Below are 228,460 nucleotides of genomic sequence, written 5' to 3'. Positions count from 1 at the left end.
GCAGATGGAATTACGCAACACTTACGAAGTCACGCCAATCGGTCTCTTCACGCTCGATACCGACGGCCGCTTCGTGCGCGCCAATCCGGCGCTGCGCTCGATGCTCGACCTGCAGAAAGCGGAATACAAAGTCCGCCACTGGAACGATTACTTCGAGCCCGGCGCGTGGGGCGCGCTGCAGGCGCTGGCATCGAAAGGCAGTGACGGTGAGCTCGAAATGGGCGGTTCCGCCGCGCGCGGCACGGGCGAGCGGCGCTATCTATTGAAGGCTATCCGCTCGAACGGTTGGATCGAAGGCTCGCTGCAGGACACGACCGAACGTTCGCGCGCCGTCGAGCGTCTGCGCTTCCTCGCGGAGCATGATCCGCTGACGGGCTCGCTGAACCGGCGCGGTATCGAGAAAGCTATTTCCGCCCAAAGCGATGAAATGTTGCCGTGGGCGCTTGCCTATGTCGACCTCGACCGCTTCAAGCTCGTGAACGACCTCTTCGGCCACCGCAGTGGCGACGAAGTCTTGCGACAGGTCGCGGCACGCACGCGGGCGCACTTCGCGCGCAATTACGCAGTGGGGCGAATCGGTGGCGACGAGTTCGTCTGCGTCATGCACGACACGTCGATTGAAGACGCCATCGCGCAATGCCGCGAACTCATTTCCATTCTTTCTGACGCGCCCTATCAGGTCGGAAATCGCGCGTTTCAGGTGAAAGCTTCGATCGGTCTCGTCGAATGCTCGCAGGGCGTGCGCGTGCAGGACGCGCTGTCGCATGCGGATCGCGCGTGCCGCGAAGCGAAGAAGGTCGCGCATACTCACCTCGTCACGTACCGCAAGGGCGCGGCGGCGTTCGAGGAGCGCGCGGAAGAATTGAAACTCGTCGAGACGCTCGGCCGAAATCGTCTGCCGCCGGGCCTTTTTCTCGTGATGCAGCCGATCATGTCGTTATCGGCGCCAACGGAATCGCTTAATTTCGAAGTACTTCTGCGCATGCGCGCGCCGGACGGCACGACGCTGCCTGCGGGCAAGGTGATCGTCGCGGCGGAAGAGTCCGGCAATATTGCTGCAATCGACCGCTGGGTCATTACCACGTTGCTCGAATGGATCGAGGCGCATCGCCATGAATTGAAGAACACGCAATTCATTTGCGTGAACCTTTCGGGCGGTTCGCTCAACGACGAGCAATTCATGGAGGATATCTTCGCGTTGTTCGCGCGGCATCAGTCAGTGGTGCATTACCTTTGCCTCGAAATCACCGAAAGCGTGGCGCTGCACGATTTGGAGAACACGCAGCGCTTTATTGCGCGCGTCCATGACATGGGCGGCAAAATCGCGCTCGACGACTTTGGCGCGGGTTATTCCTCGTTCAAATATTTGAAGGCACTTTCCGCCGATGCGCTGAAAATCGACGGCGAATTCGTGCGCTCCATGTGTGCGCATCCGGCGGATATCGCCATTGTCGAAGCTATCGTCGCGCTTGCGCGCAATCTCGGCATGCGCAGCGTGGCGGAATGGGTCGAAGACATCGATACCCTGCGCGCATTGCAGGAAATCGGCGTCGATTATGTGCAGGGTTTTTTAGTCGCGAAACCGCAAGACAGCGTCGCCATTCTTTCGGCGACTTCCGCTGCGAGTTTCGTAAAAGATCCGGAAGTGGTGAGTTTTGTCGAGTGCCTGTCCGCGCCGGCGCAGGCGCTCGCATTCGACTATGAATGGCGCGCCCGCGCCGCGGGCACCCATTAACTTCTATTTTCGAACCCGTTCAGGCGGGTTTCGATTCACTCAAAATCTTGTTCGCCGCGATGGGAATGCGCGTGTCGTCCCATTGCGCGAGCCATTGAATCTCCTTTTGCGTGAAATAGCCGGGATGATTGCGCAGCGCGAACTGCAGGGAATCGACGATGTGATCGCGAATGATCTGCGGGGCGTTGTCGTCGTTGACAATCGCGTGAAGGGCTTCGAGTGTGCTCATGTTGCGTGGCCTGGCCGGTGAATAGGGAACGTCGGCGTCACCATAACCCGATAAAAATCGCGAAACATATTGCAGCGCGAAACTTTCCACGCGGCCGTTTCCTTACAGGAGCTTGCTAGAATCGGCGCGAATGCCTCAACTCGATCAACGCGCCGGACTTGAAGCGGGAGCCGCTTATGAACGACCTGGAGCGCGCTTCGCCTGGCGCGTGTTTGCGCTGCGAAGAGGGCGCGCATGCCTGATCGATCCTCGCGCCAAGCGTCTGTTCATTCGGTCGGCTCGAATCAGCTCGGCATGCGCCAATTCAACGAGCGCATCGTGCTGCAGGCCATTCGTCTGCACGGCGCGCTGCCGAAGGCGGACATCGCGCGCCTCACGCGCCTTTCCATGCAAACGGCGTCGATGATCGTCGATCACCTTATCGACGACGGCCTGCTCGTGAAGGAAGCGCGAACGCGTGTGCCGGGGCGCCTCGGGCAGCCATCGGTGCCGATTGCGCTGCGAGCGGACGGCGCGTTTTCCATCGGCGTGAAAGTGGGGCGACGCAGCCTCGACGTGCTGTCGATGGACTTCACCGGCGCCATTCGCACGCGCGACACGCTCGACTATCCCTATCCCGATCCCGCCACGCTTTTCACGGAACTTGCCGCACGGCTCACGCGCGCCATCGACGCGCTCGGCGACGACGCGCGCAAGATCGCGGGCATCGGCGTGGCGGCGCCGTTGTGGCTCGGCGGCTGGCGCGATTTCTTCGATACGCCGCCCGACGTGCTCGCCGCATGGAACGAGATCGATATCCGCGGGCGCATTCAGGCGCTCACGGCGTTGCCCGTCGAGTTTGCAAAGGACACCACGGCCGCCTGCGCCGCCGAACTCGTGATGGGGCAGGGGCGCGGGTTGCGCAACTTTCTGTACGTGTTCATCGGGACGTTCATCGGCGGCGGGCTGGTCATCGACGGCCGCTTGCACGCGGGGCCGGGCGGCAACGCGGGCGCAATCGGCTCGCTGCCGCTGCAAAAGCGCGACGGTGCGGCGCAGTTGCTCAACACCGCGTCGGTCTATGTGCTCGAAAAGGCGTTCGCGGCGGCCGGCGCGCCCGCCGCCGCCGCTCACGACGAACGCGCATGGTCGGCTTCGCTGCGGCCGCTGTCCGAGGCGTGGCTCGACGACGCGTGCCCGGCGATCGCGTTGAGCATCGCGTCGTCGGCGGCTTTACTGGATCTCGAGGCGGTCGTGATCGACGGCGAAATCGATCGCGGCTTGTTGCGCGAGATCATCCGGCGTACGGATGAAGCGCTCGGCCATTTCGACTGGCAAGGCATGACGCGTCCACGTTTGGTGGAAGGACAGATCGGCACCGATGCACGCGCGATGGGCGGCGCCATTCTGCCGCTTTACGCGCACTTCGCGCCGAAGCATGAATTGTTTTTGAAGCCGCTGGAGACTTGACACGGGCGGTTTGCATTGTCTATACAACGCTCTGGCAAACACGACAAATCGGCGTCGGGAAATCCCTAATACAATGAAAGTTGTATATACAAGAACATGAAATCGAATTCGGACCTGCGAGAAATCCGCGTCCGTTCGCTCAATCTTCCGACGCGCAGGAGCCTGCCTCGTGACCTCATCTTCTCGTCATCGCGACACTGAAATTCGCGCCCCGCGCGGCACACGACTCAATGCCAAAAGCTGGCTGACCGAGGCACCGCTGCGCATGCTGATGAACAATCTCGACCCGGAAGTCGCCGAGAATCCGCGCGAACTGGTGGTCTATGGCGGAATTGGCCGCGCGGCGCGTGACTGGCCGAGCTTCGACAAGATCGTCGAAACGCTCAAGCGGCTCGAAGCGGATGAAACCCTGCTGATTCAATCGGGCAAGCCGGTTGGCGTCTTCAAGACGCATGAGAACGCGCCGCGCGTGCTCATCGCCAATTCGAATCTCGTGCCGCACTGGGCGAACTGGGAGCATTTCAACGAACTCGACGCCAAGGGTCTCGCCATGTACGGTCAGATGACGGCGGGAAGCTGGATCTACATTGGCAGCCAGGGAATCGTGCAGGGCACGTATGAAACCTTCGTCGAAGCCGGTCGGCAGCATTACGGCGGCGATCTCAAGGGACGCTGGGTGCTGACCGCCGGACTTGGCGGCATGGGTGGCGCGCAGCCGCTCGCCGCGACGCTCGCGGGCGCGTGTTCGCTCAATATCGAATGCCAGCAGAGCCGGATCGATTTCCGTCTGAAGACACGTTATGTCGATGAACAAGCCACCGATCTCGACGATGCCCTTGCCCGCATGCAGCAATACACGTCCGAAGGACGCGCGGTGTCAGTCGCACTCTGCGGGAACGCCGCCGATGTTCTGCCCGAACTCGTGCGCCGTGGCGTGCGCCCGGACCTCGTGACCGATCAGACGAGCGCGCACGATCCGCTCAACGGCTATCTGCCGAACGGCTGGACATGGGCGCAGTATCGCGACCGCGCGCAAAGCGATCCGCAGGGCACGGTGAAGGCGGCGAAGCAATCGATGGCCGAACACGTGCGGGCAATGCTCGCCTTCCGCGAACAAGGCGTGCCGGTGTTCGATTACGGCAACAACATCCGCCAGATGGCCAAGGACGAAGGCGTCACGAATGCGTTCGATTTCCCGGGCTTCGTGCCCGCCTATATCCGGCCGCTGTTTTGCCGGGGCGTCGGACCGTTCCGTTGGGCCGCGCTTTCTGGCGATCCGCAGGACATCTACAAGACCGACGCGAAGGTGAAGGAGCTGATCGCGGACGACGCGCATCTGCATCGCTGGCTCGACATGGCGCGCGAACGCATCAGCTTCCAGGGCTTGCCGGCGCGCATCTGCTGGGTCGGCCTCGGGCAACGCGCGAAGCTCGGCCTCGCGTTCAACGAGATGGTGCGCAACGGCGAGCTGTCCGCGCCGGTGGTGATCGGCCGCGATCATCTCGATTCCGGTTCGGTCGCGAGCCCCAACCGCGAGACCGAGTCGATGCGGGACGGCTCGGACGCCGTCTCCGACTGGCCGCTTCTCAACGCGCTGCTCAACACGGCGAGCGGCGCAACTTGGGTATCGATCCATCACGGCGGCGGCGTCGGCATGGGCTTTTCGCAGCACGCGGGCGTCGTGATCGTCTGCGATGGCAGCGTCGAAGCCGACGCGCGTATCGCCCGCGTGCTGCATAACGATCCGGCCACCGGCGTCATGCGTCATGCCGATGCGGGCTACGACATCGCCGTCGACTGCGCGCGCGAGCAAGGCCTCGACTTGCCGATGATCGACGGAGCGAACGGCAAGCGATGAACAAGCTCTGGCAGCATTGCCACATCGCAACCATGACGGGCGGCAAGTATTCGATCATCGAAGATGCCGCGATCCTGACGCATGGCGGGCGTATCGAATGGATCGGGCCGCGCGTCGCCGCGCCGAAGCGCGATTGCGAGCGTATCGATCTCGAAGGCGCGTGGGTTACGCCGGGTCTAATCGATTGCCATACGCATCTCGTCTTCGGCGGCGACCGCAGCGGCGAATTCGAGGCCCGTCTGGAAGGCGCGAGCTACGCGGAGATCGCGGCGCGCGGCGGCGGTATTGCAAGCACGGTACGCGCGACGCGTGAAGCCAGCGAGGACGCGCTGTTCGAAAGTGCCCGCGCGCGCGCCTTCGGCCTGCTGCGCGACGGCGTGACCGTGCTCGAAGTCAAATCCGGCTACGGGCTCGATCTCGCGAACGAACGCAAGATGCTGAAAGTCGCGCGGCGCCTTGGCGAAACGCTGCCCTTGACCGTGCGCGCGACCTGTCTCGCAGCTCACGCATTGCCGCCCGAGTATGCGAATCGCGCGGACGATTACATCGCATTCGTCTGCGATGAAATGTTGCCGGAGCTCATCGATGAAGGCCTGGTCGATGCCGTCGATGCCTTTTGCGAGCATCTCGCGTTTTCGCCGCAACAAGTCGAGCGAGTGTTTCTCGCCGCGCAAAAACACGGCGTGCCGGTGAAGCTGCACGCCGAACAGTTGTCGTCGCTGCATGGTTCGACGCTCGCGGCGCGCTATCAGGCGCTTTCCGCCGATCATCTCGAATACATGACGGACGAGGATGCCGCGGCGATGGCAAGCGCGGGCTCCGTCGCCGTGCTGCTGCCTGGCGCGTTCTACATGCTGCGCGAAAAGCAGCTACCGCCCGTCGATGCCTTGCGACGCCACGGCGTTCCAGTTGCACTCGCCAGCGATCTGAATCCCGGCACATCGCCCGCGCTTTCGTTGCGGATGATGCTCAACCTCGGCTGCACGCTCTTTCGTCTGACGCCGGAAGAAGCGCTCGCTGGCGTCACCCTTCATGCGGCGCGCGCACTTGGCCTGCACGGCTCGCATGGATCGCTGGAAGCGGGAAAGGCGGCGGACTTCGTCGCGTGGAAAATCGGTCGGCCGGCCGAGCTGGCTTATTGGTTGGGCGGTTCATTGCCCAATTGCGTGGTGCGAAACGGCGAAGTAGTGACGACTTCTGTCTGGCAATACGGCCTTACGGCGTTAAGGTAATAAAAAAACGCCTCGTCCAAAAGCACGAGGCGTTTTTCGACAACCGATAAGAATCACACGCTGCGCTTGCGGATCATGCCCCACACGACGAGCAAGATGATTGCGCCGATCACGGAGGCGATCCATCCGGCGGGCTGCCCGGGCTGATACCAGCCGAGCGCGCGTCCCACATAGCCCGCCACCAGCGAACCGACGACCCCCAGCACGATGGTCATGATCCAGCCCATGCTGTCATCGCCTGGTTTGACGGCGCGCGCAATGAGCCCGATAACCAGTCCGACGATCAAAGTCCCGATGAATGCAAACATGCGGTAGCTCCTTCTGAATTGCTGCTCGTTGGCTGAGATTGCTCCGGACGCATTCCGGCACGTCCAAAGTAGCACGCGACAATGCGTTTGGATATGACACGCCGCGCGACTTGGCCGGGATTGGCCATTCGGCCAGTCTCCTTAGCACGTGGGATGCCACGTCATCTCGCGCGGTAAAATCCGTGTTCTGCATCACTTTGCCTGCACGGCGCCGCCATGACCGATTCCGATTTCCCCGCAACCGACGACCCGATTCACGAAGACCGCCTCTGGCGCGACGACGGCTGGACCGCTCGCGTCATGAAGAACGAAGACGACGATGGCTGGGCCGTCGCGATGATCCAGGCGGGCGAGGCCGAGCCCGCGCTCGTCGGCCCGTGGACCATGGGCCGCGACAAGAAGAACCCGAAGCCGCTGGACGCGAACGCTTTTCGCACGCTGGTCAAGACGGCGTCGGAGGTATTGCGCCGTCACGAGCAGCAGCGGCATGCCATGCTGCACAAGAACGTTTCCATCGACGTACGTGGCGAAGACGTTACCGTCACGCTGGAAATCGTCCCCGACGATGACGACCCCTACGCCAACCTGAAGGCCTTCGATGCATTTGGCACGCAGCTCGCGCACGTGCGCGTGTCGCCTGCGTTCAAGCTGAGCAAGACAAGCGCCGAACGCTGGGCCGAGAACGACTACGCGGCGCCGCATTGAGCGGCGCTCGAAAAGCGTCAGCGCAATAAAAAAGCCGTCGCATTTGCGACGGCTTGCAGACAACGAGCAGCGAGTCACCGACCCGCAGCTTATTTCACGACGAACTCGATACGACGGTTGGCGAAACGACCGCTTGCGGTGGCGTTATCGGCGATAGGGTTTGCGTCGCCGTAGCCGTTCGACGTGAGGGAATTCGAAGGCACGCCGGCTTTCATCAAATAGCCGCGCACGGCTTGAGCGCGTTCCCTCGACATTTCCAGTTTGGCTGTCGGAACGCCTGTTGCGTCCGAGTATCCCGCGACTTCGAGTTTGACCATCGAACCCTTGGCCGCGCAGTCTTTTAGCAACGCGGCAGTCTGATCCAGCGTGGCATACGCGTCTTGCGGCACGGTTGCGCTGGAGCGTCCGAAGTTGACGACCTGCAGATCGAGCACCTTCGAGAGCTTGTCGCCGGAACAGGAATCTTCCGCGGCGAGCAGTGTCTTCATGGCGCTGCGGAACGATTGCGTGGCATTGGCGACCGCGCTGTCCACGTTGAACGAGGTGACCTGAAACATGTCGCCGAAGGTGGTTTTCAAGCGATCCATCCAGCCGAATTTCGCTTCGGCGGCCGTGCCGCTCAGTTCAACCTTCGAACCCGCGATTTTCGCTTCCGCGCCCGGCACGGCCATTAGCGGCAAGAGATCCGTCACGTGCGAAAGCCACGTGGCGGGACGCGCTTGTGCATCGACGGAAACGTTGGCGCTGTAGTTCTTGCCAAAGTGCTGTTCGAGTGCATCGATCAGACGTTGCTTCTCGGCGTCCGTGGCAACGGTTGCCTCGATCGAAGGAACGCCGGCAGAACTCACGTGGAACAGCATGCTGGCGTCTTTCGACTTCGCCGGTGCTGCATCGGGTACGGAAGCCGCCGCGATGCCGCTTGCGGCATCGACCGAGGAAGCTATCGCCGTTGCGGATGCCGTGTCCGTGCGCAGCGTGTCTGAACCATTGACTTGTGTATCGACCGAAGATGCAGCCGGTGTGACCTGCGTGACGGGTGATGCAGCGGTCGACGCTCTCAGGTCGAACTTGTCGCCGTTCGTAAAGCCACGGTAGTACACCGCCGCGAGAATCGCGGCGAGCATGGCAAACAGGAGCCAAATCCATTTGTGCGATTTTTTCGGCGCGGGCTTGCGCACGGGTGCTCGCATTTGGGTCGTTGCGGCCGCGAAAGCGGGGGCGGGAGTGGAAGCAGGCGCAGGCGTGGGCGTGGGCGTGGGTGCGGGTGCGGGTGCGGGTGCGGGTGCGATAGGCGCAATAGCTCGCGGCGCCGGTGGGGCTGTCGTCGCAATGGCCGCCGTTGCCGGAATGGTTGCAATAGCGGGCTCAAGTGCCGGTTCCAGCGTCGAACCGACGGCATCCAGACGGCCCGCGATATTGCTGGCAAAACCTTCCGTGTTGCCACGACCAATGGCGGCCGCGATTCCGTTCGAAAGCGTTGCGCGGATTTCGGCTACCTGATCGCGCAACAGCGCGGGCAACGCATGCACCGAAACCTGCGAGAGCAGGAAGTAATGCTTCAGCACACCGAACAACACGGCGGAGAGCATGCCCGAGAGGGCCGATGTCGCTTGTGCCGGCACGCCGGTCTCAATGGAAGCCGCATCTGTCAGAGCGTCGATGCGTTGTCCCGTCGCGCGCGCGGCCATCAAATGTCCGCTTGCTTCGAGGTGTTTGAGGCCACTCGTCGTGGTTATCACGTTGCTCAACTGATCCGCTATAAAAGCGTTCGCGTCCGGCGACATGACGACCGTGTACAGCGCGTTCGCGCCATCAGCAAAAGCCGAACGTTCCATGAGAGATGCAACGAGACCAGGCACTGCGCGTGCGGTCAGCTGCTGAACGATTTGCGCAGGGATACCGAATTTCTGCGATAGCTGTTCCGCGATTTGGTCCGTAATCGCGGACCTGACTGCCTGGACCAGATTGATGCTCATCGACTGTCTATCCTATATGCTGTAGCGCCAGATGAAGGCGCATTGACGCGACGCATTTTATATGCGCAGCTATCCTAAAATATTTTCGAGATACTTATTTACAGAAACCGTTACGTTCGTGTCACGGTTGAGCGGGCATGAGCTCGAATCAGCGTGCCCGAAGGGAAGAATCCGAGAAAAAGCGGGCCACGCGTTTGGCGGCGATTCCGAGCCATGATGCTTCGGATGGCATGGGTTCGTGCTGATGCACGTTCGATGCGAGGATGGCGTAGACCGGGTTCGAATGGACGAACGCGCGATACGATGCATCGAGAGGTGAGGTCCACACGCAAGCACGGCATTCGTGCTTCGAGCAGCTACTGCAGGGAGGTTGATCGCGCTTCATGACGGGTCCTTGACTTAACCTGTCGATGATGTTTGATCCTTGCGGGGAACGCGATCGGACGCTTCTGATTGGAGTCTTAAAATAACTCCGAAAGCATGCAAAATAGGATACTTCGCACGTTCACAATCACATCGAGGAGACAGACGATGCATTACCTGATGATCTACGAACTCAGCGCCGACTATCTCGAGCGGCGCGCGGAATTTCGCGATGCGCATCTGAAGCTCGCCTGGCAGGCAGCCGAGCGCGGCGAGATCGTGCTGGCCGGTGCGCTCGATGCGCCCGCCGATCGCGCCATATTGCTGTTTCAGGGCGACTCGCCCGCGGCCGCCGAGGCGTTCGCACGTAACGATCCTTACGTGGTGAACGGTCTCGTCGAACGCTGGCAAGTGCGCAAGTGGAACACTGTGGTGGGCGAGGACGCGGCCACGCCCGTTCGTTAGACGTCGGCGGTTTCTTCCGAGGGCCGGTCGCGGCGTGCGGGCGCGTTGCGGCGCGCGGCGCGATAAAGGCTCGTGAGCGTATCGTCCATTTGCTGCGTGCGCTCGAAGAGGTCCGCGAGCCAGTCGACGAATACCGAGACGCGCGGCGTCGCCTGCCGGCTCTTCAAGAACGCCACCGAGACCCGCAGCGGCGGCGACTTCCATTGCGGCAGCACTTCCACCAGTTGCCCCGAGCGCAGATACGGCTGCGCGGCGATCCGCAACGGCTGTATCAGTCCGAGCCCTTCTATGCCGCACGCGAGATACGCGTGTTCATCGGCGACCTGGACGAAGCCGCGCATCTTCATGGTGACGGCTTCACCGTCCACGTCGAAATCGAAATCGGCGGGGCGGCCATTCTTGCTCGACACGCAGTTCACCGCGACGTGCTGCGCGAGTGAATCGACCGATGCGGGCGTGCCGTGCTTTTCCAGATACGCGGGACTCGCGCAAGTCACTTGTTCGAGCACGCCAAGCCGCCGCGCGATGAGCCCCGAGTCAGGCAATTCGCCAAGCTGCACGCTGCAATCGACGCCTTCGCCGACCAGATCGACATTACGCATGCCGATGCCGATCGACAGTTCGATCTGCGGATAACGCGCATGAAACTCCGGCAACGCAGGCACGACGATGGACGTCGCGACGGTGTCCGGCATCTCCACGCGCAACCGTCCGCGCAGACGTTCCTCGCCCGCGCCGAAGCCGGATTCGAGTTCGTCGATATCCGCGAGAATCTGCGCGCAACGTTCGTAATAAGCGGCGCCGTCGACCGTGAGGTTCAGGCGGCGCGTGGTGCGGGCGAGCAATTGCACGCCGATCAATGCTTCGAGTTGTTGCACAGTCGTCGAGACGCTTGCACGCGGCATGCCGAGCGATTCGGCAGCGCGCGTGAAGCTGTTCGTATCGACGACACGCGTAAAGACACGCATGGCATGGACGCGATCGATCACGTTGAGTTTTCCTTATTCCGACGATGGAAAGGCGATGCGCGCCACTACACACCGCCGCTTGACCGGGCAGGCGAAGCGGCGGGAAACAAGGCACATCGGCGATGATCACATCGTAAGGATTCGAAACCCTTGCGTGAATACACAAAACTGGACGATTCTTGCCCGATTCTTCCCGCGCCCGTGTGAAGGCGTAATCAAAGCGTCGGCATTTCGCCGCGCAGACGGCCCGAGAGTCCCGACATATCCGCGCCCGACGGCGCTTGGTAGAGCCGCAATCCCATCTCCGGAAGAATGGACAGCAGATGGTCGAAGACATCGCCCTGAATGCGCTCGTACTGCGTCCAGGCGGTCGTCGCGGTGAAGCAGTAGACCTCCACCGGAATGCCCTGCGATTCGGGCTCCATCATGCGCACCATGATCGTCATGTCCTGCCGGATCTCGGGGTGCCGCTGCAAGTAAGCCAGCGCGTAGGCGCGAAACGTGCCGATGTTCGTGAGCCTGCGCCGGTTCGCGGGTTCGTTGGCGAGTTCGCCGAGATTGCGGTTGGCCTGTTCGACTTCCGTTTGTTTTTGCTGCAGATAATCGTGCAGCAGGCGAAAGCGCATGAGACGGTCGGTTTCGTCGTCGCTTAAAAAGCGCACGCATTGCGCGTCGATACGCATGGTCCGCTTGATGCGCCGCCCGCCCGATTCGAACATGTGCCGATAATTGCGATAGCTCTCCGAAAAGAGCTTGTAGGTCGGCACCGTGGTGACCGTGTTGTCCCAGTTCTGCACCTTGACCGTATGCAACGCGATGTCCTTCACGAAGCCATCGGCGGATGCTTGCGGCATCTCGATCCAGTCGCCTATGCGCAGCATGTCGTTCGACGTGAGCTGCGTGCTCGCGACGAGCGACAGCAGCGTGTCCTTGAACACGAGCAGCAGCACCGCGGACAACGCGCCGAGACCCGAGAGCATCCAGAGCGGCGAACGGTCGATGAGAATGGACAGCACGAGCACGCTGCACACCAGCGCGAGCGCGAGCTTGCCGATCTGGACATAGCCCTTGATGGAGCGCGTCTGCGCTTCCTTGCTCGACGCATAAACGTCCTGCCACGCCGATAACGCGCTGCCCGTCGCGAGGAACACGCACACCCACGCGCCGCTGTGCGCCACGCGCTCGATGACCGTCGCCCAGCGGCCGATATGCGGCACGTCGTCGATACCGAGCGCAATGGTCGCAAACGGCACCGCGTACCACAACCGGTGATAGGCGCGCCGGCGGATGAACGCCTGATCCCACGCGGTGTGTCCGGCCAGCACGAGCAGCCGGTGCGCGATCACAAGCACGATGCGCGCGACCACCCACTGCACGAAGAGCGCGACGAGCGCCAGCATGACGATGCCGAAGACCAGCTGCGCCCACGGATGCGTGGGCAAATGCTGTTGCAACTGGTCGGGCAGAAAATCGAGATTCATGGCTTCCACGAAAGGGCGAATGCAAGGCGCCCCGTATTGTGCATGAACGCGCACCATTTCCGCGCGCACGGTTTGCTCGTTGACCGTCTTATCGAAAACCCGCGTTCGATGAAAATGAATTTTTTTCCGCGATTGTTTTGGGTAAATATACTTTCATTGCATTTGCTTACAGCGGGAGTTGTTCCAGCGCCCATGTCACGCTCACCAGCGGTCCTTCCGTCGACGGATGCCGACGATCTGATCTCCGCGCGCATCGCGGCGGCCATGCCGGGCCTGACGCCGATCCATCAGCGCATGGGCGCGTTCGTGCTCGCCAACCTGTTTCGCTCGGCCACCATGCGGATCGACGAACTGGCGGAAGCGGTCGGGGCATCGGTTGCCACGGCGAACCGCTTTGCGCGCGCGCTCGGTTTTTCCGGCTATCCCGCGTTTCGCGAGGCGCTGGTGCGCGGCTTCGAAGCCACCATCGCGCCGGTCGAACGATTGCGCTCCGCGCTGGAATCGCCCGCGAGCGGCGCGGATGTCTTCGATGCCTCGCTCGCGCAGGCCTCGGCGAATCTGCGTCTTGCCCAGACTTCCGTCGATGCCGCGAAGGCCGTCGCCGTCGTCGAAGCCATTCTCGCGGCGCGCCAGGTCTTCGTGCTCGGTTACGGCGCGAGCGCGTTCCTCGCCGGTCTCATGGAGCATGGCCTCACGCCTTATTGCGCGAACGTGCAGTCGCTCGCGCTGACGGGCGGGCCATCGCATGCGGCGCGGCGTCTGTTCACGGCATCGCGCGAGGATTTGCTCGTTGCCATCGCCTTCCCGCGCTATGTCGACGACACCATCACGCTAGCGCGGCAAGCGCGCGACCATGGCGTGCGCGTGGTTGCGCTCACCGACAGCATCGCGTCGCCGCTCGCGCGTATCGCGGATCTCGTGCTGACCATCGGCGCGGAACGGCGGCTCGCCGCGAATTGCGACACCGCCGTGCTTGCCGTCATCGAAGCCTTGTGCGACGCCGTTGCGCATCGCGCGAAGCGTTCGGTCGAGGCGGCATCCGGATTGACCGAATTCGTGCTGCCGTGGCTCGTCGCACCTTCTATCCTCAAGAGTGCGTCCGGCGTGCAAACACCGCGCCGCCGGCAGACTCGACATCCCCACACGGAGCCGCGCGAATCATGAACGCCATTCCGGTCATTGCCATTCACGGCGGCGCCGGCACGATCGTACGCGCCGCGCTCAAGAGCGACGCCGAAGCGCGCTATCACACGGCGCTCGCGGAGATTCTGCGCGCGGTTGAACGCCTGCTCGCCGATGGCGGCAGCGCACTCGACGCCGTTACCGAAGCCGTGCGTCTGCTCGAAAATTGTCCGCTTTTCAATGCAGGTCACGGCGCGGTCTTCACGTCCGCGGGCACGCACGAACTCGATGCATCCATCATGGACGGCGCGACGCTCGAAGCGGGCGCCGTCTCTTGCGTGACGCGCTTGAAGAACCCGGTGCTCGCCGCGCGCCGCGTGCTCGACGTGAGCGAACACGTGATGTTCACGGCGGCCGGCGCGGAAGCGTTCGCGGCGGCGCAAGGCCTCGAATTCGTCGAGCCGTCGTACTTTCATACCGATGCGCGCTACGAGCAATGGCAGAAGGCGCGTGGCGCATCCGGCACAATGCTCGATCACGACGCGGCGACGCTCGCCGCGGGCGAAGACGATCCGCTCGATCCTGCGAAGAAGTTCGGCACGGTCGGCGCGGTGGCGCTCGACGCGCACGGTCATCTCGCGGCCGCGACATCGACGGGCGGCATGACCAACAAGCAGATCGGCCGCGTCGGCGATGCTCCGTTGATCGGCGCGGGCTGCTACGCGAACGATGCGACCTGTGCGGTCTCGACCACGGGCACGGGCGAGATGTTCATGCGCATGCTGGCTGCCTACGACGTGGCGGCGCAGATGGAATATCGCGGGCTGCCGCTCGAAGTCGCCGCGCGCGATGTCGTGATGAACAAGCTGCCGCGTATCGATGGACGCGGCGGACTCATCGCCGTCGATGCAAAGGGCAATGTCACGCTGCCGTTCAATACCGAAGGGATGTATCGCGGATTCGCGCGCGTGGGCGAGCAACCCTTCACGGCGATCTACCGCACATGACGACGTTACCCGACGCACGCGTCATCGACGTACGCGATCTCTCCGTCACTTTCCGCTCGCGCTCGCGCACGGTCGAAGCGGTGCGCAACATGTCTTTTGCCGTCGATCGTGGCGAGACGCTCGCCATTGTCGGCGAATCGGGATCGGGCAAGTCGGTGACGTCGCTTGCGCTCATGCGTCTCGTCGAACACGGCGGCGGCGCGGTGACGGCAGGCAGCATGGCATTCCGGCGACGCAGCGGGCAAGTGCTCGATCTGGCGCAAGCCTCGTCCGCCACGATGCGCGGCGTGCGCGGCGCCGATATCGCGATGATCTTCCAGGAGCCGATGACCTCGCTCAATCCAGTGTTCACGGTGGGCGATCAAATCGCGGAAGCCATCGCGCTGCATCAGGGCAAGAGCCGCGCGGAGGCGAAGAACGAAGTGCTGCGTCTGCTCGATCTCGTGCGCATTCCCGAGGCGCGCCGCGTGTTCGGGCGCTATCCGCATCAGTTGTCGGGCGGTATGCGGCAGCGCGTGATGATCGCCATGGCGCTTTCGTGCCGGCCCGCGCTGCTCATTGCCGACGAACCGACCACCGCGCTCGACGTGACCATTCAGGCGCAGATCCTGCAACTCGTGCGCGGCCTGCAGGACGAGATGAACATGGCCGTGATCTTCATCACGCACGACATGGGCGTGGTCGCGGAAGTGGCGGATCGCGTGCTGGTGATGTATCGCGGCGAGAAGGTGGAGGAAGCCGAATCCGACGCGCTGTTCGCGCGTCCGCGGCATCCGTACACGAAGGCGCTGCTCGCCGCCGTGCCGACGCTCGGCGCGATGCAGGGCACCGATCGCCCCGCCAAGTTTCCGATTCTCGAAGTGGAGCCTGCCGAACTCGCCCCCGACGATGCCAGCGCGCTGCGGCCATCCGCGGCGGTCGAAAGAGAGACGCAGCCCGCCATCGACGAAACCGCGCGGCCAATTTTGCGCGTGCGCGATCTGGTCACGCGCTTTCCGGTGAAGACCGGCATCTTCGGACGCACGACGGCGGCGGTGCATGCGGTCGAGCGCGTGAGTTTCGATCTGCGTCCGGGCGAGACGCTTGCGCTCGTCGGCGAATCGGGCTGCGGCAAGTCGACCACGGGGCGCTCGCTCTTGCGGCTCGTCGAAAGCCAGAGCGGTTCCATCGAATTCGACGGACGCGACATCAGCGCGCTGAAAGGCCCCGAACTTCAGGCGCTGCGCCGCAATATCCAGTTCATCTTTCAGGACCCGTTCGCCTCGCTGAATCCACGTTTGACCGTGGGCTTTTCCGTGATGGAACCGCTCCTCGTTCACAACGTCGCAAGCGGACGGGAAGCGCAACAACGCGTGGATTGGCTGCTCGAAAAAGTCGGCTTGCCGCCCGAAGCCGCGCAGCGTTATCCGCATGAATTCTCGGGCGGGCAACGTCAACGGATCGCCATTGCCCGTGCGCTTGCATTGAACCCGAAAGTCGTGATCGCCGATGAATCCGTCTCCGCGCTCGATGTCTCCGTGCGCGCGCAGATCGTCAATCTCATGCTCGATCTGCAGCGCGAACTCGGCGTCGCGTATCTCTTCATCTCGCACGACATGGCGGTGGTCGAGCGCGTGAGTCATCGCGTGGCGGTGATGTATCTCGGGCAGATCGTCGAGATCGGGCCGCGCGCGGCGGTGTTCGAAGCGCCGCGTCATCCGTACACGAGAAAGCTGATGAGCGCGGTGCCGGTGGCCGATCCCGCGCGCCGTCACGCCAAACGCATGCTCGCCGCCGACGAAATACCGAGCCCCATTCGCAAACTCGGCGACGAACCGGTGGTGGCGAAACTCGTTGCGGTCGGCCCGGACCATTATGTCGCCGAGCATCATGTCGGCGGCGCTTATTAAGCGTTAGTCAAGATCAGTCAAGTCAAAGGAGTCTAACGATGCCGTCAACGAAATCCAGCTCCATGCGCGCGCTTTTAGCCGCGAGCGCATGCGTATTCAGCGCGCTTGCCGCCGCGCCCGCGTTCGCCCAGAGCACCGCCGTGATGGCGGTGGCCTCGACCTTCACGACGATGAACCCCTACGATGCCAACGACACGCTCTCGCAAGCGGTCGCCAAGTCGTTCTATCAAGGGCTCTTCGGCTTCGACAAGGACATGAAGATTCAGCCCGTGCTCGCGACGAGCTACGAAGCGAGTCCGGACGCGAAGGTCTACACGGTCAAGCTGCGGCAGGGCGTGAAGTTTCAGGACGGCACCGATTTCAACGCCGAAGCCGTGAAGACGACCTTCGATTGGGTCACGGACCCGAACAACAAGCTCAAGCGCTACGGTCTTTTCAACAAGATAGAGAAGACCGAAGTGATCGATCCGTACACGGTGAAGATCACGCTCAAGATGCCGTTTTCCGCGTTCATCAACGTGCTCGCGCATCCGGCGGGCGTGATGATTTCGCCCACCGCGTTGAAGCAATACGGCAAGGACATCGCGTTTCATCCGGTCGGCACGGGACCGTTCGAGTTCGTCGAATGGAAGCAGACCGACGACCTGAAGGTGAAGAAGTTCGCGGGCTACTGGAAGAAGGGCTATCCGAAGATCGACATGATCGACTGGAAGCCGGTGGTCGATAACAACACGCGCGCCGCGCTCATGCAAACGGGCGAAGCGGACTTCGCGTTTTCGATTCCGTTCGAGCAGGCCGCGACGCTCAAGGCGAGCCCGAAGGTCGATCTGATCGCGGCGCCTTCCATCATTCAGCGCTACGTGAGCATGAACACGTCGCAGAAGCCTTTCGATAATCCGAAGGTGCGTCAGGCGCTCAACTATGCGATCAACAAGGACGCGCTCGTGAAGGTCGCGTTTGCCGGTTACGCGGTGCCGTCCGAAGGCGTGGCGCCGCCGGGCGTGGACTTCTCCACCAAGCTCGGGCCGTGGAAATACGATCCGGCCAAGGCGCGCGAGCTGCTGAAGGAAGCGGGTTATCCGAACGGTTTCGAGACCGTGTTGTGGTCGGGCTATAACCACACGACGGCGCAGAAGATCATCCAGTTCGTGCAGCAGCAGCTGGCGCAAGTGGGCGTGAAGACCACGATCGAAGCGCTCGAAGCCGGCCAGCGCGTGCAGCGCGTGGAAAGCGCGCCGGAGCCGGCCACCGCGCCGGTGCGCATGTACTACGTCGGCTGGTCGTCGTCGACGGGCGAAGCGGACTGGGCCATCTCGCCCTTGCTCGCGAGTTCGTCGTTTCCGCCGAAACTCTTCAACACGGCCTATTACAAGAACGATACCGTCGATTCCGATCTGCAAAAGGCGCTCACCACGACCGACCGCAAGGAGAAGACGCAGCTTTACGCCGACGCGCAAAAGCGCATCTGGGACGACGCCCCGTGGATCTTCCTCGTCACGGAGAAAGTGGTGTATGCGCGCAGCAAGCGTCTGACGGGCGCTTACGTCATGCCCGACGGCTCGTTCAATTTCGACGACATCGCGATCAAGTAAAGCGCCTCGACGATGCTTACCTTCCTCGCCAAACGCCTCTTCGGGCTCTTGCCGACGCTCTTCATCGTCGCGGTGCTGGTGTTCCTGTTCGTGCACATGTTGCCGGGCGATCCCGCGCGTCTGGCCGCCGGGCCCGAAGCGGATCAGGCGACGGTTGCGCTCGTGCGGGCCGATCTCGGTCTCGACAAGCCCTTGCCGCAGCAATTCGCGAGCTTCTTCGGCAAGATCGTGCATTTCGACTTCGGCATGTCCACGCGCAGCAAGCGGCCGGTGAGCACGGAGATCGGCGAGCGCTTCATGCCGACGCTCTGGCTCACGCTCGCGAGCATGGCGTGGGCCGTGGCGTTCGGCATGGCGATAGGCATCGTCTCTGCGGTCTGGCGCAACCAGTGGCCGGACCGGCTCGGCATGACCATCGCGGTATCGGGCATCTCGTTTCCCGCCTTCGCGCTCGGCATGTTGCTGATGGAAATCTTCTCGGTGAAGCTCGGCTGGCTGCCTATCGTCGGCGATGGTTCGTGGCAGAGCTACGTGCTGCCGTCGCTCACGCTCGGCGCGGCCGTGGCCGCCGTGATGGCGCGCTTCACGCGCGCGTCGTTCGTCGAAGTGCTCGGCGAGGACTTCGTGCGGACCGCGCGCGCGAAGGGCGTGCACGAGCCGATGGTCATCGTCAAACACTGCCTGCGTAACGCGATGATCCCCGTCGTCACCATGATGGGCCTTCAGTTCGGCTTCCTGCTGGGCGGCTCGATCGTGGTCGAGAAAGTGTTCAACTGGCCGGGGCTCGGGCGCCTGCTCGTCGATGCCGTCGAGATGCGCGACTATCCCGTGATCCAGGCCGAAGTGCTGCTGTTTTCGCTGGAATTCATCGTCATCAATCTGGTGGTCGATGTCCTCTACGCGGTCATCAACCCGACCATTCGTTTCAAGTGAGGACCGCATGAGTGTGACAGCCACAGAGGCGAAGGTCGCGGTCGCGCCGCAACAGGAGATCCGCACGCCGTGGACGGAGTTCTGGCGCAAGCTCAAGCGTCAGCCCGTGGCGCTCGCGGCGGCCGTGTTCGTCGTGCTTCTGATCCTGATCGCGGTGATCGCGCCGTATATCGCGCCTTACGACGCGGAAAATTATTTCGATTACGACGCGCTCAACGCGGGGCCTTCGGCAGCGCACTGGTTCGGTGTCGACTCGCTCGGCCGCGACATTTTGAGCCGCATTCTCGTCGGCAGCCGCATTTCGCTCTCGGCGGGCTTGCTGTCGGTCGTGATCGGCGCGGTGATCGGCACGTTCTTCGGGCTGCTCGCGGGCTACTACGAAGGCTGGTGGGACCGCATCGTCATGCGTATTTCGGACGTGCTGTTCGCGTTCCCCGGCATTCTGCTCGCCATCGGCGTGGTGGCCATTCTCGGTAACGGCATGATCAACGTGATCTGCGCGGTGGCTATCTTCAGCATTCCCGCGTTCGCGCGGCTCGTGCGCGGCAACACGCTCGCGCTCAAGCACCTGACGTATATCGAGGCGGCGCGCAGCATAGGCGCGTCGGACTGGACCATCATCATGCGGCACATTCTGCCGGGGACCATTTCCTCGGTCGTCGTGTATTTCACCATGCGTATCGGCACGTCGATCATCACGGCGGCGAGTCTCTCGTTTCTCGGCCTTGGCGCGCAGCCGCCGACGCCCGAGTGGGGTGCGATGCTAAACGAAGCCCGCGCCGACATGGCGATGGCACCGCATGTCGCCATCTTCCCGAGCCTCGCCATCTTTCTGACGGTGCTTGCGTTCAATTTGCTCGGCGACGGTCTGCGCGACGCGCTCGATCCCAAGCTCGACCGGCCGTGAAGCCGCCGCATATCGGCGTGCTCGACGCGGGCGCGCGCAACAGTATCGCGGACGTGACGGGCGTGAGCGTTGGCCATTACACCCTCGCCGATGGCGCGATTCAAACCGGCGTGACGGTGGTGCGCGCGCATGACGGCGATGCGTATCGCAACAAGACGCCAGCAGCGGCATGCGTCATCAACGGCTTCGGCAAGAGCGTTGGGCTCGTGCAGATCGATGAACTCGGCGTGATCGAAACGCCTGTCGCGCTCACCAACACCTTCGCGGCCGGCACGGTGGCGAACGCGCAGATCCGCGCGGCGCTCGAAGGCAATCCGCGCATTGGCCGCGACTGGCCGAGCGTCAATCCGCTAGTGCTCGAATGCAACGACGGCTTTCTGAACGACATGCAGGCGTTCGCCGTCGAAGAAGCGCATTACCGGCATGCGCTCGCTTCGTGTTCGCCGGACTTCGCGCGCGGCGCCGTGGGCGCGGGACGCGGCATGTCGTGCTTCGACTTGAAGGGCGGGATTGGCACGGCCTCGCGTGTCGTCGATATCGGCGATGAACGCTACACCACGGGCGCGCTCGTGCTCGCCAACTTCGGACGCTTGCCGCAACTCACGATTGCCGGCGATGCCATTGGACGCACGCTGCAAGCGCAGGCGCCACAACGCGAGCAAGGTTCGATCATCATGCTGATCGCCACCGATGCACCGCTCGATGCGCGGCAGCTTCGCCGTCTCGCCATGCGCGCCGCAGCCGGGCTCGCGCGCACCGGTTCGGTCTTCGGTCATGGTAGCGGCGACATTGCGCTGGCGTTTTCGACGGCGTACACCGTGCCTCACGACGCCGAGTTCATCGACTTGCCGCGCTTGCTGCCGGACGCGCGTCTCGACCCGCTCTTTCAATGCGTGGCGGACGCCACCGAACAGGCCATTCTCGACGCGCTCTTCAGCGCCGAAAGCGTCACGGGCCGCGACGGGCATCGTCGCGAGTCGCTCAACGAAGTGTGGAAAAGCCAATGAAAGTGTTGATTTCGGTGGATATCGAAGGCGTCGCGGGCGTGTTTCATCCGGAGCAAACGCGCGCGGGCAACGGCGAATACGAGCAGGCGCGCCGCTTCATGACGAACGAAGCGAACGCCGCCGTGCTCGGTGCATTCGATGGCGGCGCGACCGAAGTCTGGGTCAACGATTCTCACGGCGGCTTTCGTAATCTATTGCCGAACGCGTTCGATCCGCGCGCGCGTCTCGTGCTCGGCAAGCCGCGCACGCTCGGCATGATGGCGGGACTGGAGGCATCGCCGGAACTGGTGTTCATGGTCGGCTATCACGCGCGGGCGCAGAGTCGCGGAATTCTCGCGCATACCATCAACAGCGCTGCATTTGCGCGCGTGATGCTCGACGGAGAAGAGGTTGGCGAGGCCGCGCTCTATGGGCAGCTTGCCGAGGCGCGCGGCGCACGCGTCGCGCTCATCACGGGCGACGACGTGTTCGGCGCGGAGACCTTGCCCGTGTTCCCGGACGCGAACTTCGTTTGCGTGAAGACGGCGCACGGCTATTCGAGCGGCGTTACGGATACGCCAGAAGCCGCGTGCGCATCGATCAGGCGCGCGGCGAAGGAGACTGTCGAGGCCTCGCGTCATTCAAGCTCACGCGCACACCATGCACCGGACTCACGCCGTTGCGAACTGCGCACGCAAAGCCCCGCTTACGCCGATCTCTTCTGTCAGTGGCCGACGCTCGAACGGCTCGATGCCGTCACGCTCGCCTTCGATGCGCCCGGCATCGAACAGGTCGTACGCACACTCAATTGCCTTTCGGCAATGTCCTTCATGTTACGGTGAACGGAGGAACTATCGTTAGAATGGAGGTCTTGGCTGATCGGTCATCGGCACGGTACTTTCTTCAACGATTTTTTGCAGGCGCTTTCATGCACGACGTGAAGCTCGAACACAACGACGATGTGACGCTCGATCCCGCCGCTCCGCAACTCGTCATGCGCGGCTCGCTGTTCATCGACGGCCACGAAGCCGGTTGCTGGGAAGAGCGGCGCGATGGCGCATGGGCGGCGCGGCTGCGGCACACCGAACAGTGGATCGTCGAGACGAGCCGCGCGGCGCTAATCGAGCGGCTTGCCACTGACGCCTGAGCGCATCCCGAGTGCGGACAACCTTTCAATCACATCGATTTTATTTATGTATTTGTCGATCATCGCGGTGGGAATCGGCGGCGGGCTGGGATCGCTGCTTCGTTGGGCGCTCGGTTTGCGCCTCAATGGAATCTTTCCAAACCTGCCGCTCGGCACCTTTGCATCGAATGTGATTGCCGGATACATCATCGGCGTGGCGGTCGCGACCTTTGCGCGCTTGCCGGACATCTCCGTTGAATGGCGTCTCTTCGTCACGACCGGTCTGATGGGCGGCTTGTCCACGTTCTCCACGTTCTCGGCCGAAGTGGTCGCGCATCTTCAGCAAGGGCGGCCAGGCTGGGCGCTCGCGGAGATCGCGCTGCACGTCGGCGCGTCGCTCGCAATGACCGCGCTCGGTATTGCGACGGTGGCCTGGGTCAGCTGATCCACGCACGTTGCCGCAGCGCCGCGTTCCGCATGAACTCCTACTTTTTTCCCGCGTGTCTTCACGCTCTTTCGCCGCTGCTTCGCGCACGCGGCTTGTTTCTTTTGACTGCAATACGAAGGTGATGAGATGGTCGAGTTCGAGTTCGAGTCCCAGTTCCCGAGAGTTGACATCAGACCGTACCAGGCGAGTGACCTCGACGGCGTGATCGATCTGTTCGTGCGCGCCGTCCGTGAAAGCGCGTCCGAGTACTACAGCCCGGCACAAATCGATGCCTGGGCGCAAACCGACCGCGAGGAGTGGCATGCCGCCCGCCTCAGCCGGCCAACCTGGGTGGCATTCACGGACGACGAGCTCGCCGGTTTCGCCGATGTCCACGAAAACGGGCTCATCGACATGATGTTCGTCGAGCCGAGGCATCAGCGCAAAGGCGTGGCCACCGCGCTGCTCGCGTCCATCGAGGAGCATGCCGAGAAAAACGGCATGCGCGTGCTGCACACGTATGCGAGCTTGGGCTCGCAGCCGTTCTTCGAGTATTGCGGCTTCACCATGCTGCTTGCGCGGGCTGTCGAGGTGCGGGGGCAGCGCTTTGCGCAACTCGTGATGGAGAAAGTGCTGTAGCTGTATAGACAAGTCAAGCGCTATGTTCGGGATTGCCTCGGTGTAATCCCGGATAGCCCCTTGTTTCGTCCTTTCTGCCCGTTTAGACTTGTGCCTAACTTGTATAGACAGGAAGAAACATGATTACGCTCACGCCTGGCAAGCTCACGCTGCCGCAATTGCGCCGCATCGCGCGCGGATCGGATTCGCTGAATCTCGATCCCGCGAGCTTCGCCGCCATCGACGCGAGCGCGCGCGCCGTCGCCGCGATCGCCGCCAAGGGTGATCCGGCCTACGGCATCAATACGGGCTTTGGGCGGCTCGCCAACACTCACATCCCCGCCGATCAGCTAGAACTTCTACAGCGCAACCTGGTGCTGTCGCACGCGGTCGGCGTCGGCGAACCGATGTCGCGACCGGTCGTGCGTCTTTTGATGGCCCTCAAGCTGTCGAGTCTCGGGCGCGGCCATTCGGGCATTCGCCGCGAAGTGATCGACGCCCTCGTCACGCTTTTCAATGCCGATGTATTGCCCGTCATCCCCGTGAAAGGCTCGGTCGGCGCGTCGGGCGATCTCGCGCCGCTCGCGCATATGTCGACGGTGCTGCTCGGTATCGGCGAAGTCATGGTGCGCGGCGAACGCGCAAGCGCGCTCGATGGCCTCAAGCTCGCCGGGCTCGAACCGCTCACGCTGCAGGCGAAGGAAGGGCTCGCGCTGTTGAACGGCACGCAGGCATCGGCGGCGCTCGCGCTTTACAACCTCTTTGCCATCGAGGACCTGTTCCGCACCGGCCTCGTTGCGGGCGCGCTGTCCGTCGACGCGGCCGCGGGCTCCGTCGTGCCGTTCGATGCACGTATCCATGAGTTGCGCGGACATCGCGGGCAGATCGATTCGGCGGCGGCGTATCGCACGTTGCTGGCGGGCTCGGGCATCAACCTGTCGCACGCCGATTGCGAGAAGGTTCAGGACCCATACAGCCTGCGCTGTCAGCCGCAAGTGATGGGCGCGTGTCTGGATCAGATGCGTCATGCGGCCGACGTGCTCTTGATCGAATCGAATGCGGTTTCCGACAATCCGCTGATTTTCCCGGACACGGGCGAAGTGCTCTCAGGCGGCAACTTTCACGCGGAACCCGTTGCCTTCGCCGCCGATAACCTCGCACTCGCCGCCGCCGAAATCGGCGCGCTGGCCGAGCGCCGCATCGCGCTTCTGATCGACTCGACGCTTTCCGGCTTGCCGCCGTTTCTCGTACGCGATGGCGGCGTGAACTCCGGCTTCATGATCGCGCATGTGACGGCGGCGGCGCTCGCGTCCGAGAACAAGACGCTCGCGCATCCTGCTTCCGTCGATTCCTTGCCGACCTCGGCGAATCAGGAAGATCACGTGTCCATGGCGACCTTTGCCGCGCGCAAGCTCGGCGATATCGCGAGCAACACGGCCAATATTCTCGCCATCGAACTGCTTGCGGCAGCGCAAGGCGTCGATCTGCGCGCGCCGCATCGCACGAGCGCGCCGCTTATCGACGTGATGCAGACCATCCGCGCGCAAGTCGCGCATTACGACCTCGATCATTACTTCGCGCCCGATATCGCCGCCATTGCGACGCTCGTGCAGGCGGGCGAGATTGCAAAGCACAGTCCGTTTTCCTTTGCCTCGGAACAGAGCGCGGATCGAAGCGCATGAGCACGCCCGCGTATCAGGAGATCAAGGACTACATCCTCGAGCGCATTCACGGCGGCGAATGGAAGGAGGGCGATCAGGTGCCCTCCGAGAACGAGCTCGCGCGCGAGTTCAAAGTGGCGCGCATGACGGTGAATCGCGCGGTGCGTGAACTGACGGCCGAACAGGTGCTCACGCGTGTGCAGGGCGCGGGCACGTTCGTGGCGCAGCCGAAATACGCTTCGACACTGGTCGAGATTCGCAGTATCTCCGATGAAATCGTCGCGCGCGGGCATGCGTATCGCGCGGCGGTGCTGCATCTGGGTGCCTCTATCGTCGATGAAGCGCTAGCCGCCGAAATGCAGCTTGCGCTCGGTAGTCCCGTGTTTCATTCGCGCGTGCTGCACTTCGAGAACGACGAGCCCGTGCAACTCGAAGAGCGCTACGTGAACCCGGCCATTGCGCCGGAGTACGCGCGTCAGGACTTCACGAAGATCACGCCGAATCAATATCTGATGGTGGCCGCGCCCTTGCAGCGGGTCGAATATCGGATCGAGGCGTCGTTGCCATCGCCGGAGATTCGCCATGCGCTCGCGATGAAAGATCACGAGCCGTGTCTGCTGCTGCATCGGCGAACGTGGTCGCGCGACACGGTGGCGTCGGTCGCGAATCTGTGGCATCCCGGCGACCGCTATCAGTTCACCGGCCACTTTTGATCATGGCAACCGTTCTGCGCGCATCATCGCTCGCAGCCGTGCCGTGGAAGAACGGCGGCGGCATTACGCGCGAACTCGCGGCGGGACCGGAAGGCGCGTCGATCGATACGTTCGCGTGGCGGCTTTCCATCGCGGATGTGTCGGCGGATGGCGCGTTTTCGAGCTTCGCGGGCGTGGATCGCGTGCTGATCCTGCTCGATGGCGCGGGCATGATGCTCGCCGAACCCGACTATGTACATACGTTGAACGAGCCGCTCGCGATGGCGCGCTTTGCCGGCGAAACGCCCATCCACGCGGCGCTCGTGCAAGGTCCGACGCGCGACTTCAACGTGATGACGCGTCGCGGTCGCGCGCATGCTTCGGTGACGAGCCGCTTCGAGTCGCATGAATGGACGCCGGACCACGACGTCACGTTTCTGCATTGCGCGCGCGGCATGTTGCACGTCATGCTGGCCCATGGAGAACGCATCGCGCTCGCAGCGGGCGATAGCTTGCGTATCGAAAGCGCGGACGGACGCGTCGGGTGCGAAGCGTCGCAAGATGCGTCGTGGTTGCAGATAGGCATCCATACGCCGTGAACGCGTGGATCGCGCCAGATGCCCGATGGCTGGCAACGCAACATAATGCTCGAATGGATGGAAGACGGCCAACGCGTGCGGCATCGCGCCAACTGTCTTTTCGATGCTGCGCTCGACGGAGGAACGCGGCTCCAAAAGCTGGCTTTCCGATACGGTTTTCTGCGAGCATGGTGGATCGCCGAAACGCGACGTCTTCGTCGGCGGATGCAAGATCATCGACGCAAGTTGTCAGGCGGACGAAGACGCACTGCGTTCATTCATCGACTAATAAAACGCGAGGCATCACATGGACGATTGTGCGATCTACACGCTCGAGCGCGGCACGGCGCCGTTGCTCATCTCGATCCCGCACCGCGGCACGCGTATACCCGACGGGCTCGCGCAAGAAATGACGCTGGTCGCGCGGAAAGTGGATGACTGCGACTGGCATCTCGACCGGCTTTATGACTTTGCGCGCGAGATGGGCGCGTCGATTCTGCTGCCGCAATTCGCGCGCTATGTCATCGATTTGAATCGTCCGCCCGATGACGCCAATCTTTATCCGGGCCGCGATACGACTGGCCTCTGTCCCGTCGATACGTTCGAGAAAGAGCCGCTTTATCTCGAAGGTCATGAGCCTTCACGCGAACAGATCGAGGCGCGCCGCGCGCTCTACTGGCAGCCTTATCACGATGCGCTCGCTTCCGAACTTGCCGCCTTGCGCGAGGAACATGGGCACGCGTTGCTGTGGGAGGCGCACTCCATTCGCTCAGTCGTGCCGCGCTTCTTCAATGGCCGGCTCACGGATTTCAACTTCGGCACGGCGGATGGAGCATCGGCGGCGCCTGAACTGGCCGAGCGGCTCGCGCAGGTCGTGGAGTCGGACGGACGTTACACAACGGTGGCTAACGGGCGCTTCAAGGGCGGTTACATAACGCGTCGCTACGGTCAGCCGGCCAACGGGATCCACGCGGTGCAACTGGAGCTCACGCAGGCCACTTACATGAACGAGGCACCGCCTTATTCCTACGATGAGGCGCGCGCGAGCGACGTTCAGCCCTTGTTGCGGGAGTTGGTCGCCGCGGCGTTGGAGCATGTGAAAGCGCCCTGATTTTAGCTGGCGTCAGGATGACCATTGTCTGACGCCGCTGTAATGATGTTTTCGGCGACACTGGTTGTACTGCCATCAATCTGGCGCGGAAGTATTAATATAAACAATGACTTAAAGGCTGTCGAACTGCGGAGGCCATGCAGTTGCGCGTCCGCTATTGTTGCGACTTCGACAAATATGTTTCCTGCAAATCGGGGTTTCCCCTAAGTCGCGTCCCTCCTACACTGTTTTCAAGCGAAACGAAATCAGAAACTGTTTAAAAGCTTCCGGCTTCGTCTTCGATTTCAAAACAAAATTCCAGGAGGTTCATCATGATCAAGTCTTTCGTTCCGGCTCTCGTTATTGCTTCGGCTCTGGCCGCTCCGACTTTCGCCTTTGCACAAAGCAACGGCCCTGTGACCCGCGCCGAAGTTCGCGCCGAGCTGGTCCAGTTGGAAAAGGCTGGCTATAACCCGTCGACGGACCACGCGTTCTACCCGCAAAACATTCAGGCAGCCGAAGCGCGTGTGGATGCACAGCAAGGTACGTCGTCGTACGGCGCATCGACTGCGGGTTCGTCGCAAGCGGGCGTACGTCCGTCAGCGTCGATGTCGGATCGTAACTCGGTCTACTTCGGTCATTAATAGATCGAATAACGGCAATTTGCAGTGGTGGTGGCAGTAGCAGTGGCAGTTGAAGGTGAGGTAGATGGCAGAAAGCGTAGTAACTTGCGAGAAGTGTAGTAGAGCAGTTCTGCAGTAAGCAGCACCAGGAACGCCGACCGCGATTTTTGCGGCCGGCGTTTTTTATTTCGACGCGTTGTTTAATGCGGCGATCGCTCGATTTAACCGGCGCGAAAAAAGAAACGCAGATCGGTTTTGTTCACTTTCGAAATGAGTCGGCTTATGTGCACGAGTTAAATATCGCGCGTACTTGCAAAGGAGCGTCAATAAAATAATAAACGAGGCTCTCTCGATGTCCCGGTATCCTAGAATTCATGTGGCAGAACGACGGCCAATAAATTCAACGGTCGATATTCAACGTGAATCGATGCTTGCGGCGAGCATTTCACTTTATCGAGAGAGCTGAGAATAGTCATGAAAAAAGCCACGTCCTTGCTGCGACTTCTATTGCTAATCCTCCTAGCAGCTACGACAACCGGCGTTTATGCCGGTCAGTTCAGCGTACAGTGCGCGTATTCTCACACGAAGCCCGACGATTCCATTGTTCGTTACGGATTACCCGGACTCGCCATGCAGCACGATTTTTTCGGTAACCGATCGACCGATGCCTTTAGCGACCTCGCAAAGCTGAATGTGAATAAAGCCACGACGTGTAACATTACGGCCGATGCGTCCGCTTATTGGGTGCCGCAATTGAAGCGCGCCGCCGGAATAGTGGTCCCCGACTTCCAGAAGACCTACTACCAAAAGAACACCGAGCTCCCGGTCGTTACCGCCATCCCACAAGGTCTGGAGATGCTCGCCGGCGACCACCACGGAACCGCGGCAAATCCGGCTATTGCATATTTTTGCCAGAATGTAGGCTACATGGCGAATCCGCCGACGAGTTGTCCCGTTGTGAACGGCAACGCGCAGTTTGACATCGTGATCTATTTTCCGGACTGTTGGGACGGCGAGCACATTAAACCGGATTTCTCCTCGGGCGTTCAGAACATGGCTTACCACAATAACAAAGATGGTTCATGTCCCGAAGCGTATCCGATCAAGATTCAGCAACTGCAATTAAACTTGCAATACACGCTTGGCAATAACGGCGATCTGAACGGCGCGCAGTTGTCGATGGACCCGATCATGGTGAACGGCGTGCTGACGCCGCAATGGGGCAGTTTATATACCGCTCACGCCGACTTTATCAATGCATGGAAGCCGGATAGCCTTCAATACGCAACCGACAATTGTTCCAATAATGGAAACACCGCGTGCAGCAGCGATATTCCGACCTACTATGTAAAGTCCAGTTCGGATACGTGGCTTGACTCCGGCGGCACTCCGCACAATGCAGACGAGAAACTGCGCGTAGGTCCGGGCGACATTATTTTCATGAAGTTTCCGACGCCTGTAATCACGGACTATACCTATCAAACCGCGTTCATACAGACTCAGGGCGGCGACGTCACCGACTCCACGGCGGTCTACTTGTACCTATTCGCCGCCGCAACCAATTGGGACGATCAAAACAAGCCACCTACCGGAAGTGCCTGCACGCCGCAGTCCGTTGGCGCTATCTATCTCGACAACGTTAATAAACTCCGGATAAATTCCATCGACGCATACGTCAAGCAGCAAATTGCCGCGAAGGCGCCTGAAATTGCGATCTGCATTAAAAACAACACGAGTAAGGTCGTCGAATTCAACTCGCGCGAAGTGAAAAACGGCGTGCCTGCACTGTTTTTGAAATAACGCTGGCCGCCACCTAGGCGGCTATCGGATTTCGTTGCCCGGCGAACGCGCGCCACACGCGCGAAGCACCAGCCGCACGACTTCCTCGGTCTCCTCGTCGAACGCCTTTCGAGTCAGCGCGCGCTTGCCCTTCAGCGCGCGAATTTGCGCGTCGAAATCGGCGTAATGCTGAGTGATCGCCCATATCAGAAACATGAAGGTCTGCGGTTCGACAGGCGCAAGTAGTCCACGCGCGATCCATCCTTCGATTACCGTGACGCGCGTATCGAGCCACGGTTTTACGCGTTCGTTCAACACGTCTTGCATGTGATGCGCGCCGTGAATGATCTCGCTTGCCCAGACTTTCGATCCGAGCGGCCGGCGCCGCGACAACTCCATCTTTGCGCGCACATAGCCGCCGATTGCTTCGGCAGGATCGTCGCTGCATTCGAACGTATCCGCCGCGCGATGCCAGTCTTCGAAGAGGTCTTCGAGCACGCGTCGATAGAGCGCGAGCTTGGTCGGGAAGTAGTAATGCAGATTGGCTTTTGGCAGGCCGGCGCGCTCGGCGATCATCGCGGTGCTCGCGCCTTCGAGGCCTTTCTCGGCGAAAACGGCTTCGGCGCAAGCCAAAAGGTGAGCCTCGTTGGTCTCGCGAATTTGTGCCTTGCGCCGCCGCAAAGGCGGAACGGCGTTACTGCTTTCTTCGATGCCGGGCGACGCTTCGTCGTGTCTCATTGTTCCTTCCGTAGGCCTCGTGTGCCGCATCGTGCCTGATTTGCGGCGTTCGTGCATGCCGCGCTGTTCTCAATTCTGCATGCCTCAGCAAGTTCGACCAAGTGATGCTGCAGCGCAATGGCACGCTTCTAGCTCTGTTCGCTTCAACACGAAAGACGTTGATTTGCTTATTTTAATCGGCTACAACCTGTCCAGTCGGACAGGATTTGAAGCGAAACCGAATGGCTCGAATGCAGCATCGATCGTACAAGTAAAAGCATGCACCGCGCGCGTGCAAGTCTGCACCCGCCGCGCGCCGGATGCACGAAAAGCAGTCCCCGACATACGAAGTTCATCGTAAGGAGCGAGGCGCATGAACGCGGTTACGGATGCAATGAGAGAGGCTGGTCTCGACACGTCCATCAAGGTCAACGGTCAACGTCTGTGGGACAGCCTGATGTCGATGGCGAAGATCGGCGCAACGCCCAAAGGCGGTGTCTGCCGGCTCGCGCTGACCGATCTGGACAAGGAAGGGCGCGATCTCATCGTGAGTTGGGCGAAAGAAGCGGGCTGCACGGTGAGCGTCGACCAGATGGGCAACGTGTTCATGCGCCGCGCGGGCCGTCATACCGACGCGCTGCCCGTCATGACGGGCTCTCACGCCGATTCGCAGCCGACAGGCGGCCGCTTCGACGGCATCTACGGCGTGCTCGGCGGCCTCGAAGTAATCCGCACGCTCAACGATCACGCGATCGAGACGGAGCATCCCGTCGAGGTCGTCATCTGGACCAACGAAGAAGGCTCCCGCTTCGCGCCGGCGATGGTCGCATCGGGCGTATTCGCAGGCGTGTTCTCGCTCGATTACGGGTTGTCGCGCAAGGACGTCGATGGCAAGACCATCGGCGAAGAACTCGAACGTATTGGTTATGCAGGCGATGTTCCGTGCGGCGGCCGCAAGCTGCACGCGGCGTTCGAATTGCATATCGAGCAGGGCCCGATTCTCGAAGCCGAGGACAAGACAATCGGCGTCGTCACCGATGCGCAGGGCCAGCGCTGGTACGAGATCACACTGACGGGTCAGGAAGCGCATGCGGGCCCGACGCCCATGCCGCGCCGCAAAGACGCGTTGCTCGGCGCATCGCGCGTGGTGGATCTCGTCAACCGCATCGGACTGGATCACGCGCCGCTCGCCTGCGCCACGGTCGGCATGATGCAGGTCTATCCGAACTCGCGCAACGTGATTCCGGGCCGCGTGTTCTTCACCGTGGACTTCCGTCATCCCGACGACGCCGTGCTCGCGAAAATGGACGCCGCACTGCGCGAAGGCGTCGAGCGCATTGCGGGCGGCATCGGCCTTTCGACCGAACTCGAGCAGATCTTCTACTACGAACCCGTCAAGTTCGATGCCGCGTGCGTCGACTCCGTACGCGCGGCAGCCAAACGCTTCGGCTATTCGCATCGCGACATGGTGTCGGGCGCGGGCCACGACGCGTGCTACCTCTCGCAAGTCGCGCCGACATCGATGGTATTCGTTCCTTGCGTCGACGGCATCAGCCATAACGAAGTAGAAGACGCCTCGCAGGAATGGATCGAAGCGGGCGCGAACGTGCTTTTGCACGCCATGCTCGAGCGCGCGTCGGAACCCGTCTCTTAACGGCTATTCGTCGATGTTTTCCAAAGCACCGTTCGCGTCGTCCCGCGCGAACGGCGGGAATCGCTACGTCCTCATATCGAAGAAGGAACGCGTATGACCATGAAGATTGCGGGCCACAGGCTCACGCAGGAACAACTCGCATGCGAGTTTTCGGATGTCGCGCCCTTGCTCGATGCGACTGCCGCCGCCGCCGCGGCAAGCCGCTGTCATTACTGTTATGACGCGCCATGCGTACAGGCTTGTCCGACGCAGATCGATATTCCGAGCTTCATCCGCAAGATCAGTCACGGCAATCTCAAAGGCGCGGCCGTCGATATTCTCTCGGCCAATCCGCTCGGCGGCATGTGCTCGCGGGTGTGTCCGACCGAGATACTGTGCGAAGGTAGTTGCGTACGCAACCATCCGGGTGACGAGCCGGTGCGAATCGGTGCGCTGCAGCGCCATGCAACCGATTCGGCGATGGCGCGCGCCGAACCCTTATTCAAGCGCGCGCCGGAAACGGGACGACGAATCGCGATCGTCGGTGCGGGACCGGCAGGACTTGCGTGTGCGTATCGGCTCGCGCTGGCCGGCCATCAGGCGATCATTTTCGATGCGCGCGCCAAACCCGGCGGTCTCAACGAATACGGCATCGCGGCGTACAAGACGGTGGAAGACTTCGCGCAACGCGAGATCGAATGGCTGCATTCGATCGGCGGTATCGAAATCAAAACGGGCGTGACGCTCGGCCGCGATGTGACGCTCGACGAACTGCGCAAGCAATACGACGCGGTGTTCATCGGCTTCGGTCTGGCGGGTGTGCGTGAGCTGGCGCTGGAAGGCGAGTCGCTCGAAGGCGTGATGAACGCGGTGGATTTCATCGAGCAAGTGCGTCAGGCCGATGACCTCGCGAGTGTGCCGGTCGGGCGGCGTGTGGTGGTGATCGGCGGCGGCAATACGGCTGTCGATGCCGCCGTGCAAAGCCGCAAGCTCGGCGCGACCTCGGTGACCATGGCGTACCGGCGCGGCGTCGAGAACATGGGCGCGACCTGGGCGGAACAGGAGTTCGCGCAGAACAACAACGTGACCATCGTGACGCATGCGAACCCCGTGCGTCTGATCGGCGCGGACGGACACGTCACGGGCGTGGAGTTCGACCGCGCGGGCGAGCGCTTGATCATCGAAGCGGACATGGTGCTGAAGGCCATCGGGCAGACGCTCGTGCCGGTGGGTATCGACCGGGAATTGTTGAGTCTCGATGGCGGGCGCATCGTCACCGACGAGAACCGTCAGACGACGCTCGCCAAAGTCTGGGCCGGCGGCGACTGCGCCACCCACGAAGGACTCGATCTCACCGTGCAGGCCGTGCAGGACGGCAAGCTCGCGGCGGCGTCCATTGGCGCGTCTTTCGAACTCACGGCGATCAAGGCCGCATAAAAACCCCGCAACGCATTCGATACGGAGCCGCTAAAAACATGGCCGATCTTCGCTGCACTATCGCTGGCATTACATCGCCGAATCCGTTCTGGCTTGCATCGGCGCCGCCGACCGACAAAGCGTATAACGTCAACCGCGCGTTCGAAGCGGGCTGGGGCGGCGTCGTATGGAAGACGCTCGGACTCGACCCGCATGTGGTCAACGTCAGTTCGCGTTATGGCGCCGTGCAATGGAACGGGCAACGCATGGCGGGGCTGAACAACATCGAGCTGATCACCGACCGCCCGCTCGACATCAACCTGAAAGAGATCGCGCAAGTGAAGCGCGACTGGCCGGACCGCGCGCTGATCGTCTCGCTGATGGTGCCGTGCAACGAGAAAGACTGGAAGTGGATTCTCACGCAGGTGGAAGACACCGGCGCGGATGCGGTCGAACTCAACTTCGGCTGTCCGCATGGCATGAGCGAGCGCGGCATGGGCGCGGCGGTCGGGCAAGTGCCGGAGTATGTCGAGATGGTCACGCGCTGGGTGAAGGAAGGCACGCAATTGCCGTGTCTCGTGAAGCTCACGCCGAATATCAGCGACATTCGCATGGGGTCGCGCGCGGCGTTCAAGGGCGGCGCGGATGGCGTGTCGCTCATCAACACCATCAATTCGATCGTCTCCGTCGACCTCGACCAGATGGCGCCGATGCCCACCGTCGATGGCAAAGGCACGCACGGCGGCTACTGCGGCCCGGCCGTGAAGCCGATTGCGCTCAACATGGTCGCCGAGATCGCGCGCGACCCCGAAACGCCCGATTTGCCCATCTCGGGCATCGGCGGAATCTCCACCTGGCGCGACGCCGCCGAATTCATGGTCCTCGGCGCGGGCAGCGTGCAGGTGTGTACAGCGGCGATGCACTACGGGTTTCGCATTGTCTCCGATCTTGCTGACGGCCTCTCGAACTGGATGGACGAAAAAGGCTACGCCACACTCGACGACATTCGCGGGCGCGCGGTGCAGAACGTGACGGACTGGAAGTACCTCAATCTCAAGTACGACATCAAGGCGCGCATCGATCAGGACAAGTGCATCAAGTGCGGGCTGTGCCATATTGCGTGCGAGGACACGTCGCATCAGGCCATTCTCAAGGAGAAGGACGGCAAGCGTCACTTCGAAGTCGTCGATGCCGAGTGCGTCGGCTGCAATCTGTGCATGCACGTATGTCCGGTCGAGCAATGCATCACGATGGAACGCGTCGATGCCGGCGAGTACGCGAACTGGACCACGCATCCGAACAATCCGGCGCGTGTCGATGCGGAAGAAGCCGCCAAAGCCGCCTGAACTCATTGCAACGATCAACAGGAGTTCGTCCGATGAAGCAGACAGCACAATCTGTCGATCCGAATTTCGCGGCCAACTTGCAGGCGAGCAGCCTGTATAACGACGACCTCGCGCCAACGGGTCCCGCGCAGCGCACGTGGAAGTGGTATCACTTCGCGGCGCTGTGGGTCGGCATGGTGATGAACATCGCGTCCTACATGCTCGCGGCGGGGCTCACCGAGCAGGGCATGTCGCCGTGGCAGGCGGTGGTGACGGTGTTGCTCGGCAACTTGATCGTGCTCGTGCCGATGCTCCTGATAGGTCACGCGGGGGCGAAGCACGGCATTCCTTACGCGGTGCTGGTGCGCTCGTCGTTCGGCACGCAGGGCGCGAAGTTACCGGCGCTGTTGCGGGCCGTCGTCGCGTGCGGCTGGTATGGCATTCAGACGTGGCTTGGCGGCAGCGCGATCTACACGCTGCTCAACATTCTCACGGGCAACGCGTTGCACGGCGCGGCGCTGCCGCTTCTCGACATCTCTGCCGGACAGCTTGCGTGCTTCCTCGTGTTCTGGGCGCTGCAGATTTACTTCATCGTGCATGGTACCGATTCGATCCGCTGGCTCGAAAGCTGGTCCGCGCCGATCAAGGTGCTGATGTGCATCGCGCTCGTCTGGTGGGCGACGAGCAAGGCGGGCGGCATCGGCAACATGTTGTCGGCGCCGTCGCAGTTCGTCGCGGGTGGCAAGAAGGAAGGACTCTTCTGGGCGACGTTCTGGCCGGGTCTCACCGCGATGGTCGGCTTCTGGGCGACGCTCGCGCTGAACATTCCCGACTTCACGCGCTTCGCCCGCTCGCAGCGCGATCAGGTGATCGGGCAGTCCATCGGTCTGCCTGCGCCGATGGCCTTGTTGTCCGTGATTTCGGTGGTGGTGACATCGGCGACCGTCGTGATCTACGGCAAGGCGATCTGGGACCCGATCGACCTGACGAGCCGCATGACGGGCATCGGCGTTGGCGTTGCGCTCGTCATCCTCACGCTCGACACCATGTGCTGCAATCTCGCGGCCAATCTCGTCGGTCCGGCTTACGATTTTTCGAGCCTCTGGCCAAAGGGCATTTCGTATCGCGCGGGCGGCATGATCACGGCGACGATCGCCATCGTCATGATGCCGTGGAAAATTCTCGCCACCACGCAGGGTTATATCTTTACCTGGCTCGTCGGTTACTCGGCGTTGCTCGGGCCCGTCGCGGGCATTTTGATGGTCGATTACTTCCTGATTCGCGGCACCCGGCTCGATCACCGCGAACTTTTCGATGAACACGGCGAATATTCGTATAGCGGCGGCTGGAATATCGCGGCGGTCGTGGCGCTGCTCGTCGGCGTGCTGCCCAATTTGCCGGGCTTCCTGCATACGGCGTTCCCCGCGTCGTTCCCTAACGTGCCGGCGTTCTTCAACATGCTTTATACGTATGCCTGGTTCGTCGGGCTCGTGCTGGCCGCGCTCGTGTATGGTTCGTGGATGAAGCTGCGTGGCAGCCCGCAGGCCGGGGTTCTGAGCGCATGAGCGTCCGAAGGAATTTTCGAAGCCCAAGATTCGCAAGGAGAAGACAATGCCAACCCTGATTCGCGGCGGCACCATCATCGATCCGGAACGCAGCTATCGCGCAGATGTCTTGTGCGCCGACGCCGCGTCCGGCGGCACGATCCTGGCGATCGGGCCGGATCTCGAAGTACCGGCGGGCACGAAGATCGTCGACGCGGGCGGACAGTACGTGATGCCCGGCGGGATCGATCCGCACACGCACATGGAACTGCCTTTCATGGGCACGACCGCCAGCGACGACTTCTATACGGGCACGGCGGCGGGCTTGTCGGGCGGCACGACGAGCATCATCGATTTCGTGATTCCGAGCCCGAAGCAACCGCTCATGGCAGCGTTCAAGGAGTGGCGCGGCTGGGCCGAGAAGGCATCGGCGGATTATGGCTTTCACGTCGCGGTGACGTGGTGGGACGAATCGGTGCATCGCGACATGGGCCTGCTCGTGCATGAGCACGGCGTCTCCAGCTTCAAGCATTTCATGGCCTACAAGAACGCGATCATGGCCGATGACGAAGTGCTCGTGAACAGCTTCACGCGCTCGCTCGAACTCGGCGCGCTGCCGACCGTGCATGCGGAAAACGGCGAGCTCGTGTTCCAGTTGCAGAAGCAACTGCTTGCGAAGGGCTTCACGGGACCGGAGGCGCATCCGCTTTCGCGGCCGCCTGAAGTGGAGGGCGAGGCGGCCAATCGCGCGATTCGCATCGCGCAGGTGCTCGGCGTGCCTATCTACATCGTGCATGTATCGGCGAAAGATGCCGTCGATGTCATCGCGCGTGCTCGCAACGATGGCCTGCGTGTGTTCGGCGAAGTGCTGCCGGGGCATCTCGTGATCGACGAATCGGTGTATCGCGATCCCGACTGGACGCGTGCCGCCGCGCACGTGATGAGCCCGCCGTTTCGCACGAGCGAGCATCGCGAGGCGCTGTGGCGCGGGCTGCAGTCCGGGCAGCTTCACACGACGGCGACGGATCATTGCGTGTTCTGTGCATCGCAAAAGGCCATGGGGCGAGAGGACTTCACGAAGATTCCAAACGGCTGCGGCGGCGTGGAAGACCGGATGTCGGTGTTGTGGCATCACGGCGTGAACATGGGGCGTCTCACGCCGAACGAGTTCGTGCGCGTGACATCGACCAACGCGGCGCAGATCTTCAATCTGTATCCGAGGAAGGGCGCGGTGCAGGTGGGTTCGGATGCGGACCTCGTCGTGTGGGACCCGGCGGCGACGCGGACCATCTCCGTGAAGACGCATCATCAGAAGGTGGACTTCAATGTGTTCGAGGGCATGACGGTGCAAGGCGTGGCCACGCATACGCTCACGCGCGGCGAACTCGCCTGGACCGATGGCGATTTGCGCGCGGTACGCGGCGCGGGTCAATACCTGAAGCGTCCGCCAAATTCGTCGTACTTCGAGGCGGCGCGCGTGCAGAACAAGCTGAAGGAGCAGCATCCGGTGGAGCGCGCGGGGGATAAGGCGATGAAGGCCGCCTGAGTGGTTCGAACCGGCCTCGTGTGGCTCGACGCTGCACGGGGCTTGGTCACATCCGAAGCATGATCACACGCTTACAAGCATAATCCGGCACGCTGTCCTCTTATCCAGCGCTGCCCGAATCATGCCGATGCGAAACCTCCACAAGCTTTGCCTTCTCGCCGTCACGACGGCCTTCTGCACGACGCTTTCCACTGCGCGCGCGGCGCATCCGAACGCGCTGTGGGAAATCGTCCACGACTATTGCGAGCCCGCCGCCGAGGGCGCGCCGGTCAAGCAGAAATGCGCCGACGTAAACCTCGCGGGCGGCTACGCGGTGTTGAAGGATATCGTGGGCGTCGCGCAATATCTGTTGATTCCGACGGAGCGTGTGAGCGGCATCGAAAGTCCCTTGATACTGGAGCCGCAAACGCCGAATTACTGGCGCGACGCATGGCAAGCGCGCCGTTATGTCGATGACAAACTTCGCCGCTCCTTGCCACGCGATCAAGTGTCGCTTGCAATCAACTCGGCAAGCGGGCGCACGCAGAACCAGTTGCATATTCATATCGACTGCCTCGCGTCCGACGTCGCGCAGACGCTGCGCGAAGTCGGGCCGGGCATCGGCCGCGAATGGGCGCCGTTGCCGGTGCGCTTGCGCGGGCATCGGTACGACGCCATGCGGATCGACGACGCGGATCTTACGCATACCGATCCTTTTGCGCTGCTCGCGCCTTACGCGGCGCGTCGCGGACAAACGATGGGCGACCAGACGCTACTGCTGGCCGGCGCATGGTTGCCCGATGGCAAGCCCGGATTCTTTCTTCTCAACGATCATGTGCAACCGGGTGACTGGGCTTCGTCGGAAGAACTGCAGGATCACACGTGCGCGTTAGCCGATCGGTCTATAGAGAAACCGTGACGAAAGAGCAAGAATGACGGCAGGCTGTTTCATTCGGATCACGAAGAAAAATTTTGTGACGCCGCTTGAACGCCTCTTGTCAAACTTCTTTCATGTAGTCACGATAATGCACATCGACATCTTGTTCGATCCGCAGAAGGACGCGGCGAACGTCAATCGTCATGGCATGTCGCTGGAACGTACGCGGGAAATCGCGTGGCGAGAGGTGATGTGTCACGCAGACGCTCGTCGCGACTACGGCGAGGTACGCGAGGTCGGCTTCGTGCCGATAGAAGGGAAAGTACATTGCGTGGTGTTCACGCAGCGAGGCGGCGCATTGCGAATCATCAGCTTGCGTCGCGCCAATAACCGGGAGAATGAGAGATATGAGCGAAGCATCGTACAGGTTTTACCGCAATACGCCGGAAGAGGAGGCGGAGATCGAACGGGGCATTCAGATGGACCCCGACACCTTCGTCCCTTCAGACGAGTGGTTCGCACAGATGAAACCGTGGGCGGATCGTCTGCCGAGTGAGTCACCCGCCGAGCAGATTGCGCCGCCGCGTTGACGTCCTGCGTGTGCGACTGACTTCCCCAGTCAGTCGCGCGGCAACGGGTCAATGCGCTTCACGGCTTATCACGCGATGCGCGAACACTCGCGGACCGACGCCTTCGACCCGCGCTTCCGGCATGACCCGTCGCAAAGTGCGTAATGTGAACGCAAGGTCTTCGCTCGCTACATCGAATTCGAGCCTTAGCGCGCATCCTTCGCGCTGCGCCTGACTGACATATACGCCGAGAGGCGAGTGAAACAACTGGCGGATGCGCTCGCAAGATGCATCGTCGTTCGCCATGCGGGCGCGCGCCATGATCCGCAACCGCTGACAAGCGCCGCCGTGATGGCCGGCAAACTGCGCAAGTGTCATATCCATGATCGGGCTCCATCGCGTCTTTTCTTGATATAAGCATACGCGGGGCCTTGTCAACGCCGTATCAGGAAACAAATGCGGCGCGTAAAAATCTCATCAATCGAAGCCCTGAAAAACCGCGTCGTCCGGGCCGATGGAAGCCGGCGATTTCCACGTCGCGTCGCGCATGGAATGCCGCACCTGATGCTCCACGCCCAGCAGAACGGCAAAGATCGCCATGCGGACTGCAATGCCGTTGTCGGTTTGCCGGAAGATGGCAAGACGCGGATCGTGATTCAGGTCGGTGGCGAGATCGTTCGCGCCGGGACGGCTGTCGCGCGGCAGCGGATGCATGATGAGCGTGTCGCGTCCGCAGGCTTCGTTCACGAGCGCCTGGTTGATCTGGAAGTCCGGCGTATAGCCTTCGATGGACTCGTCCGCGAAACGCTCTTTCTGAATGCGCGTGGCATAGACGACATCCGCGCCCGCAAGACCCGCGCGCAGATCGCTCGTCTGTTCGATGACATGATCGCCTCGCGCGATTCGCTCGATGATATGCGCCGGCATTTCCAGCGAACCCGGCGAAATCAGCGTGAACTTGAGGCCCTTGTAAAGTGAGAGCAGCTTGGCAAGCGAATGGACGGTGCGGCCATATTTGAGGTCGCCGACCATCGCGATATGCGCGCCATCGACTATCTTCCCGAGCCGCGAAAACTCGCGCTGGATCGTATAGAGGTCGAGCAGCGCCTGGCTCGGATGCTCGCCGGGGCCGTCGCCAGCGTTGATCACGGGAATGTTGGTCGCACGCGCGAACTCCGCGACGGAGCCTTGCTCGGGATGCCGCACGACGATAGCGTCCGCATAGCCGCTGATCACGCGGCTCGTGTCGTAGATGGATTCGCCCTTCGCCATCGACGAGAACGTGAAGCCGGTCGTGTCGACCACCGAGCCACCGAGCCGACAGAACGCCGAGCCGAAACTCACACGGGTACGTGTGCTCGCCTCGAAGAACAGGTTCGCCAGCACCGCGCCCTCCAGCACGCGCGTGATTTTGCGGCGCCGCGCGATGGGCTGCATCATGTCCGCTGTGCGAAAGAGCGCTTCGGCCGATTCACGCGAGAACTGATCGATGGAGACGAGCTGCGAGCGGCCTTCGTATGCAATCGACGGATATACGCTTTGCGTAGATGTTCCACCCTCGGGCATGCCGTCCAGAATCTCGCCGACATAGCGCGCGGCGATCTCCGGCATGGCGCGCGATTCCGGCGACTCGTCCGGCAAAAGCCATGTGTCCAGCGCACGCCGCGAAACGCCGATGCGGGCCGCGAAGGCATCGCGGGTCATGTTCAGACGCCGCATGGCGTCGCGAAGCACGGTCTGTTGCTGGCTCACGGTCGTCGCTCCTTGAATGTACGCGGAGCGTATATTAGGTCACTCGCCGATCAGATGCAACACCAGTTCGCGATCATGCGATGCCGTGCGGTGCTCGAATACGTATATGCCTTGCCACGTGCCGAGCACCATGCGGCCCGCTTCGACCGGAATCGAGAGCTGGACGGTGGTGAGCGCGGTGCGCAGATGCGCGGGCATGTCGTCGGGACCTTCGGCGTCGTGGACATAGCGGCCCGGCGCTTCGGGGGCGACGGTTTCGAAATAGCGTTCGAGGTCCGTGCGCACGTCGGGATCAGCGTTCTCCTGAATCAAAAGCGACGCGGACGTGTGTCTGCAGAAGATGGTCAGCAAGCCGGTGCGGATATCCTGATGATCGACCCAGCGGTCGATGGCGCGCGTGACTTCGTGCAAACCGCGCGAGCCGGTTGCAACCGTCAGATGTTGAAGTGCCTGTTTCATGTCGGTCCCGTTCGAAAAGATGCGAAAGATGCGGGAAGATGCTTCTGTCAGTCTACCGGCTATGCTTTTGGCAAGGGAGCAAAGAGCGATGACATCGAAAGTCCCGCCCGGATGGCGCTATCTGACCGCGTTGGCGTGCCTGCTGCCCGTCACGCTTGCGGCACTCGCCGACGACGCACGCGTCAATCGCGGTGACGACCCGTTCATGCAAGTATCGAAAGCAATCGCGAATTGCCCGACCCCGCGCGGTCCCGTCGAAACTGAACAGGAATGGCTCGACGAAGCGCATTACCGCATCGAGCGCGGCAATAGCTGCTGGATCGCGGGACGCTGCCGCCTCTCTAACAGCTACGCGTACGACCGGGAAATCGCCGAGAGCACGACGCGCCGCCTCAACGCGCTCAACGCGTCGCTGCAGTGGCGCGAGCACACCAGCCTGTGGCTCACGATCCAGCGCCGCTTCATCTATCTCGACGGCTGCGTCACGCGCGATTTCGACAAAGCGCGCTTCGTATCGGAATTAGGCGAGACCGCCGATGTCGAAAAGATCATCGACCGGACGACAACGCAGCCCTGAGCGCGCAATTCGCGCGTAAGCTGAAAGCAGCATCGTCCCCGGCGGTCGTCGCCCATGAAAACCCATCTTTCCGAGTGGCTCAGTCATATGTCGCTGATGGCCACGTTCTTGCCACTCGACTTCGCCGGTCTGGGTCTCGTCGTGCTGGGGCTCGGCTTACTCGTCGCGGAAATGTTCCTGCCGACCTTCGGCGCGCTCGGCATCGGCGGAATCATTGTGTTTTCGACCGGCGCGCTCATGCTCGTCAATAGCGGAGTGCCTGCCTTCGGCATGCCCTTGAGCCTCTTGACGGGGTTCGCTATCGTGGCCGCGCTCTTCGTGTTCGGCGTGTCGAGCGTCGCCTTGAAGGCGCGCAAGCGGCCCGTGGTGAGCGGCAGCGAAGCGATGCCAGGCAGTATCGGCGTGATGCTCGATGCAACCGGCGCCGCGCCCGCAAGTGGCTGGGCGCGTGTGCACGGTGAACGCTGGCGCGTGCAGACGGCTTCATCGCGAGAACTTCCAGGCGAGGGCGCGCTCGTGCGTGTGCTGTCGCGGCACGGACTGACGCTCATGATCGAAGCGCTGGAGCGCGACCGGCAATCGCATCAACACTAACGAGGCATTAAAAATGGGGCTTACTTTTGGGTTTGGCGGCATTGTCATTGCGCTCGTCATCATTCTCGTGCTTTCGTCGGTGCGGATTTTTCGCGAGTACGAACGCGGCGTCGTGTTCACGCTCGGCCGCTTCTGGAAAGTGAAGGGGCCGGGGCTCGTGCTGATCATTCCGGCGGTGCAGCAAGTAGTGCGGATGGACCTGCGCACCGTCGTCTTCGACGTGCCGCCGCAGGATGTCATCACGCGCGACAACATCTCGGTGAAGGTGAATGCGGTGGTGTACTTTCGCGTCGTCGACCCGGAGAAAGCGGTGATTCAGGTCGCGCGTTTTCTGGAAGCCACGAGTCAGCTCGCGCAGACCACCTTGCGCGCGATACTCGGCAAGCATGAACTCGACGATCTGCTTTCGGAACGCGAGCGCCTGAACAGCGACATTCAGCGCGTGCTCGATGCCCAGACCGATGCCTGGGGCATCAAGGTATCGAATGTCGAGATCAAGGACGTGGATATCGCCGAGACGATGATCCGCGCCATCGCGCGCCAGGCCGAAGCCGAGCGCGAGCGCCGCGCGAAGATCATTCATGCGGAAGGGGAGTTGCAGGCATCCGAGAAACTTCTGCAAGCGGCTCAGATGCTGGCGCAGGCGCCGCAAGCCATGCAACTGCGCTACTTGCAGACGTTGACGACGATCGCCAGCGACAAGAGCACCACAATCGTCTTCCCCATACCGATCGATATCGTGAGCGCGGTGCTCGACAAGATCGGCAAGGGTGGCCGCGAGAGTTAAACCAGCGCGGGGAAGTCCAGCGTGGTGTCGTTCACGCGATTGAAGAGATTCGTGAAGTTGATGACGCTCGCGGCGAAGAGCGCGTCGATCACTTGCGCGTCGCTGTAACCTGCCGCGCGCACGGCATCGAGCACTTCGGCTTTCACCGTGCCGCGTGAACCGGTGGCTTCGCGCACGAAGCGCACGAGCGCATCGCGTTTATCGTTGCCGGTGGCGGTACCCGCGCGAATCTGCTTCGTTTCTTCCTGCGTGAGACCGGCCAGCTTGCCGACGAACGTGTGCGCGGCTTCACAATAATCACAACCTGCCTGTCCGCTAACGGCGAGCTTCACGGCTTCGATATCGGCTTTGCTCAAACTGCTTTTAGCGAGCGTCGCGTCATTGGCGAGCGATGCCGCGAGCGCGCCGGGACTATGCGTGCCGACGGTTGCATACGCATTGGGTACGCGGCCTGCGGCCTTCTTGATCTTGGCGAAGAGTTCGGCGGTGTCACCCGTGGCTTCGTTCACATCGACTTTGGAAATGCGGGACATGGTGTGCTCCTTTTGGTTGATTGCCATGTGTCGTGGCATGGATGCACTGTATGTCTTTGCCGGAATCGCGTGAATGCTCTCCAGGCTCGGAAAGATGCTCGCGCGTCTCAATCGAGTGGATGATGTTTCAAGAAGAGGATGGAAAGGGTTTGCTCACGAACCTCGACCCGGCGAGGCCGAAGCGCCAGGGCACGTCCATTGCCTTGGAAATGCCGATGCGCGGCCCGCTCACGATATCGACTGCATCGTCCGGTGCTTCGACGCAGAACGGCGCTTCGAGCAGCGACATGCCGTTCTGCTTATGCGTGATGCCCAGGGCTTGCGCTAGGCGGCCCGGACCGGAACAAAGCAGCTTGATGGGTTCGAGCCCGCGTCGTTCGCGCATGAGATCGAGTCCGACAAGCGGCTCGATGGCGCGAATCAGCACGCCGGCGCCATGACCTTCTTCGCGGCAAACGAAGTTCAGACACCAGTGGATGCCATAGGATCGATAGACATAAGCATGAGCGGACGGTCCGAACATGACCGCATTGCGCGGCGTGAGACCCGAGAAAGTATGCGAAGCGGGATCTTCGCGGTCGTATGCTTCGGTTTCGACGATACGTCCACCGACGCCATCGAAAGTGACGATGGCGCCGATCAGCCGCCGCGCCACGATGTCCGACGCGGCATTGAAGTCGATAGCAGAATGGAGTGTGGGCTTGGCTTTCACAGAAGGTATTCTAACCGCGCACAAGATAACGACGGAGCGATGCTCACATGAAGTCTTCCTGGTTCCTCAAGTTCTCGAATGGTCTCTCGCGCGTGGCGGGACATGCGTCGACGTTCATCATTGCGGTCGTGCTGGTGATCGTGTGGGCCGTCTCCGGTCCGATCTTTCACTTCAGCGACACATGGCAGCTTGTCATCAACACGTCGACGACCATCGTCACGTTTCTCATGGTGTTCCTCATTCAGAACACCCAGAACCGCGATACGGCCGCCATGCAGATCAAGCTCGATGAATTGATCCGTGCAGTGGACAACGCGCATAACGCTTTACTCGACCTCGAAGAACTCGACGAGAAAGACCTGGCCATTTTTCGTAAGCGCTATGCAAAACTGGCGAAGGAAGCGCGTGACGACTTGCGCTCGGCGAGCAAGGATATCGACATGCCGATTTTCCCGAACGATGCTAGACGCAAGGAAAAGAAATAGTGGGATATTGCGCCCGATGACAGTCGCGCTCAAGGTTAAACAAAAAGTTTGCAGAACGTGCTAAAGCGCGTGACAAGCAGGTATTAATGGTTGTAGCATTAACCTTACAGCGCGATATCCGGTTTTAGCGATGCTTAAATAATAAGCGGCATCGGTCGCGGCGGCGGCCTCGAACGTCGTCGAAGCCCCGGCATGCAAAGGCGGAGCCCGAACGCCTCGCAAACGTTTTCTGAAAAAAATGCAAAGCCACGAAGAGTCGCGCTCGCTGTCAAGACACGCTTTAAACACGCTAAAAGAAAAATTTCTCTCTATAAAGTTTTAGCGTTGTTTGCCGACAGCGGTCTAGTTCATTCATTTTAAAACGTCGAATTAAGGCCATTTCCGGCCTCTAAATGGCGAAGTAATTCCTTGTGGCTCTAGCTAGGATTGCTGTACCCGGTACCCCTAATGCCGGGCCGCACCTACCTACTCAATGCAAAAACAAGGAATGACCAAAATGACCAAGTTTTTCAAGAAATTCATCCGCGACGAACGTGGCGTCAGCGCGATGGAATACGCGATTCTGGCTGGGATCGTCGGCGTGGCGCTCGTCGCCGTGGCAGGCACGTTCAGCACCAGCGTTTCGGGCTGGTTCACGTACCTCAACACCAAGGTCACCGCCGCCCAGAAGTAACGACGTATTCGAGATCCGCGTCTCGCGGATCTCCCCCTTTCTTTCACTCGGTATCCGGTCCATCGTGCTGCTCGCATCCCTTGCCATCCGTCTCATCGTGCTGTGCGCGCTCTTGGTGCTCGCCGTCATCGATGTCCGTGCGCGTCGCCTGCCGACCGGGATCGTGCTTGCGATCGGCTCGCTCTTCTTTGTCGATGCGTTGCTGCGAAAGCTGTCGCTCGACGAGATCATCGCGCATCTGATACTCGCGTGTGTCGTGTTCGCGGTCTGCGCCGCGCTTTTCGCCGCAAAGATGCTCGGCGGAGGCGATGCGAAACTCGCGGCCGTCATCTTTCTCTGGGCTGGCGTCAGTCTGTCGCTGCCGGCTCTCACGCTCATCTCGCTGATCGGGACCGTGGTGTCCCTCGTCAGTCTCGCCACCCGCAACATGAAGGCCGATCAGACATCGTCGCCCATGCGCGCGCTGGCGATGTTCTCCGGCGCGCGCGGCGTGCCTTACGGCGTGGCGCTGGCGCTCGGCGGCGGTCTTGTGATCGTGCTGCCGGCCGCGCTTCCCTTGTTAATGACGCATTAGGCCGGCACTCACATGTCCAACTTCATCAAGTTCGCCGTTCTTCTCGTCGGCGCCCTGCTCATCGCTCTGGTCGTGCGTGTGGTGGTGGCAAGCGCGAGCAAGCCGTCCGCGCCCACCGTCAACACGGAGAAGGTGCTGGTCAGTGCAGCCGCCTTGCCGCAGGGCTTGCTCCTGCGTGACGAGGACATCACCTGGAAACCGATGCCGGCCAACGAAGTGCCGGTCAACGCCGTCGTGTCGGGCGCGCAGAACGCGCCGGAACTCAAGGGTGCGCTGTTGCGCCATCCGGTCGAAAGCGGCGCGGTACTCGTCGCCGACGACGTGATTCTGCCAAACGCGCCGGGCTTTCTCGCCGCGACGCTCAAGCCCGAGATGCGCGCCGTCTCCGTAGCTGTCGACGATGTCTCCGGCAATGCCGGCCTGATCCAGCCGGGCGACTACATCGACCTGATCCTCACGCAGCAGATGGACCGCCGCACCGATTCGCCGGACCTCGCGGTGTCGAGCGAAACGGTGGTCGAACATGTGCGCGTACTGGCCGTCGGTTCAGAAATCAAGCGCCCGAAAGCCAGCAGCGATGTACCCGATATGAGCGCGCGCGCGCGCACCGTCACGCTCGAAGTGACGCCGCGCATGGGCGAAGTCGTGGCGGTTGCCGCGCGCCTCGGCAGTCTCTCGCTCGCCTTGCGCTCGTTTGCTACTGCAAGTCGCGATCCGGCCGCCGCCGCCGCGGCAGCCAGCGCGACGTCGACCGAACGTCCGCCAATCTGGGCCGGCGACATCTCGCGCGCCGTTCGCTCGTTGCCGCACGCAAGCCGCGCGCCGCAGAGCGCGCCTGGCGTGGCCGCCGCGCCGCCCATGCCGCGCACCGTGATGGTTTATCGGGGCTCGGAAAAGTCGGATGGTCAGAACGTCGCCCAGGCGGCAGGCGGGGCGCCCGAGAACGCGCCACCGTTGCCCGGCGTTCCGTCGCTTCCCGTCCAGCGCTAATGCCCCAAGCCGGCGGTGATCCGGCGACCAAGGAAAAGATAGTCATGAAAACGCAGTTCAGTTGGAGATCGACGCCGATGCTGCCCACCGCGGCGAGCCTGCTCGCGCTCGTGTGCGCGGCATTCGGCCTGACGCCGCTCGCGCATGCCGCCGGCGCTCAGGTGATCAACGTCGCGGCTCGTCCGGGCGCGGGCGCCGTGCCGTCTAAAGGTGCCGTTACCGCCGAGGCAAGCCAGGGCGTACTCGCACTCGATGCAGGCAAAGGCTCGATGCTTCATCTGCCCGAGGACGCCGTTTCGGTGTTCGTGGCCGACCCGAGCGTCGCGGATGTGCAGGTGCCGTCGCCGCGCGCGGTCTTCGTGCTCGGCAAGAAGGCCGGTTCCACCACGGTCTACGCGCTCGGCGCGAACAACAAGCCGATCTTTCAAAAGACCGTTGTCGTGACGCGCGACATGGTCGCGTTGCGCGCCATGCTGAAGGCGCGCTTTCCCAACACGAATATCGATGTGAACGGCATACAGGGCTCGCTCATTCTGACGGGCCAGGCACAGAATCCCGCCGAGGCGGATACGGTCGTGCAGGCCATCACGCCGATGCTCGCGGACAAGGAAGTGCTCGTCAATCGCATGACCATCGACAAGCCCTTGCAGATTCAACTGCGCGTGCGGATCACGGAAGTGGACCGCAACGTGACGCAGCAGTGGGGCATCAACTGGCAGGCTATCGGCAGCGCGGCCGGCAACTGGTATAGCGGCATCTTCAGCGGCCGTCAGATCTACAACTACAACCAGCCCATCACGACTTCGTCGGGCTCGGTGACCTATCCGCTCAATCTCGCGACCAACAACGCTTACTCGCTGTTCGGCGGGTTCCGGACGGCCAACACCGATATCCGCGCGCTCGTCGATGCGCTGAATCAGGAAGGCCTGCTCACGGTGCTCGCCGAGCCCAATCTCGTCGCGCTTTCGGGCCAGACGGCGAGCTTCCTCGCGGGCGGCGAGTTTCCGATTCCGGTGTCGCAGATCAACGGCGCGATCACGGTCGAATTCAAGCAGTTCGGCGTCAAGCTCGACTTCACGCCGACCGTGCTCAACGACCGCCGCATCAGCCTGAAAGTGCGGCCGGAAGTCAGCCAGATCGACACGACGGCAAGCGTGACGACCAACGGCGTGACCGTGCCGGGCCTTTCGGTGCGCCGCGCGGATACCACCGTCGAACTGGCGAGCGGTCAGAGCTTCGCCATTGGCGGGCTGCTCCAGAGCAATACGACCGACCTCGTATCGCAAGTACCCGGCATCGGCTCGATCCCTGTGCTCGGCAAGCTGTTTTCCTCGTCGAACTACCAGAACAACAAGACCGAGCTCGTGATCATGGTGACGCCGTATATCGTCGAGCCGACCGATCCGGCCAAGCTGCGCACACCGATCGAGTCGCTGGTGTCGCCGAGCGGCGACATCGAATATGGTTTCGCCCGAATGTTTGGGGGCACCGAATCGGCACCGGGAAACCCTCGTCTCGTCGGCGCGGCCGGCTACGTCTATTGAGCCTGATGCCATGAACCACGCACGTTTCATTTCGTTCTTCACCGCCTGCTCGCTCGCTTTGCCGCTTGCTGGCTGCTTCATCAAGCCGCCCGTGAGCATGCCCGATTCACGCGTCATTGGTTACGACGGCAACGCCGCCGTGCCGCCCGACTGCGAGAAACTCACGCGCGCCTCGCTGTTGTTCGATTCCGGCGTGCGACGCCCGTCGATGCAATGGGGCTGTGCCACCTACACCAACCTCGCGGCGCAGGTCGCGAACCCGCAAGACCTCGTGAATCCGCAGACGCTCGGCCCCGCCGATGCCGCGGTCGCCGCGAGCGCCGTGCATCGCTATGAGACGGGTCAAGTGATTCCGCTCGACACCACGACGACTACGCGCAACGGCAAGTAAGCGCGCCTTCGAGACACCGACGCCATGAGCACCACTGAATTCTCGTTGATCAAAGGCAAGTCCGCCGTGCGGGCCGCGGACTTCATCGCCTTCGTCGCCGACCGCCAGACCGAGCAGGTTCTGAAAGCCTTCGTGCTGGAGCAGGCGTTGCCGCACGCGCATATCGCGGTGGGCAGTATCGACGAAGCCATCTCGCATGTCACCAAGCTCGAGCGTTCGCCGCAGTTTCTGCTGGTTGATTTGCACGACTCGGCGATGCCTCTGTCCGACCTCGGCCGGCTTGCCGAAGTGTGCGAGCCTTCGGTGCAGGTGATCGGCATTGGCGAGCGCAACGACGTCGGCCTGTTCCGCAGCCTACTCAAGATCGGCGTGCATGACTATCTCGTCAAGCCGCTGACGGTGGAGTTGCTCAAGCGCACCGTCAACACCGCCGACGGCAAGGTGACGCCGGTGACGCTCACGCGCACGGGCAAGACCATTGCGTTCGCGGGCACGCGCGGCGGCGTCGGCGTGACGACGCTCGCGCTCAATCTTGCGCGACATCTGGCAGACACCACGCATCGGCGGGTCGCGTATGTCGATCTGAACCTGACGGGCGGCGCCGCCAACTGCATGCTCGGCACGCAGAGCAACAATGGTCTTTCGGACGTGCTGGAAAACGCGCATCGTCTCGATCCCCAATACGTCGAGCGCACGCTGATGGCGAACGGCAGCCGTCTGTTCATGCTCACCGCGGATATCGACTACGGCGCCGAGCCGCCGTACAAGCCCGGTGCGCTCGCCCGCGTGATCGAACTGCTGTGCGACAGCTTTCACTATGTGATCATCGATATCGGCAATCCGAGCGCGCCGTTGTCGCAGGAAGCGTTGAACCATGCGTCCCGCGCGTATCTCGTGACCGACCGTTCCGTGCATTCGACGCGCGAGTCGATCCGCCTTTTGCGTTACATCGAGAATCGCGACAACAATCCGCCGACCTCGATCCTGCTCAATAACCCGAGTGCGGTGAGCGCGGGCAAGGTGCAGCCGAACGACTTCATGTCGGCGGTGGGCCGCTCCGTTCTGCATGAGATCCAATTCGAAGCCAAGGCGCTCGCCACCGCCGAAAACCTTGGCGAAGCGCCAAAAGATAAGACGCCGAACGGGTTCAATCAGGCTATTACGCGTATTGCGAGCGACCTCACCGGCCAGCAAGCTGCCGCCGGGCGCTCGTTGCTGCGCAAGTTCAGTCTGAGGAGAGGCTGATGTTCGGGCAGAAGCAGGCATCCCGGGCGACGCATTCTGCATTTGCACCGGCTCAAGAAGGAGCATCCGACCAGGCGAGTATTGCCGAGCCGGCCATTCCGGTGGCGGACGCGCCCGCGCGCTTGCACGTGGCGGAGAGCAGCGAATCGCTGGTGCGCTCGGATCTGTTCAAGGTGATTCGCGCAGGCGTGTTCGGTTCGATGAACGCATCGGTGGTGGTCGGCAAGACGCGCGAGCAGATGAAGCCGGGCATCGAGCAGCTCGTGATGGAGATAGCCGAGCGCGAAGGTCTGAACGTCACGATGTCCGAGCAGCAGCAGATCGTGGGCGAACTGCTCAACGACATGTACGGCCTCGGGCCGATCGAGCCGCTGCTCGCCGACGAGAGCATCACCGACGTGCTGGTGAACGGTCCCGATCAGGTTTATGTGGAACGCCACGGCCGTCTCGAACTCACGAACTGCAAGTTCCGCGACAACGCGCACGTGACCAACGTCGCGCAGCGGATTGCGGCGGGCGTGGGGCGGCGCGTCGACGAAAGCAGCCCGATGGTCGATGCACGTCTCGCGGACGGCAGCCGGGTCAACGTCGTGCTCCCGCCGCTCGCGATTCATGGCGCGTCGATTTCCATTCGGAAGTTTTCGAAGCGCAACATCACGCTGCACCGCATGGCGCAGCAGGGCAACATGTCCCTCGCGATGGCAACCGTGCTCAAACTCGCGAGCACGTGCCGGCTCAACGTCATCGTGTCGGGCGGTACGGGTTCGGGCAAGACGACGCTGCTCAACGCGTTGTCGCACTTCATCGGTCACGGCGAACGCACGGTGACGATCGAGGACGCGGCGGAACTGCAACTGGTGCAGCCGCACGTCGTGAGCCTGGAAACGCGCCCCGAGAATGCCGAAGGTCTCGGCGCCGTGACGCAGCGCGACCTCGTGCGCAATGCGCTGCGGATGCGCCCGGACCGCATCATTCTCGGCGAAACGCGCGGCTCCGAAGCGTTCGACGTATTGCAGGCCATGAACACCGGCCACGACGGCTCGATGACCACCATCCACGCGAACACGCCGCGCGACGGCATCACGCGTCTGGAGAGCATGGTGATGATGGCAAACGGCAATCTGCCGCTCCTGTCCATTCGCCGCCAGATCGCGAGCGCGGTGCACCTGATCGTGCAGATCGAGCGGATGCGTGACGGCATGCGCCGCGTCACGCGCATCACCGAACTGGTGGGCATGGAAGGCGACGTGATCATCACGCAGGACTTGTTCACGTTCCGCTACGACGCAACCGCCTACAGCGAGGAAGTGAAGGGCGCGTACGAATCGGCGGCGGTGCGCCCGGCGTTCTCGCAGCGCGCTCAGTACTACGGTCTCGAAGATGCATTGCTCGAGGCGATGCAGCCATGAACACGATCAACCTCGTCACGATCTGCGCGTTCGTCATTGCAATTCTCGGCGGCATGATGTTTTTCATCGTGCAGGACATGCGAAATAACCAGCCGCATGCGCGCATTCGCACGCGCATGCGCGAATCGTTCGAGATGCACGGTTCGCCCGAAAAGAACGCCAGCAAGAACGAGATCAACCTGTTCAAGGTCAAGAAGCAGGAGAGCGTGTACTCGCGCTTTCTCGGGCCCAAGGTCTCGCGCCTGAAAACGGTGGCGGGGAAGAACGGCATGCGAATCGTGATCGTCGCGGCGATTCTCGGCGAGCTGCTCGCCATCGGCATGGTGGACATCATGCCGCTGCCGAGTTTCGTCCAGCCGCTTCTGATCGTCTTCCTGCCGGTCTTCACGCTGGTCAAGGCGTACAACTTTCTCGTGGAGCGCTTTCGCCGCCGTTTTCTCAACGGCTTCCCGGAACTGATCGATCTGATCGTGCGCGCGGTGCGTGCGGGCGTGCCGGTCACGCACGTCATCACCACGGCAGCCGACGAATGCGCCGAGCCGCTCAGGAGCGAGTTCAGGATCATGAGCGATTCCCTGCAAGTGGGTCTAGACCTCGAGGAAGTGCTGACGGTGGCGGTCAAGCGGATCGAGATCGCGGACTTCTCGTTTTTCTGCGTGTGTTTGCTCCTGCAGCGGGAAACCGGCGGTCAGCTCGGCGAGACGCTCGAAAACCTGGCGAATATCGTGCGCACGCGCCGCGAGATTCGCGTCAAGACCAAAGCGCTCACAGGCGAGGCGCGCATCACCACCAAGATTCTGGCGGCGGTGCCGGCTTGCATTATCGGCAGCCTGTACTTCCTCAACCGCGACTACATGAAGGTGCTCACCAATACCGACAGCGGCAGCAAGCTCCTGACCTTCGCCGTGATCTCGATCGTCATGGGACTCATGGTCATCAACAAGATTTCGAAGCTGGATACCTCGCGATGAACCCGGAACAGATCCAGACGCTCATCAACCTGCTGATGCTGATTGCGCTCTTTGCCGGGCTCGCGGGTTGGTGGCTGACGCGCCATGGCGGCCAGCGCGGCCGCATTGCGGAGCGCACGCGGCTCGCGGCGCATGCCGAGCGCATCGACCTCGCTACCGGCAACGACGACGAACTCAACTTTCGCGCGCGCGTGATGCGCCGTCTCGCGCGCATTGGCGACAAGCTGCCGCTCTTCGACGCCAAGTATCGCCTGAAGCTGCGCAAGGAACTGATCAGAAGCGGTTATCGCAGCAATCTCGCCGTCTCGGTTCTGCTGGCGTCGAAATTCTGCGTGGGGCTCATCTGTGCGACGCTCACGGTCATGCTGGGCTCGCATATTCCGATGATCGGCGCGTATCCCGCGGTGCGCGGCGCGGCGATGCTGATGGTGTTCATCGTCGGCATGATCGTTCCGGAATATCTGCTGAATTTCGTGGGCGCCCGCCGCCGCAGGGCGATGGCCGCCTCGCTGCCCGACGCGCTCGACTTGCTCGTGATCTGCACCAACGCGGGCAATAGTCTCGGCGTGTCGATCCGTCGCGTGGCCGACGAACTCGCAAGCATCTGCCCGCCGCTTTCCGACGAATTTTCCCTTACCGCCGACGAACTGAAGCTTTCTGGCGACAGCACGCGCGCGTTGAACGGGCTCGCGGAGCGCATCGATCTGCCTTCGATCCGCGCGCTCATTTCCACCCTCACTCAGTCGATGCGCTACGGCACGCCGATCACGCAGGCGCTGCGCACGTTGTCGCGTACCGAGCGTCTGCAGCACATCGTCTCGCTGGAAGAAAAGGCCGCGAAGCTCGCCCCCAAGATGGTCGTGCCGATGATGCTGTTCATTCTCCCGGCCATTGTCGTGATTGCCGCGGGGCCGGCCGTGCTCCAACTACTGGACGTTATCGCCAGAACCAAATGAAGACCGACTTCTATCTTCGCCGCCTTCCCGTGCTTGCCGGCGCGGTGCTCATCGCGCTCGTCGCGAGCGGCTGCACGACCACTGCCACGACCTCGCATCAGGTGTCCGGCATGCGCTCCGTTTCGCAAGACGGCGCTCCCGGTGCGATGAGCGAATTGCGTATCGCCGAATCCGCGCTCGAATCCGGCAACATGGACATGGCGACCACGATCTACGAAAAGATCCTGCGGGCGAATCCGCGTTCGGTCGAAGCCATGACCGGCCTTGGCAACACGCTCTACTCGGTGGGCGACTTTACGCGCGCCGGCGTCTATTACAGCAAGGCGGCAGCCATCGATGGAAACGCCCCCGCGCCGCTCATCGGCATGGCGCGCGTGGCGATTCATCAGCGCCGTTTCGACGACGCCATCGCGACGTATCGGCATGTGCTCGCCGAAAGCCCGGACGATCCGCTTGCGGCCGCCGGTCTCGGCGCCGCGTACGACATGAAGGGCGACCACGCGACGGCGCAAGCCGTGCTGCGCGATGCGCTCAAGCGCAATCCCGGCGATACCTCGCTTTCCGTGAACCTGGGCACGTCGCTCATCATGGCGGGCAAGCCGCGCGATGGCGCGAACGTGCTGCTCGACGTGACGCGCTTTCCCGCCGCGCCGCCGCAAGCCCGCCAGGATCTCGCGCTTGCTTACGGTTTGCTCGGCAACGATGACGCCGCCGCCGAAATCCTGAGCCGCGATTTGCCGAAGGCGTCGGTGCAGGACAACCTGCGCTTCTACGAACTGCAGCGCCAGCGTATCGGCACTTCGGGCGCGTCGGACACAAGTGGCTCGAACGCAAGCGTGGCGCCCGTTGCTGCGCCGGCGGTGGCCGCCGTGAGCCTCAGGTGAGCGCCGTGCTTCATGCCCGGGCACACCGCAACGTGTCGCGCTTCTTGCGCGATGACGGCGGCAGCTCGCTGATCGAGTTCGCGATACTCGCGCCGCTCTCGTTCATCCTCATTCTGGCGACGATCGAATTCGGTCTCGACATGATGGTGGACGCCACCGTGCAGATCGCCGCGCAGCAAGCGTCGCGCGCCGGGCTCACGACCAGCGCGCCGGCGAGCGGAACGCGCGATCAGCAGGCGCAGAACCTCATCAACAACATGCTCGGCGGCTGGACCAACATCGGCGCGACGATAACGATCAATACGCTGACCTACGGGACTTACAGCAACGTGGGCACGAGCAACTACCAGAGCAGCATGGGCAATTTCGGCGATGTCGTGTCCTACAACATCACCTTGACCATGCCGCCCATCACCGGCATTCCCCGTATCTTCGGCGTCAACCAGTTGACGTTCCAGCGCAATTACATCGTGCAGAACGAAAAATGACCCACGCTCGCTCATCCGCTTCCGGGGCCGCCAGCGCGTCGCGCCGCCGCGGCTTTCTCTCCCGCCTGTGGCGCTCGAAGCGCGGCAGCGTCACGATCGAGTTCGTGATCATCTTTCCGTTGATGGCGCTGATCCTGACCGGCTTCGTCGAAGCGTACATGTATCTGCGCGCGGTGAGCGTGCTGGAACATGCGACCTTCACACTCGCCGATTCGCTCGGTCAGATGCCGCGCGTCATCAACGACAATTCCACCAGCAACGCCAATAACCTCGGTTCGCTGTGGTCGGCGGCCACGCTGCTCGCCGCACCCAATACGATCAACGGGCAGGGCGCGGTCATCATCACCTCGGTGTGCGACACCAATGCCACGACCTGCGTCTTGCCGCCGGGCAAGCCGGGGACGGATCCCGGCAAGGCCGTCGTTCACTGGCGCGCATCGGCGCCGTGGAACTTGTCGGGCCTGACGACCAAGGTGTCGAGCACCGCGCCGTTGCCGTCGACCTGGCCGTTTCGCGCGGGCGACTCGGCGATCATCGTCGAGATCTACTACCAGTTCAACCCGTTTGCCATGACCTCCGCATTCTGGAAGAACTCGGTCGGCACGCAGACGCTTTATCAACGCATCTACGTGCGCTCGCGAACCGGCCAGCCGCTCGACCTGGCGAGCTCCTGATGAAACGCCGACTCTTTCCGACACGCCGCGGCGCTTCCTTCTGCGCGACGCCCGCGCTGCGCGCGCCGTTCTTCGCCAACTTCGGTGGTCCCGCCGCACCCCGCACGCTCGCTCAACTCGTGCGTGGCGACGAGGGCGCGCTGACCGTGCTGTTCGCCGTGACCGCGAGCATGATGATCGGCACGCTGTGCACGGCGATCGACACCATCGACTATGCGCAGACGCAGGGCCGCATGCAGATGGCGCTCGACGTGGCGACGCTTTCGGCCGGTGCCGACCTCTCGCACTATGCAATGACAACGAGCGCGGACCTCGCTGCATGGCAGGCCGACGCGCGCGCCTATTACAACGCGAACATGCCGACGGGCTACATGTCGCTCACCATGCCCGACCAGAATTTCGCGGCGTCGGTGAGCGGGACGCCAGCCACCGGGCAGGTCATCAAGCTGTCGGCATCGGGTTCGGTGCCGCTCTACGCGCCGACCTTCCTCAACACCAAGTCGACATCGTCGAGTGGATCGGGTTCGGGCTCCGGAAGTTCGGGCAGCACCTTGCCCAGCACGCAAACTATCTCGGCGAGCAATACGGCGTTGCGCGTGCCCAAGAGCACGCTCGAACTCGCGTTGATTCTCGACAACACGGGCTCGATGGCTTCCGCCGCCGCCAAGGGCGGCAAGACGAGCAAGCTGAGCGGCCTTCAGGATGCCGCCAACTCGCTCGTGGCGAATATCCTTGGCGTGCAGGGCAACGACTCGTATATCGGGCTCGTGCCGTTCACGACGATGGTGAACGTCGGCTCGGCACTCAGTTCGAGCGGAACCTGGATGACGCAGACCACGAGTAAGCAGTTCGCCTACAACCCCACCAACATGTCGATGTCGAAGTGGGGTGGATGCGCGGTCGAGCCACGCGACACGGCCGGCAACGTCTATCCGAAGGCTTACGCGCCGAAGGATTCGCCGGGCTTCACGCCCTGGTATTTCAACGTGCCGTCTACTGGCTTCACGGTCCAGACTTACGACAACAACTGTAATCTGCAGAAGAACGGCACGACGGTCGTGAAGGGCGTGCCGCTCAGCTACGCGTATTACTACGCATCGCCGGGGCTTTGCCAGTCGAAGACGCCGACCACGGTGCCGACCAACTTCATGGCGCAGTATCCGTATTCGGGTACGGTCACTTATGACCAGAATGGCAGCGACTACGACAGCCGGCCATGCTCCATCCAGCCTGCCGTGTTCCTGACGCAAGACCAGAACGCGCTGACGACGGCCATCAACAACATGGTGGCCAATGGCTCGACTCTGATTCCGACAGGTCTGCTGTGGGGCTGGCGCATGCTTTCATCGGACTGGTCCAAGTCGGTGGCGGGCAGCAACAACGGCTGGATTTCGAACGACGGCACGCTGCCGCGTCCGGAAACGACGCAAGGGTTGCAGCGTGTCGCTATCGTTCTGACCGACGGCGAGAACGATCCCGGCGATCCGTCGGGGACCATGCCGCAGCCGTTCTTCAATCAGCTCGCGCTCGGCAATCAGACGCTCAAGTCGCCGACGGTGTACGACTCCACGGGTAACGCGCTGAACGGTTTGGTGTCCAGCCCGGACGACGTCAATACGTTCCAGCTCGGTATCTGTCAGGCAATGAAGAACAGCGGCATCATCATCTACGCGATCACTTTCGGCACCTACGGGACGGACTCGGCGAGCGTGGCTGCGCAAAACACGATGCAATCCTGCGCGACGAGCGGCAACTACTATCACGCACCCGACAACGCAACGCTCAATCAGATCTTCCAGCAGATCGCGGGCAACCTGGGTGTATTGCGTCTTACTCAGTAAGGGAAAGCGGCAGGCGGGCACGTGCGTTGCTCGCCTTCCCCGGTGCAAGTCAACTTCCCAAGGAGTACCGACATGCCCGAAAAGAAAACCGTCGAAAGCGCCACCAAGGCGAAGCGCGCAGGCAAGTCCGCCAGCACCCAGGCGGGCAATTTCGTGAAAGAACAGATCGATCACATCCGCGAGGGCAAGCATGGCGCGAAGTCCGCGAAGCAGGCCATCGCCATCGGTCTATCCGAAGCCCGCCGCTCCGGCGTAAAGGTCAAGACGCCGAAGAAGGCCACCACGTCCGAGGCCACGCGCAAGAAAGCCGCACAAGACACGAAGGCAGCGCATCGCACGAGAAAGAGTCCGAGCACGGAGTCGAAGGCAAAGCGTTCCGCGACGTCCACGCGCGTGCTGAAGCGCGAAAGCACGAAAGCGGCATCGCACAAGTCGCTGTCGCGGCAGGCGCATGCAAGCGCAAGCCGGCGCTCGGCGGCGGATCGCTCGGCTGCCGCGAAGAAGGGCTGGGCAACGCGGCGCAAGAACGCCAGCGCTGCATCGAAGGGTTCATCTGCGCGTCACTCGGCACGTTGATCCGCCGCGCGCGGGAGCATTCGCGCGAACGATACGGCCATCATCGCGAGTTCTTGCGCCGCGGGCGTGAGCGGCACGCCCGCTCTTCGAAGCAGGCAGACGGGCGTCGGCGCGGCGCGTTCGGCAATCGGGATCACGGTGACGTGTTCCCGAAAAAACGGGTGCGCCACGAGGCTCGCCGGTTCGAGCGCGAGGTAGTCGCTTGCGGCAATGCAATGAAGCGTGTCGAAGACCGCTTCGGTGGTTACCGCGACGTTGGGCGGCGTGAGCCGGGCCGTATCGAATAGCGCGGACAGCTTGTTGCCTGCGTGACGCGTGCTTACCCACTCGGCATTGCAGAGACTCGAAAGCTTGCGCGCGCGTGCAAGCGGATGCCCCTTCCGCGCGATCACCGCGACATTGGAATGGAACAGCCGTGTCGTCTCCATATCATGGATGTCCGCGTCGGGCGCAATGAGTGCGAGGGCAAAATCGAGCCGTCCCTCGCGCACCCATGACGTCAGCACGCGCGACGTCGCGCTCGTCAAATGCACATCGATACGCGGACAGCGCTCTCTGAAGCTCGCGAGCAGCGCGGGAAACAGCCGCATGGTCGCATCGGCTGCCAGACCAAGCGCAACGCTGCCGGTTAATTCGCCGCGCATCTGACGCATCTCTTCTTCGGTCTTCGCACATTCGCCGAGTATTAGATCGGCGCGCACACGCAGGCGTTCGCCGGCGCTCGTCAGCCGCACGCCACGTACATCGCGTTCGAAAAGCGGCCCGCCCGCTAGCGCTTCCAGCTTGCGTAGCTGCTGCGTGATACCGCTCTGCGCAATTGTCAGACGCCGCGCGGCCGCGCGCAGGCTGCCCGCCTCTGCAACGGCCACGAAGATTCGCAATTGGGTCAGCGTCAATTCCATCGGCGATCTCGAAAAGTGATCATGATAATTAAAATGCCTCTTTTTAAGGGCGCTTTGTCCGCTTAGCATGAGCGCTCCAATCCCGAAAATATCCCGCCGACCCATGTTCAAAACGTTCATGCTCAGCAGCGCTCTTGCCGCCACGCTTGCGATGTCTCCGTTCGTTGCAAGTGCAAAGGACGCCGATACCTTGCGCCTGGGCATCGACCCTGGTTATCCGCCGATGGATGTGAAGACGCCCGACGGCCATGTCGCGGGCTTCGACGTCGATCTCGGCGATGAAATCTGCCGCCGCATCGCGATGCGCTGCCAGTGGGTCGAGCTGGAATTCTCCGGCATGATTCCGGCGCTGCAAGCGCGCAAGATCGACGGGATCATGTCGTCGATGGCGATCACCGACAAGCGCATGAAGCAGATCGCATTTTCGACGAAGCTGTTCCAGTTCCGCTCACGTCTGATCGCAAGGAGCGGCGCGTCGCTCGCGCCGAGCGCGCAGGGTCTCGCCGGCAAGCGCGTCGGCGTGCAAAGCGGCAGTCAGTTCGAGACCTACGCCATGAAGAACTGGCAGCCGGGCGGCGTGGAAATCGTTGCGTATCAGAGTCAGGAGGGTGTGTTCAACGATCTCGTCGCGGGCCGGCTCGATGCCGCGTTGCTCGGCTCCGTCGAAGCGGAGCACGGCTTCCTGAAGACCGCGCGCGGCGCGGGCTTCGCGTTCGTCGGCGCGCCGCTTTCCATGGGCGACCACGGCGTGGGCATGGGCATGCGCCAGGACGATGCCGCGCTGAAGACGAAGGTCGACAAGGCCGTGACCGACATGCGCGCGGACGGCACGTATCAGAAGATCGCGCACAAGTACTTCGACTTCGACGTCTACGGCGACTGAGCCTCATCTTTCACGGACTTTTTCATCGATGCAAACACGACACACGCCGCTCGTTTCCACGACGCTCGGTACGGCGCGCGAACTCGTCAGCTTTCATTTCGGTGCAGAACGAAGCGGCGAGAAGGTCTACATCCAGGCCTCGCTGCATGCCGACGAAACCCCCGCGATGCTCACGGCGTGGCAGCTGAAGAAGCGTCTGCTGCAACTCGAAGGGGAAGGGCGCTTGCGTGGCGAGATCGTCCTCGTGCCGGTGGCGAATCCTGTCGGCTTGTCGCAGCATGTGCTCGGGCAATTCCTTGGCCGCTTCGAGGCGAATAGCGGCCACAACTTCAACCGCGGTTTTCCGATGCCGCCCGCGCAGGCGTTGATCGAACGTATCGGCATGGCGTGGTCGAGCAGTGACGCCGCATACAACGCGCGCCTCTTGCGTCGCGCCGTGCGGGACATGCTCGGCGAAATGCGCGCGAAGAACGAGTTCGAGTCGCTGCGGCTGACGCTGCTGACGCTCGCATCCAATGCCGACATCGTGCTCGATCTGCATTGTTCGCTCGAAGCCACGATGCATCTCTACACGAGCCCGGCAAGCTGGCCCGCGCTGGAACCGCTTGCACATTATCTCGGCGCGAACGGCGTGCTGCTCGCGACGGATTCGGGCGGGCAGTCGTTCGACGAAATCCACGCGCTCTTGTGGAACGAAGTCCGTGCGTTGCTCGGCGGCGACGTGCCGCTCGGTGCGCCGAACATCGCGGCGACGGTGGAGCATCGCGGGCAGCGCGACGTGAGCTACGAGACGGCGCAACACGATGCGGATGCCATCGTTGACTTTCTGATCGCGCGCGGCGTGATCGAAGGCGAGGCGCGCGCGTTGCCGTCGCTCGTACTCGGCGCTACGCCGCTTGCGGGCAGCGAGCAATTGATTGCGCCGGTGAGCGGCATCGTCGTGTATCGCGCGTCGGTCGGGGCGAGGTTGAAGGCTGGCGACGCGGTGTTCGATATCGTCGATCCACTGACGGATGCCGTGACCACGGTCGCGACGAAAAACGATGGCGTGTTTTATATGCGGCGTGCGATCCGTTTCGCGCAGGCCGGTGCACCGATGGGGCGGGTGACGGGGCAGACGGCGTTCAGGACGGGGGTGTTGATCGGGGCGTGAGGTGGGTTAGTGCAAGAGCGTGTGGTGGACGTGCCTCGCCCAATCCGGAAATTCGCCGCGATAAAGAAGATGCAGGCCTTCGCTGAATGTCGCGGCTTTGAGACCGTTCACTAATGCCAGTAGCGCAGTGCAGACGCCGTATAAAACGACACATGGCCGTTGCGAGGCATGCAATACCACCACTGTCCGATATCATCGCGCAAAGTGCTTTGAGGGACGAACAGCGTACTGATGAGCATTGCGCCGTTGCCGTCGATAAGGCTTGCCAGTGTATCGACGAGTCTAAGCGGCTCGACGTGATGCTCGACTTCGAATGCAAGCACGACGCCGTAATCGGTCGATCAGTGACGTATGGTCGGACGCTTCGCCAAAGGGATCGTACGAGCTTATTCGTTCGAACCCGCGAAGCCGAAGTTGCTGTTCGAGAATCCCCGATGCGGCGCCGTAATCGAGAAGCTTTTCTTGCGCGAGGCCGGGAAAAAACTCGGCGATCATCTGTGCGTCGGCATTTGGCCGCGCGAAGGTGTAGTCAAGATCTTGCCGTTCGTAAGCCGCGTTATAGATGTGTTCGCTGAAGTCGTTCGGCGTCCAGTCGTCAAAGGCGGGCGCGTGGATAAATCCGCATTGCTCGCAACGATGGTAGTAGATCGATGTGCCGAAATACGGATCGACTTTACATCCAGCCAGATGATCCGCGCCACCGCGCGAGAAGTCGGCGAGTCCACACAGGGCGCTCGGTTTCGCGCAGCATTTGCATGTTGAATAAGGCGCAGCCTTATTCATGCCGTCGAACAGCATCGTCGTACCAGATGAAAGCGGGCGCGCATTTCAACATGCCGCGAATGGGCACATAACGGCAAGCGGCTGCGGACTCGAAGCCCGCAGCCCAAAGCTTCTTACCGCGCATCACTCACCGTCTGATTCAACGTCTGCCCCGCGATCACCGTGTTCTTCAACACGATGTCATGCACGTTGTACGCATAGATCGGCCCGGGCGTTGCCGCCGTCGCCGGTCCGGCCGCAACGGGCGTGCCGAAATCGCAATCGGTGATGGTCACCCCGGTGATGGCCGGAATGGCCGGCACCGGCGCGGGGCCGTTGTAATCGAACGCGACCGGTCCTTGCGCGACGATCGCCTGAAAACACGATCCCGTCGCGCCGTTCGCCGTGACGTTGCTCGCCTTCACGTTGGAAATGTTCACGTTCTGCACGAGGGCGGGACGCGTGCGGATGGCGTCTTTCGACGGCTGATAATCGCAATCGAAGGTGATGATGCCGCCCTGCGCCGCCGATGGATTCGCCGCGCTGGCCGTCGCCACGCCGAGCGGCACGGTCGCGTTGATCGGACTGCCCGCGAGCAGGCTGCTGCCGTAACCGGACGGCGTGAGGCTGACGCCGTTGGGCAAGGTCACGTTATCGACGTAGAAGTCCTTCACGAAGCCGCCGCGATTCATGTTCGTCTTCACGCGAATCGCAATGTTCAGCGAGTTGGTCGCCCAGAACTTGTTGAGCATTTGCAGATTGCGCGCATAGATTTTCTGCACGCCGCCGCCCATTTCGCTGCCTAGCGTGATGCCGCCGTGGCCGCTGTTCATCGTGCAGTTTTGAATGACGTGGTTCTGCGCCGGGCCGTATTGCGTATCGAGATCCTTGCCCGACTTGATGGCGATGCAGTCGTCGCCCGTGTTGAACACGACGCTTTCGCACAGGACCATGTCGCAGGCGTCGGGGTCGAAGCCATCGTTGTTCGGACCGATGCTGTCCACCGTCACGCTGCGCATCACCACGTTCTTGCAGTCGGTCGGATGATGCTGCCAGAACGGCGTATTGATGGTGCGGTAGCTCTCCATCAACACGTTCGTGCAACCGATGAATTCCACCATGCAAGGCCGCAGATAATGCCCGAGACCGAAGATGCGCTTCTCGATGGCGACACCCGCCTCGGACAGCGCGGGCAGATAGTTCTGGTCCTGCTGCCACGGCGTGGCGGGGTTGGTGAGTTCGGCATAGAGCGTATCGGAGATGCCGGGCGCGGCGGTTTTGAGATCGACGTTCTTCGAGTTGTTCGACGCTTGTGACGGCGTCGAAGAATTGACGCAGCCATACACGCCGTTATTGCCCTTCCACGTCCACCAGCTCGTCGCAGTATTGCCGCTGCCGGCAAAGGGCGTCATTGCCTGGCCATTGAGCACGGACGTATCGCCTTCGCCCGTGAGCGCGACGTTGGTCTGATTGCGCGCATAGACGGGCGGGCCGTAGTTGAGGCAATCGTTTGCCTGCCAGCGGCTGTAAAACAACTTGCCGTTCGGGCCGCAGTCGATCGGGCCGTCTTTCGCGTAATCGGCCGGGTTCGGGCTGAAGAAAATTTCGCAGTTCGCGCTCAGATGAAAGTCGACGTTCGATTGCAGCACGATCGGCCCCGCGCAATACCAGTTGCCCGCTGGCACGACGACGCGTCCGCCGCCCGCCGCGCTGCACGCCGCGATGGCCGCGAAAAAGGCGGGACGCGAATCGAACGAGCCGGGCGCTTGCGTCTGATCGGCGCCGCTGCTCAGGGGCGACTTCGTGGCATCGGTATAAGGATTCGCCGCCGCCACGACAGCGCATGGCTTCGCGCCGTAATCGGTGACGAGGAACTGACGGCTCGGCACCATCGACGTCGATACACCCTTGAGCGCATTGACGATTTGCGTGGCGGAGCCGGACGGGCCCCAGATCGCGTCTTGCACGGTGGGGGGTGCTGAATCGTCATGACCGCCGCAGGCGCTAAGAAGGCTCATTGCGCTGATTCCGCCGAAAAGTGGGGCGCTTGCCGAGACGCCCGCGAGCTTGACGAAAGAACGTCGTGATAGCGAACCTGCTGACGGTTTTGGGGATTTCATTTGTTGTCTCCTGGATCCGGTCGGGGCCGGTTTTGTGGATTCGGTGAAGTCTTCGTACAACGGTTAACCGGATGCTTGCGCTGCAGCAAATGGATCAAGACGAAGCTTCGGGAAATCGTTTTCCTGACTTACGATATCGAAGTTGTCAGGCATTGGTCAAGTAAAGTCAGGCAGCGTCGGGTTGGGACTTTCCCGCATAGTGCGCAACCCACCCCGGCGCCGACGACGTTCGCCAATGACACTAAGATGTTTGCTCGCAGGCCGAACGCAACCGAACAGCGGCCGCTCTCTCCGCCGATCGCCGGGCGAGAACTTTGCGACACTACCCAACACCCCGGCTGACACTTCCGCGACGTTTGGCAGCGAATACTGTATGCGTGTACAGTACTGTTCGCTGCAAGAGGCGCGTTTCGAGCAATCGACGCGCCGCTGCAAGCGGCTCGTGACAGCCGTCCAACTCATTGAACCGGTTGAAAAATTGGCATCGAACAACGCAATCCGCATCCGCGGCGCTCGGCAACACAATCTCAAGAATCTCGATCTCGACCTGCACACCGGCCAGATGACGGTTGTCACCGGCCCTTCCGGTTCGGGTAAATCGAGTCTCGTGTTCGACACGCTTTATGCCGAAGGCCAGCGGCGCTATGTCGAAACCTTCAGCGCCTACGCCCGGCAGTTTCTCGATCGCATGGACCGGCCGCAGGTGGATCGCGTGGATGGCGTGCCGCCCGCCATCGCCATCGACCAGACGAACCCGGTGCGCAGCTCGCGCTCGACCGTCGGCACGATGACCGAACTGAACGATCACCTGAAGCTGTTCTACGCCCGCGCCGCCGAACTGTTCGACAAGAAGTCCGCGCTGCGCGTGCGTCACGACACGCCGGAAACCATTTACGCCGAACTGCTCGAGCGCACGCGCACGGACGACCCGCGTCTCGCGATCACGTTCCCGGTCGAATTGCCGGACAGCGCAAGCGATGACGAAGTTGCCCAATGGCTTTCCGCGAGCGGCTATACGCGCGTTCAGGCAAAACGTCACATCGAAACCGAAAGCGGCAAGCGCCAGTTGCTCGACGTCGTCGCGGACCGTTTTCGCCTGCACAACACCGAACGCTCGCGCGCGCTCGAAGCGATCGAAAGCGCGCTCTTGCGCGGCACCGGTCGCGTGAATGTCTACATGCTGAAGGACGAAGGCGAGCCGGAAATCTGGCGCTTCTCGACCGGTCTGCATAGCCCCGAAAGCGATCTGCGTTACGCGGACCCGCAGCCCGCGCTGTTCTCGTTCAATTCGGCCTACGGCGCGTGCGAAGCGTGCCGTGGTTTCGGCCGCGTGATCGGCGTTGATTTCGGCCTCGTCATTCCCGATGAAAAGAAGACGCTGCGCGAGGGCGCGGTCAAGACGCTGCAAACGCCCGCGTGGAAAGAAAATCAGGACGATCTCGTGCGCTACGGCGCGAAGGCGGGCATTCGTCTCGGCGTGCCATGGAACGAACTCACGCAGAAGGAACGCGACTGGGTCATCCACGGATCGCCCGACTGGACCGGCAAGTGGCAGAACCAGTGGTACGGCGTGCAGCGCTTCTTCGACTATCTAGAGTCGAAGGCGTACAAGATGCATATCCGCGTGCTGCTCTCGAAGTACCGCAGCTATACGACGTGCCCGACATGCGACGGCGCGCGTCTGAAGACCGAATCCATGCTGTGGCGTCTCGGCACGAAGGAGCAGGCCGATGCCGTGCTCGCGCCGGCCAGTCGCTTCATGCCGAAGGGCGTCGACTGGACACGCGAGCAGCTCGAAGCGCTGCCCGGTCTCACCGTGCACGATCTCATGCTGATGCCGATAGAGCGCATCCGCCGCTTCTTCGATTCGCTCACGCTGCCCTCGACCTTGCTCGATGAAGCACTCAAGCTCTTGCACGCCGAGGTGCGCACGCGTCTGAAGTATCTCTGCGATGTCGGGCTCGGCTATCTCACGCTGGACCGGCAGAGCCGCACGCTGTCGGGCGGCGAAGTGCAGCGTATCAATCTGACGACCGCGCTCGGCACTTCGCTCGTCAATACGCTTTTCGTGCTGGATGAACCGAGCATCGGGCTGCATCCGCGCGATTTGAACCGCATCGTCGAGGCCATGCATCGTCTGCGCGATGCGGGCAATACGCTCGTCGTCGTGGAGCACGATCCATCGGTGATGCTTGCGGCGGATCGTCTCATCGACATGGGTCCGGGGCCGGGTGAACGCGGCGGGCAGATCGTCTATGACGGCACGCCGGGCGATATCGAGTCGAGCGACACGCTCACCGGCGCCTATCTCGGCGGCCGCAAGCAAGTGGCGCACGCGTCGAACTGGAATCGTCGCGCGACCGACGCGAAGACGCCGCGTCTCGTGCTCGAAGGCGCGAGCGATCACAACCTGCAAGACGTCACGGTCGAGATTCCGTTGCAACGTCTCGTCTGCGTGACAGGCGTATCGGGTTCGGGCAAATCGACCTTGATTCAGGACGTGCTCGCGCCCGCGCTCATGCGTCACTTCGGCAAGGCGACCGAGACGCCGGGCGCGTTTCGCGCGTTGAAGGGCGCGGAGCAACTGAGCGATGTGGTCTTCGTCGATCAATCGCCTATCGGCCGCACGGCGCGCTCGAATCCGGCGAGTTACGTCGGCGCGTTCGACGAGTTGCGCAAGCTCTTTACGAAAGCGCCGCTTGCCGCACAGCGCGGCTATAGCGCAAGCATGTTCAGCTTCAATTCCGGCGATGGCCGCTGCCCGACTTGCGGTGGCTCGGGCTTCGAACACGTCGAGATGCAGTTTCTGAGCGACGTCTATCTGCGGTGTCCCGATTGCGACGGCAGGCGTTATCGCGCGGAAATCCTCGATGTGAAGATCGAGCGCGGCGGCCGCCATCTGAGCGTGGCGGACGTGCTCGAACTCACGGTGAGCGAAGCCGTCGAGCTCTTTGCGAATGATGCGGAAGTATTGCGCGTGTTGCAGCCTATCGTCGATGTCGGCCTCGAATACGTGAAGCTCGGTCAGCCGGTGCCCACGCTTTCGGGCGGCGAAGCGCAGCGCCTGAAACTCGCGGGTTTTCTGGCGGAAACCGCGTCGCCTGCGAGCAAGAGCGAAGCGAAGCACGGCCGCCTCTTCATGTTCGACGAGCCCACCACGGGCCTGCATTTCGACGACATCGCCAAGCTCATGCGTGCGCTCGGCCGTTTGCTCGAACGCGGGCATTCCTTGATCGTCATCGAACACAATCTCGACGTGATTCGCGCGGCCGACTGGATCATCGATCTCGGTCCGGAAGGTGGCGACGGCGGCGGTCAGGTGGTATGTGTCGGCACGCCGGATGAAGTGGCCGCGTGCGAGCATTCGCACACGGGCCGCGCGCTCGTCGATTATGAAGAAGCGATGACGCCCGGCGCCGCCGACAAGCGCGCGGGCGTGCCGCTGCAACTAGCCGCGGAAGTGGCAAGCGCGCGCCGTGCTCTGCAGGGCGAGGACGTGGTGCGTATCGTGAATGCGCGCGAACACAACCTGAAGTCGCTCGATGTCGATATCCCGCACAACAAGTTTAACGTGGTCACGGGCGTGTCGGGCTCGGGCAAATCGACGCTCGCCTTCGACATTCTTTTCCACGAAGGTCAGCGCCGTTACCTCGAATCGCTCAATGCGTATGCGCGTTCCATCGTGCAGCCCGCTGGCCGGCCGGAAGTCGATGCGGTCTTTGGCATTCCGCCGACCGTGGCAATCGAACAGCGCCTTTCGCGCGGCGGCCGCAAGAGCACGGTCGCGACCACGTCGGAAGTCTGGCACTTCCTTCGGCTGCTCTATGTGAAGCTCGGCATACAGCACTGCGTCAACGACGGCACGCCGGTGCAGGCGCAAAGTTCGGAGTCGATAGCAGCGCAGATTTTGCGCGACTACAAGGGTCAGCACGTCGGCCTGCTCGCGCCGCTCGTCGTGAATCGCAAGGGTGTCTACACCGATCTCGCGAAATGGGCAAAGGCGCGCGGCAACTCGCATCTGCGTGTGGATGGCGAATTCCTCTCCGTCGATCCCTGGCCGAAGCTCGATCGTTTCCGCGAACATACGATCGAACTGCCCGTGGCGGACCTCGTGGTATCGGCGGATAACGAAGCGGAACTGCGCCGCCTGCTGGACGATGCGCTCGAACTCGGCAAGGGCGTGATGCATCTGTGCGCGCCGCTCGACGATCTGCACGGCGCGTTGTCCAATGGCAAGAAGCGCGGCAAGGAAGAGACCATCGTGTTCTCGACCAAGCGCGCATGTCCCACTTGCGGCACGAGTTACCCCGAACTCGATCCGCGCATGTTCTCCTACAACAGCAAGCACGGTTGGTGCAACACATGCGTGGGCACGGGCGTGAAACTCACGCGCGAACAGCGCGCCGCATTCGACGATACAGTCTTCGCGCAGGACGATCGCGGCCGCGAACAGAGCATCGGTTCGGTGGATCAGGAACCGGACGATATCGTCGATCAACCGTGTCCCGAGTGCGAAGGCACGCGTCTGAACGACGTGGCGCGCGCCGTCACGTTCGGCAATTATCCGATCACGGAGGTCGGTCGCTGGACCGTGACGGACACGCGCGAATGGATCGCGGCGCTCAAGCTGCAAGGCCGCGATGCGGACATTGCGCGCGATGTCATCAGCGAGATCGAAGGGCGTCTGCAATTTCTCGAGGAAGTGGGCCTCGGTTATCTGAGTCTGGATCGCGCCGCGCCCACGCTGTCGGGCGGCGAAGCGCAGCGCATCCGGCTCGCGGCGCAGCTTGGCAGCAACCTGCAAGGCGTGTGTTACGTGCTCGATGAACCGACCATCGGACTGCATCCGCGTGACAATCTGATCCTGCTGTCCGCGCTCAAGAAGCTCAACGACAAGGGCAATACGCTCGTCGTCGTCGAGCACGACGAGGACACCATTCGCCGCGCGGATCACATCATCGATATCGGGCCGGGCGCGGGCAAGCGCGGCGGCACGGTGGTCGCGCAGGGCACGGTGTCGGACCTCGCCGCGCACAAGGACTCGCTCACGGGTCAGATGCTCGCGAACCCGATCGTGCATCCGTTGCAGCCGCGTCGCGAAGTGCGCGCGGCCGCGGGCAAGCGGCCCGCCGTGCCCGAGCAATGGCTCACGGTCGAAAAGGCGACGCTGCACAATCTGCGCAACGTGACGGCGAGCGTGCCGCTCAATCGTCTGGTCGCCATCACGGGCGTTTCCGGTTCGGGCAAGTCCACGCTCGCACGCGACGTGCTGATGACCAACCTGCTCGATGCCGTCGGCCGCTCGGTGCTTTCGTCGCCCGCCGTGCGGCGCGCGCGCCGCGCCGTGCAGACCGATGCACCCGCGAAGTCGCGCGCTTCCGTGCTCGCACGCGAAGCGCCGCGCCCCAAGTTCGATGTCGTGCACGCGTGGCAAGGCTGCGCGGGCGTGACCGGCTTCGAGTCGATCGATCGCGTGCTGGAAGTGGATCAGACGCCCATCGGCAAGACGCCGCGTTCTTGTCCGGCTACGTATATCGGCATGTGGGACACCATCCGCAAGCTTTTCGCCGATACGCTCGAAGCCCGCGCGCGCGGCTACACGCCATCGCGTTTCTCGTTCAACACCGGCGACGGACGCTGCCCGGCGTGCGAAGGCCAGGGCGTGCGCACTATCGCCATGAGCTTCTTGCCGGACGTAAAGGTGCCGTGCGATGTTTGCCACGGCCAGCGCTTCAATCCGGAGACGCTTGCGGTGACTTGGCGCGGCAAGAATATCGGCGAAGTGCTGACCATGGAGATCGACGAAGCCGTGGAGTTCTTCGCGTCGATGAACAGCATTGCGCATCCGTTGCAGTTGATGAAGGACGTGGGCCTCGGTTATCTCACGCTCGGCCAGCCGTCGCCGACGCTCTCGGGCGGCGAGGCGCAGCGCATCAAACTCGTCACCGAGTTGTCGAAGGTGCGCGACGACATCACGCGGCGTGGCCAGAAGCCGCCGCACACGCTCTACGTGCTCGACGAACCGACGGTCGGTCTGCATATGGCCGATGTCGCCAAGCTGATTCGCGTGCTGCATCGGCTGGTGGATGGCGGGCATAGCGTGATCGTCATCGAGCACGATCTCGATGTGATCGCCGAAGCGGACTGGGTGCTCGATCTTGGACCCGAAGGCGGCGTGAACGGCGGCACGATCGTCGCGGCGGCGGACCCGGAAACGCTGGCGAGCCATCCGCGCAGTCACACCGGAACGGCGCTGCGGCCCGTGCTCGGTCGAACGCGCGCGACGGAAAACGCGGCCTGAAAATCGCGATCTGGCGCGGGCTTGCAGTCAAGCCCGCGCCGTCGCATTGGGTGGAGCAATCATGTCTCAAGCCATTTCGGATCTGAACACGCTGCTCGCTTCGATGCGTCCCGAGCTTCAGCCCGGCGTCTATGTGTTCGCGTCCCTGCCGCACGATGCGGTGGTGAGCGGCGCGGGCATCGTCGCCACGTTCCGTGAACGCGAAGGCATGACCGTCGTGATGGAGGAAGCGGCGGCGCAAGCGGCCAACATCGCGCCGTTGTTTCGCGCCGCGTGGATCACGCTCACGGTGCATTCGGACCTCGCCGCGGTCGGGCTGACGGCTGCGTTCGCGCGTGCGCTCGGCGACGCGGGCATCAGTTGCAATGTGCTTGCGGCGGCTTATCACGATCACATCTTCGTGCCGGTGGAGCATGCCGGGCGCGCAATCGACACCCTCTTAGCCTTGCAGCGAAGTGCTGATAAGCTTGCGCCCTCGTCAAACCCGCCAACTCGATAGCACAGCATGGATACGCAGGATAAAACCGTCGCGCTCAAGCGCATGAAGTGGTTCGCAGCCGCGCTGCTCGTCGCGGCGGGCGCGCTTTTCGCGCTCGCCAAAAGTCAGCACGATGCCGGCGCGTGGGCATGGGTCTCGTCGTTCGCGGAAGCCGCGATGGTCGGCGCGCTCGCGGACTGGTTCGCGGTCGTCGCGCTGTTCCGGCATCCGCTCGGCGTACCGATTCCGCATACCGCCATCCTTCCCGCGAACAAGGCGCGGGTGGCGGACAACCTCGCCGCATTCGTGCGCGACCGCTTTCTCGGCACCGATGCGCTCGTCGCGCGCGTCAACGCCTTCGACCCGGCAAGCCGCCTGTCGCTCTGGCTCGCCGAGCCCAAGAACGCCGCGTTGCTCGGCAACAAGGCAGTGACGGCGGTCGGTCAGTTGCTGTCCCTGATCGACGACGAGCGTGTCAAGTCGATGCTTCACGAAGCCATCCGCCGCCGCGCCGAGCAATTCGATCTCGCGGGCGCGGCGGGCGAAGTACTGTCGACGCTGACGGAGGATCGCCGTCATCAGTTGCTGCTCGACGAAGGCCTGAAGCAGATGGCCGCGTGGCTCGACAAGCCCGAAGTGCAGGAGATGCTGGCGGCGCGCATCGTCGGCGTGGCGGGCGAGGAGTATCCGAAGCTCATCGGCATGCTGGGTTTCGTCGGACTGAACGCGGAGGAACTCGGCGCGAAGTTCGCGGCAGGTCTCGTGCGCGGCGCGAATCAATGGCTGCACGATGTCAGCGAGGACCCGGAACACGAGCGTCGCAAGGCTTTCGACGAAGCCGTCGCGCGCTTCATCGAGCGTCTGAGGAGCGATCCGGCGTTCAAGTCGCGTATCGACGACCACAAACGCGAGTGGCTTGCGCGGCCGGAGTTGCGCGGCTACGTGAGCGGTCTTTGGGACGAGTTCATCGGCTGGCTCGACGCCGATCTCAAGCGCCCGGACTCGACGCTGCACGCGCGCGTCGTGGCGGTGGCCGGCAGCTTTGCGCAGGCGCTGGGCGGCGATCCGGCCTTGCGCGATTCGATCAACGAACACATGCGCGACGCGCTGAAAGCGCTTGCGCCGGAGTTGCGCGAGGGGATCGCGAAACACATCGCCGCGACCGTCAAGCAATGGGACGACGCCACGCTCGTGCGCGATGTCGAGCTGAATATCGGCCGCGATCTGCAGTTCATTCGCGTGAACGGCACGCTCGTGGGCGGCGCGGTCGGGCTGCTAATTCATGCGGTAACGGTTCTTACGGCCTGACGCTTTATCGCCGCTCCACGCTCAGACGCCCGGCGGAGCGCCTGCCGCCGGCGTCATCGATGGTCACGGACAAGCCGGAAGTGAGCGCTATTTCCAGCAATGCGTTGCGGTTCGCGTCGGCGTTCGCGGCGGTCTGCACGCGCCACTCCATGCCGTCGGGTGTCTGGAGCACGTAGCTCGGCTGGTCGCCGGCGCAGTTGGCATCGATCAAGCGCGTGACATTGCCCGTTTTCGTGCCGGCATGACGTTCGTCACCACAATGAAAACTGGGACTGCCCGCGCGCGGCAGGCCGACCGCGACGCCTGTTACGACGGAATTGACGTCTGCGGTGATACTGACCGGCAACCCCCACGCCAGCGCGCGGACCAACATGTGGTGGCGGTGAGGGCAGATCTTCGCGTTCATTTGCACGCAATATTGGCGGCCGTCCCACGCGCGCAAAAGGTAATTGACTCGATCGAGCATGTCGTAATCGATTATGCGAGTGAGAAAGCCGGTACGCGTTTCGGTCAGCCTGAGACTGAAACAGATCAGCGGCGGCGTTTCTTCGGCGAGATAAGTGCCGATTGAAAGGCCGGTGATATAATGATATTCATTGCCATATACGGTAAGTGGCAGGCCGGCACCCACTGCCATTATCATTAACCCGAGTTTTTCAGCGTCCGGTCGCCGTTCCAGACGAGCGTGATAACGCGCGCCATCCACGCTTTTTAGAACGATCCCGAGCCTGTCGCAGGTTTCGGTATCGATTATCTCTTCGATGAAACCTGTACGCGGCGTATTGCCGAGCGGCTCGGCCGTGCACTCGATATTCGGACCGAAGCGCAGTGAGCCGATCGAAACGCCCGTGACGTAATAATCCGCGCTGGCGCGAATAGTCACCGGCAAGCCCGATCTGAACGCCATGAGCATCAGCATATGGCGATTGCGGTTATCATCCGGCGTCATTTGCGCGCAATAATGCGAACCGTCAGGGCAGCGCAGAATATAGCCGAAGGTTCCGAGGCTGTCGGCATCGTCTATCTGCACGATGAGTCCGGTCCTGACGTCGTTCAGCAGGTTCCATTTGAAGAGCGAGGTCTCGGATAACCGCGTGTGTTTCAAGCCTACGGAAACGACGTCAATAAATCGTTGGCAATTAGCATTGATCGATACGGGCAAGCCAAGCGCCATTGAAAGCTGCAGCAATGCGTTTCGGTAGGGATGATCGAGTTTATTCAATAACGCGCAATAATGTGTGTTCTCGCGGGTTTTAAGCACGTAGGTAACGCAATCCGAATCCGCATTATCGATCGACCGGATAATCGAGCCGCTTCGGGTATCCATGAGAAAGGACTCGGCCTGCCCATTGATCAGCGCATTTCTTGGTTTTCGGAATCGCATGATTGCCTCGAGAGCGGGCGGTTGTGAAATGATCGGCTTTTGGAAGCGCAAACGGGAAACTAAACCAAATAAGCGTGTAGACGCTTCACCGCAATTTCATTGCGATGCTGTATCGGCTAGAACGAAGGTTTCTAAAGAGAGTAGGAAGTGACACGAATTTAGATAAACAATTTTTCGGCGTCAATTATGGTTTCGCCTTTTTTCGGGGGGTGTGCATGGGTGGGTAATCATTTGCAGCTGCATTTGAAGACAAGTTGAATATCACTCGACTGTAATCCTGCTTTTTCGCATCTATCGCGTTTAAAAGACGCCGAACAAAGCACGCAGTCGCGAAGAATTAGCGCTGCAGCATTGCGCGAGCCGGGAGAGAATGCGAACTTGCACGCGCCAGCGGCCCTTCCGGAAGCTCATGCCCAATTCAAACACCGAACTCATCGAGCGGTTCTACCGCGCCTTTCAGGAGCGCGACGCCGAGGGGATGGCCGCGTGTTACGCGCCCGACATCCGCTTTCAGGACCCCGCGTTCGGCCTGCTGCACGGCCGTGAGGTCGGCGACATGTGGCGCATGTTGCTCGGCCGCGCGGCGGATTTCTCGCTGACCGTGGATGAAATCCGCTCGATCGGGCAGACCGCGAGCGCCGTCGCCATCGCGCGTTATACCTATTCGGCCACGGGCCGGCCGGTCGTCAATCGTATCGAGTCGCGCTTTGCTATCCGCGATGGCTTCATCGTCGAACACATCGACACCTTCGATCTCTGGCGCTGGAGCCGTCAGGCGCTCGGCGCGAGCGGTTTGCTGCTCGGCTGGACACCGCGAATGCGCGCGACGATCCAGAAGAAGGCGCGGCGCGCGCTCAGCGATTATCGGAACAAGGCGGCGACATGACGCGTATCGAAGCGAATCGGGACGCGCCTTTCGACGCCGCGCGCCTGGAAGACGAATGGCTCGAACCGGATGCCTTCGGCGGCTTCGCGTCGGGCACCGTCGGCACGTTGCGCACGCGGCGCTATCAGGCGTTGCTGCTCGCCGCCACCGCGCCGCCCGCCGGGCGCGTCGTGCTGGTGAATGGCGTCGAGGCGTGGCTCGATGTGAACGGAAAGCGTCACGCGCTCACGATGCAACGCTACGCGCCCGACGTGCTGTACCCGGACATCTCCGCGAGCCTCCTCTCCTTCGATACCTCGCCGTGGCCCACGTGGCGCTTTCGCATTGGCGACGAAACGGTGGCGAGCGCGGAAGTGTTCGTCGTAAAGGACAGCGGCGAGACGGTGCTGCGCTGGCGGCTCGAAACGCCCGTGCCGAAAGCCACGCTCGAAGTGCGGCCGCTTCTTTCGGGCCGCGACTATCACGCGCTGCATCACGAGAACGGCGCGTTTTCCTTCGATGCAACCGTCGACGTGGAGCGTGTGCATTGGCGTCCGTACGCCGATCTGCCGGCTATCGGCGCGACGTCGAACGGGGCTTATCGGCACGCGCCGGACTGGTATCGCAACTTTAGCTATGCGCGTGAGCGCGACCGCGGTCTCGATTTCACCGAAGACCTCGCCGCACCCGGCGTCTTCAGCTTCGATCTCGTACGCGGCGATGCGGTGCTGATCTTTCATGCCGACACCGGCCACGAACAGGCGCACGAGGGCAATGCGGTAGCGCTTGCCACCCGACTCGCCACGCGAGAGAGCCAAAGGCGCGCCGCGTTCGGCTCGCGGTTCGCGCGTTCCGCCGACGCCTATATCGTGGATCGCAACGTCGGCAAGACGGTCATCGCGGGCTATCCGTGGTTCACCGACTGGGGCCGCGACACCTTCATCTCGATGCGCGGTCTTCTGCTCGCGGCGGGCCGTTACGCCGATGCCGAATCGATTCTGCTCGAATGGGCCGATACGCTCTCTGACGGCATGCTGCCCAACCGCTTCCCGGACGGCGGCGGCATGCCCGAATACAACTCGGTCGATGCCTCGCTGTGGTTCGCCGTGGCGGTGCACGATTATTTGGCGACGGGCCACGCCAGCGCCGCGACCGCGAGCCGCCTGCAACACGCGGTCGATTCGATTCTCGAAGGCTATACGCGCGGCACGCGCTTTGGCATCGCGGCGGACGCGGACGGTCTGTTGCGCGCGGGCGTCCCGGGCGTTCAGCTCACGTGGATGGACGCGAAGGCGGGCGACTGGGTGGTGACGCCGCGCATCGGCAAACCGGTGGAAGTCGAGGCGCTGTGGTTCAACGCGCTGTCGATAGCAAGCGCGTGGAATGCGCGCTGGACCGCGCCGCGCGACGCTGCGCGCGCGGCTTTCCTCGCGCGCTTCGTCGATCCCGACACACGCGCGCTGTACGATGTCGTCGATGCCGATCACGAAGCCGGCAAGCTCGATCGTTCGATCCGTCCGAATCAGATCTTTGCGCTGGGCGGTCTGCCTTTCGCGCTCGTCGATGGCGACATCGCTCAAGCCGTGCTCGCGCAAGTGGAAACCCAACTGCTGACACCACTCGGCTTGCGCACGCTCGCGCCGGCCGACCCGGCGTATCGTCCGCGTTATGCGGGCGGCGTGCTGGAACGCGACGGCGCCTATCATCAGGGAACCGTATGGCCCTGGCTCATCGGGCCGTTCATCGAGGCGTGGATTCGCGTACATGGCGCGGCGGGCGCGCGCGAGCGCTTCATCGCGCCGCTCGAAGCGCATCTGGACCGCTACGGTCTCGATCATCTGTCAGAAGTCGCCGACGGCGATGCACCCCATACGCCTGGCGGCACACCGTTCCAGGCGTGGTCGCTCGGCGAATTGCTGCGCATAGAAAAGCTTCTGACCGAAACACGCTAAATTACGAGTCTTGCCCGCGGCATCGAACGCCGCTCATCAGGAGAAATATCCATGCCGAAATCGCGCGCCGTCAATCAGATCGACACCGTCGAAGGCTCGCGTCTGCATTCGAGCGATTGCCCGCGCTGGCAACGCTGGGGACCGTATCTGAGCGAACGGCAATGGGGCACGGTGCGCGAGGATTACAGCGATAACGGCACCGCGTGGGATTACTTTCCGCACGATCACGCGCGCAGCCGGGCGTATCGCTGGGGCGAGGACGGCATCGCCGGATTCGGCGACGACAAGCTCAACTGGTGCGTCTCGCTCGCCTTGTGGAACGGCGCCGATCCGATCATCAAGGAACGGCTTTTCGGGCTCACCAACGAGCAGGGCAATCATGGCGAGGATGTGAAGGAGTTGTACTTTTACATCGACGGCACGCCGACGCACTCGTACATGCGCATGCTCTACAAGTATCCGCATGCGGCGTTTCCTTATTCCGATCTCATCGAGGAAAACGCGCGGCGCGGCGCGGACAAGCCCGAATACGAAGTGCTCGATACCGGCGTGTTCGACGATGGCCGCTACTTCGACGTGCAGGTGGAATACGCGAAGCACACGGCGGACGACATCGTCATGCGCGTGAAAGTGGAGAATCGCGCGGAATGCGCCGCTACCATCGACGTCATGCCGCAAATGTGGGCGCGCAATACGTGGTCGTGGAAGAAGGTGTCCGATAAACCCTCGCTGAAACTTCAGACGGTGAACGGCGTGACCTATGTCGCGGCGGAACACGGCGCACACGAACAGATGGTACTCACGGCATGGTCGCCGGATACGCCCGATGTCGAATGGCTCTTCTGCGAGAACGAGACCAACGTCAAGCGTCTTTTCAACATGGAGGGCCCGGGTCCGTTCAAGGATGGCGTGAACGACTACATCGTCCAAAAGGACGAACACGCGATTCGCCGCGACACCGGCACGCGCGCGACGGCTCGCGCGCATCTCGAGATCGCGCCATTCGGGACGGCGACAGTGTTCATGCGCTGGCGTCCCGAATCCGCGCCCGACACCGTGCCGCTCGATGCCGACGCGCTCTTCGCGCGCCGTATCGCGGAAGCCGACGAATTCTACGGCGCGTTGCAGCACGACATCACCGACGCCGATCAGCGGCTCGTGCAACGTCAGGCGCTCGCCGGCATGCTGTGGTCGAAGCAGTATTACCAATTCGACGTTACGCGCTGGCTCGACGGCGATCCACTGCAGCCTACGCCGCCGCAATCGCGCCGTCGCGGGCGCAATGCGGAGTGGCGGCATCTGTGCAACGCGGACATCGTGTCGATGCCGGACAAGTGGGAATATCCGTGGTACGCGTCGTGGGATCTCGCGTTCCATGCGGCCGCCTTCGCATTGATCGATCCGGAGTTCGCCAAACGCCAGATGCTGTTGCTCGTGAAGGACCGTTATCAGCATCCGAATGGCCAGTTGCCCGCCTACGAATGGGCTTTCGGCGACGCCAATCCGCCCGTGCACGCGTGGGCGACGTGGCGCGTCTACGAGATCGACCGCGCGATCACCGGCAAGGGCGACCGCGACTTCCTGGAACTCGTGTTCCACAAGCTGCTGCTCAACTTCTCGTGGTGGGTCAACCGCAAGGACGCCGACGACCGCAACATCTTCCAGGGCGGCTTTCTCGGGCTGGATAACGTCGGCATCTTCGATCGCTCGTCGCCGCTGCCGACAGGCGGTCATATCGATCAGGCCGATGGCACCGCATGGATGGCCGCGTACGCGCTCGACCTCATGCGTATCGCGCTCGAACTGGCCTACGCGAACAAGGTGTTCGTGGATATCGCGGTGAAGTTCTTCGAGCACTTCTTGTATATCGCGGAAGCCGTGAGCTGCGAGGACGACTGCGACACGGGTTTGTGGGACGGCGAGGACGAGTTCTTCTACGACAAGCTGCGTCTGCCGGACGGCTCGAATGTACCGATGCGCGTACGGTCCATCGTCGGGCTCATTCCCATGTTCGCCGTGCACGTGCTCGAACCGAACGTGCACAAGGCGCTGCCGGGACTGCGCGACCGGCTGCACTGGTTCCTCGAACATCGGCCGGATCTCGCGCGGCTCGTGTCGCGCTGGAATATCGCGGGGCAGGGCAATAGCGTGCTGCTGTCGCTGTTGCGCGGGCATCGCATGAAGGCGCTGCTCAGACGCATGCTCGACGAAAGCGAGTTTCTTTCCGACCACGGCGTGCGCGCGCTGTCGCGGGTGCATCGCGACAATCCGTTCGTGTTCTATCACAACGGTGACAGCTTCTCGGTGCAGTATCTGCCGGCCGAGTCGAACTCGCGCGTGTTTGGCGGCAACTCGAACTGGCGCGGGCCGATCTGGATGCCGGTGAACTATCTGCTCATCGCGTCGCTGCACGAATTTCATCGCTATTACGGCGATGATTTTCGCGTGGAGTATCCGACCGGCTCGGGACAAAAGTTTTCGCTGAAACAGATCGCCGACGAACTCGCGCGCCGTCTGACCACGCTCTTCTTGCTCGACAAGAACGGCGAACGTCCGGTGATGGCGGCGTATCCGCAACTCCAGGCGGACCCGCGTTCGCGCGATCTCGTGTTGTTCCACGAATACTTTCACGGCGACAACGGACGCGGCGTGGGCGCATCGCATCAGACCGGCTGGAGCGGGCTCGTCGCGTTGCTGTTGCAGCCCTTGGCGATGGGACCGTCAGGCGTCGTGCCGCTCGCCGGCGAAACCGATGCCGAGGTGCAGGAGTTTGCCGGCGCCAAGTAACGGTCCGTCATCGTCGCTAAAAGTCAACCTCTGCCATCCGGCTGATAGTTAGGAAAAGTCGTATATCGCTTGCGTCTCCATCTGCGTAAGTTTGCGAAAACGCAAACTTGAGGACGGTTTGGAGATAAAAATGAAACAAACTACGCAAGGATATTCTGTCAGCGGCTACCAGACCGAATGGGGCGCCGCAACCCGCCAACGGACCGAGAATCAGGACAGTCCGCCGTACAAAATGGTCGTGGTGGTGTTCGCGGCGGCCATGCTGGGCGGCGCTTACGTGTCGGCCACGCTGCAAAGCATCGCGCTCGGCTGGATGGCGGGCGTCGGCATTCTGGGCGCGCTCGGCGCCGTCATTCACCGCTGGTGCACGGGTCCCGATGCACTGGAGCGCCGCCTGAACGCACGCGCCCGCGCGCGTCACAACGCGGTGGCCCGGTGCGGCATCAACTTCGATCTCAAGCAGCAGCGCTCTGGCGGATTTCGTTCGCGGAACTCAGCAACACGGGAATGGACTTCGAAGTCGGCGTCCCGGCACCATCAGCAGTGGACGACAACGGCACTAGCGGGTTGGTCTCAGGATAGTATGCGCCCAGGCATCCACGAGGAATGTCGTACGCAACGAGGGTGAAGCCGTCCACCTGGCGCACGACATCGTCATCCCAGACACTCGTGATATCCACGAGGTCGCCCGGTTCGAAGCCGAGCATGTCGATATCCTCGCGGTTCGCAAAGAGCACACGCCGCTGTCCGTACACGCCACGATAGCGGTCGTCGAGTCCGTAGATCGTCGTGTTGTACTGATCGTGCGAGCGCGTGGTCATGAGCGTCATCAGGCGCGCGCCATGCAGGGCGCGGGCGCGGTGAATCGGCGTATCGACGGCAATGGCGTGCACGATGAACTGCGCCTTGCCGCTCGGCGTCTTCCAGACGCGCTCGCGTGAAGCCACGCCCAGATGAAAGCCGCCGGGTTGCTTCAACCGCTCGTTATAGCGCTCGAAGCCCTCGACCACTTTTTCTATGCCGTCGCGAATCAGCGCGTAGTCGTTCGCGTGCGCAAGCCAGTCCACCTTGCCCGAACCGAGCGTCGCATGCGCCATGCGCGCGACGATCGCCACCTCGGAAAGCAGATTCGGCGAAGCGGGCTTGTTCATGCCATACGAGATGTGGACCATGCTCATCGAGTCTTCCACGCTCACGCCTTGCGCCACGCCGTTCTGCATGTCGATCTCGGTACGGCCGAGCGTCGGCAGAATGAGCGCGTCGCGGCCATGCACGAGATGGCTGCGATTCAGCTTGGTCGTGATATGCACGGTGAGGTCGCACGAACGCATTGCTTCCCAGGTGCGCGGCGTGTCGGGCGTGGCGATCGAAAAATTGCCGCCCAGCCCGATGAACACCTTCACGCGGCCTTCGAGCATCGCGTGAATGGATTCGACCACGTCGTAACCGTGCTCGCGCGGCGGCTCGAAGTCGTATGCCGCGCCGAGCTTGTCGAGAAACGCCTGCGTCGGCTTTTCCTCGATACCCACCGTGCGATCTCCCTGCACGTTCGAATGGCCGCGCACCGGGCAAAGCCCCGCGCCGCGCCGGCCGATATTGCCGCGCATCATCATCAGGTTGGACAGCAACTGCACGATCGGCACTGAATTCTTGTGCTGCGTGAGGCCCATGCCCCATGTCGAGATGACGGCGCGGCCTTGCGCGTAGATATCGGCGAGCTTCAAGATTTCGTCGATGGCCACGCCCGATTCCGCGACGATCATCTCCCAGTTCTCGGCGCGCAAGTCGGCGGCGAAGCTGTCGAAGCCAACCGTGTGTTGCGCGATGAAATCGACATCGAGCACGCGGGCCTGGCCATTGGCGAGCGCGGCATCGTCGAGTTCGATCACGCGTTTCGCCACGCCCTTGATGAGCGCGAAGTCGCCACCCACTTTCGGGCGGATGAATACGGAGCTGATCTTCACGCCCTTGGGCGAAAGCATGTCGAGTGTGTGCTGCGGGCTCGCGAACCGTTCGAGGCCGCGTTCTTTCAGCGGATTGATCGACACGATGGTCGCGCCGCGTTTCGCGCAGTCGCGCAACTCGCCGAGCATGCGCGGATGATTGGTCGCCGGATTCTGACCGAAGAGCAGCAGCGTGTCGGCGTGTTCGAAGTCGTCGAGCGTCACCGTGCCCTTGCCGACGCCCACGGTATGCGGCAGGCCACGGCTCGTTGCCTCGTGGCACATGTTCGAGCAGTCGGGGAAATTGTTCGTGCCGACCATCCGCACGAAGAGCTGGTAAAGGAAAGCGGCTTCGTTGCTTGCGCGTCCGGACGTATAGAACGCGGCCTTGTCCGGATGGTCCAGCTTGTTGATGTGCGATGCGATCAACTCGAACGCCGCGTCCCATTCTATCGGCACATAACGGTCGCGCTTGGCGTCGTAGACAAGCGGGTCGGTTAGGCGGCCATGCTGTTCGAGTTCGTAGTCCGACTGCGCCATCAGCGAAGTCACCGTGTGCTCCTCGAAGAACACGGGCGTGACGCGCTTCGCCGTGGCTTCGGCGGCAACCGCCTTGACGCCGTTTTCGCAGAATTCAAATGTCGATGCATGCGCCCGGTCCGGCCACGCGCACCCGGGGCAGTCGAAGCCATCCGGCTGATTCTGCTTGAAGAGCGTCCGGTAATTGCCGCCCGCGACCTTCTCCTTGACGAGATTGATAGCCACCTGTTTGAGCGCGCCCCAGCCTGCGGCGGGGTGCGTGTACGGTTCGATGCGAGCTTCGGGCTTCTTCATGGTGTGGCGTGTCGACGCACAGGACGATTCGATACGTCGATCCTACTGTTTACCAAATGGCGCGCGGCGCACAGAAAACGTGAAATAGAAGGGATACAGTTGGTAGACTGAACGCCCTCCTTGTTTCGACACGACCGCCGCCGTGACCCTCTACGAAAAGCTCGCCGATGAGATCGAAGCCGCCGTGCGCCGTGGCGTGTTCGCGCCGGGCGAGCGCATTGCGTCGGTGCGGCAGGCGAGCCAGCAGCACGGCGTGAGCATCAAGACCGTGCTGCATGCCTATGCGTTGCTCGAAGGCCGCGGCGTGCTGGAAACGCGTCCGCAATCCGGCTATTTCGTGCGCGCCAGACCCAAGGCCGAAACGCCGCGTGACGAGACGAAGCGCCGCGCGCGTCCCGTGGCGGTGGCTTCCGAAGTGGACGTGAGCCGGCTCGTGCTCGCCACGCTGCGCAGCATCCGCGCGCACGACGCCGTGCCGTTCGGCTCGCCGTATCCCGATCCCGAGCCGTTCCCCTGGCGGCGCATCAACCAGTACGCAAACGCCATCGCGCGGCGGCACACGAGCTGGAATCTCATCGACGATCTGCCGCCCGGCAACCCCGAGCTCATCCGCCAGATCGCGCGGCGCTACGCGGAGAACGGCGTGAGCGTGGACCCGGCCGAAATCGTGATTACGGTCGGCGCAACGGAAGCGATCAATCTGAGTTTGCAGGCGGTCGCGAAGCCGGGCGATACCGTGGCCGTCGAGTCGCCAACGTATTACGCGATGCTGCACGCCATCGAGCGGCTCGGCATGCGCGCAATCGAGGTGCCGACGCATGCCGTCGATGGCATCGACATCGAGGCGCTGGCGCAGATCATCGGCAAAAGAAAGATTGCTGCTTGCATGGTGATGCCGAATTTCCAGAACCCGCTCGGCTTTCTGATGCCGGATGCGCGCAAGCGGCAACTCGTCGAATTGCTGAGCGAGCACGAGATACCGGTGATCGAAAACGACGTGTATCACGAGCTCTATTTCGGCGATGCGCGGCCTACGACACTCAAAAGTTTCGATACCAAGGGGCTCGTGCTTCACTGCGCGTCGTTTTCGAAGAGTCTCACGGCGTCGTATCGAATCGGCTGGGCGATGCCGGGACGTTTTCGCGCGCAAGTCGAGAAGCTCAAGTTCCTCAACACGCTGACCACGCCTTCGGTGCCGCAAGTCGCCGTCGCCGATTATCTTCGTCAGGACGGTTACGACCGGCATCTGCGCGGCGTGCGCAAGCTCTATCAGCAACAGGCGCGCATCATGCGTGCGATGGTCGAGCGCTTCTTTCCGGCGGGCACGCGCACGTCCGCGCCACAGGGCGGTTATGTGCTTTGGGTCGAATTGCCGGAGCGCGTCGATTCGATGCAGCTTTATCGCGCGGCGCTCGAATGCGGTATCACGGTCGGGCCGGGCTATATGTTCTCGACGCGCAATGCCTTCAGCCACTTCATTCGCCTGAACTACAGCTATCCGTGGACCGCGCAGAGCGAGGCGGCGTTGCAGCGTTTGGGCGAACTCGTCGGCGAAATCGATCGGCGCGCGGCACGAGACGACATAGAGAAGGAGACATAGATGAGCGATGACATCGATCCCATACTCGTCGCCGTTCTGGCGCAGCTCTGGCGCGCGCGTCGGGAGAGCCCGGAGAAACCGTGGTCGCTTGCGAAGTTGGCGAAGCAGTCCGATTTGCCGATGAGCGCGTTGCGGCGGCAGCTTACCGGGCTCGCGGATGCGGGGCTGATCGAGATGACGATCACGGAAGAGGGCGCGGGAAGTGCGTGGTTGAGCGCCGAAGGGGTGACGTTGTGTGCGGCCGTGTTTGGGGCGGAAGGGTGAGGCGAACGCGGCGCTGGTCTTGTGAAAGCATCGAAATCCATTCATTCTAGGTAGCCACGCTCAATCGGTGCTTCACCTTGGACATCCACATCACCCTGCACGGCCGTCACGACCTCACGGGCCAGATCTACGGCCAGTTGCGCGCGGGCATCATCGAAGGGCGGCTTGCCGCTCATGCGCGCCTGCCGTCCACGCGCGATCTCGCCGCGCAGCTCGGCGTGTCTCGCAAGACGACGCTCGATGTATTCGATCGCCTGATCGCCGAAGGTTTTCTTCGCCCTCGCGCCGGCGATGGCACCTTCGTCGCCGATGGCCTCACGCGTCTGCCCGCCGCCCGCGCCGAGCCGACCTCGGCGCGCGCCCGCGCCACCGGCATCTGGCGCAAGATGCCCGAACGCATGTCGATGCCCATGCCGCCCGCCGACATCACGCTCGACTGCGATTTCAAGGGCGGCGTGACCGACAAGACGCTTTTCCCCTTCGATGCCTGGCGCCGCTGCGTCAACCAGGCGCTGCGCACGCAGGCGCGCACGGGCGGCGGCGTGGCGTCGTATCGCGATCCGGCCGGCGAGCAGGAGCTACGGCTCGGCATCGCGCGCTATCTGGCGTTCAGCCGCGCGGTGGTGTGCAACTGGCAGGACGTTCTCGTGACGCAAGGCGCCCAGCAGGCGCTCGATCTGCTCGCGCGCGTGGTGGTCCAGCCGGGCGATGTCGTCGCGATGGAAGAGCCGGGTTATCCGCCTGCGCGCGCCATCTTCTCGGCGCTGCACGCGCGCATTGCGCACGTTCCCGTCGATGAGCACGGGATCGTCGTGGACAAGTTGCCGCGCAATACTCGGCTCGTCTACGTGACGCCGTCGCATCAGTTTCCGCTCGGCATGCCGATGAGTCTCGCGCGCCGGATCGAACTGCTCGAATGGGCGGCCGAACGCGGCGCGGTGATCGTCGAGGATGACTACGACGGCGAGTTTCGCTTCGAAGGGCGGCCGGTCGAGTCGCTGAAGAGCCTGGATCATGCAGGGTTGGTCGCGTATGTCGGCACGTTCTCGAAGACGCTTTTTCCGGATTTAAGGATTGGCTACGTGGTGCCGCCCGCGACGCTTTCCGAGCCGCTCTGGAACGCGCGGCAAGTTTGCGATCTGCACGGCTGCATGCTCACGCAGACAGCGCTCGGCGCCTTCATGCTGGATGGCGAATATGCGAAACATTTGCGCCGCATGCACAAGGCGTATGCGCAACGCCGTGCCGCGTTGATCGCGCATCTGACTGGCGCTCTTGCGCACTGGTTCGAGCCGATGCCATCGACGGCCGGCATCCATCTGGTCGCGCGGCTTTTAGAGCCGTGGCAGGAAGCGCGCGTGGTCGCGGCGGCGCGCGAGGCGCAAGTGGGGTTGTACGGCATCGCGCCGTTTTATGCGGGCAAGCCGCTTCTGCAAGGCGTGTTGCTTGGATATGGCGGGACGAGCGTCCCGGCTATCGAGCGTGGGTTAAAGCGGCTGGCGGGGGTTATGGCGGCGATGGGGGCGTAGGCGCTTGTTTGCGTATCGCGCGACGCGCTGTCGTCATGCAGACAACAGCGCGTGCGTTCACGTCATTGATCGCACAGCAACAACACCTTCTCCTGCGCGGTGCAACTTGCCTTCTTCATTTTTGGCGCGGCGCCATCCGTTGAACGCGCCGATACCGTCTGCGCGCCGCCTTGCGATTGCTGCGCGAGCGCCGCACGCTTGGCGATGCACGACCGCAAATGCTTTTCAACCGGCGGATAGTATTTCCAGCCCTTCGTCAGCGGCGGCAGTTCGAGATGCACCTGTTTCCACTTCGGATGCCCGCTCGCCTGCAGCGTATCGAAGTTCGTGCAGAGCGAATCGGCGAATTTCGACATCGCGCCGACGGTGCCGCGCAGACCATAGTCATACGTCACGAGGAACGCCTTGACGGTGAGCGTTGGCGTGTCCTCCTGAATCCAGTTCGGATAGCTCGATGTGCGGATCGTCGCCGGGAAATACGTTTGCTTGGCGCGCGCGGTTTCAGGCGCGGCCGGGTCCAGACGCAACAGCTTGATCTGCTGCAGCAGTTCCGGGTTCATGTCCTGAAAGAGCTTGGCAGGCTGTCCCGCGACGATCACCGCGACGTCGATCTTGCGCACGATCAGCTTCGCGAGCGCGTCCTCGTTGCTATAGTGCTGCGCGTTCTGGTCGGCGATAGGTTCACCGAACATCAGCCGATACAGCGTTGCCGACGACTGCGCCGTGCCGCTTCCGAGCAGCCCGACGCTAATGTTCTTGTCCTTGATTTCCTGGATGTACTTGAGCGGCGAATCCGAACGCACGACGAAGTAAATCTCTTCGTCGTAAAGCGGCATGATGAGGCGCAGCGGCTTGATGATATTGCCGGCATCGGCGTTACCGGACGCGGCCATATCGACGTAAGCCTGATACACGTCCGACTGAACGAGTGCGAATTTCACGCCGGGTTCATAGCGCATGCGCTGCACGTTTTCCGCCGATCCTTTGGAAGAAAGCACTTCCAGTTCCATGCCGGCGGGGTCGGCCACGTACTTGGACAGGTCCTGACCGATCTGAATATACGTGCCGCGATCCGGCCCGGTAGTGATTTTGTAGGGCACGGCGTCGGCGGCGAAACTCGTCCCCGTGACGCTTGCGAGACCGATTACGGCAAGGAGGGCGAGCGCACCTCGCGCGGCGTTCCGCATGATTTTCGTGGAGAACATGATTGACCCTCGATTCTTGAGTTGGACGGGTGCTGTGGAACACGCGCGATGCGAGAGCGTCGCATCGTGCGAAATCGGTTATGCGTTTCTGCGCGCGGGCTAGTTTTAGCCGATGCAGTTTGTTCTGGCGACTCTTTCCGTTCGCGAGATGCCGGGTTCTTTCCGGGCAGGTTGCTGTGCCAAAAAAGCTTTGTCTCCGTTAATGCTTTTTTCCTGATTTGCTTCGTTCTTTGGATGCTTGTTTCTTGCTCGCACACCCGCCGATGTGCGTCGTCTCTTCCGTCGAGTCTCGTCTCCCGAGACATCGCCGCTGTGGAAGCGATTTGATATTCGAGACCGCAGTCCTTTAAAGATGCTTCGTTTCCCGAGTCGGGCTTCTTCAGATTCGCGTCGTTACCGAGACTTTTCTATTTCTGAAGCGCTCTCTTCGGAGCCGCTTCAATTTCGCAAGACGCCTTGCTTGCGTGGTTGCCTTTCACCCGCAGAGCGCCGAATCTTCATTCAATGCGCTCTCCCATGCCTCTACCTTCCCATCTTCACGGCGCCGACTTCGAAGCCCCGCCGCCGCTCGTCCAACCGTATTGCTTGATGGCGCGTTCCAGTTCTTCGGTCTTGTCCGCGTCCATATGCGCCGATACGTTCGATGCGCCAAACGACGCGGCAGCGCGCGGGCTTGCTGCGGGCGGGCTGATCGCGGGCGCGGCGGCGAGTTGAGCTTGCGGCGTGGTATTGCGCACGGCGACAGGCGTCGCGCCAGTCGCCGTCGATGACGTCGATGCATGCGGTGCGGCACCCGACGCCGACGGCGCAACATACATCCCGTTGGACGTGCCGCCGCGATTGGACGTCGCATCGTACATGCCGTTATTCGATGCGCCGCCGCCCGTCGCGGTCGCTCCGCGATTCTGCGGCGCGACGTACATCTCATCGCTTGCGTTGGCGTGATTGGCGGAAGAGGCATCGTACAGGCCGGTCGACGCGGTATTGCGCGTCGCGCCGGTTTGAGGTGCGGGCCGCGTGTTGGCTGCCATGGCGGCGGGCGCGGTGCGACTCGTCCCCGGAGGCGGCGCAGCGGTGGCTGGCGTCGTGCGCGTCGCCGTGGTCGTCACGGGCGCGGGCGTCAGCACAGCAACCGAAGGAGCGGCCGTGCCTGCAACAGCGGAAGGCGCGGGCGTCGTGGAAGAAGGCACGGCAGGCGCTGTCGTCGCTGCCGTTGTCCTTGCGGCAGGCAAGGCATTGCCGGAAGTCGCGGGTGCCACCGTCGCCGTCGCAGCGGACGGTGCGAACATCTTCGCGGCAGGCAATTCAACGGCCGAAGTCGCAGGCGCATTGGCCGGGGCAACATTAGCCGTAGCAGCAGGCCCAACCGTCGCCGCGGTAATGGCATTCGTAGCCGCCTGAGCCCGCGCGATCTTCTCCGCGCGCGAATCAGTCGATGCATCCCGCGCTTCGTCGATGGCATCCCGCCGTGCCGCCGCTGCCGTTCCGCGCTGCGCGGCGTGCCGCTCAACCACGGTCTTCGGCGCGATGGTCACGGTCTTGACCGGCGGTGTCGCAACTTCCAAGTTCGCAGTGGTCGCAGGCTTGCCGACGTTGGCGGCAACCACGCTGGCAGGCGCGGCGGGCGCCGGGGCAGCAGCCGTCACCGCCGATGGCAGCGGCTTCTTCGCGCCCGCAGGCGTCGCGACCATCCAGCCCGCGTGCGAGATGACGCGTTCTAGCATCGCTTGCGACTCGCCGTTGCCGCCATCGATAGCGAGCGCTTCGCCCGCGTTCTGCTGCACACACGACCATGCCGAAGTCCGCTCGCAGGCCCGCGCCAGTTGCAGCGCGGCGTCGCGTTGCAACTCGCGCTTCGCGAGTTCTTCTTTCATCGAATCGTAGTCGGGGCGCGTCTGCAATGAGGCGGGAACGGTCTTGAGGCGCGCGCGCGCCAGCGTCAGGTCGTGCTGATCCAGCGCAAGGCGCACGCTGCGCAGCGTATCGCCGGAAACGGACGCGCGGGCATCGGCCGAGGCACTGCCCGCGCCTGTCGCCACATTGGGGTTCAGGTTCGGCGCGGTACCCGGCACGAGCGAACTGAATCTGGAATCGATCGCGCCGGAGACACTGTGATCGGCGGACGGCGAGGCGTCGTCATCGTTCGAATCGCCGTATTGCAGATAAGCGGCCGCGCCGAGCGCGAGCACGACCGAACAAACGCCCGCGATGACCGTCTTGCGCTTCGACCAGGATTCGGAGCCGGGCAGCGCGTCGGGATCGCGGCCGGTGTTCGCATAAGCGCTGCGCGCGGATTCCTCCAGGCGCTTCGCCCGATGCTCCGCCGCCTTTTGCGCGATACGTTCGCTCGCGCGTTTCGGGTCCCAACCCGCGGGCCAGCCGCGTTCCGTTGCGGGTTCCTCCGGCAGCGCGCCGGAAGCGGAGGCGCCGGCGCCAGCCGATGCGGCGGCGGAAGCCGTTGCCGAGGTCGACATCGACGGAAGCGGTTTGGAAAGCGTCTGCTCGAACATATTGACGCGCGGCCGTTCTTGCGATGCGGCGGCCTGGCGCGGTTGAGCGGACGCGGCGTTACGATCCGCGCCGCAGTTTGGACAACTGTCGGCGTTTTTGCGCATCGTGCTGCCGCAACGCTGGCAGACGACGGAGAACATGGATGCAGGAAACGTCAGACGCGTGGTCATGCTTTTAAGCCCTCGAAGGACATGTGCGATAACGTGGCCGCTTGAGTGCCTATACTGGCTTCGGACCGCCCGCAATCGCGCGCGCGAAGTCCTGCGGCAACAATCCTTCGTATCGTTTGTCGGGCGCGAATGAATGTCGAATGAACATCGACTGCGTGCGTCCGAAAAACGAAAGTCCGAATATCGTTGAAGCGAGTTCGGACGTCAATCGCGTTTCGCACCTACCTCGGGCCGCCTGAATTTAAGCGACTACATCATCGCGCCGGCGGCACGCGAAACTCCGTGCTCCCAGCGCGCCTCGTAACCGCGCCTTTTGATGGCGCTGGCCCTCGTGTCGATACGAAAACGCGGCCGGGACTGGTGCGCCCGCGTCGCCGTTTCAGGGCTTCGCGGCCAAGCGCCACGCATCGCTCTCTCACAATGTTTTTGACATTCTGGGCGCGCGGCGGCGGTTTCGTGACGCCAATCCTTAGCCAATAACCGACAAGGGCGAACGACCGCGCGATAACCCACTGATGCAAAAGCGGTTAGAGCCCGAAATGAAACCCGTTCGCACGTTGCATGGCGGATACGAACTGCCTCGCGCGCCGGCGCGAACGTTTGCGCCGTGCGTGAGCGAAAGTGCGGAAAATTTAGCCATCCGAAGCAATTCGCGATAAGCGGAAGGCCGCGACGCGAACCCGGAAGTTCAGCGCCGCGGCCTCGATGTGCAGCTTATGCGACCGGCTTATTCAGCCAGTTGCAACTTGCCGTCGATACGGCGATTCAGACCCAGCGGATTCTCGGTCTTCAGCGCGTCGGGCAGAAGCGCATCCGGCAGGTCCTGATAGCTCACCGGACGCAGGAAGCGGTTGATCGCGAGGCTGCCGACCGAGGTCGAACGGCCATCCGCCGTGGACGGATACGGGCCGCCGTGAACCATCGCGTGGCCCACTTCGACGCCCGTGCCAAAACCGTTCACCAGAATGCGGCCCGTGCGGCGTTCGAGCGCCGGGAGGAAATCGCGCGCTTCGGCGTAATCGGCTTCGTCGATATGCAGCGCCGACGTCAACTGGCCTTCGAGCGATTCGATCAGTTCCAGCATCGTCTTCTGATCCGGGCAGCGCACCACCAGCGACGACGCGCCGAAAATCTCTTCCTGCAGCGCGTGGTTCTTGAGGAAGTTCGCAGCCGTGGTCGAGAACAGCGCCGACTGGCCTTGATTGTCGCTCTTCGCTTCGACGCCGCGCGCGAGCGTCTTCACGTCCGCCTGGCTCGAAGCCTTGTCGATCGCGCCTTCGTACGCCTTGTGAATGCCCGGCGTGAGCATGGTCTGCGCAGCCGTCTCCGTCAGCGCCGCCGATGCCGCCGCGATGAACTTGTCCAGGTCAGGACTATCGACGGCGAGGATCAGGCCGGGGTTCGTGCAGAACTGGCCCGCGCCGAGCACGAGCGATTGCACGAATGCCTTCGCGATGGCTTCGCCACGGTTCTTGAGCGCGGCCGGGAACAACACGACCGGGTTGATGCTGCTCATTTCCGCATAGACGGGAATGGGTTCCTTACGCTCGGCGGCGAGCTTCATCAGCGCCGTGCCGCCTCCGCGCGAGCCAGTGAAGCCTGCTGCCTTGATGCGGTTGTCCTTGACGAGGCCCTGGCCGATGTCACGACCGCTGTCGAACAGCAGCGAGAACGTGCCTTCGGGCATGCTGCAGTCCTTCACGGCCTTTTGCACCGCGCGGCCGACGAGTTCCGCCGTGCCCGGATGCGCCGAGTGCGCCTTGACGATCACCGGGCAGCCGGCGGCGAGCGCGGAAGCCGTATCGCCGCCCGCGACCGAGAACGCCAGCGGGAAGTTGCTCGCGCCGAACACGGCGACCGGGCCGACGCCGATGTGACGCAGACGCAGATCCACGCGCGGCAGCGGCTTGCGTTCGGGTTGCGCCGGGTCGATGCGCACGCCGAGATAGTCGCCGTTACGCACCACTTCCGCGAACATACGCAGTTGACCGACCGTGCGGCCGCGTTCGCCCTCGATCCGTCCGCGCGGCAATCCGCTTTCGATGATGCAGCGCTCGACCAGGTCGTCGCCGATGTCGAGGATATTTTGCGCGATGGTTTCGAGGAATTTCGCGCGCGCTTCGGGCGCGGTTTCGCGATATACGTCGAACGCGGCCCAGGCGAGGGCGGCTGCGCGGTCGAGATCGGCGAGCGTGGCGCCCCCGAATGCCGGTTCGATGGCCGCGCCCGTCGACGCGTTGACGGCCTTGATCGAGCCATTGCTGCCGAAAATGGATTGCTGGCCGATGAGCAGATTGCCTGTGAGTTGCATGGTGTCTCGTCCTTGACTTGAGTGAGTCGTAGCGACTGCGGCGGATGCGAGCGTCGCGCTGCGCCGACTATACGGCGCGAGAGGCGCCGCTGTATAGTGAATCCTTTCCATCGAGTGATCGCTTTATGGAATCACCCCGCCTTTTTCTTCCGCATCGTTTGTCGCATGAAAAACACCCTGGATGTCCTGATGTCGCGGCTGCGCATGAAGCAATTGCATTTGCTGATCGCGCTCGACGACCATAAATCGCTGCATAAAGCATCGAGCGCCATGGCGATGACTCAGTCCGCCGCTTCCAAGGCGCTCGCCGAACTCGAATCGATGCTGGAAGCGCCCTTGTTCGAGCGCGCCAAGAGCGGGGTGATTCCCAACCCGTTCGGCCGCGCCGTGGTGCGCTATGCGCGTCTGTTGGCTGCCGATCTGAGCGCGCTCTGCCAGGAAGTCGCGCAGATACGCGCGGGCACGGGCGGGCGGCTGACGGTCGGCACGATCATGGGCGCGGTGCCGGGCGTGGTCGCACCCATCGTCGGCGAGATGCACGCGAAGCATCCGGACCTTGCCATCGAAATTGTCGAGGACACCAGCGCGCGCATGCTCGGCATGCTGGACGACGGCCATGTCGATCTCGTGATCGGCCGCGCAAGCGTGTCGGACCAGCCGACAAAGTACCACTATCAGCCGCTCGCCGACGAACCGCTTGCCATTGTCGTGGGACAGGACCATCCGCGCGCGGCGGGACGCGAAGTCGGGCTCGCGGAACTGGCGGGTCATCGCTGGGTGACGTACCCGAGTTATCTGCCGATGAGCGCGCTGCTCGAACGCGAACTCGACCTCGCCGGCTTGCCGATGCCGGCGAACCCCATCTCCACCGCGTCGCCGCTCGTGACGGTCACGCTTTTGCAGCAGAGCGCGGATATGGTGGCGATATTGCCGGCGAGCGTCGCGAAACTTTTCGAGCGCTACGGCATGTTGCGCATCTTGCCGATCCGCATGAAATCGAAGTCGCAGACGTATGGCATCGTGACGAGAAAGGGAGGCGCGCTGTCGCCGGCTGCGCGCCAGTTCGTGCAGATGCTGCGTGAAAAAGGTCGCCCGCATTAAGGCGTGCGTCGCGCCCGTCCACCTTGTCAATTAGCGAATGCGTTAGCAATTTTGCCCGTTTACGATAGTCGGGTACTCGAACTTTTTGCCTGAAGCTGGGCCTATACTGGCGTGGCATCGCGGCCTTCGAGCTTCGCGCTCCACGGCGGTTTCACCCCAGCACTTCCTTACCAGCACTTCCATACGAGCACCACGCGCCGCACGAGCGGCAACTGGGCGTTGCAATCGAGGAATCGCAGATGGCCGAAACGGCAGCCAACGGCTTGGACGGTCTCGTGGCTTCGTTGCGCGAGCAGCGGACCGCGCTGACTGAAAAATGGATGAAGCTCGTGTTCGGGGATCAGGAAGTCGAACACTCGGACCAGCTCACGTACCGGCAACTGGCGGACCACTTGCCGGAAGTCTTCGAGGAAATCTGCGTCGTGCTGGAATCGCGTAATTTGCGCGATCAGGAAGGCGTCATCGAACAAAACGCGCGGCAGCACGGGCAATGGCGTTGGCAGCAAGGGTATCGCATCGACGAACTGGTGCGCGAGCTCGACCTGTTCCGCCAGATTTTGCTTCAGGCGATTGGCGATTACGCCGCCGCGCGCACGGATCTCTCGCGCACGGACGAAGAACACGCGCGGCTCATGACCGATGAAGTGGTGAGCTTCGTCACGCTGGCCTCGATTCGTGAAGCGGTGGGCGAGCGCGATCGCAAGATCGACGAATACACCGGCATGCTGGAGCGCGCGAATTACGAGCTCACGCTGCGTCAGAAGCTGATCAGCGAACTTTACGAAACGCGCATGCAGGTGACGCGCCGCGTCGCGCACGATCTGCGCAATTTCCTCAACGTATTCTCGACGGCGCTGCAACTGCTCGGCCGCTCGCCCGCGAAACGCGAGACGGCGCTTGGGCTCGCCAACCGGCAAGTGTCCGACATGGCGAGTCTAGTCGATGAAATGGTCGAATATTCGAAGGTCCTCGGCGACGATTCGCTGTTGACAGTCGAAGCGTTCGACCTCGTCGGTCTCTTCGACGAACTAATGCAGTTGAACCGCGTCGGCACCGAAGCAAAGGGCCTGAAGCTCGTCGGGCATCTGGAACCGACGCTCGGCACGGTGACATCGAACCGGCTAAAGGTGAAGCAGGTTGCGATCAACTTGCTCTCGAACGCGATCAAGTACACGTCGGCGGGCGAAATCGTGTTGACGATCGACGCCGTGGCGGACGACCGCTGGCGCTTGCGCGTGACGGACACAGGTTCGGGCATCGGTACGGCGGATCAGGAGCGCGTGTTCGAGGAATTCGAGCGCGCGGCCGAGGACGATATTCCCGGAACGGGGCTTGGGCTTGCCATCGTGAAGGAACTGTCGCGTGCGCTCGAGGGCGAGTTGCGTTTCCAGTCGGTGAAAGGACATGGAAGCGTGTTCGAAGTGATCTTTCCGCTGGTGCTCGAGCCGAAAGCGAAGTCGGCAAGCTGAGGGTGGGGCGGTGTTTTCGGCGTGAGCGGGTTTTTGCTCATCAGCGTCATCGCCAACTTCGCCCACTCATTGCCACAGCCGTCTATTTCGGCAGCGCGCTGGAAAAGCGAGCCGAATTGACGCGTGCTTCAAGCGCCAATTCCAACACACGCGCAATACAAAAAAAGGCGAACGAGCAGCGCTCGTTCGCCTTTCTCCTTCGCCGCAAGGCAAGCTTTTACGCGGCCACCGTTTCTTCTTCCTCGACCGACGCGCGAATCAGATGATCGAACGCGCCAAGCGATGCCTTTGCGCCTTCGCCGACCGCGATCACGATCTGCTTGAACGGTACCGTCGTCACGTCGCCGGCAGCGAATACGCCGGGGATCGACGTCGCGCCCTTCGCATCGACGATGATCTCGCCATGCTTCGACAGCTCGATCGTGCCCTTCAGCCATTCGGTGTTAGGCACGAGACCGATCTGCACGAACACGCCTTCGAGTTCCACGCGGTGCGAGACGCCCGTCGCCCGGTCCGTGTAGTTCAGGCCGTCGACCTTCTTGCCGTCGCCGGTGATTTCCGTGGTCTGCGCGCTCGTGACGATGGTCACGTTCGACAGGCTGCGCAGCTTCTTTTGCAACACGGCATCGGCGCGCAACTCGTTGCCGAATTCGATCAGCGTCACCGCCGCAACGACACCCGCGAGGTCGATGGCCGCTTCGACGCCGGAATTGCCGCCGCCGATGACCGCCACGCGCTTGCCCTTGAAGAGCGGGCCGTCGCAGTGCGGGCAGTAGGCCACGCCGCGTCCGCGATATTCACGCTCGCCCGGCACGTTGATTTCGCGCCAGCGCGCGCCCGTCGCCAGAATGATGGTCTTTGCCTTCAGCACCGCGCCGCTTGCCAGATGCACTTCGTTGATGCGGCCCGGGATCAGCTTGTCGGCGCGCTGCACGTCCATCACGTCGACTTCGTAGCTCTTGACGTGCTGTTCGAGCGCCGTCGCGAACTTCGGTCCTTCCGTTTCCTGTACGGAGATGAAGTTTTCGATAGCCATCGTGTCCAGCACCTGGCCGCCGAAGCGCTCGGCGACCACGCCGGTCGCAATGCCCTTGCGCGCCGCGTAGATCGCCGCTGCCGCGCCTGCAGGACCGCCGCCGACGATCAGCACGTCGAATACCGGCTTCGCTTCCAGTTGCTTCGCGGCGCGCGCGGCTGAGCCCGTATCCAGCTTGGCGAGAATTTCCTTCACGCTGCTGCGGCCCTGGCCGAAGCTGTCGCCGTTCAGGAACATCGTCGGCACGGCCATGATCTGGCGGTCTTCGACTTCCTTCTGGAACAGCGCGCCGTCGATCGCCACGTGCTTGATACGCGGATTGATGATCGCCATTACATTCAGCGCCTGCACGACTTCCGGGCAGTTCTGGCACGACAGCGAAAAATACGTTTCGAACCGGTAATCGCCGTCGAGCGCGCGAATCTGCTCGATGGTTTCGTCGTCGAGTTTGATCGGATGGCCGCCGGTTTGCAGCAGCGCCAGCACGAGCGACGTGAATTCGTGACCCATCGGGATGCCGGCGAAGTGAATGCCCGCCGCCTTGCCCGGCTCGCCGATGGTGAACGACGGACGGCGTGCCGCAACGTCCTCTTTCTCGACGACGCTGATCCGCGGGGACAGCGTAGCGATTTCGTCGAGCAGGCCTTTCAGCTCACGCGATTTGTCGCTGTCGTCGAGAAAGGCGACGAGCTCGATGGGCCGCGTGACTTTTTCCAGATAGGCTTTCAACTGAGTCTTGAGATTGGCGTCCAGCATGGCGTGTGTCGTTCCCTGACGAGAGTTTTTGGAATCTTTGGACGCACTCCGTCCAAGCGCCGCCATAAAGCGGCGCCGAAACGGAATGCGTGGGTACAAACTGGGGGTGCAAGGCGCGCAGCGGGCCTGCCGCACGCCTCGTCAGTCTCTGGAGAACCCGAGACTCAGATCTTGCCGATGAGGTCGAGCGACGGGCTCAGCGTTTCAGCGCCCGGCGTCCACTTGGCGGGGCAAACTTCGCCCGGATGCGATGCGACGTATTGCGCGGCTTGCACCTTGCGCAGCAGTTCGCCGGCGTCACGGCCGATGCCGTTGTCGTGCACTTCGCACAGCTTGATCTCGCCTTCCGGGTTGACCACGAACGTGCCACGCAGCGCCAGGCCTTCTTCTTCGATCAGCACGTCGAAGTTGCGCGAGATGGCGAGCGTCGGATCGGCGATCATCGGATACTTGATCTTTTGGATCGTGTCCGACGTGTCGTGCCATGCCTTGTGCGTGAAGTGCGTGTCGGTCGAAACGCTGTAGATTTCAACGCCCAGCTTCTTGAATTCTTCGTAGCGGTCAGCCAGATCGCCGAGTTCCGTCGGGCACACGAAGGTGAAGTCGGCCGGGTAGAACACGAACACGGACCACTTGCCCTTCAGGCTTTCTTCGGTAACGGTGACGAAATCACCCTTGTGATAGGCGGTTGCTTTGAACGGCTTGACTTGGGTGTTGATGATCGGCATTGATCGGTTCCCTTTAAGTGTGTGTTGAAGAAGTGAACGAAGTATGAACTAAAACTATCAAACCTTGGAAGTGGATTGATTTTATCATTGTAATTGATCTGGACTATCACGTCGATTCGTCGCATCGGGTGCGGGGTTTGCGATGCCGCCGAGATCGATCACGAACCCAGGAGGCACCATGAAAATCGGCATCGTTGGAGCGGGAAATATCGGGCAAGTTCTGGCGTTGCGCTTCGGCGAACGCGGCCACGAGGTGCGCATCGCCAATTCGCGCGGGCCGGACACGCTCGGCGAAGTCGAACGCGCAACTGGCGCGCAAGCCGTCGAGGCGCGCGAGGCCGTGCAGGGCGCGGATCTCGTCGTCGTGACCATTCCAGAGTCGAAGGTGCCGCTTCTTCCGAAGGATTTGTTCGCGGGAGCACCGGCGAGTCTCATCGTGATCGATACCGGCAATTACTATCCGCGGCAGCGCGACGGTCGAATCGACGGAATCGAAAACGGTCTGCCGGAAAGCCGCTGGGTGGAAGAGAAGATCGGTCGGCCGGTCATCAAGGCGTTCAACAATATCTACGCGGCGCATCTGCGCAACCACGGCAAGCCGGCGGGAACGGCGGGTCGCATTGCGCTGCCCGTGGCGGGCGACGACCACAAGGCGAAGAAAGTCGTCATGCAACTGGTCGATGAAATCGGCTTCGATCCCGTCGATGCCGGTGACATCGACGATTCCTGGCGTCAGCAACCCGCCACGCCCGTCTACACGGCGGACCTCGACGCGGAGGGCGTTCGCCACGCGCTGCACGAAGCCAGCCCGCTGCGCAAACCCGAGTGGCGCGCGACAGATGAAAGCCCGGGAGACTTCGACAATCCACGCTAACGGCCGAATACGCGAGCCATGCGACAATCTGCAAACTTTCACGATGCGCTTTAACATGACGTGCCGGGCTCCCGCGCTCGACTCCGACAGCGCGAACGCCCGCATCAAGACTTGCAGATTGCCCTATGAAAACCGCATCTCCCGCGTTTGACCAGTTGAAACCTCGCCCCGGCTTTGGCGAATGCCCCGAATGCGACGACGTCGAACTGGCCGCCACGGCCACCATTCCGACACGCTACGGCACGTTCGCGTCGTATGTGTATCGCGTGAAGGAAACGGATGTCGAGCACATCGCTTTCGTCATGGGCGACGTGAGCAACGGCGAATCCGTGCTTACGCGCCTGCATTCCGAATGCGTGACGGGCGACGTCTTCGGCTCGTACCGGTGCGATTGCGGCGAGCAGCTCGATCTCGCGCTGCGCTATATCGCCGCCGAGAATCGCGGAATTCTGCTGTACTTGCGCGGACACGAGGGACGCGGCATCGGGCTCGCCAACAAGATCCGCGCTTACGCGTTGCAGGAGCAGGGTCTCGATACGGTCGATGCCAACCTGCATCTCGGCCTGCCCGACGACGCCCGCGAGTACGATTCCGCCGCCGCCATCCTGCGCTCGATGGACGTCAAATCGGTGCGCCTGATGAGCAACAATCCGTCGAAGTTCGACACGCTGCTCAGGCACGACATCCCCGTGAAGGAACGCGTCGCGCTCGCCATCCCCATGCGCGAGGAAAACGAACGCTACATCAAGACGAAGCAGGCGCGCTTCGGACATTACTTCGACGAGAACGAATAAGCGCGTCTTCCGCGATCTAGCTTGCGTCGTGGAAGATCACGCCTAGCATGTGGCGCCGCCCGGAGCGTAGGCGGCTCACGCCATGCCGCATGTTCACGCGATACGGCCCGCGCGATCCCTGCACCGGCCGCTGGTGTACAGCGAAGAACGCCGCGTCGCCTTGCGCGAGCGGTACGACTTCGGCGCGCGATTGCATGCGCGGACGCTGTTCCGTCATCACGAATTCGCCGCCGGTGAAGTCTTGTTTAGGCGCAGAAAGCAGAACTGCCATCTGGATCGGAAAAACGTGTTCGCCGTATAGATCCTGATGCAGACAGTTGTAGTCGCCGGGAACGTAGCGCAGGAGAAGCGGCGTCGGCCGCGTCTGTCCGGCGTGATGACAACGCTCGATGAACTCTTCATGCACCGGTGGAAAGCGCGTTTCGATCCCCATTACCTCGTGCCATTTATTCGCAATGGGCGCGAGATGCGGATACACCGTGCTGCGCACCGTTTGCAGCGTCTCGGGCAACGGATACGCGAAGTATTTGTATTCGCCGCGCCCGAACGAATAACGTTCCATTACGATACGGCTGCGAAAGATTGCGTCGTCGTCGTACAGCGCGGCGAGCGTCGCGCACTCTTCACGCGAAAAAAGGCCCGGCGCAATGGCCGAGCCTTGGGAATCGAGTTGATTCTCGATATCCGTCCAGTCGAGTGCATCGACGCGCGCGCCGATGTCTCTCTCAAGCACCTTCATCTGCAGTTCTCCGGATTGGCGTGATTGCCGCACAGTGTGCGTCCTGAACCGCGCTCACGCACTCCGGGAATTGCTGCGCAATTCAATGCGCGGTCGCGACTTCGGTGATGCGGTTCTGCAAGGCTTCCTTACGCGCTTCGATCTTCTTGCCGAGCGCGATGAGATCGACACTCTTCGTCTTGCGGATTTCCGGAAACAGCTCGGTTTCTTCTTCTTCCACGTGATGCTTGACGTTCTCCGACAGTACCTTGAAGGTCGCGTCGAAACCTTCGTCGCCGGCCTTGATCTGCGAAAACTTTTCGATCAGCGTCTTGACCAGAAAGTGTTCGACGTAGGCTTCGTCGACATCGATTTTCTCGTCCGTGCCGAGTGCGGTGCGGGCGGCGGGATAAAGCAACTCTTCCTCGACGATCGAATGGATCGACAACAACTCGCACGCGCGCTGAACCAGTGTGGTCTTGCGTTCGAGATCGTCTTTTTCGGCGCGTTCGAAGGCGTCGAATAGCTGCTCGACAGCGCGATGGTCGGCTTCGAGAATGGCAAGTGCGTCTTGCGGATGCTGTGCTTGCGCGGCGGTCATATCGTTTCTCCTGTGGGGACGGGGCGAAACCTTTGGGGCGTCTGTTGCGCCTTGGGGGTGCCTTCGGGTCGCTTTTAGTTGCCTCTGGGCAGGTTGTCTAGAGCAAACTCGGTGCCCGCGCTTGGATCAGGCAAAGATAAGGTTGGCATGGCTTTAAGCGGATAGGAGCGCGTCATGCCGGCTCGCGTGTTGCGCGAACAAAACCGGAGCGCGGAGCGACTTGAATGAACGTCCGCTTCAACGCCGCATCATGCCGACGACGAAAGCGCCGACAGGTCCCGCTCGCGCATGACATTGACCCGCCACCACGCCGGCAACAGACGCCGCACTTCCGAGCGCGCAAAGCGGTCGTCGATCAGGTAGAGCACGCCACGGTCTTGCGGCCCGCGAATTACGCGTCCGGCCGCCTGCACGACCTTCTGCAAGCCCGGAAAAAGATAAGCGTAGTCATAGCCGGCGCCGAAAGCGTCCTGCATCCGCACTTTCATCTGCTCATTGACAGGATTGAGTTGCGGCAGGCCGAGCGTCGCGACGAAGGCGCCAATGAGCCGCGTGCCCGGCAGATCGATCGCCTCGCCAAATGCGCCGCCCAGCACCGCGAAACCGACGCCGCGTCCATCCGGAACGAAGCGCGCGAGAAAGTCGTGCTGCGCGGCTTCGCTCATCGCGCGTGACTGCTGCCAACTCGGAATTCCGGGATGACGTACCGCGAATTCCGTCGCGACTTGCGCCAGATATTCGAAGCTGCTGAAAAAGCTCAGATAGTTGCCTTCCGCGCGACCGTACTGCGCCGCGATCATGTCGGCGATGCGCGCAACGGATTGCAGGCGGTCGCGATAGCGCGTCGAGACATCGGCGATGGCGCGCACATCGAGTTGATCCGCTGAGAACGGCGACTCCACGTCGATGAACGCGCTCGTTTCCGGCAAGCCGAGCGTGTCGGCGTAGAAGTGCGTGGGCGTGAGCGTCGCGGAAAACAACGCGACGCTGTGGGCGCTCGCGAAACGCCCGGCGAGATGCGGCGCGGGAATCACGTTGCGCAGGCACAGCACGACATTGCGCTTCTTCGCCGACGCGTGGCCAGCAAGCGATATATCGAAGATCGAATGCGAACCGAAGCGCTCCGCGATGCGCGTGAAGTGCACGGCATCGAAATAAAAGCGCATGGTGCCGGGCGAGAAGAGGTCGGCTTGCTCGCCGAGCATTTCCGTCATCAGCGAAACCGCCTGGCCGAGCGCGGTCAGCAACTGGGCGGGCGGTTCGGCGAGCGGTGCGTAGTCGATGCCCGCGGTTTCCTGTTCGCGGCTCGTGTCGCCGAAGGTTCGGGCGACGCGCGCAAGCGTTTTTTTTAGAAGCGGCGGCGCGGCGCGGCGCATTGCATCGAACGAGGCGCGATCGAGCGATGCGGAATACATGCCGCGCGCCCGATCAATCAGGTTGTGCGCTTCATCGACGAGTACCGACACGCGCCAGCGGTTCGTTTCGGCGAGGGCGAAAAGCATTGCGCTGGTGTCGAAGTAATAGTTGTAGTCGCCGACGATGACATCGGCCCAGCGCGAGAGCTCCTGGCTCAGATAGTACGGACAGACTTCGTGGTGTCGCGCGACTTCGGCTGTCGATGCGCGGTCCAGGTGTGCACGCGCGAGGGCATCGGCGCGCGCGGCGGGAAGGCGGTCGTAGAAGCCGCGCGCGAGCGGGCACGAATCGCCGTGACACGCGCGGTCGGGATATTCGCAGGCTTTGTCGCGGGCGACGAGTTCGATTACACGTAAGGGAAAGGGCGTGGCGGTCGCTTTGGCTTTTGCCGTTGCCGCGTCCGCTGGCGCCGCTGTTTTTTCCGCCGCCCCGACGATCGTTCCGAGCGCATCGAGCGCAAGCTGCCGCCCCGCGCTTTTCGCCGTGAGAAAGTAGATCTTGTCCAACTGCTGCTTCGGCCAAGCCTTGAGCAGCGGAAACAACGTGCCGACCGTCTTGCCGATACCCGTCGGCGCCTGTGCAAGCAAACATCGGCTCGATGCGGCCGCGCGATAGACCGCCTCGGCAAGGGCCCGCTGCCCAGGCCGAAACTCCGTGTGCGGAAACACCAGCGCGGTAAGCGCCGCCTCGCGCGCCGCACGGTGCCGCATCTCCTGTTCGGCCCACGCGATGAACCGCGTGCATTGATCCTCGTAATGCGCCTTTAACGCCAGCGCGGTCTGCGTCTCCACGAGTACGCTTTCAGTCTGTTCGACGATATCGAAATAAACGAGCGCGACTTCGATCTCATCGAGACCGAGCTTCTTGCACATGAGATGCGCATACACGCGCGCCTGCGCCCAATGCAGATGCCGATGATTCTGCGGCATCGATTCCAGCTTGCCGCGATACGTTTTGACTTCTTCCAGCCGATTGCGCACCGGATCGAAACCATCCGCGCGGCCGCGCACGCGCAACGGACCGAAGTCTTCGGCGAGCGAGATTTCCTTGAGATAACCAGCGGGCCGCCGGCTTGCGACCGTCACATGTCCCGCGATGCCTTCCTGCGCGCTTGGCGCTGGCGTGAAGCGCAAATCGAGATCGCCCTGTTTCGCCGTGAATTCGCAAAGCGCGCGCACAGCGACGGTGTAAGCAGGATCGCCGCACGCCAGATTGGCGGCCGAGTCAGGGGCTGTATGCATGTACAGTAGTCTAGCATTGCCGTCATTCGCCGCAACACATGCGTTGATGCCTTTAAGGCATGTAATGTCGTGGCGATTGGCGTTTCGCTAGAATGAACGACATCTCAATATTGCCGCGCGCGACCGAAACAATGCATGCAATCAACACATCCGCAATCAAAGGCTGGCACGCGCATATTTATTTCGATGCCGCGAGCCGCGACGCGGCCTGGGCAATCCGGGAAGTCATCTCGACACACTTTGCGGCGGAACTTGAAGCCGGCAAGCTTATGTTGGGACGCTTTCATGAACGTCCGGTTGGACCGCACCCGATGTGGTCGTTTCAACTCGGCTTTGGTCGCGAAGATCTCGTGCCGATTTTCGAATGGCTCACCTTGAATCACGGCGCGCTCGATGTTTTCATGCATCCGAATACCGAAGACGAATTGCGCGATCATCGCGATTCCGCGGTGTGGATTGGCCGATCGCATGAATTGCGGCTGGAAGGCTGGAAATAAATGAAAAAAGGGCGAAGTGGTCCGCCCTTTCTCGTTGCTTTAAAACGCTCAAGTCTTTTTGACGCTCGTTCCCTTCGACGATACAACCCGCACTGCGCCCTGCGTCGCCACGCTCGCATCGGTTTCTGCCGCTTCCACCACCTGACGCGCGGACTTTCTCGCCGCTTCGTAAGCCGAATTTGCAGATTCCGTTGCGGCGTCGATAGCCGACTTCCACGCATTCACCACCGCTTCGCTGCCGGCTGGCGCGCTGCTCGCAAGCGTGCTGACAAGCGCCTGCGCGTTGCGCTGCGACTTCTCCAACTGGTCCTGCGCCGCTTCCACATAAACGCCGCGCACGCCTGCCGCGATTTCGTGGAAGCTCTGCCAGTAAGCCGTGACGCGTTGAGCGCTGGCCTGCGATTGCTGGCTTTGCAAGGCAAAGAACTCTTTCGGATCGCGTACGGAAAACACACGAGCAACAAAGTTCTGATGTTCATCCAGCGCCGTCTTGAACGTGCGCGTGTTCAGGTCGATTAGTTTTTCGAAACCTTCCACGGCTCGTGTAGCGAGACCGAAGCTGGCGTCGAATCCTGCTTTCTGTGACGCGATGAGGTTTTCAGGCGCAAGACTGCTCATGCTGGACTCCATTGGACATTGCGTTTTGAAAGACGATCGATTTGTGCGGTGCAGCGAACGCTCTATTGTAGGGATAGCGCGAGGCGTGTCAATTGCCTTTTAATTAATCGATGGTGATTTGAATTCTTATCCGAAGAAAGTTAAGTTTCTATCGCGTCCGATTATCTCGCCGATTTTGAACTAGGCGGATAATGCGAACGGACGACTAAAACGCGTGCAAATAAGAACGAACGGGCGTACTTGAAATGTCACCCGTTTGCTGGCTCAAGGTAAACCACGAGTAACAACCCGCGCATAACGTTGTTTCCCCTACTTGACGCTCTGAGGCTATCTTGAAAAAATCTCGCACTGCAACAAACGGCGTCCGCGCGTGAACATCGAAAGGACTTTTTCCTGTCACCGTCGCGTCACCGTGATTATCTAGCATGCGAACTTGCGCTAAAGAGCCGGCGCTGAACGGCAGTAGTTATAAATCGAGAGAACGGACAGAAAATGGGGCGACATTCCCAAACCATCGGACACCTTGAACGTAGTCACGAAGATAACGCTCTGCGCCGCGCCATTGCCGCGCGGCTCGACCGGGCGATGCAGAAAGCCAACGTCAGTTCCGCCAAGGCCGCGGACTGGCTCGACGTAACCGAGCACGACGTGCATTTCTGGCGGCGCGGCATCACGGTGCCGCCGCTGCATGCGTTCAACCGTATTGCCAGGCAACTGGACATCGACGTGCACTGGCTTTGCACAGGCCAGGCGCAGCAAATACAGCAAGCGCAAGTCGCGGGCTAAGCGTTTAGGGCGTCGAATCCGGCAACACTGCCGGTTTGCGCCCATGCATGAGCACGGTGCCAATACCGCTCGCGGCGATCACGCACATGCCGATAGCCATCCATCGGTCAGGCACCTGACCGAATAACACCCAGCTGAAAAAGGCCGCGAAAGCAAGTTGGGAATAGGAGAAGGGCGTCAGCACCGACAGTGCCGCGCGCCTGAGCGCCTGCAACATCAAAAGCTGGCCGATGGTCGCCATCGTTGCCATGAGCGCCACGAGCAGCCAGCTTTTCCATTCCACGAGCGCCAGTTCCGGCAGCATTTGCGACTGATCCATCCACATCAACGTGCACAGCACGATGGTTGCGACGAGCGCCGTCAGAAAGTTGGTGGTGACGGCGTCATCGACGCGCGACAGATGGCTCGATACCACCTGAAAGCACGCAAACGTCGTGGCCGCACCGATCGGAAAGACAACCGTCCACGTGAATTGGCTGCCACCCGGCCGCACCACCAGCAACATGCCGATGAACCCGAGCACGACCATCGCCCATTTGCTGCGCGGGACATGGTCCTTGAGCACGAGTGCGGCGAGCAGGGTGGAGATGAGCGGCGCGAGCATCGCAAGGGATGTCGTCACGGGAAGCGGCAGATGTCGCAAGCCAGCGAAAGTACACGCCGAGTTGGTGAGCAGCAGTAAAGCGCGAACGATCTGCAGCTTCAGGCTGTCGGTGCGAAAGAGCTTGAGTGTGCCGAGCCGCGCTTGCCACACGCCGAGCACGACCATCTGAAATAGATAGCGCACCCAAAGAAGCGCCAGTATGGGAACCGCCGTGCCGATGACCTTGACGGTGGAATCGCTTGCGGCGAAGGTAGCGGTCGTCAAGACCATGATCGCGATGCCGGCTACCGTGTTATCGGTATCAATCCGGAAACGCGCTTTGCCCTCAATGGTTGCCATGGGTGTCCGTTGTTCGCCTGATCGCGGCGCACCTCGAAAAAGGCTGCGCTCCGTCGAGCGGTCTCTTATGGATGACGGCGTTTTAAGCCGTTGCTTCCATTTTGCGGACGTCGACCGCTCGTGGCAAGCCGACAGTAATCTTCTTTTCCGTCGTGTTGTGCTCAGGTCACGGCGCGTCGACAAATGAACTAGACGGTTCGAACAAAGCACGCGCGCACTTTTTCGGGACGCGAAGGCGCTCGGTGCGCGTCGCCATCGTTTCTCAAAAGTCTCGCCGATATGTCTCGAAATCGAATCTGGTCCGTCTATAAACCCATCCAGCAAAGTTCAAGAAAGCGAACCGCTGAATTTCGGCAATCTCGAATTGTCCGGTCGCCGCGTCTCTTATTCTGAGGGTGAAGCTTTATTGAGTTAGCTCCGAAAAAAATGGATGGCGTTTTTGAGAATTAGATTAGATCAATCCTAGCTCTGCCTGCTTATTATTCTCTCAACGCCACGCACCTTGAACGACGCAAGCAGCAACTTGTCGATGGCCGCGTCAAGCGTCGAACATTCATTATTCGTTTCCCGGAGTTCCTTCATGCAGAAAGCTATTTCCCTCAGCGCCGCACTCTTCTCGATGATGGTCGCCCTTGCGTCGATGAACGCCAACGCCGCCGACGGCACGATCACCATCAACGGCGCGGTGTCGGATACGACCTGCTCGATCAATGGCACGGCTGCCGGTTCGTCGGCAAACGTGACGGCTACGTTGCCGACCGTTTCCGCAAGCGCGCTTGCGTCGGCTGGCGCCACGGCGGGCGTTTCCAAGCTCGGCGACATCCAGTTGCAATTGACCGGCTGCACGGGCTCGGCTACCAAGGCAGTGGCGCACTTCGAGAACGGTTCCACCGTTGACCAAAGCAGCGGCAATCTGATCAATCAGGCGCTGACGCAGCCGGCGACCAACGTGCAAGTGCGTCTCTTGAACTCGCAAATGCAGCCGATCAACATCCTCACCAACGCCAATAACGATGTCGCGGTCAACGGCGCATCGATCTCGGCCGGCGCGGGCAACCTCAACTACTTCGCGCAGTACTATGCGACGGGTCAGGCTCAGCCGGGCGCGGTCAACACGATGGTCCAGTACTCCATTCAGTATCAGTAAAGCCATCGATGCAGGGTCCGGGCGCGCGCCACGTTTTGATTCGGCAAGCGTCCGGTTGCAGTGAATGACATCAACCGTCGAGTGATGGCCGCAATGAAATCGATGAAACGATCGCTCGCCATGGCAGGTCTCCTTGCCGCGATGGTCGCGGGCTCCGCGCACGCCAGTGTGACAATCGGCGCGACGCGCGTGGTGTATCCGCTGGATCAGCGTGAAGTCACCGTGAAGCTGAACAACGACAGCTCGCACCCGGCGCTCGTGCAGGTCTGGATGGATAGCGGCAACGCCGACACCAAGCCCGCCGACAGCAAGACGCCCTTCGTGATCACGCCACCCATCTTTCGGATGGATGCGGGCAAGTCGCAGACATTGCGCGTCATGTATGGCGGCGAAGCGTTGCCGCAGGATCGCGAGTCGGTGTTCTGGCTCAACGTGCTCGACGTGCCGCCCAAGGCGGAGGTGAAAGCCGATGTCAACACGCTGCAACTGGCGTATCGCACGCGCATCAAGATGTTCGTGCGCCCGGCGAAGCTGTCCGGCAAGCCCGAGGATTCACCGCGCATGCTCAAGTGGAAAGTGGTGCCCGCGCGGCAAGGCGGTGGCGACGCGCTCTCCATTACGAATCCGAGCGCGTATCACGTTTCGTTCAGCGAGATCGGCGTGACGTCGAACGGACGCACCTTCAAGAACGAAACCGGCGGCATGGTTCCGCCGCGTGGCGATGCAGTCATCCCCGTGCCGAAGATGAGCGACGTGCATGGCGGCAAGATCCATTACATCGCCATCAGCGATTACGGCGGCGCCATCGAAGGCGATGCCGAACTCGCGCCTTGATCGGAAGCCCATTCGGGCAGACCTCCAGCGACCTATCGCAACGTCTCGAAATTTACAGCGCGCATCTTGTTCGATGCGCGCTTTTCTTTTGTTTACATGGTGTTTCGCGTCTCAAAAATAGAACTCGTCCTAGCTACTTTCATCTCGTTAATTCGTAGCATCGGTGGATCGGCAAATGTCTCGCGCCTCATGCACCAGGCTATCTCCATGCAATCGTCGCAATCATGTCAGCAGCGGATTTCCAACGGCTTTACAGCATCTTCGTTCGTGCTTCGACCGGTTGCGGCGATCGTGTTGTGCGCCTTTGGCATGGCTGCCTGGATGCATCCGGTAAGCGCGCTCGCGAGCGAACCGAAGAAGGCAGCCGAATTCGATACGACCTTCCTGCAAATGGATTCGACAAGCGGCGTCGACGTCGCGCGTTTCTCGCGCGGTAACGTGGTATCGCCGGGCGCGTATGCAGTCGACATCGTGGTCAACGGCAACCGTGTCGCGCGCGAGGACGTGCGCTTCAATGCCTCGCATGTTGGAGAAAACGCGACGCCGTGCCTCACGCGCAAGATGCTCGAAGTCTATGGTCTGGACTTCACGAAGCTCGCAGCCGATCATGCCGCCGACACTGCATCGGCCGATGCGAATGCATGCGTCGATCTGACCTCGCTCGTACCCGATGCCTCCGTCAGCTTCGACTTCGCCGAGCAGACGCTGACGTTGTCGATCCCGCAAAAGTATCTGCGCAACGCGGCTCGCGGCTATGTGTCGCCCGAGTTGTGGGACAACGGCGTGAACGCCGGCTTTCTCAGCTACAACGCCAATGCGTACCGCAGCGACAGCGGCGGTATGCACGCCACGCAGGAATACCTCGGCCTCAACGCGGGCGTGAACATCGGCGGATGGCACTTTCGGCATCAATCGTCGATCACGTCCGGCACAGGCCAGGCGACCCAGTTCGACGACATCGCGACCTATGTCCAGCACGACGTGCCGAAGTTCAAGGCGCAAGCGACGCTCGGCGACGCGCAGACCACCGGCGAGGTGTTCGACAGCATTGCGTTTCGCGGCGCGCAGATTGCCACCGACGACCGCATGTTGCCTGAATCGCTGCGCGGCTATGCGCCTGTGGTGCGCGGCACGGCGGAATCGAATGCGCGCGTGACGGTGCGTCAGAACGGCCAGGTGATCTATGAGACGAGCGTGTCGCCGGGACCGTTCGAGATTCGCGATCTGTACGCCACCGGTTACGGCGGCAATCTGGACGTCACCGTTACCGAGGCCGATGGCCGCGCGAAACATTTCGAAGTGCCGTACGCATCGGTGGCACAGTCGCTGCGCGCGGGCACGACGCGCTTCGCCGTCACGGCCGGTCAGTTGCGCGATGAGTCGTTGCACACGAAACCGGGCTTTGCGCAATTCACGTTGCAACGCGGGCTGACCAATCAGGTCACGCTGTACGGCGGCGCGATTGCATCGGAAGGCTATGTCGCGGCTAATTTCGGCGCCGCGCTCAACACGAAGTTCGGCGCTTTCGCGACCGACATTACTTCCGCGCGCACGCAAGTCCCGGGCGCTTCCATGCAGAAAGGGCGCAGTCTGCACGTGGGCTACAACAAGTTTATCGATCCGACCGGCACCAACGTCACCTTTGGCGCGTATCGCTACTCGGACGCGGGCTATCTCAATCTGAGCGATGCCGCCCGCGTCCGCGACGAGGCCATGTTCGGCGGCACCCCCGCCGATCGTAACCGCGGCCGCCTACAGGTGAGCATCAATCAGCCGTTGAAGGATCACGGTTCGGTGTTTCTGACGACATCGGCGCAAAGCTACTGGAATCGGCCGGGGCGCGACGTGTTCTATCAGGCGGGTTACTCGAACAGTTTCAAGTACGGCACTTACAGCATTACGGCGGGCCGCTCGACCGACGCGGACGGCACGCCTTCGAACCAGATCATGGTCAGCACGACGATCCCGCTCGGTCATTCGCAACACTCGCCGCAACTGACGACCAATCTGAGCGCGAGCAACGGCTCGGCTAGCGTGCAGACGAGTCTAAGCGGCAACGCGGGCGCCGAGAATCAGTATTCATACAACGTCTACGGCTCAGGCGGTCAGAGCGCGAGTTCATCGGCGAACATGAACGCTGGCGCGAGCGGCGCGTATCACGGCGCGCATGGACAGGTCACGGCATCCGCGAGTGCGGGAGCCAATTCTTCGCAGGTGTCGGCGGGCGTGAGCGGTTCGATCGTCGCGCACCCCGGCGGCGTGACGTTTTCGCAGACGGTCGGCGACACGTTCGGAATCGTCGAGGCAAAGGGCGCGGAAGGCGCGAGCGTGTCGAGCGCGAGTGGCGTGAAGGTCGATTCGCATGGCTACGCGGTCGTGCCGTATCTCACGCCATACGACATGAACAGCGTCGATATCGATCCGAAGGGCACGTCGACCGATGTCGAGTTTGCATCGACATCCGAGAAGTCGGCGCCGCATCTCGGTTCCATCGTCATGTTGAAATACAAGACGGTGACGGGACGCGCAGCGCTGATTCGCGCGCCGCGTCTGAACGGCGATGCGTTGCCATTCGGCGCGGAAGTCGCGGATGGCGAAGGCCGCGTGGCGGGCGTCGTCGCGCAGGACAGCCGCATTTTCGCGCGCGGTATTGACGAAAAAGGCACGCTCGTAGTGAAGTGGGGCGATCACGCGGGCGAACAATGCAGCGTCGATTATTCGTTGCCTGCGAAGAGCGGCAAGGCGGACGCGGGGTATGCATCGATCGAAGCGCATTGCTTGCCGCGCACGGTGATGGCGACAAACGCGTTCTGACGTGAACGTGCAAGTTGGAGGAGCTTGCAACTGCGACCGGGCCTCCGAGAGTCCGGCGCGCCTGAAAGCCCGAGCCGTTTGAAGTTGCCAACCCGAACCCGTCTTAATTTCAATTCGCACCTTTGCACGCGAGCATTTACCGCCTAGAGTTAAAGTAGATTCTCAACTCTCTGGGAGGTGGGCATGAGAACCGGACCAAGGCAAATGGTGCGCTTGCTGGCGACGCTCCGGCATGCCGCGCACTGCAGGGCGTTACGCGCGGCGGCCGCGCACGAAGCTCAAGGTCGGGAAGAAGCCGATAAAGAGGCCAAGGAGGCCGAAGACAAAGAGCGCAATGCGGTCGCGCCGGATTCCTCGAAACTCCATCGGCGAATACATTGATTTGGTTCAGACGCGCGCCGCGTTTCGATAGGGCGAAAAGCGCCAATGGCCCGCCGGGTCTTTCACCGCGACGGCCCCATGTTCGTGCAGAACTTCGCTGACCGAAGCAGGTTTGATGTCATCCGAGATGCGGATCACAAGTAGCGTGCGCTCGCGCATTTCGGGCAATCGCGGCACATCATCGATCTTTCTCGCCGCAGGCTCGTTCGGCACAAAGCGGTTGTGCGCGCCGACTACACCCTGATGTTCACCGTGCGCGACGTATTCCGCGTCGTCTTCACTGTGGGCAGGAAGCGGGAAGGCACCGATTTCGACGTCGTCGTGGCCTGAACGATATAAGTGCGTATCGTCGCGGCTCAGTCCTGCAAGTTGCAAGGCGCGCAGTGCTTCGTGCCCATCACGATAACAAGCGAACACACCAACTATGACTTGATTCATCGTCGCTTCCTCCAAAGGCATGCGGTTGAGCAAGCCTCAAGCAACTGATTGTTGGACATGCAATGCCGCATTTGATTCGAATTCGATTTGCCGGCATGCACGAGACTCATTCTTCATATGAAGTTAGCAATGGGCATTCCCGCATGACAAATCGAAAGCCTCACGGGCGGGCATACTCGGGACCGTCCGGGTTGCGACCCTAAGCGTCATCGCATAAAGTGTGTGGGCTTTGAGAGCGGTACTCATGCGTCACACGACGCGCCCTTGACGAGGTTTGATGATGGCGAATGCCCGCGTATGCATGCTTCTGCTGTGCGCGATTGCTGCTGGTCCGGTTTGCGCGGCGTCTTGTTATAGCGATGGCGACGTCGTGACGCTCGAAGGCACGGCCGCACGCCAGGCGCCACGACAAGCCGAAGCCGACGCCAAGCCGGCATGGGTGCTTACGCTCGCGCGCCCCATATGCGTGCTGGGCCAGGCTTCGGGACAAGCCGCGCCGCAACAGTCGAACGTATCGACGGTGCAGGTCATCGACGCCATACCGACTGAGAATGCACGCATCCGTCTAACCGGCAAGCTCGTCACCGGCAATGTGAGCGCCTATTACGCGGTGCCGACCGCCATCTGGGTGCTGAAAGAACGCGTGATATCCAACGGCGAGTGAAGCGCCTCAAGCGGCTTTTGCGAGGCAGCGCGAATATTCGGCGACGACGAACTGCAACGGCAGGTTGTCGAGCTTGCGTTCTTCGGCAAAGCGCACGATGGCATCGAGTTGCTGGCCGGTGCATCGAAATGCTTGGCGGCGCGGCGCGCAATACGTCTTATTGTTCGTGGTCATGGCAATCCTCTTTCCTGGTTTCTTGAACCTGGACCTTCCCCCGACAGGGGCAGGTCGTCCGACGGTTTAACCGTGGGTGCGCCTGCTCTTTGGTCGCTACGCGTATTTAGCCGCAGCGCCGCCTGGACCACCGCCTGTTGGCGCACATAGTCATCGATGGTCGTTGTGTCTAGCGCAAACGGTGGGCCCGAGCAGTTACGCGGGGTGGGTTTGCGCACAGAGAAAGCGCGCTGAAGGGAAGAGAGACTTGCCTTGCCGTAAGCTGCAACATGGCGAGCGGCGCCGGTTCGCCGCCCGCGGACCTTCGTTTAGCCGTGTTGCTCGACGGGCGTCACATCGAGTTCGAGTTTCTGCGTGTTGCGCAGTACCGATACCTTGACCGCTTTGTCGATACGCGACGCATCGAGCGTGCGTTGAAGTCCATCGACGCTATCGACGCCGACATCGTCCACCGCGACGATCCGGTCGCCCACCTGCAAACCGCCGAGCGCAGCCGGGCTGCCCTTGACGATCTCCATCACATGCACGCCGCTCGTCACCGTCAGCGCGAAGAAGCGTTGCACGCGCCGCGAGATGGGCGTCGTCGTGCCCGCCACGCCGATATAAGCGCGCCGCACGCGGCCATGCGCGAAGATCTGCATGATCGCCCACTTGGCCGTATCGATTGCGGTGGCAAAGGAAATGGCCTGCGCGCCGGAAATGATCGCCGTGTTGACGCCGATCACCTGTCCCGCCGAATTGATGAGTGGTCCGCCCGAATTGCCGGGATTGAGCGCTGCGTCCGTCTGAATGACGTCGTAGATCATGCGGCCTGAAGTGGAGCGCAACGAACGCCCGAGCGCGGATACCACGCCCGTGGTGACGGTCTGCGCAAGCCCGAGCGGATTGCCGACCGCGATGGCGATCTGCCCGACGCGCAGGCTGCCCGAATCGCCGAGTTCGACATGCGGCAGCGGCTCCGGCGAACCGATACGCAGCACCGCGAGATCGCTGCCCGGATCGTCGCCGACGAGATCGGCGTGAAAGCGGCCGCCATCGGCGAGCGTGACCGTGATTCGCGTCGCGCCATGCACGACATGGCTATTGGTCAGCAAATAGCCATCCGGCGTGAAGATGAAGCCCGAACCGGTGCCGCCGGCCACGCGCCGCGCGCCGTTATGGTCGATATCGCGCTCGACCGAAATGAAAACCACCGCCTGCCGCACGCGTTCGAGCGCGCCGATCACGGTGCGCGAATAGGCATCGAGCAGAGCGGTATCGTCGAGCGTCAGGGCGTTCGGCGAAGGTGTGGCGTCCTGCGCACCGCGCGCAAGATCGTCGATGAATTGAGGTCGGCTTCCCATTGCTGGACTCCAGATGAACGTCTGGAAGCGGACATGCGGGGCAAGCCCGCGCTTTTCAAGACGGCGTTGTTCAGGGCGCGCGCGTGGCTCGTGCAAGCAAGGCCATCGGGCCGAGCGATTCGACGATCAGGCGCTGTGCGTCGTCGCGCACGAATAGCGAGCCCGCGAAGCCGAGCGCGTTCACCGCGACGCCTTCGACGTGCGACACGCCGCGCGGCACGACGAGCATCCAGCGCCGCGTGACGAGCAGGTTGTAAGGCGCCGATTGATGCGTGCTGCCGGCGACATCGAGCGCTTTCACGCCGATGGCATCGAGTAGTTCGAGATAGATTTCGTGGATGCGTGCCGGCCCGGTTTGAACACCGAGGTCGAGCCACGCGGCGGCATGCGCGAAACCAAGACCGGGCGCACGAAAGACGCCTTCGCCGCGCGCCGCTTCGATGAGCGCTTCGATTGGCAACGCGTGACCATCGAGCGGCAGCGGCACCATTTGCAGATGCTTATGCGGCTGACTCGATCCCGCGACCGAGCCGCCGTTATAGAAGCTCAGGCCATCGAACTGCGCAAGGCATGCAAAGAGCGCGGCGAAGTCGTCGGCGCAAAGCAGCGCTTCCTGAGGTTCGAACGCGCTCGTCACGACGAGCAGATGATGCGCGAGCACGTTGAATTTATTGAGCAAGAGAAAGTGCCGCTCGCCTATATCGCCGACGAAGAGCGCTTCCTCGCACGGCGAAAAGGGATCGCGCCACGGGCTCGCGGCATCGGCGATGGATTTGGCGGCGAGCTTCGACTGTTCTTCCTTCCGGGCGAGATTCGCGACTTGCCGGACGAGAAAGCGCACGCCGCCGTCTTCAATGACGTGCTGCACGGTATCGAAGGAACGCAACGCGCCGCATGACAGTGCTTGAGCGGTGCGCGCCACGACGGTTTGCCAAGAAGGCGCATTCGAAGGAAAGAGAGTTTTCATTGGCACTCGGAAGTCGCTTCGATGATTTTCTAATTGCCTGTTAGCAGTTGAATAGAACGCTTTATGCAAATAGGCAGTTAAACATTCTTGAAGGCAATTAAAATAAAAAAACTCGAATTGTTAGGATTATTCGGCGTGTATTTTTGCTGTTTTACTCTATAAAATTTCCTTACCTTGTTCACCGACATTCGAACTGACTTCACAACTCAAGTTCAATGTGGGGGCAAGTAGGGGTTCATCTATTTCAGAAGATATCGGATCACTTTGGTGCTCCGTAATTTTCGAGTGGGTGATTAATTTTAATCTTGTGTTTTGAAGAGGTATACAAATGCAAAAGATCGATCGCGCCATGCTCGTTCAGGCCAACATCGCTGGCGGTGCCGCCAAGGGTGGGGCTGATTCGTCGTCGAGCACCTCGGTGACTATCAACATTAGCGCCGGCCAATAAGTACTGAGCCTGGCGAGACCAATGCCGCAAATTGGAGCAACAGCGGGACAATCTGCACATTGATCAAGTCGGCTTCAATCATCTCGTAAGTCAGTTTTATTCATCCTGTATCAAGGAAATATCATGCAAAAGATCGATCGCGCAGCACTCGTGTACTCCAACATCGCCGGCGGCGACGCTAAGGGTTCGACGTCGTCCAGCTCGACCTCGACGGTCAACATCACGATCACGGCATAAGCGTTAACGCTTACTGCTTCTGATTGTGACGCAGCAAGGGCTGCGCTGTGAGCGCGCCCTTGCTGTAATGATTCAACTTCACGGTTACCACCTGCGCGGTACTACTCGCGCCACGCCTCACCCTTGCCGAATTCAAATCGTTCAAGCGTAGCCGCGTGCATTTCAATGCTGTACCCCGGCTTTTGAGGCGGCATATATCGGCCGTTTTTGATTACGACAGGATCAAGAAAATGCTCATGCAAATGATCGACATATTCGAGCACCCGGTTAGAAAGCGAAGCCGACACGCAGATGTAATCGAAGATCGAAATATGCTGCACGTATTCGCAGAGGCCGACACCACCTGCATGCGGACAAACCGGCACCCCGGCCTTCGCGGCCATCAGCAGCACCACGAGCACTTCGTTCAGGCCGCCTAGCCGGCAACTGTCGATCTGGCAGAAGTCGATAGCCTGCGCTTGCAACAACTGCTTGAAGATCACGCGGTTCTGACAATGTTCGCCGGTTGCAACGCCAATCGGCGCGACACGGCGACGAATGGCGGCGTGACCGAGCACGTCGTCGGGGCTGGTCGGTTCTTCGATCCACCACGGGTCGAACTCCGCGAGCCGGCGCATGTTCGCAATGGCTTCATCCACTTCCCAGACCTGATTGGCATCCATCATCAGTTTGCGGTGCGGACCAATCTCCTCACGGAGAATGCGCGCGCGTCGAATGTCTTCGTCGATACTGCCACCCACTTTCTGCTTGAAGTGAGTCCAACCTTCGGCAACGCCTTCGCGTGCCAAACGGCGAATCTTGTCGTCGTCGTAACCGAGCCATCCTGCGGACGTGGTGTACGCCGGAAATCCCTGCGCGAGCATTTCCTGTTCGCGTTGGCCTCGCGTTTCTTGATTGCGCTTGAGCAAGGCGAGCGCTTCGGAAGGCGTGATCGCGTCGGTGACATAGCGGAAGTCGAGGCATCGCACGAGTTCTTCCGGGCTCATGTCCGCGAGCAGCTTCCACACCGGCTTCTTTTCCGACTTGGCCCACAAGTCCCAGACGGCATTGACCACCGCCGCGGTCGCGAGATGAATAGCGCCCTTGTCCGGACCGATCCAGCGAAGTTGGCTATCGCCCGTGAAGGTTCGCCAGAAGCCGCCCATGTCCGCGGCAATGTCTTCGAGCCGCTTGCCGACGACGAGCGGCGCCAGCGCATGCACCGCCGCGACGACGATTTCCGTGCCGCGTCCGATGGTGAAGGTGAGGCCATGACCGGCTAAGTCCGGCGTATCGGTTTCGAGGATCACATAGGCGGCCGAATAGTCGGGCGCGGCGTTCATCGCGTCGGAGCCGTCGAGCGAGCGCGAGGTGGGAAAGCGAATGTCTCGTACCGTGAGATTCTTGATCGTGGTCATGCGTGTCTCCTCAAAAGTTGTTGTGACGGCCAACGGAGCGTTCGCGCGGGAAGCTAGGCGTATGCCGAAGCCACCCGGTCCGCTAGCATGTTAGAGGCAAATCGCGCGCGACGTGAGAAGGCCGCGTTACCGCAAAGGACGAATCGGTCTCGGGCGGCGCGTGCGCGAGTTCAAAAATCCCGATGCGCTAAGATCAACGCCTAGGCTTCATCCGCAAACTCCGCCGCCCGGCGAAAGCAAACGACCGTTCACAATCCCGAGGAAAAATCCCTGATGCTGCGCCGTGTCGTCTTCAATCAGAAAGGTGGCGTAGGCAAGTCCACCATCGTCTGCAATCTGGCAGCCATCAGCGCATCGCGCGGTCTGCGCACGCTCGTGATCGACCTCGATCCGCAAGGCAACGCGAGTCAATACTTGCTTGGCGCCGACGCCAAGGATGCCAGCCCGAATCTGGCGACGTTTTTCGAATCCGCGCTCAGTTACAGCTTTCGCGAGCCGATCTTCGACTCGTTCGTCCACTCGACGCCGTTCGAAAATCTCGACATCGTGCCGTCGCATCCGAACCTGGACGCGCTTCAGAGCAAGCTCGAGTCGCGCTACAAGATTTATAAGTTGCGCGATGCGCTCAAAGGGCTCGAAAACTACGACGCCGTTTATATCGACACGCCACCCGCGCTGAACTTCTTCACGCGCTCGGCGCTGATCGCCGTGGACCGCTGCCTCATTCCCTTCGATTGCGACGACTTCTCGCGCCGCGCGCTGTATTCCGTGCTCGAAAACGTGCAGGAGATCAAGCACGACCACAATCCGGAACTGATGGTGGAAGGCATCGTGATCAATCAGTTTCAGCCGCGCGCCAGCCTGCCGCAACAACTCGTGGACGAATTGCGCGGCGAAAATTTGCCGGTGCTGGATTCGCACTTGTCGCTCTCGGTGAAGATTCGCGAGAGCCACCAGCACGCGCGACCCATGATCTATCTCGAACCGCGTCACAAGCTCGCGCAGGAGTATCTGGCGTTGCATACGGAGTTAAGCGGCTAGCTCATGTCCATTCGGCTTCGTCGTCGCCGGATTGAGGCAGCGTCAGTCCCGATGCCGGCAACGGCAACGCCGTCTTGTAGCGCACCTGCTTGAGCGCGAAGCTCGAACGGATGTTGGCCACGCCCGGCATCTTCGTCAGGCGTTCGAGAATGAAGCGTTCCAGCGCGGCCACGTCGGGCAAGACGACGCGCAAGAGATAGTCGGCGTCGCCCGTCATCAGATAGCACTCCATCACCTCCGGCCGCTCGCTGATCGCTTGCTCGAAGCGCGCGAGCGCGTCCTTTATCTGCTTTTCAAGACTCACCTGAATGAACACGTTGATGCTGAGGCCGAGCGCTTCCGGGCTCAACAACGTGACGTGCTGGCGAAACAGCCCGGCTTTTTCCAGCGCGCGGACGCGGTTGAAGCACGGCGTGGCCGAAAGGTTCACCGCGCGCGCCAGTTCCGCGTTCGTGATGCGCGCGTTTTGCTGCAACTGATTCAATATGCCGATATCGATACGATCCAGCCGCTGCCGTGTCTGCGAACTCATGGTCGAAATATTCCGTTATTGAGCATTTTTTAAGAATATCTACACTACAGGAAAGCGCGAAGCCAGCCAAATGAGACGCACATTTTGCGAAGCACTGGATATGCTGTGTAAAACCTCTCTTTGCGCACGCAACGACCCGGAGTCGCGCCATGACCGATTTATCGAGCGGAACCAACCAGCTTCTTTCTCTTGCGAAGGGCCGTGAAGACACGGACCCCGACGAAACCGCCGAATGGCTGGACGCGCTCGATGCCGTCGTCAAGCACGTGGGAAAGGAGCGGGCGCAGTATCTCTTCGACCGGCTCGCCGAACATGCGCGGTCGGTCGGCGTGGAGTCGGCGCGGGCGCGGGCCACGCCGTATCGCAATACCATTGCGCTCGCGCAGCAGCCGCAGTATCCCGGGAACCTGGATGTCGAGGAACGCCTTGCCGCCGTGCTGCGCTGGAACGCGCTCGCCATGGTGGTTCGCGCCAACCGCGCTTATGGCGAACTTGGCGGGCATATCGCGAGTTATGCGTCGGCGGCGGATCTGTTCGAAGTCGGCTTCAATCATTTCTTCCGCGCGGCGGATACGCAAAACGGCGGCGATCTCGTTTATTTTCAGCCGCATTCGTCGCCGGGCGTTTATGCGCGCGCCTATCTCGAAGGCTTTCTTAGCGAAGACCATTTGCGCCATTACCGGCAAGAGATCGCGGGGCCGGGCTTGTGCTCGTATCCGCATCCGTGGCTGATGCCCGACTTCTGGCAATTTCCCACGGGCTCCATGGGCATCGGTCCGATCAACTCGATCTACCAAGCGCGTTTCATGCGCTACCTGCAGAACCGGAATCTGCTGCAAACGGAAGGCCGCAAGGTCTGGGGCTTTTTCGGCGATGGCGAAATGGACGAGCCCGAGTCGATCGGCGCGCTGTCGCTCGCGGCGCGCGAGCAGCTCGACAACCTCGTCTTCGTCATCAATTGCAATCTGCAGCGGCTCGATGGACCGGTCCGCAGTAATGGCCGTATCGTCGATGAACTCGAAGCGCAATTCACGGGCGCGGGCTGGAACGTCATCAAGGTGCTGTGGGGATCGGACTGGGACGCGCTCTTCGAACGCGACCGCACCGGCGCCTTGCTGCGCGCCTTCGCCCATACCGTCGACGGCCAGTTCCAGACTTTCTCCGCCAACGACGGCCGTTACAACCGCGAACGCTTCTTCGGGCAGAACCCGGAACTCGCGTCACTCGTCGCGCATATGTCGGACGAGGACATCGACCGCTTGCGGCGCGGCGGTCACGATGTCCGCAAACTCCACGCGGCCTACACCAAAGCGCTCGCGCACAAAGGTCAGCCGACCGTGATTCTCGCCAAGACGATGAAGGGCTTTGGCATGGGAACGGTCGGTCAGGGCCGCATGACGACGCATCAGCAGAAGAAGCTCGATCTCGAGGAGTTGAAGGCGTTCCGCGACCGCTTTCGGCTGCCTTTGTCCGATGCCGACGTCGAGCACGTCAAGTTCTACAAGCCCGCCGACGATGCGCCGGAAATGCGCTATCTCCACGAACGCCGTAAAGCGCTCGGCGGTTACTTGCCGCGCCGGCGCGCACGCGCGTCGCAGGCGCTCACGCCGCCCGCGTTGAACACCTGGGCGCAGTTCGCGGTCGATGCCAAGGGCAAGGAAATGTCCACGACAATGGCTTTCGTGCGCATGCTCGGAAGCCTCATGAAAGACGCCGCGATCGGCCCGCGCGTGGTTCCGGTGGTCGCCGACGAAGCGCGCACGTTCGGCATGGCGAACCTTTTCAGGCAGGTTGGCATCTATTCGCCGCTCGGGCAGTTGTACGAGCCGGAAGACATGGGCTCGATGCTTTATTACCGCGAAGACACGCGCGGGCAGATTCTCGAGGAAGGCATTTCGGAGGCGGGCGCGATCTCGTCATGGATCGCGGCGGCGACGTCCTACAGCGTGCACGACCTGCCGATGCTGCCGTTCTACATCTACTACTCGATGTTCGGTTTTCAGCGCATTGGCGACATCATCTTCGCCGCGGCGGATCAGCGTTCGCGCGGCTTTCTCATCGGCGCGACGGCGGGGCGCACGACGCTCGGCGGCGAAGGCTTGCAGCATCAGGACGGTACGAGCCATCTCAGCGCATCGACCATTCCGAACTGCCGCGCCTACGATCCCGCGTTCGCCTACGAAGTCGCCGCGATCGTCGATGAAGGCATGCAGGAAATGATGGTCCGGCAAAACGACGTCTTCTACTACGTCACCGTGACGAACGAAAACTACGCGCAACCGTCCGCGCCCAACGACGCGCTCGACGACGCGACGCGAGCCGGCATCCTGCGCGGCATGTATTGCATCGGCGGTAAAGAAAGCGCGGCGCAGGTCCAGTTGCTGGGCTCCGGCGCGATCCTCAACGAAGCCATCGCCGCGCGCACCATGCTCAAGGACGACTGGAACATAGAAGCCGCCGTGTGGAGCGTGACGAGCTATACCGAGTTGCACCGCGATGGCGCGTCGGCCGAACGCATTGCACGCCTTTCCGATGTCGAGGACAACGCGCTCGAGCCCTACGTCACGCGCGCGCTCGCGGCATCCAATGGACCCGTGATCGCGGCCACCGATTACGTGCGCGCCGTGCCAGAACTCATCCGTGCTTACGTGCCGCGCCGTTACGCGACGCTCGGCACGGACGGCTTCGGCCGCAGCGATACGCGCCAGGCGTTGCGCGCGTTCTTCGAAGTGGACCGCGTGGCTATCGTGATCGCGGCGCTCAAGGCGCTTGCCGATGACGGAACCGTCGACCGCTCCGTGCTTGCACAGGCGCGTGCGAAGTACGAACTTAGTGCGGAAGTGAGCGATGCGCCCTGGTTACGTTGAGCGCGCGGCGGCAAGCAGGGCGCGCACTTCGTCGTCGCTGGTTTGATCGAAATCGGCGTAGAACTGGCCGACGCCCAAAAAGTGCGGCGGACGCAGCACACACACGAAGTCGTCGACGGCCTCCTCGAAACGCGCTTCCGATCTCAGTGGCGCGACGGGCAACGCCGCCACGATGCGCGCGGGCCGTGCGGCGCCCGCATGACGTAACGACAGCGCCGCCGCTTTCATGGTCGCGCCGGTGGCAAGGCCGTCATCGACGATGATCGCCACGCGTCCATTCATATCGAGCGGCGACCGTTCGCCGCGATAAAGCGTCTCGCGCCGCTCGAGTTCGGCGCGCTCCTGGGCGATCACGCCGTCAAGCGCGTCTTCGGTGACGCCGGCGGCGGCGACTATGCGTTCGTCGAGATAGAAGGCATTGCCGGACGCGATGGCGCCCATCGCGAGTTCGGGCTGCACGGGCACGCCGAGCTTGCGCACGACCAGCACGTCGAGTGCGGCGCGCAAGGCATCCGCGACTTCGAAGGCGACCGGCACGCCGCCGCGAGGCAGCGCGAGCACGGTGACATCGTCGCGGTCGGCATAGTCGCGAAGATACGCGGCCAGTACACGGCCTGCGTCGCGACGGCTTTTGAAGACGGAATCCATGGCAATGGTGCCGCGGGCTGCTTACTTGTCGTTCAAGCATAGTCGTTAAAACCATTTGCGTAGCCCGTCAAACGCGTGCCGATGTGATAAAACTCAAGGCGGAGCCGGGCGCATGAGCGCGTGTTCCAAAGAGACAGCAGGACAGCAAACTTTCCGGGCCGCGAACATGACCAACGATTCCGCTTACGCCGCGCGACAGCAATCGATCATCGAGGAACTCAAGGTTTCGCCGTCGTTCGATGAAGCCGCCGAAACCGAATTCCGCATCGCGTTTCTCGCCGACTATCTGGAAGCGCAGAAGCTCAAGACCTATGTGCTCGGCATCAGCGGCGGCGTGGATTCGTCGACGGCGGGGCGTCTTGCGCAACTCGCGGTCGAACGCTTGCGCGCGCGCGGCGCCAATGCGCGTTTCATCGCCATGCGCCTTCCTTACGGTGAGCAGCGCGACGAAGCCGACGCCCAGCGCGCGCTTGCGTTCATCCGGCCCGACGAGACGCTCGTGGTCAACGTAAAGCCCGCAGCCGACGCCATGCTCGCTTCGCTCAACCTCTCGGGCGCGCGCTACATGGACGAGAAGCACGAGGACTTCGTGCTCGGCAACATCAAGGCGCGCCAGCGGATGATCGCGCAATACGCGGTGGCGAGCGCGCGCGTGGGCGTGGTGATCGGCACGGATCACGCGGCGGAGTCCGTGATGGGCTTCTTTACCAAATACGGCGATGGCGGCGCGGATGTCCTGCCGCTTTACGGCCTCGACAAACGCCGCGTGCGCGCGCTTGCCAGATCGCTTGGCGCAAGCGATGAAATCGCCATGAAGGTGCCCACCGCCGATCTCGAAACGCTCACGCCGCAAAAGCCCGACGAAGACAGCTACGGCATCTCTTACGAAGACATCGACGACTTCCTCGAAGGCAAGCGCGTATCCGACGAAGTCTACAAGACCATCTATCGCTTTCACGACGCGACGCATCACAAACGCGTACTGCCAATAACACCTCAGGACGACTGGCGCAAGGGCGCGCTTCGCCACGCCTGAACCGCGTTCGCTTGGACGGCGGGCGCGCACCGGTTACGATATACCCGTCGATTTCATCGCAGGGCGAAACGCTTGAACTCAACAGAGACCGCGACATTCGATCTGCCGCTACCCACGCGTAACTTCGCCCTGACGCGCCGGGTGCTGATGCTCGTGCTGGCCGGCTCGGTCGTCATTCCGTTAGTCTGCCTCAGTATTTATGGCTACTACGACTACGAGCGCCGCTTTTCGGACGCCGAAGAACTTACCGAGCGCCTCTCGCGCGTTGCGAACGAACATGCCATTAAGGTGGTTGATCTCAACCAGCAACTGGAAACGCGCATCGTCGATTTACTGGGCGACAGCGACGACGCCAATATCCAGGGCCGTCAGGAAGCGCTGCATCGCACGCTCGACAGCATGAGCGGGACGCTCGCCCAAGTGGCCGCCATCTCCGTGTTCGGCGCGAATGGCGTTCTGCTGGTCAGCAGCCGCTTCTATCCCGCGCCCGCCGTATCGATTGCAGATCGTGACGACTTTCTGTCCGCCCGCGAAGTCGCGCCCGTCGCGTATTTCTCGCTGCCGCTGCGCGGCAAGGTCGCGAAGTCCGATGTCTTCACCACGACCATGGGCCGCATCAGTCGCGACGGACGCTTTCTCGGCGTCGTGTCGATCGCCCTGAAACGCGCGTATTTCGTCGACTTCTATCGCGAACTCGCCGCGAGCGACAGCGCGCTCGTCATCGGCTTGTACCGGCGCGATGGCGGCATTCTCGCGCGTTATCCCTTGAGCGACGTCGACGCGCAGCCTGCCAACAACACGCCCTTCACCAACGCCTTTCGCAATAACGAAGTCTATGGACAAGCGCGCATGAGTTCGACGGTCGATAACGTCGAGCGGCTCATTGCCTATCGGCGCGTCGGCGACTTTCCGCTCTACGTGGCGACGGGTTATGCGGCTTCCGCCTTGCAAATGCGCTGGCGTCAGCACCTCGGGCTCGTGGCCGCCATCGCGGCGCTGCCTTGCATCGCCGTGTGGCTCTTGATTGCGTTCTCCATTCGCCGTCTGAACGCCGAACAGGTGGCGTGGGAGCAATGGCAGTCGGAAGTCGCTTCGCGGCTGTCGATAGAGGCGTCGAGCAGGCAATTGCAGCGCATGGGCGCGCTTGGCAATCTCGTCGCCAACGTCGCGCACGACTTCAATAACTTGCTGATGGTCGTCGGCTCGAACATGGAACTCGCGCGGCGCAAGCACTTCAACGGAGTGGAAAGCGAAGTCATTGCGGTGGAGCGTGCGACGGCGGGCGCGGAATCGCTTGCGCGCCGCCTGATGAGCGTGGCGCGTAAGCATCCGCAAAAGCAGGAGCTGCTCGATCCATCCAACTGGCTCAAGACCACGCTCGATCTCGTCAAGAGCGCGGTGCCGCCGTCCGTTTCGGTGAAGGTGGAATTGTCGCCGGACTTGTGGCGGGTAAGGGCCGATCCGGTCGAACTGGAGCTGGCGCTGGTCAACATCGCCGTCAATGCAAGCGAGGCCATGTTGCATAGCGGGCGTCTCGTCATCCGTTGCCAGAACGCGCGCGTGCGCAACGGCGAAAGCGACTTGCCCGAAGGCGAATACGTGCTCATTTCCGTGACCGATAACGGCGAAGGAATGAACGAAGAGGTACTGCGTCGCGCCTTCGAGCCGCTGTTCACGACGAAAGAGCGCGGCGCGGGCACGGGCCTCGGCTTGACGCAGGTGCTCGCGGCTTGCGAGCAGGCGGGGGGCACCGCGCGTATCACGAGCGTGCCGGGCTCGGGCACGACCGTGCGGCTTTATCTGCCGCGTCATCACGCGTCGGCATCGATGGCGGTGCCCGTTCCGGTTCACAATCCGCCTGTGAGCGTGGCGCCCGTGACGAAGGCCGAAGCGCCGCGCCCGGCGCCATCGTTCAACGACGAAGAGCATCCGCTGCGTGGCTTGACCGTGCTGGTTGTCGAAGACAACGTCGATGTCGCCGCCGGCGTGATGGCCGTGCTCGAAGTGCTGGGCTGTGTCGTTCATCACGAAGAGAGCGCGGATGCCGCCTTTGCGCTGCTCGGCGAAGGCTACAGCTTCGACCTGATTCTCTCCGATGTGCAGATGCCCGGTCGCATGAACGGCGTCGATCTGGCCGAGCAGATCACGCAGCGACTGCCCGCGCAGAAGCTCATTCTCATGACAGGCTATGCGGACGAACTGGACCGTGCGAGGCATCTCAATGTGCCGATTCTCGCGAAACCTTTCGACATGGACGATCTCGTCGATGTGGTCGCACCGGGCGTGCCGCACTGAAGACGCCGGGCTGGCGTCTTAGCCCTTGTCGTGAGTGGAGAACCCGCGCGCGCCGACGAGCGGATTGAAGCCGGCGGACTTGCGTTGGCTTGGTTCATCGCTTGCCTTCGATGAACGCGATGCCGTCCCGCTCGAGCTTTTGCTTTTGCTTTTGCCGCCAAGCTGATCGAGCAACGCTTCGTCGTCTTCGGGCGCTTCGTCGGATGACGCCGCAGCTTTGGCGCTCGCGCCAGCGCCCGCCGCGAGATGCTCCACCACCGACATGAAGTCTTTTTGCGCCGATCGCAGCGGGCGGCCCGGCATCATGGTGAGCACCACGGCCTCGTGCAACGAGCGATCGTCGACGGTACGCAGGGAAGCGGCTTCGCTCCAGTCGATCGCGCTGTTCGCGTAAGCCGCGATCACGTGATGCAACACGGCAGGCGAAAGCACGCCGGCGTCGTAAAGGCCGACGATCTGCCGTTCGGCGAGCGCGAACAAGCTCGATGTGACGGCCTTCGCCTTGGGCTTGCGCGCGGCCATTTACTTCGCAGCCGGCGCAACGCGCCATACGCTATTGCCGACATCATCCGCGACGAGCAACGCGCCGCTGTGGTCTACCGCGACGCCGACGGGACGACCGAGCGCGTGGCCATCGGTGGAGAGAAAGCCTGTCAGTATGTCTTCGGGCGGACCGGACGGCTTGCCGTCATCGAACGGAACGAACACGACCTTATAGCCGCTCCTCGGCTTGCGATTCCACGAGCCATGCTGACCGATGAAGGCGCCGCTCCAGTAATGCTGCGGGAACGCTTTGGCATCGTAAAACGTGAGTCCGAGCGATGCCGTATGCGCACCGAGTGCATAGTCCGGCGGGATGGCCGACAGCACGAGCTCGTCGCGCTGCGGCTTCACGCGGTCATCCACATGCTGGCCGTAATAGCTGTACGGCCAGCCGTAGAAGGCGCCGTCTTTGACCGAGGTCATATAGTCGGGCACGAGGTCGTCGCCGAGTTCGTCGCGCTCGTTGACCACGGTCCATAGCGCGCCGCTTTGCGGTTGCCACGACATGCCGTTCGGGTTGCGCAAGCCCGTGGCGAAGAGGCGGGTCTGCTTCGATTCGATATCGACTTCCATGATCGCCGCGCGGCCGCTTTCGGCATCGATACCGTTTTCCGCGGCGTTGCTGTTCGAGCCGACCGTCACGTAAAGCCGCTTGCTGTCCTGACTCGCGATGATGTTTTTGGTCCAGTGATGGTTGATCGGGCCAGCAGGCAAGTCGATGAACTTCTCTCCCGGTGTCGTGATCTGCATGGCGCCCGTTTCGTACTTGTAGCGCATGACGGCGTCCGTGTCGGCGACGTAGAGATCGTCACCGACTAGCACCATGCCGAACGGAGAATGCAGCTTGTCGATGAACACCGTGCGCGTTTCCGCTATGCCGTCCCCGTCCGAGTCACGCAAGAGGACGATGCGATCAGGACTCGGCACCGCCGCGCCCGCGCGCTTCATCACCTTCTTCATCACGAGGCCTTTGATGCCCGCGTTTGTATCGTGCTGCGCGGGCGCATTGCTTTCCGCGACGAGCACATCGCCGTTGGGAAGCGTGGCGAGCCAGCGCGGATGATCTAGACCGGTTGCATAAGGCGTAACGTTGAACCCTGCGGCCGCAATGGGCATTTGTCCTTGCTGCCAGGGCTTGGCAGGCGCGATGTTCACGGTTGGCAACATCGACTTATGCGGCGCGGGCAGGGAAGGGTCCGGGCCGAAGCCAGGCGCGTAGTCGTCGGCCATTGCAACAGTATTCGTGGCCGCAAGCGCCACGAGCAGCGCAGCGGTACGCGTGAGAGGGTGCAGGTTCAAGCTGGTCTCCAGGAGATTGGCAGGGACTGCAACGCTAAGAGTCGTCTCAGCCGCCGCCAATACCTTGCGTCACCTTGCCCGTGCCGCCGCATGTGTCGCACTTCTCGCCGTCGAGCTTGCCCGAGCCGTTGCAGGCCGGACACAAGTCTTCGCCGGTTCCGGGCACGCCGGGTTCGGCTTCGTCGCCGGGGCTAAGCGGTGGGTCTTCAGTCATGGTGTCTCCTGTCTTCTTCCGTAGGTAATCCATGAGCGAGCAAGAGTCGTTCCCTCGACAAGACGGCCTCCCGCTCAGGTGTGCCCTGATGCTCAGACGAATACGCAGCACCAGCCGTTGATATAACGGCGGACAAAGTCAGCCTTGATCGATCGTGTTGCAGTGGCTCGCATTGCGCTAGCCCGTGTTTCGAGGCTTGCGTCCGAATGCTTCGCGCAACCGCTTCTTGGCGCGCTCCAGCGTGCTGCGGCGTGACTTCGGCAAATTGCGCCCGGCGCGGTTGATATAAAAATTTAGCATCGCCATGGCCGATTGAAACGGCGAGCCCTTACGACGCTTGCTTCTGGTGGACGAGCGCTTCAACGAATCCGCGATCTCGTCCGCGTTACCGGTCTTGAAGATACTTCCCTCGATATCCATTGCGTCGCTAGTCTCCATCACATGATGCGACCAGCGTTTGGGCGAGGGTTTCGCTGTCGACTTTTTACGGGTGGTAGCGAGGCCGTGTCGCTGACGCGTGCTGTTCGACTTGCCGCGAGGCTTCGCCTTGCTCGTCCTCGTCTTGGTCTTTCGAGTTGCCATAGCCTATTCCTCTTAAGCCAAATAATTTCTGCGTTGTGTCGAGCAATGGGGCGGCGCGCCATCGACCGTTTAGCTACTCACAACGCGCCGTGCGGCATCGAGCGTGATCGGCTCGCGCATGGCTTCGGCAAGCCGGCCTATGGCGGCTTCATGCCCGCATCCGACCACCGCGCGAACCTCGCCATCTTTCAGCAGGTAAGCGATGAACTGCTGCTGATCGAGATCGCCATCTATTTCGACGTGCTCGGGTTCGCTGACGTGGCCGAGATACTCGAAGTTCTTGTCGTAATGAAAGGTCCAGAAAAATGGCACGCCGATGTATTCGCGTGCGATGCCCGCCATGTTGTACGCCGCCACGCGCGCATGTTGCTGGGCGACGCGCCAATGTTCGATGCGACCCATTGCACCGGCACGCGGCAACGGAAAGCGCGCGATGTCGCCCGCTGCGTAGAGACTCGGCGCGGCAAGCATCGACGCATCGACTTCCATGCCTTCGTCGTCGCCCATCGTGACGCCAGTGATGAAGTCCGTAGCCGGCGTCACGCCCGTTCCCGCAATCACGACATTGGCCTGTAGCCGTTCGCCGGATTCGAGCAGCACTTCGCGCACGGCGTCGTCGCCTTCGAACGCGCTGACATGCGTATCCATATGGAACGTCACGCCGTTTTGTTCATGCATGCGCTTGAACATCTCGCCGATGCGTGTACCGAACTGCTTTGCGAATGGCACCTTGCCGGGCGCGACGACAGTGACTTCAATTTTGCGCTTACGAAGACACGAAGCCACTTCCAGACCGATGAAACTCGCCCCAACGATCACGACGCGCACAGGTGATTGCACTGCATCGAGCGATGCAAGAATCTCTTTTGCATGTTCGCGATTGCGCAGCAGATGGATATGCTTCAGATTCGAGCCCGGCGCCTTGAGCGGTTTGGGCGTGCCGCCCGTGCAAACGAGCGCGGCGTCGTAATCGACTGTCTGACCGCTGGCGAATTCGGCTTGCTTGTTGCTCGCGTCGAGTCGCACGGCGCGTGTCAATTCGCGTTCGATCTTATGAGCGTCGAAGAAATCGTCGTCGAGAAGGGGTGGAACATCGTCGGGCGGCATGTCGCCTGACAGCACGAACTTGCTTAGCGAAGTGCGATCGTAAGGCTTGCGTGCATCGTCGCCAGCGAGCACGATACGCCCGCTAAAGCCGGCTTCGCGAAGCGCCGCGCATGCCGCGGCGCCTGCGGCGCCCGCGCCGACGATGAGCATGGTCTTATCCGCGCCATGCTCTTCTTGCGTTTTCGGCGCTTCGGCACCGAGCGAGACAAATACATCGCTATTCGACACGGTGACCGGATAACGCGTCAGACCTTTGAGCGCCGGCGGCTCGACGAGACTGCCATCACTGATTTCAAACGTGCCCTTGTGCCATGGGCAAACGATGCGGCCGTTGCAGATCGTGCCTTCTTCGAGCGGCGCGCCTGCATGCGGACAGTCGGGTGAAAAGGCGTGCACGGCCTGACCGTCGCGCACGAGAAGAATCGGTGTTTCGCTCGCATCGTGCTTGATGCACACACGCGTGCCGTGCCCGGTGGGCAAGTCGTCCACGCGAGCGACCTTATGCTGGGAAGGGGACATTGCACTCTCCGGTGTCTATCCCCGGAGCAGGAAGCAATTCCCGGACCGCTTGCCAGCTGAATGCTTGGATTAGAGCGCCTCCGTAACCGCGCGCAAAAACTGCTTGGTGCGTTCATGTTGCGGCGCGGTGAAGAACTGCTGCGGCGCGGCCTGCTCGATGATCTTTCCTTCTGAGAAGAAGCAGACGCGATCCGCGAAGTCTTTTGCAAAGCCCATCTGATGTGTGACCATCAACATGGTGAGGTTATGTTCGGAGCCTAAGCGCCGAATGACATTGAGGACCTCACCGCAGAGTTCGGGATCGAGCGCGGAGGTCACTTCGTCGAAGAGCATGATTTTAGGGCGCATGGCAAGCGCCCGCGCGATGGCTACGCGCTGCTGCTGTCCACCCGACAATTGCGAAGGATAGTGACCGCATTTTTCCGACAAACCGACCATGGATAGCAACTCGCGTCCACGTTCGATTGCTTCCTTCTTCGAAAGACCTAGCACGCTCGTAGGCGCTTCAATGACGTTCGTGAGCGCGGTCATGTGCGGGAACAGGTTGAAGCTCTGAAACACCATGCCGATCTTGCTGCGCACTTGCCGCACATGTCGTTGCGACGCGGGTACGAGCTTGCCGCCGCGCATCTCATGCGTGAGAGACTCGCCATCGACTTCGATTACGCCGTCGGTCAAGGGATCGAGCGTCATCAACACGCGCAGCAGCGTGGATTTCCCCGAGCCGCTCGGCCCGATGATCGCGACCTTCTCGTTACGGGCGATATCCAGATCGAGTCCATCGAGCACGGTAAGCGCGCCGTATCGCTTCGTCACGTTGCGAAAGCGCACCATCGGCGTATTGGCTTGCGCGTCGGCGGCTTCGCCTAACGACGGGTCGAGGTCTCGTTTCATCGGTTGCTCCTTGATTTCCATTACCGTGCGCCATCCGCCGGGTTAGCCATCGTGTCTCCGCGCGAAATCATGGCAACCTGACCCGCCGTTCGAGGTGACGCACGCCCGAAGCGAAAGTCACGCTGATGATCAAAAAGAAGACGCCCGTCATGGTGATCGGTTCGAGATAGCGGAAGGTTTCCGAGCCGATGTTCTTCGCTTGCTGCATCAATTCGACCACGGTAATGGCTGACAACACGGGCGTGTCCTTGAACATGGCGACGAGGTAATTGCCGAGCGCGGGAATCACGGGACGAATGGCCTGTGGCAGAATCACGCCGCCATACGTGCGCCAGGGCGACAACGACAGCGCACAGGCTGCTTCCCATTGTCCACGCGCGACGCCGTTGAGTCCTGCGCGATAAACCTCCGACACGTAACACGCATAGTGCACGGCAATGCCGATGGTGCCCGCCATCAACGCCGACATGGTGAGTCCATAAAGCGGCGCGACGTAGAAGAGCACATACACCTGAATCAAAAGCGGCGTGCTGCGAATAAACTCGATGAAGAAAGCCGTCGCCTTCGAGACGAAAACGATCTCGCTGCGTCGCAGTATTGCGAGCACGAGGCCCAGCACCAGCGCGATGGCAAACCCCACTAGCGTGATGCCGATGGTGTATATCGCGGCGTGCAGCAGTTCCGGCAGGATATGCAGCGCGTATGTCACATCGAAGAGTTGACCGAATGTCGTCATGATGCGGCCCTCGGCGCGACGCGACGAACGGCGACGTGACTGCTTACGCGGCGCTCGAAGTGACGCATTACCGTGACGATGATCTGCGCCAGTACGAAGTAGATCAGCAGCGTCAGCCCGAAGATTTCCGCTGTCTTGAAGGTCGCTTCATCGAGTTGTCGCGCGCGGAACGTCAGGTCCGAAAGCGTGATCAGCGACACGAGCGAAGTCCCTTTGAGTAATTCGATCATGAGGTTCGTGGCGGGCGGCAGTGCGTTGATCATGGCTTGAGGCAACACGACGCGGCGTAGCCTGACCCATGCCGGCATGTTGAGTGCCAGTGCTGCTTCGTATTGTCCGCCTGCCACCGAGTGCAATGCGCCGCGCAAAATCTCGGAGCCATAAGCGCCGTAATGCAAACCCAAACCAACGATGGCCACGGTAAAGGGCGTCAACTGAATATTGAAGGGCGGCAAGGGCAGCACGAAGAACAGCCAGAACAATTGCACCAGCAAGGACGTGCCGCGAAAGACTTCGACATAGACATTGCCAAGCCAGCGCAGGGTACGATAAGGCGCTTCGCGCAGCGTCGTTGCGATGCCCGCCATGACGATCGCAAGCATGATGCTGAGCACGGCGATCTGGATCGTGACGAGCGTGCCTTTCCACATCAGCGGCAATAGCTCATTGAGATCACTCATGATGGTTCCTCGCTAAATGAACGACGCGACGCGCGCCTGTACCGAATGTATCTCTGCTCAACCGCCGCAAAGTTCAGGCGCTTTCTTCGTGGTCAGATTCGTCTTGTCAAAGCCGAACGGTCCCACCGTTTTCAGATGATCGTCCGTGCCGAGCCAGGCATGGAGTTCCTTGTTGACCGCATCGCGCAGATCGGTATCTTCGGGGCGAAAGGCGAGTGCGCCATAGCCCGTATGCTTCGGGTCGTCGTTGAACTGGCTCGTTGCTTCGACTAGCGGGCCGCCCTTCGTCGCAAGCCCCTTCATGGTGAGCGAGGTGCCAACGGCTGCATCGGCGCGGCGTGCGCGCACGGCCTGCAATTGCGCGGTGGTATCGGGCACCTGAAGAATCTGATCGTCCTTGATGCCCGCCTCGCGTGCATAACCGAGTTCCGCCGTGCCGGCCATTACTGCGAGTTTCGTGTCGCCTTGCTTGGCGACATCGGCGTAACTGTGAAGGTTTTTGGGGTTGCCCTTGAGCGTCAGCAACGTGTCGGGAATCTGATATTGCGGATCGGCGAAAGCAACCTGCTTGCAGCGCTCGGGCGTAATGTACATGCCCGCTGCAATCACATCGAAACGGCCTGCCTTGAGGCCCGGAATGAGCGCGCCCCATTCTGTCAGCACCGCATCGACTTTCTTGACGCCCAGTTTGGCAAATACCTTCTTGGCGATTTCCGGCGATTCGCCCGTCACGGTGCCGTCGGCCGTCGTATAGGCGAAGGGCGTTTCGTTCGCATAGCCGATGCGCACCTCGCCGGTGCGTTGAATCCGTTGCAAGGTGGTTTCCGCGGCAGCGCCCGCGCTGAAGGCACTCAAGCTCGCTGCGGCGACGCATGCGGCCACCAGCATTCCAGACAGTCGTTTGGTCTTCATAGCGTTTTCCGTTTATAGCGTTGGTAGCGTTCGTATGGTCTATTGCGCGCGTTCCTTGAAGGCTGCGGCTAGATCGGTCATGGAGAAAACCCTTATAGGAAGCGGTCTTCACAGGCTTTACCGCGCAGCCACCGATGCAGAATACAAAGCCATATATTTGTTCCGATTGCTCTAGGACAATTATTTTTCAAGGAGCTTTTGCGCCACTATTGCGCATGAGTCAAGCGCACGAGGAGTGGAAATTGAATCAGCGATGGCGCGAGGCCGTACGCACCGTGCAAGGCGTACAGTCGAAATACAAGCGGCTCGTCAAGGCGATGGCGCTGGATATCGAGAACGGCACACTGGCTTCAGGCGCACGCTTGCCGCCGCAACGCGAGGTCGCGGCGGATCTGGAAATCAGCGTGCAGACGGTCACCAATGCCTATAAAGAACTCGAGCGCCAGGGGCTGATTCGCTGCGAAGTCGGGCGCGGCAGCTTCGTCGCGGCGCGCGTCACGGAAACCATGTCCAACTACATGCTCGATACGGCCGAGCGCTCCGTGGTCGACTTTTCGATTGCGCGTATCGTCCATACGCCCGAACACGATGCAATGTGGCGCAAGGTCTGCGCGACGCTTGCAACCATCGAGGATCAGCCCTGGATACGCGCGTTTCGTCCGATTGCGGGTTTCGAGCATCATCGGCAAGCGGGTGTTGCTTGGCTCGAATCGCTCAACATGCCTGCGACCGCTGAGACGCTCCTAGTCACGAATGGTGCTGCGCACGGCATCTTTCTGGCGCTTGCTTCCATTGTCGGACCGGGCGATACCGTGCTCTGCGAGAGCCTGACCGATCACGGCGTCATAGGCTCCGCGAACGTGCTCGGCTTCACGCTCAAGGGACTGGAAATCGACGAACATGGCATACGTCCCGAACATTTCGAGGAAATGTGCGACAGCGAGCGCGTAAGCGCACTGGTCTGCACACCGACGCTCAATAATCCCACGGTCGCCATCTTGACCGACTCGCGCCGGCGCGCGATTGCGCGCATTGCAGAGCGATACGGCGTGTATGTCATCGAAGACGATGTCTACGGCGCGTTGCCCGCCAAGGCGCAGACGCCGATAGCAAGCCTGATCCCCGAACTGGCGTTCTATTGCACGAGCATGACGAAGTCAGTGTTAAGCGGCTTGCGCACGGGCTTCATGACCGTGCCACGGCGTCTTGCCTTGCGCGCGGAAAGCGTGTTGCGCGTATCGAGTTGGATGGCGACCTCGCCGATAGCCGAAGTCACCGCGCGCTGGATCATGGACGGCACGGCGCAACGTCTCGTGCAGATACAACGCGAGCGGCTTTCGATGCGTCAGAGTGTCGTGCGTGAAGTGCTGGGAGAATATGTGCTCGGCAGCCATCCGAACGCGCTCTCTGCGTGGCTGCGCGTGCCGGATGAATGGGAAGCGGAACGTATCACGCGCGAACTGCGCAACCGCAATATCGCGGTGACATCGCCCGATCCGTTTCTCGTGCGCGGCGCTGAGCGGCCCAATGCGGTGCGTCTGTGCGTGGGCGCCGAAGTGGGCGAGGCGAGCTTTCGCACGGCCATAGAGACCATTCGCGAAGTCTTCGAGCAATTTCCGCACGTGCACGACTTCAACTAATCTCGCATGCGCGGAAATGAACTAGGACAATTCAAAACGATTTTTTAGGACATTAGACTCGGTTGCATCGACACTTGCTCAATGCAATCGCGCCATGTCCGCACTCACGCTCGACGATGTTTATCGCGCACGCCAACGCATCGAAGGGCGTGTGCTCGTCACGCCGCTCGTGCAGTCGGCGACACTCTCGCGCGTTGTAGACGCACCTGTCTACCTCAAACTCGAAACGCTTCAGCCTACCGGCAGCTTCAAGTTGCGCGGCGCGACCAACGCATTGGCGCAACTCGCGGAAGCAGGGTGCAAGCGTGTCGTGACGGCATCGACGGGTAATCATGGCCGTGCGATCGCGCATGCGGCGCGCGCGCTGGGAATCGAGGCCGCAGTGTGCATGTCATCGCTTGTGCCAGCGAACAAGGTGGATGCGGTCGCGGCGCTCGGCGCGCGCGTCGTGATTGCAGGCAAGAGCCAGGACGATGCACAAGTCGAAGCGCAGCGCCTGGTGCGCGAAGAAGGCTATGCGTTCGTACCGCCTTTCGACGATGCGCGCGTCATTGCGGGGCAGAGCACCATTGGTCTGGAGATTATCGAAGCGCTTCCCGACGCATCCGCTATCGTCGTGCCCCTGTCGGGCGGCGGTCTTTTCAGCGGCGTGGCATTCGCGGCAAAAGGCATGAGGCCAGGCATCGAAATGATCGGCGTATCCATGCAACGCGGCGCCGCCATGCATGCGAGCCTCGAGGCGGGCAAACCCGTTCTCGTCGATGAACTCGAAACGCTGGCGGATTCGCTCGGCGGCGGCATTGGTCTCGACAACCAGCATACGTTCGCGATGACACGTGAATTGATCGATCGCATGGTGCTCCTCGATGAGCGTTCGATTGCTCGCGGCATTGCACATGCGTATAGCGAAGAGCGGCTCGTAGTGGAGGGCGCAGCGGCCGTTGGCATCGCAGCTGTGCTGGATGGTGCCATCAGGCCGCGAGAAGGTGGGCCAGTGGTTATCGTCGTGAGCGGTTGCAACATCGATATCGATACGCACCGCCGCCTGATTGGAGCGCTTTGATGACGTCTTCAATCGATCGTTCTACCATCTTGCTAGGCGAAGCGGAGCTGCGCGAACTCGTGCCGCTCGACCTCGATGCGATCGCACAGATCGAAGCTGCCTTCCGTTCGCTTGCGACAGAAGCGGTGGCGATGCCGCCGATTCTTCGCCTCGACATTCCCGAACACGCTGGCGAAGTCGACGTAAAAACCGCTTATTTGCCGGGTCTTCTGAGTTTTGCGATCAAGGTCAGTCCTGGCTTCTTCAACAATCCCTCTCTGGGTTTGCCGAGCTTGAACGGTCTCATGCTCGTGCTTTCGGCGCGCACGGGACTGACGCAAGCCGTGCTGCTCGACAACGGCTATCTCACGGCGGTACGCACGGCGGCAGCGGGTGCTGTCGCCGCACGCTGGCTCGCAAGACATGACGCCAAACGCGTGGCGATCATCGGTGCGGGCGAACAGGCGCGCCTTCAACTCAAAGCGTTGCGACTGGTACGCGACATCGATCACGTGACCGTGTGGGCCCGCGAAGGCGAGCGCGCGTTGCACTACGCACGCGATTGTGAAGCGGCGGGCCTTGAATGGGCTGTCGCCGATAGCGTGAGCCACGCGCTCAGGCATGCGGATATCGCCATCACCACGACACCTAGCCGCGAGCCGTTGATTCACGCCCGCGATCTTCATGCGGGCTTGCATATCACCGCGATGGGTTCGGATGCCGAGCACAAGAACGAGATTGCGCCAGACGTGTTCAAGGCGGCGCGCTACGTGTGCGACCGCTTGCAGCAAACGCGCGTGCTTGGCGAACTGCATCACGCGATAAGCGCAGGGGTTATCGCCGCCGATGCATCGTTCGCCGAATTGGGACAGATCATCGCGCAGCAAGTGCAAGGCCGCATGAGCGATGACGACATCACCGTATGCGATCTCACCGGCACCGGCGCGCAGGACACGGCCATTGCAGCACTTGCGCTTGCAAGAGCACGCGCGACGCGTGCAGGAAGCATCTTTCACAACGATGTGACGCTTTGACAGAGGGGACGATGTCCGAAATCAAGCAAGAGAAGCGAGGCGGAGCGCCGGTCGTGCGCTTGCCGTTCGATCGCGGCGAGTACGACGCGCGCATGGCGAAGACACGACGCGCAATGGAGAAAGCAGGTATCGACCTGATGATCGTGACGGACCCGACCAACATGGCATGGCTCACCGGTTACGACGGCTGGTCATTCTATGTGCATCAATGCGTGCTGCTTGCCATGGATGGCGAGCCGGTATGGTTCGGTCGCGGGCAAGATGCGAACGGCGCGAAGCGCACGGTGTTCATGGCGCACGAGAATATCGTCGGATATCCGGATCACTACGTGCAGTCTGAGGTTCGTCATCCGATGGACTATCTCTCGATTGAAGTCATCGTCGCGCGCGGATGGGACAAGAAGCATATCGGTGTGGAGATGGACAATTACTACTTCAGTGCGAAGGCGTATGCGTCGCTCGTTCGGCACTTGCCCAACGCGAAGTTCAAGGACGCGACCGCGCTCGTCAATTGGCAGCGTGCGGTGAAATCGCCGCGCGAGATCGAATACATGCGTGTGGCGGCGCGCATTGTCGAGAAGATGCACGCGCGCATTCTCGACAAGGTCGAGCCAGGCATGAGGAAGTGCGACCTCGTCGCGCAAATCTATGACGCCGGCATCACGGGTGTCGAAGGTTATGGCGGCGACTATCCGGCTATCGTGCCGCTCTTGCCTACTGGCTCGGATGCAGCGGCGCCGCATCTCACATGGGACGACTCCGCGTTCACTGCGAATGCAGGGACGTTTTTCGAAATCGCCGGTTGTTTCAAGCGCTATCACTGTCCGCAATCGCGCACGGTTTATCTCGGCAAACCGCCGCAGCATTTCATCGATGCCGAGAAGGCGGTAGTCGAAGGCATTGAAGCAGGACTCGCCGCTGCGAAGCCGGGCAACAAGACCGAGGACATCGCCAATGCGTTCTTCGCGGTGCTGCGCAGGTCGGGTATCGAGAAGGATAGCCGCTGCGGTTATCCCATCGGCGCGAGCTATCCACCTGACTGGGGCGAGCGCACCATGAGCTTGCGGCCGGGGGACAAGACGGTCCTCGAACCCGGCATGACGTTTCATTTCATGCCGGGACTATGGCTCGATGACTGGGGTCTCGAGATCACGGAAAGCATCCTGATTACCAATACCGGCGTCGAGACTTTCTGCAATACGCCTCGCAAATTGTTCGTGAAGGAGTAGTACGATGCGCGCGTCACCGATCAGTCCGACCGTCGACTTCGAAGCCGACGGCGAACAACACGGCTTCCTGAAGCTGCCGTATTCGCGCAACGATTCGGCGTGGGGTGCGGTAATGATTCCGGTCACGGTCATCAAGCGCGGCGACGGACCGACCGTGTTGCTCACGGGCGGCAATCACGGTGACGAGTATGAAGGGCCGATCGCGTTGTCAAAGCTCGCATCGACGTTGAAGGCCGGCGATATCAATGGCCGCTTGATCGTGGTGCCGTTCATGAATTACCCGGCGTTTCGCGCGGGTACGCGCACGTCGCCCATCGACGCGGGTAATCTCAATCGCAGCTTTCCGGGCCATCCCGATGGCACGGTGACGCAGAAGATAGCCGATTACTTTCAGCGTCATTTGCTGCCCTTGGCGGACTACGTTCTCGACATTCATGCAGGCGGGCGTACGCTTGATTTTCTTCCGTTCGCGGCGACTCACGTGTTGGCGGATGCGCGGCAACAGGCTCGCTGCGAAGCCGCCATGCGCGCGTTCGGCGCACCTTATTCAATGCGCATGCTCGAACTCGATAGCGTCGGTTTATACGACAGCGCAGCCGAAGAGGCGGGCAAGGTGTTCGTCTCCACCGAACTTGGTGGCGGCGGTTCATCCACTGCTGCTAGCGTCGCCATCGCGGAACGCGGCGTGTATGGCTTCCTCGCCCATGCGGGCATCATCGACAAAGAAAGCGTGATTGGCGAAGCGCGCACGACCACGCTGCTCGATATGCCCGATGGCGCGTGCTATACGACGAGCGAACACGCGGGCTTGCTGGAGATGTGCCGCGATCTTGGCGACATGGTGGCCGAGGGCGATGTGCTTGCGCGTGTTCATGACATCACGCGCTCTGGCGCGACGCCGGTCGAATATCGCGCAAAGCGTGCGGGACTGCTTGCGGCAAGGCACTTTCCTGGCCTCGTACAGACAGGTGACACGGTGGCTGTCGTGGCCGACATCATCGAACGCAACATACCGGTGACGATCTGACTTGACCAAACTCGACCGATACGATGTGGCTATCTTGCGCATCCTCGCAGGCGACGGACGCATTACGAAGTCGCGTCTGGCGGAGAAGGTGAACCTGTCGATCTCACCTGCATGGGAGCGTGTGAAGCGGCTCGAAGAAAGCGGGATAGTAAAGGGATATCGGGCGAATATCGACTGGACGTCGGCGTTCAAGGGAAGCCGTATCGTCGTGGAAGTTACGCTCTCGCGGCATACCGCGTCAGACATGAGACGCTTCGAAGACCGCGTGCAACAAGCGTCCGAGATCGTGCAGTGCGTGGCGACAGGTGGTGGTGTCGATTACGTGCTGCATGTAGTCGCGCGGGACATAGACCACTATCAGCGCTTCATCGACTCGTTGCTGGTCGAGGAACTCGGCATCGAAAAGTACTTCACGTATATCGTGACCAAGGTCATCAAGGACGATTGCGGTGGTCCGCCCGAGTGGGCGCAAGTTTGAGTCGCGAACATCGAAACAGAAAAAACACCAGGCGTGGCAAGCGATAACGAAAAATTCCGCGACTGCATGAGCTTAAAGTGACTCCATCGAATCAGAGTCAAGAGCGAATCAATCGATAGGAGCGAACATCATGCTGTTAGGACATCCGGTTCTCTTCAAGTCGCTGTGCTATGTGGACGGCCGTTGGGTACATAGCAACAATGCCGCGTCGATCCCGGTGGTCAATCCCGCCGACCAGCACGTCATCGGGCATGTGCCGATGCTCGAACGCGAACAGGTCGTCAGCGCCGTCGGAGCCGCCGACCGCGCGCTTCAAGCTTGGCGCTGGACACCCCAGCAAAAGCGCAGCGCGTTTCTCATGCGCTGGCATGAACTGATCTTGCGTCATCAGTCTGACCTCGCCGGCATTTTGTCGCTGGAGCAAGGCAAGCCGCTCGCCGAAGCGAAGGGCGAGATCGCATATGCCGCGAGCTTTATCGAATGGTTCGCCGACGAAGCAAAACGCCTTGCAGGACGCACCATTCCAACGCATATCGATGGCGCGCATCTCGGCACGGTCATGGAGCCAGTCGGCGTTGCGGCGCTCATCACGCCATGGAATTTTCCCGTGGCGATGATCACGCGCAAAGCCGCGGCCGCTATCGCGTCGGGCTGCACGGTTGTCATCAAGCCTGCGCACGAAACACCTTTTTCAGCGATGGCGCTTGCACAACTCGCGGAAGAGGCGGGCTTTCCCGCAGGCGTGTTCAACGTCGTGATCGGCGAGCCGCAGATGACCATGGAAGCGCTCGTGAGCGACACTCGCGTGCGTGCGGTGAGCTTCACCGGTTCGACGCGCGTTGGAGGTCTCGTGGCAAAGGCCGTGGCGCAGGCAGGCATCAAGAAGCTTGCACTCGAGCTTGGCGGCAATGCGCCGTTCATCGTGACCGAGGACGCAGATCTCGAACATTCGGTGCGCGTTGCGATTGGGGCAAAGTTTCAGACATCGGGTCAGGATTGTTGCGCCGCGAATCGCATCTTCGTGGCGCGACCCTTGTACGAAGCGTTCGTGCAACGTTATACCGAAGCGGTCAAGGCACTGAAGGTAGGCAGCGCGTTCGAAGCGAATGTCGATGTCGGTCCGCTCATGCATCAGGCCGCTTTCGATGCGACCGTTGCGCGTATCGAAGACGCAAAGGCGCAAGGCGCGCGCATCACTGTCGGCGGCAACGCGCATGAGCTCGGTGGATGGTTCTATGAGCCGACCGTTGTCGCGGATGCTAGAGCTGGCATGCGTATCTACGATGAAGAGAACTTCGCGCCCATCTCCGCGATCTCTCCGTTCGATACGCTCGACGAAGCCGTGACACGCGCCAACGATACGGAATACGGCCTTGCCGCCTATATCTGCGCCACGCGCATCGACACGATCTTTCAATTGGTGCGACGGCTCGACTTCGCAATGGTCTCGGTGAACGGCGTCAAGTTCACGGGCGCGCCCATTCCCTTTGGCGGCATGAAGGCATCGGGTCTCGGCCGCGAAGGTGGCGCAGAGGGCTTCGAACCCTTCGTCGAAACGAAATATTTTTGCTTAGGGAATCTGGGTCTGCCGCTTTCGAGCGCAGCCTGATTCAACCCACGTTAAGAACACGCATAGCGCTTCAAGGAGAAGCACATGAGCCAGCAACAGCAATCGATTGAACACTTGTTCGCGGAAGATCGCGCGCATTTCATGCATCCGTCCACGCACGCGCACGATCATGCAAGCGGTGCGTTGCCGGGCAAGATCGTGACGGGCGCCAAGGGCATTCGTATCGAAGATCATCAGGGCCGGACTTATATCGATGCATTCGCAGGACTGTATTGCGTGAACATCGGCTACGGTCGAACCGAAGTGGCCGAAGCCATTTATGAGCAGGCAAAGAAGCTCGCTTACTATCACACTTATGTCGGCCACTCGACCGATGCGATCATCGAGTTGTCGTCGCGCATCATCGCGTGGTCACCGGAAGGCATGAAGAAGGTGTACTACGGCATGTCCGGGTCCGATGCCAACGAAACGCAGGTCAAGATCGTCTGGTACTACAACAACGTACTGGGTCGCCCGAACAAGAAGAAGATCATCTCGCGCGAACGGGGCTATCATGGCTCGGGTATCGTCACGGGCAGCCTCACTGGCTTGCCGAGCTTTCATCAGCACTTCGACTTGCCGATCGATCGTGTGAAGCATACGGTTTGTCCGCATTGGTATCGAAAGGCACCGGCTGGTATGAGTGAAGCGCAGTTCACCGCATACTGCGTGGAAGAACTCGAGAAGCTGATCGCGAAGGAAGGCGCGGATACCATCGCTGCGTTCATCGCCGAACCGGTCATGGGCACGGGCGGCATCATCGCGCCGCCGGAAGGTTACTGGGATGCTATCCAGCAAGTGCTCAGGAAGCACGACATCCTCTTGATCTCCGATGAAGTCGTGTGCGGCTTCGGACGTCTCGGCTCGAAGATGGGCGCGCAGCATTACGGCATCAAGCCGGATCTCATCACCGTGGCTAAGGGCCTCACGAGCGCTTATGCGCCGCTGTCGGGCGTGATCGTGGGCGAACGTGTATGGGATGTGATCGACAAGGGCTCACGAGAGCATGGTCCGATGGGACACGGTTGGACCTATTCGGGTCATCCCATTTGCGCGGCTGCTGCACTGGCCAACCTCGACATTCTCGAACGTGAAAACCTCACGCAGAATGCGGCGGAAACGGGTGCTTATCTGCATGCGCAGCTTCACGCGGCATTCGATTCGCATCCGTTAGTGGGCGAAGTGCGTGGCGCGGGTATGCTTGCCGCGCTCGAATTCATGGCCGATAAAGACGAGCGCAAACCTTTCGATGCGGCGCTCAAGGTCGGGCCGAAGGTATCGGCAGCGGCTCTGGAGCGCGGTGTGATTGCGCGAGCCATGCCGCACGGCGATATTCTCGGCTTTGCGCCACCGCTCGTCACAACGCGTGCCGAAGTCGATGAGATAGTCGGCATCGTCAAGCAGGCGGTCGACGCGGTGGCTAATGACGTGATCGGATCGACTGTCGCGAGCTGAGGTTCGAAGTGGAATGCGCGTTGCTCGTGTTGTTGGCACCGACAGCCTTTAACGGGAGCAAGCAATGACGATTAACGACAGCGAACATAAGAGCACGGATAAGCCGCTTGGCGATGCTGGCAGCGGAGCAAGCGGTGGCGGTTCTATCGGCAATCTGCCGGGTCCCGGTTCAGCGACAGGAGGCGATCCAAAGCAAGGAGTGCGTCAGCCTAATGCGGGAGAGATCGAGCCTGAAAACAGGCGGCTTGACGAAGATCCGCATCAAACGGCGGAAGTGCCTTTGGGTTCAGGCAGCCGACCTGAACCGGCAGGAAAGGGTGGACTTGGTCCACAAAAAAGCGAAGGTGACGGTGCAACGTAGCACGAGTCGCTCAAGCCTTGAAAAGAAAGCGGCCGCTTTGTGCGGCCGTTTTCTGCTTGGCGATTAACGCGTGGCGATGTACATCGTAATTTCAAAGCCAAAGCGCATATCGGTAAAGCTAGGGGTTTCCCATTTCATAAAGCCTCCTTTTGCAAGAGCGGCCAAGCGGTTGCAAGACCGATGCGCGGTTCTAAGCTTGGTTTAGCGCCGGCCGAATCCGCGCCCAAAATTCGACGCGCTTTAATCCTAACGCGTCTTAGGCGTCTGCAGCATTGGAAATTGCCCGCAAGATCATTTAATTTATTAATAGCGGTCTTGGCCGGTTTCCCGAATCGTCAGGGGATGTACCTACTTCGTCAGGGTCCATGGCGGAATTCTGTTCCAGCGCTTCTCCGGGACGAGGGATTACCCTGTCTGCCTCGGACGGCTCGATTTCGTTCAGACGATTGCCGCCGGGTGTACGCGGCTCTTCATGCAGGCCGTTATTTGCTCGCGCGGATGTCATTACGGTTTCCTTAAGTCGCCTTGTCATTCGATGAACCAGGCCGATAAATTAGCAACCGTTGTACCTAAGGCCAGCGTGCGCCAGGCGCACTTGATGCTAGTCGATTGATATGTCTATCCACTCGAAGGAGCGAAGCATGTTAATCGAAGCGGACCGTATTTCCGATCTCGAAGTGAAAGTCGAAGACACGTTGTACGTGTTCGACACGAAGGATCGCGCTGACGCGTTCATGCAGTGCCTTGGCAACGACTCGTTGCAGACGTGCACCACTAATCATGCGCCTGTATCGATGCGCGCTGTGACGACCGACACCGGCGTGCCGGAAGGTGAACCGGGCAGCATCATCTCGCCCTCGCTTGGCGGCATGCCCTGATCCAATGCTCAAGAATCAGAGAATGGCGCTTGAAGTAGTGCGTGGCGCAAGCGCGCTGCGCGTCAGCGACTCTAGTGGCAAAGGCTTGTCGAAGAAGTAGCCTTGCGCCTGCGCTGCACCCATGTCGCGTAGTACTGCAAGCGTGGCCGCGTCCTCGACGCCTTCGGCCACAAGCGTGAGATCGAGCGACTCGGCCATTCGCACGATAGCTCGCACGATCGCGCGACTACGAGGGCTTTCGGTCAGTTCGAGAATGAACGACTTGTCGATCTTGAGGCCGCTGAACTGATACTGATGCACATAGCTCAGGGACGAAAAGCCCGCGCCGAAGTCATCCAGTACGACGGACATGCCGTTATCCGCGAGTCTTTGCATGGTGCGGCGCGCAAGATCCGGCTCGGCTACGAGCGCGCCTTCCGTCAGTTCGAGACATACACGCGATGGCGACACGCGATAACGCCTGAGCAGCGCAAGGACATCGTCGGCGAACTCGGGGCGCGTCATGCTATAGCTCGAACAATTGACATGCACGGGCGGCCAGTGCGCAAAGCTGGCATTGGAAAGTATCGCGGCGACGCGTTCCAGCATGTATAAATCGAGTCGACCGATGAGACGCAGCCCTTCCACGGCAGGCAGAAATTCGCCGGGTGCCACGATACGTCCATCGGGTTGGCGCCAGCGAATCAACGCTTCGAGCGCGACCACTTGGCCACTCCCTACATCGACGATAGGCTGAAAATACGGCAGCAACTCGTCGTCGCGCTTGATCGCGTTACGCAGTGCGCCCTCGCGTTCGACCTGATCGGAGACCTGTCGGCGCAGCTCTTGATTGAACACGACGAAGCTGTCGCGACCCGCGTTCTTGACGCGATACATCGCGGTATCGGCATCGCGCAAAAGATCGGCGGGCTCGGTATGAAACTGCGTGTCCGCGCTCACGATGCCAATGCTGCACGAAGAAAACACCACATGTTCTTCGATATGAAACGGCAGATCGAAAGCCGCGAGGATGCGCTTGGCAATCGCCACCGCGTCGCGTACCGGCGCCTTGGGCGACAGCACTGCGAATTCGTCGCCGCCCAAGCGCGCGAGCAGATCGGTGGAGCGCAGACAATCGCGCAGACGCGCGGCTGCCTGCACCAGCAGCATGTCGCCGAAATGATGACCCAGGCTGTCGTTCACCACCTTGAAGCGATCGAGGTCGATGAACATCACCGAGAGCTCATCGCCGCGTGTCTGGTAGTCGTGCCATGCACCACGCAGCCGATGCATCAGATGACTGCGGTTGGGCAGGCCGGTCAATGCATCGTGCGAATTCTCGTACAGCAGACGCGCGTTCACATCGTCGAGTTCACGCGTACGGGCCTGCACACGGGCTTCGAGGTCGAGGTTGGCTGCATGCAATGCTTCGGCATCGCGGCGGCGCGAGAGGGCGGTATCGATATGGCGCGATACGAAGGTCAGCAACTCCTGATCGCGCTGCGAATAGCGCACGAGCGGCGAGTAACTTTGCACCGCGAGCACGCCGCGCACGACATCGCCATCGAACAGCGGAATGCCGAGCCACGAGCGCAGGCGCACGTCGTCGTGATCGGTTTCGAACGCCCCTTCCGCGATGAGACGCAGCGCTTCCTGATGATCGATGAGACGCGCGCGGCGTTCGCGAATCACGTACTCGGTGAGCCCACGCTGGCCGCGACGTGGCTCGGGCCGTTCCTGCACGATCTCATCGACGTAGTAGGGAAACGAGACTTCGCATGTTTCGGTTTCGAAGAGCGCCACATAGAAATTGCGCGCGTAGAGCAGCTCGCCGACGATGCCATGCAGACTGCGAAAGAACTCCATCATGTCGCCGGGCCGGCTCGACAATTCCGCGATCTGATAGAGCGCTGCTTGCAGATGTTCGGAACGCTCGCGCTCGGCAATGCCATGTCGCAAAGCAGCGTTGAGCTTCGACAATTCGGAGGTGCGGCGGGCGACCTGTTCTTCCAGATCCGCGCGATGCAGGATACGGTCGAGCGCCATCGCGACGTGACGCGCCACGACTAAAAACAGCGCGCGGTCCTCGGCGGTGTACATGCGCGAGACGTCATAGACCTGCATGGCCAGCATGCCGAAGACTTCGTCGGACGCATTCTTGAGCGGCGCGCCCATCCAGAACTCGGGGCGATCGCCGATGCAATAGAAACGCTCCGCGCGTTCGGCGGCGCAGATGTCGGCTGCGGTCACGAAGAGCGGCTGCTCGCTCGTGAGCACTTGCCCTGTCATCGAAAGACGCTTGGGATCGAGAATGTCGTAGTTCTCGGCGGCGACCACGTCCGTGTCGATCACATCGACGTAATACGGATAGGTGATCTTGCCGGTCTTGCGGTCGTAGAGCGCGAGGTAGAAGTTCTCGGCGTCGATGAGCGTGCCGAGACGCTCGTGCACGCAACGCAGAAAGTCCGCGCGCTCGGGCACCGAACTGGCGAGATACGCGATCTCATACAACACGCGTTGCGTGAGTTGCGCGCGCGCGAGGACATCGGCCTGCACGCGTTCACCAAGTGCGCGCGCGAGTTCAGCGAGATGTGTATTGTCGCTGTATGCCACCGGCGCGAGCAGCCAGCCGAGCACGCTTTCGCCGCGGCCGGTCGGCCATGCATGCCAGCCGTGCGCGGCGCAGGCTTTCGCGAGGCGGTCCTCAGCGATGTCGCTTGGCCACGCTGGTATGCAAAATTCATTGCCCTGGCGTTCAAGATGCAATTGCTCCCCCGCGCGATACCAAGCCCATGTGTTGGGGCAAGCGGACGCGGCAGTGTCCCGCAGCAAGGCGTCGATGGACGGTGCGATGTTCGCCGGCGCGGCATCGTCGGTCACGTCTTCCTGTGCGGCCTGAGCCGCCTGCAGTGGCGCGTTATACGCGGAAAACACACTCATCGGCGCTCCAGGCCCTCAGGCCGCCTCGTCGGACGGTTGGTTAAGCAAAGCGGCTCGCGCACGGTTGCCCGAAGCGCCTCATGCAATCGCTCTTACTCTGGTATCGGCAGCGAGCATACAGCCTTGAGCATGGATGACAAAAAAAGCAGCAGGATTGGCTTTTGCATGCACTTTATGCCGATACCGCCGCGCGGGCAAAGCGTTCGCGGTAAGTCTGAGGCGCAACCCCGAGTGCGCGCACGAAGCCGCGTCGCATGGTTTCTTCCGAACCGAAGCCGCAGCGTGCCGCAATGCGCTTGACCGGCAGGTCCGTGTCGCCCAGCATACGGCGCGCGGCTTCCAGCCGCATTTGTTCGATGGCGCGAGCAGGCGTTGCGCCGGTCTGCGCCCGGTAATGACGCACGAAGCTGCGCTCGCTCATGCCGACGCGCGCCGCCAGCGTTCCGATGGATAGATTGCATGCAAGATTCTCCGCGATCCACGCATGCAATTCGCCGAAGCGTTCGCCCGAGTCCTTCTGCAGCGAAAGCGCGGCGCTGAACTGCGCCTGCCCGCCGGGGCGCTTCAGAAACACGACGAGATGACGCGCGACATCGAGCGCGAGCGCGCGTCCGAGATCATCTTCGACGAGCGCAAGCGCCAGGTCGATTCCCGCTGTCACGCCTGCGGAGGTCCAGAGATCGCCGTCGCGGATGAAGATGGGATCGGATTCGACCCGCACCGCCGGAAAGCGGCTCGCCAGTTCGGCGCAGCGCGTCCAGTGCGTGACGGCGCGGCGTTCGTCCAGCAGGCCGGTCGCCGCAAGCAGAAAGGCGCCGGTACACACCGATGCCGTGCGGCGCGCATGAGCGGACCGCGCGCGCACCCAGTCGACCAGCGTGCGGTCGCGCAGCGCTTCATGCACGCCCCAGCCGCCCGCGATGACGAGCGTGTCGCACGGCTCGCGCGCATCGGGCAGCGCTTCGCCGATCAGCCCAAGTCCCGCCGATGCTGTCACCGTGCCGCCCGGCGCGACGACTCTTGCGCGATAAGGGCGTGGCATGCCGGCCTCGCGCGCCAGTTCGTTCGCGGACGCGAACACCTGCAAGGGACCGGCGACATCGAGCAACTGAACGTCGGGAAAGGCGAGTATATCGATGATGCGTGGCTTCGGCGATGACATGATAGCTAGGGCGCTTGGCGTAAAAGGTGGGGCGATCGACCATCTCGCCATAGCGTAGCGGCGTAGGATGCATTCGTCCACCTTCATTCTTCAACCTGCCACGAGAGAGAAAGCGATGACCCTTCACATCGGCCTGCTGCTTTTCCCGCGCGTTCAACAACTCGACCTCACCGGTCCGTACGAGGTCTTTGCGCATCTGTCGGACGCTAAAGTGCATCTTGTATGCAAAACGCTTGCGCCTGTTCCTTCCAGTACAGGGATGCAACTCGCACCCGACACATCGTTCGCGGAATGCCCCACGCTCGACGTGCTCTGTGTTCCCGGAGGCGAAGGCGTCGGCGCTCTGATGGAAGACGAGGAAACGCTTGCGTTCATCCGCCAGCAGGCGAAGGGCGCTCGCTTCATCACTTCGGTATGCACCGGTTCACTCGTTCTCGGCGCGGCCGGTTTGCTGCGCGGCAAGCGTGCGACGACGCATTGGGCTTTTCACGAACTGCTGGGCGAATTCGATGCGACGCCCGTGCACGCCCGCGTGGTGCGCGACGGCGCCTTGTTCACGGGCGGTGGAATCACGGCGGGCATCGACTTCGCGCTGACGCTCGCGGCTGAACTCGTCGGCGAGCACGAGGCGCAGGCCATTCAACTGCAAATGGAGTACGCGCCCGCGCCGCCGTTCGATGCCGGCGATCCGAATCACGCGCCTGCCGCCGTAGTGGCGGACGTGCGGGAGCGCTCGGCGGCTTCGCTTGCAAAGCGCAGGGCGATCACGAAGCGCGCGGTGCATCGGCTCGGATTGAATGCATGATGCAAAATGCCGGGATGCCGCATTTTGAATGCCAAATGCCGGTATTCAGAACCGCTTTTGCATGAAGTACCGCGCACGTCCTGCATGGAAATCCGCGAGCTCGCCGAAGACTTCGAAACCGTGGCGAGCATAGAGATCGCGGGCTACGGGATTGAGCGTATCGAGCCACGCGGCGCGGCAGCCGCGCTTGCGTGCCTCGACTTCGGCGGCGTCGAGCGCGTGAGCGCCAAGTCCGCGACCGCGCGCATCTTCGCGAACCCAGAGCCATTTGACGAAAAGCCATTCCCACGCGGTATAGCCCGCGAGGCCGCCTACAAAGTCGTCGCCTTGATAAAGCGAAACGGCCAAGTCGCGATGATCGCTTGGTCCGAGTTGACCGGTATTGAACGCGGCGAGACCGCCTGCCACATCGGCCTCGAACGATGCGTCGATCCAGTCGGTCACGGATACCGTCACTTGGATACGCTCGCCCTGCATCAAAGCTGCTCCGGCGGCGCAAGCGAGACGCCGGTAATGCCGTGTCGCGCGAACGCATCCCGAATAAAGCCCGACCGTTTGATGTCCTCGATGAAGTCGCGAAGATACTGCGTGGCCGCATCGCCGCGAGTCTTCGGCAAGCCCATTGCCTGCCTGATCACCATGAAGCGCCCGTCGATCAGCCGTACCCCGGGCGTGCGAGCGGCGTCGGCCTCGAGTTGCTGCTTCACGCCCGCGGCGACCTCGATCCCGTCGCGCAGAAAAGTGTCGACCACCGCCTCCGACAGTCCAGTGCGCACGAGTTGAGCATGCTGCAACTCGCGCGTCAGGAAGAGGTCGTATGCGCTCCCTTTGCCCACCATGATGCGATTGCCCTCGCGATCCACATCCTCGATGCGAGAAAGCGGCGAGTCGTTGCGCACCAGATAGCACCCTTCGATCAACACATACGGTGCAGTGAACGCAATGCCCGCGCCACGCAGCGGATCGATCGCGAAGAAGCCGACATCGGCCTGTTCCGCCGTCACCGTCTCCACCGATTGCGCGGCGTTGGGAAAGGAATTGAATGCAATCTCGACGCCGAGCCGCGCGGCCAGTTCGCGGGCAATATCCACGGAGACGCCGCTGGGTTCGCTGCTCGCCGAATCGCGATGCACGAGCACGGGGTTTCCAAGGTTGAGCGCCGCGCGAAGCGTGCCGGTTGGAGCAAGAGCGTTTTTCGTGGTCGCGGTTAGCGTCATGGTTTTCCTTCGATGAGAGACGTTGGCATCTTGCGTTCTGCATGCAAACCGATCCGATGCAGAATACGCGATGCGCCAACCATCTGGCAAAGGAGAACGCATGCAGATACCCCGCATAGACAGTCGCGAGTTGATCGATCGCCTCAAGCTCGAACCGCATCCCGAGGGCGGCTACTTTCGTGAGACCTATCGCGCGAATTCAGGAGTCACGCGCAAGGGCGAGGACAATCTCCGTGCGGCATCGACAGCCATCTATTTCCTCCTTTGCGATGGCGCTTACTCCGCCTGGCACCGTATTCGGTCGGATGAAGTCTGGCATTTCTATGCGGGTGACTCGATCGATGTCCATGTGCTCCATTCGAACGGAGAACTGCTGACGCATCGACTCGGCAATGCGCTTGAAGATCCGCAGGCGGCGTTTCAGGCGATCGTCAACGCGGGTGACTGGTTTGCCGCCGAATGCCATGAACCAGGCGGTGCCGCGCTCGTCGGCTGCACGGTGGCGCCAGGGTTCGAGTTCAGCGAGTTCGAATTGGCCGCGCCCGGCGCGCTCGGGGCGCGTTATCCACGGCATCGCCAGTTGATCGAGCGGCTGGAGCCTAAGCGTCTGTGAGCCAAATGAAAGTCAGGCGCGCGGTTTGCTGTGAAACGGCTAAGAAATGAAAAGCTACTTAGCAAACGAGCAAACCGAAAGCGCCATGGACGATTCCCTTATCCGCCTGCGGGCGAAGATTGCAAGGCAAATCGCCGAGCGAGAAGCAACCCTACAACCGATGCGCGACTACGCAGTTCTTGGAGGCAACGCCACCCCCGAACGAACTTACTGCCCCGTTACCCTCGCGGCATTGGAGCAAGACCTTTGCGGCTGGAAGCGCATGGCCGCAAAATTGGAGACGACTGTTTTGTTCGAGCCGCGCGAACATCGCGCGTTACGCATGCCGCGTCTGCGTTAAGCAAGCGTCGGCCTTTGCGGTCAAAATGATTAGCGAAACGCTAACCACGGAGACCCACAATGTCAGCATCGAAGCAAGACACGCCTGTCTGGTTCATCACCGGCTGTTCCACCGGCTTTGGCCGTGAACTCGCATCCGCTGTGCTTGCGCGCGGCTGGCGTGCTGTCGTCGCCGCTCGCGATCCCGCCCGCGTCGCCGACATCGTCGAGCCTGCAGGCGATAGAGCCATTGCGGTTCGGCTCGACGTCACGCACCCGGACGACATCACCGCTTCGGTAAAAGCGGCGCACGAAGCGTTCGGTCAGATCGACGTATTGGTCAATAATGCCGGCTTTGGCTATTTGGCCGCAGTCGAGGAAGGCGAGGACGACGAGGTGCGCGCGATGTTCGAAACCAATTTCTTCGGCGCGGCTGCAATGATTCGCGCGGTACTGCCAGGCATGCGGGAGCGTCGCGCGGGGCACGTGGTCAACATCACATCCGTGGGCGGCCTGGTTGGTAATCCGGGCAGCGGGTATTACGCTGCGACCAAGTTTGCGCTCGAAGGCCTCGGCGAAGCGCTCGCGCGCGAGACCAAAGGCCTTGGCATCAAGGTCACGGCCGTCGAACCGGGACCTTTCCGCACGGATTGGGCGGGCCGCTCGCTTAAGCAGACCCAGCGTTCGATTGACGATTACGATGCCGTCGCCGGTCGCCGTCGCGCGGGGATTGCCGAGCTTAGCGGCAGACAAGCGGGCGATCCGGTGCGCGCGGTGCAGGTCATCATCGAAGCCGTGGAAGCTAAAAATCCGCCCGCGCATCTCGTGCTTGGCAATATTGGGCTTCAAGCCGTGCGGGCCAAGCTTGCAGCGCTTAACGCGGATATCGATACCTGGCAAGAACGCAGCGCCTGGAGCGACAACCCGCTCGATTAAAAGCATCAGCTTCGAACCTCAGGCCCGCTTATTGCGCTATTGCTTATTGCGTTCGATCTTCGACGCTTGTGCTATTTACGCTTCGGGAAAAATCCATCATGCGCGTGCTTTTCGTTGAAGATGACGTTGGTCTTTGCGACGCTTTCAGCGCGCTTGCCCGCGCCTCCGGGCATATCGCAGATGTCGCATACGATGGACACCGGGCGCTTGAACTCGCGTCGGAAAATCGCTACGACACGATATTTATCGACATAGGTCTGCCGGATTTCGATGGTCGCGATCTTTGCAGACGGTTGCGTGCTGCCGGGCCGAGCCAGCTTGCTTGCGTCGTCGCGGTAACGGGTGACGACCGGCACCGTGACAGCGAGCAGGAACAATTCGACGGCTACTACCTTAAGCCCTTCACTGAAGAAGGGTTTATGGCGGTCCTAGCGGCTTGCTAGGAAAGCAATTAAAGAGGCGACGGAAACGTCCGTTCATTAGAACGGACGTTCTTTTTTGTGCTTAAGGAAATACAAGAAAACATAGCCGCACAGAAAAGTCCGTTTGTACAATGCCCTTAACGGAGATTTGAGGTCTGCCCAAAGAGGCAATAGCAGGGAGACAACCCAAAAACGACATGGTCCGCTTTGCTTACAAGCGAGCACCTGAACACGACACCGCCGAGTCCCCGGTCTATCCGGTGGTCGTGACCGGCGCGGGGCCGGTCGGTCTTGCGACTGCAATCGATCTCGCGCAACACGGCGTTGGTACCGTGCTCGTCGATAGCGACGACACCGTATCGGCCGGTTCGCGCGCCATTTGTTTTGCGAAGCGCACGCTTGAAATCTTCGAACGTCTCGGCTGCGTCGACGAGATGATCGAAAAAGGTGTGCGCTGGAATGTCGGGAAGGTGTTCCTGCATGACGATCTGATTTATGCATTCGACTTGCTGCCCGAAGCAGGCCATGCGCATCCCGCGTTCATCAATCTCCAGCAATATTACGTCGAGCGCTATCTCGTCGAACGCGCGGCACAACTCGATAACTTGCATATGCGCTGGAAGAGCCGAGTAGTCGGTGTAACGCAGCATCGGGATCATGTCGAACTGCAAGTGGATACGCCCGATGGACGATACGCCTTACGTACACGCTATGTCGTAGCGGCCGACGGCTCACGCAGCTTCATTCGTCAGGCTCTCGATCTCGATAGTCACGGCCGGGTATTCAAGGACCGCTTTCTCATTGCGGACGTCAAGATGAAAGCGCCGTTTCCGGCGGAACGCTGGTTCTGGTTCGATCCACCGTTCCATCGCAACCAGTCTGTGCTGCTGCATCGCCAGCCGGACAACGTATGGCGCATCGACTTTCAGCTCGGCTGGGAAGCTGACCCTGTCACGGAAAAAGCACCCGAACGTGTCATTCCGCGCGTCAAGGCACTGCTTGGCGAAGACGCGGAATTCGAACTCGAATGGGTGAGCATCTATACGTTTGCATGTCAGCGCATGGAGCATTTCAGGCACGGTCGAATTCTGTTCGCAGGCGATGCGGCGCACGGCGTCTCACCTTTCGGCGCGCGCGGCGCGAATAGCGGTGTGCAAGATGCAGACAATCTCGCATGGAAGCTCAGTCTCGTCGTTCATGGCGACGCTCCGCCCGCTTTACTCGACACGTATGCATCCGAACGGGAATACGCCGCGGATGAAAACATTCGTCATTCCACGCGATCGACCGATTTCATCACGCCGAAGAGTACGGCCTCGCGTCTCTTTCGGGACGCGGTGTTGAAGCTATCGAAGGACTGTGCTTTTGCGCGACGCCTCGTCAATAGCGGGCGACTCTCGGTGCCGACCGTGCTGCAAGACTCGCCGCTCAATACGCCCGATCAGCCCGATGACAGCTTCGCATGTTCGATGACGCCAGGGACGGCATGCGTGGATGCGCCCATACGCGTAAATGGCCGCGCTGCATGGCTCTTGCAACAAACGCATGGCAAAGGCTTCATAGGAATCTACTTCTGCGGCAGCGATGACGGGGAGGAAGTGCGCAGGGCTCTTTTACAGAGGCTAACGTCGTTTCGTCTATTGCTGGTTGCGCCGAAGGGCATGGCCGCGTCGTCCGAAGATATCGAAGACGTCGATGGCATCGTGGCGCATCGATTCGATGCTCGCCCCGGCACGTTCTACTTGTTGCGCCCCGACCAGCACGTATGCGCGCGCTGGCGTGCGTTCAACGCCGATGCGATATTTAACGCCGTACAACGCGCTACTTGCAATGGATAAGCCAGCATGAAGCTCAAGCTCGAAGCCAATCTTGCCGATCCGGATGCGTTCTATGAGCGGCTCATCGGCACACACGATGGACTAAGCGACGAAGAAAGCCACATGCTCAACGCCAAGCTCGTGCTGCTTCTCGCGAATCATATTGGCGATGACGATGTAATCGGAGAAGCATTGGACATCGCGCGCAACGGCGTCAAAGCAGATTAAACGGCAATGCGCAGTGTCTCGCAGATAAAGGCGCCAATGCGGTCTAGATCGTCTAGCCGCAGCAGAGGCAGCGCGCTGTCGACCGCCGAGGCATCGTCGGTTGCAATGGCAAGAATTGCGACGTCGGTCTTATAAAGCGGCTCCCGGCCAACCGATGGCCGAACCACCTCCAGTCGCGGAATGGCTTCGCGTGCAAATCCTTCGACAATCGTGAGGTCCGCATGTGTCAGCCGCGCAGCGAGTTCCGTAAGCGAAGGCTCGTTCCCCTCGCGCAACTCGCGCACGATTGCATAGCGGTAAGGCGATGCAATCACCACTTCGCCCGCGCCTGCACGCCTGAAGCGCGCGCTGTCTTTGCCTGGCGGTTCGAGTTCGATTGAATGATGACTGTGCTTGATGACGTTGACTACAAGACCGCGTGCCCGAAACCAGGGCAACAACGCCTCGATCAGCGTGGTCTTGCCCTGACCCGAGCGGCCCGAGATACCGAAGAGCGGCGCATTCATGCGATAGATCGTCTCAAGGAAAAATGCTAGATCGATCGAAGGAGTTTAACGGTTCATTAGCAGCCAGGGAGAATTCGCGCTATCGTCGTGCATTGCGTTTGGCGGCGCCCCACGGTTCGCGTCATGGCCCCGTCAAGCATTAGCGGACAAAGCATTCAACAGGATCAAACATGGCAGAAGACAATCCCAGCACAGGCGTCGCTCCGCAGCAATTTTCCATCGACGTAATGCTTGAAAAATATGCCAAGGGCGACGAGACGCGCGTCGAAGATATTTATCTGCGCGTGGCGCGTGGTGTCGCAATGGCCGAGCCCAAAGCGTTACGCGCGAAGATCGAAGCGGAGTTCGTCGATAACTTCCGGCGCGGTGCATTGGGCGCCGGGCGCATCATGAGCGCGGCGGGCGCGGGTATCGATGCCACGCTCATCAACTGCTTCGTTCAGCCCGTGGGCGATGCCATTCAAGGCGTCGACGATAACGGTTTGCCCGGCATTTACGTTGCGCTGCTGCAAGCGGCCGAGACGATGCGGCGCGGCGGAGGCGTGGGCTATAACTTTTCCGCCATTCGTCCTCGCGGTGCGCGCGTGCATTCCACGGGTTCAGCTGCATCCGGACCATGCAGTTATATGGATGTGTTCGATGCATCATGCCGCACGGTGGAGAGCGCAGGATCACGCCGTGGCGCACAGATGGGCATACTCGACTGCACGCACCCCGATTTGCTCGAATTCATCGCGGCTAAACACACGAAGGGGCGCTGGAACAACTTCAACGTGTCCGTCGCGGTAACGGACGAATTCATGCAGGCCGTTGCCGACGACGCCGTCTGGCAACTCGTGCATAAGGCCGAGCCTTCGCCTGCACAGCGGGCATCGGCGGACATCCGGAAGCGTGACGACGGCTTGTGGGTGTATCGGGAAGTGCGTGCGCGTGACGTATGGAACACGATCATGCGATCGACCTACGATGTCGCCGAGCCAGGCGTCGTTTTCATGTCGCGCATGAATGACGACAACAATCTGCGCGCCGTCGAAACGATTCGCGCGACGAACCCTTGCGGTGAACAACCCTTGCCCGCATACGGTTGCTGCAACCTGGGCCCGCTCAATCTGACTCGCTTCGTGCGCGACCCTTTTGCGCAAGCGCGCGGCGGCGTTCCTGGTTTCGATTGGGACGGTCTCATGCGTACCACGCGCACGCAAGTGCGCTTTCTCGATGACGTTCTCGATGTCACGTTGTGGCCGCTCGAAGAACAAGCACGTGAAGCGGCTGCCAAGCGACGTATCGGCGTCGGCTTTACGGGGCTAGGCGACACGCTCGTAATGCTTGGTCTTCGTTATAACTCGAACGAAGGACGCGAATTTGCCATGCGCGTCGCACGCACCATGCGCGATGAAGCGTATCGCGCGTCGGTCGAACTTGCACGCGAACGCGGCGCATTTCCGCTCTTCGATGCAGCACGCTATCTGGAAGAGGGCACTTTCGCATCACGTTTGCCTGATGATCTCAAGAGCGAGATTCGCGCGCATGGCATCCGCAATAGCCATCTGCTTTCCATCGCGCCTACGGGCACCGTGAGTCTCGCGTTTGCGGACAATGCATCGAATGGTATCGAGCCCGCGTTCTCGTGGACCTATCAGCGCACCAAGCGCATGGCCGATGGCTCCAGCCAGACCTTCGCTGTCGAAGACCACGCGTACAGGCTTTATCGCGAGATGGGCGGAGACGTCAAGGCGCTGCCCGATTACTTCGTGAGTGCGCTCGATATGTCCGCGCAAGATCATCTGGAAATGATGACGGCCGTGCAGCCTTTCGTCGATACATCGATTTCGAAGACCGTCAACGTACCCGCGGATTATCCGTTTGATGCATTCCAGGACCTTTACTTCGAAGCATGGCGACGCGGCTTGAAGGGACTCGCGACCTATCGGCCTAACGACACCTTGGGCGCGGTGTTGTCGGTCACGCCACAGGAAGAGAAGACACCGAGCGACTCGCCCGATCCCGAACTGGATCTCGATCCTTTGCGTATTGCGATCGATCACCGTCCACGTGGAGAGCTGCCCGCGATTATCGAGAAGGTCGAGTATCTGACGCAGGCTGGAAAGAAGTCGCTCTATCTTGCGGTGTCGTTCATCGAAGTGACAGGGCGTATTGCAGGCGATGACGTGACCATCGAGCGGCCCATCGAATTCTTTATCCCGACGGGGCAGAGCGACGAATCGCAGCAATGGATCACGGCGACCATGCGTTCATTGTCGCTTGCGGCGCGTGGAGGCTTTGCCGCGCGTACGCTGCAGGACATGCGCAAGGTATCGTGGGATCGCGGTCAGGTGCGTCTCGGCGATGTCGAGCGTTTAGATGGACACCGCAGTCCACGCTGGCATGACTCGGAAGTCGCCGCGCTTGCCTTTGCGATTCAGCAAATTCTTCATCGACGCGGTTTTCTCGATGCCGAAGGCAGTCAGGTGCCGTCACGCGTACTTGCCCGCAAGCATATCGACGTGACCCATACACGCGCTCTAGTGACTGAAGACGAGACCGTGGCACACGCGGACGTGACGGATTTTTCGTCCGACGATGCCTTGTCGAACGACCCGCATACACTCACGCAGATGCATGGGCGCAAATGCCCGACATGTGGCGCGAATGCGGTGATCCGGAAAGACGGTTGCGACTTCTGCACTGCTTGCGGTGAAATAGGCGCTTGCGGCTGAAGCTCAAACGCGTGTGCCCGGCAGGCACACGCGTTTGATTGATTTGCTACTCGCCGTGCTCGCTCGTGTCCTGCTCGGTCTCTTGCGAGCGAGATTCGACAAACGGGCGCCACACCGGCGTCACAGAGGCTAGCTCTTCAAGAACCGAATATTGTTCAAGCGATGTATTTTCGAACATGATGACCTCTGCAATTCTTTAGCGCGTGACCGAACCGTTCGCATATTCCACGATACGGCGATTGCGCGCTTCCGCTTGAGCGGCATCGCGAGCATGCGCTTCGCTTTGAGCAGCGACCGCATCGCCCCACATGCTGCGATCAGGATACGTATTGCGATTCAACGCGGGCAACGAACCGTTCGAATAGGCAGCGGCAAGTTCAGCGCGCACTTGCGCACGCGTCTTGGGCGTTTCACTCGTAGTCGTTTGCGTCTGATACGTTCCCGCGCGACCAAATGCCTTCACCGCCGTCGGCAAATGCCGTGCTCGAAACCACGGCTGAGATAGCCGCGAGCGAGAAACCCGTGATGAGATAGCTTTTCATGCGTGCAACTCCTTTCGATCCGTTTCCTGTGCTTCGGATGCGACGCGGATGCAATCGGCTAAGAAGAGGATTGCATGCGCTTCGCGACAGGTCGAAATGTAGTCGCCACGCTAGGGGCAGATAAATGCCGGATGCGCGAATAGATTTGTCGATTTCGGCGAATAATCGCTAAGAGCCTTAGCCACCGGACATTTGGCGACGCTTGCATGTGCCGGCATTTTTCCCTATCGCATCGATAGGGACGAAAAAAAGGCGTGTCGCCTGTGACACGCCTTTGCTTTGCCAGCGAAATAGCTAGCCAATAGTTAGCTATACAACGACATCCTCAGTACCCGAAACTTCCGGTGTACCGTGACGCACGACCGTGGGCGCGGCAGTGCTGGTGGGCAGGCAACGCTCCTCCGCGTCCTTCTGACCTTGCAGCAACGGGCAACGCTCGAACAGCTCCGCGACCCAGTCCACGAACACGCGCACCTTTGGCGAAAGATGGCGATTGTGCGGATAGACGGCGGAAATAGGCATCGGCAAAGGGCTCCATTGCGGCAGCACTTCGACAAGCTCGCCTGAACGCAAGTACGGCAACGCCATGAAGCGCGGCGCTTGAATCAGACCCACGCCCTTGAGACCGCAACTGAGATAGGCTTCGGCGTCGTTCACCGCGATCATGCCGCGCATCTTCACTTCGATGGATTCGTCGTTGACGACGAAGTCCATATCCATCACACGCCCCGTGCGGCTCGAAAAATAATTCACGGCCACATGGTCCTGAAGGTCTTCAAGCGTTTGCGGCTTGCCATGACGTTCGAGATATTGGGGACTTGCGACCGTCACGCCCTGAAACACGCCAATGCGTCGCGCGACCAGACTCGAATCCTGCAGCGTTCCGACGCGAATCACGCAGTCGACGCCTTCCTGGATGAGGTCGACTGGCTTGTCGCCGAAGCCGAGCATGAGTTCGATTTCCGGATAGCGTGTGTGAAAGTCGCAAAGCTGCGGCATCACGATGAGCCTTCCAATGGCCCCCGGCATGTCTACCCGCAATTTGCCGTGCGGACCCTTGCCGTTGTTCGAGAATGTGCCCTCGGCTTCCTCGATGTCGGCAAGGATGCGCACGCAGCGCTCGTAGTAGGCCGCGCCATCGGGCGTCAGATTGAGCCTGCGTGTCGTGCGCTGAAGCAGTCGCACGTTGAGAAACGCTTCCAGGTTTTGAATGATCGTCGTGACCGACGCGCGCGGCAAATTGAGCGTATCCGCTGCGCGCGAAAAGCTGTTGGTGTCGACAACCCGTGTGAAGACCTGCATTGCTTGTAGCCGATCCATGTTTCCTCACCTTCGATGCTTAGGGCACCAGCATAGCGGCGCACGGAATTAAGCGCCTGGCTAAGAACAGTCATGTGCGTATTAACGATGATTGTTCGGTGCGTCCGAATTGTGTTGCCGGATTATAGGCATTTATTAAAAAAGGCGTGGCATCCAGAATTCGCAGCATCGCAACTTATGCGTGACGGCCTTATTTCTCAGGCCGCGCACGAAAAATAACCATGGCAACATTGTTGGATCTGGAGGCGCGTCCGAGATTGTGCATCGAAGATGTGCGTATCGCCGGACACGTACAACCGATCACGCTGCGCAGTTACCGCCCCGCGTCGGATGGCAGCGTGTTGCCTATCGTTCTTTATTTCCACGGCGGCGGTTTCGTGCGTGGAAGTCTGGACGAAGCCGATGTGGCTGCAAGCGTCATTGCACGAGATACGCCCGCTTGGGTCATCTCGGTCGGCTATTCGCTTGCGCCTGAATTTCCATTTCCCGCCGCGCCTGAAGACGGATATCGCGCGGCACAGTGGGCGGTTGCGCATGCTCGTGCGCAACGCGCAGACCCTTTGCGCATCGGCGTGGCGGGGCATGACGCAGGCGGCAACCTCGCGACGTGCGTCGCAGCCATAGCGCGCGATCGCGGCGATTTGCGCCTGTCCGCTCAAGTGCTGCTTGCGCCATTGCTCGATCCGAGCATGACGCGCCTCGCCGATGAACGCAAAGTGCTGTGCCCCGATCTGGAAATGAGCGATTGCGCGCGTTGCTATCGCGCGTATCTGCCCGTGCCTTCGCAACGTTTGCATCCCTATGCGGCGCCGCTCGAATCGCGGCGACTCAATGGGTTGCCGCCGGCGCTGATCGCGAGCGCGGAGCATGACCTCCTGCATATCGAGGCGGAAAAATACGCGGCGGAATTGATCAACGCAGGCGTGCCGACCGAAATGACGCGTCATTGCAAGACCTCGCATCAAGCGCTGGCCGCGCACCCCGACGCGCTTGCCGATGTCGTCGCGTTCTTCAAGAAACGCCTCGCGCGCCCCAAATAAGCGCGCCACGCACCATAAAAAAACAATCTCAACGCAACCGGAGCTTCACCATGTTCTTCACTCGCAAACGTATTTACGCTGCGCTAGGCGCGGTGATCGTCATTGCTGGCGCGGGCGGCTATACCGCCTGGCGCGGTCACGGCGACGCCATCAACCAAGCGCAAGCCGCCGCGCATAGCCCGACCGCCACTGAAGTGGACGTGGCCGCGGTGGTCTCGAAGACCATCACGGACTGGCAGAGCTATTCGGGCCGTCTCGAAGCGGTGGACCATGTCGACATTCGCCCGCTCGTGCCCGGCACGATCGTCGCGGTGCACTTCAAGGACGGCGCGCTCGTGAAGAAGGGTGACGCGCTCTTTACCATCGACCCGCGTCCGTACGAAGCGGAAGTCGCACGCGCGGCGGCGCAAGTTGCATCGGCGCAAGCGCGTAACGGCTATACGTCCACCGACGCTGCGCGTGCAGAGCGCTTGCTTACCGATAACGCCATCGCCAAGCGCGATTACGACGAGAAACAGAACGCCGCGCGCGAGGCCGTCGCCAATCTGAAGGCCGCGCAGGCTGCGCTCGAAACGGCGAAGATCAACCTTGCCTACACGCATATCGTGGCGCCCGTATCGGGGCGCGTATCGCGTGCAGAGCTCACGGTGGGCAACATCGTCTCGACGGGTGCGAATGCGCCGCTTCTGACCACGCTGGTCTCGGTCTCGCCGATCTATGCCTCGTTCGATGTCGACGAACAGACGTACTTGCGCTATCTCGGCCGCGATACGGGCAGCAGCGTGCCTGTTTCGCTGGGTCTTGCAAACGAAGACGGTTACTCGCGCGAAGGCGTGGTCGATTCCGTCGATAACCGCCTCGATACGACCTCGGGCACGATACGCGTGCGGGCTCGCTTCAACAATCCGGATGGCTCGCTCTTGCCGGGACTTTATGCACGCATCAAGGTCGGCGGTGGCACGCCGCATCCGGCCGTGCTCGTGGATGACGCGGCTGTCGGCACCGATCAGGACAAGAAGTACGTCATGGTGGTGGACAAGGACAACCGCGTGCAGTACCGCGAAGTCACGTTAGGCGCCACGCATGAAGGCCTGCGCGTGATTACGAAGGGATTGCAGCCGGGCGAACGCATCGTCGTCAATGGCTTGCAGCGCGTGCGTCCCAACGATGTGATCAAGGCCAATAACGTCGCAATGGACAGCAACGCCAATGCGACGCCCGTGAAAACGGCATCGGCTTCGTAAGCATCTCGAACAGACAGAACTCGTCATGAACATATCCAAATTTTTCATCGACCGTCCGATCTTTGCGGGCGTGCTGTCGGTGATCGTGTTGCTGGCTGGCGTCATCGCCATGTTCAAGCTGCCGATCTCCGAGTACCCGGAAGTCGTACCGCCTTCGGTCGTGGTGCACGCGCAGTATCCGGGCGCGAATCCGAAGGTGATCGCGGAGACCGTGGCCTCGCCGATCGAAGAGCAGATCAACGGCGTCGAGGACATGCTCTACATGCAGTCGCAGGCGAATAGCGACGGCAACCTCACGACCACGGTCACGTTCAAGCTCGGCACCGATCCGGACAAAAACACGCAGCTCGTTCAGAACCGCGTGAATCAGGCTTTGCCGCGCTTGCCGCAAGACGTGCAGCGGCTTGGCGTGACCACCATCAAGTCCTCGCCGACGCTGACGATGGTGGTTCACCTGAACTCGCCGAACAACCGTTACGACATGACGTATCTGCGCAACTATGCGCTGATCAACGTGAAGGATCGGCTCGAACGCATCTCGGGTGTGGGTGAAGTGCAACTGTGGGGTTCGGGCGATTATTCGATGCGCGTATGGCTCGATCCGCAAAAGGTCGCGCAACGCGGCATGACGGCGACCGACGTGGTCAACGCCATTCGTGAACAGAACGTGCAAGTGGCGGCAGGCGTGATCGGTGGTTCGCCCACGCTGCCAAATACGCCCTTGCAACTGAACGTGAATGCACGCGGCCGCTTGCAGAACGAGTCCGAGTTCCGCGACATCGTGCTGAAGACGTCGCCCGATGGTGCAGTCACGCATCTGAGCGATGTGGCGCGCGTCGAACTCGCAGCATCGGAATATGGCTTGCGTTCGTTGCTCGACAACAAGTCGGCGGTTGCAATTGCAATTAATCAGCAGCCGGGTGCAAACTCGCTGCAAATCTCCGATGAAGTGCGCAAGACGATGAAGGAACTGCAGGCGGATATGCCTGCGGGTCTCGAGTATCAGATCGTCTATGATCCGACGCAGTTCGTGCGTTCCAGTATCGAAGCGGTAATTCATACGCTCGCAGAAGCCATCGCTTTGGTCGTGCTCGTGGTGATCGTGTTCCTGCAAACTTGGCGTGCTTCGATCATTCCGTTGCTGGCGGTGCCGGTGTCGATTGTCGGCACGTTCTCGCTGTTGCTTGCGTTCGGCTTCTCGATCAACGCGTTGTCATTGTTCGGGATGGTCCTCGCGATTGGCATCGTGGTGGACGATGCAATCGTCGTCGTGGAGAACGTCGAACGTAATATCGAAGCGGGGTTATCTGCCCGAGAGGCGACGTATCAGGCCATGCGCGAAGTGAGCGGGCCAATCATCGCAATTGCCTTGACGCTCGTGGCCGTGTTCGTGCCGCTCGCGTTCATGTCTGGCCTCACGGGTCAGTTCTACAAGCAGTTCGCGATGACCATCGCTATCTCAACGGTGATCTCCGCATTCAACTCGTTGACCTTGTCGCCCGCGCTGGCTGCGATGTTGCTCAAGGGTCACGATGAACCGAAGGACTGGCTCACGCGTGGCATGGACCGTGTGTTCGGCGGTTTCTTCCGTCAGTTCAACAAGGTCTTTCATCGCGGTTCGGATGCCTACGGCAAGGGCGTGAAGAGCGTCATCAACCGCAAGGCCGTAATGATGGTGCTGTATGCCGTGCTTCTTGCAGGTGCGGTTCTGATGGGCAAGATTGTGCCGGGCGGTTTCGTGCCCGCGCAGGACAAGGAGTATCTGATCAGCTTCGCGCAATTGCCCAATGGCGCATCGCTCGACCGTACCGAAGGCGTGATTCGGCAGATGAGCGACATCGCGCTCAAGCAACCGGGCGTGGAAAGCGCGGTGGAATTTCCGGGCTTGTCGGTGAACGGCTTTACGAACTCATCGAGCGCGGGGATCGTGTTCGTGACGTTGAAGCCCTTCAAGAACCGCGTGCATGACAAGGCACTTTCCGCCAATGCGATCGCGGGTGCGCTGAATCAGAAGTATGCGGGTATCAAGGGGTCGTTCATCGCCGTGTTCCCACCGCCGCCGGTTCTCGGGCTGGGTACGCTAGGTGGTTTCAAGATGCAACTGGAGGACCGTGGTGCGCTCGGTTATGCAGCGCTCGCGGATGCGACGCAGGCGTTCATCAAGCGTGCCTCGCAGACGCCTGAACTCGGACCGACGTTCTCGAGCTATCAGATCAACGTGCCGCAGCTGAACGTCGATCTGGATCGCGTCAAGGCCAAGCAGCTTGGCGTATCCGTGACAGATGTTTTCGACACGATGCAGGTGTATCTCGGCTCGCTCTACGTGAACGACTTCAACCGCTTCGGACGCGTGTATCAAGTGCGCGTGCAGGCCGATGCCCCGTTCCGCGCGAACCCTGAAGATATCGGCTTGCTGAAGACTCGCAACGCGAATGGCGACATGGTGCCGCTCTCGTCTCTCGTCAGGGTGACGCCGACCTATGGTCCGGAAATGGTGGTGCGCTACAACGGCTACACGGCAGCTGACATCAACGGCGGTCCGGCTCCTGGCTATTCATCGGGTCAGGCGCAGACAGCGGCGGAGCGAATCGCCGCGGAAGTGTTGCCGCGCGGGATCAAGTTCGAATGGACGGATCTCACGTATCAGCAGATTCTCGCGGGCAATGCGGCTTTGTGGGTGTTCCCGATCAGCGTGCTGCTCGTGTTCCTCGTGCTTGCAGCGTTGTATGAAAGCCTGACCCTGCCGCTCGCGGTGATCCTGATCGTACCGATGAGCATTCTGTCGGCGCTGCTCGGTGTTTGGCTTACGGATGGCGACAACAACATCTTCACGCAGATTGGTTTGATGGTGCTGGTGGGCTTGTCGGCGAAGAACGCGATTCTCATCGTGGAGTTCGCCCGCGAGCTGGAGATGCAGGGACGCTCGATCGTGCAGGCCGCGATCGAAGCAAGCCGCTTGCGCTTGCGCCCGATTCTCATGACATCCATCGCCTTCATCATGGGCGTGGTGCCGCTCGTACTGTCTTCGGGCGCGGGTTCGGAGATGCGTCATGCAATGGGCGTCGCGGTGTTCTTCGGCATGCTGGGTGTCACGCTCTTCGGTCTGATGCTGACGCCGGTCTTCTACGTGATCCTGCGCAAGCTCTCGCGCACGGAGCATGTGACGGACAAGCACGGCTCGCATCCGCAGATGCGGGGTATCGGCGGCTCTTACGAGGCGCAATGAGGTCAAACATGAACAAGTTGCATATGAAACGATGGCTGGGCCTTCCGGGTTTGATGGCGGCGCTGCTGGTAGTCGCGGGCTGCTCGCTCGCGCCCACTTACGAAAAGCCGGATGTGCATGCGCCTTCCGCTTACAAGGAAACGCCGCAACGAACCAGCGATACGAGCGCGCTTGCTCCTTCGGAAACGGGCACCTGGAAAACGGCTCAACCTTCCGAAGAAATGATGCGCGGCGAGTGGTGGACCTTGTTCGATGATCCCGCGCTCAAAGACCTCGAACGTCAGGCGCAGGAAGCGAACCAGAACCTCAAGGCAGCAGCGGCACGCGTGAAGGAAGCGCGCGCAATCAGCCAGACTGCGCGTGCGGGTCTGTTCCCGACGCTCGATGCAGGCTTCGGTCCGACGCGTGAGAAGTTCTCGCCGGCATCGCAGTTCCTGCCGGCCGATGCCAACGTGCCTGCACAAACGTTGTGGCGTGCCCAGGCGAGCGCATCGTATGAAGTCGATCTGTTCGGCCGCGTTTCAGATTCCGTCAAAGCCGCCAGCGCCGACACGCAACAAGGCGAAGCGCTGTTCCGCTCGGTGCAGTTGGCCTTGCAAGCGGACGTCGCGCAGAACTACTTCAATTTGCGCGAGCTCGATGCGGAGAACGATGTCTTCACGCGCACGGTTACGTTGCGCGAGCAAGCGTTGAAACTCGTGCAGCGCCGTTTCGATGAAGGCGACATCAGTGAGCTCGATGTGGCGCGCGCCAAGTCCGAGCTCGCGACCGCGCGCTCGGATGCGATGACCGTGCAACGTCTGCGCGCATCGTCCGAGCATAGTCTTGCGGTGCTGCTCGGCAAGACGCCGGCTGAATTCAGCGTGGCGGCGAATCCTCTCAAGCCAGTGACGGTTCGCGTGCCACCGGGCTTGCCTTCAACCTTGCTTGAGCGTCGTCCTGACATTGCTGCTGCTGAACGTTCGATGGCCGCAGCAAATGCACGCATAGGCGTAGCAAAGGCTGCATTCTTCCCTTCGCTCACGTTGACGGGCGCAGGCGGCTTCGAGTCGGCAACGCTTGGCGATCTCTTCAAATGGTCGAGCAGAACATTCCTGCTGGGCCCTTTCGCGGGAACGGCGCTGAATATTCCAATCTTCGATGGCGGCCGTCGCAAGGGCAATCTTGCGAATGCACGTGCAATCTATGAAGAGGACGCTGCGAATTATCGGCAACAAGTGCTCGTTGCATTTCGTGAGGTAGAAGACAATTTGTCCGACTTGCGCATTCTCGAAGATCAGACGGCTACGCAATCGGATGCGGTCAAGGCTTCAGTGCGCGCGGCACAACTCTCGCGAACGCAGTACACGGAAGGTGCGGTCAATTATCTCGATGTGATCGATGCGGAGCGCACTGTGCTGCAATCGCAGCGTACTTCGGTGCAGCTTGCGGGAACGCAGGCGGTATCCACGGTCAACTTGATACGTGCATTAGGCGGCGGCTGGGGCGATGCGATGCCCGCGCCGGTGCCTGAGCCGAGTCTCGCGCAGAAGTAATGTGTCTTCAAGGCCCTGCAGCATGCAGGGCCTTATTGTTCGTATCGGGGAACATATGTCTTCATCCGCGGGCCATTTATCTCGGGCTTGCAAATCCCTAAAATTCTTATATGGAAATGGGAGCTAAAGATGAAAGCATTAATTGCCCGACAACTGTATCAACCAGCCGTGGTGCTGCCACTGTTGCTACTCATGCGCCTGATGGTCACCCTTGACTTCAACCTCGCGCAAGTCATGTTCGTGATGGTGTTCAAGGGTTCGCAGCAAGCGTATCAGTTTGCCATTCGCCGCACGCTGCACCGTCAGGAACACATCGGGTGCAGTCACTGCTGCTAAAGCGCTTTAGTAAATCTCCGGGACGTACATGGTCTCCGGCACGGGCTGCCGCAAATAATCCGGATTGAATACGCGCTCGGGCAGCGTAATCGCAGAGTGCTCGATCTCGTGATACGGCACCTGACTCAACAGATGATGCATGCAGTTCAGCCGCGCACGCTTCTTGTCGACGGCCTGAACCACCCACCACGGCGCTTCGGGAATGTGTGAACGCTGCAGCATGACTTCCTTAGCGGCAGTATAGGCTTCCCAGCGGCGTCGGCTTTCGAGGTCCATCGGACTCAGCTTCCACTGCTTTAGCGGATCTTCAATACGCGCCTCGAAGCGCACTTCCTGTTCGTCATCGGTAATAGAAAACCAGTACTTGATGATCTGAACGCCGCTACGCACGAGCATCTTTTCGAACTCGGGCACGGAACGGAAGAACTCTTCGTATTCGGCGTCAGTACAGAAGTTCATCACGCGTTCTACTCCCGCGCGGTTATACCAGCTTCGATCGAACAGAACGATTTCGCCGCCTGCCGGAAGATGCGATACGTAGCGCTGGAAATACCATTGCGTGCGTTCACGATTATTCGGCGCAGGCAGAGCAGCGACGCGGCACACGCGCGGGTTCAACCGCTGCGTGATGCGCTTGATCGCACCGCCTTTACCGGCCGCATCGCGGCCTTCAAAAATCACCACGAGTCTGTGGCCCGTATGCACGACCCAATCCTGCAACTTCACCAGTTCGCCCTGCAAGCGAAATAGCTCGCGGAAATAGGTCTTACGAAGCTGTCGTTCCTCGTCGGAGAACGCTGCCTCGCCATCCAGGAAGCGGTCGTCGATCTCCATTTCGAACTCTTCGTCGTAGCTGTCGATCAGGTCGGCATGGAAGCGGCGCTGCTTGTCCATCTCGTTCATTGTGGGCTCCGTGGGCGGCTTGCCGCTGCAATTTTTGCGGCGCAGATTGCTTGATTATGACTGTATTCGAAGGCAATCATATGACGGCGTACGCAACGCTTTGCGCGTTTAGTGCACCGAGGGCAAATTGTCGAGGTCGCTTGCGCCGTTAGAATGTTGCAATATTTCAGTGGCATTGCGATGGCAACTTTCCCTTCCGAGGCCAAAGACACGATGAATCAAACCTCAAGCGCGATTCCAATTTTCGACGCCGAACGCACCGCGCAGTTCGTTCCTTATGACCGCCTGGTCGACACGCTTGCCGCCACCATGCTCGATTACGCGGCGGGCCGTATCGTGAGTCCGGAGCGCATGGTGGTGCCGCTTGCACAAGGTGGGATCATGTTGTCGATGCCTGCAAGCGCGGCGGACTTGGCCATGCACAAGCTCGTCAACGTGTGCGCGGGTAACGGTGCGCTTGGTTTGCCCACGATTCACGGACAGGTCACCGCATTCGATGCCGTCACCGGCGTGCCGCAATTCATGCTCGACGGCCCAACTGTAACGGGGCGCAGAACGGCGGCGGTATCGATGCTCGCTATCCGCGCTCTAAGCGCGCAGCCGCCGAAACAAGTGCTGGTGATCGGTACGGGCAAGCAGGCGGCCTACCATGTGGAGGCGATCGCAAGCGTTTATCCCGATGCATCGATCATCGTCCAGGGGTCGCGAGCCGAGCGTGCGAATGCCTTTTGCAAGGCCTACGCAGCGGCTTCGCCAAAGCTAGCGGCGCTTGAAAGCTCAAACATTCCTGAAGCTGTCGATGTCGTCATCACCGCGACTACCAGCAAGCAGCCTGTCTATACGCTGCCGGCGCGAGCAGATCGGTTGGTCATCGGTGTTGGCGCCTTTACGCCTGATGCGGCAGAAATAGCGTCGGGCACTATCGATTCAAGCGCTTTGTATGTCGATGACCCGGCAGGCGCGCGCCATGAAGCGGGGGATTTCATCCTTGCTGGTGTGAAATGGGAAAACGTCAATCCACTTGCACAAGCAATCACGGCGAGGGTGCAAAACGAACGCCCGATCGTATTTAAATCCGTCGGATGCGCGGCATGGGATCTCGCTGCATGTCGAGTCGCTAAAGCTTTATTGTTAGACAAAAATAACAGCGCTAATTAAGGCGCGAGCTGGCTTGGAACGGTCCTTGCTGAATGTCTGTTCAATCGAAAGCTGGCGCAAGCGCCTTGGCACCCAAATGAACAGACCCATGAATAGTCGATACGACACCAGATGGACGCCCGGTTTTCCCGCGCGCGACGACGGAAATGATGGATCAGGCGGTGCGTCCGCACAGCCTAACGCGGCGCCGCCGGCTGCTTACTTTATCTCGGTGCTGGAGCTTGCGACTGGCGAGAAGCTGGGCAATGACGAACGCTTACGCGCCGTCGCCATGCTTGAATCGCAGTTTGGCGAGGGACGTCCACGTACGCTTAAGGAGGCCGTGCGCATTTGTGCCGGAGCCATCGATTCATCGACATTGCAGCGAATGGCGCGTGGCGCTAAGGCTTAGGAAGGCCTTAGCGAGCGACGCAATTCGTTCACGGTCTTGTAAGAGAGCGGCCCCTATTTAACCGTCTGAATCACTTCGAAGCCTTCGAATTCCGGGTGGCCCAAGTAAAGCTGCCTGGTTTCTCCGCCTGCATTGCGATGCGCGGCGCGAAATGCATCCGACTGAGTCCACTGTTCGAACGCAGCATGGTTTGTCCAGATCGTGTGACTCGAATAGAGGACATGGTCATCCCGCGTCGGTCCCTTTAGCAGATGGAACTCCACGAAGCCCGGCACTTCCTTGAGGTGCGTGTCGCGGCTTGTCCAGAGATGTTCGAAATCGGCTTCCGCGCCTGGAACGATCTTGAAGCGGTTCATGGCAATGTACATGTCGATATGGCTCCTTGGTTTTAGGCATTCAAAAAATAATCAGGCCTTTGACAGTTCGACCAGCGTCCTGAAGCCGCCGAAGAACATGCGTTTGGGATCGAACGGCGGTTCGCCGTTTTCCATCATGCTCTTAAGGCGCGAGTCTTCCATTACTTTGGCGTTGACGGCGTCACGTTGTTCGCGCGATTCATAGACGATCCACGAGAAGACCACCGTTTCGCCTTCCTTGAGCTGTACGCTTCGAGGGAACGAGGTGAGCTCGCCTGGCTTAACATCGTCGGCAATACATTCGACAAACTGCAGCGCGCCATATTCCAGCCATATTTTGCCCGCTGCATCGGCCATGCTGCGATACGCGTCGACCTTGTCGATCGGCACTGGTACGACGAAACCATCCACATAGTGCGCCATTGCTGTCTCCTTTGAGCTAACCAGTCGCTGCTTGCTTTGAGCACCGGGCGGCCATCTAAGTTCAGGAGGGCACGTTTGTCCATTTGCCTTCCGCGAACTTGAGCAAGACGGACGATAGCGGCGCGAGATCCATCTTGAGTATCGACGACAACGGTTCGTCGCGCACGATACAGAGCGCCGCCTTCATGACGATGGCGTGCGTTACGACTATGCAGCATTCGTGCTCTGTATTCGAAGCAAGCCCCTCGAGCGCTTTCTCAACGCGCTTTGACAGCATTGCCACGCTCTCGCCGCCATGCGGCCTTGCATGGGGATCGGAAAGCCATGCCGCAACGTCTTGAGGCTCGCGCTCACTAATCTCGCGAATGGAACGACCGCGCCATTCTCCATAGTCGATGTCGTCGAATGCGGCATCGATCGAGAAATCTGTCGTGAGCCAGGCCGCTGTTTCGCAAGCAGCGCGGGCTGGGCTGGATGTGACGCGGCTTGGCTCGCCCGGGAGGTCGAACGTGCATTCAGCCTGTTCGACAGGCTCGTCGCCTTGCGGAAAACGCCCACCTTTCATGGCATGCGTGGCGGCGTGGCACAGCAAAATCAATGTCGATTGCATAGCCTTTAGCTCATGGTCGTTTTACTTTGCCGGCAATCATCATAGAATGGCAAGCTTGCAGTGCGAGGAAGCCGGTGGAAGCCCGGCACGGTCGCGCCACTGTATGCGGTTCGCGCTAAGAGCGCGATGCCGCGAGTCAGACCCCGCTGCATGCTCTTCGTCTATCGGGACGCGCTTTTCCCTGGAGAAATTTCAATGAATATGTCCAACGCGCCGGCTTTTTCCGCTGGCATTGCAACGCCCGCTAACGATGCGCCGGTCCCCATTCCGGTGCGTGAGGTCCTTCCTTGGGCCGTTTTTATCGGCCTCGTTCTGCTGATCGCGATTTATTTCGTCGGCGCCGAGCAAGGTGCAACGTCCATTATCTCGGGCATGTACGTCCACGAATTCGTTCACGATGGCCGACACTTGCTCGGCTTTCCGTGCCACTGAGGACGGAGCATGATTCGCAACTTGCTTATACGCGGCATGGTCGCGGGACTCGTCGCGGGCCTGATCGGCTTTGGCTTTGCGCGCGGCTTCGGCGAACCTTCAGTTGCTCGGGCTATCGCGTTCGAAGAACAGCACGAGCATGCACAAGCGCCCGCACACGATCATCACGATGAAGCGGCGGCAGCGCAATCGCATAGTCATGGTGATGATGAAGAACTCGTTAGCCGGGACACGCAAGCGGGTTTGGGCTTACTAACGGGCGTGGTGGTGTTCGGCACGGCTTTAGGCGGTATTTTCTCGCTGATCTTTGCCTTGGCTTATGGGCGGCTTGGCTCGTTGCATGCGCGCGGAACCTCGGTTTTGCTTGCGCTCATTGGTTTCGTTAGCGTTGCGCTCGTGCCGTTCATCAAATATCCGCCAAACCCGCCCGCCGTGGGCAATGCCGAAACCATTGGTCCGCGTACGGCGCTTTTCTTCGGCATGGTGGCGATATCAATCGTCGGCGCGGTGTTCGCGGTCTATGCGCAGCGACGCTTGCAGGCGCGTCGCGGCAACTGGAACGCGGCGCTTATTGCGGCGGCTGGTTACGTCGTCCTGATGGTTATCGCGCAAGTGGCGCTGCCTTCTGTCGACGAAGTACCCGCCGACTTTTCCGCGTCGTTGTTGTGGAATTTCAGGCTGACTGCCGTCGGTATTCAAGCATTGATCTGGGCAACGCTTGGACTGCTCTTCGGCGCGCTTGCGTCACGTGAACTCGAGCGTCCGGCAGCGCGTCGCATGGCCGCTGCCTGATTAGAATGCTCGATGGGTATCAAAAGGCCCGCGTCGCTTGAGCACGAGCGCGGGCCTTCGTTCATTGCGAGGCCGCGCGCCGCTCAAGCAGCTGGTCGAACAACGCGAGCTTCGCGTGCTCGTCCATCGTTCTAAAGAACTTAATTTCCTCGCGGCTTCTAAAGCATCCCGCGCACAGGCCGCTCGATGCATCGAGCTTGCACACGCCGGTGCACGGCGAGCCGATTGGTTCCTGCGCGCTGGCGCGTTCGATCGTCTCGGCGAGATCGCGTGGCCCGATTTCGGTCGATGTCGTCATAGCGCTTCGCCGCGAAAGAGCGCAGCCATTGCCGCAGGATTCGATGGCCAGTAAGCGTGCATGTAAGTGGCCGTTATCGCGCCATGACGATAAAGCGCTTCGCCCTGCGCACCGGTCGTTGCGTGCGTGGCTGTCGTGAAAGGCTGCATCGATGTCTTGAGCGTCGAATAGTGAAAGGTGTGGCCGGTGAGCGGACCGTGGGCGGTGTCGACTCGTTGCATCGCCAGCCGCGAAAGACGGCGTTGCATGGTGGCGTCGCCGGGAAGGGCGCTTAGCATTGAATGACGATTGCCTTCGACATCCGTCAGTGCGTCGAGCAGGTAGAGCATACCGCCGCATTCCGCGACTACCGCGCGATTGCGCGCGATATGTTCTTCTATCGAAGCGCGCGTGCACGCATTGGAAGCAAGCGTCGCGGCATGAAGCTCGGGATAGCCGCCGGGCAAGTAGAGCGCATCGACATGAGCGGGTACGGGCTCATCCGCTAGCGGGGAAAAATAGCTGACGCTTGCGCCCGATGCCTTTAGCAAATCGACATTCGCGGGATAAATAAATGAAAACGCGGCGTCCCGCGCGATCGCAATGTGCAATCCGTCGAGAAGACGCGGCGGTTCACTTGGCGTGATGTCGTCGTCGAAGCGAACGAGCGGCGGCAAATCGGCAAGCGTGGTCGCGGCAATGGCATCGGCGGCGCGGTCGAGACGCGCATCCAGGTCCGCCACTTCCCGCGCTTGAGTGAGGCCAAGGTGACGTTCGGGTAGCGCGATATCGTCCGCGTTCGAAAAATGACCGCAATAGCGCAGCCCTTCGGGGATGGCTTCGGCCAGCATCTGTGCATGGCGCGCAGACGCCACGCGATTTGCAAGCACGCCATGAAACGGCACATCAGGCCGATAACGCGCAAGTCCCAACGCAAGCGCGCCGAAGGTTTGCGCCATGCCATGCGCGCCGATTACCGCAAGCACGGGCACATTGAACGCAGCGGCGAGATCGGCGCTGCTCGGCGTGCCATCGAAGAGGCCCATTACGCCTTCGATCAAAATAAGGTCGGCTTCCTTGGCGGCCGAGGAAAGCATCGCGCGGCACGCTTCCAGTCCGACCATCCAAAGATGCAGCGAATAAACGGGCGACCCGCATGCCCGCTCGAGAATCATCGGATCGAGAAAATCCGGCCCGGTCTTGAAGATGCGCACGCGCCTGCCTTGCCGCGTGTGATGACGCGCAAGCGCGGCCGTCACCGTGGTCTTGCCTTGATGCGACGCGCTCGCGCCGATGAAGAGTGCGGGACAGTTTGCCATTGCGTCAGAACTCGACGCCGCGTTGCGCCTTGACGCCCTGCTCGCGATAAGGGTGCTTTACGAGGCGCATTTCGGTGACGAGATCGGCTATTTCAATGAGCTCATCGGCCGCGTGTCGTCCTGTCACGACGACATGCAGCATGGCCGGCCGTGCCTTTAGCACGCCGAGTACTTCCTCAAGCGGCAAATATTCGTACTTGAGCACGGCATTGAGCTCGTCGAGTACGACCATCTGATACTCGCCGCTTTGGATCATGCGTCGTGCTTCGTCCCATCCCTTGCGCGCCGTGGCGATGTCCGCCTCGCGATTTTGCGTGTTCCACGTATAGCCATCGCCCATCGTCACGAAATCGCAATGCGCGATTGCGCCAAGGAAATCGCGTTCCGACGTATGCAGCGCGCCTTTGATGAATTGCACCACGCCGAGTTTCATGCCGTGCCCGAGCACGCGCATGGCCATGCCGAATGCAGCGGTGGTCTTGCCTTTGCCGTTGCCGGTATTGACGATCAACAGGCCCTTTTCATGGTCGGCGGCGGCCTGCTTTTTCTCATGGCCTTCCTTGCGCCGCTGGGTCATGCGCAAATGCGATTCGGTATCGGTTTTCATGCTTGTTTCTTCGATGGTGTCTCTGCAATAGCGACCGTCACGCCGCCCGCGATAGTCTTATGCACGACGAGCCGGCCGCCGCTGGCAATGAGCGCGCAAGGCTCGCATACGCCGTCGACATTCAAATGCCGCCTGGCCTGCGATAAGAATTCCCCAGGCGCGCGCTCGATTTGATCGGCGCTAAAGAAATCCACGCGCAATTGATGACGCTCGCAAAATGCGAGCAATCCTGCTTCGTCTTTCTTAGCGTCGATGCTTGCCACGCTGGCGATATCGGCAAATGCGAGCGTGCCAAGCGCACCACGCACAGCGCGTTCTATTGCTTCGGCGCTTACGCCGCGGCGGCAGCCGATGCCGATGACGAGCGCGGCGCTCATGCTAAACGAAGCCAATTCATGGAGGTCGACTTGAAAAGCCTTAAGGCGGAGGAAAGATACCATACCGGACGCTTAGGCAGGCACCATGCTTTCTTGACGCCTAACCCCGCTAGCCCTAGACTTTCAATAGTTCAGGTGCTCGCGCGCCAAGTCTTTAGCGCGCAGTTGAACGGGAAACAGGAAGCGCGCGTTCAGGCGAACGCAAGCCAACCTGTGCTGCCCCCGCAACGGTAAGCGAAAGCCACGCATGACATGCGCGGCAAGCCGGTTTCAAAGCCACTGTGCTAGGCGTTCAAAGCGTCCGGCGCGGGAAGGCGAAGCGGCTATTTTCGTCAGCCCGGATACCGGCCAGAATTACCGAAGGGATTTCCTTAGCCGCGGGGTTGCGGCGTATCCCCAGATCCACCGAGTCGTGCGCTTTTCCATGTCCATGCCGCTGCAAAGGTCGAATAGACCGCATCGCGCACACCATCACGCATAGGGCGCACGCATCAATCAAGCACGGAGCAACGATGCAAACGCGCAAGATCCCCGTCACGGTCGTGACCGGCTTCCTCGGCAGCGGCAAAACCACGCTGATGCGGCACATTCTTTCGAACGCGCAGGGCAAGCGCATCGCGGTCATCGTCAACGAATTCGGCGAGCTCGGTATCGATGGAGAAATTCTCAAGGGCTGCGGCATCGGTTGCGACGACGAAGCAGGCTCCGCCGAACGCAATCTCTATGAACTCGCGAACGGTTGCTTGTGTTGCACCGTGCAGGAAGAGTTTTATCCGGTGATGGAGCAACTGCTTGAACGGCGCGACAGGATCGATCACGTGTTGATCGAAACGTCCGGGCTTGCCTTGCCCAAGCCGCTCGTGCAGGCCTTCAACTGGCCGTCCATCAAGAACGCCTTCACCGTGGACGCGGTCGTTACCGTGGTCGACGGTCCGGCTGCGGCAAGCGGTCAGTTCGCGGCAAATCCCATCGCCGTCGATGCGCAGCGCAAGGCCGATCCGAATCTCGATCACGAATCGCCGTTGCATGAGTTGTTTGAAGACCAACTGTCGTCGGCGGATCTCGTCATCGTCAACAAGACCGATCTCATGGATGCCGCCGCGTTGAGCAAGGTCGATGCGCTTGTGCGTCCCGAGATTCCGCCCGAAGTGAAGATCGTTCCCGCGCAGATGGGCAAACTCGACGTGCATGCGCTGCTCGGCTTGCAATCCGCATCGGAAGAGACCATTCATCTGCGGCACGACCATCATGGCTCGCCCGACGAAGACGGTCATGCGGATCATCATCACGACGAGTTCGATTCCGTGGTGGTCGCAGCGGATGTCGAGTCGCGCGAACAGCTGCTTGCGGCACTGCACGTGCTGGTGGAAAAGCACACGATTTACCGTGTGAAGGGCTTCGCGGCGTTGCCGGGTGCCGCCATGCGGCTCGTCGTGCAAGGCGTGGGGCGACGCTTCGACAGTTACTTCGACAGGCGCTGGAACGAGGGCGAGGCATCGAGTCGCTTCGTGCTTATCGGCGAGGACCTCGACCGCGAAACGCTGCAACGTGCCTTCGTTTCCGCGTTGCAGACCTTACCCGTGCAGGCCTGAGCGATGCATCTGCTGCGCACGACTCCGGGAGGCTTCGTCGACGACGCCGCAGGCGTGATGCGGATCGAGCAGACGCGCGCGCCCATTGTCGTGCTCAGTTCGGCCGATACCACGCTCGCGCTGCTCGCAAGCGTCTTTCCTCGTCTCGGCCCCGGCTTTCCGGAAGTGCGGCTCGCAAATCAATCGTTCCTGCGCCAGAACGCTTCGGTCGACTTTTATGTCGACGACATTCTGCGCCATGCAAAGGTCGTCATCGTCGATCATCTCGGCGGCGAATCGTATTGGCCCTACGGTATCGAGCGTCTCGTCGCTTTGGCAAAGCGCGAAAAGCAAATGCTCGCCATGTTTTCGGGCGATCTTGCGGAAGACCCGAATCTCATCGGCAAGAGTACGGCCGATGCCGCGTTCTGCCGCGACCTGTCGCGCTATTTACGTGAAGGCGGCGCGCGCAATGCCGAAGAGTTTCTACGCGCCATTGCGCATCGCGCGTTCGGTTGGGGACGCGAAGCGCACGCGCCGAGCGCGTTGCCCGCGGTCGCGATCTATCACCCCGAGCGCGAAAGCGCTTCTAGCGACGATTGGCGCGAACGCTGGACTGAAGGCGCGCCGGTGGTTGCCATTCTTTTCTATCGCGCGCACCTTCAATCAGGCAACACCGCTGTGTTCGATGCATTCATCGAAGCGCTCGAACGCGAGGGCATGAATCCGCTGCCCATTGCGATTGCATCGCTCAAGGAAAGTCTGAGCCGCGAAGTAGTGGAGCGTTTGTGCGCGCAGCATGGTGCATCGCTCGTGCTCAATACCACGGCGTTCGCTGCGGGCGTGATCGGAGAAAGCGAAGCATTCGAAGTGGCCGGCGATGCGCCCGTGATGCAAGTGATCTTGAGCGGGGGCAATCGCGATGACTGGCAAAAGGACAATCAAGGCCTGAATTCGCGCGATGTCGCCATGCACGTGGCGCTCCCCGAGGTGGATGGCCGTATCATCACGCGAGCGGTGAGCTTCAAGGGGCTTGCTTATCGATGCCCGCATACGCAGGTCGACGTGGTGCGTTATCAAGCCGATACCGAGCGCATGCACTTCGTCGCCGAACTCAGCGCGCGCTGGTGCAAACTCAGACATACGCTGAACGAGCGCAAGCGCATCGCGCTCGTCTTGGCGAATTATCCGGCGAGCGAAGGGCGCATTGGCAACGGCGTGGGACTGGACACGCCGGCATCGGCCATCAACATCTTGCAGTTGCTCGAGCGTGAAGGCTATCGCTTAGACCAGATTCCCGAACATGGCGATGCGCTCATCGAAGCGCTTACGCGAGGCGTGACGAACGACCCTGTCGTGCGCGATCTTCGCCCGGCCCTGCAAAGTCTTGCGCTCGAAGATTATCTCGATGCCTATCGCGCGTTGCCGCTGGATGCACGGCAAGCACTGGAAAAAACATGGGGCGCGCCTGAAGACGATCCGACGATACGGCGCGGCCGCTTCATGATTGCAGGCTTGCGTTGCGGTGAAGTGTTCATCGGCATTCAGCCTTCGCGCTCGCGCGAGCGCAACGATTATGCGAGCTATCACGATGCCGAACTCGTGCCGCCGCATGCGTATCTCGCGTTTTATTTTTGGTTGCGCCTGCGCTTCCAGGCCGATGCGCTCGTGCATGTCGGCAAGCATGGCAACCTCGAATGGCTGCCGGGCAAGAGCGTTGCGTTGTCGGCATCGTGCTGGCCCGATCTCATTCTCGGTCCCATGCCGCATCTCTATCCGTTCATCGTGAACGATCCGGGCGAAGGAAGTCAGGCCAAGCGTCGCGCGCAGGCGGTCATCATCGACCATCTGATGCCGCCGCTCACGCGTGCCGAAAACTATGGGCCGCTGCAGGATCTCGAACGACAAGTGGACGAATACTACGAAGCGCTCATGGTCGATACGCGCCGCGCGAAGCTGCTGCGCAAGTCCATCCTCGCGAACATCGTCGAGAACAGGTTGCATGAGGAACTCGGGCTCGACGCACCGGGCGACTTGCAGGGTGAAGACACACTGCTTACGCGTGCCGATGCCTATCTGTGCGAACTCAAGGAAGCGCAGATACGCGATGGCTTGCATGTGTTCGGCGTATCGCCCGAAGGCGTGCAAAGGCGCGATACGCTGCTCGCATTGGGCCGTTTTCCGACCGGCGACGGACGTGGTGCGAATGCAAGTCTCATCACGGCCATGGCGCGCGATCTCGCGCTCGGTGAAGCGTTCGATCCGCTCGATGCCGACTGGGCGGCGCCATGGAATGGACCTCGCCCCGACGCGCTTCAAAACGCGGTCGACGCGCCTTGGCGGCATCATGGCGATACACGCGAACGCCTCGAATCGTTAGCATTGCAACTATTTCAAGGCGATGCCGAATCGCCGGGGCCGCAAACGACGCTGGTGCTCGAACGCTTGCAAGGCGATGTGCTCGCGCGTCTTGACGCGTGTGGTCCGCAAGAGCTCGAGCAACTGAAGCGCGGGCTTGAGGGCCGCTTCGTGCCGCCTGGTCCGAGCGGTTCTCCATCGCGCGGCAGACCGGACGTGTTGCCTACCGGACGCAATTTTTATTCGGTCGACACACGCGCATTGCCGACGCAGGCCGCATGGTCCATCGGCCTCAAGTCGGCCAATCTGCTGGTGGAAAGACACGTGCAGGATCACGGCGATTTCCCGCGCGCCATCGGCCTTTCCGTGTGGGGCACGGCGACCATGCGCACTGGCGGCGACGATATGGCCCAGGCGTTCGCACTGATCGGCGTACGGCCGAAGTGGGCGGCGGGAAGCAATCGCGTGACGGACTTCGAGATACTGCCAATCTCCATCTTCAACCGGCCGCGTATCGACGTTACCTTGCGCGTATCGGGGTTCTTTCGCGACGCCTTCGCCAATCTCATGCATCTTTTCGATGCGGCGGTGCAAGCCGTCGCCGAACTCGAAGACGAGTCCGAGGATATCAATCCGATCCGCGCGCGCATCATGCGCGAGCGCGATGAACTGATCGGTCGCGGTATCGATGCGAAAGAAGCGCGGCAACGTGCAGGCTGGCGCGTGTTCAGCACGAAGCCGGGCGCGTATGGCGCGGGCTTGCAGGAACTGATCGATGCGAAGCAATGGCAGAGCGATGCCGATCTATCGGCCGCGTATCAAAGCACAGGAGGCTATGCGTATTCGCAGGCGCAAGACGGCGTGGATGCGCGAGCGAGCTTCGGCACGCGGCTTTCCGCGCTCGATGTCGTGCTTCAGAATCAAGATAACCGCGAGCACGATCTGCTGGACTCGAACGACTACCATCAGTTTCAGGGCGGCATGGTCGCGGCCGTGCGTTATCTTTCGGGCCTGCAACCGCAGGCGTATAACGCGGATCATAGCAATCCCGCCGCGCCGCGCGTGCGGACCTTGAACGAAGAGATTGCACGCGTGGTGCGCTCGCGCGTGGTCAATCCAAAATGGATCGACGGCGTCAAGCGTCACGGCTACAAAGGCGCATCCGAACTCGCTGCAACGGTGGATTATCTTTACGGATACGACGCCACGGCGCGCGTCGTATCGGATCATCAATACGCGCTCGTTACCGACGCTTACGTGAACGACGCAGACACGCGCGAGTTCATCACGCAGCACAATCCTCACGCGCTCCAATCGATATGCGAGCGTCTGCTCGAAGCCATGGAGCGCGGTTTATGGCAAGAGCCGGGCGGCTATCGCGCTGACGTGACGCGCCATTTGCTCGATGTCGAACAGCAACTCGAAGGCCGACAGACTTGAACCCGAACGACGCTGATTTTCCGGTGTTTCCCTTTACCGCGCTCGTCGGGCAGGAGGCCTTGCAGCAGGCGCTCGTGCTCGCGGCTATCGATCCGGCGCTTGGCGGCGTGCTCGTCAGCGGCCCACGCGGAACGGCGAAGTCCACTGCCGCACGCGCCCTTGCCGAGCTATTGCCCGAAGGCCGGCTCGTCACGCTGCCGCTCGGCGCAAGCGAAGAGCAGTTGATCGGTACGCTCGATATTCAAAGCGCCTTGCGCGACGGCGGCGTGACCTTTTCGCCGGGCTTGCTTGCAAAAGCGCATCTCGGCGTGCTCTATGTCGATGAAGTGAATCTGCTGCCCAACCCGCTCGTCGATCAGTTGCTGGATGTCGCGGCAAGCGGCGTGAACGTCATCGAGCGCGATGGTATTTCGCATCGGCATGAAGCGCGTTTCGTATTGATCGGCACGATGAATCCCGAAGAAGGCGAATTGCGTCCGCAATTGCTCGACCGCTTCGGGCTCGCGGTCGAATTGAACAATTGCTTCGATGCGAGCGTGCGGCAACGGATCGTCAGGGCGCGGCTCGCGTTCGATATGGATGCTGAAGCATTCTGCGCACGCCATGCCGACGCACAGTCCGCGCTAGCAGAACGCATTCATGCAGCACGTGCCGTGCTATTCGCGCTCGATCCGGACGACGCGGTGCATGCGCGCGTGAGCGCGCTTTGCATCGCCGCCCACGTGGATGGCTTGCGCGCCGATCTCGTGATGCTGCGTGCGGCGAGAGCGCTCGCGGCATTCGAAGGCGCGAACAACGTGCAGACGCTTCATGTCGATCGCGTGGCCGACGCCGTGCTGAAGCATCGACGACGCGAGGCCGATGCATCGCAAGGCGAAGCGCCGCAGCAGCCCGCCCCGCGCGATAACGGCAGCACGAATGAAAGCGATTGGGGCTACATGCCGCCCGAGCCAGCAGGCACGGCGAAGGTCAAGCAAGTCAGACCGCTTGCCGCAAAAAAAGCCTGAGCCATCGGAGACACGAAGCGGATGCTCAAGAGCATCGTCTTCGATGGCGTGAAGCGCGGGCACGCGGTCGCATGACCGGTCGCGAAGGCGATGAAAGCACCACGCTCGACTGGATATCGACGCTACGCGCGAAACGTGCCGAGCGTCTCGATGCACGGCATCTTCGCTATCGACGTGTGCAGGGCGAAGCGGCGTCGTTGCATTGCTTTCTTCTCGATTGCTCGGGATCGATGCTCACGGGTGAACGGCTCGCGCGTGCCAAGGGCTTGTTGATTGCGTTGTTCGATCGGGCTTATCGTGAGCGTGCGGAAATTGCGCTCGTATGTTTCGGTGGCGGGCGTGCGGAAGTGCGTCGTCAGCCGGGCGCCGCGCATTGGTGGAACGAGCGCTGGGTGAGTCCTATCGGTGGCGGTGGTGGCACGCCGCTGGCGTTGGGTCTTTCGAGTGCGCAGACCGTGCTTGCACGAGCCGCGCGTCGAAGACCCGCGCAGCGTCGCTGGCTATGGGTGCTGACCGATGGCCGCACGAACGAGACGCCCGCGCCGCCGCAGTGCGCGGACCGCGTCGTGCTAGTGGACTTCGATGAAGGGCAATTCGGAGTCGGGCAAGCGAGCACGTTGGCGCTACGCTGGGCGGCGGAGTACTTTCATGCGAGCGAACTGAGCGCGGACTTGCGGTAGCCTGCCCGTGTCATTCATACCATCGCGGCGTATAAACCCATGCGCCATCGCCGATCACGCGCGTGGTCGATGATCCGACGATCACCATCGTTCGCATGTCCACCATCGTGCTGTCCAACTCGCCAAGCGTCATGATGCGAAGCGTCTCGCCCGCGCGTCCCACATCGCGCCCGAGCACGACGGGCGTTTTGGCATCGCGATGCTGCTTCACGATTTCGATCGCGCGATCGAATTGCCAGGGCCGTGCCTTCGATAGCGGGTTGTAGAACGCCATGACGAAATCGGCCTGACCCGCATGCGCTATGCGTTTCTCGATGACGCCCCACGGCTTCAGATTATCCGATAGCGACAAAACGCAGAAGTCATGGCCGAGCGGTGCGCCCGCACGCGCCGCCGTGGCAAGCGACGCCGATACGCCCGGCACGATCTCGAGTTTCACGGCATGCCATGACGCGTTTGCTTCCTTGTCGAGTGCTTCAAGCACGGCTGCCGCCATGGCGAACACGCCCGGATCGCCCGACGATACGACCACGACCCTGCGTCCCTCGCTTGCCAGTTCGAACGCATGTCGCGCGCGCTGCAACTCTTCGCGATTGTCCGTCATATGCGCGCGTTGATCGGTGCGAAACGGGCCTGCCATGCGCACGTAGGTTTCGTAACCGAGCACGTCTTCTGCGACATGGAGCGCGGCTTTTGCGGCGGGCGTCATCATCTCGGAGCTGCCTGGACCGAGACCGATCACGGTCAACGTGCCGCGTGCACGGCCTATCGCCTGCGCATCGACGGGCGCGTTCGCGACGTGCAACGCAACGTCGCCGTTATGCGAAACGTCGAAAGGCGGGGCGTCGCTGAAACGCAATGGCACGTCGAGCGCTTGCGCGGCATCGGCGAGACATTGCGATGTCATTGCGTGGGTGGGCGCGACGAGCACAGCGAGTGCGAGCGGCGCGAGGCTTCGTGCTTGAAGTGCCTTGTGTACGCATTCGGCTACATCGCCGTTCGTCGCGTCGTCTTCGATCCATGCAATCACACAACGTGGATGAATCACGAGACTGTGTTCATCGCGGGCGCTTTCGGGCGTGATGCGGATGGCGCGCGACGCATCGTCGGCGCGAGGAAGGGCTGCCTGATCGAGCCACGGCGCGTGGCCTTCCACGCGCGTCGTTGCTCCTCCAAGCAGGTCGGACACGAAGCGCTTGCCGCGTTCGATATCCGCCAGTACGTAGCCTGCGGGCGGCGCGAGCAGACATTGACCGAAGCGTAATTCGCCGCTCGTCGTGATGGCCGGTACGATACCGAGCATCTGGCCGATATCACGCGCAAGCATGTTCACGCCGCTCATGCCGCCGAGCAGCGGCACGACCGCGCTGCCGTCCTGCGCGACAGCGAGCACCGGCGGCTCCGCGCCCTTATCCGCAAGCGACGCTGCCAGCGCGCGAATTACGATGCCTGCTGAACACAGTGCGACGATTGGCGAGCCTGCCGCGTAGAGTGCCCGCACGTGCGCGCCAAAGTCGTCGAAGGAGACGTCCACATTCACGCGACTAGCGAGCCCATGAACGAGCGATCCCGGACGACACGCCTGAATCTTGCGCGCGATAGTCAGCGCACCGTTGCCGAGCACGACGATGGCAAGCGGCTTCGCTAAGTCTATGCGCTCCATTTCGTCCCCGGCACGACCAGCAGCGAGAAGTAGGGCGATGCCATTGGATCGACTTCGTTCAGCGGCACGATGCGTTGATTCGCCATCGTCGCGCGTTCCACATACAACGCGCGTTTGTCGAGCCCGAGTTCCGCCAGCACACGACGCACTTTGTCGAAGTTGCGGCCGAGCTTCATGATGACGGCGGCATCGCTCGTCGCCAGCTTCCGTTTTAGTTCGGCTTCCGAAAGAACGCCCGAAAGCACCGCAAGGCTCTGATTACGATAAACCAGTGGCACGCCAAGCACTGCGACGCCGCCCAGCATCGAACAGACGCCGGGCACGACTTCTGCCTCGAAGCGCGCGGCAAGGCGATCGTGCAGATACATGTACGAGCCGTAGAAAAACGGATCGCCTTCGCAGATCACCGCCACGTCGCGGCCGGCTTCGAGATGATCCGCAATGGCGAGCGCGCATTCATCGTAGAACGCGCTGATAATCGTCTCGTAGCAAAGCGGCGGTTCGAGCGCTTCGGTCGTCACGGGATAGACGAGCGGCAAGCGCGTCTGCGTGTCTTCGAGATGAGATTCGATGATGCCGAACGCGTTGCCCTTCTTCCCCTTCGCGACGAAATACGCGACCACGGGCGCCGCCTTGAGCAGCTTCAACGCCTTCACCGTGATGAGATCGGGATCGCCCGGACCGACGCCCAGACCATGGAGTCTTCCGCTCATCACTCGGCCTCCGATGCGAGCGCATTCACGGCGGCCGCCGCCATCGCGCTGCCACCGCGTCGTCCGAGCAACGCGACGAAAGGAATGCCACGGCTGTCGGCGGCAAGCATGGCTTTCGATTCCGCCGCGCCGATAAAGCCCACAGGAAAGCCGAGGATGAGCGCGGGCTTCGGTGCGCCGTCGTCGATCATGTCGAGTAGATGAAAGAGCGCGGTGGGCGCATTGCCGATTGCGACGATCGCACCCGAAAGATCGGGCCGCCATAGTTCGAGTGCGGCAGCGGAGCGCGTGTTGTGCATCGCACGGGCGCGTTCCGGCACGGAGGCATCGCCGAGCGTGCAGATCACGCGATTATTCGCGGGAAGGCGCGCGCGCGTGATGCCTTCGGCGACCATGCGCGCATCGCAGAGAATGGGCGCGCCGCTCACGAGCGCTTCACGGCCCGCGATACCGGCATCGGACGAGAAGCGCAGGTCATCGACGATATCGATCATGCCGCACGCATGAATCAGCCGCACGGCGAGCTTTTCGAGGTTGGCGGGAATGGCGGCGAGGTCGGCTTCGGCGCGAATCGTCGCGAACGATTGCCGGTAAATCTCCGCACCGTCGCGGATATAGTCAGACATCGGCATGACTCCGGGCGAGCCATGCGGCCGCCTCTTCGATGAGGAGGTTATGGGCGATCACGTGTGTGCCTCGATGCACGTCGTAGCGGCCGGGCGCAACGGCAACGAGCGTGTTTTCGACGGGATGCGCCGCCGCACAAAAGCGCTCGCAGCCGCTCAGATGCGCGTGCGCATGCTCGGGCAGCAAGGCGGCTAATCGATGCGCGTCCGCTTTCGTATCGGCACGGCTTTTCGCGCAGCCCGAAGAACCCGCGCATGCGATCAGACGCGTGAACGGATCGCGTGGATCGGTGGCGAGGCCAAGCGCGCGAAGGGCGTCGACGACATGCGTCATGCGATTCGCGTGCACGTCCGGCAGCAACACGCTTTGCCAGGGCGTCATCACGACGCGTTCTTCGGCGAGATCGGCGATTGCGTGAAGCGTATTAGCATCGAGGCGGCCGAGCGGCGCTTGCGCGCCGACATAGTCCGCATGCGCGCCGAGTCGTAACGTTGCATCGGAAGGCGCGCGACGCCATGACTGAAGTGCGGCGTCGTGCTGTGTTTCGAAGTCGAGGGCATGGAGAAAGCCCGCTATTCCAACGCGTGCGAGCACATCGCGCATGCGGTGTTCTTCCACCGATGCCAGTGCCAGAAACGCCTGCAGCACGGCCAGGATGAAGCGCTTCGCGTCGTCACGCGCAATCGCGCCCGAGGCAGGCGCATGTTCCTCACGATGCGGCATCGATCCTGCAAAGCCGAATGCGAAGCGCGCGCCATTGTCCAGCGCCGAAAGCCAAAGATCGTGCGGATGATCGAGCATCGCAAGCGTTTCGCCATCGTCGATCTGCAACGCGAACTTCGGCGACAACGCGTGCAACGCGGCATCGGCCTGCATGCTTTCGACGATATCCGCTGCAAGCGCACGCGTTCCCGTGCTCGCAAGCGGGCTCAGCATGACGTTTCGGATATCGTCGGCGCCGGCCGTGGTCGGACCGAGGCCCGCCGCGAGCACGATGTCGATGAGTTCCGCGTGGGCATCGTCGCGAATGCCGCGCAGTTGCAGATTGGCGCGATTGGTCACTTCGATCGTGCCGGAACCGCAGCGCTCGGCGGCGTGCGCCACGGCATGCGCGGCTTCGCGACGCAACTCGCCACCGGCAAGACGCACGCGCGCAAGGGCGCCATCGCGTGCGGGCACGATACGCATGAGGCCGGGACAGGCCGAAGACCGAGGGGGCAAGAACGATTCCAAAAGCTCGACCGTATGCTCAAGCGCTTGAGTAGCGAACCGGTACACCCCGCCCGGCAGGCTTCGCGCAATTGCGTTGAATAGCGTTGAATAGCAGTGAATGCTTACGTCGGCAGGTCTCTTGGCTGGCAGGTCGACATTCGCGCTAGCCTTCCCGGTAAAAACCAGTGGCAGTGGAGCGCGGACTCGCTGCGTACAATTGCGGGGGCAGCCACAGTTTTGCTGTGTTCCCTGTTAGGCCATGAGGCTCGATACCGATCGAACCCTTCAGGCACCGACGAACGCGCTATTATGCCCGCTTTTATCGACCATCAGACCGCTTCCCGCCTTGCGCGGGTGCTTCAAACGCGGGATTCGCCCGTAGGAGGCCGCACATGTCGAACTGGCTGACCGTCGTGGGTATCGGCGAGGACGGCTGGCATGGGCTTGGCCGCGAGGCGCGGCGCGCGCTCTTCGAAGCACGGTCGATCCACGGCGGCGAACGTCACCTCGCGTTTCTGCCGGCGCGTATCGCGGCGCGCCGCGTGCCATGGCCAAGCCCGTTTTCCGTCGATGCCGTGCTCGCCGAGCGCGGCGTCCAAACATGCGTGCTTGCGAGCGGCGACCCCATGTTCTTCGGCGTCGGCGCCACGCTTGCGCGCGAATTATCCACGGAAGAAATGCGCGTCATGCCCGCGCCTTCGTCGCTGTCGCTGGCGGCGGCGCGCTTGGGCTGGCCGTTGCAGGACGCGCAATGCGTGTCGCTCGTCGGGCGGCCGGTGGCGTCCCTGCTCGCGCATGTGTTTCGCGGCGGACGTCTGCTCGTCCTGAGCGCCGATGGCGCGACGCCCGCCGCCGTCACGCAGCTTCTCACGCTGCATGGTTTCGGCGCGAGCCGCGTGACGGTGTTCGAGCATCTGGGCGGCACGAATGAACGCCGGTTCGACGAACGTGCGGACGACTGGCGCGAGCCGCGCGTGGCGGCGCTCAATCTCATGGCGATCGAATGCCGCACGCATGCGGGCCACGCGGGGCCATCGCTCACGCCGGGTCTTGCCGACGACGCGTATCGGCACGACGGCCAGCTCACCAAGCGCGATGTACGCGCCGTGACGCTCGCACGTCTCGCGCCGCAACCGGGCGAATTGCTGTGGGATGTCGGCGCGGGTTGCGGGTCCATCGGTATCGAGTGGATGCGCGCGCATCCCGCTTGCCGCGCGATTGCCATCGAAGCGAACGAAGGGCGGCAGCGTCTCATCGAACATAACCGCGATGCGCTCGGCGTGCCTGCGCTGCAACTCGTCAAGGGCGAGGCGCCCGGCGCGCTCGACGGTTTGAGCGCGCCGGATGCCGTGTTCATCGGCGGCGGCGTGACCGTGCCGGGTCTCCTCGATGCGTGCTGGGCGCGCGTGCGGCAGGGCGGTCGGCTGATCGTCAACGCCGTGACCTTGCAGAGCGAAGCGGCGCTCGTTGCATGGCGCGCGGAGCATGGCGGCGAGCTGACGCGGATCGGCATCGCACGGGCCGAGCCGCTCGGCAGTTTCGATACATGGCGGCAAGCGCTGCCGATCACGCTTCTGCACGCGAAGAAGCCATGAGCTCGCCGGCGAATGACCATCCCGATGCGTGACGAAACGCCCGAACAGTCCGCGCCGCTCAGAAGCGGCTACACGACGGGAAGCTGCGCGACCGTGACGAGTCTCGCGGCCGCGCGCCTTTTGTTGCTCGGCGAGCCGAGCGAGCGCGCGGAGATCGTGCTGCCGAAGGGCCAGTCCGTGACCATGCCGCTCGCGTTCTGCCGTCTTGCCGGCGATGCAGCGGAAGCGGGCGTCATCAAGGATGCCGGCGACGATCCCGATGTCACGCATGGCGCGCTCGTCATAGCTCGCGTGCGGCTTGCGGCGCGGCATGGCGTGCGCTTTCACGCGGGACCGGGCGTTGGCACCGTGACGCGCGCGGGCCTTGCGTTGCCGATCGGCGAGCCGGCCATCAACCCCGTTCCCCGCAAAATGATGAGCGAGCATCTCGAAGCACTCGCCACGCGAGCGGGTTATGCGGGCGGTTTCGACGTGAGCATCGGCGTGGAGAATGGCGAGGCGCTTGCGCTCAAGACGATGAATCCGCGGCTCGGCATTATCGGCGGACTGTCGATACTCGGGACCACCGGCATCGTCCGGCCGTTTTCGTGTGCGGCTTATATCGCGTCGATCCATCAGGGGATCGATGTCGCGCGCGCCAATGGCGTGCAACATATCGCGGCGTGCACCGGCAATCAGAGCGAGGACGCCATGCGCGCGCGTTACGGCTTGCCGGATATGGCGCTCATCGAAATGGGCGATTTCGCGGGCGCGGTTTTGAAGCACTTGCGCCGCGCGCCGGTCGAAAAACTCAGTGTTTGCGGCGGCTTCGGCAAACTCAGCAAGCTCGCGGCGGGACATATGGATCTGCACAGCCGCACGTCGAGTATCGACTTGCCGCTTCTCGCCACCTGGGCCGCCGATGCTGGCGCGAGCATCACGTTGCAGCACGCGATTCGCGCGGCCAACACGAGTCAGGAGGCGCTTAAGCTGACGCGTGGCGAAGGCATCGCGCTCGGCGATATCGTCTGCGCGCGGGCCCGCGAAGTGGCGCTCGACGTCGTGCCGCAAGGCATCGTCGTGGAGACTTTCGCCATCGACAGGCAAGGGCAAATCGTCGGGAGCGCGCAATGAAGCGCGTGCTATTGCTCGGCGGCACCGGCGACGCGCTCGTCATCGCGCGCAAGCTGGGCACGTCGCATGTCTACAGTCTCGCGGGGCTCGGGCGTGTGCCGACGGATCTCGCATGTGAGGTTCGCGTCGGCGGTTTTGGCGGCGTGGCGGGTCTGGCAACGTATCTGCGTGAAGATGACATCGCGCTCGTGCTCGATGCCACGCATCCCTACGCCGCGCAGATGAGCCATCATGCACGCGAAGCGTGTACGCTCGTTGGCGTGCCCTTGTGGGCCGTGCGTCGTCCGGCATGGCAGCCGCGAACGGGCGACGTCTGGCGCGAGGCGCGCGATTGGCCAGGCGTCGTCGATGCGATCGCGGCCTATGAAAAGCCGTTATTCACGCTCGGACGCGAGCCGCTTGCGCATCTTGACGAGATACCCGCGTCGCAATTCTGGACGATCCGTTGTCTCGACCCGCACGAAGGCAACGCGCGTGCGCGGATCGTCGATGCGCGCGGGCCGTTCAGTATCGAAGGCGAGCGCGCGTTGTTCGATGCGGCGCGTATTGATGTCGTCGTCAGCAAGAACAGCGGCGGCCGCGCGACCGAAGCGAAGCTCGCGGTGGCGCGCGAACGCGGCTTGCCCGTCGTGATGCTTGCGCGGCCCGCGCTTCCCGAAGCCGATCGCGCGTTCGACGATCCGGCAAGCGCGCTCGATGCACTCACAACCGAACTTCCTCTTCCATGACCGTCTATTTCATCGGCGCCGGACCGGGCGACCCGGAACTCATCACCGTGAAGGGCCAGCGGCTCATCCGCTCGTGTCCGGTGATTCTTTATGCGGGCTCGCTCGTGCCCGACGAAGTGTTGAGCGGGCATCGGGCGACGCGTGTCGTGAACACGGCGGAACTCGATCTCGATGCGATCGTCGCGTTTCTCGAAAACGCGCACGCGCGGGGAGAAGACGTGGCGCGCGTGCATTCCGGCGACCCTTCGCTTTACGGCGCGACAGGCGAGCAGATGCGCCGTCTCGATACGCTCGCGATTCCTTATGAGATCGTGCCGGGCGTGACGGCGACGGCGGCATCGGCGGCGGCGCTCAAACGCGAACTCACCTTGCCGGGCATCTCGCAGACCGTGATTCTCACGCGCTATGCCGCGAAAACGTCGATGCCCGAAGGCGAATCGCTCGCGGATCTGGCGCGTCATCGTGCGACGCTCGCCATTCATCTTGGCGTGCGGCATATCGAGCGTATCGTCGACGATCTGCTGCCGCATTACGGCGCGGATTGTCCTGTCGCCGTGGTGTTTCGCGCGAGTTGGCCGGATGAAACGCGCGTGGAAGGCACGCTTGCGGATATCGCGGTGAAGGTGCGGGCAGTGCGTTTGCAACGCACGGCGCTGATTCTCGTGGGCCGTGTGCTCGACGCCCAGGGTTTCGCCGATTCCACGCTCTACGGTAAGGAATGAAGGTCGATGCGCGATCTCGACGCCGTCTTCGCCTCGCTCGCGAAATCCGCGTTTCGCAGGCGTTTTGCGTTGGGTGTGCGGGAAGGGCGCTATCTGCGCGAACGCGGCGTGGAAGCGGTCGTCGCGCAGGCGCATGAACTGATCGCGAAGCGCCTTGCGCCGCAAGCGCCGCTCAACGATGGCAAGCAGACGCCGTTTCGCGGGCATCCGGTGTTCATCGCGCAGCACGCGACGGCGACGTGCTGCCGCGGTTGTTTGGCGAAATGGCACGGCATCGCGGCGGGCAAGGTACTCGATGAAGCCGAACGTCGGCATGTCGTCGACGCGATCGATCGCTGGCTGCGCGCGCAGCCGTTGCCGGAGATCGCGGTTGTTGAAAAGCGGCAGGGTGAGTTGCCGTTTTGAGGCGTGGCTTATAACGCCCCCGCCGTGCAAGCGCGACGCCACCAGACCTGCTAAGCCTCAAGTCTCCATCGCCAATGCCGATAAGCACGGCATGGACAATTTCGACTTCGGCCCGGCGAAGGGGCCGCTCATCGCATCGATCGTGGCGCCCGCGAAAGCTTTGCTGAGCGCGCACAACGTCATCCGCAAGGCGCGCGGCGAACCGCCATTCACCGACGACGTGAAGGCATTCGCCGCATGGGTCGACCGAGGCGAACCCGAGGAGCCCGCGATGGCGCCGGTTCTATGCCGCCTGATCCGCGACGGCTACACGAGCTGATGCATCAATTCTCGACGCGTCAATTCCGAGCCGGATCGGACTTCCGCTTCGCCCGCCGCGCCAGCATGTTGAGCGCTTCGACGAGCGCGGAGAACGCCATCGCCGCATAGATATAGCCTTTCGGCACGTGCGAGCCGAATCCTTCCGCGATCAGCGTCATCCCGATCACGAGCAAGAAGCCGAGCGCCAGCATCACGATAGTCGGATTGCGTTCGATGAACCGCGACAGCGGCCCCGCCGCGAACAGCATGACCGCGACCGCAGCGATCACGGCAACGAACATGATCGGAATGTGCTCCGTCATGCCGACCGCCGTCACGATGCTGTCGATGGAAAACACCAGATCGAGCAGCAGAATCTGGCCGATCGCCGACAACGGTGTGAGGCGCGCGCCCGCATTCGCGCCAGCGTGATCGTCGGCGTCGTGCGTGACGTGATGGCGGATTTCCGTGGTCGCCTTCCACACGAGAAAGACGCCGCCCGCGATCAGGATCAGATCGCGCCACGAGAAGCCGTGCCCGAACGCCTCGAAGATCGGCGCGGTGAGGCGCACGATCAGCGCGACCGTGCCGAGCAAACCGAGCCGCATTACGAGCGCGAGCCCGATGCCGATGCGTTGCGTGCGCTCCCGATGCGCCTCGGGCAGCTTGTTGGTCAGGATCGAAATGAAGATCAGGTTGTCGATGCCAAGCACCACTTCCATGACGACGAGCGTCGCGAGAGCGGCCCAGGCGGCGGGATCGGTCAACAGTGTGGCGAGGTAGTCCATGCGCGTCGGAAGCCTTTGAGTTGTGCGAAAGCCGCATCGAGTGGATTGAGCGCGTGATATTAACGCAGACTTGGATGAATGAAAGGAACTTGAAAACTTTTCGAGACACCAAGCGGAGGAGACACAGAGATGCGTTGCGAAGTATCAGCGTTTGCGCTCGAAACACAACAAGCGCCGGATTTGAAACGGTTTTTTCCTTATGCGAAGATGCTCACCGCAGACGATTAAGGGTAAACTCTCGGTCTCGTTTGCCGCCGACTGCGGCGCCTGCCCACCCTCCTGCGCGCCGCAGGAAAACTCCTTGAGCAGCATGTCAGGAAAATCTCAACGCCTCGTCGAGCTGGACTTCTTTCGCGGACTCGTGCTGCTCGTCATCGTCGTCGATCACATCGGCGGCAGCATGTTGTCGCGCTTCACGCTGCACGCCTTTGCGCTCAACGACGCCGCCGAAGTCTTCGTGTTCCTCGGCGGCTTCGCCACGGCGACGGCCTATACCGCGATGGCCAGCCGGCGCTCGGAAAGCGCCGCACGCGTGCGTTTTCTCAAGCGCTCGGTCGAAATCTACCGCGCGTTTCTCGTCACTGCCGCGCTGATGCTCGTCGCGACCTTCCTGCTGCGGCCGTTTTTCGGCAGCGCGCCGAATCTGGCGCTGCATGACCTCGACAGTCTCACAGCCGCGCCGGTGTCGTCACTGACGCAGATTCTCACCTTCGAGCGCCAGCCGTATCTTGCCGCCGTCCTGCCGATGTACGCGCTCTTCGCGCTGTCCGTGCCGCTTACGCTGCCGCTCGCGCGCAGCAAGCCGTGGTTGCTGCTCGGTCTGAGCCTCGGCCTGTGGGCGTTTGCGCCGCAAATCGGTGAATACTTGCCATCCGCCAACGACACGCTTTGGGACTTCAATCCCGCCGCCTGGCAACTGATGTTCGTGCTCGGCGTGCTGGCGCGCTGCACGCCGGTTTATCAGCGCGTGACTTCGCATCGCATGGGATGGGTCGTCAGTCTGGGGGCGCTCGCGCTGATCATCGGCATGGCGTATTACAAGCTGCTCGTACTGCCGCCCGTCTTGGATAGCGCGTTCAAGCGTGACCTCGCCGGCGCGCGCGTCGTCAACTTTCTCGCCATTGCGTGGATCGCCACCAATTTTGCGCGCTACGGTCTGATCAAGGAAATCGCATCGCGCCTGCCGTGGGTCGGGGCAGTGGGGCGCGACGGCATGGTGTGCTTCGTCGTCGGCACGGTGATATCGCTCGTCGTCGATTCCATCCTCTTCACGCTGACCGATGGCCTCATCAACGTGCCCGCCGGTCTGGCCGCGGATGCGATTGCCGTAACCACGCTGCTTGCCGTGCCTCAAGTGCATCAAGCGGTCTTGCGATGGCTAGGCGGGCGGCCAAGGACGATTCCGGCTGTGGTTCCTGCTGCCGAGAAAGGCGGGGCGCAGTAAGAAAGGGCGGCTAACAGGCCGCCTTTTTAACGCGCATACGAGCAACTAACGGTCGAGTTCAACGGCAGCTTGAAAGTGATTGGGCACAACCCTTGCAGACAAGGCGAAACCTTAACGATAAACCATCGACGTCATGTTAAAACTTGCCATTCTTTTCGCGGTCATCTCTGTCATCGCCGGCTTCTTCGGTTTCGGACGCGTGTCGTCCGGTGCGGCCGGCATCGCGAAGATTTGCTTCTTCATCTTCCTGATTCTGTTCGTCATCTTCCTGATCGTCGCCATTTCGGCGGGCTCGCTCGTCTTGTAACGACTGCGCGCTTCCTCGCATCGACCCGGTCGCCGGGTCGGTGTTACTCTGCGTCAAGAGACATTCACGCGACGGCACGGGCGCCCGACGACCCCGCCGCGCTGAATTCGAAAGGAGGAGGCGATGCAGCATGCCATCGGCGCGGCGCTTCGGCCCGCGCATCACGACGTAATTCATCAATCGCATGAGCGCTCGGCCACTTTTGGTCTCTCCGCGACCATGCGTCCCGAATACGAAGTCTTGTCCGGCGCGCAACTCGCCTTGAAGCGCGACGAGAGCCGCGCGCTCTTCGCTCACGCGTTGCCGGTGATGGAAACGCTCTACGCGCAGATCGCCAACACGCACAGCATGATCGCGCTCACGGATTCGAGCGGGCTGATTCTGCACTCCCTGGGCGATGACGACTTCCTCGCCCGCGCGCAAAAGGTCGCGCTGCAGGCGGGCGCGGTGTGGAGCGAGGCGCATCAGGGTACGAATGCCATCGGCACGACCATCGCCGAACGGCAGGCCGTCACCGTCCACGGCGATCAGCACTATCTGCGCGCCAACCATTTTCTGACGTGTTCGTCGGTGCCGATTCTCGATCCGCGCGGCGGCCTGAGCGGCGTACTCGATGTCACCGGCGACCGCCGCGGCTATCACCAGCACACGATGGCGCTCGTCAAAATGTCCGGCCAGATGATCGAGAACCGCCTGATCGCAAGCGCGTTCGGCGACGGTCTGCGAATTCATTTTCATAGCCGCCCGGAATTCATCGGCACGTTGATGGAAGGCATCGCCGTATTCGATCTCGATGGCCGGCTTCTGAGCGCCAATCGCAGCGCGCAGTTTCAACTCGGACTGGAGCTTGGGCATCTGCGCGTGCAGACGCTGGCATCGCTATTCGGTGCGACTCCCGACGAACTGATCGAGCGGGCCGGCAAGCCGCCGCGCCGCCTTCAGCTGCATAGCGGCGTCGGCGTGTTCGCGGGCGTCGAATATCGCGAGCGCACGGTCGCGCCGGTCGCGGTGCCAGTCAGAACGAATGCGCCCGTTGAAAGCAAGACGCCGTCGCGTCTCGCTGATCTCTGTACGGGCGATGCGCGCGTGTACGAACTCATCCAGCAAGTCAGGAAAGTGGTCGGCAAGGAGATTCCTATCCTGATCGGCGGCGAGACCGGCGCGGGCAAGGAGATGCTGGCGCGCGCCATTCATCGCGATTCGCCACGGCGCGATGGACCGTTCGTCGCGGTGAACTGTGCGTCGTTGCCGGAGACGCTGATCGAATCCGAGCTATTTGGCTATGCGCAGGGCGCGTTCACCGGCGCGGCCAAGCGCGGTGCGTCGGGCAAGATCGTGCAGGCGAACGGCGGCACGCTCTTTCTCGATGAAATCGGCGACATGCCGCTCGCGCTTCAAAGCCGGCTCTTGCGCGTGCTGCAAGAGCGCGTGGTCGAGCCGCTCGGCGCGGCGCGCGCCGTGCCGGTCGACTTCACGCTGGTCTGCGCGAGCAACCGCAAGTTGCGCGAGCAGGTTGCGAAGGGCGAGTTTCGCGAGGACCTGTTTTATCGCGTGAACGGCCTGGCTGTAACCTTGCCGCCGCTGCGCGAGCGCACCGATTTGCGAGCGGCCGTCGAGCGCATCTTGCGCCACGAGTGTCTTGCGGACCGCGTGTTGAGCGTCGACGAAGACGTGCTGGCGCTGTTTGCACGGCATCGCTGGCCGGGTAATTTCCGGCAGTTGAGCAATGTGCTGCGCACGGCATCGGCGATGCTCGATGATGACGAAACGCGCATCGGCGTGACGCATCTACCGCGCGATTTCATCGATGATTTCGAGGCTCCCGTTCGCGACGAACCGAGCGCTGCTCCCGCTGGCGATGCGCGGCTCGCGGATATCGCCGCGAGCGTGGTTGCGGCGGCGCTGGAGTCGCATGGCGGCAATGTGTCGGCGACGGCGCGGGCGCTGGGTGTGTCGCGGACGACGGTTTATCGGAAGTTGCGGCGATAGCGCTCTTGTCACTGATACGACATGGTGAAGAGTGCCTTGCCGCTGACTCGGCCCATTTGCAGAGTCGCCGCGGTGCGCACGTACTGCGCGATAAGCGGAACGGTCATCGCGCCGCCGCTGGCTGTTCCCACGCTCCACTGGTTCGACGTTCCCGCGAGCGGCGATGCCGGTCCATAGGAGACTGGGCTGGAACCGAACAGCACGCGAAGCCCTACACCTGACGCAGCCGAATCGCCACCGATCGTCAGAATATTCGATTGATTGGCAGGGTTGAGCGCGTCGGTGAGTGTCACGTTCACCTTGGCCCCCGCGGCACAATTCAGACCGAGGGAAAAGGCGGTGTTACCCGCTGTCGCGCCGACGCTCGGCAAGTCCGACGGCGCGACTTTCTGCATCGTCACGGTGACCGCTGGCGTGGTAACGCTGCAGGCCTGACCGGTCACCATAGTGCCGGTGACGAGCGTCTCCGTGACGGTCAACGTATTAATGCAAGGGCCAGTGAAACTGATGGTCATGGAAGGCATAATGGTGATCGTTCCGCCACTGATCGGTCCGGTCACGACCAGATCGGCGCGCACGTAGTGGGCCGTGCTGCCGCTCGTGACCGTAAAGGAACTGGTGGTCGGTGCCTGCTCCCAGCCCCCGTTCCAGCCGCTCGTGATATAGAACCTCACGCCTATGCCGTCGACGTTCGTCTGATAGGTTTTCGGATTGCCTGCGACCACGGTGCCGTTGACGGTGGTGTTTTGCTGGATCGTGCACGTGACATTGGATGCCGACGCGCCGGGATTCTGCGACGTGCTGTTGAGTATCGTGCCCACAGCCGCGTCACGCCCGATCGAGAGCGAACCGGGAAATGACATCGGTGTCATGGAGCCATTTGGAAACGTGATCGTGTCGCCGAAAGCGCAAGTACCCGTGAGCAGCAGCCAAAGCGCGAGAAGTCGCGTGATCGCGGGGTATGGAGAATGGCCAAGCCGGTGCGCGGACGATATCCGCCGAGAACCGGTCCGAAGGTTTTTCATGCGAAGCATGACTTGAGCATAGTGGCCCGCCACGCGAATTGCGAACGCTCGCGAGGCAATGCAAGTGCGCGCGAAACGACGGTGGCGATCGTGCCGTTACGCGTGATGATCCAGCGAACTTGCATCGCCCGCGGCAGACGGCAGCGCGCCGCTATGATCCTTGAGGCCCACGCCGGTCAGCTTCAGGCGGCGCGCTTCGTTCAGCAGCCAGTGCAGCTTGAACGCGGCCGCATCGTAGTTCAATCCCTCGGGCCGCACGTTCGAGATGCAGTTGCGCTCGGCGTCGTGACGACCTGGCCTCGGCGCAAAAGTCACGTAGAGCCCGAGGCTGTCGGGCGAACTGAGGCCCGGCCGCTCGCCAATCATCACCACGACGATGCGCCCTCCCAGCAACTCGCCGATCGGGTCGCCGAGCGCGACACGCGCCTGTGTCGCGATGACGACCGGCGCGACTTTCCAGCCATCGAGCTTCGGACGCATGCGGGCGAGAAACGCGGCGGCGTGTCGCTGCGCGGCGAAAGCCGAGAGGCCATCGGCGGCGACGAAAACAATATCGGGCGCCGCTTCTGTTCGTGCGGCATGTTCGGCAAGGCGGGCGCGGCTGGCATCGTCGAGTGCGCGGCCCAGGTCGGGACGCCGCAAATAGTGATCGCGATCCGGCGCGGCGCTTGCCGCTTCGAGCGTGTCGAAGCCGGCTGCATGTAGTTCCGCGGCGAGCGCGGCGGTATCGAGCGGCTGATGCACGGCGTCGCGCGCTTGCGCATGCGCCAGGCCGAAGGCGAGCAGCGGCGCGGTTGGCAAACTGTCGCCGGTGCGTCCCAGAGCAATGCGCGCGTTGGTGAAGCGCTTGAGCGCATCCCAGGGATTGGTTTCGATGCCGTTGGTGGAGCTCGAACCACTGGCAAATGCACTCGCGCGAACGCTGTCGCCCTCGTGCTTCGGCGCGCCAGTGTGCAAGCCCGCCATGTCGCGTCTTTGCACCGACGCGTCCGCGCGCTCATCGACGCGGCCCTCGCGCGCCGATGCATCCACGCTCCGCTTATCGATCTCATCCATCACGCATCGATCCAGTCGAGCAACGGCTGTCCCTGCGCGCTGCCGGATGCCGACAGCAAGCCGCCACGTCCATCCGTCACGCGCATTTTTTGCAGCCACGCTTCGAATTCCGGCGCGCGCTTCAGGTTCAGCACGCGGCGAATATAAAGCGCGTCATGGAACGACGTGCTCTGATAGTTCAGCATGACATCGTCCGCGCCCGGCACGCCCATGATGAAGTTCACGTTGGCCACGCCCAGCAGCGTCAGAAGCGTGTCCATGTCGTCCTGATCGGCTTCGGCGTGGTTCGTGTAGCAGATGTCGCAACCCATCGGCACGCCGAGCAGCTTGCCGCAAAAGTGATCTTCGAGGCCGGCGCGGATGATCTGCCGGCCATCGTATAAATATTCCGGACCGATGAAACCGACCACCGTGTTCGTCAGAAGCGGCTTGAAACGGCGCGCGACCGCATAGGCGCGCGCCTCGCAGGTCTGCTGATCGACGCCATGATGCGCATTGGCCGACAACGCGCTGCCCTGGCCCGTCTCGAAGTACATCACGTTGTCGCCGACCGTACCGCGACCGAGCGACAGCGCGGCATCGTGTGCTTCCTCCAACAGCTTGAGCGATACACCGAAACTCGCGTTGGCGCGCTCGGTGCCCGCGACCGACTGGAACACGAGATCCACCGGCGCGCCTTGCTCGATTGCCGCGAGCGTGTTGGTGACGTGAGTCAGCACGCACGATTGCATCGGCACGTCGTAGCGCTGGCGGAAATCGTCCATCATCGTGAGCAGCGCCGTGATGGCGGCAGGCGAATCCGACGCCGGATTGATGCCGATCACCGCGTCGCCGCAGCCGTAGAAAAGGCCGTCGAGCATGGACGCGGCGATGCCTTTCGGATCGTCGGTCGGATGGTTCGGCTGCAGCCGAACCGAAAGATGCCCCGGCAAGCCGATGGTCGTGCGAAACCGCGTGATCACCGGACGCTTGCGCGCGGCGAGGATCAGGTCCTGATTGCGCATGAGCTTGGAAACGGCTGCGACCATTTCCGGCGTGAGGCCCGCGGTGACGCCTTCGAGCGCGGCGGTGTCCGTGGTGTCGGCGAGCAGCCATTCGCGGAACTCGCCGACGGTGAGATGCGCGATGGGCGCGAAGGCATGCGCGTCATGGGTATCGACGATCAGGCGCGTGACTTCATCGTGCTCGTAGGGAATGAGCGGTTCGTCGAGAAACGCGCGCAGCGGCACCTGTGCAAGCGCGAGTTTTGCGGCGATGCGCTCTTCTTCCGTCGCCGCCGCGAGGCCCGCGAGTTCGTCGCCCGAACGACGCGGACTCGCGCGCGCGAGCAGCGTTTTCAGATCGTCGAAACGGTAGCGCCGTGCGCCGATCGTCTCCTGATATGTCATCGCGTCTCCTTCGTTCAAGGGAAAGCCGCCACGTCTTCCGTACGTGCCGCCACTCACTTTAACCGCTTCGCGCAGCGCCCGCGCCTCGTCAAAAAAGCCCCCCGCGCCGAAATCCGCGCCCGTGCGATAATTTCGCGCTTGTCCCGCCTCTTGCGTTGCGCCCGTGCAGCGTCATCGCCCGTGAAAAATCTCCTCGTGAACCTCGACCGTATCGGCGCTTTCGACGAAATCGTCGATGTCCGCACGCCGCTCGAATACGCCGACGATCACATCCCCGGCGCCCTCAACGCGCCGGTGCTGACGAACGAGGAGCGCGTGATCGTCGGGACCATGTACAAGCAGGTTTCGCCTTTCGAAGCCACGCGCGTCGGCGCCGCCATGGTCGCGCGCAATATCGCGCGACATCTGGATACGCTCTTTTCCGACCGGCCGCGCAACTGGCGCCCGCTCATTTATTGCTGGCGCGGCGGCAAGCGCTCCGGCTCGATGACGACCTGGTTCAACATGATCGGCTGGCAGGCGCGTCAACTGGAAGGCGGCTACAAGACTTATCGGCGCGAAGTGCTCGATTCCCTCGTCACGCTGCCGTGCCGTTTTCGTTACGTCGCGCTGACGGGCCACACCGGCAGCGGCAAGACGCGTCTGTTGCACGCGCTCGATCAGGCCGGCGCGCAAACGCTGGATCTGGAAGGGCTCGCGGCACATCGCGGTTCGTTGCTCGGCGCGTTGCCGGGACAGACGCAGCCTTCGCAGAAGGCGTTCGAGTCGGCGCTCGTGAGTGCGTTGCGTGGTTTCGATGCGGCCAAGCCCGTGTATATCGAAGCGGAAGGGCGGCGCATCGGCGCGCTTTCGGTGCCGGATGCATTGCTGGACGGTCTGCATGGCGCGGCGTGCGTGGAAGTGGAGGCGCGCCGCGAAGATCGCATCGCGTTTCTGTTGCAGGACTACGCGCATCTTTTCGACAATCCCGCGTTCTTCAAGTCGCAACTGGCGCGACTCATCGGGCTGCATAGCCGCGAGCGCGTGGAGCGCTGGCATCGGCTGATCGATGAAAACGCGCGCGCCGAGCTGTTCGCGGAACTCATCGACCGTCATTACGATCCCGCGTATGGCCGCAGCAGCCGCGCGCTTTATACGCATCTGGCAAAGGCGTCCCACATGACCTTCCGGCCCAACGATGCCGACAGCGTCGCGCAGGCCGAGGCGCTTCTCGCGCAATTGGCGCAGACATCGCCCGCGGCGAACTGAGATTAATCTTCATCATTCGAGTCAAACATGAATACTCACGCGCCCCGACCCCCTCGCATCGCGCCCGGCTGGATCGTTTTTCTGCTGATCGCGGTCGTCGGTCTCTTCTATGTCAAATGGTTTCCGTACTACAACCGCGCGTTCGTGGCGGCGAGTCAGCATTCCATCGGCAAGTCCATTTTGATGGGCGCGTCCGCGAGTGCGCCGGCACCGTCGTGGCAAGCGGCGCTCGACTATGCCATGGCTTACGGCAAGGCCATCTGGCAGGCGATGGTGCTCGGCCTGTTGCTCGGTTCGGCGGTGCAGGCGTTGATTCCGCCGCGCTGGGTCGCGCGTGCGCTCGGCGAACGAAACTTCGGCAGCGTGTTGAATGGCGGCTTGATGTCCTTGCCCGGCATGATGTGCACGTGCTGCGCGGCGCCGGTCGTGGCGGGCTTGCGCGCGCGGGAAGCGGCGCCGGGCGCGGCGGTCGCGTTCTGGCTCGGCAACACGGTGCTCAATCCGGCGGCGCTGGTGTTCATGGGCTTCGTGCTCGGCTGGCAATGGACCGGGCTGCGCCTCGTGCTCGGTGTGCTGATGGTGTTCGGGTTGGGTTACGCGGTCAATCGCATGGTGACGCCCGCGCAGGCGGCGCAATCGCGCGAGGCGCTTGCAAACCTCGTCAAGGAAGATGAGCCGGGCACGGCGTTTTCGCGCTGGTTGCGCATTCTCGGGCGCATGACGTTGCGGCTCGTGCCGGAGTACATCGTGCTGGTGTTGTTGCTGGGCGCGGCGCGCGCGTGGCTGTTTCCGCATATCGGACCGAATATCGACGACAGCATGCTGTGGATCGTCGCATTCGCGATTGCGGGCACGTTGTTCGTCATTCCGACGGCAGGCGAAGTGCCGATCATTCAGGCGATGCTTTCGCTCGGCATGGCTGCCGGCCCAGCAGGCGCGTTGCTGATGACCTTGCCGCCCGTCAGCGTGCCCTCGCTCGCCATGCTCGCGCGCTCGTTCCCGCCGAAGGTGCTCGCGTTCGTCACGGCGGCGGTGGTCGTGTTCGGGGTAGTGAGTGGGGCGGTGGCGGCCTGGTGGTTTTGAGCAGACGGGCTCGGGCGCTCAACGACGATCGCCGTCGTGAGCGCCTTGCCCAGCGGCATCAATGCAACGCCGCTCCCGCCTTGATCAACAACTTGAACGGCAAAGCCAGCAGCATCGCGCCGCCCACACCTGTCACCCAAAGCGCGACGAACCAGAAGACCTTCTTCGCGCGCATCATCGCAATAGAGCCGCCGCGTTCAGTGATAGTGATGTTCGCCATGACGCACCTTTCCTCTGAATACCCAATAACTCAGCATGGTGTAACCCAGGATCACCGGCAAAATAACCGCCGCGCCGACAATCGTGAATAGCTGCGAGGAACGCGGCGAAGCGGCATCCCAAAGCGACACGCCCGGAAAAATCTCCTGCGGCGAAATGCTCGCAACCAATCCCGCGTAACCCAGCAACATGAAGCCGAGCGCCACCGCGAACGGCCGCGTTTCGTGCCGCGAACGGATCGAGCGATGCATCGCCCAAGCACAGGCCACGACTAGCGCCGGCACCGGCAGCATCCGATAAAACCACGGCGAGTCGAACCAGCGCGATGCAATGCCCGCGTCCTGCAGCGGCGTCCACACGCTCACCACGACAATCGTTGCAAGCTGCAGCAGCGTCAACGGCCATACGACGCGATACAGCCGTCGCTGCAAATCGCCTTCGGTCTTCGCGATCAGCCAGCATGCGCCGAGCAGGGCGTAAGTCACGACGAGCGCGCCGCCCGTGAACAGCGAAAACGGCGTGAACCAGCCGAAGGCGTCGCCGGCGAAGCGGCCTTCGGCGACGGGGATGCCATCGAGAAACGCGCCGAGCGCCACGCCTTGAAAGAACGTCGCGCCCGCCGATCCGCCGATGAACGCAAGATCCCACATGGACTTCGTGCGCGACGCCTTGGCGCGAATCTCGAACGACACGCCGCGAAAGATCAGGCACACGAGCATCAGCACGAGCGGCAGATAGAGCGCGGAAAGCACGGTGGAGTAGACCATCGGGAACGCGGCGAAGAGGCCCGCGCCGCCCAGCACGAGCCACGTTTCGTTGCCGTCCCACACGGGCGCGACGGTGTTCATCATCACGTCGCGGTCGTGCTGGTCGGGAAAGAAGGGAAACAGGATGCCGATGCCCAGATCGAAGCCATCGAGCACGACGTAGAGGAAGAGGCCCAGTGCGATGATCGCGGCCCACGCGACGGTGAGGTCCATATGTTCAAGCTCCTTCGATGGACTGATGCGGAAGACTCATCGGACGGCGCGCGGTGCCATCGGACGAATCGGGCGTATGAGACGGCGCGCCCGGCAACGCCGGCCCATGACGCAACAACTTCAGCAAGTAGTAGATGCCGGTGCCGAAGACGATCGTGTAGACGATCACGAACGCGAGCAGCGAAACGCCGACCTGTTGCGCGGTGACGGGCGAGACGGCGTCGGCCGTGCGCATCACGCCATAGACCACCCACGGTTGACGGCCCGCCTCGGTCGTGACCCAGCCCGCGAGCAACGTGATGAAACCGCTCGGACCCATGATCAGCACGAAGCGATGGAACCAGCGCGCATCGAATAATTTGCGCTTGCGATGCAGCAGCCAACCGGCGATGGACATGAGGATCATCAAGACGCCGAGTCCCGCCATCACGCGAAAACTCCAGAACACGATGGTCGAATTCGGCCGCTCGTCTTTCGGGAACGTCTTGAGGCCGCGAATCTCGCCGTTCCAGCTATGCGTGAGGATCACGCTGCCGAGATGCGGAATCTGCACGGCGTACTTCGTCGTTTCCGCTTCCATGTCCGGAATGCCGAAGAGATTGAGCGCGGTGCCGCCTTTCTCCGTTTCCCAGATACCTTCGATAGCCGCGATCTTCGCCGGCTGATACTTGCGCGTGTTGAGACCGTGCGCGTCGCCGACGAAAGCCTGGATCGGCGTCAGGACCAGCAGCAGCCAGAGCGCCATCGAAAAAGTCTTTCTGATGGCCGGATCGCGTCGGCCCTTCAGCAGATGCCACGCGCCCGTCGCGGCCACGACCAGCGCCGCGACGATGAACGCCGCAATCGCCATATGCGCGAGCCGGTACGGAAACGACGGGTTGAAGATGATCGCGAACCAGTCCACCGGCACGACGTGATCGCCTTCGATGCGAAAACCTTGCGGGGTCTGCATCCAGCTATTGGACGCAAGAATCCAGAAAGTCGAGATGAGCGTGCCGATGGCCACCATCAAGGTGGCGCCGAAGTGCGCTTTCGGGCCGACCTTGTTCCAACCGAACAGCATGATGCCGAGGAAGCCAGCTTCGAGGAAGAACGCGGTCATCACCTCGTAGGTGAGCAAGGGACCCGTGATCGGACCGGCGAAGCTCGAAAAGCCGCCCCAGTTGGTGCCGAATTCGTAAGCCATCACGACGCCCGACACCACGCCCATGCCGAACGCGACAGCAAAAACCTTCGACCAGAAAAGGCACAGTTCTTTGTAGACGGGTTTGCCGGTCTTAAGCCACGCGCCTTCTAGCACGGCGATGAAGCTTGCAAGTCCGATGGAAAGCGCGGGAAAGATGATATGAAACGAGACAGTGAACGCGAACTGGATACGCGCCAGGTCGATTGCTTCGGGAGTCGCATGCATGATGACTTTTGCTTTGAAATTCACGCGTGCCGTATTGCAACGTGCGGCATGCGCGGGTTGAAACGTCGGTAATGCTGGAGCGGACTGTAGCGCCATTTATGCGTCTCTGTTGCGCTGCGTCAGAAAACGCGCGTTGCGCGCAAATGCCGCGGTTTGAAGGGTTTAGCGAGGCTAATGGCTTGAAAGCGTGCTGTTTTTGGTATGGAGGATGACTCGTCGAGAGCAGGAATGCGGGCTGCTTTACGCGACAATCGACCGCACTGCATCAAGACTCGTCCGATTCACATTGACGCAGGCCTGTTCGACGAACTTTCACGTCCTCGCGAGACTTTATTTGCGAGACGCGCGAGTACCATAATGGCTTTTGAGCACGCGCCACGCGCGGCTATGCAAGGAGACCCAAATGCGCCTCGATGACGAAGCAGAAAGCAGCAATGTCGAAGACCGGCGAGGCAGCGGCGGAGGCGGCGGATTCAGAGTCGGCGGCGGATCCATCGGCATCGGGACGATTGTCGTCGCGCTCGCGGCATCGTACTTCTTCGGCATCAATCCGATGACCATCATCAACGGCGCGCAAATGCTTCATGGCAACGCGCCCGTGCAGCAGCAAGCCGCGCCGTCGAATGCACCGCCCGCGCAAGACGCCGGCGCCGTGTTCGTGCGTCGCGTGCTCGGCAATACCGAGCGAACCTGGCAACACATCTTCAAGACGCAGTTCAATCAGGACTATCCGGCGCCCAAGCTCGTGCTGTTCTCGGGCGGCACGCAAACAGGCTGCGGCACGGGACAAGCGGCGATGGGGCCGTTCTATTGTCCGAACGACCGGCGCGTTTATATCGACTTGTCGTTCTATCGCGAGTTGAAGGATCGCTTCGGCGCGGGCGGCGACTTCGCACAGGCCTACGTGATCGCGCACGAAGTCGGGCATCACGTGCAAAACGTGCTCGGCATCATGGACAAGGTCGATAGCGCACGCGCGCGCATGTCGCCCGCGCAGGCGAATGCGCTTTCGGTGCGCGTCGAGTTGCAGGCGGATTGTTTTGCGGGCGTGTGGGCGGCGGTTGCGCAGCAGGACAATGCAAAGCTCATTCAGCCGGGCGATTTCGAGCAGGGCTTGAATGCGGCGGGCGCAATTGGCGACGACCGGTTGCAGCAGCAATCGCAAGGACGCGTGGTGCCGGAAGCGTTCACGCACGGATCGAGCGAGCAACGGCAGCGATGGTTGCGCAAGGGCTTGTCGTCCGGCGATATCCGTCAATGCGATACGTTTTCGGCCAAGACCCTGTAACGCCGTCTAGGCGCCGAAGACGTGACTCGACGGCGGACTTACAAACGCTGACAGCCGTGGCGCGACAAATTCTTTAGAATCGCTGTTTTTCCGGCGCGGCATCGAGCCGCATACACCGGTGCATCCAGGTCTGTCGATGAAGCGAATTCTGATCGTCAAAGTCACGTCTCTCGGCGATATCGTCGAAACGCTGCCGGTTGTCTCCGACTTGCGGCGGGCGTTTCCATCCGCGAAGGTCGACTGGGCCGCCGACGCCGCGTTCGCTGACATCATCCGTTGGAGTCAAGGTGTCGACCGCGTGCTGAGCGCGCCTTTGCGCAAGTTCAAGAAGGCGCGCAACTGGAACGATCTCAAGGAAATCACGGGGTCCATCAGCGAGTTGCGCGCCGAGAAATACGACGTCATCGTCGATATTCATGGCGTGTACAAGAGCGCGATCATCGCGTTCATAGCGCGTGGGCGGCGGCGCTACGGCTATCTGAATCAGGACCTTGGCGAGCGTGGCGCGGCGTTCGCGTACAACGCGCGCTTCGGTCCGCGTCCGCACACCGACGCCTGGCGCGGCATGCGCGTGAGCGTCGCCGATGCGCTGGGCTACGAGATTCAGGAAACGCCCGACTACGATCTTCGACTCCCCGAGCCTACGCATGACCTCGGCATTCCACGCGGCGGCGCGCCCATCGCCATGTTGTTCCACGCGACCTCCGCCGATGTGAAGAAGTGGCCGAAGGATCACTGGGCCGAAGTCGGGCGCTGGCTCGTCGAGCGCGGCTATCAGATTGCGTTGCCGTGGGGCACGGAGCGCGAGCGCGGCGAAGCGCAGGCCATTGCCGCACTCGTGCCGCAGGCGCTCGTGCTGCCGAAGCTGAGCGTCGAGGAATGCGCGCACTGGATTCAGGCGTCGGAACTGGTCGTCGGAACCGATACCGGGCTCGTCCATCTCGCACATGCTTTGCAGCGGCGCACCGTTATGCTGTTCGCGGCGACATCGCGCGAGCATTTCGGTATCCACGAACCTGGCCGTTCGGTCTCTGTCGGTGATGGCGGAGCGCCGCCTGACGTGCCGCAAGTGCTCGGGGCAATACAAAGCGTTTTGGCTCCCGCTGAAGCGAATCGCCACGCGCATGCTGGCGTAATAACGCGTTAAAAAAATTTATGCGCATAAATTTTTTGCAGAATAATCGCGAAAGAGGGCGCACGGAAGTCATTTATTTAGTGCGCGAACGTAAATTTTGCTTAATAGCACTTGACGGCGATTCCGCGACCGGAGACGATTGCGAAAACACTTAAGAATCGTCCGATAAATGATCGAAGACTCCGCCGTTGACGCACGACAGACCATCGTGCGTCTTCAATCTGCCGACATCGTGCCGGGCGCGCCGCTCGAATGGGCGATCGTTTCCGCCGATGGGACGCCGCTTTTCGCGGCAGGCACCCTCATTCTCGACGAAGCGACGCGCGATTTCATTTTCAGGCAGTTCGATCCGCACCGGACTGCCGGCGACGCGGCGCCTCGACGAAAACCGGAAGGGCCGAGCGAGGAAACGCTCGTTCTCGACGACTTGGGTTTGTCGATCGGCGGCCGTATTGGCGTGCGTGTCACAGGCGGTTCGGGTTCGGCGATGTATGCGAGTCGCGTAATCGGTTTTTCGAATGCACGTCGCAATGGCGAGCGTTCGCTTTTTGTCACTCAGCCGCTCATGACGGGCTTCGATCCGCTGGACCTCACGCGTGGCGAACTGGTCGATCTCGTCGCGCTGACGGGAAAGGGCGTCTTCCGCTTCGCGTGTACGGTGGATGCGCTTTGCCGCGAGCCGTTCAGTTATGTGGTGTTATCGGCGCCAGGTACGATCCGCCGCCTGCGCACGCGCAAGTTCGTCCGCATGCCGACGCGCATGGCGGCATGCTATGCCATCGAAGGCGACGAGGGCGCGCTCAAACAGCCGGGTCGCGTGAGCGATATCAGTCCCTACGGCATGTCTTTGACTGTCGCGACGCCGAACGCGCGCGTGGGCGATCGTCTCGCACTCTCGTTTCGATTCGCGACCGACGGCGTCGATGTTCAGGTCGATACCATCGCCATCGTGCGTCACGTCGGCGACTTCGATGCATCGACGCAAAGCGCCGCTTATGGGCTTGAATTCGAATCGCTCGAACCAGCGCAGCGTATTGCGCTGAAGTCGTTCATGGCGGAGCACGGTTAGACGGGGCGTCGGCCGGTGCGCTTTGCCGAGCTGACATTCGCGAGCCTGCGCGTCGCCGGCGTCGTGGCCGAGCGCATGCCAGCCCCGCATTGCCCGTTTATCTCGAAGATCAACTCGGAAAGCCATCCGGAAACAATCGCTCGACCGCATTCTCGAAGTGCTGAATCGGCGCGGCGCCACGCAACGCGATGGGCGGCGGCGGTTCCTTGCCCGGCGCGGCTTCGCGCGATAGCACGGCAAACGGCACGCCGCTCACGCCCAGTTGCTTGGCAAACTCTTCGTCTTCGATCACGAGGTCCGTGTAGGTGCCTTCGTCGAGCGCTTCTTCGAGCAACTCGGGATCGATGCCGCATGTCGCGGCAATATCGATGAGCGCGTCCGGATCGCCGATATCGATACCTTCCTCGAAGTAAGCCTTGAAGATCGCGCGATGCACGATATCGAAGCGCCCCGATTCCTGCGCAAAAAGCGCGGTCTCGAACGCCTTGCGGCTGCGTCGCGCGACGGGCGGCGGACGCATCAACACGTTGCGCTCCTCGGCAAGCGGAACCACCGAGTTTTCCCAGGCGTCCTGGGCTTGTTCGCTATTCGGATCAGGCAGCGGCGTGGGTTCGGGACGCAGTTCGAACGCGTGCCAGCGAAGCTCTACTGCGTTGCCATACGCCTTGGCGAACTGATCGAGCACCGGTGTTTCCAGGTAGCAGAAAGGACATGTGAAGTCCGACCAGACATCGACATACAAAACAGGCGTGGTTGCCATGAAAAAGCCTCGAATGCAGGGGCGATGCATGCGCGCGCCCGGAAAGGACAAAACCGCAAAACCGGTATGTTAGCGCGTGCTGCGAGTCGATGTAGGCATGGCGCGGCGCGTTCAAGATTCGCCGGCTCAGAACCCGCCGTCGAGCTCGATCTTGCTGCCGTCGAAGAAGCGCGACAGACGGAAGGCGCGCGGGTCGACGAGCGGGGTGTCGTTCGCGACGATATCCGCCATCAACCGACCCGCACCGGGACCGATGCCGAAACCATGCCCCGAAAATCCCGTGGCGATGAACACCCCGGGCGTTCCGTCGATGCCCGAGATGACCGGCACCGCATCGGGCGTTACATCGATATAGCCGGCCCACGACTGCTCGACCTTCACCGCGCCAAGCGCCGGAAAAACCGCGCGAAATTCGTCGAGCGCGCGCTGGTTGAAGGCCTCGACAGGCGCGGGGTCGAGCGTGCGCACGGACTCGAATACCGTCGGCCGATTCAGTGGCCAGTGGCGCGGACGGCGTAGTTCCTCGAAGAAGCGCGCGTTGAAGCCGAGCTTGAGCGCGCCGAGCTGGCTTTTGAGCGCGGGCAAAAACTTGAAGAACAGCCGGAAACTGTCGGGCGTGATGTCGCTGTAGTTGCGGAATGCGTTGGCGATGGTATAGCCGCCGTCGAGCCGCTTGCGATAACCCATCGCGTGATTGCACGCGCTCACGTCGGGACCGCCTTCGAGCGGCGCCGTGCGCATGACCGACGAACGCACCATGAGCTGTGGCACATCGACATCGAGGTTGCCCGCGAAGAGCCGCGTCCACGCGCCGCCCGCGACCACCACGCTCGTGCACGCGATCCGTCCGTATTCCGTCACCACGCCGCTGACCTTGCCGCCGCTCGTTTCCACGCCGCGCACGGCGCAGGGCGTGAGTATCTTGACGCCTCGCTTGCGCAGCGCGGCGGCCATCGCCGGGACGGCGCGTTGCGGTTCGGCGCGGCCATCGCCGGGCGTGTAGATGCCGCCCGCGAAGCGGCGTGACGCGCCGGTCATCAGCGCGGCGGTTTCATCGGCGGAGATGATGCGCGAGTCGAGCGCGTCGCGGCCGACTTTTGCGACCGCGCGCGCGAGCCACGCTTCGTGATCGGCGAGCGCTTTGGCGTCGTCGGCGGCATAGAGGATGCCGCACTCGCGAAAGCCGGTGTCGATGCCGAGTTCTTCATCGATGCGACGCCACAGCTTCAGACTCTCGAGACTGAGTTCGAGCTCGCGCAGGTCGCGATGTGTCGCGCGGCACCAGCCCCAGTTGCGGCTCGACTGCTCGCCCGCGATGTGCCCTTTCTCGCACACCGCCACCGACAAGCCCTTGGCCGCCAGCGAGCGCGCGGTGCTGATGCCGATCACGCCGCCGCCCACGACGACCACGTCGACACGTTCGGGCAGCGTTCTGTCTTCGTCGATACGTTCTGTCAGCGGTCCCATGTCAGGACGCGCGCTCGTCAAGTCGTGCCGTTACGTTCATGTGTCGGTCAGGTTGAGCCGGGAGGCAGTCATGCTAAGGGATGCGCCTCTTTTTGACCATATGAATGAAATTGCCGCGATGTTGCATCCGAGTATGCAGCGCATGTTGCACGCCGTCTGCGCATGCGCCGGCGATCCGCTACGATAGGGCAGGCGCGGCCTCCAGGAGCAAACACAAGCGGATGCGCCGCGTCCGACAGCACCCGTCATCGAGCGTCAGGCACGGCGCGTGCGAACTCAGCGCCGCATGCGTCACGCGCCATTGGCGCCAGTCAACGCAATTTCCCCCCATCTCTGGAGAACTTTCATGCAAAAGACAGCATCGGCGAAGTGGAGCGGCGGCATCAAGGACGGCAAGGGTTTCATCTCGACGCAAACCGGCGTGCTCAACGAAGCGCCGTATGGCTTCAAGTCGCGTTTCGAGGAAGGTCCGGGCACGAACCCGGAAGAGTTGATCGGCGCGGCGCACGCTGGCTGCTTCACGATGGCGCTTTCGCTGCAACTCGAACTTGCGGGTCTGAAGGCCGAAAGCCTGGAAACGAAATCGACCGTCACGCTCGACAAAGACGGCGAAGGCTTCACCATCACCGCGTGTCAACTCGATCTGAAGGCGAGGATTCCCGGCGCGGACAAGGCTGCATTCGACAAGGCCGCGCAAGCCGCGAAGGAAGGCTGCCCGGTGTCGAAGCTGTTTGCGGGCAACGCGAAGATTACGCTGAACGCCGAACTGGTTTCCTGAGCGTTCGAGGCGTGGTTTGAGTGAAAAGACGCGGACCGGTCATCTCGACCGTCCGCGTTTTTTAATGCCGCGCCGCGTTCTTCCTCTCGGCCTTATGCGCGTACATTTTGCTGTCGCTTTCAATCAGAAGGTCGAAGAAACTCGCATGCTGCGCGGGATCGAACTGCGTCTGTCCAACGCTGAAGCGAATCTCGTAACCGCGTGTGGCCGAAGCATTGTGGGCAGCCAGCCTTGCGCGCAGACGTTCGAGCGCGTGGGCGGCTTCCTCGTCGCTCGCGTCGGTCAGGAGCGCGACGAATTCGTCGCCGCCAAGCCTGCCGATGACATCGCTTGCACGCAGCGAAGCGCGCAAGGCATCGGCGAAAGTGACGAGCGCGCGGTCGCCTTCCGCGTGACCGAAGGTGTCGTTGATGCGCTTGAAATCGTCGAGATCGAAGAACAGCAGCGACGCGCGCCGATCGAGCCGTTTGCAGATATTGAGCGCATGCCGCGCTAGCGCTTCGAAACCGCGACGGTTGGCAATGAGCGTCAGGTCATCGACGGTTGCAAGTTCGATCGCCGCGATCTCCTGTTCCGCGATATGCGCGAGATCGCGCAAGAGGCTGCGCTCTTCGCCGTCGAATTCGCGGGGACGGGTATCGATGAGACAAAGCGTGCCCAACTTGCTGCCATTGGGTACCGTCAGCGGATGCCCCGCGTAAAACCGAATGCCGGGCGCGCCAGTCACGAGCGGATTGTCATGGAAGCGCGTATCGATGCGCGCATCGGGAATCATCAACACGTCGTCATGCAGAATGGCGTGCGCGCAGAACGACACATCGCGCGAAGTCTCCGGCACATCGAGACCGATGCACGACTTAAACCACTGCCGATTCTCATCGATGAGGCTCACGAGCGCGATCGGCACGCCGAACAGACGCCGCGCCAGGCGCGTGAGACGGTCGAAGCGCTCTTCCGGCGGGGTATCGAGGATATTCAGCGAGCGCAGCGTGGCGAGCCGGGCGGCTTCGGTTGGGGGTTTGGGCGCGACGAGCATGGATCTCCGTTTCCTGAGACGGTTTGGCGGCAGGGCCGCTGACGACGGGACAATCGGCAACAGCGCTTATTCTCCGACAAATACGCCAATTCTTCAGCACGAAGCCGAGCGCAGCGCTCGCTTCGACAGTCTCGCGCCGCGCGGCGTTTTCGCTATCATGCCGATGGACCGCGGCCCTTTGTCACGGCGCTCTCATCGCCCTTGCAGCGCACCTTCGTCGCGCAGGCGGGTCGGACATGGTGGCACTTCGCCATGAACCGACGACCCCTTTACCTGATTCGCATGGAGCGCCCATTGAAACTCAAGTTCGACTGGACCGTCATCACCCCGATTCTCGCGCTCGTCGTGCTCGTGGCCACCGCGCTCATTCACAACACCGCGCTCATGGCGCTGGCCGCCATCGCGCTGGCGTTCGCGGTGTTCGCGGCCGTGCATCATGCCGAAGTAGTTGCGCATCGCGTCGGCGAGCCGTTCGGCACGTTGGTGCTGGCCATTGCGGTGACGGTGATCGAAGTCGCGCTGATCGTCTCCGTCATGCTGTCCGGCGGCCCCGAAAAAGCCGGCTTGCCGCGCGACACCGTGTTCGCCGCGATCATGATTTGCAGCAACGCGATCATGGGGCTGTGTCTGCTGATCGGCGGCATGCGGCATCACGTGCAGGATTTTCAGTTGCAGGGCGCAAGCGCCGCGCTCGCCATTCTCTGCGCCATGTCCGTGCTCACGCTCGTCCTGCCGAACTTCACGAGCACCGTGCCGGGACCGGGTTTGTCCACTTCGCAACTCGTGTTCGTCGGGGTGATCTCGCTCGTGCTGTATGTGGTGTTCGTGTTCGTGCAGACCATCCGGCATCGCGACTACTTTTTGCAAGCCGTGCCGGATGTCGCCAAGCTAACCGCCACCGAAGACGACGTGCCCCACGCGCCGCCGCCGACCAACGCCGCCGCATGGACCGCGCTCGGCCTGCTCGTGCTGTCGCTTTTGTCCGTGGTCGGGCTGGCGAAGCTCTTGTCGCCTGCGGTCGAGGCGGGCGTCGCGGCAGCCGGTGCACCCGAAGCGGTCGTCGGCGTGGTGATCGCCGCGCTCGTTTTGTTGCCCGAAGGTCTCGCGGCATTGCGCGCGGCGCGTCTGAACCGGCTGCAAACGAGTTTGAACCTTGCGCTAGGCTCGGCGCTCGCGAGCATCGGTTTGACCATTCCCACGGTTGCGATCGTGTCGATCCTCATCGGCCAGCCTATCTCCCTCGGGCTCGCGCCGAAGGAGATCACCATGCTCGCGGTGACGCTGCTCGTCTCCGTGATCACGCTCGGCACCGGGCGCTCGACCGTGCTGCAAGGCGTCGTGCATCTGGTGATCTTCGCGGCCTTCCTGTTCCTGACCGTCGTGCCATGAGCATCGACGCATGCGGTTTTGCTACCATTCACGGTTTTCCGGCGCGCGCCGCGGGTTTCGTCGACCCGTCACGCGCTTGGCAGTAATCGCTCCGGCGTCGATTTTCACCGCAAGTCTCGAAGGATTGGAATGTCGTTCAAGAAGTCAGTCAGCAAGTCCGCATCGTTCGCTTTCTCCGCGATGCTCGCAGCACTCGCCGTCACCTCGGTTTCCATTCACGCCAAGGAACTCACGCAGATCCGCTTCGCCGTCGATCCCAGCTACCCGCCGTTCGAATCCAAGCAGGCGGATGGCAAGCTGGCCGGTTTCGACATCGACCTCGGCAATGCGCTTTGCGCGCAGATGAAGGTCAAATGCGTGTGGGTCGAAAACAGTTTCGACGGCATGATTCCCGGCCTCAAGGCGCGCAAGTTCGACGCCGTGTTGTCCGACATGGGCATTACCGAAGAACGCCTGAAGCAGATCGATTTCACCCAGCCGCTCTACGATACCCACGCGCAACTCGTCGCGCGCGCGGGCTCGGGCATTCTACCGACGCCGCAGGCGCTCAAGGGCAAACGCGTCGGCGTCGAACAGGGCACGGTGCAGGAACACTACGCGCGCGTGAAGTGGGAACCGCAGGGTGTGACCGTCGTGCCTTACGGCGATGAGGATCAGGTCGAGAACGATCTGGTCGCGGGCCGTATCGACGCCATGTTCACCGATGCCGCGCAAGCCGCCATCGGCTTTCTGAAGAAGCCGCAAGGCAAGGCGTTCGCGCTCGTCGGGCCGATTGTCGAAGACCGGGCGATCATCGGTCCGGGCACGGCAATCGGCTTGCGCAAGGGCGACGCCGATCTGAAGAACGGCCTGGACCAGGCGTTCGACGCGATCAAGAAGGACGGCACGTTCAAGCGCATCATGGCGAAGTATTTCGCCACCGATATCTCGATTCGGTAAGCGCCCTGGCGTTTAGCGTTCCGAGTGTCGACCGAAAAGGCATCGCTTGCGGTGCCTTTCTTTTTTTACGAGGCAATTCATTCGATGCAGGTCACGCACCATCCGCTCGTCGCCGCTTCGCCTGGAACGGGCCGCGCGATCACGAGCTACGCCTTCGGCGCGGAACATGGGCCGAAGGTCTATATCCAGGCGTCGCTGCACGCCGACGAACTGCCGGGCATGGTGGTCGCGTGGTATCTCAAGCGGCTTTTCGCTGAGCTGGAAGCGGCGGGGCGCCTGAACGCGCGGATCGTGCTCGTGCCCGTGGCGAATCCGGCCGGGCTCAATCAGCACTGGTTCGGCACGCAAATGGGCCGCTTCGACATGCAGTCCGGACAGGATTTCAACCGGCGCTTTCCCGCGCTTGGGCCGAGGCTCGTCGATGGACTCAAGCAACACCTGACTAGCGATGAAGCGCACAACGCCCGCGCCATCCGCGCCGCCTTGCGCGATGCGTTCGCGGCGCTCGAGCCCGCGACCGAACTCGAATCGCAGCGCATCGCGCTGATGACGCTGGCTTGCGATGCCGATCTCATCATCGACATGCATTGCGACTGGGAAGCCGTCGCGCATCTCTACACGACGCCCGAGGCCTGGGTTCGGATCGAACCGCTTGCGCGCTATCTAGGCAGCGAGGCGCAATTGCTCGCGGACGTTTCGGGCGGCGAGCCGTTCGACGAAGCGTGCGTATCGGCGTGGCGTTATCTGCGTGACGCGTTCGCCGGACGCTTCCCCATTCCTCGGGGCGCGGCAACCGTCACTCTCGAACTGCGCGGCGTGCGCGACGTATCGCGCGAAACCGCTGCGCGCGATGCACAGGCAATCGTCGATTATCTGACGCACGCGGGTTTTATTTCGGGCGATGCCCTCGCGCTGCCCGCGCTCGCCAATCCGCCGACGCCGCTTGCCGGATGCGAATACCTTCACGCGCCGATCTCCGGCGTGATTCTGCATGCGCGCGAAGTTGGAGAGAAAGTGCGCGCGGGCGATGTCGTCGCTGAAGTGCTCGATCCGCTCCATGACGAACTCGTGCCGCTCATTGCGCAGAGCGACGGCGTGTTGTACGCGCGGCACTGGACGCGGTTCGCGACGGCGGGAATGCTGGTGGCGCGCATCGCGGGCGCGGAAGTCCGGCGCGAAGGCGACCTGCTCGTGCCTTGAAGTTGCCGACGAGTCGTCCCACGCGGTTACCATACGTCGGCAAACCCGGTTTCAATGTCCACGGAGAACGACAGGAACATGCTGAAGAATCTCGATCCCTTGCTCAACGCCGACATCCTTCACGCACTCTGCGCGATGGGCCACGGCGATGAAGTCGTCATCTGCGACGCCAACTTTCCCGGCGATTCCGTCGCGCGTCAGACCGTGCGCGGACAATTGCTGCGTCTCGACGGCATTAACGCGCCGCGTGCGGTGCGGGCCGTGTTGTCTGTGCTGCCGCTGGATACGTTCGTCGATCATCCCGCCGAGCGCATGGAAGTGGTCGGCGACCCGGATGCGCTGCCTGCCGTACAGCGTGAAGTACAACGCGAAGTCGACGACGCCGAAGGCCGCGCCGTTCCGCTCGCGCCCGTCGAGCGCTTCGCTTTTTACGAGCGCGCCAAACAGGCTTATTGCGTGATTCAGACGAGCGAAGCGCGCGGCTACGGCTGCTTCATCTTCAAGAAGGGCGTGCAACTCGCGCCCGACACGCCAGCGCAATGACGCGCTGATTTCTTGACACTAGTTTGCGGCGCCTGACCGCGATCATGAAAACAGAATAGCCGGCCGGGCAACCCAGCGCGGCTTTCTGTCGGGCGCCTGCGCAAGGAGGGTCGGCCCGGCGGGAAGCGAGACATCCACGAGCGTATTACGGCGCGAGCATACCTTGCAGATAAAATAGCAGCCGAAGCTGTCGACGCTAGCTTCGGCCTTGGCGCGCGAGATCCTGCCGTTGCATCGTATGCAGGTCCACATAGATTCACCTTCGTTGTCGGAAAACTGGCTTTGGCTGGTTTCGCGCCGCCAGCGAAGTTCTTCCGATACCGGCTCTTTCGAGACCGGCAACTCGTCGAAGGTTTGCTCGCCATGAAACGCGAACACGTTGTCAAATGCACGTGGCTTGGTGCGACGTGTCTCGTGAAATGACAGTCAGAAAACTTGCTCGATAAGCGCTGCCGCCAGTACTGGACAAATGCGGATCAGGGCAGTTTCAACGTGTAGTGATGCTGCCTCACCATGCGCTCAAAGCGAGCGAAAAGCAAACGGTATCGGGAAGGAGCAAGCAGAATGAGGCTGTTTCGGCTTGATATTAAGGCATGCTATAAAAGCTTCGAAAAGGCTTCGAGCCGTGCTTCCACTCTCTCAAAACTGCCGGTAAAAAAATAAATCGCGACAGTTCCTCCGAAAGCGCCCACACTATGTGGCGCAGCAGTCGCCTTCGCGTCTGTGCAAGTCGGGGAGCAGGATCATGGCAAAAGGTCAGGTACGCGGAAATAAAGAGGCTAAAAAGCCCAAACAGCCGAAGAAAGTAGAGTCGCCGGCAGCGGCTGTATCGTGGGCCACGCCCAAGAAAAGCGCGGAAGCCAGCGCATCCGTGAAGAAGAAATAGCCTTAGCGCGACATTCGTTCAAGCTGTCCTCGGTGCATGGCGCGACGACGCTTTATTTTGACTTCGCCATCGAAGTGGAAGTCAGACGCCCACCACCGAGTCCCGATGTTTTCTCTTTCAGGACTGGAACCAGCATGACAACGAGACCCAAAGTCAATCCCGCCGTGGCCGTCAAGCAAAGCGAATATACGATCGCGCAGAAGTCGCGTGCATCGGCGCTGAGCAACGCGGACAGCGAGCGCGCTAAAAAGCGCCGCGATAATGACGCGCTTATCGACGTCAACGCGAGCAAGTGGCGTTACGTGGGCCCGGGTGTCTAGATGGGAAAGCCCGCGGAAGTCCTCAACTTCCCGAACCCCAGCCGCAGCTACGACGCCGCAAGACACGGCGTGTGCTTCTGGGGTTACGACAGCAAGCGCGAGATCAGCTTTCTGGTCGAGGACAAGACGCTTGCCGCGCTGAATCCCGGCATGGGCACGGGTGAGATGGCGCTGCTCGCCACGTTCGACCGCAATCGCGAACGCATTCTCGAACTGGCGAAGGGTCTCTACACGGGCGGCCCGCAGAATCGTTATACGATCCACGATTAGCGTTCAACGCCGTGTAACCGTCACGTTGTTGCGGCGGCTTCAGTTGTCCAGCGCAATACGCACCGTGCGCGCGAGTTCATCGAGCTGAAACGGCTTGCGCAGCGCAGCGAAGCGCTTTTCCTTGATCTTCGATACATCGACGTCCGCATAGCCCGTTGCCAGGATCACCGGCAGATCGGCACGCAGTTCACGCGCTTTCGCGATCACCTCCATGCCGTTCATGCCGGGCATCGCGAAGTCGACCATCATCAGATCGGGATGGTCCAGTGGCAGGCGCTTGAGGCCGTTGGGGCCGTCGCAGGCGTGCGTCACCGAATAGCCGAGCGTCTGCAGACATTCGACGAGCATCTCGCGCACGTCTTCGTCGTCTTCGACCACGAGGATGCGCTTCGCGCCCGATGCGCTGTCCTCGGGTTTGAGCGCAACGTCGGCTTCCTGCAAATCCTTCGCGCCCAGCGGCAACCAGATTTCGACGCTCGTCCCTTTGCCCGGTTCGCTTTCGATACGCGCCACGCCGCCCGCCTGCCGCGCGATGCCGTAGACCTGGCTCAAGCCGAGCCCCGTCCCTTTGCCGACTGGTTTGGTCGTGAAGAACGGGTCGAACACGCGCGACAGCACGCCTGGCTCGATGCCCGAGCCCGAATCGCTCACACGGATGACCACGTAGCGTCCAGCCGTGAAGGTTTCGTCGGGCGCGGGGCGCTCGCCCGCGTGGATCGTGAGGCGCCCGCCGCCGGGCATGGCGTCGCGCGCATTGATCGTGAGATTGAGGACGGCCAGTTCCAGCTGATTGGCATCCGCCTGGGTCCAGAGATCTTCGGAATCGGAGGTCGTGGTGAACGCGATCGACGAGCCGAGCGAGATCGAGATGATGTCGCGCATGCCTTGCAAAAGCGACGCGACGTTGACCGCTTTCAAATCGAGATTGCTGGTGCGCGAAAACGTCAGCAACTGCGCGGTGAGCTTGGCGCCGCGTTCGGTGGCGCGCTTGGTCGTCGCGGCCATTTTGCGCACGCGCTCGTCGCTGCTGATTCGCGCGATCAATTCCGCGTTCGCCATGATGACATTCAGCAGATTGTTGAAATCATGCGCGATGCCGCCCGTCAATTGCCCGAGCGCCTCCATCTTTTGCGACTGCACGAGCACGGCCTGCACCTTGGCGCGCTCGTGGATTTCGCGCATCAGGCGATTATTTGCCGATGCCAGTTCCTGGGTGCGCTCGGCGATACGGCTTTCCAGCGAGTCGTTGAGCCGTTCGAGCGCTTCCTGCGCCTTCGAGCGCGCGATCAGATGCTGCTCCGACTCCGCGAGATGCCGGCGCGCATCGTACTGGCGCGCACGCGCCCGCAGCGACGACATCACCGCGCGGCGCAAGGTCTCCGAATTCAGCGGACGTTCGAGGACGAGCACGTTGCCAAGCCGCTCCAGCATGTCGATACTCGCGGCCGAGCGCCGTTCGGTTGCGCGTCCTGAAAGCAGAATGATGGGAAAGTCGGACCACGCCGGTTGCCGGTCGATCCAGGCAGCGAGCACTTCGCCGTTGTCGCTCTTGAGCGATTCCTCGGTGACGATGGCAGTGCCCGCGCCGCGGTCGAGTTCGGCGGTGAGGCAAACCGAATCGGCGCACGCGAAGCAATCGCGGTCATCGAATGCGAGGACATCGGCGATTACGTCGGCATCGCGGCCGAATGGCGCCACTATCAGAACGCGAAACTCCATGGCGCTAGTTCCCCGAGGAGCCCGCGTGACTGGTGTCGGGAACCAGCATGGCCGTGCCGCCCTTGTACGAAGGCAGGCCGCTCAGAATGCCTTCGAAGTCGCGCAATGCCTCGCCGACGTTCAGCCCGCCCGCGCCCAACTGAAATTGACGAATCGAGCGCTCATGGCCGCTCGCGCGGCTTTTCACGGCGGTCAGCGCCGTCAGCACTTCGCCTTGACGCTCGAAGTAGCGAAACAGCAGGACCACGTCGCTTAGATAACTGATATCCACGTCGCTCTGTATTTCGCCGATGATTCCATGCTGCCCCAGCACCAGCATCGTGATGACGCCGCGCTGGTTCAGATAGGTGAGCAGTTCGTGCATTTGCAGGAGCAGGTAGCGCTCGCCGGGCATCGCTTGCAGATACGCGTTCAGGCTGTCGATGGCAACGTAGCGCGCGTTGCCCTGTTCGACGCTCTGTCGCACGCTGCTCGTAAACTCTCCGGGCGATATTTCGGCGGGATCGACCTGGCGCAAGTTCAGCAAGCCGCTGTCGAGATGCGGCCGCAGATCGATGCCGAGGCTCGTCGAGCGCCGCAAAAGCGTGGTGCGCGTTTCATCGAAGAGATAGTAGACACACGGCTCGCCGCGTTCGAGCGCGGCGAGCAGACACGAGGTCACGGTGGTCGTCTTGCCCACGCCCGACGGCCCGACGATGAGCGTATTGGTGCCTGGCACGAGGCCGCCGCCGAGAAGCGCATCCAGCCCGGCCGTGCCGGTGCTGAGCGGCTTTGCCGAGAAATCGGCGTGATGTTCAGACGCGATCAGACGCGGATAGACTTCAATGCCGCCGGTGTTCAGCTTCATGTCGTGAAAACCTTCGCGAAACTTGATGCCGCGCATCTTCGCAATCCGCAGGCGCCGGCGCTCGCCGCCGTAGTCGTGCACGAGATTGTCGAGGCACAGCACGCCGTGCGCGATGCTGTGCAACTGCAGATCGCCGGGCTCGGACGTGTTGTCGTCGAGCAGCATGACGGTGCAGGCGCGCGTCGCGAAGTAACGCTTCAACGCGAGAATCTGTCTGCGATAACGCAGCGGGTTTTGCGAGAGCATGCGCAACTCGGACAAGCTGTCGAAGACGAGTCGCGCGGGCTTCACTTCATCCACTTGCGCGATGACATCGCGCACGGTTTCGCCCAGTTCCACTTCAGCGGGATGCAGAACGGTCTGCTCGTAACGCGGGTCGAGCCCTTCGTCCGACAGAAGCTCGATGATGGTGAAGCGGTTCGTGTCCCAGCCATGGCTTTCGGCCACGGCGACGAGTTCTTCCTTCGTCTCCGAAAGCGTCACATAAAGACCTGGCTCGCCGACTTCCGCGCCCTTGAGTAAGAACTGCAAGGCGAGAGTCGTTTTGCCCGCACCCGGCGCACCTTCGATCAGATACATGCGATGCGGCGTCAATCCGCCGCCGAGAATGTCGTCGACTCCCTCGATGCCCGTTGGAATGCGGGCGGGCAGGGCTTGCGTGGTTTTTTCTGGCATGTGCTCGCGCTTTCTGTTGTCTGGCCTTTTATCTGGCCTTTCGCGCGAGCAATCGGAAAACATTGGAGAACGCCCGCGCCTCGCGTGGCGGTTGCAAGAAGCGAGCCAGTACACGCCGGCGCTGCGACGTTCGTTAAATTTACCTACTATCCAGCAAATTCCTGTTGCAAAAATCCAAACCAGAGCGACGCTTTTTAAGATTTGGTTGCAATGCAGCATGAAAAGGGTATAGTTAGGGTTATCCCCTAGCTAATTACCCTGATTCTTTACCTGAGAGACGCCATGAAAACCACCGCTCAACAATCTTTGTTCGTTTCGTTCGGTTCGTTCCTGCGCTCGGCGAAGGCAACGGTGCGCCGCGAGTGGAATCGCGCACTGCAATTGCATCTGCAAAACTGCGAGATGCTCGTCGAATCGTATCGCCGCACCAAGTAAGTCGGACAATACCCGGTCAGAGTTTCAAAGCAACGCCCCGGAAGCGAATGGCTCCCGGGGCGTTTGTCTTTTACGAGCGCGTAGCGCATCGCCAGAGCGACAACGGCGCGCCTCCTCACGGAGAGCGCGCCGTTGTCGCATCGGATGGCGACGTCTAGATCGCCCAGCCGCCGAGATAGAACACCGCGAGCACGATCGCGATCGCGACCGTCCCCACGTTCAGCTTGCGATACTCGCCCGCCACGATCCGCCCGATCACCAGCGTGCAGAAGCCAAGCATGATGCCGGTGACGATATTCGCCGACAGCACGATGAACACGGCGCATACGAGCCCGGACATGGAGTCGACGGTATCGTCCATGTGCAGCTTGCTCACGTTGCCGAGCATGAGCAGGCCGACGTACATCAAGGCGGGCGCCGTCGCGTAGGAGGGCACGAGACCGGCGAGCGGCGAAAGGAACATCACCGCGAGAAAGAGCAGGCCGACGACCGTTGCCGCAAGCCCCGTCTTTGCGCCCGCCGCCACGCCCACCGACGATTCGATATACGCCGCCGCCGGTGCACCACCGAAGCATGCGGAGAAGATCGAGCTGAGCGAATCGGCCGTCAGCGCGCGTCCGCCGTTGACGATGCGCCCGTTGGCGTCGATCTGACCCGCCTGGCCCGCGACGGCGCGGATCGTTCCGGTGGCATCGAACACGGCGGTCATCACGAGTGCGAGCACGCTCGGCAGCACGGCCATCGAGAGCGCGCCCTTGATGTCCATCGCGCCGATGAGCGACGCGTGTCCCGGCGTCGCGAGCGAAGGCAGCGCGAACACGCCGTGAAAGCGCACGGACGGATCGAAGATCAGGCCGATAGCCGACAGGCCGACCACCACGAGCAGAATGCCGCCCGGCACGCGCCGGCGTTCCAGCCCGAAAATCGCCGCCAGGCCGAGCACCGACATCAGCACAGGAAACGCGCGGATCGCGCCCAGCGAAACCGGCATGCCCGGCGCGGGATTTTTAACGATCAGGCCGACGTCGTTGGACGCGATCAGCAGCAGAAACAAGCCGATGCCGATGCCCGTGCCATGCGCGACGCCCGTCGGCAGATTGCGCAAGATCCACGAGCGCACGCCAGTCACGGAGATCGCGGTGAAAACGACGCCCATCAGGAACACGGCGCCGAGTGCGATGGCAGGCGAGAGGCCTTTGCCGAGCACGAGACCGAACGCGGTGAATGCGGTTAGCGAGATGGCGCAACCAATCGCGATAGGCAGACGCGCCCATACGCCCATCAGCAGCGAGCCGAACGCGGTCGTGAGGCACACGGCGACGAACACCGCGCTGGTATCGAAACCGGCCTTGCCGAGCATGCCCGGCACGACGAACACGGAGTAGACCATCGCGAGAAAGGTCGTGATGCCCGCGACCACTTCGGTCTTTTCCGTGCTGCCAGCGAGCGATATGCCGAAGTAGCGGTCAAGAAAGCCGCCGCTCGCGGTCGGTGCCGTGTCCTCTCGTTCGATAGGGGAAATGTCGATGTCGCCAAGCTGCTGGGCGGGGGATTCCAACATGAGCTGCTCCTTTATCAGCACGCTGAAACGGTCGACCGTGCGCGCAATCAAGCGCACTGCGGTCCGTCGTCAGGGTCGTCTCGTATTTAGTTCTGGATGTAGCCTCGTGCTCGCCGCTGATGGCTGCACTCGGTCAGGACAAAGACTATGGGAACGCAACGCGAGGTCCAATCCCGTGGAAAACATGCCGCTCATGCCAACATTCTTATATTTCTGAGAGTCCTAAGCTGGCTGGGGCTTCCCGCCAGAACGATAAACGCCGGACTAGGGCAAATGCCTAGGCCGGCGTCGGGGGTGAACGCTTCGTCACGTACGCCCTGACAAACCCATTACTGCATGATTCGCGATACACCGCGTCCGCGCGGGTCGGACATGGGCTCGGGCGTGTCGCCGTTGATGCGGATAGCCTGAATGTCGCCATTGAAGCCTTGCATCGTGAACTTATAGCCCTTGTCTTCGAGCTGCTTCACGACTTCCGGATCGAGCTGATGGAACGGCTCCTGGTAGATCGTGTCCGGCGGCAGCAACTGATGATGAAAACGCGTCGCGCCCACGGCTTCAGGTAGCGGCAAGTTGAAGTCGTAGACGTTCGAGAGCACCTGGAAGATCGACGTGAAAATGCGCGAGCCGCCCGGCGTGCCGATCACCATCGCGACCTTGTCGTCACGCGTGAGGATGGTCGGCGTCATGGAAGACAGCGGCCGCTTCTTCGGCTCGATGGCGTTGGCGTCGCTGCCGACCACGCCGAACATGTTCGGCACGCCCGGCTTGGAAGCGAAGTCGTCCATCTCGTCGTTGAGCACGACGCCCGTGCCTTCGGCGATCACGCCCGAGCCGAAGTAGCCGTTGATGGTGTAGGTGTTCGACACCGCGTTGCCCCATTTGTCGACGACAGAAAAGTGCGTCGTCTCCGCCTTCTCGGGCATCGATGTACCGAGGCCCGGCAGCACGCTCTTCGTATCCGAGGGCTTGTCGGGATTCACTTCCTGTGCGCGTTTCAGGATGTAGTCGTCGTCGGTGAGTTGTGCGACCGGCACCTTGTAGAAGTCGGGATCGCCGAGATATTGCGCACGATCGGCGAAGACGCGTTTCTCGATTTCCGCGACGAGGTGAATGTACTGCGCCGAATCCAGCGGCACGCCTTCGAACTTGTCCTTCAGGTCCGCCTTCATCTTGAGTAACTGCACGAGGCCGACACCGCCCGAACTCGGCGGCGGCGCGGTGATCACGCGATAGCCGTTCCAGCTCGCGACGATGGGTTGCCTCCAGACCGCCTTGTAGTCTTTCAGATCGCGCGACGTGATGAGGCCGTGGCCCGCCATGGAAGTGGCGATCAGCTCGGCCGTTCTGCCTTCGTAGAAGCCCTTGGCGCCCTTGTCGGAGATGCGCTGCAAGGTATCCGCGAGATCGGGCTGCTTGAATACCTGACCCGCCTTCATGCCGCCGAAGTAGAGATCGAAATTCGTCTTGCCGGCGAAATCCTTCGATGCGGCGTCACGCCGGGAAATCAGTTGATCGTCGACGAGAAAGCCGTTTTCCGCATACTTGATGGCGGGCGCGAGCACCTGCTTCCACTTCAGCTTGCCGAAGCGCTTTTGCGCCTGCCACATGCCTTCCACCGTGCCCGGCACGCCGACCGCGCGATGTCCGTAAAGGCTCATGCCCTTGATGACCTCGCCCTTGTCGTCGAGATACATGTTGCGTGTGGCCGTGAGCGGCGCGCGTTCGCGATAGTCGAGGAAGTACGGACGATGATCCACGTACAGCGTCATGAATCCGCCGCCGCCGATATTGCCCGCTTCCGGATAAGTCACCGCGAGCGTGAAGGCGATGGCGACGGCTGCATCGACCGCGTTACCGCCTTGCTTCAGGATTTGCTCGGCGGTGTCGGCGGCGAACTTGTCGGCAACCGCCACGGCCGAGGCGGTGAGGACTTGCGGCTGAGTGTCCGCGGTCTTGGCAACGGCGGGCGTGGTTTCGACGAAACCGGCCGCCAGAAGCGCCGAGGCAACGATGGCGCTCAATGCGAGCGTGCGAAAGCGCGGTTCTCTTTTCGACTGCATCTCCTGCGTTCTCCTTAGGCTTTTCGGGGTTGTAAGCGCTTATACCATGTTCGTGGCGCGCCAAGAAATGGCACGCGCCGCATCATGCGCTCAAGGCATCAACTGACCGCCGTTCACGTCGATGATCTGGCCAGTCACATAGCGCGACATCGCCTCGGAGGCGAGATAGAGGAACGCGCCGCTGCAGTCGTCCGGCTCGCCTATGAAGCCCATCGGAATTGACTTGCGGAAGGATTCGAGCTGTTCCGGCGAGGTGAAGCGCTCCTGAAACGGCGTCTGGATCACGCCGGGCGCGACGGCGTTCACGCGGATGCGATCGCCCATCAGTTCCTTGGCCATGCCCTTGGTGATCGTGCTGACAAAGCCTTTCGACGCCGCATAAAGCAGCGCGCCTGGACCGCCGCCGTTGCGCGCCGCGACTGACGTCACGTTGATGATCGAACCGCCGCCGCCCGAACGCAGCGAGGGCAGCGCCGCGCGCGTGAATGCAACCACCGAGCGCGCATTGATATGCATGACTTCGTCGAAGAGTTCGTCGGTAACGTCGCCGATCGGCTCGCGCTTGACGAGGCTTCCCGCGTTGTTGATGAGCACGTCGATCTTGCCGAAGGCTTCGACCGTCGCGGCGACGGCGGCATCGATGGCCTTCGAATCGCGCACGTCCGCACCCACGGTAACGGCTGAGACCCCCAGCGCGCGCACGTCGCTCGCGACTTGCTCGGCTTGGTCCTTCGAGCTGTTGTAGTGCACCGCGACATTCGCGCCGTATTGGCCGAACGCACGCGCCGCCGCCGCGCCGATACCCGTGCTCGCGCCGGTGATGAGGATCGATTTGCCTTTCAGATCGTGCATGAGTGCTCCAGTGTGGTTGTTTTATGAACGGGACAGGTTGCGCCAGCCAAGAGTATACGGAGCATTCGCGGGCGGCGTCGGGCGGCGCGCAAGCCGCGCCCAAACCGGCCGCAAACAGTGGCAACATGTTCATCTGCTCACGTCGAAGTGAAACCAGGAGACGCACATGAACGCACAAGTCGATCCCATCCCCGCCGACCGTCAGGGCGTGATCCCGTACATCGCGGTGGCGGGCGGCGTGACGGCCATCGAGTTCTATACGAAGGTGTTCGGCGCTACCGAGATCTACCGGCTCGAACAGCCGGGCGGGCGCATCGGGCATGCGGAGTTGTCTATCGGCGGCAAGGTCGTCTATCTGTGCGACGAATTTCCGGAGATGGATGTGAAAGGCCCGCTCTCCGTAGGCGGCAGCCCGGTGATGCTGCATCTCTATGTCGATGACGTCGATGCCGTCGCCCAGCGCGCGGTGGACCAGGGCGCGACCATTCTGCGCGCGGTCGAAGACCAGTTCTATGGCGATCGCGGCGGCAAGATTCGCGATCCGTATGGGCATGTGTGGTGGATCGCGACTCACCGCGAAGATGTGTCGCCGGAGGAGATGCAGCGGAGGGCGGAGGCGTTGTTTGGCGGGGCGTGATTCTTCAACGCCCATCTGACGCGCTTACGATACGCGCGACGAGTCGGCTCGCGTGGAGCACGCGTCCGTCGGAACGACGCGCCGTGATGAATTCGCCAGCTAAGAAGCGCGCTTGTCAGCGCGAGCGCCGCGAAGAATTCACTACGCATCGAAACGCGGGTGAACCGCGCGCCACGCTCGAACGAAGCCGCTACGCATCGAACGAATACGTCTCGACCACGCGCCGCACCGATTCCCTGAACGACGCGACGAGATCCGAACGAATGCCGCTGCCCGGATAAGACAGCGCGTATTCATATTCGATATCGGTTTCGAACGGCCGCACGACCACGCCGTGCGAGCGCCAGACCTTGGCCGCGAACGGCTCGACGATCGACACGCCCAGACCGCCCGCGACCATCGCGTAGCGCGTGTGGGCAGTGTCGGTGAGCACGGTGTAGCGCGGCCTTTCTTCGGTCGCCGAAATGAGCGATTGCTCCGCCTCGTAAGGCTGCCGCGCATTGGGCAGCCAGCCGATCAGCTTCTCGCCGCGCAAGTCGTCCGGACGGATGATGTTCTTCGCAGCGAGCCTGTGCGACGCGGGCATGGCGCAAAGCGCACGCGCTTTCAGCAAGGTCTCGACTTCAATGCCTGCCACCGCGGGAAATGCCTGACTCAAGGCAACATCGGCGGTGTGATTTTGCAGGCTGACGAGCACCTCGGGCACCTTCACCGAATCCACCTTGATCGGCACGCCCGGATGACGCTCCGTGAAGTCGGCAAGCACGGGCGGCAACAACGTGGTGGCCAACACCGGCATGCAGGCGACGGTCAGGCCGTCCGAGGCTTCGTCGCGGATCATCTGCGCGACCTGTTTCAGGCGCTCCAGTCCCAGGAAGTTTTCCTCGACGGACTTATAGAAGCGCAGGCCCGCGTTGGTCGGATTCAGACGGCCGCCGATACGGCTGAAGAGGCTGAAGCCGAGATCGGCTTCGAGATCGGCAATCAGGCGGCTGATGGCCGGTTGCGTCACATGGAGTTTGCGGGCGGCGCCGACGCTGGTGCCCGTCATGATGAGGCTACGGAATGCCTCGATCTGGCGAAAACGAATCATTTTGGGGACGGCTTTGTCAAGCGGCTCTGGTAGTGCAGTTTCGGTACTGCGAGGACGCAGATCTTATAGGAAACAATGCTTTACTGCCTTTTCGCTGCGCTTTGACGCATGCCGACCGTGTGTGTTTTGCCAACAATTCGCACGAGTATTCGAAAAATTTAGTCACTATAACCACATGTGAGTGGCATCCGTCTTATTGATACGAAATACTCGCCGCCAACCTAGAAGCGCGATGAAAGGCCCGGCGTAAGCCAAAGGCTGGCCGCGGCGCGCGGGGGCAGTGCTTTGGGCTCTACGAATCTAGCCATGATGATTCGTTGAGCCAATTGTTTAGTGCAGCCGAACTAAACGACCGGCGCAACAGCAACGATAACCAAGACAACGAGACAAGAAGGAAAACGCAATGCGCACGACCTCACTTACGCCCAAATACACTCTCGCGATGCTCGCGGCGCTGGCCTTCACGATGTCGGCGCACGCTGCCATCGTGCCGTCGGGCGTTACGCTTGCCGCCAAGCAGGAACTGGTGCGCAATAACGGCTCCGAAGTCGAAACGCTCGACCCCGCGCTGGTCGAAACGGTCGTGGCGGCGAACGTCACGCGCGACCTGTTCGAGAGCCTCACCGCCGCCAACGCGGACGGCACCGTGGTGCCGGGCGTGGCCGAAAAGTGGGAGCAGAAGGACGCGACAACCTGGCTCTTCCATCTGCGCAAGAACGCCCGTTGGTCCAATGGCGAGGCTGTCAGTGCAAACGATTTCGTGTACGGCTGGCAGCGTTTCATCGACCCGAAGACGGCATCTTCTTATGCGAGCGTGTTCGGGCCGTTTCTCCTGAATGGCGCCGAGATCGTCGCGGGCAAGAAGCCGGCTAGCGCGCTCGGCGTGCGCGCCATCGACACCTATACGATCGAAGTCAAGACGGCCGGCCTCGTGCCGTTCCTCCCGGAACTGATGTCGAATCAGAACTTTGCCCCGGTGTATCGCGCGGGCGTCGAGAAATATGGGAAAGACTGGACCAAGCCGGGCAAGCTCGTGAGCAACGGCGCGTTTCAGTTGAAGGACTGGCAGGTCAACAGCAAGCTCGTGCTGACAAAGAACGCGAGTTACTGGGACAAGGAACATGTGCAGCTGACGCAAGTGACCTATCTGCCCGTCGAGGACGAAAACACGGACGTGAAGCTCTTCCAGTCGGGCGATAACGACATGACTTATCAGATTCCGACTGGCACGTTTGCCAAGTATCGCCAGCAGTTTCCGAACGACATTCGCAATTCGCTGATCCTCGGCACGCGCTATTACAGCTTCAACAATCGCGATCCGCTCCTGAAGGACGTGCGCGTGCGCAAGGCCTTGTCGATGGTGATCGACCGCGATCTGCTCGCGCAGCGCGTGACCGCCGACGGCCAGACGCCCATGTACGGGCTGATGCCCAAGGGCGTGCAGGGCGCGGATGTATCGGCATATGACTGGTCTGCCTGGCCGATGTCCAAGCGCGTCGAGGAAGCGAAGAAACTGCTCGAACAAGCCGGCGTGAAACCCGGCACGAAGCTGCGTTTCGCCATGAACACGAGCGACTACAACAAGAAAATGGCGATTTTCGCGGCGTCGGAATGGAAGACCAAGCTCGGCCTCGACACGCAGATCGAATCGATGGAATTCAAGGTTCTGGTCAAGAAGCGTCACGAGGGCGACTATCAGATCGCGCGCAATGGCTGGGTCGCCGACTACAACGACGCCACCACGTTCCTCACGCTCGTGCAGTGCAAGTCCGAGCAGAACGACAACTTCAATTGCAATCCGAAGGCCGACGCGCTCGCGCAGCAAGCCAGCGAGACGACCGATCAGGCGAAGCGCACGCAGTTGCAGACGCAGGCGGCGAAACTCGTGATGGAGGATTATCCGTTCCTGCCGCTCCTGCAATACGGCCTGCCGCGACTGGTGAAGAGCTACGTAGGCGGCTATTCGCTCAAGAATCCGATGGATCACTACGGCAGCAAGGACCTCTACATCGTCAAGCACTGAGATACCTATGTGGTCTTATACATTGCGGCGCGTGCTGCTCACGCTGCCTACGCTTCTCATCGTGATCACGGTGTGCTATTTGCTGCTGCACGCCACGCCCGGTGGTCCGTTCGACGGCGAGCGCAAGGTTTCCGCCGAAGTGCTCGCGAATCTGCAGGCGAAGTATCACCTCGGCGAGCCGTTGTGGAAGCAGTACCTGCTGTATCTCGACAGCTTGTTGCACGGCGACCTGGGCGCCTCGTTCCGCTATGCCGACTGGAGCGTGAACGAACTCGTGCTGCGCGCCTTGCCGGTGTCGCTCTCCATCGGCGGCGTGTCGATGCTGCTCGCCATCATTATCGGCGTCGCCTTCGGCGTGGCGGCGGCGCTTCGGCGCAACAGCATGATCGATTACGCGCTCATGTTCGTGAGCAACGCGGGCAACGCGTTTCCCTCGTTCGTGATCGGGCCGGTACTGATCCTCGTGTTCGCCATTGCGCTGAAATGGCTTCCCGCGGGCGGCTGGAACGACTTTCAGATGCGCTACATGGTGCTGCCCATCGCGCTGCTCGTGATGATCAACGTCGCCACCGTGGGCCGTGTGACGCGTGCGAGTCTCATCGAAGTGATGAACACGCAGTACATCCGCACCGCGCGCGCGAAGGGCTTGCCCATGCGCACCATCGTGCTTCGCCATGCGATGAAGCCCACGCTCATTCCAGTCGTCTCGGTGCTCGGTCCGCTCGCGATTTCATCGATCACGGCGGCGGTCGTGACGGAGTCCGTGTTCTCGTTGCCGGGCATCGGCAAGCTGATCGTGAACGGCGCGGCCAACCGCGATTACACACTGGTGCTGGGACTCGTCGTGCTCGTCACGGTGGTGGCCGTGCTGCTCAACCTTCTGGTCGACCTCGCCTATGCGTGGCTCGATCCGAAGATCCGTTACTAAAGGGCGCCCAATGAAATCCGTATCTTTAGCGCCGCTCTTGGAACAGGCCGTCGCGGGCCGAAGCC

210 protein-coding genes, 2 pseudogenes and 3 riboswitches (2 of these 215 cut by a window edge) are annotated in these 228,460 nt (G+C 61.7%); of the genes and pseudogenes, 131 read left to right on the top strand and 81 right to left on the bottom strand.

Annotation, left to right across the window (positions count from 1 at the left end; all coding sequences use genetic code 11):
- Positions 1-1,735, top strand: the 3' portion of a protein-coding gene (locus NCT03_RS19865; RefSeq protein ID WP_502800391.1) for an EAL domain-containing protein. Its footprint begins 1,235 nt before the window's first position; the window shows 1,735 of its 2,970 coding nt (coding positions 1,236-2,970); the start codon falls outside the window, past its left edge; it ends in the stop codon at positions 1,733-1,735.
- Positions 1,736-1,754: 19 nt separating this feature from the next.
- On the opposite strand, the gene NCT03_RS19860 is transcribed toward NCT03_RS19865, so the two are convergent.
- Positions 1,755-1,964 carry a hypothetical protein gene (locus tag NCT03_RS19860; RefSeq protein WP_244829350.1) on the bottom strand — a complete coding sequence of 70 codons (210 nt, stop codon included), beginning with the start codon at positions 1,962-1,964 and terminating at the stop codon, positions 1,755-1,757.
- A gap of 234 nt (positions 1,965-2,198) precedes the next feature.
- On the opposite strand from NCT03_RS19860, the gene NCT03_RS19855 reads away from it, so the two are divergent.
- The 3 genes from NCT03_RS19855 to hutI all read left to right on the top strand — a co-directional run bounded on the left by NCT03_RS19855 (position 2,199) and on the right by hutI (position 6,503).
- Positions 2,199-3,413 (top strand): ROK family transcriptional regulator, encoded by a 1,215-nt coding sequence (locus NCT03_RS19855; protein WP_250493582.1) that lies wholly within the window; start codon positions 2,199-2,201, stop codon positions 3,411-3,413.
- 169 nt (positions 3,414-3,582) lie between these two features.
- A complete protein-coding gene (hutU, locus tag NCT03_RS19850; RefSeq protein WP_250493581.1) occupies positions 3,583-5,271 on the top strand; it encodes a urocanate hydratase in 1,689 nt (562 codons plus the stop codon).
- Positions 5,268-6,503 (top strand): imidazolonepropionase, encoded by a 1,236-nt coding sequence (gene hutI / locus NCT03_RS19845; RefSeq protein WP_250493580.1) that lies wholly within the window; start codon positions 5,268-5,270, stop codon positions 6,501-6,503. The genes hutU and hutI overlap by 4 nt, the downstream gene beginning before the upstream one ends.
- A 53-nt stretch (positions 6,504-6,556) precedes the next feature.
- On the opposite strand, the gene NCT03_RS19840 is transcribed toward hutI, so the two are convergent.
- Positions 6,557-6,811: a GlsB/YeaQ/YmgE family stress response membrane protein gene (locus NCT03_RS19840; RefSeq protein WP_244829354.1), complete on the bottom strand. Its 255-nt coding sequence runs from the start codon at positions 6,809-6,811 to the stop codon at positions 6,557-6,559.
- A 216-nt stretch (positions 6,812-7,027) separates the two neighbouring features.
- Here NCT03_RS19840 and NCT03_RS19835 point away from each other — a divergent pair, with 216 nt between their 5' ends.
- Complete coding sequence (locus NCT03_RS19835) at positions 7,028-7,516, top strand: hypothetical protein (RefSeq protein WP_244829355.1); 489 nt, start codon at positions 7,028-7,030, stop codon at positions 7,514-7,516.
- A gap of 89 nt (positions 7,517-7,605) precedes the next feature.
- Here the strand turns inward: NCT03_RS19835 and NCT03_RS19830 are convergent, their stop codons facing one another.
- On the bottom strand, positions 7,606-9,492 hold the full coding sequence (locus NCT03_RS19830; protein ID WP_250493579.1) for an OmpA family protein: 1,887 nt from the start codon (positions 9,490-9,492) through the stop codon (positions 7,606-7,608).
- A 531-nt stretch (positions 9,493-10,023) separates the two neighbouring features.
- Here NCT03_RS19830 and NCT03_RS19825 point away from each other — a divergent pair.
- Entirely contained in the window at positions 10,024-10,320 is a 297-nt protein-coding gene (locus tag NCT03_RS19825) for a YciI-like protein (RefSeq protein ID WP_250467363.1), read from the top strand.
- On the opposite strand, the gene NCT03_RS19820 is transcribed toward NCT03_RS19825, so the two are convergent.
- Positions 10,317-11,309: a LysR family transcriptional regulator gene (locus NCT03_RS19820; protein WP_250493578.1), complete on the bottom strand. Its 993-nt coding sequence runs from the start codon at positions 11,307-11,309 to the stop codon at positions 10,317-10,319. The genes NCT03_RS19825 and NCT03_RS19820 overlap by 4 nt on opposite strands.
- A gap of 194 nt (positions 11,310-11,503) precedes the next feature.
- The gene (locus NCT03_RS19815; protein WP_244829360.1) at positions 11,504-12,769 is read right to left on the bottom strand and encodes a mechanosensitive ion channel family protein; all 1,266 of its coding nucleotides are present in this window, start codon (positions 12,767-12,769) and stop codon (positions 11,504-11,506) included.
- 192 nt (positions 12,770-12,961) lie between these two features.
- Here NCT03_RS19815 and NCT03_RS19810 point away from each other — a divergent pair, with 192 nt between their 5' ends.
- From NCT03_RS19810 to NCT03_RS19730, 17 genes are all read left to right on the top strand, one after another.
- Positions 12,962-13,933: a MurR/RpiR family transcriptional regulator gene (locus tag NCT03_RS19810; protein WP_244829361.1), complete on the top strand. Its 972-nt coding sequence runs from the start codon at positions 12,962-12,964 to the stop codon at positions 13,931-13,933.
- Positions 13,930-14,898: an isoaspartyl peptidase/L-asparaginase family protein gene (locus tag NCT03_RS19805; protein WP_250467361.1), complete on the top strand. Its 969-nt coding sequence runs from the start codon at positions 13,930-13,932 to the stop codon at positions 14,896-14,898. The genes NCT03_RS19810 and NCT03_RS19805 overlap by 4 nt, the downstream gene beginning before the upstream one ends.
- Positions 14,895-16,787: a dipeptide ABC transporter ATP-binding protein gene (locus tag NCT03_RS19800; RefSeq protein WP_250493577.1), complete on the top strand. Its 1,893-nt coding sequence runs from the start codon at positions 14,895-14,897 to the stop codon at positions 16,785-16,787. Before NCT03_RS19805 ends, NCT03_RS19800 begins: the two co-directional genes overlap by 4 nt.
- A 62-nt stretch (positions 16,788-16,849) precedes the next feature.
- On the top strand, positions 16,850-18,379 hold the full coding sequence (gene gsiB, locus NCT03_RS19795; RefSeq protein ID WP_370652206.1) for a glutathione ABC transporter substrate-binding protein GsiB: 1,530 nt from the start codon (positions 16,850-16,852) through the stop codon (positions 18,377-18,379).
- Positions 18,380-18,391: 12 nt separating this feature from the next.
- Positions 18,392-19,312, top strand: coding sequence for a glutathione ABC transporter permease GsiC (gsiC, locus tag NCT03_RS19790; RefSeq protein WP_244829365.1), 921 nt, complete (start codon positions 18,392-18,394; stop codon positions 19,310-19,312).
- A 7-nt stretch (positions 19,313-19,319) separates the two neighbouring features.
- The gene (gene gsiD / locus NCT03_RS19785; protein WP_250493576.1) at positions 19,320-20,219 is read left to right on the top strand and encodes a glutathione ABC transporter permease GsiD; all 900 of its coding nucleotides are present in this window, start codon (positions 19,320-19,322) and stop codon (positions 20,217-20,219) included.
- The gene (locus NCT03_RS19780; RefSeq protein WP_250493575.1) at positions 20,216-21,226 is read left to right on the top strand and encodes a DmpA family aminopeptidase; all 1,011 of its coding nucleotides are present in this window, start codon (positions 20,216-20,218) and stop codon (positions 21,224-21,226) included. Before gsiD ends, NCT03_RS19780 begins: the two co-directional genes overlap by 4 nt.
- Positions 21,223-22,047 (top strand): M55 family metallopeptidase, encoded by an 825-nt coding sequence (locus NCT03_RS19775; protein WP_250493574.1) that lies wholly within the window; start codon positions 21,223-21,225, stop codon positions 22,045-22,047. Before NCT03_RS19780 ends, NCT03_RS19775 begins: the two co-directional genes overlap by 4 nt.
- An 86-nt stretch (positions 22,048-22,133) precedes the next feature.
- Positions 22,134-22,352: a hypothetical protein gene (locus NCT03_RS19770; protein ID WP_250493573.1), complete on the top strand. Its 219-nt coding sequence runs from the start codon at positions 22,134-22,136 to the stop codon at positions 22,350-22,352.
- Positions 22,353-22,398: 46 nt separating this feature from the next.
- A complete protein-coding gene (crcB, locus tag NCT03_RS19765; RefSeq protein ID WP_244829370.1) occupies positions 22,399-22,776 on the top strand; it encodes a fluoride efflux transporter CrcB in 378 nt (125 codons plus the stop codon).
- A 129-nt stretch (positions 22,777-22,905) separates the two neighbouring features.
- Positions 22,906-23,397, top strand: a complete 492-nt coding sequence (locus NCT03_RS19760; protein WP_250493572.1) for a GNAT family N-acetyltransferase — start codon at positions 22,906-22,908, stop codon at positions 23,395-23,397.
- Positions 23,398-23,516: 119 nt separating this feature from the next.
- On the top strand, positions 23,517-25,058 hold the full coding sequence (hutH, locus tag NCT03_RS19755) for a histidine ammonia-lyase (RefSeq protein WP_250493571.1): 1,542 nt from the start codon (positions 23,517-23,519) through the stop codon (positions 25,056-25,058).
- On the top strand, positions 25,055-25,750 hold the full coding sequence (gene hutC, locus NCT03_RS19750) for a histidine utilization transcriptional repressor HutC (protein WP_244829373.1): 696 nt from the start codon (positions 25,055-25,057) through the stop codon (positions 25,748-25,750). The genes hutH and hutC overlap by 4 nt, the downstream gene beginning before the upstream one ends.
- A 2-nt stretch (positions 25,751-25,752) precedes the next feature.
- Positions 25,753-26,328 carry a HutD/Ves family protein gene (locus tag NCT03_RS19745; RefSeq protein ID WP_250493570.1) on the top strand — a complete coding sequence of 192 codons (576 nt, stop codon included), beginning with the start codon at positions 25,753-25,755 and terminating at the stop codon, positions 26,326-26,328.
- A 286-nt stretch (positions 26,329-26,614) separates the two neighbouring features.
- Positions 26,615-27,418, top strand: coding sequence for an N-formylglutamate deformylase (gene hutG, locus NCT03_RS19740; RefSeq protein WP_250493569.1), 804 nt, complete (start codon positions 26,615-26,617; stop codon positions 27,416-27,418).
- Positions 27,419-27,732: 314 nt separating this feature from the next.
- Entirely contained in the window at positions 27,733-28,041 is a 309-nt protein-coding gene (locus NCT03_RS19735) for a DUF4148 domain-containing protein (protein ID WP_250493672.1), read from the top strand.
- Between the two features lie 453 nt (positions 28,042-28,494).
- Positions 28,495-29,820 carry a DUF1996 domain-containing protein gene (locus tag NCT03_RS19730; protein WP_250493568.1) on the top strand — a complete coding sequence of 442 codons (1,326 nt, stop codon included), beginning with the start codon at positions 28,495-28,497 and terminating at the stop codon, positions 29,818-29,820.
- A gap of 21 nt (positions 29,821-29,841) precedes the next feature.
- On the opposite strand, the gene NCT03_RS19725 is transcribed toward NCT03_RS19730, so the two are convergent.
- Entirely contained in the window at positions 29,842-30,537 is a 696-nt protein-coding gene (locus NCT03_RS19725; RefSeq protein WP_250467350.1) for a TetR/AcrR family transcriptional regulator, read from the bottom strand.
- Between the two features lie 352 nt (positions 30,538-30,889).
- Between NCT03_RS19725 and NCT03_RS19720 the strand changes: the two genes are divergently transcribed.
- From NCT03_RS19720 to NCT03_RS19685, 8 genes and pseudogenes are all read left to right on the top strand, one after another.
- Positions 30,890-32,170: a Zn-dependent hydrolase gene (locus tag NCT03_RS19720; protein ID WP_250493567.1), complete on the top strand. Its 1,281-nt coding sequence runs from the start codon at positions 30,890-30,892 to the stop codon at positions 32,168-32,170.
- Between the two features lie 93 nt (positions 32,171-32,263).
- Positions 32,264-33,586 carry an NAD(P)-dependent oxidoreductase gene (locus NCT03_RS19715; RefSeq protein WP_250493566.1) on the top strand — a complete coding sequence of 441 codons (1,323 nt, stop codon included), beginning with the start codon at positions 32,264-32,266 and terminating at the stop codon, positions 33,584-33,586.
- A 38-nt stretch (positions 33,587-33,624) separates the two neighbouring features.
- Complete coding sequence (preA, locus tag NCT03_RS19710; protein ID WP_244829380.1) at positions 33,625-34,911, top strand: NAD-dependent dihydropyrimidine dehydrogenase subunit PreA; 1,287 nt, start codon at positions 33,625-33,627, stop codon at positions 34,909-34,911.
- 32 nt (positions 34,912-34,943) lie between these two features.
- Positions 34,944-36,455 (top strand): NCS1 family nucleobase:cation symporter-1, encoded by a 1,512-nt coding sequence (locus NCT03_RS19705; RefSeq protein WP_250493565.1) that lies wholly within the window; start codon positions 34,944-34,946, stop codon positions 36,453-36,455.
- A gap of 46 nt (positions 36,456-36,501) precedes the next feature.
- Positions 36,502-37,980, top strand: a complete 1,479-nt coding sequence (hydA, locus tag NCT03_RS19700) for a dihydropyrimidinase (RefSeq protein WP_250493564.1) — start codon at positions 36,502-36,504, stop codon at positions 37,978-37,980.
- Between the two features lie 127 nt (positions 37,981-38,107).
- Positions 38,108-38,878 carry a CDP-diacylglycerol diphosphatase gene (locus NCT03_RS19695; RefSeq protein WP_250493563.1) on the top strand — a complete coding sequence of 257 codons (771 nt, stop codon included), beginning with the start codon at positions 38,108-38,110 and terminating at the stop codon, positions 38,876-38,878.
- Positions 38,879-38,891: 13 nt separating this feature from the next.
- Positions 38,892-39,221, top strand: a pseudogene (locus tag NCT03_RS33840) (BrnT family toxin); the annotation flags it as partial.
- 22 nt (positions 39,222-39,243) lie between these two features.
- A complete protein-coding gene (locus tag NCT03_RS19685) occupies positions 39,244-39,426 on the top strand; it encodes a hypothetical protein (protein WP_244829747.1) in 183 nt (60 codons plus the stop codon).
- A 48-nt stretch (positions 39,427-39,474) separates the two neighbouring features.
- On the opposite strand, the gene NCT03_RS19680 is transcribed toward NCT03_RS19685, so the two are convergent.
- The 3 genes from NCT03_RS19680 to NCT03_RS19670 form a co-directional block, all read right to left on the bottom strand.
- Positions 39,475-39,789, bottom strand: coding sequence for a hypothetical protein (locus NCT03_RS19680; protein ID WP_244829384.1), 315 nt, complete (start codon positions 39,787-39,789; stop codon positions 39,475-39,477).
- Positions 39,790-39,882: 93 nt separating this feature from the next.
- The gene (locus NCT03_RS19675) at positions 39,883-41,124 is read right to left on the bottom strand and encodes an aspartate carbamoyltransferase (RefSeq protein ID WP_250493666.1); all 1,242 of its coding nucleotides are present in this window, start codon (positions 41,122-41,124) and stop codon (positions 39,883-39,885) included.
- 72 nt (positions 41,125-41,196) lie between these two features.
- Complete coding sequence (locus NCT03_RS19670) at positions 41,197-41,616, bottom strand: secondary thiamine-phosphate synthase enzyme YjbQ (RefSeq protein ID WP_244829385.1); 420 nt, start codon at positions 41,614-41,616, stop codon at positions 41,197-41,199.
- Positions 41,617-41,704: 88 nt separating this feature from the next.
- Between NCT03_RS19670 and NCT03_RS19665 the strand changes: the two genes are divergently transcribed.
- The 3 genes and pseudogenes from NCT03_RS19665 (at position 41,705) to NCT03_RS19655 (ending at position 43,574) form a co-directional block, all read left to right on the top strand.
- Positions 41,705-42,193, top strand: coding sequence for a BON domain-containing protein (locus NCT03_RS19665; RefSeq protein ID WP_250493562.1), 489 nt, complete (start codon positions 41,705-41,707; stop codon positions 42,191-42,193).
- Between the two features lie 108 nt (positions 42,194-42,301).
- Positions 42,302-42,787: pseudogene (locus NCT03_RS19660) on the top strand (NfeD family protein); the annotation flags it as partial.
- A gap of 13 nt (positions 42,788-42,800) precedes the next feature.
- Entirely contained in the window at positions 42,801-43,574 is a 774-nt protein-coding gene (locus tag NCT03_RS19655; protein ID WP_244829387.1) for a slipin family protein, read from the top strand.
- Here the strand turns inward: NCT03_RS19655 and NCT03_RS19650 are convergent.
- Positions 43,571-44,107, bottom strand: coding sequence for a carboxymuconolactone decarboxylase family protein (locus NCT03_RS19650; RefSeq protein WP_250493561.1), 537 nt, complete (start codon positions 44,105-44,107; stop codon positions 43,571-43,573). The genes NCT03_RS19655 and NCT03_RS19650 overlap by 4 nt on opposite strands.
- Before the next feature lie 127 nt (positions 44,108-44,234).
- Positions 44,235-44,819, bottom strand: coding sequence for a DNA-3-methyladenine glycosylase (locus tag NCT03_RS19645; protein ID WP_244829389.1), 585 nt, complete (start codon positions 44,817-44,819; stop codon positions 44,235-44,237).
- A 47-nt stretch (positions 44,820-44,866) separates the two neighbouring features.
- Between NCT03_RS19645 and NCT03_RS19640 the strand changes: the two genes are divergently transcribed.
- The 15 genes from NCT03_RS19640 (at position 44,867) to NCT03_RS19570 (ending at position 58,520) form a co-directional block, all read left to right on the top strand.
- A complete protein-coding gene (locus NCT03_RS19640; protein ID WP_250493560.1) occupies positions 44,867-45,304 on the top strand; it encodes a low affinity iron permease family protein in 438 nt (145 codons plus the stop codon).
- 496 nt (positions 45,305-45,800) lie between these two features.
- Positions 45,801-45,977 (top strand): Flp family type IVb pilin, encoded by a 177-nt coding sequence (locus NCT03_RS19635; protein ID WP_244829391.1) that lies wholly within the window; start codon positions 45,801-45,803, stop codon positions 45,975-45,977.
- Positions 45,978-46,041: 64 nt separating this feature from the next.
- Positions 46,042-46,551, top strand: coding sequence for an A24 family peptidase (locus tag NCT03_RS19630; RefSeq protein WP_250467343.1), 510 nt, complete (start codon positions 46,042-46,044; stop codon positions 46,549-46,551).
- 12 nt (positions 46,552-46,563) lie between these two features.
- The gene (gene cpaB, locus NCT03_RS19625) at positions 46,564-47,541 is read left to right on the top strand and encodes a Flp pilus assembly protein CpaB (protein ID WP_244829393.1); all 978 of its coding nucleotides are present in this window, start codon (positions 46,564-46,566) and stop codon (positions 47,539-47,541) included.
- 44 nt (positions 47,542-47,585) lie between these two features.
- Positions 47,586-49,085, top strand: coding sequence for a type II and III secretion system protein family protein (locus tag NCT03_RS19620; RefSeq protein WP_250493559.1), 1,500 nt, complete (start codon positions 47,586-47,588; stop codon positions 49,083-49,085).
- A gap of 10 nt (positions 49,086-49,095) precedes the next feature.
- Positions 49,096-49,476, top strand: a complete 381-nt coding sequence (locus NCT03_RS19615; protein ID WP_250493558.1) for a CpaD family pilus assembly lipoprotein — start codon at positions 49,096-49,098, stop codon at positions 49,474-49,476.
- 24 nt (positions 49,477-49,500) lie between these two features.
- Complete coding sequence (locus NCT03_RS19610; protein WP_250493557.1) at positions 49,501-50,721, top strand: CpaE/TadZ family protein; 1,221 nt, start codon at positions 49,501-49,503, stop codon at positions 50,719-50,721.
- The gene (locus tag NCT03_RS19605; protein ID WP_244829397.1) at positions 50,721-52,130 is read left to right on the top strand and encodes a TadA family conjugal transfer-associated ATPase; all 1,410 of its coding nucleotides are present in this window, start codon (positions 50,721-50,723) and stop codon (positions 52,128-52,130) included. Before NCT03_RS19610 ends, NCT03_RS19605 begins: the two co-directional genes overlap by 1 nt.
- Entirely contained in the window at positions 52,127-53,101 is a 975-nt protein-coding gene (locus NCT03_RS19600; RefSeq protein WP_244829398.1) for a type II secretion system F family protein, read from the top strand. Before NCT03_RS19605 ends, NCT03_RS19600 begins: the two co-directional genes overlap by 4 nt.
- Positions 53,098-54,057 carry a type II secretion system F family protein gene (locus NCT03_RS19595; protein WP_250493556.1) on the top strand — a complete coding sequence of 320 codons (960 nt, stop codon included), beginning with the start codon at positions 53,098-53,100 and terminating at the stop codon, positions 54,055-54,057. The genes NCT03_RS19600 and NCT03_RS19595 overlap by 4 nt, the downstream gene beginning before the upstream one ends.
- Positions 54,054-54,941: a tetratricopeptide repeat protein gene (locus NCT03_RS19590; RefSeq protein WP_250493555.1), complete on the top strand. Its 888-nt coding sequence runs from the start codon at positions 54,054-54,056 to the stop codon at positions 54,939-54,941. The genes NCT03_RS19595 and NCT03_RS19590 overlap by 4 nt, the downstream gene beginning before the upstream one ends.
- A 5-nt stretch (positions 54,942-54,946) precedes the next feature.
- Positions 54,947-55,429, top strand: coding sequence for a TadE/TadG family type IV pilus assembly protein (locus tag NCT03_RS19585; protein WP_244829401.1), 483 nt, complete (start codon positions 54,947-54,949; stop codon positions 55,427-55,429).
- Positions 55,426-56,103, top strand: coding sequence for a TadE/TadG family type IV pilus assembly protein (locus tag NCT03_RS19580; RefSeq protein WP_250493554.1), 678 nt, complete (start codon positions 55,426-55,428; stop codon positions 56,101-56,103). The genes NCT03_RS19585 and NCT03_RS19580 overlap by 4 nt, the downstream gene beginning before the upstream one ends.
- Positions 56,103-57,944 (top strand): TadE/TadG family type IV pilus assembly protein, encoded by a 1,842-nt coding sequence (locus tag NCT03_RS19575; protein WP_250493553.1) that lies wholly within the window; start codon positions 56,103-56,105, stop codon positions 57,942-57,944. Before NCT03_RS19580 ends, NCT03_RS19575 begins: the two co-directional genes overlap by 1 nt.
- A gap of 72 nt (positions 57,945-58,016) precedes the next feature.
- Positions 58,017-58,520: a DUF6496 domain-containing protein gene (locus tag NCT03_RS19570; RefSeq protein ID WP_250467337.1), complete on the top strand. Its 504-nt coding sequence runs from the start codon at positions 58,017-58,019 to the stop codon at positions 58,518-58,520.
- Here the strand turns inward: NCT03_RS19570 and NCT03_RS19565 are convergent.
- Complete coding sequence (locus NCT03_RS19565; protein WP_250493552.1) at positions 58,505-59,422, bottom strand: LysR family transcriptional regulator; 918 nt, start codon at positions 59,420-59,422, stop codon at positions 58,505-58,507. The genes NCT03_RS19570 and NCT03_RS19565 overlap by 16 nt on opposite strands.
- A gap of 118 nt (positions 59,423-59,540) precedes the next feature.
- Between NCT03_RS19565 and NCT03_RS19560 the strand changes: the two genes are divergently transcribed.
- Positions 59,541-60,305, top strand: a complete 765-nt coding sequence (locus tag NCT03_RS19560) for a transporter substrate-binding domain-containing protein (protein WP_250467336.1) — start codon at positions 59,541-59,543, stop codon at positions 60,303-60,305.
- A gap of 28 nt (positions 60,306-60,333) precedes the next feature.
- Positions 60,334-61,458: a succinylglutamate desuccinylase/aspartoacylase family protein gene (locus NCT03_RS19555; RefSeq protein WP_250493551.1), complete on the top strand. Its 1,125-nt coding sequence runs from the start codon at positions 60,334-60,336 to the stop codon at positions 61,456-61,458.
- A 110-nt stretch (positions 61,459-61,568) separates the two neighbouring features.
- Here NCT03_RS19555 and NCT03_RS19550 read toward each other — a convergent pair whose 3' ends face one another.
- From NCT03_RS19550 to NCT03_RS19540, 3 genes are all read right to left on the bottom strand, one after another.
- The gene (locus NCT03_RS19550; RefSeq protein ID WP_250493550.1) at positions 61,569-61,781 is read right to left on the bottom strand and encodes a methyltransferase domain-containing protein; all 213 of its coding nucleotides are present in this window, start codon (positions 61,779-61,781) and stop codon (positions 61,569-61,571) included.
- Positions 61,741-62,256, bottom strand: coding sequence for a hypothetical protein (locus NCT03_RS19545; protein ID WP_250493549.1), 516 nt, complete (start codon positions 62,254-62,256; stop codon positions 61,741-61,743). Before NCT03_RS19545 ends, NCT03_RS19550 begins: the two co-directional genes overlap by 41 nt.
- A 98-nt stretch (positions 62,257-62,354) precedes the next feature.
- Entirely contained in the window at positions 62,355-64,340 is a 1,986-nt protein-coding gene (locus NCT03_RS19540) for a glycoside hydrolase family 28 protein (protein ID WP_250493548.1), read from the bottom strand.
- Between the two features lie 478 nt (positions 64,341-64,818).
- On the opposite strand from NCT03_RS19540, the gene uvrA reads away from it, so the two are divergent.
- The 3 genes from uvrA (at position 64,819) to NCT03_RS19525 (ending at position 72,427) form a co-directional block, all read left to right on the top strand.
- On the top strand, positions 64,819-70,641 hold the full coding sequence (gene uvrA, locus NCT03_RS19535) for an excinuclease ABC subunit UvrA (RefSeq protein ID WP_250493665.1): 5,823 nt from the start codon (positions 64,819-64,821) through the stop codon (positions 70,639-70,641).
- Between the two features lie 61 nt (positions 70,642-70,702).
- Entirely contained in the window at positions 70,703-71,140 is a 438-nt protein-coding gene (locus NCT03_RS19530) for an ACT domain-containing protein (RefSeq protein WP_250493547.1), read from the top strand.
- 6 nt (positions 71,141-71,146) lie between these two features.
- Positions 71,147-72,427, top strand: a complete 1,281-nt coding sequence (locus tag NCT03_RS19525) for a DUF445 domain-containing protein (RefSeq protein WP_250493546.1) — start codon at positions 71,147-71,149, stop codon at positions 72,425-72,427.
- A gap of 4 nt (positions 72,428-72,431) precedes the next feature.
- Here the strand turns inward: NCT03_RS19525 and NCT03_RS19520 are convergent, their stop codons facing one another.
- Positions 72,432-73,811, bottom strand: coding sequence for a hypothetical protein (locus tag NCT03_RS19520; RefSeq protein WP_250493545.1), 1,380 nt, complete (start codon positions 73,809-73,811; stop codon positions 72,432-72,434).
- 409 nt (positions 73,812-74,220) lie between these two features.
- Between NCT03_RS19520 and NCT03_RS19515 the strand changes: the two genes are divergently transcribed.
- From NCT03_RS19515 to NCT03_RS19505, 3 genes are read left to right on the top strand one after another with little or no spacing between them, the layout of a single operon-like run.
- Complete coding sequence (locus NCT03_RS19515; RefSeq protein WP_250493544.1) at positions 74,221-74,697, top strand: nuclear transport factor 2 family protein; 477 nt, start codon at positions 74,221-74,223, stop codon at positions 74,695-74,697.
- The gene (locus tag NCT03_RS19510; protein ID WP_250493543.1) at positions 74,694-76,628 is read left to right on the top strand and encodes an amylo-alpha-1,6-glucosidase; all 1,935 of its coding nucleotides are present in this window, start codon (positions 74,694-74,696) and stop codon (positions 76,626-76,628) included. Before NCT03_RS19515 ends, NCT03_RS19510 begins: the two co-directional genes overlap by 4 nt.
- A 51-nt stretch (positions 76,629-76,679) precedes the next feature.
- Complete coding sequence (locus NCT03_RS19505) at positions 76,680-79,415, top strand: MGH1-like glycoside hydrolase domain-containing protein (RefSeq protein WP_250493542.1); 2,736 nt, start codon at positions 76,680-76,682, stop codon at positions 79,413-79,415.
- A 455-nt stretch (positions 79,416-79,870) separates the two neighbouring features.
- Here NCT03_RS19505 and NCT03_RS19500 read toward each other — a convergent pair whose 3' ends face one another.
- Entirely contained in the window at positions 79,871-82,192 is a 2,322-nt protein-coding gene (locus NCT03_RS19500) for an FdhF/YdeP family oxidoreductase (protein ID WP_250493541.1), read from the bottom strand.
- Between the two features lie 142 nt (positions 82,193-82,334).
- On the opposite strand from NCT03_RS19500, the gene NCT03_RS19495 reads away from it, so the two are divergent.
- The 3 genes from NCT03_RS19495 (at position 82,335) to pdxR (ending at position 85,585) form a co-directional block, all read left to right on the top strand.
- Positions 82,335-83,792, top strand: a complete 1,458-nt coding sequence (locus NCT03_RS19495) for an aminotransferase-like domain-containing protein (protein WP_244829416.1) — start codon at positions 82,335-82,337, stop codon at positions 83,790-83,792.
- On the top strand, positions 83,793-84,056 hold the full coding sequence (locus tag NCT03_RS19490; protein WP_244829417.1) for a helix-turn-helix domain-containing protein: 264 nt from the start codon (positions 83,793-83,795) through the stop codon (positions 84,054-84,056).
- A gap of 77 nt (positions 84,057-84,133) precedes the next feature.
- Positions 84,134-85,585: a MocR-like pyridoxine biosynthesis transcription factor PdxR gene (gene pdxR / locus NCT03_RS19485; protein ID WP_250493540.1), complete on the top strand. Its 1,452-nt coding sequence runs from the start codon at positions 84,134-84,136 to the stop codon at positions 85,583-85,585.
- A 62-nt stretch (positions 85,586-85,647) separates the two neighbouring features.
- On the opposite strand, the gene NCT03_RS19480 is transcribed toward pdxR, so the two are convergent.
- From NCT03_RS19480 to NCT03_RS19470, 3 genes are all read right to left on the bottom strand, one after another.
- Entirely contained in the window at positions 85,648-86,790 is a 1,143-nt protein-coding gene (locus tag NCT03_RS19480; protein ID WP_250467323.1) for a TAXI family TRAP transporter solute-binding subunit, read from the bottom strand.
- A gap of 536 nt (positions 86,791-87,326) precedes the next feature.
- Positions 87,327-89,471, bottom strand: a complete 2,145-nt coding sequence (locus NCT03_RS19475) for a zinc ribbon domain-containing protein (protein WP_250493539.1) — start codon at positions 89,469-89,471, stop codon at positions 87,327-87,329.
- A 727-nt stretch (positions 89,472-90,198) separates the two neighbouring features.
- The gene (locus tag NCT03_RS19470) at positions 90,199-91,782 is read right to left on the bottom strand and encodes an aldehyde dehydrogenase (NADP(+)) (RefSeq protein WP_250493538.1); all 1,584 of its coding nucleotides are present in this window, start codon (positions 91,780-91,782) and stop codon (positions 90,199-90,201) included.
- Positions 91,783-91,947: 165 nt separating this feature from the next.
- On the opposite strand from NCT03_RS19470, the gene NCT03_RS19465 reads away from it, so the two are divergent.
- Positions 91,948-92,883, top strand: coding sequence for a LysR family transcriptional regulator (locus tag NCT03_RS19465; RefSeq protein ID WP_250493537.1), 936 nt, complete (start codon positions 91,948-91,950; stop codon positions 92,881-92,883).
- Between the two features lie 239 nt (positions 92,884-93,122).
- Positions 93,123-94,352: a sensor histidine kinase gene (locus NCT03_RS19460; RefSeq protein WP_250493536.1), complete on the top strand. Its 1,230-nt coding sequence runs from the start codon at positions 93,123-93,125 to the stop codon at positions 94,350-94,352.
- Positions 94,353-94,569: 217 nt separating this feature from the next.
- Here NCT03_RS19460 and ahpF read toward each other — a convergent pair whose 3' ends face one another.
- Complete coding sequence (gene ahpF, locus NCT03_RS19455; protein WP_250493535.1) at positions 94,570-96,144, bottom strand: alkyl hydroperoxide reductase subunit F; 1,575 nt, start codon at positions 96,142-96,144, stop codon at positions 94,570-94,572.
- 164 nt (positions 96,145-96,308) lie between these two features.
- The gene (gene ahpC / locus NCT03_RS19450) at positions 96,309-96,872 is read right to left on the bottom strand and encodes an alkyl hydroperoxide reductase subunit C (protein WP_244829425.1); all 564 of its coding nucleotides are present in this window, start codon (positions 96,870-96,872) and stop codon (positions 96,309-96,311) included.
- A 178-nt stretch (positions 96,873-97,050) separates the two neighbouring features.
- Here ahpC and NCT03_RS19445 point away from each other — a divergent pair, with 178 nt between their 5' ends.
- Positions 97,051-97,746 carry an NADPH-dependent F420 reductase gene (locus NCT03_RS19445; RefSeq protein WP_250467318.1) on the top strand — a complete coding sequence of 232 codons (696 nt, stop codon included), beginning with the start codon at positions 97,051-97,053 and terminating at the stop codon, positions 97,744-97,746.
- A 125-nt stretch (positions 97,747-97,871) separates the two neighbouring features.
- Positions 97,872-98,540, top strand: coding sequence for a GTP cyclohydrolase II (gene ribA, locus NCT03_RS19440; RefSeq protein WP_244829427.1), 669 nt, complete (start codon positions 97,872-97,874; stop codon positions 98,538-98,540).
- A gap of 16 nt (positions 98,541-98,556) precedes the next feature.
- On the opposite strand, the gene NCT03_RS19435 is transcribed toward ribA, so the two are convergent.
- The 3 genes from NCT03_RS19435 to NCT03_RS19425 form a co-directional block, all read right to left on the bottom strand.
- Positions 98,557-99,279, bottom strand: coding sequence for a 2OG-Fe(II) oxygenase (locus tag NCT03_RS19435; RefSeq protein WP_250493534.1), 723 nt, complete (start codon positions 99,277-99,279; stop codon positions 98,557-98,559).
- Positions 99,280-99,361: 82 nt separating this feature from the next.
- Positions 99,362-99,859, bottom strand: a complete 498-nt coding sequence (locus NCT03_RS19430) for a hemerythrin domain-containing protein (RefSeq protein ID WP_250493533.1) — start codon at positions 99,857-99,859, stop codon at positions 99,362-99,364.
- A 248-nt stretch (positions 99,860-100,107) separates the two neighbouring features.
- Positions 100,108-102,516 carry an ATP-dependent DNA helicase gene (locus NCT03_RS19425; RefSeq protein ID WP_250493532.1) on the bottom strand — a complete coding sequence of 803 codons (2,409 nt, stop codon included), beginning with the start codon at positions 102,514-102,516 and terminating at the stop codon, positions 100,108-100,110.
- A gap of 131 nt (positions 102,517-102,647) precedes the next feature.
- Here NCT03_RS19425 and NCT03_RS19420 point away from each other — a divergent pair, with 131 nt between their 5' ends.
- Complete coding sequence (locus NCT03_RS19420; protein WP_250493531.1) at positions 102,648-103,013, top strand: DOPA 4,5-dioxygenase family protein; 366 nt, start codon at positions 102,648-102,650, stop codon at positions 103,011-103,013.
- 48 nt (positions 103,014-103,061) lie between these two features.
- On the opposite strand, the gene phaP is transcribed toward NCT03_RS19420, so the two are convergent.
- Complete coding sequence (gene phaP, locus NCT03_RS19415; protein ID WP_250493530.1) at positions 103,062-103,631, bottom strand: TIGR01841 family phasin; 570 nt, start codon at positions 103,629-103,631, stop codon at positions 103,062-103,064.
- A 492-nt stretch (positions 103,632-104,123) separates the two neighbouring features.
- Here phaP and NCT03_RS19410 point away from each other — a divergent pair, with 492 nt between their 5' ends.
- Complete coding sequence (locus tag NCT03_RS19410) at positions 104,124-104,417, top strand: helix-turn-helix domain-containing protein (protein ID WP_250493529.1); 294 nt, start codon at positions 104,124-104,126, stop codon at positions 104,415-104,417.
- Between the two features lie 4 nt (positions 104,418-104,421).
- Here the strand turns inward: NCT03_RS19410 and NCT03_RS19405 are convergent, their stop codons facing one another.
- Positions 104,422-105,360 carry a DMT family transporter gene (locus NCT03_RS19405; protein ID WP_250493528.1) on the bottom strand — a complete coding sequence of 313 codons (939 nt, stop codon included), beginning with the start codon at positions 105,358-105,360 and terminating at the stop codon, positions 104,422-104,424.
- Positions 105,361-105,940: 580 nt separating this feature from the next.
- Here NCT03_RS19405 and NCT03_RS19400 point away from each other — a divergent pair.
- The 3 genes from NCT03_RS19400 to NCT03_RS19390 all read left to right on the top strand — a co-directional run bounded on the left by NCT03_RS19400 (position 105,941) and on the right by NCT03_RS19390 (position 110,155).
- Complete coding sequence (locus NCT03_RS19400) at positions 105,941-106,507, top strand: fimbrial protein (protein ID WP_250493527.1); 567 nt, start codon at positions 105,941-105,943, stop codon at positions 106,505-106,507.
- 120 nt (positions 106,508-106,627) lie between these two features.
- A complete protein-coding gene (locus NCT03_RS19395) occupies positions 106,628-107,341 on the top strand; it encodes a fimbrial biogenesis chaperone (RefSeq protein WP_250467309.1) in 714 nt (237 codons plus the stop codon).
- Between the two features lie 321 nt (positions 107,342-107,662).
- Complete coding sequence (locus NCT03_RS19390) at positions 107,663-110,155, top strand: fimbria/pilus outer membrane usher protein (RefSeq protein ID WP_250493526.1); 2,493 nt, start codon at positions 107,663-107,665, stop codon at positions 110,153-110,155.
- A 387-nt stretch (positions 110,156-110,542) separates the two neighbouring features.
- On the opposite strand, the gene NCT03_RS19385 is transcribed toward NCT03_RS19390, so the two are convergent.
- On the bottom strand, positions 110,543-110,974 hold the full coding sequence (locus tag NCT03_RS19385; protein WP_250493525.1) for a hypothetical protein: 432 nt from the start codon (positions 110,972-110,974) through the stop codon (positions 110,543-110,545).
- A 277-nt stretch (positions 110,975-111,251) separates the two neighbouring features.
- On the opposite strand from NCT03_RS19385, the gene NCT03_RS19380 reads away from it, so the two are divergent.
- Positions 111,252-111,638, top strand: a complete 387-nt coding sequence (locus NCT03_RS19380) for a hypothetical protein (RefSeq protein WP_250493524.1) — start codon at positions 111,252-111,254, stop codon at positions 111,636-111,638.
- A gap of 6 nt (positions 111,639-111,644) precedes the next feature.
- Here NCT03_RS19380 and NCT03_RS19375 read toward each other — a convergent pair whose 3' ends face one another.
- The 4 genes from NCT03_RS19375 to NCT03_RS19360 all read right to left on the bottom strand — a co-directional run bounded on the left by NCT03_RS19375 (position 111,645) and on the right by NCT03_RS19360 (position 116,204).
- On the bottom strand, positions 111,645-111,812 hold the full coding sequence (locus NCT03_RS19375) for a hypothetical protein (RefSeq protein ID WP_244829441.1): 168 nt from the start codon (positions 111,810-111,812) through the stop codon (positions 111,645-111,647).
- A gap of 308 nt (positions 111,813-112,120) precedes the next feature.
- Entirely contained in the window at positions 112,121-113,155 is a 1,035-nt protein-coding gene (locus NCT03_RS19370; RefSeq protein WP_250493523.1) for a S1C family serine protease, read from the bottom strand.
- 70 nt (positions 113,156-113,225) lie between these two features.
- The gene (locus tag NCT03_RS19365; RefSeq protein ID WP_250493522.1) at positions 113,226-114,122 is read right to left on the bottom strand and encodes an ATP adenylyltransferase family protein; all 897 of its coding nucleotides are present in this window, start codon (positions 114,120-114,122) and stop codon (positions 113,226-113,228) included.
- 786 nt (positions 114,123-114,908) lie between these two features.
- Complete coding sequence (locus tag NCT03_RS19360; RefSeq protein WP_250467303.1) at positions 114,909-116,204, bottom strand: L-fuconate dehydratase; 1,296 nt, start codon at positions 116,202-116,204, stop codon at positions 114,909-114,911.
- Between the two features lie 276 nt (positions 116,205-116,480).
- On the opposite strand from NCT03_RS19360, the gene NCT03_RS19355 reads away from it, so the two are divergent.
- On the top strand, positions 116,481-117,245 hold the full coding sequence (locus tag NCT03_RS19355; protein WP_250467463.1) for a ParA family protein: 765 nt from the start codon (positions 116,481-116,483) through the stop codon (positions 117,243-117,245).
- Position 117,246: 1 nt separating this feature from the next.
- On the opposite strand, the gene NCT03_RS19350 is transcribed toward NCT03_RS19355, so the two are convergent.
- The gene (locus NCT03_RS19350) at positions 117,247-117,777 is read right to left on the bottom strand and encodes an Lrp/AsnC family transcriptional regulator (RefSeq protein WP_244829445.1); all 531 of its coding nucleotides are present in this window, start codon (positions 117,775-117,777) and stop codon (positions 117,247-117,249) included.
- A 149-nt stretch (positions 117,778-117,926) separates the two neighbouring features.
- On the opposite strand from NCT03_RS19350, the gene mdeB reads away from it, so the two are divergent.
- On the top strand, positions 117,927-120,644 hold the full coding sequence (gene mdeB / locus NCT03_RS19345; protein WP_250493521.1) for an alpha-ketoglutarate dehydrogenase: 2,718 nt from the start codon (positions 117,927-117,929) through the stop codon (positions 120,642-120,644).
- On the opposite strand, the gene NCT03_RS19340 is transcribed toward mdeB, so the two are convergent.
- Entirely contained in the window at positions 120,636-121,292 is a 657-nt protein-coding gene (locus NCT03_RS19340) for a phosphoribosyltransferase (protein ID WP_250493520.1), read from the bottom strand. The genes mdeB and NCT03_RS19340 overlap by 9 nt on opposite strands.
- A 166-nt stretch (positions 121,293-121,458) precedes the next feature.
- On the opposite strand from NCT03_RS19340, the gene nadE reads away from it, so the two are divergent.
- Entirely contained in the window at positions 121,459-122,328 is an 870-nt protein-coding gene (gene nadE, locus NCT03_RS19335; RefSeq protein WP_250493661.1) for an NAD(+) synthase, read from the top strand.
- Between the two features lie 72 nt (positions 122,329-122,400).
- Entirely contained in the window at positions 122,401-124,623 is a 2,223-nt protein-coding gene (locus NCT03_RS19330; protein WP_250493519.1) for a hybrid sensor histidine kinase/response regulator family protein, read from the top strand.
- Between the two features lie 18 nt (positions 124,624-124,641).
- Here NCT03_RS19330 and NCT03_RS19325 read toward each other — a convergent pair whose 3' ends face one another.
- The 9 genes from NCT03_RS19325 to ehuB form a co-directional block, all read right to left on the bottom strand.
- The gene (locus NCT03_RS19325; protein WP_250493518.1) at positions 124,642-125,145 is read right to left on the bottom strand and encodes a hypothetical protein; all 504 of its coding nucleotides are present in this window, start codon (positions 125,143-125,145) and stop codon (positions 124,642-124,644) included.
- Positions 125,146-126,396, bottom strand: a complete 1,251-nt coding sequence (locus NCT03_RS19320; protein WP_250493653.1) for a PQQ-dependent sugar dehydrogenase — start codon at positions 126,394-126,396, stop codon at positions 125,146-125,148.
- 115 nt (positions 126,397-126,511) lie between these two features.
- Positions 126,512-126,679, bottom strand: coding sequence for a hypothetical protein (locus NCT03_RS19315; RefSeq protein ID WP_250467298.1), 168 nt, complete (start codon positions 126,677-126,679; stop codon positions 126,512-126,514).
- 177 nt (positions 126,680-126,856) lie between these two features.
- Complete coding sequence (locus NCT03_RS19310; RefSeq protein ID WP_250493517.1) at positions 126,857-127,261, bottom strand: DUF3175 domain-containing protein; 405 nt, start codon at positions 127,259-127,261, stop codon at positions 126,857-126,859.
- Positions 127,262-127,330: 69 nt separating this feature from the next.
- Complete coding sequence (locus tag NCT03_RS19305; protein ID WP_250493516.1) at positions 127,331-128,887, bottom strand: FAD-dependent oxidoreductase; 1,557 nt, start codon at positions 128,885-128,887, stop codon at positions 127,331-127,333.
- Positions 128,888-128,956: 69 nt separating this feature from the next.
- Positions 128,957-129,781 (bottom strand): ectoine/hydroxyectoine ABC transporter ATP-binding protein EhuA, encoded by an 825-nt coding sequence (gene ehuA, locus NCT03_RS19300; protein WP_284503357.1) that lies wholly within the window; start codon positions 129,779-129,781, stop codon positions 128,957-128,959.
- A gap of 67 nt (positions 129,782-129,848) precedes the next feature.
- Entirely contained in the window at positions 129,849-130,517 is a 669-nt protein-coding gene (ehuD, locus tag NCT03_RS19295) for an ectoine/hydroxyectoine ABC transporter permease subunit EhuD (RefSeq protein ID WP_250467295.1), read from the bottom strand.
- Complete coding sequence (gene ehuC / locus NCT03_RS19290) at positions 130,514-131,197, bottom strand: ectoine/hydroxyectoine ABC transporter permease subunit EhuC (protein ID WP_250467294.1); 684 nt, start codon at positions 131,195-131,197, stop codon at positions 130,514-130,516. Before ehuC ends, ehuD begins: the two co-directional genes overlap by 4 nt.
- A gap of 57 nt (positions 131,198-131,254) precedes the next feature.
- Positions 131,255-132,109: an ectoine/hydroxyectoine ABC transporter substrate-binding protein EhuB gene (gene ehuB, locus NCT03_RS19285; RefSeq protein WP_250467293.1), complete on the bottom strand. Its 855-nt coding sequence runs from the start codon at positions 132,107-132,109 to the stop codon at positions 131,255-131,257.
- Positions 132,110-132,324: 215 nt separating this feature from the next.
- Between ehuB and ehuR the strand changes: the two genes are divergently transcribed.
- From ehuR to NCT03_RS19240, 9 genes are all read left to right on the top strand, one after another.
- Complete coding sequence (gene ehuR, locus NCT03_RS19280; protein ID WP_250467292.1) at positions 132,325-133,749, top strand: MocR-like ectoine utilization transcription factor EhuR; 1,425 nt, start codon at positions 132,325-132,327, stop codon at positions 133,747-133,749.
- A gap of 94 nt (positions 133,750-133,843) precedes the next feature.
- Entirely contained in the window at positions 133,844-134,812 is a 969-nt protein-coding gene (gene eutB / locus NCT03_RS19275; protein WP_250493515.1) for a hydroxyectoine utilization dehydratase EutB, read from the top strand.
- A complete protein-coding gene (locus NCT03_RS19270; protein ID WP_250493514.1) occupies positions 134,812-135,825 on the top strand; it encodes a cyclodeaminase in 1,014 nt (337 codons plus the stop codon). The genes eutB and NCT03_RS19270 overlap by 1 nt, the downstream gene beginning before the upstream one ends.
- A gap of 11 nt (positions 135,826-135,836) precedes the next feature.
- A complete protein-coding gene (gene doeA / locus NCT03_RS19265; RefSeq protein ID WP_250493513.1) occupies positions 135,837-137,054 on the top strand; it encodes an ectoine hydrolase DoeA in 1,218 nt (405 codons plus the stop codon).
- Between the two features lie 4 nt (positions 137,055-137,058).
- Positions 137,059-138,081 (top strand): N(2)-acetyl-L-2,4-diaminobutanoate deacetylase DoeB, encoded by a 1,023-nt coding sequence (gene doeB / locus NCT03_RS19260; protein WP_250493512.1) that lies wholly within the window; start codon positions 137,059-137,061, stop codon positions 138,079-138,081.
- Position 138,082: 1 nt separating this feature from the next.
- A complete protein-coding gene (locus NCT03_RS19255; RefSeq protein ID WP_250493511.1) occupies positions 138,083-138,559 on the top strand; it encodes an Lrp/AsnC family transcriptional regulator in 477 nt (158 codons plus the stop codon).
- A 130-nt stretch (positions 138,560-138,689) separates the two neighbouring features.
- Complete coding sequence (locus NCT03_RS19250) at positions 138,690-140,168, top strand: NAD-dependent succinate-semialdehyde dehydrogenase (protein ID WP_250493510.1); 1,479 nt, start codon at positions 138,690-138,692, stop codon at positions 140,166-140,168.
- A gap of 45 nt (positions 140,169-140,213) precedes the next feature.
- Complete coding sequence (locus tag NCT03_RS19245) at positions 140,214-141,623, top strand: aspartate aminotransferase family protein (RefSeq protein WP_250493509.1); 1,410 nt, start codon at positions 140,214-140,216, stop codon at positions 141,621-141,623.
- Positions 141,624-141,687: 64 nt separating this feature from the next.
- The gene (locus NCT03_RS19240; RefSeq protein ID WP_250493508.1) at positions 141,688-141,984 is read left to right on the top strand and encodes a hypothetical protein; all 297 of its coding nucleotides are present in this window, start codon (positions 141,688-141,690) and stop codon (positions 141,982-141,984) included.
- A gap of 63 nt (positions 141,985-142,047) precedes the next feature.
- On the opposite strand, the gene pqqA is transcribed toward NCT03_RS19240, so the two are convergent.
- Positions 142,048-142,122 (bottom strand): pyrroloquinoline quinone precursor peptide PqqA, encoded by a 75-nt coding sequence (gene pqqA, locus NCT03_RS19235; RefSeq protein WP_008353049.1) that lies wholly within the window; start codon positions 142,120-142,122, stop codon positions 142,048-142,050.
- A 503-nt stretch (positions 142,123-142,625) separates the two neighbouring features.
- Here pqqA and NCT03_RS19230 point away from each other — a divergent pair.
- Positions 142,626-142,862, top strand: coding sequence for a hypothetical protein (locus tag NCT03_RS19230; RefSeq protein WP_250493507.1), 237 nt, complete (start codon positions 142,626-142,628; stop codon positions 142,860-142,862).
- A gap of 15 nt (positions 142,863-142,877) precedes the next feature.
- Here the strand turns inward: NCT03_RS19230 and NCT03_RS19225 are convergent, their stop codons facing one another.
- Positions 142,878-145,781 (bottom strand): bifunctional diguanylate cyclase/phosphodiesterase, encoded by a 2,904-nt coding sequence (locus NCT03_RS19225; protein WP_250493506.1) that lies wholly within the window; start codon positions 145,779-145,781, stop codon positions 142,878-142,880.
- 172 nt (positions 145,782-145,953) lie between these two features.
- Complete coding sequence (locus NCT03_RS19220) at positions 145,954-146,943, bottom strand: GlxA family transcriptional regulator (RefSeq protein WP_244829468.1); 990 nt, start codon at positions 146,941-146,943, stop codon at positions 145,954-145,956.
- 115 nt (positions 146,944-147,058) lie between these two features.
- Between NCT03_RS19220 and NCT03_RS19215 the strand changes: the two genes are divergently transcribed.
- The gene (locus NCT03_RS19215) at positions 147,059-147,748 is read left to right on the top strand and encodes a DJ-1/PfpI family protein (RefSeq protein WP_250493505.1); all 690 of its coding nucleotides are present in this window, start codon (positions 147,059-147,061) and stop codon (positions 147,746-147,748) included.
- A 45-nt stretch (positions 147,749-147,793) separates the two neighbouring features.
- On the opposite strand, the gene NCT03_RS19210 is transcribed toward NCT03_RS19215, so the two are convergent.
- Positions 147,794-148,225 carry a GNAT family N-acetyltransferase gene (locus NCT03_RS19210; protein ID WP_250493504.1) on the bottom strand — a complete coding sequence of 144 codons (432 nt, stop codon included), beginning with the start codon at positions 148,223-148,225 and terminating at the stop codon, positions 147,794-147,796.
- Entirely contained in the window at positions 148,225-148,965 is a 741-nt protein-coding gene (locus NCT03_RS19205; protein ID WP_250493503.1) for an ABC transporter substrate-binding protein, read from the bottom strand. Before NCT03_RS19205 ends, NCT03_RS19210 begins: the two co-directional genes overlap by 1 nt.
- Before the next feature lie 100 nt (positions 148,966-149,065).
- Between NCT03_RS19205 and NCT03_RS19200 the strand changes: the two genes are divergently transcribed.
- From NCT03_RS19200 to NCT03_RS19175, 6 genes are all read left to right on the top strand, one after another.
- Positions 149,066-149,578 (top strand): cupin domain-containing protein, encoded by a 513-nt coding sequence (locus NCT03_RS19200; RefSeq protein ID WP_250493502.1) that lies wholly within the window; start codon positions 149,066-149,068, stop codon positions 149,576-149,578.
- A 46-nt stretch (positions 149,579-149,624) separates the two neighbouring features.
- Positions 149,625-149,918, top strand: a complete 294-nt coding sequence (locus tag NCT03_RS19195) for a hypothetical protein (protein WP_250493501.1) — start codon at positions 149,625-149,627, stop codon at positions 149,916-149,918.
- Positions 149,919-149,977: 59 nt separating this feature from the next.
- Entirely contained in the window at positions 149,978-150,832 is an 855-nt protein-coding gene (locus NCT03_RS19190) for an oxidoreductase (RefSeq protein ID WP_250493500.1), read from the top strand.
- Between the two features lie 98 nt (positions 150,833-150,930).
- Complete coding sequence (locus NCT03_RS19185; RefSeq protein WP_244829475.1) at positions 150,931-151,275, top strand: response regulator; 345 nt, start codon at positions 150,931-150,933, stop codon at positions 151,273-151,275.
- Between the two features lie 176 nt (positions 151,276-151,451).
- Positions 151,452-153,092 (top strand): FAD-dependent oxidoreductase, encoded by a 1,641-nt coding sequence (locus NCT03_RS19180; protein ID WP_250493499.1) that lies wholly within the window; start codon positions 151,452-151,454, stop codon positions 153,090-153,092.
- A 6-nt stretch (positions 153,093-153,098) separates the two neighbouring features.
- The gene (locus NCT03_RS19175; protein WP_250493498.1) at positions 153,099-153,299 is read left to right on the top strand and encodes a DUF2783 domain-containing protein; all 201 of its coding nucleotides are present in this window, start codon (positions 153,099-153,101) and stop codon (positions 153,297-153,299) included.
- Here NCT03_RS19175 and mobB read toward each other — a convergent pair.
- Positions 153,296-153,805 carry a molybdopterin-guanine dinucleotide biosynthesis protein B gene (gene mobB / locus NCT03_RS19170; RefSeq protein WP_250493497.1) on the bottom strand — a complete coding sequence of 170 codons (510 nt, stop codon included), beginning with the start codon at positions 153,803-153,805 and terminating at the stop codon, positions 153,296-153,298. The two genes, NCT03_RS19175 and mobB, sit on opposite strands and share 4 nt — an antisense overlap.
- 170 nt (positions 153,806-153,975) lie before the next feature.
- Here mobB and NCT03_RS19165 point away from each other — a divergent pair, with 170 nt between their 5' ends.
- On the top strand, positions 153,976-156,522 hold the full coding sequence (locus NCT03_RS19165) for an adenosylcobalamin-dependent ribonucleoside-diphosphate reductase (RefSeq protein WP_250493496.1): 2,547 nt from the start codon (positions 153,976-153,978) through the stop codon (positions 156,520-156,522).
- Positions 156,523-156,718: 196 nt separating this feature from the next.
- Here the strand turns inward: NCT03_RS19165 and NCT03_RS19160 are convergent, their stop codons facing one another.
- The 3 genes from NCT03_RS19160 to NCT03_RS19155 all read right to left on the bottom strand — a co-directional run bounded on the left by NCT03_RS19160 (position 156,719) and on the right by NCT03_RS19155 (position 158,384).
- Complete coding sequence (locus NCT03_RS19160; RefSeq protein WP_502800389.1) at positions 156,719-156,985, bottom strand: DUF4148 domain-containing protein; 267 nt, start codon at positions 156,983-156,985, stop codon at positions 156,719-156,721.
- Positions 156,933-157,064 carry a hypothetical protein gene (locus NCT03_RS34405; RefSeq protein WP_502800397.1) on the bottom strand — a complete coding sequence of 44 codons (132 nt, stop codon included), beginning with the start codon at positions 157,062-157,064 and terminating at the stop codon, positions 156,933-156,935. The genes NCT03_RS19160 and NCT03_RS34405 overlap by 53 nt, the downstream gene beginning before the upstream one ends.
- Positions 157,065-157,373: 309 nt before the next feature.
- Positions 157,374-158,384, bottom strand: coding sequence for a LysR family transcriptional regulator (locus NCT03_RS19155; RefSeq protein WP_244829480.1), 1,011 nt, complete (start codon positions 158,382-158,384; stop codon positions 157,374-157,376).
- A 221-nt stretch (positions 158,385-158,605) separates the two neighbouring features.
- On the opposite strand from NCT03_RS19155, the gene NCT03_RS19150 reads away from it, so the two are divergent.
- From NCT03_RS19150 to NCT03_RS19130, 5 genes are all read left to right on the top strand, one after another.
- Positions 158,606-159,424 (top strand): alpha/beta hydrolase, encoded by an 819-nt coding sequence (locus NCT03_RS19150; protein ID WP_250493495.1) that lies wholly within the window; start codon positions 158,606-158,608, stop codon positions 159,422-159,424.
- Between the two features lie 50 nt (positions 159,425-159,474).
- Positions 159,475-160,668: an efflux RND transporter periplasmic adaptor subunit gene (locus NCT03_RS19145; RefSeq protein ID WP_244829482.1), complete on the top strand. Its 1,194-nt coding sequence runs from the start codon at positions 159,475-159,477 to the stop codon at positions 160,666-160,668.
- Positions 160,669-160,693: 25 nt separating this feature from the next.
- The gene (locus tag NCT03_RS19140) at positions 160,694-163,894 is read left to right on the top strand and encodes an efflux RND transporter permease subunit (protein ID WP_250493494.1); all 3,201 of its coding nucleotides are present in this window, start codon (positions 160,694-160,696) and stop codon (positions 163,892-163,894) included.
- Positions 163,895-163,902: 8 nt separating this feature from the next.
- A complete protein-coding gene (locus NCT03_RS19135) occupies positions 163,903-165,429 on the top strand; it encodes an efflux transporter outer membrane subunit (protein WP_250493493.1) in 1,527 nt (508 codons plus the stop codon).
- Between the two features lie 129 nt (positions 165,430-165,558).
- Positions 165,559-165,765: a hypothetical protein gene (locus tag NCT03_RS19130; RefSeq protein WP_244829485.1), complete on the top strand. Its 207-nt coding sequence runs from the start codon at positions 165,559-165,561 to the stop codon at positions 165,763-165,765.
- A gap of 6 nt (positions 165,766-165,771) precedes the next feature.
- Here NCT03_RS19130 and ppk2 read toward each other — a convergent pair whose 3' ends face one another.
- Positions 165,772-166,668 (bottom strand): polyphosphate kinase 2, encoded by an 897-nt coding sequence (gene ppk2 / locus NCT03_RS19125; protein WP_244829486.1) that lies wholly within the window; start codon positions 166,666-166,668, stop codon positions 165,772-165,774.
- A gap of 213 nt (positions 166,669-166,881) precedes the next feature.
- Here ppk2 and lhpI point away from each other — a divergent pair, with 213 nt between their 5' ends.
- Entirely contained in the window at positions 166,882-167,826 is a 945-nt protein-coding gene (lhpI, locus tag NCT03_RS19120; RefSeq protein WP_250493652.1) for a bifunctional Delta(1)-pyrroline-2-carboxylate/Delta(1)-piperideine-2-carboxylate reductase, read from the top strand.
- Between the two features lie 25 nt (positions 167,827-167,851).
- Positions 167,852-168,217 (top strand): hypothetical protein, encoded by a 366-nt coding sequence (locus NCT03_RS19115; protein WP_250493492.1) that lies wholly within the window; start codon positions 167,852-167,854, stop codon positions 168,215-168,217.
- A gap of 53 nt (positions 168,218-168,270) precedes the next feature.
- Here NCT03_RS19115 and hmuQ read toward each other — a convergent pair whose 3' ends face one another.
- The 3 genes from hmuQ to NCT03_RS19100 all read right to left on the bottom strand — a co-directional run bounded on the left by hmuQ (position 168,271) and on the right by NCT03_RS19100 (position 169,606).
- Positions 168,271-168,585 (bottom strand): heme-degrading protein HmuQ, encoded by a 315-nt coding sequence (hmuQ, locus tag NCT03_RS19110; protein WP_250467245.1) that lies wholly within the window; start codon positions 168,583-168,585, stop codon positions 168,271-168,273.
- Between the two features lie 39 nt (positions 168,586-168,624).
- A complete protein-coding gene (locus NCT03_RS19105; protein ID WP_250467237.1) occupies positions 168,625-168,996 on the bottom strand; it encodes a DUF1428 domain-containing protein in 372 nt (123 codons plus the stop codon).
- Between the two features lie 61 nt (positions 168,997-169,057).
- The gene (locus tag NCT03_RS19100) at positions 169,058-169,606 is read right to left on the bottom strand and encodes a histidine phosphatase family protein (protein ID WP_250493491.1); all 549 of its coding nucleotides are present in this window, start codon (positions 169,604-169,606) and stop codon (positions 169,058-169,060) included.
- A 41-nt stretch (positions 169,607-169,647) separates the two neighbouring features.
- A riboswitch (cobalamin riboswitch) is annotated at positions 169,648-169,771 on the top strand.
- A gap of 36 nt (positions 169,772-169,807) precedes the next feature.
- Between NCT03_RS19100 and NCT03_RS19095 the strand changes: the two genes are divergently transcribed.
- Positions 169,808-170,038, top strand: coding sequence for a CbtB domain-containing protein (locus tag NCT03_RS19095; RefSeq protein ID WP_250493651.1), 231 nt, complete (start codon positions 169,808-169,810; stop codon positions 170,036-170,038).
- Positions 170,039-170,047: 9 nt separating this feature from the next.
- Positions 170,048-170,830, top strand: coding sequence for a CbtA family protein (locus NCT03_RS19090; protein ID WP_250493490.1), 783 nt, complete (start codon positions 170,048-170,050; stop codon positions 170,828-170,830).
- A 61-nt stretch (positions 170,831-170,891) separates the two neighbouring features.
- Here the strand turns inward: NCT03_RS19090 and NCT03_RS19085 are convergent, their stop codons facing one another.
- From NCT03_RS19085 to NCT03_RS19070, 4 genes are read right to left on the bottom strand one after another with little or no spacing between them, the layout of a single operon-like run.
- Complete coding sequence (locus NCT03_RS19085) at positions 170,892-171,128, bottom strand: DUF1289 domain-containing protein (RefSeq protein WP_250493489.1); 237 nt, start codon at positions 171,126-171,128, stop codon at positions 170,892-170,894.
- Positions 171,125-172,426, bottom strand: coding sequence for a cobyrinic acid a,c-diamide synthase CobB (locus tag NCT03_RS19080; protein ID WP_250493488.1), 1,302 nt, complete (start codon positions 172,424-172,426; stop codon positions 171,125-171,127). The genes NCT03_RS19085 and NCT03_RS19080 overlap by 4 nt, the downstream gene beginning before the upstream one ends.
- Before the next feature lie 4 nt (positions 172,427-172,430).
- On the bottom strand, positions 172,431-173,033 hold the full coding sequence (gene cobO, locus NCT03_RS19075; RefSeq protein ID WP_244829493.1) for a cob(I)yrinic acid a,c-diamide adenosyltransferase: 603 nt from the start codon (positions 173,031-173,033) through the stop codon (positions 172,431-172,433).
- Positions 173,030-173,410 (bottom strand): cobalamin biosynthesis protein, encoded by a 381-nt coding sequence (locus tag NCT03_RS19070; protein ID WP_250493487.1) that lies wholly within the window; start codon positions 173,408-173,410, stop codon positions 173,030-173,032. The genes cobO and NCT03_RS19070 overlap by 4 nt, the downstream gene beginning before the upstream one ends.
- A gap of 116 nt (positions 173,411-173,526) precedes the next feature.
- A riboswitch (cobalamin riboswitch) is annotated at positions 173,527-173,777 on the top strand.
- A gap of 145 nt (positions 173,778-173,922) precedes the next feature.
- Between NCT03_RS19070 and cobW the strand changes: the two genes are divergently transcribed.
- The 4 genes from cobW to NCT03_RS19050 all read left to right on the top strand — a co-directional run bounded on the left by cobW (position 173,923) and on the right by NCT03_RS19050 (position 180,466).
- Positions 173,923-175,002, top strand: coding sequence for a cobalamin biosynthesis protein CobW (cobW, locus tag NCT03_RS19065; protein WP_250493486.1), 1,080 nt, complete (start codon positions 173,923-173,925; stop codon positions 175,000-175,002).
- Positions 175,003-175,005: 3 nt separating this feature from the next.
- Positions 175,006-178,779 (top strand): cobaltochelatase subunit CobN, encoded by a 3,774-nt coding sequence (gene cobN / locus NCT03_RS19060; RefSeq protein ID WP_250493485.1) that lies wholly within the window; start codon positions 175,006-175,008, stop codon positions 178,777-178,779.
- On the top strand, positions 178,776-179,786 hold the full coding sequence (locus NCT03_RS19055) for a magnesium chelatase ATPase subunit I (RefSeq protein ID WP_250493484.1): 1,011 nt from the start codon (positions 178,776-178,778) through the stop codon (positions 179,784-179,786). Before cobN ends, NCT03_RS19055 begins: the two co-directional genes overlap by 4 nt.
- A 71-nt stretch (positions 179,787-179,857) precedes the next feature.
- Entirely contained in the window at positions 179,858-180,466 is a 609-nt protein-coding gene (locus NCT03_RS19050) for a vWA domain-containing protein (protein WP_244829498.1), read from the top strand.
- Positions 180,467-180,476: 10 nt separating this feature from the next.
- Here NCT03_RS19050 and cobJ read toward each other — a convergent pair whose 3' ends face one another.
- The 4 genes from cobJ to cobG are packed head-to-tail and all read right to left on the bottom strand — an operon-like array spanning position 180,477 to position 184,690.
- Positions 180,477-182,129 (bottom strand): precorrin-3B C(17)-methyltransferase, encoded by a 1,653-nt coding sequence (gene cobJ, locus NCT03_RS19045; RefSeq protein ID WP_250493483.1) that lies wholly within the window; start codon positions 182,127-182,129, stop codon positions 180,477-180,479.
- Positions 182,117-182,842: a precorrin-2 C(20)-methyltransferase gene (locus NCT03_RS19040; RefSeq protein WP_244829500.1), complete on the bottom strand. Its 726-nt coding sequence runs from the start codon at positions 182,840-182,842 to the stop codon at positions 182,117-182,119. Before NCT03_RS19040 ends, cobJ begins: the two co-directional genes overlap by 13 nt.
- Positions 182,842-183,468 carry a precorrin-8X methylmutase gene (locus tag NCT03_RS19035; protein WP_250493482.1) on the bottom strand — a complete coding sequence of 209 codons (627 nt, stop codon included), beginning with the start codon at positions 183,466-183,468 and terminating at the stop codon, positions 182,842-182,844. The genes NCT03_RS19040 and NCT03_RS19035 overlap by 1 nt, the downstream gene beginning before the upstream one ends.
- A complete protein-coding gene (gene cobG / locus NCT03_RS19030; RefSeq protein ID WP_250493481.1) occupies positions 183,461-184,690 on the bottom strand; it encodes a precorrin-3B synthase in 1,230 nt (409 codons plus the stop codon). Before cobG ends, NCT03_RS19035 begins: the two co-directional genes overlap by 8 nt.
- A 103-nt stretch (positions 184,691-184,793) precedes the next feature.
- A riboswitch (cobalamin riboswitch) is annotated at positions 184,794-184,993 on the bottom strand.
- A gap of 80 nt (positions 184,994-185,073) precedes the next feature.
- Here cobG and cbiE point away from each other — a divergent pair.
- The 6 genes from cbiE (at position 185,074) to NCT03_RS19000 (ending at position 189,563) form a co-directional block, all read left to right on the top strand.
- Positions 185,074-186,276 carry a precorrin-6y C5,15-methyltransferase (decarboxylating) subunit CbiE gene (gene cbiE, locus NCT03_RS19025; RefSeq protein ID WP_250493480.1) on the top strand — a complete coding sequence of 401 codons (1,203 nt, stop codon included), beginning with the start codon at positions 185,074-185,076 and terminating at the stop codon, positions 186,274-186,276.
- 24 nt (positions 186,277-186,300) lie between these two features.
- Positions 186,301-187,389: a cobalt-precorrin-5B (C(1))-methyltransferase gene (locus tag NCT03_RS19020; RefSeq protein WP_250493650.1), complete on the top strand. Its 1,089-nt coding sequence runs from the start codon at positions 186,301-186,303 to the stop codon at positions 187,387-187,389.
- Complete coding sequence (locus NCT03_RS19015) at positions 187,386-188,117, top strand: cobalt-precorrin-6A reductase (RefSeq protein ID WP_250493479.1); 732 nt, start codon at positions 187,386-187,388, stop codon at positions 188,115-188,117. The genes NCT03_RS19020 and NCT03_RS19015 overlap by 4 nt, the downstream gene beginning before the upstream one ends.
- Positions 188,114-188,839 carry a precorrin-4 C(11)-methyltransferase gene (cobM, locus tag NCT03_RS19010; RefSeq protein ID WP_250493478.1) on the top strand — a complete coding sequence of 242 codons (726 nt, stop codon included), beginning with the start codon at positions 188,114-188,116 and terminating at the stop codon, positions 188,837-188,839. Before NCT03_RS19015 ends, cobM begins: the two co-directional genes overlap by 4 nt.
- 6 nt (positions 188,840-188,845) lie before the next feature.
- Complete coding sequence (locus tag NCT03_RS19005) at positions 188,846-189,244, top strand: DUF4186 domain-containing protein (RefSeq protein ID WP_250493477.1); 399 nt, start codon at positions 188,846-188,848, stop codon at positions 189,242-189,244.
- A gap of 91 nt (positions 189,245-189,335) precedes the next feature.
- Entirely contained in the window at positions 189,336-189,563 is a 228-nt protein-coding gene (locus tag NCT03_RS19000) for a hypothetical protein (protein ID WP_244829508.1), read from the top strand.
- 19 nt (positions 189,564-189,582) lie between these two features.
- On the opposite strand, the gene NCT03_RS18995 is transcribed toward NCT03_RS19000, so the two are convergent.
- On the bottom strand, positions 189,583-190,332 hold the full coding sequence (locus tag NCT03_RS18995) for a TerC family protein (protein ID WP_244829510.1): 750 nt from the start codon (positions 190,330-190,332) through the stop codon (positions 189,583-189,585).
- 310 nt (positions 190,333-190,642) lie between these two features.
- Here NCT03_RS18995 and NCT03_RS18990 point away from each other — a divergent pair, with 310 nt between their 5' ends.
- The 3 genes from NCT03_RS18990 to NCT03_RS18980 all read left to right on the top strand — a co-directional run bounded on the left by NCT03_RS18990 (position 190,643) and on the right by NCT03_RS18980 (position 194,072).
- The gene (locus NCT03_RS18990; protein ID WP_250493476.1) at positions 190,643-191,776 is read left to right on the top strand and encodes an OpgC domain-containing protein; all 1,134 of its coding nucleotides are present in this window, start codon (positions 190,643-190,645) and stop codon (positions 191,774-191,776) included.
- Positions 191,777-191,909: 133 nt separating this feature from the next.
- Positions 191,910-192,083, top strand: coding sequence for a DUF1328 domain-containing protein (locus NCT03_RS18985; RefSeq protein WP_087628737.1), 174 nt, complete (start codon positions 191,910-191,912; stop codon positions 192,081-192,083).
- A gap of 123 nt (positions 192,084-192,206) precedes the next feature.
- On the top strand, positions 192,207-194,072 hold the full coding sequence (locus tag NCT03_RS18980) for a sigma-54-dependent Fis family transcriptional regulator (RefSeq protein ID WP_250493475.1): 1,866 nt from the start codon (positions 192,207-192,209) through the stop codon (positions 194,070-194,072).
- 8 nt (positions 194,073-194,080) lie between these two features.
- On the opposite strand, the gene NCT03_RS18975 is transcribed toward NCT03_RS18980, so the two are convergent.
- The 3 genes from NCT03_RS18975 to NCT03_RS18965 all read right to left on the bottom strand — a co-directional run bounded on the left by NCT03_RS18975 (position 194,081) and on the right by NCT03_RS18965 (position 197,541).
- A complete protein-coding gene (locus NCT03_RS18975; protein ID WP_250493474.1) occupies positions 194,081-194,944 on the bottom strand; it encodes a fimbrial protein in 864 nt (287 codons plus the stop codon).
- A 249-nt stretch (positions 194,945-195,193) separates the two neighbouring features.
- Positions 195,194-196,153: an ethanolamine ammonia-lyase subunit EutC gene (gene eutC, locus NCT03_RS18970; protein ID WP_250493473.1), complete on the bottom strand. Its 960-nt coding sequence runs from the start codon at positions 196,151-196,153 to the stop codon at positions 195,194-195,196.
- Positions 196,153-197,541 (bottom strand): ethanolamine ammonia-lyase subunit EutB, encoded by a 1,389-nt coding sequence (locus NCT03_RS18965; RefSeq protein WP_244829517.1) that lies wholly within the window; start codon positions 197,539-197,541, stop codon positions 196,153-196,155. Before NCT03_RS18965 ends, eutC begins: the two co-directional genes overlap by 1 nt.
- 180 nt (positions 197,542-197,721) lie before the next feature.
- On the opposite strand from NCT03_RS18965, the gene mnmH reads away from it, so the two are divergent.
- Positions 197,722-198,789 (top strand): tRNA 2-selenouridine(34) synthase MnmH, encoded by a 1,068-nt coding sequence (mnmH, locus tag NCT03_RS18960; RefSeq protein ID WP_250493472.1) that lies wholly within the window; start codon positions 197,722-197,724, stop codon positions 198,787-198,789.
- Between the two features lie 27 nt (positions 198,790-198,816).
- Positions 198,817-199,872 (top strand): permease, encoded by a 1,056-nt coding sequence (locus tag NCT03_RS18955; protein ID WP_244829520.1) that lies wholly within the window; start codon positions 198,817-198,819, stop codon positions 199,870-199,872.
- 58 nt (positions 199,873-199,930) lie between these two features.
- Here the strand turns inward: NCT03_RS18955 and NCT03_RS18950 are convergent, their stop codons facing one another.
- From NCT03_RS18950 to NCT03_RS18940, 3 genes are read right to left on the bottom strand one after another with little or no spacing between them, the layout of a single operon-like run.
- On the bottom strand, positions 199,931-200,092 hold the full coding sequence (locus NCT03_RS18950; protein ID WP_250467195.1) for a hypothetical protein: 162 nt from the start codon (positions 200,090-200,092) through the stop codon (positions 199,931-199,933).
- Positions 200,070-201,071, bottom strand: coding sequence for a cytochrome d ubiquinol oxidase subunit II (gene cydB, locus NCT03_RS18945; protein WP_250493471.1), 1,002 nt, complete (start codon positions 201,069-201,071; stop codon positions 200,070-200,072). Before cydB ends, NCT03_RS18950 begins: the two co-directional genes overlap by 23 nt.
- A gap of 4 nt (positions 201,072-201,075) precedes the next feature.
- Positions 201,076-202,482 (bottom strand): cytochrome ubiquinol oxidase subunit I, encoded by a 1,407-nt coding sequence (locus tag NCT03_RS18940; protein WP_244829528.1) that lies wholly within the window; start codon positions 202,480-202,482, stop codon positions 201,076-201,078.
- A gap of 403 nt (positions 202,483-202,885) precedes the next feature.
- Between NCT03_RS18940 and ypfJ the strand changes: the two genes are divergently transcribed.
- From ypfJ to NCT03_RS18925, 3 genes are all read left to right on the top strand, one after another.
- Positions 202,886-203,770: a KPN_02809 family neutral zinc metallopeptidase gene (ypfJ, locus tag NCT03_RS18935; protein ID WP_244829530.1), complete on the top strand. Its 885-nt coding sequence runs from the start codon at positions 202,886-202,888 to the stop codon at positions 203,768-203,770.
- A 136-nt stretch (positions 203,771-203,906) separates the two neighbouring features.
- Positions 203,907-204,917, top strand: a complete 1,011-nt coding sequence (waaC, locus tag NCT03_RS18930) for a lipopolysaccharide heptosyltransferase I (RefSeq protein ID WP_250493470.1) — start codon at positions 203,907-203,909, stop codon at positions 204,915-204,917.
- Between the two features lie 157 nt (positions 204,918-205,074).
- Positions 205,075-205,974 carry a flagellar brake protein gene (locus NCT03_RS18925; RefSeq protein WP_250493469.1) on the top strand — a complete coding sequence of 300 codons (900 nt, stop codon included), beginning with the start codon at positions 205,075-205,077 and terminating at the stop codon, positions 205,972-205,974.
- Positions 205,975-206,083: 109 nt separating this feature from the next.
- On the opposite strand, the gene NCT03_RS18920 is transcribed toward NCT03_RS18925, so the two are convergent.
- Both NCT03_RS18920 and NCT03_RS18915 read right to left on the bottom strand, forming a co-directional pair.
- A complete protein-coding gene (locus tag NCT03_RS18920; protein WP_250493468.1) occupies positions 206,084-206,734 on the bottom strand; it encodes a DsbA family oxidoreductase in 651 nt (216 codons plus the stop codon).
- Between the two features lie 126 nt (positions 206,735-206,860).
- The gene (locus NCT03_RS18915) at positions 206,861-208,201 is read right to left on the bottom strand and encodes an NAD(P)/FAD-dependent oxidoreductase (protein WP_250493467.1); all 1,341 of its coding nucleotides are present in this window, start codon (positions 208,199-208,201) and stop codon (positions 206,861-206,863) included.
- A 346-nt stretch (positions 208,202-208,547) separates the two neighbouring features.
- Here NCT03_RS18915 and NCT03_RS18910 point away from each other — a divergent pair, with 346 nt between their 5' ends.
- Entirely contained in the window at positions 208,548-208,979 is a 432-nt protein-coding gene (locus NCT03_RS18910) for an OsmC family protein (RefSeq protein ID WP_250493466.1), read from the top strand.
- A 61-nt stretch (positions 208,980-209,040) separates the two neighbouring features.
- Here NCT03_RS18910 and NCT03_RS18905 read toward each other — a convergent pair whose 3' ends face one another.
- Positions 209,041-210,015 (bottom strand): GGDEF domain-containing protein, encoded by a 975-nt coding sequence (locus NCT03_RS18905; protein ID WP_250493465.1) that lies wholly within the window; start codon positions 210,013-210,015, stop codon positions 209,041-209,043.
- Between the two features lie 282 nt (positions 210,016-210,297).
- Between NCT03_RS18905 and NCT03_RS18900 the strand changes: the two genes are divergently transcribed.
- The 4 genes from NCT03_RS18900 to NCT03_RS18885 all read left to right on the top strand — a co-directional run bounded on the left by NCT03_RS18900 (position 210,298) and on the right by NCT03_RS18885 (position 214,086).
- Entirely contained in the window at positions 210,298-211,404 is a 1,107-nt protein-coding gene (locus NCT03_RS18900; RefSeq protein ID WP_502800396.1) for a calcium:cation antiporter, read from the top strand.
- A gap of 129 nt (positions 211,405-211,533) precedes the next feature.
- On the top strand, positions 211,534-212,343 hold the full coding sequence (locus tag NCT03_RS18895; RefSeq protein ID WP_250493463.1) for an ABC transporter substrate-binding protein: 810 nt from the start codon (positions 211,534-211,536) through the stop codon (positions 212,341-212,343).
- An 84-nt stretch (positions 212,344-212,427) separates the two neighbouring features.
- The gene (locus tag NCT03_RS18890; protein ID WP_250493462.1) at positions 212,428-213,543 is read left to right on the top strand and encodes a succinylglutamate desuccinylase/aspartoacylase family protein; all 1,116 of its coding nucleotides are present in this window, start codon (positions 212,428-212,430) and stop codon (positions 213,541-213,543) included.
- Positions 213,544-213,621: 78 nt separating this feature from the next.
- Positions 213,622-214,086 (top strand): RbsD/FucU family protein, encoded by a 465-nt coding sequence (locus NCT03_RS18885; RefSeq protein ID WP_244829546.1) that lies wholly within the window; start codon positions 213,622-213,624, stop codon positions 214,084-214,086.
- Between the two features lie 42 nt (positions 214,087-214,128).
- Here the strand turns inward: NCT03_RS18885 and NCT03_RS18880 are convergent, their stop codons facing one another.
- Positions 214,129-214,464: a hypothetical protein gene (locus NCT03_RS18880; protein ID WP_250467174.1), complete on the bottom strand. Its 336-nt coding sequence runs from the start codon at positions 214,462-214,464 to the stop codon at positions 214,129-214,131.
- 453 nt (positions 214,465-214,917) lie between these two features.
- Here NCT03_RS18880 and NCT03_RS18875 point away from each other — a divergent pair, with 453 nt between their 5' ends.
- Both NCT03_RS18875 and NCT03_RS18870 read left to right on the top strand, forming a co-directional pair.
- Positions 214,918-215,292, top strand: a complete 375-nt coding sequence (locus tag NCT03_RS18875) for a hypothetical protein (RefSeq protein ID WP_250493461.1) — start codon at positions 214,918-214,920, stop codon at positions 215,290-215,292.
- Complete coding sequence (locus NCT03_RS18870) at positions 215,293-215,562, top strand: DUF1488 family protein (RefSeq protein WP_250493460.1); 270 nt, start codon at positions 215,293-215,295, stop codon at positions 215,560-215,562.
- 39 nt (positions 215,563-215,601) lie between these two features.
- On the opposite strand, the gene NCT03_RS18865 is transcribed toward NCT03_RS18870, so the two are convergent.
- Together NCT03_RS18865 and NCT03_RS18860 are read right to left on the bottom strand one after the other, a co-directional pair.
- Positions 215,602-217,281: a response regulator gene (locus NCT03_RS18865; RefSeq protein ID WP_250467170.1), complete on the bottom strand. Its 1,680-nt coding sequence runs from the start codon at positions 217,279-217,281 to the stop codon at positions 215,602-215,604.
- 4 nt (positions 217,282-217,285) lie between these two features.
- Positions 217,286-218,803, bottom strand: coding sequence for an ATPase domain-containing protein (locus NCT03_RS18860; protein ID WP_250493459.1), 1,518 nt, complete (start codon positions 218,801-218,803; stop codon positions 217,286-217,288).
- 282 nt (positions 218,804-219,085) lie between these two features.
- On the opposite strand from NCT03_RS18860, the gene NCT03_RS18855 reads away from it, so the two are divergent.
- The gene (locus NCT03_RS18855; protein ID WP_244829554.1) at positions 219,086-219,238 is read left to right on the top strand and encodes a hypothetical protein; all 153 of its coding nucleotides are present in this window, start codon (positions 219,086-219,088) and stop codon (positions 219,236-219,238) included.
- A gap of 154 nt (positions 219,239-219,392) precedes the next feature.
- On the opposite strand, the gene NCT03_RS18850 is transcribed toward NCT03_RS18855, so the two are convergent.
- The 3 genes from NCT03_RS18850 to NCT03_RS18840 all read right to left on the bottom strand — a co-directional run bounded on the left by NCT03_RS18850 (position 219,393) and on the right by NCT03_RS18840 (position 223,714).
- Positions 219,393-220,799 carry an NCS2 family permease gene (locus NCT03_RS18850; protein WP_244829561.1) on the bottom strand — a complete coding sequence of 469 codons (1,407 nt, stop codon included), beginning with the start codon at positions 220,797-220,799 and terminating at the stop codon, positions 219,393-219,395.
- A gap of 329 nt (positions 220,800-221,128) precedes the next feature.
- Positions 221,129-222,862, bottom strand: a complete 1,734-nt coding sequence (ggt, locus tag NCT03_RS18845) for a gamma-glutamyltransferase (RefSeq protein ID WP_250493458.1) — start codon at positions 222,860-222,862, stop codon at positions 221,129-221,131.
- 90 nt (positions 222,863-222,952) lie between these two features.
- Positions 222,953-223,714, bottom strand: coding sequence for an SDR family NAD(P)-dependent oxidoreductase (locus NCT03_RS18840; RefSeq protein ID WP_250493457.1), 762 nt, complete (start codon positions 223,712-223,714; stop codon positions 222,953-222,955).
- A 166-nt stretch (positions 223,715-223,880) separates the two neighbouring features.
- Here NCT03_RS18840 and NCT03_RS18835 point away from each other — a divergent pair, with 166 nt between their 5' ends.
- Complete coding sequence (locus tag NCT03_RS18835) at positions 223,881-224,351, top strand: VOC family protein (protein ID WP_250493456.1); 471 nt, start codon at positions 223,881-223,883, stop codon at positions 224,349-224,351.
- A 190-nt stretch (positions 224,352-224,541) separates the two neighbouring features.
- Here the strand turns inward: NCT03_RS18835 and NCT03_RS18830 are convergent, their stop codons facing one another.
- On the bottom strand, positions 224,542-225,444 hold the full coding sequence (locus NCT03_RS18830) for a LysR substrate-binding domain-containing protein (protein WP_250493455.1): 903 nt from the start codon (positions 225,442-225,444) through the stop codon (positions 224,542-224,544).
- Positions 225,445-225,847: 403 nt separating this feature from the next.
- Between NCT03_RS18830 and NCT03_RS18825 the strand changes: the two genes are divergently transcribed.
- The 3 genes in view from NCT03_RS18825 to NCT03_RS18815 are tightly spaced (at most 10 nt apart) and all read left to right on the top strand, a layout consistent with a single transcriptional unit that may run on beyond the window.
- Entirely contained in the window at positions 225,848-227,467 is a 1,620-nt protein-coding gene (locus tag NCT03_RS18825) for a peptide ABC transporter substrate-binding protein (RefSeq protein ID WP_250493454.1), read from the top strand.
- Between the two features lie 7 nt (positions 227,468-227,474).
- Positions 227,475-228,395 carry an oligopeptide ABC transporter permease OppB gene (gene oppB / locus NCT03_RS18820; RefSeq protein ID WP_244829572.1) on the top strand — a complete coding sequence of 307 codons (921 nt, stop codon included), beginning with the start codon at positions 227,475-227,477 and terminating at the stop codon, positions 228,393-228,395.
- 10 nt (positions 228,396-228,405) lie between these two features.
- Positions 228,406-228,460, top strand: the beginning of a protein-coding gene (locus tag NCT03_RS18815) for an ABC transporter permease subunit (protein ID WP_250493453.1). 836 nt of this gene lie beyond the right edge of the window; only the first 55 of its 891 coding nucleotides appear in the window; its start codon is at positions 228,406-228,408; the stop codon falls past the right edge of the window.

Source organism: Caballeronia sp. GAWG1-1 (assembly GCF_023631465.1).
GTDB lineage: Bacteria > Pseudomonadota > Gammaproteobacteria > Burkholderiales > Burkholderiaceae > Caballeronia.
Note: the sequence above shows the minus strand (reverse complement) of the source record. Positions and strands in the feature narration are given on the sequence as shown.

What these genes read in the sequence shown, in the direction of transcription:
- NCT03_RS19860 (WP_244829350.1), bottom strand. Translation starts at nt 1,964, where the DNA reads ATGAGCACACTCGAAGCCCTTCACGCGATTGTCAACGACGACAACGCC.
- NCT03_RS19855 (WP_250493582.1), top strand. Translation starts at nt 2,199, where the DNA reads ATGCCTGATCGATCCTCGCGCCAAGCGTCTGTTCATTCGGTCGGCTCG.
- hutI (WP_250493580.1), top strand. Translation starts at nt 5,268, where the DNA reads ATGAACAAGCTCTGGCAGCATTGCCACATCGCAACCATGACGGGCGGC.
- NCT03_RS19840 (WP_244829354.1), bottom strand. Translation starts at nt 6,811, where the DNA reads ATGTTTGCATTCATCGGGACTTTGATCGTCGGACTGGTTATCGGGCTC.
- NCT03_RS19835 (WP_244829355.1), top strand. Translation starts at nt 7,028, where the DNA reads ATGACCGATTCCGATTTCCCCGCAACCGACGACCCGATTCACGAAGAC.
- NCT03_RS19830 (WP_250493579.1), bottom strand. Translation starts at nt 9,492, where the DNA reads ATGAGCATCAATCTGGTCCAGGCAGTCAGGTCCGCGATTACGGACCAA.
- NCT03_RS19825 (WP_250467363.1), top strand. Translation starts at nt 10,024, where the DNA reads ATGCATTACCTGATGATCTACGAACTCAGCGCCGACTATCTCGAGCGG.
- NCT03_RS19815 (WP_244829360.1), bottom strand. Translation starts at nt 12,769, where the DNA reads ATGAATCTCGATTTTCTGCCCGACCAGTTGCAACAGCATTTGCCCACG.
- NCT03_RS19810 (WP_244829361.1), top strand. Translation starts at nt 12,962, where the DNA reads ATGTCACGCTCACCAGCGGTCCTTCCGTCGACGGATGCCGACGATCTG.
- NCT03_RS19805 (WP_250467361.1), top strand. Translation starts at nt 13,930, where the DNA reads ATGAACGCCATTCCGGTCATTGCCATTCACGGCGGCGCCGGCACGATC.
- NCT03_RS19800 (WP_250493577.1), top strand. Translation starts at nt 14,895, where the DNA reads ATGACGACGTTACCCGACGCACGCGTCATCGACGTACGCGATCTCTCC.
- gsiB (WP_370652206.1), top strand. Translation starts at nt 16,850, where the DNA reads ATGCGCGCGCTTTTAGCCGCGAGCGCATGCGTATTCAGCGCGCTTGCC.
- gsiC (WP_244829365.1), top strand. Translation starts at nt 18,392, where the DNA reads ATGCTTACCTTCCTCGCCAAACGCCTCTTCGGGCTCTTGCCGACGCTC.
- gsiD (WP_250493576.1), top strand. Translation starts at nt 19,320, where the DNA reads ATGAGTGTGACAGCCACAGAGGCGAAGGTCGCGGTCGCGCCGCAACAG.
- NCT03_RS19775 (WP_250493574.1), top strand. Translation starts at nt 21,223, where the DNA reads ATGAAAGTGTTGATTTCGGTGGATATCGAAGGCGTCGCGGGCGTGTTT.
- NCT03_RS19770 (WP_250493573.1), top strand. Translation starts at nt 22,134, where the DNA reads ATGCACGACGTGAAGCTCGAACACAACGACGATGTGACGCTCGATCCC.
- crcB (WP_244829370.1), top strand. Translation starts at nt 22,399, where the DNA reads ATGTATTTGTCGATCATCGCGGTGGGAATCGGCGGCGGGCTGGGATCG.
- NCT03_RS19760 (WP_250493572.1), top strand. Translation starts at nt 22,906, where the DNA reads ATGGTCGAGTTCGAGTTCGAGTCCCAGTTCCCGAGAGTTGACATCAGA.
- hutH (WP_250493571.1), top strand. Translation starts at nt 23,517, where the DNA reads ATGATTACGCTCACGCCTGGCAAGCTCACGCTGCCGCAATTGCGCCGC.
- hutC (WP_244829373.1), top strand. Translation starts at nt 25,055, where the DNA reads ATGAGCACGCCCGCGTATCAGGAGATCAAGGACTACATCCTCGAGCGC.
- NCT03_RS19745 (WP_250493570.1), top strand. Translation starts at nt 25,753, where the DNA reads ATGGCAACCGTTCTGCGCGCATCATCGCTCGCAGCCGTGCCGTGGAAG.
- hutG (WP_250493569.1), top strand. Translation starts at nt 26,615, where the DNA reads ATGGACGATTGTGCGATCTACACGCTCGAGCGCGGCACGGCGCCGTTG.
- NCT03_RS19730 (WP_250493568.1), top strand. Translation starts at nt 28,495, where the DNA reads ATGAAAAAAGCCACGTCCTTGCTGCGACTTCTATTGCTAATCCTCCTA.
- NCT03_RS19725 (WP_250467350.1), bottom strand. Translation starts at nt 30,537, where the DNA reads ATGAGACACGACGAAGCGTCGCCCGGCATCGAAGAAAGCAGTAACGCC.
- NCT03_RS19720 (WP_250493567.1), top strand. Translation starts at nt 30,890, where the DNA reads ATGAACGCGGTTACGGATGCAATGAGAGAGGCTGGTCTCGACACGTCC.
- NCT03_RS19715 (WP_250493566.1), top strand. Translation starts at nt 32,264, where the DNA reads ATGACCATGAAGATTGCGGGCCACAGGCTCACGCAGGAACAACTCGCA.
- preA (WP_244829380.1), top strand. Translation starts at nt 33,625, where the DNA reads ATGGCCGATCTTCGCTGCACTATCGCTGGCATTACATCGCCGAATCCG.
- NCT03_RS19705 (WP_250493565.1), top strand. Translation starts at nt 34,944, where the DNA reads ATGAAGCAGACAGCACAATCTGTCGATCCGAATTTCGCGGCCAACTTG.
- hydA (WP_250493564.1), top strand. Translation starts at nt 36,502, where the DNA reads ATGCCAACCCTGATTCGCGGCGGCACCATCATCGATCCGGAACGCAGC.
- NCT03_RS19695 (WP_250493563.1), top strand. Translation starts at nt 38,108, where the DNA reads ATGCGAAACCTCCACAAGCTTTGCCTTCTCGCCGTCACGACGGCCTTC.
- NCT03_RS19685 (WP_244829747.1), top strand. Translation starts at nt 39,244, where the DNA reads ATGAGCGAAGCATCGTACAGGTTTTACCGCAATACGCCGGAAGAGGAG.
- NCT03_RS19680 (WP_244829384.1), bottom strand. Translation starts at nt 39,789, where the DNA reads ATGGATATGACACTTGCGCAGTTTGCCGGCCATCACGGCGGCGCTTGT.
- NCT03_RS19675 (WP_250493666.1), bottom strand. Translation starts at nt 41,124, where the DNA reads ATGCGGCGTCTGAACATGACCCGCGATGCCTTCGCGGCCCGCATCGGC.
- NCT03_RS19670 (WP_244829385.1), bottom strand. Translation starts at nt 41,616, where the DNA reads ATGAAACAGGCACTTCAACATCTGACGGTTGCAACCGGCTCGCGCGGT.
- NCT03_RS19665 (WP_250493562.1), top strand. Translation starts at nt 41,705, where the DNA reads ATGACATCGAAAGTCCCGCCCGGATGGCGCTATCTGACCGCGTTGGCG.
- NCT03_RS19655 (WP_244829387.1), top strand. Translation starts at nt 42,801, where the DNA reads ATGGGGCTTACTTTTGGGTTTGGCGGCATTGTCATTGCGCTCGTCATC.
- NCT03_RS19650 (WP_250493561.1), bottom strand. Translation starts at nt 44,107, where the DNA reads ATGTCCCGCATTTCCAAAGTCGATGTGAACGAAGCCACGGGTGACACC.
- NCT03_RS19640 (WP_250493560.1), top strand. Translation starts at nt 44,867, where the DNA reads ATGAAGTCTTCCTGGTTCCTCAAGTTCTCGAATGGTCTCTCGCGCGTG.
- NCT03_RS19635 (WP_244829391.1), top strand. Translation starts at nt 45,801, where the DNA reads ATGACCAAGTTTTTCAAGAAATTCATCCGCGACGAACGTGGCGTCAGC.
- cpaB (WP_244829393.1), top strand. Translation starts at nt 46,564, where the DNA reads ATGTCCAACTTCATCAAGTTCGCCGTTCTTCTCGTCGGCGCCCTGCTC.
- NCT03_RS19620 (WP_250493559.1), top strand. Translation starts at nt 47,586, where the DNA reads ATGAAAACGCAGTTCAGTTGGAGATCGACGCCGATGCTGCCCACCGCG.
- NCT03_RS19615 (WP_250493558.1), top strand. Translation starts at nt 49,096, where the DNA reads ATGAACCACGCACGTTTCATTTCGTTCTTCACCGCCTGCTCGCTCGCT.
- NCT03_RS19610 (WP_250493557.1), top strand. Translation starts at nt 49,501, where the DNA reads ATGAGCACCACTGAATTCTCGTTGATCAAAGGCAAGTCCGCCGTGCGG.
- NCT03_RS19605 (WP_244829397.1), top strand. Translation starts at nt 50,721, where the DNA reads ATGTTCGGGCAGAAGCAGGCATCCCGGGCGACGCATTCTGCATTTGCA.
- NCT03_RS19600 (WP_244829398.1), top strand. Translation starts at nt 52,127, where the DNA reads ATGAACACGATCAACCTCGTCACGATCTGCGCGTTCGTCATTGCAATT.
- NCT03_RS19595 (WP_250493556.1), top strand. Translation starts at nt 53,098, where the DNA reads ATGAACCCGGAACAGATCCAGACGCTCATCAACCTGCTGATGCTGATT.
- NCT03_RS19590 (WP_250493555.1), top strand. Translation starts at nt 54,054, where the DNA reads ATGAAGACCGACTTCTATCTTCGCCGCCTTCCCGTGCTTGCCGGCGCG.
- NCT03_RS19580 (WP_250493554.1), top strand. Translation starts at nt 55,426, where the DNA reads ATGACCCACGCTCGCTCATCCGCTTCCGGGGCCGCCAGCGCGTCGCGC.
- NCT03_RS19575 (WP_250493553.1), top strand. Translation starts at nt 56,103, where the DNA reads ATGAAACGCCGACTCTTTCCGACACGCCGCGGCGCTTCCTTCTGCGCG.
- NCT03_RS19570 (WP_250467337.1), top strand. Translation starts at nt 58,017, where the DNA reads ATGCCCGAAAAGAAAACCGTCGAAAGCGCCACCAAGGCGAAGCGCGCA.
- NCT03_RS19565 (WP_250493552.1), bottom strand. Translation starts at nt 59,422, where the DNA reads ATGGAATTGACGCTGACCCAATTGCGAATCTTCGTGGCCGTTGCAGAG.
- NCT03_RS19560 (WP_250467336.1), top strand. Translation starts at nt 59,541, where the DNA reads ATGCTCAGCAGCGCTCTTGCCGCCACGCTTGCGATGTCTCCGTTCGTT.
- NCT03_RS19555 (WP_250493551.1), top strand. Translation starts at nt 60,334, where the DNA reads ATGCAAACACGACACACGCCGCTCGTTTCCACGACGCTCGGTACGGCG.
- NCT03_RS19545 (WP_250493549.1), bottom strand. Translation starts at nt 62,256, where the DNA reads ATGCTGTTCGACGGCATGAATAAGGCTGCGCCTTATTCAACATGCAAA.
- NCT03_RS19540 (WP_250493548.1), bottom strand. Translation starts at nt 64,340, where the DNA reads ATGAAATCCCCAAAACCGTCAGCAGGTTCGCTATCACGACGTTCTTTC.
- NCT03_RS19530 (WP_250493547.1), top strand. Translation starts at nt 70,703, where the DNA reads ATGTCTCAAGCCATTTCGGATCTGAACACGCTGCTCGCTTCGATGCGT.
- NCT03_RS19525 (WP_250493546.1), top strand. Translation starts at nt 71,147, where the DNA reads ATGGATACGCAGGATAAAACCGTCGCGCTCAAGCGCATGAAGTGGTTC.
- NCT03_RS19520 (WP_250493545.1), bottom strand. Translation starts at nt 73,811, where the DNA reads ATGCGATTCCGAAAACCAAGAAATGCGCTGATCAATGGGCAGGCCGAG.
- NCT03_RS19515 (WP_250493544.1), top strand. Translation starts at nt 74,221, where the DNA reads ATGCCCAATTCAAACACCGAACTCATCGAGCGGTTCTACCGCGCCTTT.
- NCT03_RS19510 (WP_250493543.1), top strand. Translation starts at nt 74,694, where the DNA reads ATGACGCGTATCGAAGCGAATCGGGACGCGCCTTTCGACGCCGCGCGC.
- NCT03_RS19505 (WP_250493542.1), top strand. Translation starts at nt 76,680, where the DNA reads ATGCCGAAATCGCGCGCCGTCAATCAGATCGACACCGTCGAAGGCTCG.
- NCT03_RS19500 (WP_250493541.1), bottom strand. Translation starts at nt 82,192, where the DNA reads ATGAAGAAGCCCGAAGCTCGCATCGAACCGTACACGCACCCCGCCGCA.
- NCT03_RS19490 (WP_244829417.1), top strand. Translation starts at nt 83,793, where the DNA reads ATGAGCGATGACATCGATCCCATACTCGTCGCCGTTCTGGCGCAGCTC.
- NCT03_RS19480 (WP_250467323.1), bottom strand. Translation starts at nt 86,790, where the DNA reads ATGTTCTCCACGAAAATCATGCGGAACGCCGCGCGAGGTGCGCTCGCC.
- NCT03_RS19475 (WP_250493539.1), bottom strand. Translation starts at nt 89,471, where the DNA reads ATGACCACGCGTCTGACGTTTCCTGCATCCATGTTCTCCGTCGTCTGC.
- NCT03_RS19470 (WP_250493538.1), bottom strand. Translation starts at nt 91,782, where the DNA reads ATGCAACTCACAGGCAATCTGCTCATCGGCCAGCAATCCATTTTCGGC.
- NCT03_RS19465 (WP_250493537.1), top strand. Translation starts at nt 91,948, where the DNA reads ATGAAAAACACCCTGGATGTCCTGATGTCGCGGCTGCGCATGAAGCAA.
- NCT03_RS19460 (WP_250493536.1), top strand. Translation starts at nt 93,123, where the DNA reads ATGGCCGAAACGGCAGCCAACGGCTTGGACGGTCTCGTGGCTTCGTTG.
- ahpF (WP_250493535.1), bottom strand. Translation starts at nt 96,144, where the DNA reads ATGCTGGACGCCAATCTCAAGACTCAGTTGAAAGCCTATCTGGAAAAA.
- ahpC (WP_244829425.1), bottom strand. Translation starts at nt 96,872, where the DNA reads ATGCCGATCATCAACACCCAAGTCAAGCCGTTCAAAGCAACCGCCTAT.
- NCT03_RS19445 (WP_250467318.1), top strand. Translation starts at nt 97,051, where the DNA reads ATGAAAATCGGCATCGTTGGAGCGGGAAATATCGGGCAAGTTCTGGCG.
- ribA (WP_244829427.1), top strand. Translation starts at nt 97,872, where the DNA reads ATGAAAACCGCATCTCCCGCGTTTGACCAGTTGAAACCTCGCCCCGGC.
- NCT03_RS19435 (WP_250493534.1), bottom strand. Translation starts at nt 99,279, where the DNA reads ATGAAGGTGCTTGAGAGAGACATCGGCGCGCGCGTCGATGCACTCGAC.
- NCT03_RS19430 (WP_250493533.1), bottom strand. Translation starts at nt 99,859, where the DNA reads ATGACCGCCGCGCAAGCACAGCATCCGCAAGACGCACTTGCCATTCTC.
- NCT03_RS19425 (WP_250493532.1), bottom strand. Translation starts at nt 102,516, where the DNA reads ATGCATACAGCCCCTGACTCGGCCGCCAATCTGGCGTGCGGCGATCCT.
- NCT03_RS19420 (WP_250493531.1), top strand. Translation starts at nt 102,648, where the DNA reads ATGCATGCAATCAACACATCCGCAATCAAAGGCTGGCACGCGCATATT.
- phaP (WP_250493530.1), bottom strand. Translation starts at nt 103,631, where the DNA reads ATGAGCAGTCTTGCGCCTGAAAACCTCATCGCGTCACAGAAAGCAGGA.
- NCT03_RS19410 (WP_250493529.1), top strand. Translation starts at nt 104,124, where the DNA reads ATGGGGCGACATTCCCAAACCATCGGACACCTTGAACGTAGTCACGAA.
- NCT03_RS19405 (WP_250493528.1), bottom strand. Translation starts at nt 105,360, where the DNA reads ATGGCAACCATTGAGGGCAAAGCGCGTTTCCGGATTGATACCGATAAC.
- NCT03_RS19400 (WP_250493527.1), top strand. Translation starts at nt 105,941, where the DNA reads ATGCAGAAAGCTATTTCCCTCAGCGCCGCACTCTTCTCGATGATGGTC.
- NCT03_RS19395 (WP_250467309.1), top strand. Translation starts at nt 106,628, where the DNA reads ATGGCAGGTCTCCTTGCCGCGATGGTCGCGGGCTCCGCGCACGCCAGT.
- NCT03_RS19390 (WP_250493526.1), top strand. Translation starts at nt 107,663, where the DNA reads ATGCATCCGGTAAGCGCGCTCGCGAGCGAACCGAAGAAGGCAGCCGAA.
- NCT03_RS19385 (WP_250493525.1), bottom strand. Translation starts at nt 110,974, where the DNA reads ATGAATCAAGTCATAGTTGGTGTGTTCGCTTGTTATCGTGATGGGCAC.
- NCT03_RS19380 (WP_250493524.1), top strand. Translation starts at nt 111,252, where the DNA reads ATGATGGCGAATGCCCGCGTATGCATGCTTCTGCTGTGCGCGATTGCT.
- NCT03_RS19375 (WP_244829441.1), bottom strand. Translation starts at nt 111,812, where the DNA reads ATGACCACGAACAATAAGACGTATTGCGCGCCGCGCCGCCAAGCATTT.
- NCT03_RS19370 (WP_250493523.1), bottom strand. Translation starts at nt 113,155, where the DNA reads ATGGGAAGCCGACCTCAATTCATCGACGATCTTGCGCGCGGTGCGCAG.
- NCT03_RS19365 (WP_250493522.1), bottom strand. Translation starts at nt 114,122, where the DNA reads ATGAAAACTCTCTTTCCTTCGAATGCGCCTTCTTGGCAAACCGTCGTG.
- NCT03_RS19360 (WP_250467303.1), bottom strand. Translation starts at nt 116,204, where the DNA reads ATGACCACGATCAAGAATCTCACGGTACGAGACATTCGCTTTCCCACC.
- NCT03_RS19350 (WP_244829445.1), bottom strand. Translation starts at nt 117,777, where the DNA reads ATGAGTTCGCAGACACGGCAGCGGCTGGATCGTATCGATATCGGCATA.
- mdeB (WP_250493521.1), top strand. Translation starts at nt 117,927, where the DNA reads ATGACCGATTTATCGAGCGGAACCAACCAGCTTCTTTCTCTTGCGAAG.
- NCT03_RS19340 (WP_250493520.1), bottom strand. Translation starts at nt 121,292, where the DNA reads ATGGATTCCGTCTTCAAAAGCCGTCGCGACGCAGGCCGTGTACTGGCC.
- nadE (WP_250493661.1), top strand. Translation starts at nt 121,459, where the DNA reads ATGACCAACGATTCCGCTTACGCCGCGCGACAGCAATCGATCATCGAG.
- NCT03_RS19325 (WP_250493518.1), bottom strand. Translation starts at nt 125,145, where the DNA reads ATGGCCGCGCGCAAGCCCAAGGCGAAGGCCGTCACATCGAGCTTGTTC.
- NCT03_RS19320 (WP_250493653.1), bottom strand. Translation starts at nt 126,396, where the DNA reads ATGGCCGACGACTACGCGCCTGGCTTCGGCCCGGACCCTTCCCTGCCC.
- NCT03_RS19315 (WP_250467298.1), bottom strand. Translation starts at nt 126,679, where the DNA reads ATGACTGAAGACCCACCGCTTAGCCCCGGCGACGAAGCCGAACCCGGC.
- NCT03_RS19310 (WP_250493517.1), bottom strand. Translation starts at nt 127,261, where the DNA reads ATGGCAACTCGAAAGACCAAGACGAGGACGAGCAAGGCGAAGCCTCGC.
- NCT03_RS19305 (WP_250493516.1), bottom strand. Translation starts at nt 128,887, where the DNA reads ATGTCCCCTTCCCAGCATAAGGTCGCTCGCGTGGACGACTTGCCCACC.
- ehuA (WP_284503357.1), bottom strand. Translation starts at nt 129,781, where the DNA reads ATGAAACGAGACCTCGACCCGTCGTTAGGCGAAGCCGCCGACGCGCAA.
- ehuD (WP_250467295.1), bottom strand. Translation starts at nt 130,517, where the DNA reads ATGACGACATTCGGTCAACTCTTCGATGTGACATACGCGCTGCATATC.
- ehuC (WP_250467294.1), bottom strand. Translation starts at nt 131,197, where the DNA reads ATGAGTGATCTCAATGAGCTATTGCCGCTGATGTGGAAAGGCACGCTC.
- ehuB (WP_250467293.1), bottom strand. Translation starts at nt 132,109, where the DNA reads ATGAAGACCAAACGACTGTCTGGAATGCTGGTGGCCGCATGCGTCGCC.
- ehuR (WP_250467292.1), top strand. Translation starts at nt 132,325, where the DNA reads ATGAGTCAAGCGCACGAGGAGTGGAAATTGAATCAGCGATGGCGCGAG.
- eutB (WP_250493515.1), top strand. Translation starts at nt 133,844, where the DNA reads ATGTCCGCACTCACGCTCGACGATGTTTATCGCGCACGCCAACGCATC.
- NCT03_RS19270 (WP_250493514.1), top strand. Translation starts at nt 134,812, where the DNA reads ATGACGTCTTCAATCGATCGTTCTACCATCTTGCTAGGCGAAGCGGAG.
- doeA (WP_250493513.1), top strand. Translation starts at nt 135,837, where the DNA reads ATGTCCGAAATCAAGCAAGAGAAGCGAGGCGGAGCGCCGGTCGTGCGC.
- doeB (WP_250493512.1), top strand. Translation starts at nt 137,059, where the DNA reads ATGCGCGCGTCACCGATCAGTCCGACCGTCGACTTCGAAGCCGACGGC.
- NCT03_RS19250 (WP_250493510.1), top strand. Translation starts at nt 138,690, where the DNA reads ATGCTGTTAGGACATCCGGTTCTCTTCAAGTCGCTGTGCTATGTGGAC.
- NCT03_RS19245 (WP_250493509.1), top strand. Translation starts at nt 140,214, where the DNA reads ATGAGCCAGCAACAGCAATCGATTGAACACTTGTTCGCGGAAGATCGC.
- NCT03_RS19240 (WP_250493508.1), top strand. Translation starts at nt 141,688, where the DNA reads ATGACGATTAACGACAGCGAACATAAGAGCACGGATAAGCCGCTTGGC.
- NCT03_RS19230 (WP_250493507.1), top strand. Translation starts at nt 142,626, where the DNA reads ATGTTAATCGAAGCGGACCGTATTTCCGATCTCGAAGTGAAAGTCGAA.
- NCT03_RS19225 (WP_250493506.1), bottom strand. Translation starts at nt 145,781, where the DNA reads ATGAGTGTGTTTTCCGCGTATAACGCGCCACTGCAGGCGGCTCAGGCC.
- NCT03_RS19220 (WP_244829468.1), bottom strand. Translation starts at nt 146,943, where the DNA reads ATGTCATCGCCGAAGCCACGCATCATCGATATACTCGCCTTTCCCGAC.
- NCT03_RS19215 (WP_250493505.1), top strand. Translation starts at nt 147,059, where the DNA reads ATGACCCTTCACATCGGCCTGCTGCTTTTCCCGCGCGTTCAACAACTC.
- NCT03_RS19210 (WP_250493504.1), bottom strand. Translation starts at nt 148,225, where the DNA reads ATGCAGGGCGAGCGTATCCAAGTGACGGTATCCGTGACCGACTGGATC.
- NCT03_RS19205 (WP_250493503.1), bottom strand. Translation starts at nt 148,965, where the DNA reads ATGACGCTAACCGCGACCACGAAAAACGCTCTTGCTCCAACCGGCACG.
- NCT03_RS19200 (WP_250493502.1), top strand. Translation starts at nt 149,066, where the DNA reads ATGCAGATACCCCGCATAGACAGTCGCGAGTTGATCGATCGCCTCAAG.
- NCT03_RS19195 (WP_250493501.1), top strand. Translation starts at nt 149,625, where the DNA reads ATGAAAAGCTACTTAGCAAACGAGCAAACCGAAAGCGCCATGGACGAT.
- NCT03_RS19190 (WP_250493500.1), top strand. Translation starts at nt 149,978, where the DNA reads ATGTCAGCATCGAAGCAAGACACGCCTGTCTGGTTCATCACCGGCTGT.
- NCT03_RS19185 (WP_244829475.1), top strand. Translation starts at nt 150,931, where the DNA reads ATGCGCGTGCTTTTCGTTGAAGATGACGTTGGTCTTTGCGACGCTTTC.
- NCT03_RS19180 (WP_250493499.1), top strand. Translation starts at nt 151,452, where the DNA reads ATGGTCCGCTTTGCTTACAAGCGAGCACCTGAACACGACACCGCCGAG.
- NCT03_RS19175 (WP_250493498.1), top strand. Translation starts at nt 153,099, where the DNA reads ATGAAGCTCAAGCTCGAAGCCAATCTTGCCGATCCGGATGCGTTCTAT.
- mobB (WP_250493497.1), bottom strand. Translation starts at nt 153,805, where the DNA reads ATGAATGCGCCGCTCTTCGGTATCTCGGGCCGCTCGGGTCAGGGCAAG.
- NCT03_RS19165 (WP_250493496.1), top strand. Translation starts at nt 153,976, where the DNA reads ATGGCAGAAGACAATCCCAGCACAGGCGTCGCTCCGCAGCAATTTTCC.
- NCT03_RS34405 (WP_502800397.1), bottom strand. Translation starts at nt 157,064, where the DNA reads ATGAAAAGCTATCTCATCACGGGTTTCTCGCTCGCGGCTATCTCAGCC.
- NCT03_RS19155 (WP_244829480.1), bottom strand. Translation starts at nt 158,384, where the DNA reads ATGGATCGGCTACAAGCAATGCAGGTCTTCACACGGGTTGTCGACACC.
- NCT03_RS19150 (WP_250493495.1), top strand. Translation starts at nt 158,606, where the DNA reads ATGGCAACATTGTTGGATCTGGAGGCGCGTCCGAGATTGTGCATCGAA.
- NCT03_RS19145 (WP_244829482.1), top strand. Translation starts at nt 159,475, where the DNA reads ATGTTCTTCACTCGCAAACGTATTTACGCTGCGCTAGGCGCGGTGATC.
- NCT03_RS19140 (WP_250493494.1), top strand. Translation starts at nt 160,694, where the DNA reads ATGAACATATCCAAATTTTTCATCGACCGTCCGATCTTTGCGGGCGTG.
- NCT03_RS19135 (WP_250493493.1), top strand. Translation starts at nt 163,903, where the DNA reads ATGAACAAGTTGCATATGAAACGATGGCTGGGCCTTCCGGGTTTGATG.
- NCT03_RS19130 (WP_244829485.1), top strand. Translation starts at nt 165,559, where the DNA reads ATGAAAGCATTAATTGCCCGACAACTGTATCAACCAGCCGTGGTGCTG.
- ppk2 (WP_244829486.1), bottom strand. Translation starts at nt 166,668, where the DNA reads ATGAACGAGATGGACAAGCAGCGCCGCTTCCATGCCGACCTGATCGAC.
- lhpI (WP_250493652.1), top strand. Translation starts at nt 166,882, where the DNA reads ATGAATCAAACCTCAAGCGCGATTCCAATTTTCGACGCCGAACGCACC.
- hmuQ (WP_250467245.1), bottom strand. Translation starts at nt 168,585, where the DNA reads ATGTACATTGCCATGAACCGCTTCAAGATCGTTCCAGGCGCGGAAGCC.
- NCT03_RS19105 (WP_250467237.1), bottom strand. Translation starts at nt 168,996, where the DNA reads ATGGCGCACTATGTGGATGGTTTCGTCGTACCAGTGCCGATCGACAAG.
- NCT03_RS19100 (WP_250493491.1), bottom strand. Translation starts at nt 169,606, where the DNA reads ATGCAATCGACATTGATTTTGCTGTGCCACGCCGCCACGCATGCCATG.
- NCT03_RS19095 (WP_250493651.1), top strand. Translation starts at nt 169,808, where the DNA reads ATGTCCAACGCGCCGGCTTTTTCCGCTGGCATTGCAACGCCCGCTAAC.
- NCT03_RS19090 (WP_250493490.1), top strand. Translation starts at nt 170,048, where the DNA reads ATGATTCGCAACTTGCTTATACGCGGCATGGTCGCGGGACTCGTCGCG.
- NCT03_RS19085 (WP_250493489.1), bottom strand. Translation starts at nt 171,128, where the DNA reads ATGACGACATCGACCGAAATCGGGCCACGCGATCTCGCCGAGACGATC.
- NCT03_RS19080 (WP_250493488.1), bottom strand. Translation starts at nt 172,426, where the DNA reads ATGGCAAACTGTCCCGCACTCTTCATCGGCGCGAGCGCGTCGCATCAA.
- cobO (WP_244829493.1), bottom strand. Translation starts at nt 173,033, where the DNA reads ATGAAAACCGATACCGAATCGCATTTGCGCATGACCCAGCGGCGCAAG.
- NCT03_RS19070 (WP_250493487.1), bottom strand. Translation starts at nt 173,410, where the DNA reads ATGAGCGCCGCGCTCGTCATCGGCATCGGCTGCCGCCGCGGCGTAAGC.
- cobW (WP_250493486.1), top strand. Translation starts at nt 173,923, where the DNA reads ATGCAAACGCGCAAGATCCCCGTCACGGTCGTGACCGGCTTCCTCGGC.
- cobN (WP_250493485.1), top strand. Translation starts at nt 175,006, where the DNA reads ATGCATCTGCTGCGCACGACTCCGGGAGGCTTCGTCGACGACGCCGCA.
- NCT03_RS19050 (WP_244829498.1), top strand. Translation starts at nt 179,858, where the DNA reads ATGACCGGTCGCGAAGGCGATGAAAGCACCACGCTCGACTGGATATCG.
- cobJ (WP_250493483.1), bottom strand. Translation starts at nt 182,129, where the DNA reads ATGGAGCGCATAGACTTAGCGAAGCCGCTTGCCATCGTCGTGCTCGGC.
- NCT03_RS19040 (WP_244829500.1), bottom strand. Translation starts at nt 182,842, where the DNA reads ATGAGCGGAAGACTCCATGGTCTGGGCGTCGGTCCGGGCGATCCCGAT.
- NCT03_RS19035 (WP_250493482.1), bottom strand. Translation starts at nt 183,468, where the DNA reads ATGTCTGACTATATCCGCGACGGTGCGGAGATTTACCGGCAATCGTTC.
- cbiE (WP_250493480.1), top strand. Translation starts at nt 185,074, where the DNA reads ATGTCGAACTGGCTGACCGTCGTGGGTATCGGCGAGGACGGCTGGCAT.
- NCT03_RS19020 (WP_250493650.1), top strand. Translation starts at nt 186,301, where the DNA reads ATGCGTGACGAAACGCCCGAACAGTCCGCGCCGCTCAGAAGCGGCTAC.
- NCT03_RS19015 (WP_250493479.1), top strand. Translation starts at nt 187,386, where the DNA reads ATGAAGCGCGTGCTATTGCTCGGCGGCACCGGCGACGCGCTCGTCATC.
- cobM (WP_250493478.1), top strand. Translation starts at nt 188,114, where the DNA reads ATGACCGTCTATTTCATCGGCGCCGGACCGGGCGACCCGGAACTCATC.
- NCT03_RS19005 (WP_250493477.1), top strand. Translation starts at nt 188,846, where the DNA reads ATGCGCGATCTCGACGCCGTCTTCGCCTCGCTCGCGAAATCCGCGTTT.
- NCT03_RS19000 (WP_244829508.1), top strand. Translation starts at nt 189,336, where the DNA reads ATGGACAATTTCGACTTCGGCCCGGCGAAGGGGCCGCTCATCGCATCG.
- NCT03_RS18995 (WP_244829510.1), bottom strand. Translation starts at nt 190,332, where the DNA reads ATGGACTACCTCGCCACACTGTTGACCGATCCCGCCGCCTGGGCCGCT.
- NCT03_RS18990 (WP_250493476.1), top strand. Translation starts at nt 190,643, where the DNA reads ATGTCAGGAAAATCTCAACGCCTCGTCGAGCTGGACTTCTTTCGCGGA.
- NCT03_RS18985 (WP_087628737.1), top strand. Translation starts at nt 191,910, where the DNA reads ATGTTAAAACTTGCCATTCTTTTCGCGGTCATCTCTGTCATCGCCGGC.
- NCT03_RS18980 (WP_250493475.1), top strand. Translation starts at nt 192,207, where the DNA reads ATGCAGCATGCCATCGGCGCGGCGCTTCGGCCCGCGCATCACGACGTA.
- NCT03_RS18975 (WP_250493474.1), bottom strand. Translation starts at nt 194,944, where the DNA reads ATGACACCGATGTCATTTCCCGGTTCGCTCTCGATCGGGCGTGACGCG.
- eutC (WP_250493473.1), bottom strand. Translation starts at nt 196,153, where the DNA reads ATGGATGAGATCGATAAGCGGAGCGTGGATGCATCGGCGCGCGAGGGC.
- NCT03_RS18965 (WP_244829517.1), bottom strand. Translation starts at nt 197,541, where the DNA reads ATGACATATCAGGAGACGATCGGCGCACGGCGCTACCGTTTCGACGAT.
- NCT03_RS18955 (WP_244829520.1), top strand. Translation starts at nt 198,817, where the DNA reads ATGAATACTCACGCGCCCCGACCCCCTCGCATCGCGCCCGGCTGGATC.
- NCT03_RS18950 (WP_250467195.1), bottom strand. Translation starts at nt 200,092, where the DNA reads ATGGCGAACATCACTATCACTGAACGCGGCGGCTCTATTGCGATGATG.
- cydB (WP_250493471.1), bottom strand. Translation starts at nt 201,071, where the DNA reads ATGGACCTCACCGTCGCGTGGGCCGCGATCATCGCACTGGGCCTCTTC.
- NCT03_RS18940 (WP_244829528.1), bottom strand. Translation starts at nt 202,482, where the DNA reads ATGCATGCGACTCCCGAAGCAATCGACCTGGCGCGTATCCAGTTCGCG.
- ypfJ (WP_244829530.1), top strand. Translation starts at nt 202,886, where the DNA reads ATGCGCCTCGATGACGAAGCAGAAAGCAGCAATGTCGAAGACCGGCGA.
- waaC (WP_250493470.1), top strand. Translation starts at nt 203,907, where the DNA reads ATGAAGCGAATTCTGATCGTCAAAGTCACGTCTCTCGGCGATATCGTC.
- NCT03_RS18925 (WP_250493469.1), top strand. Translation starts at nt 205,075, where the DNA reads ATGATCGAAGACTCCGCCGTTGACGCACGACAGACCATCGTGCGTCTT.
- NCT03_RS18920 (WP_250493468.1), bottom strand. Translation starts at nt 206,734, where the DNA reads ATGGCAACCACGCCTGTTTTGTATGTCGATGTCTGGTCGGACTTCACA.
- NCT03_RS18915 (WP_250493467.1), bottom strand. Translation starts at nt 208,201, where the DNA reads ATGGGACCGCTGACAGAACGTATCGACGAAGACAGAACGCTGCCCGAA.
- NCT03_RS18910 (WP_250493466.1), top strand. Translation starts at nt 208,548, where the DNA reads ATGCAAAAGACAGCATCGGCGAAGTGGAGCGGCGGCATCAAGGACGGC.
- NCT03_RS18905 (WP_250493465.1), bottom strand. Translation starts at nt 210,015, where the DNA reads ATGCTCGTCGCGCCCAAACCCCCAACCGAAGCCGCCCGGCTCGCCACG.
- NCT03_RS18900 (WP_502800396.1), top strand. Translation starts at nt 210,298, where the DNA reads ATGGAGCGCCCATTGAAACTCAAGTTCGACTGGACCGTCATCACCCCG.
- NCT03_RS18895 (WP_250493463.1), top strand. Translation starts at nt 211,534, where the DNA reads ATGTCGTTCAAGAAGTCAGTCAGCAAGTCCGCATCGTTCGCTTTCTCC.
- NCT03_RS18890 (WP_250493462.1), top strand. Translation starts at nt 212,428, where the DNA reads ATGCAGGTCACGCACCATCCGCTCGTCGCCGCTTCGCCTGGAACGGGC.
- NCT03_RS18885 (WP_244829546.1), top strand. Translation starts at nt 213,622, where the DNA reads ATGCTGAAGAATCTCGATCCCTTGCTCAACGCCGACATCCTTCACGCA.
- NCT03_RS18870 (WP_250493460.1), top strand. Translation starts at nt 215,293, where the DNA reads ATGGGAAAGCCCGCGGAAGTCCTCAACTTCCCGAACCCCAGCCGCAGC.
- NCT03_RS18865 (WP_250467170.1), bottom strand. Translation starts at nt 217,281, where the DNA reads ATGGAGTTTCGCGTTCTGATAGTGGCGCCATTCGGCCGCGATGCCGAC.
- NCT03_RS18860 (WP_250493459.1), bottom strand. Translation starts at nt 218,803, where the DNA reads ATGCCAGAAAAAACCACGCAAGCCCTGCCCGCCCGCATTCCAACGGGC.
- NCT03_RS18855 (WP_244829554.1), top strand. Translation starts at nt 219,086, where the DNA reads ATGAAAACCACCGCTCAACAATCTTTGTTCGTTTCGTTCGGTTCGTTC.
- NCT03_RS18850 (WP_244829561.1), bottom strand. Translation starts at nt 220,799, where the DNA reads ATGTTGGAATCCCCCGCCCAGCAGCTTGGCGACATCGACATTTCCCCT.
- ggt (WP_250493458.1), bottom strand. Translation starts at nt 222,862, where the DNA reads ATGCAGTCGAAAAGAGAACCGCGCTTTCGCACGCTCGCATTGAGCGCC.
- NCT03_RS18840 (WP_250493457.1), bottom strand. Translation starts at nt 223,714, where the DNA reads ATGCACGATCTGAAAGGCAAATCGATCCTCATCACCGGCGCGAGCACG.
- NCT03_RS18835 (WP_250493456.1), top strand. Translation starts at nt 223,881, where the DNA reads ATGAACGCACAAGTCGATCCCATCCCCGCCGACCGTCAGGGCGTGATC.
- NCT03_RS18830 (WP_250493455.1), bottom strand. Translation starts at nt 225,444, where the DNA reads ATGATTCGTTTTCGCCAGATCGAGGCATTCCGTAGCCTCATCATGACG.
- NCT03_RS18825 (WP_250493454.1), top strand. Translation starts at nt 225,848, where the DNA reads ATGCGCACGACCTCACTTACGCCCAAATACACTCTCGCGATGCTCGCG.
- oppB (WP_244829572.1), top strand. Translation starts at nt 227,475, where the DNA reads ATGTGGTCTTATACATTGCGGCGCGTGCTGCTCACGCTGCCTACGCTT.